This window comes from Chromobacterium sp. ATCC 53434 (assembly GCF_002848345.1).
GTDB lineage: Bacteria > Pseudomonadota > Gammaproteobacteria > Burkholderiales > Chromobacteriaceae > Chromobacterium.
Map to the genome: position 1 here is coordinate 3,094,641 of NZ_CP025429.1, position 230,686 is coordinate 3,325,326.

The 230,686-nt window shown below is 68.4% G+C and carries 172 protein-coding genes, 2 tRNA genes, 1 pseudogene and 2 riboswitches (2 of these 177 only partly in view); of the genes and pseudogenes, 92 read left to right on the plus strand and 83 right to left on the minus strand.

The annotated features are described in order from the left end of the window. The 8 genes from CXB49_RS13895 to CXB49_RS13930 all read right to left on the minus strand — a co-directional run. Window positions 1-997 carry the 5' portion of a tryptophan--tRNA ligase gene (locus CXB49_RS13895; RefSeq protein ID WP_101708959.1) on the minus strand. Its footprint begins 200 nt before the window's first position, so the window shows 997 of its 1,197 coding nt (coding positions 1-997); the start codon lies at window positions 995-997; its stop codon lies off the left edge, out of view. A gap of 77 nt (window positions 998-1,074) precedes the next feature. Then, entirely contained in the window at window positions 1,075-1,713 is a 639-nt protein-coding gene (locus CXB49_RS13900) for a site-2 protease family protein (protein ID WP_101710716.1), read from the minus strand. Between the two features lie 38 nt (window positions 1,714-1,751). Next, window positions 1,752-2,396 carry a site-2 protease family protein gene (locus CXB49_RS13905; protein WP_101708960.1) on the minus strand — a complete coding sequence of 215 codons (645 nt, stop codon included), beginning with the start codon at window positions 2,394-2,396 and terminating at the stop codon, window positions 1,752-1,754. A gap of 28 nt (window positions 2,397-2,424) precedes the next feature. Further along, entirely contained in the window at window positions 2,425-3,048 is a 624-nt protein-coding gene (locus CXB49_RS13910; RefSeq protein ID WP_101708961.1) for an L-threonylcarbamoyladenylate synthase, read from the minus strand. A gap of 18 nt (window positions 3,049-3,066) precedes the next feature. Beyond that, window positions 3,067-3,915, minus strand: coding sequence for a 3',5'-nucleoside bisphosphate phosphatase (locus CXB49_RS13915; RefSeq protein ID WP_101708962.1), 849 nt, complete (start codon window positions 3,913-3,915; stop codon window positions 3,067-3,069). Further along, complete coding sequence (locus CXB49_RS13920) at window positions 3,902-4,096, minus strand: oxidoreductase-like domain-containing protein (protein ID WP_101708963.1); 195 nt, start codon at window positions 4,094-4,096, stop codon at window positions 3,902-3,904. Before CXB49_RS13920 ends, CXB49_RS13915 begins: the two co-directional genes overlap by 14 nt. 1 nt (window position 4,097) lies before the next feature. Continuing rightward, the gene (locus CXB49_RS13925) at window positions 4,098-4,313 is read right to left on the minus strand and encodes an RNA-binding S4 domain-containing protein (protein ID WP_101708964.1); all 216 of its coding nucleotides are present in this window, start codon (window positions 4,311-4,313) and stop codon (window positions 4,098-4,100) included. A gap of 207 nt (window positions 4,314-4,520) precedes the next feature. Next, window positions 4,521-5,072, minus strand: a complete 552-nt coding sequence (locus tag CXB49_RS13930; RefSeq protein WP_101708965.1) for an AAA family ATPase — start codon at window positions 5,070-5,072, stop codon at window positions 4,521-4,523. A 235-nt stretch (window positions 5,073-5,307) separates the two neighbouring features. Between CXB49_RS13930 and CXB49_RS13935 the strand changes: the two genes are divergently transcribed. From CXB49_RS13935 to CXB49_RS13945, 3 genes are read left to right on the plus strand one after another with little or no spacing between them, the layout of a single operon-like run. Then, the gene (locus tag CXB49_RS13935; RefSeq protein WP_101708966.1) at window positions 5,308-5,820 is read left to right on the plus strand and encodes a DUF3302 domain-containing protein; all 513 of its coding nucleotides are present in this window, start codon (window positions 5,308-5,310) and stop codon (window positions 5,818-5,820) included. Next, a complete protein-coding gene (locus CXB49_RS13940; RefSeq protein WP_101708967.1) occupies window positions 5,813-6,964 on the plus strand; it encodes an HlyD family secretion protein in 1,152 nt (383 codons plus the stop codon). The genes CXB49_RS13935 and CXB49_RS13940 overlap by 8 nt, the downstream gene beginning before the upstream one ends. A 10-nt stretch (window positions 6,965-6,974) precedes the next feature. Beyond that, a complete protein-coding gene (locus CXB49_RS13945) occupies window positions 6,975-8,345 on the plus strand; it encodes an efflux transporter outer membrane subunit (RefSeq protein ID WP_101708968.1) in 1,371 nt (456 codons plus the stop codon). Between the two features lie 562 nt (window positions 8,346-8,907). On the opposite strand, the gene CXB49_RS13950 is transcribed toward CXB49_RS13945, so the two are convergent. The 3 genes from CXB49_RS13950 to CXB49_RS13960 form a co-directional block, all read right to left on the minus strand. Next, window positions 8,908-9,906 (minus strand): asparaginase, encoded by a 999-nt coding sequence (locus CXB49_RS13950; RefSeq protein WP_101708969.1) that lies wholly within the window; start codon window positions 9,904-9,906, stop codon window positions 8,908-8,910. A gap of 80 nt (window positions 9,907-9,986) precedes the next feature. Further along, the gene (locus tag CXB49_RS13955; protein ID WP_101708970.1) at window positions 9,987-10,490 is read right to left on the minus strand and encodes a hypothetical protein; all 504 of its coding nucleotides are present in this window, start codon (window positions 10,488-10,490) and stop codon (window positions 9,987-9,989) included. 40 nt (window positions 10,491-10,530) lie between these two features. Continuing rightward, complete coding sequence (locus CXB49_RS13960; RefSeq protein ID WP_158300862.1) at window positions 10,531-11,049, minus strand: hypothetical protein; 519 nt, start codon at window positions 11,047-11,049, stop codon at window positions 10,531-10,533. A 563-nt stretch (window positions 11,050-11,612) separates the two neighbouring features. On the opposite strand from CXB49_RS13960, the gene CXB49_RS13965 reads away from it, so the two are divergent. From CXB49_RS13965 to CXB49_RS13995, 7 genes are all read left to right on the plus strand, one after another. Beyond that, window positions 11,613-11,876, plus strand: coding sequence for a 2Fe-2S iron-sulfur cluster-binding protein (locus tag CXB49_RS13965; RefSeq protein WP_304441826.1), 264 nt, complete (start codon window positions 11,613-11,615; stop codon window positions 11,874-11,876). Next, complete coding sequence (locus CXB49_RS13970) at window positions 11,873-13,273, plus strand: NAD(P)/FAD-dependent oxidoreductase (protein ID WP_101708973.1); 1,401 nt, start codon at window positions 11,873-11,875, stop codon at window positions 13,271-13,273. Before CXB49_RS13965 ends, CXB49_RS13970 begins: the two co-directional genes overlap by 4 nt. A 1-nt stretch (window position 13,274) precedes the next feature. Beyond that, a complete protein-coding gene (gene hcnC, locus CXB49_RS13975; protein WP_101708974.1) occupies window positions 13,275-14,534 on the plus strand; it encodes a cyanide-forming glycine dehydrogenase subunit HcnC in 1,260 nt (419 codons plus the stop codon). 178 nt (window positions 14,535-14,712) lie between these two features. Further along, window positions 14,713-15,813, plus strand: coding sequence for an ABC transporter substrate-binding protein (locus tag CXB49_RS13980; protein ID WP_101708975.1), 1,101 nt, complete (start codon window positions 14,713-14,715; stop codon window positions 15,811-15,813). Window positions 15,814-15,876: 63 nt separating this feature from the next. Continuing rightward, a complete protein-coding gene (locus CXB49_RS13985; protein WP_101708976.1) occupies window positions 15,877-16,788 on the plus strand; it encodes an ABC transporter permease subunit in 912 nt (303 codons plus the stop codon). After that, the gene (locus CXB49_RS13990) at window positions 16,785-17,585 is read left to right on the plus strand and encodes an ABC transporter permease (RefSeq protein ID WP_101708977.1); all 801 of its coding nucleotides are present in this window, start codon (window positions 16,785-16,787) and stop codon (window positions 17,583-17,585) included. The genes CXB49_RS13985 and CXB49_RS13990 overlap by 4 nt, the downstream gene beginning before the upstream one ends. Before the next feature lie 13 nt (window positions 17,586-17,598). Continuing rightward, window positions 17,599-18,603 carry an ABC transporter ATP-binding protein gene (locus CXB49_RS13995; protein ID WP_101708978.1) on the plus strand — a complete coding sequence of 335 codons (1,005 nt, stop codon included), beginning with the start codon at window positions 17,599-17,601 and terminating at the stop codon, window positions 18,601-18,603. 1 nt (window position 18,604) lies between these two features. On the opposite strand, the gene CXB49_RS14000 is transcribed toward CXB49_RS13995, so the two are convergent. From CXB49_RS14000 to CXB49_RS14040, 9 genes are all read right to left on the minus strand, one after another. Next, a complete protein-coding gene (locus tag CXB49_RS14000) occupies window positions 18,605-20,458 on the minus strand; it encodes a methyl-accepting chemotaxis protein (protein ID WP_158300863.1) in 1,854 nt (617 codons plus the stop codon). Between the two features lie 64 nt (window positions 20,459-20,522). Beyond that, a complete protein-coding gene (locus CXB49_RS14005; protein ID WP_101708980.1) occupies window positions 20,523-21,092 on the minus strand; it encodes an NTP transferase domain-containing protein in 570 nt (189 codons plus the stop codon). After that, window positions 21,089-22,075, minus strand: coding sequence for an XdhC family protein (locus CXB49_RS14010; protein WP_158300864.1), 987 nt, complete (start codon window positions 22,073-22,075; stop codon window positions 21,089-21,091). Before CXB49_RS14010 ends, CXB49_RS14005 begins: the two co-directional genes overlap by 4 nt. 8 nt (window positions 22,076-22,083) lie before the next feature. Beyond that, window positions 22,084-22,629, minus strand: a complete 546-nt coding sequence (locus CXB49_RS14015; protein WP_158300865.1) for a hypothetical protein — start codon at window positions 22,627-22,629, stop codon at window positions 22,084-22,086. Window positions 22,630-22,639: 10 nt separating this feature from the next. Next, window positions 22,640-24,814: a xanthine dehydrogenase family protein molybdopterin-binding subunit gene (locus CXB49_RS14020; RefSeq protein WP_101708983.1), complete on the minus strand. Its 2,175-nt coding sequence runs from the start codon at window positions 24,812-24,814 to the stop codon at window positions 22,640-22,642. Between the two features lie 9 nt (window positions 24,815-24,823). Continuing rightward, on the minus strand, window positions 24,824-25,276 hold the full coding sequence (locus CXB49_RS14025; protein WP_101708984.1) for a (2Fe-2S)-binding protein: 453 nt from the start codon (window positions 25,274-25,276) through the stop codon (window positions 24,824-24,826). A 195-nt stretch (window positions 25,277-25,471) separates the two neighbouring features. After that, the gene (locus tag CXB49_RS14030) at window positions 25,472-26,704 is read right to left on the minus strand and encodes a DUF1615 domain-containing protein (RefSeq protein WP_233492807.1); all 1,233 of its coding nucleotides are present in this window, start codon (window positions 26,702-26,704) and stop codon (window positions 25,472-25,474) included. A gap of 65 nt (window positions 26,705-26,769) precedes the next feature. Then, window positions 26,770-27,480: an ABC transporter substrate-binding protein gene (locus tag CXB49_RS14035; RefSeq protein WP_101708986.1), complete on the minus strand. Its 711-nt coding sequence runs from the start codon at window positions 27,478-27,480 to the stop codon at window positions 26,770-26,772. 74 nt (window positions 27,481-27,554) lie between these two features. Further along, window positions 27,555-28,880, minus strand: coding sequence for a sodium-dependent transporter (locus tag CXB49_RS14040; RefSeq protein ID WP_101708987.1), 1,326 nt, complete (start codon window positions 28,878-28,880; stop codon window positions 27,555-27,557). 449 nt (window positions 28,881-29,329) lie between these two features. Between CXB49_RS14040 and CXB49_RS14045 the strand changes: the two genes are divergently transcribed. Next, entirely contained in the window at window positions 29,330-30,265 is a 936-nt protein-coding gene (locus CXB49_RS14045) for a GGDEF domain-containing protein (RefSeq protein WP_101708988.1), read from the plus strand. Window positions 30,266-30,548: 283 nt separating this feature from the next. Here the strand turns inward: CXB49_RS14045 and mpl are convergent, their stop codons facing one another. Next, a complete protein-coding gene (gene mpl / locus CXB49_RS14050; RefSeq protein WP_101708989.1) occupies window positions 30,549-31,919 on the minus strand; it encodes a UDP-N-acetylmuramate:L-alanyl-gamma-D-glutamyl-meso-diaminopimelate ligase in 1,371 nt (456 codons plus the stop codon). 854 nt (window positions 31,920-32,773) lie between these two features. Between mpl and CXB49_RS14070 the strand changes: the two genes are divergently transcribed. From CXB49_RS14070 to CXB49_RS14115, 10 genes are all read left to right on the plus strand, one after another. After that, window positions 32,774-41,155, plus strand: a complete 8,382-nt coding sequence (locus CXB49_RS14070; RefSeq protein WP_158300866.1) for a non-ribosomal peptide synthetase/type I polyketide synthase — start codon at window positions 32,774-32,776, stop codon at window positions 41,153-41,155. A 50-nt stretch (window positions 41,156-41,205) separates the two neighbouring features. Next, a complete protein-coding gene (locus CXB49_RS14075; protein ID WP_158300867.1) occupies window positions 41,206-51,756 on the plus strand; it encodes a non-ribosomal peptide synthetase/type I polyketide synthase in 10,551 nt (3,516 codons plus the stop codon). After that, window positions 51,753-58,823 (plus strand): non-ribosomal peptide synthetase, encoded by a 7,071-nt coding sequence (locus tag CXB49_RS14080; protein ID WP_101708992.1) that lies wholly within the window; start codon window positions 51,753-51,755, stop codon window positions 58,821-58,823. The genes CXB49_RS14075 and CXB49_RS14080 overlap by 4 nt, the downstream gene beginning before the upstream one ends. 63 nt (window positions 58,824-58,886) lie before the next feature. After that, a complete protein-coding gene (locus CXB49_RS14085; RefSeq protein ID WP_158300868.1) occupies window positions 58,887-65,279 on the plus strand; it encodes a type I polyketide synthase in 6,393 nt (2,130 codons plus the stop codon). Between the two features lie 25 nt (window positions 65,280-65,304). Further along, the gene (locus tag CXB49_RS14090) at window positions 65,305-70,794 is read left to right on the plus strand and encodes a beta-ketoacyl synthase N-terminal-like domain-containing protein (RefSeq protein WP_158300869.1); all 5,490 of its coding nucleotides are present in this window, start codon (window positions 65,305-65,307) and stop codon (window positions 70,792-70,794) included. Continuing rightward, on the plus strand, window positions 70,791-72,506 hold the full coding sequence (locus CXB49_RS14095) for a PfaD family polyunsaturated fatty acid/polyketide biosynthesis protein (protein WP_101708995.1): 1,716 nt from the start codon (window positions 70,791-70,793) through the stop codon (window positions 72,504-72,506). Before CXB49_RS14090 ends, CXB49_RS14095 begins: the two co-directional genes overlap by 4 nt. A 78-nt stretch (window positions 72,507-72,584) precedes the next feature. After that, complete coding sequence (locus tag CXB49_RS14100) at window positions 72,585-73,379, plus strand: thioesterase II family protein (RefSeq protein WP_101708996.1); 795 nt, start codon at window positions 72,585-72,587, stop codon at window positions 73,377-73,379. Further along, window positions 73,376-74,083 (plus strand): 4'-phosphopantetheinyl transferase superfamily protein, encoded by a 708-nt coding sequence (locus tag CXB49_RS14105; RefSeq protein WP_101708997.1) that lies wholly within the window; start codon window positions 73,376-73,378, stop codon window positions 74,081-74,083. Before CXB49_RS14100 ends, CXB49_RS14105 begins: the two co-directional genes overlap by 4 nt. Window positions 74,084-74,096: 13 nt before the next feature. Then, window positions 74,097-75,530, plus strand: a complete 1,434-nt coding sequence (locus tag CXB49_RS14110) for a polysaccharide pyruvyl transferase family protein (RefSeq protein ID WP_101708998.1) — start codon at window positions 74,097-74,099, stop codon at window positions 75,528-75,530. Window positions 75,531-75,689: 159 nt separating this feature from the next. Continuing rightward, a complete protein-coding gene (locus CXB49_RS14115; RefSeq protein ID WP_101708999.1) occupies window positions 75,690-76,307 on the plus strand; it encodes a hypothetical protein in 618 nt (205 codons plus the stop codon). A 175-nt stretch (window positions 76,308-76,482) separates the two neighbouring features. Here CXB49_RS14115 and CXB49_RS14120 read toward each other — a convergent pair whose 3' ends face one another. The 8 genes from CXB49_RS14120 to glyQ all read right to left on the minus strand — a co-directional run bounded on the left by CXB49_RS14120 (window position 76,483) and on the right by glyQ (window position 84,037). Beyond that, on the minus strand, window positions 76,483-77,892 hold the full coding sequence (locus tag CXB49_RS14120) for a sodium:proton antiporter (protein ID WP_101709000.1): 1,410 nt from the start codon (window positions 77,890-77,892) through the stop codon (window positions 76,483-76,485). 165 nt (window positions 77,893-78,057) lie between these two features. Continuing rightward, complete coding sequence (gene gloA / locus CXB49_RS14125) at window positions 78,058-78,447, minus strand: lactoylglutathione lyase (RefSeq protein ID WP_101709001.1); 390 nt, start codon at window positions 78,445-78,447, stop codon at window positions 78,058-78,060. Window positions 78,448-78,466: 19 nt separating this feature from the next. Beyond that, on the minus strand, window positions 78,467-79,177 hold the full coding sequence (locus tag CXB49_RS14130; RefSeq protein ID WP_101709002.1) for a M48 family metallopeptidase: 711 nt from the start codon (window positions 79,175-79,177) through the stop codon (window positions 78,467-78,469). Beyond that, the gene (locus CXB49_RS14135) at window positions 79,137-79,913 is read right to left on the minus strand and encodes a 1-acyl-sn-glycerol-3-phosphate acyltransferase (protein WP_101709003.1); all 777 of its coding nucleotides are present in this window, start codon (window positions 79,911-79,913) and stop codon (window positions 79,137-79,139) included. The genes CXB49_RS14130 and CXB49_RS14135 overlap by 41 nt, the downstream gene beginning before the upstream one ends. Before the next feature lie 16 nt (window positions 79,914-79,929). Further along, window positions 79,930-80,469 (minus strand): D-glycero-beta-D-manno-heptose 1,7-bisphosphate 7-phosphatase, encoded by a 540-nt coding sequence (gene gmhB / locus CXB49_RS14140; RefSeq protein WP_101709004.1) that lies wholly within the window; start codon window positions 80,467-80,469, stop codon window positions 79,930-79,932. Between the two features lie 119 nt (window positions 80,470-80,588). Continuing rightward, a complete protein-coding gene (glyS, locus tag CXB49_RS14145; RefSeq protein WP_101709005.1) occupies window positions 80,589-82,649 on the minus strand; it encodes a glycine--tRNA ligase subunit beta in 2,061 nt (686 codons plus the stop codon). Window positions 82,650-82,665: 16 nt separating this feature from the next. Next, complete coding sequence (locus CXB49_RS14150) at window positions 82,666-83,088, minus strand: surface-adhesin E family protein (RefSeq protein WP_199406692.1); 423 nt, start codon at window positions 83,086-83,088, stop codon at window positions 82,666-82,668. 58 nt (window positions 83,089-83,146) lie between these two features. Next, a complete protein-coding gene (gene glyQ / locus CXB49_RS14155) occupies window positions 83,147-84,037 on the minus strand; it encodes a glycine--tRNA ligase subunit alpha (RefSeq protein WP_101709007.1) in 891 nt (296 codons plus the stop codon). 143 nt (window positions 84,038-84,180) lie between these two features. Here glyQ and CXB49_RS14160 point away from each other — a divergent pair, with 143 nt between their 5' ends. After that, on the plus strand, window positions 84,181-85,713 hold the full coding sequence (locus tag CXB49_RS14160) for a methyl-accepting chemotaxis protein (RefSeq protein WP_233492808.1): 1,533 nt from the start codon (window positions 84,181-84,183) through the stop codon (window positions 85,711-85,713). Window positions 85,714-85,759: 46 nt separating this feature from the next. On the opposite strand, the gene tdh is transcribed toward CXB49_RS14160, so the two are convergent. The 5 genes from tdh to CXB49_RS23600 all read right to left on the minus strand — a co-directional run bounded on the left by tdh (window position 85,760) and on the right by CXB49_RS23600 (window position 89,772). Then, window positions 85,760-86,785, minus strand: coding sequence for an L-threonine 3-dehydrogenase (tdh, locus tag CXB49_RS14165; RefSeq protein ID WP_101709008.1), 1,026 nt, complete (start codon window positions 86,783-86,785; stop codon window positions 85,760-85,762). A 153-nt stretch (window positions 86,786-86,938) separates the two neighbouring features. After that, window positions 86,939-88,138, minus strand: a complete 1,200-nt coding sequence (locus CXB49_RS14170) for a glycine C-acetyltransferase (protein ID WP_101709009.1) — start codon at window positions 88,136-88,138, stop codon at window positions 86,939-86,941. 126 nt (window positions 88,139-88,264) lie between these two features. After that, a complete protein-coding gene (locus tag CXB49_RS14175) occupies window positions 88,265-88,468 on the minus strand; it encodes a hypothetical protein (protein WP_101709010.1) in 204 nt (67 codons plus the stop codon). Between the two features lie 75 nt (window positions 88,469-88,543). Further along, window positions 88,544-89,548 carry a porphobilinogen synthase gene (hemB, locus tag CXB49_RS14180; RefSeq protein WP_101709011.1) on the minus strand — a complete coding sequence of 335 codons (1,005 nt, stop codon included), beginning with the start codon at window positions 89,546-89,548 and terminating at the stop codon, window positions 88,544-88,546. Next, the gene (locus CXB49_RS23600) at window positions 89,545-89,772 is read right to left on the minus strand and encodes a hypothetical protein (RefSeq protein ID WP_158300870.1); all 228 of its coding nucleotides are present in this window, start codon (window positions 89,770-89,772) and stop codon (window positions 89,545-89,547) included. The genes hemB and CXB49_RS23600 overlap by 4 nt, the downstream gene beginning before the upstream one ends. A gap of 254 nt (window positions 89,773-90,026) precedes the next feature. Here CXB49_RS23600 and CXB49_RS14185 point away from each other — a divergent pair, with 254 nt between their 5' ends. Next, window positions 90,027-91,115, plus strand: coding sequence for a porin (locus CXB49_RS14185; RefSeq protein WP_101709012.1), 1,089 nt, complete (start codon window positions 90,027-90,029; stop codon window positions 91,113-91,115). A gap of 121 nt (window positions 91,116-91,236) precedes the next feature. Here the strand turns inward: CXB49_RS14185 and dnaJ are convergent, their stop codons facing one another. The 3 genes from dnaJ to grpE all read right to left on the minus strand — a co-directional run bounded on the left by dnaJ (window position 91,237) and on the right by grpE (window position 95,084). Further along, complete coding sequence (gene dnaJ, locus CXB49_RS14190) at window positions 91,237-92,367, minus strand: molecular chaperone DnaJ (RefSeq protein ID WP_101709013.1); 1,131 nt, start codon at window positions 92,365-92,367, stop codon at window positions 91,237-91,239. A 126-nt stretch (window positions 92,368-92,493) separates the two neighbouring features. Further along, window positions 92,494-94,416 (minus strand): molecular chaperone DnaK, encoded by a 1,923-nt coding sequence (dnaK, locus tag CXB49_RS14195; protein ID WP_101709014.1) that lies wholly within the window; start codon window positions 94,414-94,416, stop codon window positions 92,494-92,496. 122 nt (window positions 94,417-94,538) lie between these two features. Next, on the minus strand, window positions 94,539-95,084 hold the full coding sequence (gene grpE, locus CXB49_RS14200; RefSeq protein WP_101709015.1) for a nucleotide exchange factor GrpE: 546 nt from the start codon (window positions 95,082-95,084) through the stop codon (window positions 94,539-94,541). A 443-nt stretch (window positions 95,085-95,527) separates the two neighbouring features. On the opposite strand from grpE, the gene aceA reads away from it, so the two are divergent. Further along, window positions 95,528-96,826, plus strand: a complete 1,299-nt coding sequence (aceA, locus tag CXB49_RS14205; protein WP_101709016.1) for an isocitrate lyase — start codon at window positions 95,528-95,530, stop codon at window positions 96,824-96,826. Window positions 96,827-96,924: 98 nt separating this feature from the next. Beyond that, window positions 96,925-97,404 carry a ribonuclease E activity regulator RraA gene (rraA, locus tag CXB49_RS14210; RefSeq protein ID WP_101709017.1) on the plus strand — a complete coding sequence of 160 codons (480 nt, stop codon included), beginning with the start codon at window positions 96,925-96,927 and terminating at the stop codon, window positions 97,402-97,404. Between the two features lie 17 nt (window positions 97,405-97,421). Here rraA and CXB49_RS14215 read toward each other — a convergent pair whose 3' ends face one another. Then, on the minus strand, window positions 97,422-97,832 hold the full coding sequence (locus tag CXB49_RS14215) for a GFA family protein (RefSeq protein ID WP_233492809.1): 411 nt from the start codon (window positions 97,830-97,832) through the stop codon (window positions 97,422-97,424). 182 nt (window positions 97,833-98,014) lie between these two features. On the opposite strand from CXB49_RS14215, the gene CXB49_RS14220 reads away from it, so the two are divergent. Further along, on the plus strand, window positions 98,015-98,812 hold the full coding sequence (locus tag CXB49_RS14220; RefSeq protein ID WP_101709018.1) for an ABC transporter substrate-binding protein: 798 nt from the start codon (window positions 98,015-98,017) through the stop codon (window positions 98,810-98,812). Between the two features lie 71 nt (window positions 98,813-98,883). Here CXB49_RS14220 and panD read toward each other — a convergent pair whose 3' ends face one another. The 7 genes from panD to CXB49_RS14255 all read right to left on the minus strand — a co-directional run bounded on the left by panD (window position 98,884) and on the right by CXB49_RS14255 (window position 104,639). After that, a complete protein-coding gene (panD, locus tag CXB49_RS14225) occupies window positions 98,884-99,264 on the minus strand; it encodes an aspartate 1-decarboxylase (protein ID WP_011135189.1) in 381 nt (126 codons plus the stop codon). A 24-nt stretch (window positions 99,265-99,288) separates the two neighbouring features. After that, entirely contained in the window at window positions 99,289-100,122 is an 834-nt protein-coding gene (gene panC, locus CXB49_RS14230; protein ID WP_101709019.1) for a pantoate--beta-alanine ligase, read from the minus strand. Window positions 100,123-100,141: 19 nt separating this feature from the next. Then, window positions 100,142-100,930, minus strand: coding sequence for a 3-methyl-2-oxobutanoate hydroxymethyltransferase (gene panB / locus CXB49_RS14235; protein ID WP_101709020.1), 789 nt, complete (start codon window positions 100,928-100,930; stop codon window positions 100,142-100,144). Window positions 100,931-100,979: 49 nt separating this feature from the next. After that, window positions 100,980-101,615, minus strand: coding sequence for a deoxynucleoside kinase (locus CXB49_RS14240; RefSeq protein ID WP_101709021.1), 636 nt, complete (start codon window positions 101,613-101,615; stop codon window positions 100,980-100,982). A gap of 166 nt (window positions 101,616-101,781) precedes the next feature. After that, window positions 101,782-102,270, minus strand: coding sequence for a 2-amino-4-hydroxy-6-hydroxymethyldihydropteridine diphosphokinase (gene folK, locus CXB49_RS14245; RefSeq protein ID WP_101709022.1), 489 nt, complete (start codon window positions 102,268-102,270; stop codon window positions 101,782-101,784). Then, window positions 102,267-103,625: a polynucleotide adenylyltransferase PcnB gene (gene pcnB / locus CXB49_RS14250; RefSeq protein ID WP_101709023.1), complete on the minus strand. Its 1,359-nt coding sequence runs from the start codon at window positions 103,623-103,625 to the stop codon at window positions 102,267-102,269. The genes folK and pcnB overlap by 4 nt, the downstream gene beginning before the upstream one ends. Before the next feature lie 126 nt (window positions 103,626-103,751). Continuing rightward, the gene (locus CXB49_RS14255; RefSeq protein WP_233492810.1) at window positions 103,752-104,639 is read right to left on the minus strand and encodes a LysR family transcriptional regulator; all 888 of its coding nucleotides are present in this window, start codon (window positions 104,637-104,639) and stop codon (window positions 103,752-103,754) included. Between the two features lie 137 nt (window positions 104,640-104,776). Between CXB49_RS14255 and CXB49_RS14260 the strand changes: the two genes are divergently transcribed. The 6 genes from CXB49_RS14260 (at window position 104,777) to mobA (ending at window position 113,263) form a co-directional block, all read left to right on the plus strand. After that, window positions 104,777-105,790 (plus strand): zinc-binding alcohol dehydrogenase family protein, encoded by a 1,014-nt coding sequence (locus CXB49_RS14260; protein ID WP_101709025.1) that lies wholly within the window; start codon window positions 104,777-104,779, stop codon window positions 105,788-105,790. A gap of 52 nt (window positions 105,791-105,842) precedes the next feature. Beyond that, on the plus strand, window positions 105,843-106,610 hold the full coding sequence (locus CXB49_RS14265) for a glycine betaine ABC transporter substrate-binding protein (protein ID WP_101709026.1): 768 nt from the start codon (window positions 105,843-105,845) through the stop codon (window positions 106,608-106,610). 198 nt (window positions 106,611-106,808) lie between these two features. Further along, window positions 106,809-108,317, plus strand: a complete 1,509-nt coding sequence (locus tag CXB49_RS14270) for an efflux transporter outer membrane subunit (protein WP_233492811.1) — start codon at window positions 106,809-106,811, stop codon at window positions 108,315-108,317. A gap of 76 nt (window positions 108,318-108,393) precedes the next feature. Continuing rightward, complete coding sequence (locus tag CXB49_RS14275; protein ID WP_101709028.1) at window positions 108,394-109,500, plus strand: efflux RND transporter periplasmic adaptor subunit; 1,107 nt, start codon at window positions 108,394-108,396, stop codon at window positions 109,498-109,500. Between the two features lie 9 nt (window positions 109,501-109,509). Beyond that, on the plus strand, window positions 109,510-112,569 hold the full coding sequence (locus CXB49_RS14280) for an efflux RND transporter permease subunit (protein ID WP_101709029.1): 3,060 nt from the start codon (window positions 109,510-109,512) through the stop codon (window positions 112,567-112,569). Window positions 112,570-112,645: 76 nt separating this feature from the next. Next, window positions 112,646-113,263: a molybdenum cofactor guanylyltransferase MobA gene (mobA, locus tag CXB49_RS14285; protein WP_101709030.1), complete on the plus strand. Its 618-nt coding sequence runs from the start codon at window positions 112,646-112,648 to the stop codon at window positions 113,261-113,263. Here the strand turns inward: mobA and glp are convergent. Next, the gene (gene glp / locus CXB49_RS14290) at window positions 113,236-114,441 is read right to left on the minus strand and encodes a gephyrin-like molybdotransferase Glp (protein ID WP_101709031.1); all 1,206 of its coding nucleotides are present in this window, start codon (window positions 114,439-114,441) and stop codon (window positions 113,236-113,238) included. The two genes, mobA and glp, sit on opposite strands and share 28 nt — an antisense overlap. Window positions 114,442-114,455: 14 nt before the next feature. Continuing rightward, window positions 114,456-115,265 carry a formate dehydrogenase accessory sulfurtransferase FdhD gene (gene fdhD, locus CXB49_RS14295; protein ID WP_101709032.1) on the minus strand — a complete coding sequence of 270 codons (810 nt, stop codon included), beginning with the start codon at window positions 115,263-115,265 and terminating at the stop codon, window positions 114,456-114,458. A 99-nt stretch (window positions 115,266-115,364) separates the two neighbouring features. On the opposite strand from fdhD, the gene CXB49_RS14300 reads away from it, so the two are divergent. Next, window positions 115,365-115,643, plus strand: coding sequence for a transcriptional regulator (locus tag CXB49_RS14300; protein ID WP_101709033.1), 279 nt, complete (start codon window positions 115,365-115,367; stop codon window positions 115,641-115,643). 173 nt (window positions 115,644-115,816) lie between these two features. Next, entirely contained in the window at window positions 115,817-118,114 is a 2,298-nt protein-coding gene (locus CXB49_RS14305; protein ID WP_101709034.1) for an FdhF/YdeP family oxidoreductase, read from the plus strand. A 60-nt stretch (window positions 118,115-118,174) separates the two neighbouring features. Here CXB49_RS14305 and CXB49_RS14310 read toward each other — a convergent pair whose 3' ends face one another. The 5 genes from CXB49_RS14310 to CXB49_RS14330 all read right to left on the minus strand — a co-directional run bounded on the left by CXB49_RS14310 (window position 118,175) and on the right by CXB49_RS14330 (window position 123,948). Beyond that, window positions 118,175-120,652 (minus strand): EAL domain-containing protein, encoded by a 2,478-nt coding sequence (locus CXB49_RS14310; protein WP_101709035.1) that lies wholly within the window; start codon window positions 120,650-120,652, stop codon window positions 118,175-118,177. A 204-nt stretch (window positions 120,653-120,856) separates the two neighbouring features. Next, entirely contained in the window at window positions 120,857-122,389 is a 1,533-nt protein-coding gene (locus tag CXB49_RS14315; RefSeq protein WP_101709036.1) for a DHA2 family efflux MFS transporter permease subunit, read from the minus strand. Then, window positions 122,386-122,838 (minus strand): MarR family winged helix-turn-helix transcriptional regulator, encoded by a 453-nt coding sequence (locus tag CXB49_RS14320; RefSeq protein ID WP_101709037.1) that lies wholly within the window; start codon window positions 122,836-122,838, stop codon window positions 122,386-122,388. The genes CXB49_RS14315 and CXB49_RS14320 overlap by 4 nt, the downstream gene beginning before the upstream one ends. A 149-nt stretch (window positions 122,839-122,987) precedes the next feature. Continuing rightward, a complete protein-coding gene (locus CXB49_RS14325; protein ID WP_101710719.1) occupies window positions 122,988-123,722 on the minus strand; it encodes a CbtA family protein in 735 nt (244 codons plus the stop codon). Between the two features lie 13 nt (window positions 123,723-123,735). Further along, window positions 123,736-123,948 (minus strand): CbtB-domain containing protein, encoded by a 213-nt coding sequence (locus CXB49_RS14330; protein ID WP_101709038.1) that lies wholly within the window; start codon window positions 123,946-123,948, stop codon window positions 123,736-123,738. 108 nt (window positions 123,949-124,056) lie between these two features. After that, window positions 124,057-124,132: riboswitch (cobalamin riboswitch) on the minus strand. An 83-nt stretch (window positions 124,133-124,215) separates the two neighbouring features. Here CXB49_RS14330 and CXB49_RS14335 point away from each other — a divergent pair. The 7 genes from CXB49_RS14335 (at window position 124,216) to CXB49_RS14365 (ending at window position 130,647) form a co-directional block, all read left to right on the plus strand. After that, window positions 124,216-124,803, plus strand: a complete 588-nt coding sequence (locus tag CXB49_RS14335; protein WP_101709039.1) for a histidine phosphatase family protein — start codon at window positions 124,216-124,218, stop codon at window positions 124,801-124,803. 204 nt (window positions 124,804-125,007) lie between these two features. Beyond that, window positions 125,008-125,211 carry a cold-shock protein gene (locus CXB49_RS14340; protein ID WP_101709040.1) on the plus strand — a complete coding sequence of 68 codons (204 nt, stop codon included), beginning with the start codon at window positions 125,008-125,010 and terminating at the stop codon, window positions 125,209-125,211. Between the two features lie 453 nt (window positions 125,212-125,664). After that, the gene (locus CXB49_RS14345; RefSeq protein ID WP_101709041.1) at window positions 125,665-126,123 is read left to right on the plus strand and encodes a MarR family winged helix-turn-helix transcriptional regulator; all 459 of its coding nucleotides are present in this window, start codon (window positions 125,665-125,667) and stop codon (window positions 126,121-126,123) included. 4 nt (window positions 126,124-126,127) lie between these two features. After that, a complete protein-coding gene (locus CXB49_RS14350) occupies window positions 126,128-128,158 on the plus strand; it encodes an FUSC family protein (protein ID WP_199406695.1) in 2,031 nt (676 codons plus the stop codon). Then, window positions 128,155-128,355 (plus strand): DUF1656 domain-containing protein, encoded by a 201-nt coding sequence (locus CXB49_RS14355; protein WP_101709042.1) that lies wholly within the window; start codon window positions 128,155-128,157, stop codon window positions 128,353-128,355. The genes CXB49_RS14350 and CXB49_RS14355 overlap by 4 nt, the downstream gene beginning before the upstream one ends. Window positions 128,356-128,359: 4 nt before the next feature. Beyond that, entirely contained in the window at window positions 128,360-129,235 is an 876-nt protein-coding gene (locus CXB49_RS14360; protein WP_101709043.1) for an efflux RND transporter periplasmic adaptor subunit, read from the plus strand. Continuing rightward, window positions 129,232-130,647, plus strand: a complete 1,416-nt coding sequence (locus CXB49_RS14365) for an efflux transporter outer membrane subunit (protein WP_101709044.1) — start codon at window positions 129,232-129,234, stop codon at window positions 130,645-130,647. Before CXB49_RS14360 ends, CXB49_RS14365 begins: the two co-directional genes overlap by 4 nt. 163 nt (window positions 130,648-130,810) lie before the next feature. On the opposite strand, the gene CXB49_RS14370 is transcribed toward CXB49_RS14365, so the two are convergent. The 4 genes from CXB49_RS14370 to CXB49_RS14385 form a co-directional block, all read right to left on the minus strand. Then, a complete protein-coding gene (locus CXB49_RS14370) occupies window positions 130,811-131,689 on the minus strand; it encodes a hypothetical protein (protein WP_158300871.1) in 879 nt (292 codons plus the stop codon). 132 nt (window positions 131,690-131,821) lie between these two features. Then, window positions 131,822-131,912, minus strand: a tRNA-Ser gene (locus tag CXB49_RS14375). 52 nt (window positions 131,913-131,964) lie between these two features. Further along, window positions 131,965-132,055 (minus strand) — tRNA-Ser (locus CXB49_RS14380). Between the two features lie 48 nt (window positions 132,056-132,103). After that, window positions 132,104-133,228, minus strand: a complete 1,125-nt coding sequence (locus CXB49_RS14385; RefSeq protein WP_101709046.1) for a GNAT family N-acetyltransferase — start codon at window positions 133,226-133,228, stop codon at window positions 132,104-132,106. Between the two features lie 73 nt (window positions 133,229-133,301). Between CXB49_RS14385 and CXB49_RS14390 the strand changes: the two genes are divergently transcribed. The 3 genes from CXB49_RS14390 to lolA all read left to right on the plus strand — a co-directional run bounded on the left by CXB49_RS14390 (window position 133,302) and on the right by lolA (window position 136,846). Next, entirely contained in the window at window positions 133,302-134,894 is a 1,593-nt protein-coding gene (locus tag CXB49_RS14390) for an NAD+ synthase (RefSeq protein WP_101709047.1), read from the plus strand. A 114-nt stretch (window positions 134,895-135,008) separates the two neighbouring features. Further along, the gene (locus CXB49_RS14395; RefSeq protein WP_158300872.1) at window positions 135,009-136,142 is read left to right on the plus strand and encodes a hypothetical protein; all 1,134 of its coding nucleotides are present in this window, start codon (window positions 135,009-135,011) and stop codon (window positions 136,140-136,142) included. 83 nt (window positions 136,143-136,225) lie between these two features. Then, a complete protein-coding gene (gene lolA / locus CXB49_RS14400; protein ID WP_101709049.1) occupies window positions 136,226-136,846 on the plus strand; it encodes an outer membrane lipoprotein chaperone LolA in 621 nt (206 codons plus the stop codon). 54 nt (window positions 136,847-136,900) lie between these two features. Here lolA and CXB49_RS14405 read toward each other — a convergent pair whose 3' ends face one another. The 7 genes from CXB49_RS14405 to hrcA all read right to left on the minus strand — a co-directional run bounded on the left by CXB49_RS14405 (window position 136,901) and on the right by hrcA (window position 143,530). After that, window positions 136,901-137,698, minus strand: a complete 798-nt coding sequence (locus CXB49_RS14405) for a class I SAM-dependent methyltransferase (protein ID WP_101709050.1) — start codon at window positions 137,696-137,698, stop codon at window positions 136,901-136,903. 255 nt (window positions 137,699-137,953) lie between these two features. Continuing rightward, the gene (gene recR / locus CXB49_RS14410) at window positions 137,954-138,550 is read right to left on the minus strand and encodes a recombination mediator RecR (RefSeq protein ID WP_101709051.1); all 597 of its coding nucleotides are present in this window, start codon (window positions 138,548-138,550) and stop codon (window positions 137,954-137,956) included. A 32-nt stretch (window positions 138,551-138,582) separates the two neighbouring features. Further along, window positions 138,583-139,026, minus strand: a complete 444-nt coding sequence (locus CXB49_RS14415) for a hypothetical protein (RefSeq protein ID WP_101709052.1) — start codon at window positions 139,024-139,026, stop codon at window positions 138,583-138,585. 39 nt (window positions 139,027-139,065) lie between these two features. Then, window positions 139,066-139,392, minus strand: a complete 327-nt coding sequence (locus tag CXB49_RS14420) for a YbaB/EbfC family nucleoid-associated protein (protein WP_101709053.1) — start codon at window positions 139,390-139,392, stop codon at window positions 139,066-139,068. 5 nt (window positions 139,393-139,397) lie between these two features. Further along, window positions 139,398-141,326 (minus strand): DNA polymerase III subunit gamma/tau, encoded by a 1,929-nt coding sequence (dnaX, locus tag CXB49_RS14425; RefSeq protein ID WP_101709054.1) that lies wholly within the window; start codon window positions 141,324-141,326, stop codon window positions 139,398-139,400. A gap of 94 nt (window positions 141,327-141,420) precedes the next feature. Beyond that, complete coding sequence (gene mltB, locus CXB49_RS14430; RefSeq protein ID WP_233492813.1) at window positions 141,421-142,464, minus strand: lytic murein transglycosylase B; 1,044 nt, start codon at window positions 142,462-142,464, stop codon at window positions 141,421-141,423. A 46-nt stretch (window positions 142,465-142,510) separates the two neighbouring features. Further along, window positions 142,511-143,530 (minus strand): heat-inducible transcriptional repressor HrcA, encoded by a 1,020-nt coding sequence (gene hrcA, locus CXB49_RS14435; protein ID WP_369826495.1) that lies wholly within the window; start codon window positions 143,528-143,530, stop codon window positions 142,511-142,513. Window positions 143,531-143,688: 158 nt separating this feature from the next. On the opposite strand from hrcA, the gene recA reads away from it, so the two are divergent. The 5 genes from recA to CXB49_RS14460 all read left to right on the plus strand — a co-directional run bounded on the left by recA (window position 143,689) and on the right by CXB49_RS14460 (window position 148,964). Then, window positions 143,689-144,741, plus strand: a complete 1,053-nt coding sequence (gene recA, locus CXB49_RS14440; RefSeq protein ID WP_101709056.1) for a recombinase RecA — start codon at window positions 143,689-143,691, stop codon at window positions 144,739-144,741. Continuing rightward, a complete protein-coding gene (gene recX, locus CXB49_RS14445; protein WP_101709057.1) occupies window positions 144,741-145,199 on the plus strand; it encodes a recombination regulator RecX in 459 nt (152 codons plus the stop codon). Before recA ends, recX begins: the two co-directional genes overlap by 1 nt. A gap of 3 nt (window positions 145,200-145,202) precedes the next feature. Then, complete coding sequence (locus CXB49_RS14450) at window positions 145,203-145,661, plus strand: SRPBCC domain-containing protein (RefSeq protein ID WP_101709058.1); 459 nt, start codon at window positions 145,203-145,205, stop codon at window positions 145,659-145,661. A gap of 63 nt (window positions 145,662-145,724) precedes the next feature. Then, window positions 145,725-148,358 (plus strand): alanine--tRNA ligase, encoded by a 2,634-nt coding sequence (gene alaS, locus CXB49_RS14455; protein ID WP_101709059.1) that lies wholly within the window; start codon window positions 145,725-145,727, stop codon window positions 148,356-148,358. A 120-nt stretch (window positions 148,359-148,478) separates the two neighbouring features. After that, window positions 148,479-148,964, plus strand: coding sequence for a GNAT family N-acetyltransferase (locus CXB49_RS14460; RefSeq protein WP_101709060.1), 486 nt, complete (start codon window positions 148,479-148,481; stop codon window positions 148,962-148,964). Window positions 148,965-149,121: 157 nt separating this feature from the next. Here CXB49_RS14460 and CXB49_RS14465 read toward each other — a convergent pair whose 3' ends face one another. The 6 genes from CXB49_RS14465 to CXB49_RS14490 all read right to left on the minus strand — a co-directional run bounded on the left by CXB49_RS14465 (window position 149,122) and on the right by CXB49_RS14490 (window position 155,450). After that, window positions 149,122-149,832: a response regulator transcription factor gene (locus CXB49_RS14465; RefSeq protein WP_101709061.1), complete on the minus strand. Its 711-nt coding sequence runs from the start codon at window positions 149,830-149,832 to the stop codon at window positions 149,122-149,124. An 82-nt stretch (window positions 149,833-149,914) separates the two neighbouring features. Next, window positions 149,915-150,418 carry a CS1 type fimbrial major subunit gene (locus CXB49_RS14470; RefSeq protein ID WP_158300874.1) on the minus strand — a complete coding sequence of 168 codons (504 nt, stop codon included), beginning with the start codon at window positions 150,416-150,418 and terminating at the stop codon, window positions 149,915-149,917. A gap of 10 nt (window positions 150,419-150,428) precedes the next feature. Continuing rightward, window positions 150,429-151,565 carry a hypothetical protein gene (locus CXB49_RS14475; RefSeq protein ID WP_101709063.1) on the minus strand — a complete coding sequence of 379 codons (1,137 nt, stop codon included), beginning with the start codon at window positions 151,563-151,565 and terminating at the stop codon, window positions 150,429-150,431. A 116-nt stretch (window positions 151,566-151,681) separates the two neighbouring features. Then, window positions 151,682-154,099 (minus strand): CS1-pili formation C-terminal domain-containing protein, encoded by a 2,418-nt coding sequence (locus CXB49_RS14480; RefSeq protein ID WP_101709064.1) that lies wholly within the window; start codon window positions 154,097-154,099, stop codon window positions 151,682-151,684. 63 nt (window positions 154,100-154,162) lie between these two features. Then, the gene (locus CXB49_RS14485; protein WP_101709065.1) at window positions 154,163-154,666 is read right to left on the minus strand and encodes a CS1 type fimbrial major subunit; all 504 of its coding nucleotides are present in this window, start codon (window positions 154,664-154,666) and stop codon (window positions 154,163-154,165) included. 43 nt (window positions 154,667-154,709) lie between these two features. Next, a complete protein-coding gene (locus tag CXB49_RS14490; protein WP_101710722.1) occupies window positions 154,710-155,450 on the minus strand; it encodes a pilus assembly protein in 741 nt (246 codons plus the stop codon). Window positions 155,451-155,688: 238 nt separating this feature from the next. Between CXB49_RS14490 and CXB49_RS14495 the strand changes: the two genes are divergently transcribed. Further along, window positions 155,689-158,070, plus strand: coding sequence for an ATP-binding protein (locus tag CXB49_RS14495; RefSeq protein ID WP_158300875.1), 2,382 nt, complete (start codon window positions 155,689-155,691; stop codon window positions 158,068-158,070). Between the two features lie 104 nt (window positions 158,071-158,174). Next, window positions 158,175-158,927 (plus strand): ABC transporter substrate-binding protein, encoded by a 753-nt coding sequence (locus tag CXB49_RS14500; protein WP_101709067.1) that lies wholly within the window; start codon window positions 158,175-158,177, stop codon window positions 158,925-158,927. Window positions 158,928-159,198: 271 nt separating this feature from the next. Here the strand turns inward: CXB49_RS14500 and CXB49_RS14505 are convergent, their stop codons facing one another. Then, window positions 159,199-159,966, minus strand: coding sequence for a sulfite exporter TauE/SafE family protein (locus CXB49_RS14505; RefSeq protein WP_101709068.1), 768 nt, complete (start codon window positions 159,964-159,966; stop codon window positions 159,199-159,201). A gap of 348 nt (window positions 159,967-160,314) precedes the next feature. Here CXB49_RS14505 and CXB49_RS23605 point away from each other — a divergent pair, with 348 nt between their 5' ends. The 12 genes from CXB49_RS23605 to CXB49_RS14565 all read left to right on the plus strand — a co-directional run bounded on the left by CXB49_RS23605 (window position 160,315) and on the right by CXB49_RS14565 (window position 174,366). After that, window positions 160,315-160,503, plus strand: coding sequence for a hypothetical protein (locus tag CXB49_RS23605; RefSeq protein ID WP_158300876.1), 189 nt, complete (start codon window positions 160,315-160,317; stop codon window positions 160,501-160,503). A gap of 411 nt (window positions 160,504-160,914) precedes the next feature. Further along, window positions 160,915-161,004: a K(+)-transporting ATPase subunit F gene (kdpF, locus tag CXB49_RS14515; protein ID WP_021476355.1), complete on the plus strand. Its 90-nt coding sequence runs from the start codon at window positions 160,915-160,917 to the stop codon at window positions 161,002-161,004. Window positions 161,005-161,006: 2 nt separating this feature from the next. Continuing rightward, window positions 161,007-162,815: a potassium-transporting ATPase subunit KdpA gene (gene kdpA, locus CXB49_RS14520; RefSeq protein ID WP_101709070.1), complete on the plus strand. Its 1,809-nt coding sequence runs from the start codon at window positions 161,007-161,009 to the stop codon at window positions 162,813-162,815. Between the two features lie 102 nt (window positions 162,816-162,917). Next, window positions 162,918-164,963, plus strand: coding sequence for a potassium-transporting ATPase subunit KdpB (kdpB, locus tag CXB49_RS14525; RefSeq protein ID WP_101710723.1), 2,046 nt, complete (start codon window positions 162,918-162,920; stop codon window positions 164,961-164,963). Window positions 164,964-164,992: 29 nt separating this feature from the next. Next, the gene (gene kdpC / locus CXB49_RS14530) at window positions 164,993-165,571 is read left to right on the plus strand and encodes a potassium-transporting ATPase subunit KdpC (protein WP_101709071.1); all 579 of its coding nucleotides are present in this window, start codon (window positions 164,993-164,995) and stop codon (window positions 165,569-165,571) included. Between the two features lie 6 nt (window positions 165,572-165,577). Next, complete coding sequence (locus CXB49_RS14535; protein WP_101709072.1) at window positions 165,578-168,268, plus strand: DUF4118 domain-containing protein; 2,691 nt, start codon at window positions 165,578-165,580, stop codon at window positions 168,266-168,268. Window positions 168,269-168,288: 20 nt separating this feature from the next. Continuing rightward, window positions 168,289-169,023, plus strand: a complete 735-nt coding sequence (gene kdpE / locus CXB49_RS14540) for a two-component system response regulator KdpE (RefSeq protein WP_101709073.1) — start codon at window positions 168,289-168,291, stop codon at window positions 169,021-169,023. 369 nt (window positions 169,024-169,392) lie between these two features. Further along, on the plus strand, window positions 169,393-169,605 hold the full coding sequence (locus CXB49_RS14545; protein WP_101709074.1) for a hypothetical protein: 213 nt from the start codon (window positions 169,393-169,395) through the stop codon (window positions 169,603-169,605). 572 nt (window positions 169,606-170,177) lie between these two features. Further along, window positions 170,178-171,230 (plus strand): hypothetical protein, encoded by a 1,053-nt coding sequence (locus CXB49_RS14550; RefSeq protein WP_101709075.1) that lies wholly within the window; start codon window positions 170,178-170,180, stop codon window positions 171,228-171,230. 52 nt (window positions 171,231-171,282) lie between these two features. Next, on the plus strand, window positions 171,283-172,680 hold the full coding sequence (locus tag CXB49_RS14555) for an MATE family efflux transporter (RefSeq protein WP_101709076.1): 1,398 nt from the start codon (window positions 171,283-171,285) through the stop codon (window positions 172,678-172,680). Further along, window positions 172,677-173,702 carry a UDP-N-acetylmuramate dehydrogenase gene (murB, locus tag CXB49_RS14560; protein WP_101709077.1) on the plus strand — a complete coding sequence of 342 codons (1,026 nt, stop codon included), beginning with the start codon at window positions 172,677-172,679 and terminating at the stop codon, window positions 173,700-173,702. Before CXB49_RS14555 ends, murB begins: the two co-directional genes overlap by 4 nt. 55 nt (window positions 173,703-173,757) lie before the next feature. Further along, window positions 173,758-174,366 carry an HAD family phosphatase gene (locus tag CXB49_RS14565; protein WP_101709078.1) on the plus strand — a complete coding sequence of 203 codons (609 nt, stop codon included), beginning with the start codon at window positions 173,758-173,760 and terminating at the stop codon, window positions 174,364-174,366. Here the strand turns inward: CXB49_RS14565 and CXB49_RS14570 are convergent. Together CXB49_RS14570 and CXB49_RS14575 are read right to left on the minus strand one after the other, a co-directional pair. Further along, on the minus strand, window positions 174,361-174,747 hold the full coding sequence (locus CXB49_RS14570) for an MAPEG family protein (protein ID WP_101709079.1): 387 nt from the start codon (window positions 174,745-174,747) through the stop codon (window positions 174,361-174,363). The two genes, CXB49_RS14565 and CXB49_RS14570, sit on opposite strands and share 6 nt — an antisense overlap. Window positions 174,748-174,757: 10 nt before the next feature. Next, a complete protein-coding gene (locus CXB49_RS14575) occupies window positions 174,758-175,414 on the minus strand; it encodes an energy-coupling factor ABC transporter permease (RefSeq protein WP_233492814.1) in 657 nt (218 codons plus the stop codon). 125 nt (window positions 175,415-175,539) lie between these two features. Here CXB49_RS14575 and nadC point away from each other — a divergent pair, with 125 nt between their 5' ends. Continuing rightward, window positions 175,540-176,382 (plus strand): carboxylating nicotinate-nucleotide diphosphorylase, encoded by an 843-nt coding sequence (gene nadC / locus CXB49_RS14580; RefSeq protein WP_101709081.1) that lies wholly within the window; start codon window positions 175,540-175,542, stop codon window positions 176,380-176,382. Between the two features lie 103 nt (window positions 176,383-176,485). Then, complete coding sequence (locus tag CXB49_RS14585) at window positions 176,486-178,357, plus strand: diguanylate cyclase (protein WP_158300877.1); 1,872 nt, start codon at window positions 176,486-176,488, stop codon at window positions 178,355-178,357. 155 nt (window positions 178,358-178,512) lie between these two features. Here CXB49_RS14585 and CXB49_RS14590 read toward each other — a convergent pair whose 3' ends face one another. The 3 genes from CXB49_RS14590 to trxA all read right to left on the minus strand — a co-directional run bounded on the left by CXB49_RS14590 (window position 178,513) and on the right by trxA (window position 180,943). Continuing rightward, the gene (locus tag CXB49_RS14590) at window positions 178,513-179,112 is read right to left on the minus strand and encodes a CoA pyrophosphatase (RefSeq protein ID WP_101709083.1); all 600 of its coding nucleotides are present in this window, start codon (window positions 179,110-179,112) and stop codon (window positions 178,513-178,515) included. A gap of 122 nt (window positions 179,113-179,234) precedes the next feature. Then, window positions 179,235-180,491, minus strand: a complete 1,257-nt coding sequence (gene rho, locus CXB49_RS14595) for a transcription termination factor Rho (RefSeq protein WP_101709084.1) — start codon at window positions 180,489-180,491, stop codon at window positions 179,235-179,237. Between the two features lie 125 nt (window positions 180,492-180,616). Continuing rightward, on the minus strand, window positions 180,617-180,943 hold the full coding sequence (gene trxA, locus CXB49_RS14600; RefSeq protein ID WP_101709085.1) for a thioredoxin TrxA: 327 nt from the start codon (window positions 180,941-180,943) through the stop codon (window positions 180,617-180,619). Between the two features lie 162 nt (window positions 180,944-181,105). On the opposite strand from trxA, the gene fabI reads away from it, so the two are divergent. The 5 genes from fabI to CXB49_RS14625 all read left to right on the plus strand — a co-directional run bounded on the left by fabI (window position 181,106) and on the right by CXB49_RS14625 (window position 188,118). Next, window positions 181,106-181,891, plus strand: coding sequence for an enoyl-ACP reductase FabI (fabI, locus tag CXB49_RS14605; protein ID WP_101709086.1), 786 nt, complete (start codon window positions 181,106-181,108; stop codon window positions 181,889-181,891). A gap of 239 nt (window positions 181,892-182,130) precedes the next feature. After that, window positions 182,131-183,798, plus strand: coding sequence for an ABC-F family ATP-binding cassette domain-containing protein (locus CXB49_RS14610; RefSeq protein ID WP_101709087.1), 1,668 nt, complete (start codon window positions 182,131-182,133; stop codon window positions 183,796-183,798). A gap of 222 nt (window positions 183,799-184,020) precedes the next feature. After that, window positions 184,021-184,818: an SDR family oxidoreductase gene (locus CXB49_RS14615; RefSeq protein WP_101709088.1), complete on the plus strand. Its 798-nt coding sequence runs from the start codon at window positions 184,021-184,023 to the stop codon at window positions 184,816-184,818. Window positions 184,819-185,126: 308 nt separating this feature from the next. Then, window positions 185,127-187,271, plus strand: a complete 2,145-nt coding sequence (locus CXB49_RS14620) for a bifunctional diguanylate cyclase/phosphodiesterase (RefSeq protein ID WP_158300878.1) — start codon at window positions 185,127-185,129, stop codon at window positions 187,269-187,271. 103 nt (window positions 187,272-187,374) lie between these two features. Next, the gene (locus CXB49_RS14625) at window positions 187,375-188,118 is read left to right on the plus strand and encodes a 3'(2'),5'-bisphosphate nucleotidase CysQ (RefSeq protein ID WP_101709090.1); all 744 of its coding nucleotides are present in this window, start codon (window positions 187,375-187,377) and stop codon (window positions 188,116-188,118) included. A gap of 35 nt (window positions 188,119-188,153) precedes the next feature. Here the strand turns inward: CXB49_RS14625 and CXB49_RS14630 are convergent, their stop codons facing one another. After that, window positions 188,154-189,617, minus strand: coding sequence for a cobyric acid synthase (locus CXB49_RS14630; protein WP_101710724.1), 1,464 nt, complete (start codon window positions 189,615-189,617; stop codon window positions 188,154-188,156). A gap of 133 nt (window positions 189,618-189,750) precedes the next feature. Here CXB49_RS14630 and cbiB point away from each other — a divergent pair, with 133 nt between their 5' ends. After that, window positions 189,751-190,689 carry an adenosylcobinamide-phosphate synthase CbiB gene (cbiB, locus tag CXB49_RS14635; RefSeq protein WP_101709091.1) on the plus strand — a complete coding sequence of 313 codons (939 nt, stop codon included), beginning with the start codon at window positions 189,751-189,753 and terminating at the stop codon, window positions 190,687-190,689. Further along, window positions 190,682-191,677, plus strand: a complete 996-nt coding sequence (gene cobD, locus CXB49_RS14640; protein WP_101709092.1) for a threonine-phosphate decarboxylase CobD — start codon at window positions 190,682-190,684, stop codon at window positions 191,675-191,677. Before cbiB ends, cobD begins: the two co-directional genes overlap by 8 nt. Window positions 191,678-191,696: 19 nt before the next feature. On the opposite strand, the gene CXB49_RS14645 is transcribed toward cobD, so the two are convergent. After that, window positions 191,697-193,073 (minus strand): glutamate--cysteine ligase, encoded by a 1,377-nt coding sequence (locus tag CXB49_RS14645; protein ID WP_101709093.1) that lies wholly within the window; start codon window positions 193,071-193,073, stop codon window positions 191,697-191,699. Between the two features lie 381 nt (window positions 193,074-193,454). Then, a riboswitch (cobalamin riboswitch) is annotated at window positions 193,455-193,639 on the plus strand. Between the two features lie 107 nt (window positions 193,640-193,746). Between CXB49_RS14645 and CXB49_RS14650 the strand changes: the two genes are divergently transcribed. The 19 genes from CXB49_RS14650 to bluB all read left to right on the plus strand — a co-directional run bounded on the left by CXB49_RS14650 (window position 193,747) and on the right by bluB (window position 216,137). Beyond that, window positions 193,747-194,793, plus strand: coding sequence for a HoxN/HupN/NixA family nickel/cobalt transporter (locus CXB49_RS14650; RefSeq protein WP_101709094.1), 1,047 nt, complete (start codon window positions 193,747-193,749; stop codon window positions 194,791-194,793). Further along, window positions 194,790-195,119: a ferredoxin gene (locus tag CXB49_RS14655; protein ID WP_101709095.1), complete on the plus strand. Its 330-nt coding sequence runs from the start codon at window positions 194,790-194,792 to the stop codon at window positions 195,117-195,119. The genes CXB49_RS14650 and CXB49_RS14655 overlap by 4 nt, the downstream gene beginning before the upstream one ends. After that, a complete protein-coding gene (locus tag CXB49_RS14660; RefSeq protein WP_101709096.1) occupies window positions 195,116-199,258 on the plus strand; it encodes a cobaltochelatase subunit CobN in 4,143 nt (1,380 codons plus the stop codon). The genes CXB49_RS14655 and CXB49_RS14660 overlap by 4 nt, the downstream gene beginning before the upstream one ends. Then, complete coding sequence (locus CXB49_RS14665; RefSeq protein ID WP_101709097.1) at window positions 199,255-201,165, plus strand: putative cobaltochelatase; 1,911 nt, start codon at window positions 199,255-199,257, stop codon at window positions 201,163-201,165. The genes CXB49_RS14660 and CXB49_RS14665 overlap by 4 nt, the downstream gene beginning before the upstream one ends. Before the next feature lies 1 nt (window position 201,166). Further along, on the plus strand, window positions 201,167-201,928 hold the full coding sequence (gene cobA, locus CXB49_RS14670; RefSeq protein WP_101709098.1) for a uroporphyrinogen-III C-methyltransferase: 762 nt from the start codon (window positions 201,167-201,169) through the stop codon (window positions 201,926-201,928). Next, entirely contained in the window at window positions 201,925-202,626 is a 702-nt protein-coding gene (locus CXB49_RS14675) for a cobalt-precorrin-7 (C(5))-methyltransferase (protein ID WP_101709099.1), read from the plus strand. The genes cobA and CXB49_RS14675 overlap by 4 nt, the downstream gene beginning before the upstream one ends. After that, on the plus strand, window positions 202,623-204,203 hold the full coding sequence (locus CXB49_RS14680; RefSeq protein WP_101709100.1) for a precorrin-8X methylmutase: 1,581 nt from the start codon (window positions 202,623-202,625) through the stop codon (window positions 204,201-204,203). Before CXB49_RS14675 ends, CXB49_RS14680 begins: the two co-directional genes overlap by 4 nt. After that, window positions 204,200-205,333: a cobalt-precorrin-5B (C(1))-methyltransferase CbiD gene (gene cbiD, locus CXB49_RS14685; RefSeq protein ID WP_101709101.1), complete on the plus strand. Its 1,134-nt coding sequence runs from the start codon at window positions 204,200-204,202 to the stop codon at window positions 205,331-205,333. The genes CXB49_RS14680 and cbiD overlap by 4 nt, the downstream gene beginning before the upstream one ends. Then, complete coding sequence (gene cobI, locus CXB49_RS14690; protein WP_101709102.1) at window positions 205,330-206,058, plus strand: precorrin-2 C(20)-methyltransferase; 729 nt, start codon at window positions 205,330-205,332, stop codon at window positions 206,056-206,058. The genes cbiD and cobI overlap by 4 nt, the downstream gene beginning before the upstream one ends. A gap of 190 nt (window positions 206,059-206,248) precedes the next feature. Then, complete coding sequence (gene cobM, locus CXB49_RS14695; protein WP_101709103.1) at window positions 206,249-207,052, plus strand: precorrin-4 C(11)-methyltransferase; 804 nt, start codon at window positions 206,249-206,251, stop codon at window positions 207,050-207,052. Further along, complete coding sequence (locus CXB49_RS14700) at window positions 207,049-207,801, plus strand: cobalamin biosynthesis protein (RefSeq protein ID WP_101709104.1); 753 nt, start codon at window positions 207,049-207,051, stop codon at window positions 207,799-207,801. The genes cobM and CXB49_RS14700 overlap by 4 nt, the downstream gene beginning before the upstream one ends. Before the next feature lie 328 nt (window positions 207,802-208,129). Then, on the plus strand, window positions 208,130-209,674 hold the full coding sequence (gene cobJ, locus CXB49_RS14705; RefSeq protein ID WP_101709105.1) for a precorrin-3B C(17)-methyltransferase: 1,545 nt from the start codon (window positions 208,130-208,132) through the stop codon (window positions 209,672-209,674). After that, entirely contained in the window at window positions 209,671-210,777 is a 1,107-nt protein-coding gene (locus CXB49_RS14710; RefSeq protein WP_101709106.1) for a GTP-binding protein, read from the plus strand. Before cobJ ends, CXB49_RS14710 begins: the two co-directional genes overlap by 4 nt. A 3-nt stretch (window positions 210,778-210,780) precedes the next feature. Further along, the gene (locus CXB49_RS14715) at window positions 210,781-211,581 is read left to right on the plus strand and encodes an ABC transporter ATP-binding protein (RefSeq protein WP_101709107.1); all 801 of its coding nucleotides are present in this window, start codon (window positions 210,781-210,783) and stop codon (window positions 211,579-211,581) included. Further along, window positions 211,571-212,539, plus strand: a complete 969-nt coding sequence (locus CXB49_RS14720; protein WP_101709108.1) for an ABC transporter substrate-binding protein — start codon at window positions 211,571-211,573, stop codon at window positions 212,537-212,539. Before CXB49_RS14715 ends, CXB49_RS14720 begins: the two co-directional genes overlap by 11 nt. Continuing rightward, window positions 212,536-213,552: an iron ABC transporter permease gene (locus CXB49_RS14725; RefSeq protein ID WP_233492815.1), complete on the plus strand. Its 1,017-nt coding sequence runs from the start codon at window positions 212,536-212,538 to the stop codon at window positions 213,550-213,552. Before CXB49_RS14720 ends, CXB49_RS14725 begins: the two co-directional genes overlap by 4 nt. Window positions 213,553-213,583: 31 nt before the next feature. After that, window positions 213,584-214,186, plus strand: a complete 603-nt coding sequence (gene cobO / locus CXB49_RS14730; protein WP_101709109.1) for a cob(I)yrinic acid a,c-diamide adenosyltransferase — start codon at window positions 213,584-213,586, stop codon at window positions 214,184-214,186. Next, window positions 214,186-215,478, plus strand: coding sequence for a cobyrinate a,c-diamide synthase (locus CXB49_RS14735; RefSeq protein ID WP_101709110.1), 1,293 nt, complete (start codon window positions 214,186-214,188; stop codon window positions 215,476-215,478). Before cobO ends, CXB49_RS14735 begins: the two co-directional genes overlap by 1 nt. Beyond that, complete coding sequence (bluB, locus tag CXB49_RS14740) at window positions 215,475-216,137, plus strand: 5,6-dimethylbenzimidazole synthase (RefSeq protein WP_101709111.1); 663 nt, start codon at window positions 215,475-215,477, stop codon at window positions 216,135-216,137. Before CXB49_RS14735 ends, bluB begins: the two co-directional genes overlap by 4 nt. A 48-nt stretch (window positions 216,138-216,185) precedes the next feature. On the opposite strand, the pseudogene metE reads toward bluB, so the two are convergent. Further along, window positions 216,186-218,479: pseudogene (gene metE, locus CXB49_RS14745) on the minus strand (5-methyltetrahydropteroyltriglutamate--homocysteine S-methyltransferase). A gap of 111 nt (window positions 218,480-218,590) precedes the next feature. Here metE and CXB49_RS14750 point away from each other — a divergent pair. Next, entirely contained in the window at window positions 218,591-219,484 is an 894-nt protein-coding gene (locus CXB49_RS14750; protein ID WP_101709112.1) for a LysR family transcriptional regulator, read from the plus strand. 18 nt (window positions 219,485-219,502) lie between these two features. Here CXB49_RS14750 and CXB49_RS14755 read toward each other — a convergent pair whose 3' ends face one another. The 5 genes from CXB49_RS14755 to CXB49_RS14775 all read right to left on the minus strand — a co-directional run. Further along, on the minus strand, window positions 219,503-221,179 hold the full coding sequence (locus tag CXB49_RS14755) for a beta-ketoacyl synthase (protein WP_101709113.1): 1,677 nt from the start codon (window positions 221,177-221,179) through the stop codon (window positions 219,503-219,505). Window positions 221,180-221,181: 2 nt separating this feature from the next. Beyond that, on the minus strand, window positions 221,182-222,054 hold the full coding sequence (locus CXB49_RS14760; RefSeq protein ID WP_101709114.1) for an alpha/beta fold hydrolase: 873 nt from the start codon (window positions 222,052-222,054) through the stop codon (window positions 221,182-221,184). 114 nt (window positions 222,055-222,168) lie between these two features. Further along, window positions 222,169-223,353 carry a cupin-like domain-containing protein gene (locus tag CXB49_RS14765; protein WP_101709115.1) on the minus strand — a complete coding sequence of 395 codons (1,185 nt, stop codon included), beginning with the start codon at window positions 223,351-223,353 and terminating at the stop codon, window positions 222,169-222,171. Between the two features lie 37 nt (window positions 223,354-223,390). Beyond that, entirely contained in the window at window positions 223,391-224,980 is a 1,590-nt protein-coding gene (locus CXB49_RS14770) for a long-chain-fatty-acid--CoA ligase (protein WP_101709116.1), read from the minus strand. Continuing rightward, window positions 224,977-230,686, minus strand: the 3' portion of a protein-coding gene (locus CXB49_RS14775; RefSeq protein ID WP_101709117.1) for a type I polyketide synthase. 647 nt of this gene lie beyond the right edge of the window; only the last 5,710 of its 6,357 coding nucleotides appear in the window; its start codon lies beyond the right edge, outside the window — the gene reads right to left on this strand; the stop codon is at window positions 224,977-224,979. Before CXB49_RS14775 ends, CXB49_RS14770 begins: the two co-directional genes overlap by 4 nt.

The following is a 230,686-nucleotide window of genomic DNA, read 5'->3' on the forward strand; positions in this document are numbered from 1 at the left end:
CGGCGGTAGTACAGCCGGCCTTGACCCATTCCTTGGTCTCGCCGTCGCTGTAGACCTCGTGCAGCTGCCACACCGGGCAAAGGCTCGGCGTGCCCGGATCGGTGCGGCGCACGCGGGCCGGATCGGTCGGCATGCCGCGGATCTTCTTGCTGACCGTCTCCGGCGCCTCGCGCATCGTGATGGTGTTGCCATAGGACTTGGACATCTTCTGGCCGTCCAGGCCCGGCATCTTCGACGCCGCGGTCAGCTTGGCCTCGCACTCCGGCAGGATGATCTTGCCCTTGTTCTCCAGCCAGCCGTACAGCCGCTCGCGATCGGCCGCGCCCAGGTTCTGGCTGGCGGCCAGGATTTCACGCGCCTTCAGCAGCGACTCGGCGTCGCCGTCCTGCAGATAGGCGGTGCGCAGCCGGTCGAAATCCTTGCCGGCCTTGCCTATCTTCTTCACCGCCGCCTTCGCCAGCTCCTCGAAGTTCGGCTCGCGGCCGAACATGTGGTTGAAGCGGCGCGCCACTTCGCGGGTCAGCTCGATGTGCGGCACCTGGTCCTCGCCGACCGGCACCAGTCCGGCTTTGTACACCAGGATGTCGGCCGCCTGCAGCAAGGGGTAGCCGAGGAAGCCGTAGGTGGTCAAATCCTTGTGGCTGAGCTTCTCCATCTGGTCCTTGTAGGTCGGCACCCGCTCCAGCCAACCCAAGGGCGTCACCATCGACAGCGCCAGATGCAGCTCGGCGTGCTGCGGCACCTTGGACTGCACGAAGACGGTGGATTTTTCCGGATCGACGCCGGAAGCCAGCCAGTCGATCACCATCTCGTTGATCGACTTGCCGATGATGGACACGTCGTCGAAGTTGGTGGTCAGCGCATGCCAGTCGGCCACCATGAAGAAGCATTCGTGGCTGTGCTGCAGCTCCACCCAGTTCTTGATCACACCGTGGTAGTGGCCCAGGTGCAGGCTGCCGGTGGGGCGCATGCCGGAAAGGATGCGGTTGGCGGACATATTGTTGTGCTCTCGATAGGGACGCGGGAAAGGAAAAGCCGCCGGCAGCAATCCGGCGGCCACGCCCGCTCAGGTTTCTAGAAAAACAGTCGCAGCAGATGATACATCAATACATAAAACGGCTGCAGGATCTTGCCCAGCAGCCCGGTGGCGATCAACAGCAGCAGAATCCACATGCCGTAGCGCTCGGTCTGGCCATAGCGCCAGGCCAGGTTCGACGGCAGCAGGCTATGCACGATGCGGCCGCCGTCCAACGGCAGTATCGGCAGCAGGTTCAACAGCATCAGCGACAAATTGATGGCGATGCCGGCCTGGCTCATCAGCCGCAGCGGCTCGCCATAGCCGCCGACGCCGGACAGCGCCAGCTTCAACAGCAGGGTCCAGCCCAGCAGCATCGCGAAATTGGCGGCCGGCCCGGCCGCCGCCACCCAGCGACCGTGCTCGCGCGGCTTGCGCAGCGCGCCAAAGTCGACCGGCACCGGCTTGGCCCAGCCGAAGATGAAACCGCCGGCCCACAAGGTCATCAGCGGCAGCAGCACGGTGCCGACAGGATCGATATGCTTCAGCGGATTCAGCGTCATCCGCCCCAGCAGATAAGCGGTGTCGTCGCCGAAGCGGCGCGCGGCGTAGGCGTGGGCCGCCTCGTGCAGCGTGATCGCCAACAGCACCGGCACGGCGTAGATGGTGACTTGTCGCACCAGAGCATCGAAATCCACCGCCATCTCCTTTTTGCGCTGCCCTTCGGGGCCGGCCGCTAGGCCAGCACCGCGCCGACGATCAACACCACGATGGCCTGCACCAGCGGCAGCAACAGCTTGCCGAGTACGCCGCTGAACATCAGCAGCAGCAGAATCCAGAAACTGTAGCGCTCCACCTTGGAAAACTGCCAGGCGGCCCGCGCCGGCAGCAAGGCCTGCACGATGACGCCGCCCGGCAGCGGCGGCAGCGGGATCAGCGTGAAGATCATCAGCGCGACGTTGACCTTGATGCCGATCAGCGCCATCAGTTGCAGCGGCTCGCCGAAGTAGTCCGACAGATGGCCGGACGCCGCCACCACGCCGGCCCACAGCAGGGCCATCGCCAGATTGGCCAGCGGCGTCACCACCGCCACCTTGGCCAGCGCGGTGCGCGGATTGCGCATCGCGCCGGGATTCAGCTGCAGCGACTTCGGCCAGCCTATGATGAAGCCGCCCATCGCCACGCCTATCAACGGCAGCACGATGGAGCCTATCGGATCGATGTGGGCCAGCGGGCTGAAAGTGCGGCGGCCGGTCATGTAGGCGGTGCGGTCGCCGAGCCGGTCGGCCATGAAGGCCTGCGCCCCGGCGGGAATGGTGATGGCGAACAGTATCGGCAGTATCGATACCGCCAACTGCTGGATCAGGGAGAGTTGCTGCATGATTTCCTAGATAAGATGTCGAATTGAATCACAGGCCGAACGGCGCCAGCGGGCCCTTGCCCGCCCGCACCAGCTCGACGCCGTCGGTCATGTCTATGACGGTGGTCGGCTCGACGCCGCACCAGCCGCCGTCCAGCACCGCCTCCACCGCGTGCTCCAGCCGTTCGCGGATCTCCTGCGGGTCCGACAGCGGCTCGGCGTCGCCCGGCAGCATCAGCGTACAGGACAATATGGGTTCGCCCAGCTCTTCCAGCAAGGCCTGCGCCACCTTGTGCTCCGGCACGCGCAGGCCGATGGTGGCGCGCTTCGGGTGCAAGGTGCGGCGCGGCACCTCGCGGCTGGCCTGCAGGATGAAGGTGTAGCTGCCCGGCGTCGCGCTCTTCAGCAGCCGGAACTGGCGGTTGTCGACGCGGGCGTAGTTGGCCAGCTCGGACAGATCGTGGCAGACCAGCGTCATCATCCGCTGCTTCAGGCCCAGCCCGCGGATGGCCAGCAGGCGTTCCAGCGCGTCCTTGTCGCCGAGCATGCAGCCCAGCGCGTAACAGGAGTCGGTCGGATAGGCGATCACCCCGCCTTCGCGCAATATCCTCACCGCCTCGCGTATCAGGCGGATCTGCGGATTGTCGGGGTGGATCATGAAATATTGCGCCATATTCTTGTCCTTGTGCGCTCAGCGCAGGATGCGCGCGTCCAGCTCGCGCCAGATCGGCCGGCAGATAGGCGGCAGATCCTCGGTATGGCCGACGTCGCGGCCGCCCTCGCCCGGCGCGTGAAAATCGCTGCCGCAGCTGGCGAACAGCTGGTGGCGCTCGGCGTGCAGCGCGAACTTGTGCATGTCGTCGAGGCTGTGGCTGCCGCAGGCCACTTCTATGCCCTGGCCGCCGGCCGCCTTGAAGTCCAGGATCAGCCGCTCGATCAGCGTCTTGCCCATGTCGTAGCGCCCCGGATGGGCGATCGCCGCCATGCCGCCGGCGCCGACTATCCAGCCCACCGCCTCCTCCAGGCCGGCCCAGTCGTGCTCGACATAGCCCGGCTTGCCCGGCGTCAGGTATTTGCGGAACACCGTGCGCAAGTCCTTGACCGCGCCGCTGGCCACCAGATGGCGGGCGAAATGGGTGCGGCCCACCATCTCGGGGTTGTCGCACCGGGCCATCGCCCCTTCGAAGACGCCCGGTATGCCGGCATTGGCCAGCGCCGCCCCCATCCGTCGCGCGCGCTCGACGCGGCCGTCGCGTATGCCCTTCAGGCCGGCGGCCAACCGCGGTTCGTCCGGGTCTACGCCGAGACCGACGATGTGCACCGTGTGCCGCCCCCAGCTGACCGACACCTCGACGCCGTTGAGAAAGCCGATGCCATGGCGCGCGGCGGCGGCCGCCGCCTCGGCCAGGCCGCCGGTGCAGTCGTGGTCGGTCAGCGCCAGCAGCGTCGGCGAGCGCGCCGCGGCGCGGTCGATGACTTCGGTCGGCGTCAGCGCGCCGTCCGAAGTGCGGGAATGGAAATGCAGATCAATGCCGGCCATCGTCGCCTCCCGCGGCCGGCCGTGCGACCCGGCGCCGCTCCCAGGCGGCCAGCCGCTCGCGATAGGCGCGCAGCTCCTGCTGGTAGAGGTCCAGTATGCACGGTTCGCAGCCGCTGCCGCAGCACATGTCGTCGCTCACCTCGAACGGCGGCTCGGGCATGATGTCGGCGGAATCATCCATCTCACTCGGCCTCTACCGCGATCAGGAAACCGTCCCCGCTGACCTGCTGGCCGGCGCGGATCTTGCAGGTCTTGCGCAATTCCTGCTGGCCGTCCACCGCCACATTGCCTTCGGCGATGAAATACTTGGCGCCGCCGCCGGACTGGCAGACGTTGCAGGCCTTGAGCAGATCGCACAAGGCGATGTATTCGCCGGACAGGCGGAAAGTCTGTTTCATGTTTTGCACACTCGTTCTGGACAGGCTTGTGAGCGGTCTGTGGACAAAGCCGCCAAGCCCTTAATCTGTCTGATGTTTTTGCCGCCGCCCATTTTTTAGGCAGCTTCGCCCGGCTATCCACGCCGGCAGCGAACAATATTGTGGAGCCACTGTGGACAAGCGCGGCAAGGCCATGTTTTCGCTGGCCATTTTCGGTCTGATTATTTTTTAGTCAGCCAATAGCGGCAAAAGTGCCTGCTGGGCGCGCGCCAACCGCGCCTCGCGCGCTCCGGCCACCTCCACCGCGTCGATTCCGCTGCGCGCCAACTCCCGCCGGTACAATTCCAGCAGCCAGTCGCGCTGTTCGGGATGGCTGCGCAGCGGGTCCGGCTCCCACGGGATGTCCGGACGGGCCAGCACCGTCAACGCGTAGTCGCCCGGCCGGTACAGCGCCAGCAACGCGTCCGACGCCCGCTGGTGCGCCACCTCGGCCCAGATCTTGCAGGTCAGCACCGTGGTGTCGCACAGCAGGATGTCGGCAGCCTCTTCCGCCCGCCGCTCGGCGGCCAGCTGGCCGGCGGCGATCGCCTCGATGTCGGCCATGGTGGAAATATAAGGCCGGTCGGCGTAATAGGCGCGCGCATACTCGGGCACCCACGCCGCTCGGCGGCCGCCGGCGCGAAGCCGCCGCGCCCATTGTTCGGCCAGCGTGCTCTTGCCGCTGGACTCCGGGCCGACTATCGCCACCCGGATCGGCCTGCCGGCCTGCTGCTGCACCATTGTTCAGTCTTCCACGCTATCGGCCGTCATTTCGGGCCGAGCGGATTATTATACCGCGACAAGCCGCGCCTTCCCCGCTTTTCCATGATTTCGCCGACAAAATCGGCGAGCCGGGCGCGAAAGTTGCCGGCACATCGAAACCGACTATGCTTTGACCATAACGCGCCATCAATATCGCCGCACGCCGCATCGATCGGATTTTTCCGCCTCGAGATGTCTTGACCCTGGAGATTTCATGCGAGTAACTGGCCGCACTTCCGCCCTGTTTGTCATCGGCTCCGCCGCGCTATTGTCGCAGCCGGCCTGGGCCATGCCCCCGGGCATGGAAGAGAAAGTCGCCGACGTGATGGTGTGGGTCGTCGTCGTGCTGGTGCCGGTGGCCGCCATCTATCTGTTCTGGAAAGTGCATGTGCTGCCGGAAGTCTTCGCCGAGAAGCACCAGCATCCGCAAAAGCACGCCATCCAGGTGCTGTGCCTGCTGTCGCTGGCCTTCGGCGGCCTGCTGTGGCCGATCGCCTGGTTGTGGGCCTTCACCAAACCCACGTCCTACAAGGCCGCCTACGGCACCGACAAGCACGACGACTTCTTCCTGAAACCCGATGGCGCCCACGCCGACAAGCCGCTGGATCTGGCCATCGTCGACGATGAGATCATGCTGCTGAAAGAGAGGCTGGCGGGCCTGTCGCAGAAACGCGCGCTGATCGTCGGCAAGCAGGCCGGCGGCGACAAGGAGGCTGGCGATGCTTGAAATCATCCTCGGCGGCTACGCCTTCCTGATCTGGCTGATCTTCATCAAGTTCAAATGGCTGCCCTGGAACATCCAGACCCAGGTCGGCTCGGCGACCGGCGCGCTGGCGCTGCTCGCCACCATCATCTTCACCATCAATGTTGTCACCCCGTCCTCCGGCGACGTCCGCGTCATCAACTACGTGTCGGAAATCGTGCCGCGCGTGGCGGGCACCGTTACCCGGGTGGCGGTCGACGGCAATACCCTGGTCAAAAAGGGCGACGTGCTGCTGGAAATCGACAACACGCCGTACCGGCTGCGCGTCAAGGAGCTGAAGGCCAAGCTGGCCGACACCACCGCCTCGTCGAAGACGCTGCGGCAGGACCTGGACAGCGCCGACAGCGACGCCGCCGCCGCGCGGGCGCAGCTGGAGTTGATGCGGCAGCGGCTGAACGAAGCCAGGACACTGGCCAGGACCGGGGCCGGCAACCAGTACGATGTGGAGAGCTTCCGCGCCGAGGTGAAGAAGGCCGAGTCGGCGCTGGCGTCGGCGCAGAGCGGCCAGGCCAAGGCGCGGACCAGACTGGACGGCAAGGTCGGTCCGGACCTGGCCAGCGTGGCCCAGATCAAGGCGCAGCTGGAGGCCGCGCAATACGATCTGGACTCCACCGTCATCCGCGCTCCCGCCGACGGCTACGCCATCAACGTCGCCGTGCGCCCGGGCAATTACCTGGTGCCGATGCCGTTCCGGCCGGCGCTGAGCTTCGTCGAACAGGAGCAACGCATCCTGGCCTTCTTCGACCAGAACGAGCTGCGCTACGTCCAGCCCGGCGACAAGGCCGAGGTCGCGTTCAAGACGCTGCCCGGCCGGCTGGTTCGCGCCCGGGTCGATTCCATCGTCTGGGCCAATGGCCAGGGCCAGCTGGCCCAGTCCGGCCAGGTGCCGAACACGCCGGTGGAGCTGGCCCCGCCGCCGCTGGCGCAGAAATACGCGGTCAAGCTGCTGCCGGTGCGCGACGACGGCGACGCGGCGCTCTTCATCCCGATGGGGGCGCGCGGCGACGGCGCCATCTACACCGAGAAGCTGGCGCCGCTGCACCTGCTGCGCATGGTGATGATCCGCGCCCAGTCGCTGCTCAACTACCTTGTGCTGAAACTGCACTGAGGGGGCCGCGATGATCAAAGCGCAGATGCTGCTGCCGCTGGCCGCCAGTCTATGGCTGGCCGGCTGCGCCGTTCCCTCGCCGGACAGCCGGGCCCTGGCGCTGGAACACGCCTCGCTGCCGGACGGCTGGCGCGCCGCCGCGGCCGCCGGCCGCTTCGACGCCGACATGCTCGGCTTTCCGATAGACGCCCGGCTGCGGGGCCTGATCGCCGAAGCGGTGCGCCACAACGCCGATCTGCGGATGGCCGCGGCCAGGATGGAACAGGCGCAGGCCGCGCTGAAGGCGGCCGGCGGTGCCATGCTGCCGTCGGTCGCCATCGGCGGCCAGGCCGGCAACTCCAGCCTGCCCACCTCCAGCATGAGCACCTCCGGCACGGCGCTGATCGCGGCCTGGGAGGTCGATCTGTGGGGCCGCCTGGCCGCCGAGAAGGACGCCGCCCACGCCCGCCTGCAAGCGTCGGAACTCGATCTGGCCTATGCCCGGCAGTCCATCGCCGCCGGCGTCGTCCGCGGCTGGATCGCCGTGGCCGAAAGCACGCAGCAGCTGGCGATCGCGCAACGGATGCTGAGCCTGTCGCAGCGGCAGCTGGCGCTGATCGAACAGGCCCGCAAAGTGGGGCGCGACACCGAGCTCGACGTCGATCTGCATCGCGCCAACGCGGAGGCGCAACGCCAGCAGCTGTTGGCCAGCCAGCAGGCGCAGGAACAGGCGCGGCGCGCGCTGGAACTGCTGCTGGGCCGCTATCCGGCGGCCGAACTGTCGGCGGCCGGCGCGCTGCCGGCGGTGTCCGACACGCTGCCGGCCGGCATTCCATCGGAACTGCTGAGCCGCCGCCCCGACCTGCTGGCGTCGCGGCAGCGCTTCGAGGCGGCGTTCTACGGCGTCGAAGCCGCCAAGCGCGCCCGCCTGCCCTCGCTGAAACTCAGCGGCGGCGTCGCGTATATCGCCGACTCCGCCGTCCTGCTCAAGTCCGGGATAGACAACCCGGTCTGGGCGGCGACCGGCCAGATGCTGGCGCCGATCTTCACCGGCGGACAGTTGCAGGCGCAGGTCGAGGCGCAGAACGCCAGGCAGCGCGAAGCGGTGGCCGGCTACAACCGCGCCGCGCTGAACGCGCTGGCGGAGGTGGAGAACGGCCTGGCCGGCGAGCGCCTGCTCGGCCAGCGCGAACGCGCGCTGCAAGCGCAGACCTCGGCGCTGGCGAAGGCCGTCGCCCATGCCGGCCAGCAAAGGCGGGTCGGCAAGATCAGCCAGTACCAGCTGCTGCAACAAGAACTCAGCCTCGATGCCGCCGAAGCCGGCCGGCTGCGCCTGCAAAGCCAGCGGCTGGACAATCGCATCGCCCTGCATCTGGCACTGGGCGGCCGCTTCCCGATCTGAATCTTTTGCGGCCATGGCGGAAACCGGCGAACGGCTCCCCGCTTCGGCGCCGCTTCCGGATTACCCAACACAAGTCGGGGACAGGCCTGTGAGCTGGCTGTGGAAAAACCGGGCAAGTCCTTGATGGCGTTTCCATTTCCGCCTGGCGATTATTTTTTAGGCAGGCAGGAACTTTTTCCCCACCGCCGGTGCAGAGCCATGTGGGCGCATTGTGGATAAGCCACGCAAAGCCATGATAAGGAAGAAGAAAACCGCATTGCTCATTTTTTAGGCAAAAACGGCGGCGGCGCGATGGCAATTCTCCCCGGCGCCGGTACACAATCCTGTGCGTTGCATGTGGACAAGCGGCGCAAGTGGCTGATTTTCCAAACCGCCGCCTCGTCTGCCTATTTTTTAGGCAAAAAGCGGCGCCGCCGACAAACCGGCACCGGCCGCGCTTGCCCACATCCGCGGTGCAAAGCCATGTGGAAGCGTTGTGGACAAGCGAGGCAAGTGCTTGAATGCGCGGCATGAAAAAGGGCTGCCCAAAAAATGGGCAGCCCCGGTACCCGACAGCGGCCGGCTATGCCGTCATCTCGCCGCGCAACGGGCGGGTCAGCTGTTCGCGCAACGCCTCGCCGCCGACGCCGGCCGACAGCAGCACCTGCATTTTGGCCAGCGCCGCCTCCGGCGTCAGATCGGCGCCCGGCAACGCCCCCGCCTTGGCCAGCGGCTGGCTGGCGGCATAAGCGCCGACCTCAACCGCGCCCTTCACCGCCTGGGTCAGCGTCAGCACCGGGCCGCCGCGCGCCGTCATCGCCGCGATGCCGCCCAGCAGCGCCGGATCGGCCGGCGCATTGCCGCTGCCGTAGGCAAGCAGCACCGCGCCGTCCAGGCCGCCGTCGCGCAATATCTGTCCGGCCAGCGCGCTGCCGTGGCCCGGCGTCAGCATCAGGACGGCGAACTTTAGGTCCTCGTTTATGCGCTGCGGCCGCCACGGCTGGCCATCGGCCGGCAGCCAGCCCGCGCGCCGCCAGTCGGCGTGGATGGCGAATTCGGCCAGCGGCTCGGCGTTCGGACTGCCGAAACCGGCGAAGCGTTCGACATCCAGCTTGCGGACGCGGCTGCCCCGCAGCAACAGACGGTCGAAGGCGACGACGACCTCGTTCAAGTCAGGCTGGCAGGCCGCCTCGAAAGCGTCGGCCAGATTGCTCCAGCCGTCCGAGCGCGGATGCACCAGCGGCAGCTGGGCGCCGGTCAGCACCACCGGCTTGGCCAGGCCGCGCAAGGCGAAGGCCAGCACGCCGGCGCTATAGGCCATGGTATCGGTGCCGTGGATGACGACGAAGCCGTCGTAGTCGTGATAGCGGGAATCCAGCGCGTCTATGATCTGGTTCCACTGCCGGGGCGTGATCGCCGAGGAGTCGATCAGCTGTTCGAACTCGACGACGTCGAATTCCAGGCCCGGACGGGCGAGACGCTGCAGCAGCCGCGGCAGCAGGCCCGGCACCGGCGCCAGGCCTTCGGGGGTGTGGTCCATGCCTATGGTACCACCGGTGTAGAGCACCAGGATTCGGCTCATTGCATACTCCATCGCACTTGATCTGCGACGATGGTAGCGCAAGCCTCATCCGGCGTCACACGCCGGCGGTACAGGCGGGATCAGCGCAGCGCGTCGGACATCGCCACATCGATGGCGCGGCGCGCATCGTCGATGTGATGGACGATGTCGCGCTGCAGCGAACGCAGATAGGGATCATCCTCGCGGTGGGTCGCGTCGCGGCGGGCCTTGTCCAGCAGCTCCCGCGCCTGGTGGAAGCGGTCTTCCGGGCGCCAGCGCGCATCGGGCCGCGTCCGCTCGTAGATGTCCTTGCCGTCGTCGATGGCGGCGTCTCTCATCTTGCGCAGCGCCTTGTTGATTTCGTCGACCGCGTGGCGCTCGTCGTCCATCACCTGCGGATAGTCCGGCCGGGCCAGCAGATCGCGCGCGGCGCGCAGATCGGTCATCGCGTGCAGATAGTACGGATGCGCCTCCGGATGCCACTGGTGCTGCTGCCAGGTCCAGGGCTGGCCGTCGCGCCAGTCGTCGGCCAAGGCCTGGCTGCTCAGTGCCGCGTTGCCGGCGGCGGCTATCGTCAACATCATCAGAATGCCGGTCAGTTTCATGTCTGTCTCCTCGACGGTATCGATTCGGAACGGCCCGCGCTCAGCGCAGGGCGTCGTTGATTGCCTGTTGCACCGCGCGGTGCGCGGCGTCGACGTGATGCAGGATGCGGTGCTGCAGATCGCGCACCCACGGATCGTCTTCCTGATGGCTGGCGTCGCGGCGGGCGGCGTCGAGCAGATCCAGCGCGCGGTGGAAGCGGTCGCTCGGACTCAGCCGCGCGTCGGGCTGCTCGTAGCGCCACGGCTGCTTGCCGTCCTCGATCGCGGCCCGCTGCATCTCGCCCAGCGCGGCGTCGATCTCGGCCACCGCGCGGCGCTCGTCGTCGGCGATCTGCGGATAGTCGGGCCGCGCCAGATAGGCGCGCGCCTGGCGCAGATCGCTCATCGCGTGCAGATAGTAGGGATGCTCCGCGGGACGCCACTCGCGCGGCATCTCCAGCCGCACCGTCGTCGCGTAGACCGGCTGGGCGCGCGGCGGCGCCACCACGCAGCCGCTTAGCCCGGCCGCAGCGGCCAGCGGCAGCAGCCACAGAACGGCCTGCTTCTTCATCATTTCCACATTGCTCTCCTCGGCGATCGGTCCGGCCCGCTCCGCATCTGGGCGCCGGACACATGCCAACAGTCTGTTATTTGCGCCGAACCGCATGTCCGGCCTGCTTCGAATAATCGCACCCCGCTACCGGATGTTCAGCAGCGATTAGGTTTCCGCGTGTAAGCGTTTGTAGCGGCCGCGGCATCAGGCCATATTCGTTTTAATTAAGATTTTCTTAATAAGGTGTTTTTGTGAATTTCTATTAAGCAAGGCCGCCAATGAAACATGTACACAGTCGGCAAAAAAGTGACAGACAGTTTGACTGGCTGTTCTCTTTTTCCACTCCAACATTCTGAAATTGACTTTTGTTAAGCAGACGAGCGCCAGGAAATGATAAAAATTGGTCAAACACGAACAAAAAAGTACTTTGTCATCATTGTGCCGCCCTGCCGAGCCGAGACTTGCGGGGCGGAAACGGCGACGCTCCGCCCCCGATGGGGCGCGGTCGTCAGCCACTTCATCAACAAACAAAAAGGTGCGTTATGTCTTTACACCGCAACCATGATATTCAGGCCCTGCAAGGCCAGACGATGACCATCCACATCAATGACCAGCCGGTCGTCGCCGCCAGCGGCGAAACCGTGCTCAGCGTGCTCAGCGCCGTCGGCCTGCGCCAGCTCAGCCGCAACGACAACCAGCAGATCGCCGGTTCCTATTGCGGCATGGGCGTATGCCACTGCTGCCTGGTCAAGATAGACGGCCGGCACAAGCGCCGCGCCTGCCAGACCGTGGTCAGCCCCGACATGCGGGTGGAAACCGCCGGCAACCGCCTGAACACGGAGGGCCTGAGATGAGCGCGAAACCGGTGATCGTCGGCGGCGGCCCGGCCGGCATGTCGGCCGCCATGGAACTGGCCCGCCACGGCGTCGCTTGCACGCTGCTGGACGAGGCCTCCCGCGTCGGCGGCGTGGTCTACCGCGGCCCGCTGCGCGAAGGCGTGGTGCTGGACTATCTCGGCGAGCGCTATCGCGAAAGCATGCAGGCGCTGCACCGCGAATTCGAACAATATCGCGAGCGCATAGCCATCCGGCTGAACACCCGCGTCGTCGGCGGCAGCGACAGCGAGCTGTTCGCGCTGACCGCGGACGAGCAGGTCGAGGCCGTGCCCTATTCCCATCTGCTGCTGGCGGCCGGCTGCCACGAGCGCAGCGTGCCCTTCCCCGGCTGGACGCTGCCCGGCGTGATCATGCTGGGCGGCCTGCAATTGCAGATCAAGAGCGGCGTGGTCAAGCCGCTGGGCCGCACCGTGCTGGTGGGCACCGGCCCGCTGCTGCCGCTGGTGGCCTGCCAATTGCACCGCGCCGGCGTCGAGGTGGCCGGCGTCTACGAGGCCTGCGCCTTCGGCAGGCTGGCCAAGGAGGCGATCGCGCTGCTCAATCAGCCGCAGTTGTTCCTGGACGGCCTGAGCATGGTCGCCTACCTGAAGCGTCACGGCGTCCCGCTGCACTACGGCTGGGGCGTGGTCCAGGCCCACGGCGACGCCGAGCTCGGCGAAGTGACCGTCGCGCCGTACGACGCCGAATGGCGCGCCGACCTGACGCGCAGCCGCCGCCTGCCGGCCCAGACGCTGGCCGTCGGCTACGGCTTCATTCCGCGCACCCAGCTGACCCAGCAGATGGGCCTGGAGCACCGCTACGCCGACGACGGCTATCTGAAGCCGGTCAACGACGACTGGCAACGCAGCAGCCGCGACAACGTCCACCTGGCCGGCGACGTCGGCGGCCTGCGCGGCGGCGACGCCGCGATGATCACCGGCCGCATCGCCGCGCTGTCCATGCTGCGGCAACTGGGCAAGCTGGACGAGACCCAGGCGCTGCGCCTGCGCCAGGCCAGCCTGGACGAGCTGGCCTCCGTCCTGCGCTTCCGCAAGGGCATAGACAGCTTCACCCGCCGCGGCCATGGCCAGCTGGCGCTGCCGGACAGCGACACCGTGATCTGCCGCTGCGAGCACGCGACCCGCCGCGATATCGACACCGCGCTGGAACAGGGCGTCAACGACCTGATCAGCCTGAAGATGCGCACCCGCGTCAGCATGGGCGACTGCCAGGGCAAGATGTGCGTCGGCTATTGCAGCGACCGGCTGCGCGAACACACCGGCAAGCGCGACGTCGGCTGGATACGCCCGCGCTTCCCGCTCGACCCGCTGCCGTTCTCGGCTTTCGCCAGCACCCAACAGACTGAAGAGATTTGACATGAGCAAGCAATACGACATCGTGATCGCCGGCGGCGGCGTGATCGGCGCCTCCTGCGCCTACCAGCTGTCCAAGCGCCGCGACCTGAAAATCGCGCTGATAGACAGCAAGCGCCCCGGCAACGCGTCGCGCGCGTCGGCCGGCGGCCTGTGGGCGATAGGCGAGTCGGTGGGCCTGGGCTGCGGCGTGATCTTCTTCCGCATGACCTCGGCCAAACGCAAGCGCGAGGCCGCCGGCGCCGCGGTGGCGGTCGACGCCAGCACGCCGCACATCCTGCCGCAGAGCTTCTTCGACTTCGCGCTGGCGTCCAACGCGCTGTACCCGACCCTGCACCAGGAGTTGATGGAAAACCACGGCATGGACTTCAAGTTCGAGCGCACCGGGCTCAAATACATCATTTACGATGAGGAAGACCAGCTGTACGCCGAGCACATCGCCGCGCAAATTCCGCACCTGGCCAGTGAAGTGCACTGGTTGGACCGCGCCCAGCTGCGCGAGAACGAGCCCTTTGTCAGCGACAAGGCCCAGGGCGCGCTGGAGTTCCTCTGCGACCACCAGGTCAGCCCCTTCCGCCTGACCGACGCCTACACCGAGGCGGCGCGGCAAAACGGCGTCGACGTGTTCTTCAACGTCAACGTCACCGGCGTCACCCGCGAAGGCAGCCGCGTCACCGGCGTGCGCACCGCCGAGGCCGGCGACTTCAGCTGCCACACGCTGATCAACGCCGGCGGCTCCTGGGCCGCCGAGCTGTCGCGCTGGGCCACCGACCGCACCATTCCGGTCAAGCCGGTCAAGGGCCAGATCGTGTTGTCGGAGAAGATGCCCAAGCTCTTGCGCGGCTGCATCACCACCAGCGACTGCTATATCGCGCAGAAGGACAACGGCGAGATCCTGATCGGCAGCACCACCGAGGACAAGGGCTACGACACCACCATCACCTATCCGGAAATCAACGGCCTGGTGCAGGGCGCGATACGCTGCGTGCCGGAGCTCGCCAACGTCAACATCAAGCGCTGCTGGGCCGGCCTGCGTCCCGGCACGCCGGACGAACTGCCCATCCTGGGGCCGGAAGACGGCGTCGACGGCTATCTGAACGCCTGCGGCCACTTCCGCACCGGCATCCTGACCTCGGCCATCACCGGCGTGCTGCTGAACGGATTGGTGCGCGGCGAGCCGCTGCCGCTGGACATCGCGCCGTTCCTGGCCGGCCGCTTCCCCAACCGCACCGCGGAGCAGATGGATTTCGCGCTGCACGCCTGAGACCGCTTCCTCTCATAGCCGCCACGACCTGATGGTCTGGCGGTTTTTTTTCGTCCCCCGGCCTATGGTCCAGGCTTGCAACCTTTTTGTCATATTACTGACGTCGTTTTGTCATCAATCCCTCATACCATCGCATCAGTTTTTCGATAGATAAGGCCACAGGCCAGGAAGGGGAGCAATGATGAAGCACAAACTGGGTTACATCGCCGTCGCCGGCGCCCTGGGGATGATCGCCAACGCCGCGCTGGCCGACAATCTGGCCGCGCTGGTCCAGGCCGCCAAGAAGGAAGGCGAGCTGACCGTGATCGCGCTGCCGCACGACTGGTGCGGCTACGGCAATGTGATCGCCGGCTTCAAGGCCAAGTACGGCCTCAAGGTCAATGAACTGAATCCGGACGCCGGCTCCGCCGACGAGCTGGAGGCCATCAAGGCCAACAAGAACAACAAGGGTCCGCAGGCGCCGGACGTCATCGACGTCGGTCTGTCCTTCGGTCCGCAAGCCAAGGCCCAGGGCCTGCTGCAGCCGTACAAGGTGTCCACCTGGAAGACCATTCCCGACAACGCCAAGGACAAGGACGGCTACTGGTACGGCGACTACTACGGCGTGCTGACCTTCCAGGTCAACCGCGATCTGGTCGGCAAGGCCCCGACCGACTGGTCCGACCTGTTGAAGCCGGAATACAAGAACGCCGTGGCGCTGGCCGGCGACCCGCGCGCCGCCAACCAGGCCATCCAGGGCGTGTTCGCCGCCGGCCTGTCGCAGGCCAAGGGCGACGTGGGCAAGGCCGCCGACGCCGGTCTGAAATTCTTCTCGCAGCTGAACAAGAACGGCAACTTCGTGCCGGTGATCGGCAAGGCCGCCTCGCTGGCCCAGGGCACCACCCCCATCATCGTCCGCTGGGACTACAACGCGCTGGCCGACCGCGACACGCTGAAGGGCAACCCGAAAGTGGATGTGATCGTGCCGAAGAGCGGCGTGGTCGCCGGCGTCTACGCCCAGGGCATCAGCGCCTACGCGCCGCACCCGAACGCCGCCAAGCTGTGGATGGAATACCTGTTCTCCGACGAGGGCCAGGTGGCCTGGCTGAAGGGCTATTGCCACCCGATCCGCTTCAACGACCTGACCGCCAAGAAGAAGATTCCGTCCGAGCTGATCAGCAAGCTGCCGGACGCCGCCGCCTACAAGAAAGCGGTGTTCCCGACCATAGAGCAGCAGGAAGCCTACAAGGCCGGCATCACCAAGCAGTGGGACAGCGTGGTCGGCAGCAACGTGAAGTAACACGCCGCGCCTAGCCTTCCCTTCGGGCCGCCTCTGGCGGCCCGTTCACCTAGAGAAACATCGATGTCCGCATCCTCAGAATCTATGCCGACGCCCACCTCCCGCACAGCCAGTCCCCCAAGCGCCGCCCGCGCCTCGCTGCTGTCGTGGCTGGGCGTCGCGCCCTTTCTCGCCTTCGCGCTGCTGTTCCTGATCCTGCCGACCGTGCTGTTGATGGCCGGCGCCTTCCAGGACGCCCAGGGCCACTTCACGCTGAACAACATCGTCCGCCTGTTCGACGACAATATCGTCAGCGCCTACAAGATCAGCCTCGAGATCAGCGCCGCCTCGGCCATTCTCGGCACCCTGCTCGGCCTGTTGCTGGCGCTGGCGGCGATACGCGGCGGCCTGCCCGCCTGGATACGTCCGACGCTGACCACCTTTTCCGGCGTCGCCTCGAACTTCGCCGGCATCCCGCTGGCCTTCGCCTTCCTGTCCACGCTGGGACGGATGGGCCTGGTGACGATGCTGCTGCGCAAGTATCTGGATGTCGACCTGTACGCCAGCGGCTTCTCCATCCTCAGCTTCGCCGGCCTGACGCTGACCTATCTGTACTTCCAGATTCCGCTGATGGTGCTGATCATCGCGCCGGCGGTCGAAGGGCTGAAGGACGAATGGCGCGAGGCCTGCGAGAGCCTGGGCGGCTCCGCCCTCGCCTACTGGCGCCACATCGCGCTGCCGGTGCTGTGGCCCAGCATGGTCGGCGCCGCGCTCTTGCTGTTCGCCAACGCCTTCGGCGCGGTGGCCACCGCCTACGCGCTGACCGGCAGCTCGCTGAACATCGTCACCATCCTGTTGTACGCGCAGATCCACGGCGACGTGCTCCACGACCAGAACCTGGGCTACGCGCTGGCGCTGGGCATGGTTCTGATCACCGGCAGCGCCAACGCCGGCTATATCTGGCTGCGCAAGCGCAGCCAAAGGGAGGCCGCATGAAACCCACCGCCACCTCGCGCCTGGGCGCCTGGATCGCCATCGTGCTCGGCAGCGGCTATTTCCTGCTGCCCCTGATCGCCACCTTCGAATTCAGCCTGAAGATGAAACGCGACGGCTACAGCTTCGAAGCCTACAAGACGGTGTTGACCGACCCCGGCTTCCAGGCGAGCTTCGCCTACTCGGCGCTGCTGGCCTTGCTGACCATCCTGGTCGGCATCGTGCTGGTGGTGCCCACCGCATTCTGGGTGCAGCTGAAACTGCCCAGGCTACGGCCGCTGATCGAGTTCATCACGCTGCTGCCGCTGGTGATTCCGGCCATCGTGCTGGTGTTCGGCTACCTGCGGCTGTACGGCAGCGGCGGCTGGCTGCCGTTGACCGGCAACGAGCGCGGCACCGACCTCTTGCTGGTGTTCGGCTATGTGACGCTGGCCCTGCCCTATCTGTACCGCGCGGTCGACACCGGCCTGTCGGCGATAGACGTGCGCTCGCTGACCGAGGCGGCGCAGAGCCTGGGCAGCGGCTGGTTCGACATCCTCAGGCTGGTGATCTTCCCCAATCTGAAAACCGCCATCCTGTCCGGCGCCTTCCTGACCTTCGCCATCGTCATCGGCGAGTTCACGCTGGCCAGCCTGTTGGCCCGCCCGGCCTTCGGCCCTTATCTGCAGCTGATAGGCGCCAACCGCGCCTACGAACCGGCCGCGCTCGCCATCATCGCCTTCCTGGTCACCTGGGCGGCGATGGGGCTGATGCAGGTGGTCAGCCGCAACCGCGCCGCGCTCGGCGCCGACGAACACTGAAACGGAAGCAATCATGGCATTTCTGCAAATCGACCATCTGAACAAGCGCTTCGGCCAACAGGCGGTGGTGCACGACTTCAACATGAAGGTGGAGGCCGGCGAGTTCGTCACCTTCCTCGGCCCGTCCGGCTGCGGCAAGACCACGGTGCTCAGGATGATCGCCGGTTTCGAGACGCCCAGCGGCGGCAGCATCCGCCTGTCCGGCGACGACATCACCCACCAGTCGCCGCAGAAGCGCGGCATCGGCATGGTGTTCCAGAGCTACGCGCTGTTCCCCAATATGAACGTGGCCGACAACATCGCCTTCGGCCTGAAGATGCAGAAGCGCTCCGCCGACGAAATCCGCCGCAAGGTCGGCGAGGTGATCGCGCTGGTGGAGCTGAACGGCCGCGAGCGCCACTTCCCTCACCAGCTGTCGGGAGGCCAGCGCCAGCGCGTGGCGCTGGCGCGCGCGCTGGTGGTGGAGCCGCGCATGCTGCTTTTGGACGAGCCGCTGTCGGCGCTGGACGCCCGCATCCGCAAGAATCTGCGCGAGCAGATCCGCGACATCCAGCGCCGGCTGGGACTGACCACCATCTTCGTCACCCACGACCAGGAGGAGGCGCTGACGATGTCGGACCGCATCTTCGTGATGAACCAGGGCAAGGTGGAACAGGAAGGCGCGGCCGAAACCATCTACACCCAGCCGGCCACCGAGTTCGTCGCCCGCTTCATGGGCAATTACAATCTGCTGACCGCCGAACAGAGCCAGACGCTGCTGGGGCTGGAAATCAGCGGACACCTGGCGATACGCCCGGAGTCCATCCAGCTGCTGGAGCAGGGCGAGGCCGGCGACGGCGCGCTGCCGGCGGTGGTGCGCCAGCACCAACTCTTGGGCAACATCATTCGCTACCAGGTGGAGGCGAACGGCGCCACGCTGCAGGTGGACCGGCTGAACCGCAGCGCCGCCGACCTGCTGCCGGGCGGCACGCCGGTGCGGCTGCGCGTGGACCGCGCCGATCTGCGCGAGGTGCGCTGAGTCAGGCCAGCGGCGGCAGCCGCTGGCTCCCCTGCTGGAAGTAATGCATCTGCCGGCGCAGGCTGTCGGCGCGCATCGCCACCTCCTGCGCCGCCGCGGACAGCTCTTCGCTGGCGGCGGCGTTGTCCTGCGACAGCTGATTGACGCGCCGCATCGCCTGATTGATGTCTCCCACCCGCTGCGCCTGGGTCGTCGCCGCGCTGGAGATGCCCATGACCAATTCCAGCGTCTGGCGGCTGGAATCGACGATGTCGCTCAGCTGCTGGCCGGCGCTCTCGGCCAGCTCCACGCTACCTATCGCCACCTGGCCGATCTCCTTGGCCGCCGACTGGCTGCGCATCGCCAGCTTGCGCACCTCGTCCGCCACCACCGCGAAGCCGCGGCCGTGCTCGCCGGCGCGCGCCGCCTCTATCGCCGCGTTCAAGGCCAATAGATTGGTCTGGTAGGCGATGTCGTCGATGATGTCGGTGCGGCGGGCGATCTCGTGCATCGCCGCTATCGTCCGCTGCACCACCTGCTTGCCGTCGGCCGCCTGGCCGCTGGCGGTGTCGGCCATTTCGCCGGCATGATTGGCGTCGCCGGCCATCTCGAACATGCAGCGCGCGATGTCGTCGATGGCGCTGCTGCTCTCCTCGACATCGACCGAAGTGCGGGCCGCGCCCTGCGACAGCCCCTGCGACGCCGAATTCAGCTGGGTGGACGCGTTGGCCACCGCGTCGGCGTCCTCCTTGACCTGCAGGATCACGCCGGACAGCCGCTCGCCCATCTGGCGGATGTGGGCGGCCAGGCTGTGGCTGTCGCCGCTTCTGAGCGGCAGGAAGAAGTCCAGCCGGCCGGCCGACAACTCGCGCATGCCCTGCGCCACCTCGTCCGGCTCGGCGCCCAGCGTGTGGACGATATTGCGCCCGACCAGCACCGCGAAGACGATGGGCAGCAGCAGCAACAGCAGGCCGGCCAGCACCAGATAACCGTATAGTCTGGCCCCGGCGGCCTGGCCGTCCACCTGTTGCCGTATCTGCGCCAACAGCGCCTGCTGCACCTGGTACAAGGCCTCGATGCGGCCGCTGCTCACCTGGAACCAGGTCTCCGGCCGCTCGCTCTGCAGCGCGCCGGCGCCGCGCGCCAGCACCGCGTCGCGCATGCGCTCGAACTGGCTGGTCCGGTCCATCGCCGCCTGCAGCGCGGCCTCGTCGCCGCCGTACTGGCGGTACTGGGCGCGGCACAGCTCCTCCTGCGACACCACGCCGCTGACCTGGCGGAAATTGGTGATGGTGAAGCTGCCCTCGGTCAGCACGCCGGTGATCAGGCCGCGGGTGCGGCCGGTGTATTCCTTCTGGCAATTGACCGCCGACCACTGCAGCACCAGCTCCTGCACCGGCTGGCTATGCGCGTGGAACAGCGCGACGATGCGCGACAGACGCTCGATCTGATCGGAATAGCGCCGAAACGCCGGATCGGGGGAGATGTGGCGGGCGTCGACCTCGCGCCGGAGCTGGTCTAACGCCTCCCGGCGCGGCACGCTGTCGTCGAGATAGCCCTGCAGGCCGGCCGCCATGCCGCTGTGGGACTGGCCGCGCAGCCGGGCCAGCACCTCGTCGACGGCGGAGCGGACCTGCGCCAGCTCCGGCGGCCGCGAACGGTGCATCGCCAGATAGCCGTAGCTGCGGCCGCGCTCGGCCTGCAGTTGCTGGATCAGCTCGCCGACCAGGCCGATATTCTCGGTCAGCACTTGATCGCGGTTCAATTCCTGCAGCAGCTGCCGCTGGTTCCAGGCGTAGCCGATGGCGACGAAAAACAACGCCAGCACCAACGGAGCGATCAACAACACCAGCTTGTGAGCGACCGTGAGGCGCATTCGCATCGCCTTCCCCTCTTGCCAGAGAACAATTCACTATAGTTCAAAGTCTTTTTGCGCCGACTCAGCCCAGCCGCAGCAGGTCCTCCGGCGTGTCGACGTCGAGCAGCACGCCGGGATCGTCCAGCTCCAGCCTCAGCGCCTGGTCCCAGTCGACGACGTCGCGCGCGCCGACGTCGCCGTCGAGATCGAGCAGGCTGGACAGGCAGGACGCCGGCAGGCCGCGCGGATGGCCGGGGCGGCCCTGATGGCACGGCAGCACCGGCCGGCCGTGCCGCAGCGCCGACGCCAGCTGGCTGACGGTGTGCGGCCGCACCAGCGGCATGTCGGCCAGACCCAGCACCAGCCCCTCGCAGTCCGGCAGCGCCAGCGCCCAGGCCGCGCCGCAGGCCAGCGAATGGCCGATGCCGGCGCGGTTGAGCCGGCAGGACAGCGGCCGCACGCCCAGCCGGGCGCACACCGCCAGGCCGAAATCATCGCCGTCGCCGAGCACCGCCGCCAGTTCCGGAAACCGGCCGGCAAAGACCGCCAGACTGGCTTCCAGCAGGCTGCGGCCATCGGCCAGCCGCGCCTGGCGCTTGTCGGCGCCGAAACGCCGGCCCTGGCCCGCCGCCAACACCACGCCGGCTATCATGCGCAGGCCTGGCGCATCGCTTCGGCGCCGGCCAGGCCGGCGCGGCGGCTGGCGATCAGGTCGGCGGCGATCGACACCGCGATCTCGGCCGGCGTGCGCGAGCCTATCGCCAGTCCCACCGGTCCGTGCAGCCTGTCCAGCTCCGCCGGCGTCAGGCCGAAGTGCTCGGCCAACCGCGCCTTGCGCTTCAGCGTCGTCGTCGCCGAACCGAGCGCGCCGACGTAATGGCAGGGCAGCTTGAGCGCCTCCATCAGCGCCAGGTCGTCCAGCTTGGGATCGTGCGTCACCGCCACCACCGCGGTGCGCTCGTCGCAGCCGAAGGCCAGCACCAGATCGTCCGGCATCTCGGCCGACAGCGGCGCGCCGGCCAGGCTCCAGTCCAGCCGGTACTCCTCGCGCGGATCGCACACCGTCACCGCATAGTCCAGCGTCAGCGCGATCTGCGCCAGATAACGCCCCAGCTCCGCCGCGCCTATGATCAGCAGTCGCCAGTGCGGGCCGTGCAGCACGCTGAAACCGCCGGCGTCCTCGGCGAAGACCCCGGGCGGACCGTCGGCCGTCAGCCGCGCCGCGCCGTCCGGGAAGGCGACGCGGCGCCACAGGCAGCGCTGCGAGCGCACCGCCTCCAGCAATTGCGCCAGCTGCGCCGGATCCGGCGCGGTCTCCACCGCCACCCTGAGACTGTTGCCGCACGGCAGCCGGTAACGCTGCCTCTCCTCGACGCTGACGCCGAAGCTGCGCACCCAGGCCGCCGGGCCGGCGCCGAACACGCCGCCGCCGGCGATCTCCCGCCGCAGATCGTCCTCGACGCAGCCGCCGGACACCGAGCCGCAGATCATGCCGTCGTCGCGTATCGCCGCCAGCGCGCCGGGCGGCCTCGGACTGGCGCCGTAGGTGCCCAGCACCGTCAGCAGCGCGACGCGCCGGCCCTGCCGCAGCCAGTCCAGCGTCTGCGCCAGCACGGTTTCGTCGTTGCCGCGCATCGCCGCGCTCATTTCGGGCAATAGGCGCCGGTATCGGCCCAGCGCCGTACCGAGACGAGGAAATCCGGCTGCGACAGCGGCGGCGGCGTCCGGCCGCCGCCCGGATGCCAGGCCCACTGCACCAACGGCTCATTGGCCATGTGCGCGACCAGCGCCGCGACGTCGCGATTGCCGTTGCGCTGCTTGTCCAGCAAGCGGCGGCACATCTGGCCGGCGCTCAGCCCCTCCCAGGCCATGCTCAGCGGCGCCAGCCGCCAGCCGGGCCCGCCCGGCACCAGGCCGTCGGCCGAATTGGCCGTCTGGTGGCAGGCGAAGCACATCAGCGACGGGCTGCCCATATCGGCCGGGCCGCGCTTGATCAATTGCAGGTGCCGGTGGCGATCGTCGCCCTGGCGCGGGAAGTCGGTGGCGGTATGGCAGTTCAGACAGCGCGGCGATTGCATCACCCGCGCCACGTCGCCGAAAGCCTGCCGCGACGCGGCCGGGTCGTCCGCCGCCCGCGCGGCCGGCAGCCAGGCGGCCAGCGCCCAGCACAAGACTGTCAGGATTTTCATCTCGCCTCCGTCACACCATCTGGTAGCCGTGCCGGCTCAGCGGCAACTCGCGCAGCCGCTGGCCGGAAGCCGAGCGGATGGCGTTGGCCAGCGCCGGCGCGACCGGCGGCACGGCCGGCTCGCCGGTGCCGCCCGGCGCCTCCTCGCTGGCGACGATGGAGACATCGACCTTCGGCGCCTGGAACATCCTGACGATCTGGTAACGGTCGAAGTTCTTCTGCTCGACCTCGCCGTCCTTGAAGGTGATCTCGCCGAACATCGCCGCCGACAGGCCGAACATCACGGCGCCCTCCATCTGGGCCGCCACCTGGTCCGGATTGACGACGACGCCGCAATCGACCGCGCACCACACATGCTCGACCTTCAACTCCTGGTCCTTGACCGACACCTCGACCACCTGGGCGACATGGGAGCCGAAAGAGGTGTGCACGGCGACGCCCAGGCCGTGTCCCTTCGGCAGCTTGCGGCCCCAGCCGGCCATCCGCGCCGCCTCGCGCAGCACGCCCTGCTGGCGCGGCGCCTTGTCCAGCAGCGCCAGCCGGTAGGCCACCGGGTCCTGCCGCGCCAACTCCGCCAGCTCGTCGACAAAGCATTCCTTGGAGAAGGCGCTGTGCGAGTGGCCGACCGAACGCCACCACAGCACCGGCAGCGGCGTCGGCACGGTATGCAGGTCCAGGGAAACCGCCGGCAACGCATACGGCATGTCCTCGGTCCCCTCGACCGACACCTCGTCTATGCCGTTCTTGACCATCATCGGCGCGAACGGCGTGCCGGCGAGGATGGACTGGCCGACGCCGGTCTGCAGCCAGGCCACCGGCTTGCCATCGGCGCCGATGCCGCCGCGCAGGCGGTCGGTCCACATCGGCCGGTAGTAGGCGCCGGCCAGATCGTCGTCGCGCGTCCACATCAGCCGGACAGGCGCGCCCTGGCCGTGATGCTTGGCCACCTCCAGCGCCTCCTTCAGCCAGTCGGAGCCGACCGGCACCGCGCGCCGGCCGAAGCCGCCGCCGAGGAAGGTGGTGTGCAACGTGACCTGCTCCGGCTTCAGCCCGGTCATCTTCGCGGCCATGCCGGCGTCTATCGTCTGCGACTGGGTGCCGCTCCAGATCTCGCAACTGCCCGGTTTCAGCCAGACCACGCAGTTCAACGGCTCCATCGGCGAGTGCGACAGATACGGCAGCTCGTAGCGGGCCTCCAGCCGCTTCGCCGCGCCGGCCAGCGCCGCCTCGGCGTCGCCGACGCCGTGGTAATGCTGGCCGGGCCTGGCCGCCAGCGCCCGGTAATGCTCGCCCAGCCGGGTCGAATCCAGCGCGGCGTTGGCGCCGCGCTCCCACTCCACTTCCAGCAAGTCCCGCGCCTTCTTCGCCGGCCAGAAGCCGTCGGCCAGCACGGCGACGCCGTTGCTGATCGCGAACACGTCCCTGACGCCGGGCACCGCCAGCGCCGCGTCCGCCTTGAAGCTGCCGGGCTTGCCGCCGTAGCTGGGACAGCGCTTGACCAGCGCGGTCAGCATGCCGGGCAGGCGGACGTCCATCGCGAACTGCGCGCGGCCGTCCAGCTTCTCGTCGCCGTCCAGCCGGTGCACGCGGGTGCCCAACAGCTTCCAGCGGTGGCGCGGCTTCAATTCCACCGTGTCCGGCACCGGCAGCTTGCCGGCGGCCTCGGTCAGCTCGCCGTAGCCCAGGCTGGCGCCGTTGGCGTTGTTGAACACCCGGCTGTTTTCGGCGCGGCATTGCGTGGCCGGCACGCCCCAGCGCTGCGCGGCGGCGGCGATCAGCATGTCGCGCGCGGCGGCGCCTATCTTGCGGTACTGGTCATAGCTGGACAGCGTGCTGGTGCTGCCGCCGGTGATCTGGATATGGAAGGCGGTATGGACGTAGACCGGGGCCGCCGGCGCCGACACCACCTGGATCCGGTTCCAGTCGCACTCCAATTCCTCGGCGATCAGCATCGCCAGCGAGGTGTAGATGCCCTGCCCCATCTCGGATTTGTTGCTGACGATGGTGACGCCGCCGTCCTTCTCGATTCGGACGAAGGCGTTCGGGGAGGAAATGGCGCTCTTGGCTTCCGCCGCCTCGGCCCTGCGTCCGCCCTCGCCGAGGACGAAGCCCAGGCACAGCGCGCCGCCTAGCGCGCCGCTCATTTTCAGGAAACCGCGGCGGGAAACGCTGCTGGTGGTCGTCATCGCGGCCTCCTACAACAGCTTGGCGGCGGCGTGGACGGCCGCGCGTATGCGGATATAGGTCCCGCAGCGGCACAGATTGCCGCTCATCGCCTCGTCGATATCGCTGTCTGACGGGTGCGGGTTGGCGCTGAGCAAGGCGGTCGCGGCCAGCACCTGACCGCTCTGGCAAAAGCCGCACTGCACGACGTCCAGCTGGCGCCAGGCCTGCTTGACCGCCTGGCCGACCTTGTCGGCGTTGCCTTCCACCGTGGTGATGCTGTCGTCCGCCGCCAGCGCCGAGATCGGCGTCACACAGGAGCGGATGGGCAGACCGTTCTTCAGCACCGTACAGGCGCCGCACAAGGCCGCGCCGCAACCGAACTTGGTGCCGGTCAGGCCCAGCTCGTCCCGCAGCGCCCACAGCAAAGGGGTGTCAGGGGTGGACGAAAGCTCCACCTCCTTGCCGTTGATGGAAACCTTCATGCCTTGCCTCCCGTTCCGAAAAACGCAAGGCGACGGACCAGGACTGGCCGCCGCCCGGATGCGAACCGGCGCCGCGCGCGGCTGCCCGCGGCGTCACGATGACAGTGACAACAATTTCAACAAATAGTATAAGAAAAAGCCGCCGGCGCGACAAGGCGGAAGCCGGTCGCCTACGCGCTTTCGCGGCGACCGTCGCTAGTTGGCGCCGCCGCGCGCCAGGCAGCGCTGGTAGCGGCCGTCGACGCGGCGCGCGAACCACTCGGTGGTCAGTTTGTGGGTGAACTTGGGACTGACCAACACGATCTGCGGAATGATCTCGCGCGGCGCCTTCGGCCCGGCCAGCGCGAATACCTTTTGATATAGCAGACTCTGGCCGAAGCCGGACAGCTTCTCCAGCCGCAGGTCGCGCATCATGTCGGCGTCGCTGATGCCCAGGCGGCCGGCGATGGCTTGCAGCGCGCGCTGGGTGTCGCTGGTCTGGCCGGACAGCACGCGGTTCATCTTGTCGCTGTACAGCATGATGTCGCCGTCCAGCGCCAGCTTGCGGCCGGACAGGCGGGACACCGCCTGCTGGAAGGCGGCGTTGCGGCTGGCGTAACGGCCGGCGTTGTAGTCGGCGAAGCGGTAGACCATCTCGTGGTACGGCGCCGGGTACTGCAGCAGGATGGCGGTGCCGAAGTAGACGCTGCCGCGGCGGGTGAAGACTTCGTCGCGCAGGCTGGAATAGTTGTACGGATACGGCCAGGCGCGGACATGGGTCTCGGCGAAGGCCACGCTGACCTGCATCGGCCCGCCGTCGCGTATCGGGTTCTTGTGCTCGAAGATGGTCTGGCCGAACGGCAGCTCGCGCACCATGTCCTCGTACAGCGCGTTCATCTCCCGCTTGGTGCGCAAGGCGTCCACCCGCTGCTTGAAGCTGCGGCCGTCCGGCGACGCCTTGCTCATCGCCGCGTCGACGACGAATTGCGGAATCAGATATTTCTGCCGGCGCTGCTCGATCTCGCCCCAGACAATTTTAGACAGACCGGGCACCACCGGGTCCGGGCTGAAGCCGGACTCCTGCTCCGCCACCGCCAGCGCCGCGCAGAAGAACTGCGGCGTGTACGGAATCTTCAGATGGCTGAAGGCGCCCATCACGTCGTTGCTCCAGCCCCTGCGGTCCGGGATGCCCGGCGGCAGCAGGCGGTCCAGCAAGGCGCGCCCCTGGCTTTCCGAGATCGCCGCGGGCGGCTGAACCGGCCGCGTCACCGGGCGCGGCGGCGCGACCGGCGCGGTCACCGGCGCCGAGGCAGGCTGCTCCGGCGGCGGCACGTCGACGGCGGGAGCGGAGGCCGGCGCCTCGGGCGCGACGATGGGGGCGGGGTTCGGCGGCGTGGCGCAGGCAGCGACGAGCAGGCTGGCTGCCAGCAGGGTCAGACGGACTTTCACGATGTCTCGCAAACGGGCAAAGACCAGAGTGTAGCCCAGAGCGGCGGCGCTTGGCATGCGCCGCTTCAACGCAGGTCGAAACGGGCCATGCTGCCGTCGGCGCGCATCGCGGCGATGGCGCGGTCCAGGCGCGCGATCAGCGCGTCGTCCGCCTGCCGGTTACAGGCGAAGGACACGTCCAGCGTGTCCACCACCCAGGCCACCCGGGGCGGCGGCATGCCCAGGCGCTTCGCCAGCGAGGCGACGCCGACGTCCAGCATTCCCCACAGATCCAGCCTGCCCAGCTTCAATTTCTCCAGCCCGCTCAGGTAGTCGGCGCTCTCCTCCACCGCCACGCCCCGCTCCTTCAGCCGCGCCGCCACCATGGTGCCGCGCATCGCGCCCACCCGCAGCGACTGCGCCCGCTCCAGGCCATGCAGCTGTCGGCCATCGTCGCCCCTGGCCAGCAAGACCAGGCGCATCTGCAGCAGCGGCGCGCTCCACTTGTACTTCGCCTGCAGCTCGGGCAGACGGCCCGCCGGAAAGCAGGCGTCGGGCTGCTGCTCCACCATCAGGCGGGCGCGCGCCTGCGGATAGACCTCGAAATGCAGCTCCACGCCGGCCCGTCGTCCGACCTCCTTCATCAGATCGATGCCGGTGCCCCGCATGCTCGCGCCATCGGGCGCCAATTCGATGACGCCGGGAATCTGCGTCAACAGCATGCGCAGGGTCTCGGCCCGCGCATCCGCCGCCAGCAAGGCGCCCGACAGGACCGCCGCCATTCGCCACCCAGCCATCGCCACTCCAGACCATTCGCACTGTCTGAACCATAGCAAAACGGGGAGCCATCGCTCCCCGTCTCCTCATGCCGTCATCCGCCGATGCCGGCCACCATGATCCAGCCTATCAGCAACGGCGCCAGCGCCATGCAGAAGCCGCGCATGCACCGCATGGTCCGCGGCGAGCGGCCCGACGACAGCTCGTTCCTGACCACCGGCCAGGCCTTCCAGCCGACGAACAACGCCAGCAGCAGCTCGCCGGCCGGCATCAGCAGCTTGGAGGTGACGAAGTCCAGCAAGTCGAAGAAATTCATCCCGAACAGCTGATAATCGCTCCAGACGCCCAGCGACAGCGAGGCCGGCACGCCCAGCAGGAAGGTGCCGGCGGCCATCAGGACGGCGGCGGCGCGGCGCGACAGACGCAACTCGTCGATGGCGAAGCTGGTCACCACCTCCAGCAGCGACACCGAAGACGTCAGCGCCGCCAGCAGCAGCAGGCAGAAGAACATCACCGCGAACAGCTGGCCCAGCGGCAGGTGGGCGAACACCGCCGGCATCGTGATGAAGGTCAGGCCGGGGCCGGCCGACGGGTCGAAGCCGAAGGCGAACACCGCCGGCAGCACCATCAGGCCGGCCAGGAAGCAGGTGGCCACCGTCAGCGCGATCACCCACAGCGCCGAGCTCACCAGCTTGGATTCGCGACCGACGTAGGAGCCATAGGTGATCATGATGCCCAGGCCCAGCGACAGGGAGAAGAAGGCCAGGCCCAGCGCGTCGACCAGCATGGCCGCGCTGACCTTGGAGAAGTCCGGCGCGACGAAGTAGCCTACCCCCTCGATCGCGCCCGGCAGCGTCAGGCCGCGCGCGATCAGCACCAGCATCAGCGCGAACAGCGCCGGCATCAGGAACTTGGACAGCGTCTCTATGCCCTTCTGCACGCCGCCGACCACCACGGCCAGCGTCAGCAGCGCGAAGCCGCCGTGATACAGCACCGGCTGCACCGGATCGCTGATGAAGCCGCTGAAGATGGCGCCCAGCGCCTTCGGATCGGACGTCATGATGCTGCCCTGCAGCGACTTGACGATATAGGCGACGGTCCAGCCGCCGACCACGCTGTAGAACGACAGGATCAGGAAACACACCAGCACGCCCATATAGCCGATCACCGGCCAGAAACCGCCGGCAAGCCGGCGGAAGGCGCCGACGGCGCCGGCATTGGCGGCGCGTCCCAGCGCCATCTCCGACACCATCAGCACCAGGCCCAGCGTCAGGCAGATGCCGAGGTAAACAAACAGGAACGCTCCGCCGCCATTGGTGGCGGCGACGTAGGGAAACTTCCAGATGGCGCCCAGCCCGATGGCCGAGCCGGCTGCCGCGAGAATGAAACCGAGGCGCGAGCCCCATTGAGATCTAGCCATGTTCTATCGTCTTTGTCGTATTTTTGGATGTCGTGAAACGCGGCGCGCGCCGATAGGCGGCGCGGACGTCGGCGGGCCGCATTGGTGGCGCCGGCGTTGGCAGCCCCGCCCAGAATCCTAAACAGGCTCTGATCGGCGGAGGCATCGGGACAGGCGTCCGTCCGGTGGGACGGCGGCTACCGGGGCGTCGGGGATGGGGACGCCGGCCGGTCCTGATCGGATATTGCTGCTGCGCTTTCCAATTTAACATGATTGCGGGCGCTAGCTAACTAAAAATGCCGCGCCGCCATTCATCGGCCGAAAACCACCGCACAGCCGTCCCGAGCGATTGCACCGTGAAATTTGCCAAACTTAGGAATAAACTAAGTAAAACAACGTAGTGCGCGCGTCGTCCATCCCAGGAGCAGCCGGCAGCGACATGTTGTATTGCTTGTCTCGGGAGGACAGCCATGGCCACAATGCAAACGCTTCAACCGTTGATCGACACCGTGCAGGGCTGCCTGATCCTGTCCGATCCCGTCGACGGCCGCATCCGCGGCGCCAATCAGCTGGCCAGCATCCTGCTGGTCTGCCCGCACGACGAACTGCTGGGCCGCTCGATCTACGATTTCGTGCCGGATCGGGCCCAGGCCGTCGACATCGACGAGCAGCTGACGCGCGGCAATATGATCTACAACCGCGGCATGCAGCTGTCCACCGCCGACGCCCGCAGCTTCGATGTCCAGCTGTCGGCGCGCCATGTCGACATCGGCGCCGGCCCGATGCTGGCGTTCAGCTTCGCCGACCGCACCGAAGCCAAGGTGATGGGCCAGCTGCTGGATTTCGAGCGCCAGTTGGTCGAGCGCTCGCTGAACATCGTCAAGACGCTGAAAGAGGAAGGCTGCCAGGGCGAGGACGAGGACAAGCTGACCGGCGTCGCCGGCATGCACCGGCTGATGGCGGCGGCCCATGCCGAGACCAATCGCTCGCGCCGCTACGGCGGACCGTTGTCGGTGCTGGCGCTGGAATTGGTCAATCTGCCCGAGATGGTGCCCAAGGGCGACGACGGCTCGGCCAGCGGCCAGCTGATCCGGCTGGCCAGCAGCCTGTGCCTGCAAAGCACCCGCGACAGCGATCTGGTGGCGCGCCGCGGCGACAACATCTTCATCATTCTGCTGCCGAGCACGCAATTGCCCGGCGCCAGCGAGACCGGCCGCCGGCTGATCAAGGCGCTGCGCCAGCTGACCTTCCTGCATCGCGGCGAGGAGCATCAGGCGCTGGCCTGCGTCGGCGCCAGCTCGCTGCGCAGCGACGAGACCAGTCCGACCCCGATGCTGGAACGACTGGACATCGCGCTGCGCAAGGCGCGCGAAGGCGGCGCCAACTACATCATCAAACTGCCCTGAGCGGGGCCGGCGCTCAGAGCCTGTTTACGATCTTTTTGCGGCATCGACGGTATTCTGCCGGATGCAGGGCACGAAAAACGGCCCGCGGCAGTGTCGTTCACTGCAAGGGACGTTTGACAAAGCCATGCGCCGGCAGAAAACCGTCCCGAAGGGCAGGCCAGCCAGCAGGCCATCTGCGGCGTTGTCGGGCTAGGCCTTGGAATCACCAAGGCCTACGCCCCCCGCCTTGCATCTGACCTGCTGGCTGGGCTGCGATGCTCGTCAAAAGATCGTAAACAGGCTCTCAGGCCAGCTTGTCCAACAGCTTCTGGTGGATGCCGCCGAAGCCGCCGTTGCTCATCACCAGCACGTGGTCGCCGGGCCTGGCCTCGGCGGCGACGGCGCTCACCAGCGCGTCGAAATCGGAGAAGGTCCGCGCCTTGTCGCCGATAGGCTCCAGCGCCTCGGCCGGATTCCAGCCCAGGCCGGCCGCCGAGCAGAACACCTTGTCGGCCAGGGCCAGCGAAGTCGGCAGCGCCGCCTTCATCGTGCCCAGCTTCATCGTGTTGGAGCGCGGCTCCAGCACCGCCAGGATGCGCTGCGCCCCGACCTTGCGGCGCAAGCCTTCCAGCGTGGTGGCGATCGCCGTCGGATGATGGGCGAAATCGTCGTAGACGGTCACGCCGTTCGCCACGCCCTTCAGCTCCATCCGCCGCTTGACGTTGGCGAAACGGGACAAGGCGGCTATCGCGTCCCCGACCGCCACGCCGGCGTGGCGGGCGGCGGCTATCGCGGCCAGCGCGTTCAGCCGGTTGTGCTCGCCCAGCAGCGTCCAGCGCACCGTGCCCTGCATGGCGCCGTCCAGCAGCACGTCGAAGCCGCCGTCGTCGTGCAGCGCGCCCAGCTGCCAGCCGGCGTCGGCGCCGAAGCGCTCCACCGGCGTCCAGCAGCCGCGCTCCAGCACGCGATCCAGATTGGACTCCCGGCCATTGCTGACGATGCGGCCATGGCCGGGAATGGTGCGCACCAGATGGTGGAACTGGGTCTCGATCGCCGCCAGGTCGGCGAAGATGTCGGCGTGGTCGAATTCCAGATTGTTCAGCACCGCGGTGCGCGGGCGGTAATGGACGAATTTGGAGCGCTTGTCGAAGAAGGCGGTGTCGTACTCGTCGGCCTCGATCACGAAGAAGGGACTCTCGCTCGCCGGGTCCAGCGCCGGCCGGCCCGGCAGACGCGCCGACACCCCGAAGTTTTCCGGAATGCCGCCGATCAGGAAGCCCGGCGCCAGACCGGCGTCCTCCAGTATCCAGGCCAGCATCGAGCTGGTGGTGGTCTTGCCGTGCGTGCCGGCCACCGCCAGCACCCATTTGTCCCGCAGCACGTTCTCCGCCAGCCATTGCGGACCGGAGATATAGGGCAGGCCGCGGTTGAGGATTTCCTCCATCAGCGGCTTGCCGCGCGTCACGACATTGCCGATCACGTACACGTCCGGATTCAGCTCCACCTGTTCCGCGCCGAAGCCCTGCGTCAGCGCGATGCCCATCGCCTCCAGCTGGGTGCTCATCGGCGGATAGACGTTGGCGTCGCAGCCGGTCACCTGGTGGCCGGCCTGTTTGGCGATGGCGGCGATGCCGCCCATGAAGGTACCGCAGATACCCAGGATGTGGATGTGCATAGGTCAGTTCAGCATCGAGAAAACGGCAAACCACAAGGATACCTGAAACCGATCCGTCTCACGAAACCCGGCGGCCAATGTCCGACGCGGCCAACCGGAAGTCATAAAGGCAAAAACAAGCCTGGACATGACAATGTCAATAAGTTTACATTTATCATAAATTAAATCCACTGCCCGGCATTATCCGGCCAGGCCAAAAGTTAAAACCGCCGGGAACTGATTCCGTCGTGGCACTGCCATGTTGAATTCACATACCGCCTGTTTATTTTGTTCGTTGTAAAAATATACTAATCAGAAAAATCCACCTTTGCCCGCAGTCCATCGGCGAAACATCGAATTAGCCAATAACGGCGGCCTCCCGCCCCCTCTCCGCCCGTCCCCGTTTAGAGCATTTCTACCACACACACACTGTCCAAAAGCATGGTCAATTCGACTTGAAAATTTTGTTTTTCAGTCATCCACCCCCCATTTTCATTCAATAAACGCCGATTGCAAGACGCCAGGAAAATCTGCATATCTCCTTTTTTATCAATGATATGTATGTCCACTTCAGGACATTCACGCCTCGCCTTGCAACGCAAACATCATAAAAATACCAAAACATAGATGTCATACAAGCTTGTTTTAGCATGCTGTATTGTTTCTACGTTATCGCTGAGACATTCATGCCAAAACAAGAGAATAGAACAAAGACATTTTTATTACGGGCTGTATTAGCGATAACTGAAATAATAAAAACCAGCAATAAAGTTCACCTTCAAACTATTTGAATGAAAAAAATATTACAAAAAACAAACAAACCATACCTCTGACTATGCCGCTAGAAATTCGGCCCAAATAATGGCGCAACTCCTATGAATCATCCGCAACCGTCTCAATCGACCAACGCTTCTGAAAATTGTTCCGCCCCGTCGCGCCAACCAGAACGCGTCGCCATCATCGGTGCCGCCTGCCGCTTTCCCGGCGCCAACAATCTCCAGTCGCTCAAAGCCCTGCTGCTGGAAGAACGCGAAGCCGTGGACCAGATCGCCATAGACCGCGGCGCCATCGCTGCGGACGGCGTGAGCCGGGCCGGTCTGATCGACCCGCCGGATGGTTTCGACCCGCCATTCTTCGGCATCGCCCAGCGCGAGGCCAACCAGATGGACCCGCAGCAGCGCCTGGTGATGGAGCTGGCGGTGGAGGCGCTGGAATCCGCCGGCATTCCGCGCGCCAGCCTCGCCGGGAGCCGCACCGGCGTCTACATCGGCATTTCCACCTTCGACTACAGCCGGCTGCAGATGAACGAGGGCCAGGATCTCGACCTGTACGCCGGAACCGGCAACGCTTTCAGCATCGTCGCCAACCGGCTGTCCTACTTCCTCAACCTGTCCGGCCCGAGTCTGGCGGTCGATACCGCCTGCTCCTCGTCGCTGACCGCCACCCACCTCGCCATTCGCGCGCTGCGCGCCGGCGAGATCGACCTCGCCATCGCCGGCGGGGTCAACCTGCTGCTGGCCCCCGACCTGATGAAGGTTTTCGCCGGCGCCAAGATGCTGTCCCCCGATGGCCGCTGCAAGACCTTCGACGCCGCCGCCGACGGCTATGTGCGCGGCGAAGGCGCCGGCATCGTCGTCCTCAAGCGCGCCAGCCAGCTGCAACCGGAGCGGGAACGCGCGCTTGCGCTGATCGCCGGCAGCGCGGTCAACCAGGATGGCCGCACCAACGGCCTGACCGCGCCCAGCGGCCCGGCCCAGGTAGGCGTGATCCGCGACGCCCTGGCCGACGCCGGCCTGCGCCCCGCCGATATCGACGCGGTGGAACTGCACGGCACCGGCACCCCGCTGGGCGACCCGATCGAAGCCCAGGCGCTGGGCGAGGTCTTCGCCGCCGACCGCGAGCAGGCGCTGGCGGTCGGCTCGATCAAGACCAATATCGGCCATCTGGAAGCCGCCGCCGGCATCGCCGGCCTGCTCAAAGGCGTGATCGCGCTGCGCGAGGAAACGCTGCCCAGATCGCTGAACTTCCACCAGGCGAATCCGGACATCGATCTGGACCGGCTGAAACTGGCCGTCGCCGGCGCGCCGGTGCCCCTGCCGTCGGCGCGCCGCCCCGCCCGCATCGGCGTCAGCAGCTTCGGCTTCGGCGGCACCAACGCCCACCTGATACTGGAAGCCGCGCCGGCGCAAGCGCCGCGCGCCGCCGAGGCCGAACACGGCGCCGGCTGGCTGCTCCCGCTCAGCGCCGCCTCCGCCGAAGCGCTGCGCGCGCAAGCCGCCCAATACGCCGCCCTGCTGGAGCGGGACGACGGCGCGTCGCTGGCCGACATCGTCCACACCGCCTCGCTCCGTCGCGATCACATGGACCACCGGCTGGCGGCCTGCGGCGACCGCGCCGCCATGGCCGCCGCCCTGCGCGCCGCGGCCACCGGCCGAACGCATCCCGGACTGTCTCTCGGCCGCCGGCCCGCCGCCGGCGCCCGCAAGCTGGCCCTCCATGGCGGCTCGCCGGCGCTGCGCGCCGCGCTCGCCGACGCCGGCGTCGCGGCCGACACCGAACTGGACGGCCCGTCCGACGCATGGCAGCAGCAGCTGCAGGGCCGCTGGGACATCCTGACCACCGGTCTCGACGACGCGGCCGCGCTGCCCGAAAGGCTGCGTCTGCTGGCCGCTCCCGCCGAGGCCGTCGCCGCGCTCGGCCTGCTCTACACCTACGGCCACGAGTTGGACTGGCAGCGCATCCAGCCGACCGGCGCCCTGACCGAGCTGCCCGCCTATCCGTGGCAGCGTCGCCGGTGCTGGTATGGCGACCAAGGCCTGGCCGCGCGGATCACCGACCGGCCGCGCCATCTGCTCGCGCTGGCCGCCGCCAGCGCCGAAACGCTGACAGCCCAAGCCGAACAGGCGCTGCGCGACGGCGCCCAACTGCCGCCCGACGCGCTGGCCGACTTCTGTCACGCCGCCAACGCCAAACTGGCCGGGCAGCCCTGGCGCGCCAGCGTCGGCGCCGCCGATCCGGACGAGTTGCGCCGCGGCCTGCAACAACTGGCCGCCAAACCCCAAGCGGCCCCCGCCCCGGCCGCCGCGCCCGGCGTGGTGTTCCTGCTGACCGGCCAGGGCAGCGCGCTGGCCGGCGCCGGCGCCGAACTCTACGCCAGCCAGCCCACGTTCCGCGACGCCATCGAGCACTGCTCCGCGCTGCTCAGGCCGGTGCTGGACGTTTCCCTGTCGCGGCTGCTGTTCGACCGCTCCCGCGGCGACGCGCTGCTGCAGAACACCCGCTACGCCCAACCGGCCTGGGTGGCGCTGAGCTGGTCGCTGGCCCAGCTGTGGGCCGACTGGGGCGTGCGCCCGGCGGCGCTGTTGGGACACAGCCTCGGCGAATACACCGCCGCCGCGCTGTCCGGCATGGCGACCATCGAGCAGATCCTGCCGCTGGTGGCGGCGCGCGGCGCGCTGATGCAGGTGACCGCCGGCGCGGCCGGCATGATGGCGGTGAAGGCCTCGGCGGAACAGCTGCGCGAACTGGTCGCCACCCACGCCGGCAGCCTGGCGCTGGCGGCCGACAACGGCCCCGCCAGCTGCGTGCTGTCGGGCGCGTCCGACGCGCTGGCCCAGGCGAAGCAGACGCTGGACGCCCAGGGCATGCGCTGGCGGATGCTGGACGTCTCCACCGCCTTCCACTCGCCGCTGCTGGACCCGGTGCTCGCGCGCATGGCCGCGCTGGCCGCCCCGATAGACTGGCAGACCGGATCGGTGCCGGTGATTTCCAACCTCAGCGGACTGCCGCACATCGCGGCGCCCGAGGGCGCCTACTGGGCGGCCCACGCCCGCGGCACCGTCCAGTTCCGCCAGGGGGTGCAAACCCTGCTGGCGCAAGGCCACAAGCTGTTCCTAGAGCTGGGCCCGCGGCCGACGCTGAGCGCGCTCGGACGCGGCGCCGGCGGCGAGCTGGACGTCAGCTGGCTCAGCTCGCTCGACGGCGCCGGCAACGACTGGCAGGCCATGCTCGACAGCGCGGGCGCCCTGCACAACGCCGGCGTCGATCTCGATTGGACCCGCTTCGACCAGCCTTACCGCCGACGCGCCCTGTCCGCGTCCGCCACCTCATTCCCCATTCCATCTTCGCTGGAGCCAGCCATGCCACACGTCAACAGCCCCCTGGACCTCCCCTCCACCGCTCAGGCAGCCTCGGACGAACGCGTGCGGCAAGTCCGAGCCGACCTGGTGCGGCAAATCGCCAAGGCGCTGGGGGAATCGGAAGCCGACCTGCAAACCGACCGCCTGTTCATCGAGATGGGCGCCGACTCGGTGATGCTGGCCGAGGCGATGCGCGGCATCCAGGCCAGCTACGGCGTCAAGATCAGCGCGCGCCAACTGCTGAACGAACTGAACACCATCGACCGCCTCAGCGTGCACCTGGCGGAACAGACCGCGCCGCAGCCGGCGCAGGCTCCGCTCGCCGCCGCGCCGGCGCCGGCCATCGTCCCGACCGCCCACGCGATGAGCGGCGACGTCAACGCGCTGTTCCAGCAGCAGCTGAATCTGGTGCAACAAGTGATCAGCGGCCAGCTCGCCGCGCTCGGCGGCGTACCCCAGGCCGTCCCGGCGCCGGTCCGGCCGGTGGCCGCGGCCATCGCCGCCCTGCCCGCCGCCGCCGGCCATGCGCCGTCCGCCAAGGCCGCGCCGGCCCGCGCCGCCGGCTCCTCTCAGCAGCAAGCCGCGCATTTCGCCGCCTTCTCCCAGGCCTATATCGCCCGCACCGCCACCTCCAAGCGGCTGGCCGACGAGCGCCGCGAAAGACTGGCCGACGTGCGCGCCTCCGCCGGCTTCCGTCCGACGCTGAAGGAAATCGTCTACCCGCTGACCGGCAACCGCGCCGACGGCGCCCGGGTATGGGACGTGGACGGCAACGAATACATCGACATCTCGATGGATTTCGGCGTCAACATCTTCGGCCACGGCGCGCCGTTCCTGAAGGCGGCCTTGCACGAGCAGGCCGACAACAGCCTGGCGCTCGGCACCCGCTCCACGCTGGCCGGCGAAGTGTCGACGATGCTGTGCGAGATGACCGGCATGGACCGCGTGCTGTTCTGCCAGTCGGGCAGCGAATCGCTGATGACCGCGCTGCGCCTGGCGCGCCTGCTGCGCGACCGTTCGCGCGTGGCGGTGTTCCGCAAGTCCTACCACGGCCACTTCGACGGCCTGTTGGGCGACCGCTCAGCCGTCGGCGACGCCACCGAGCCGGTGGCGCCGGGCATCCTGCCGAACTTCGTCTCCGACCTGCTGATGCTGGACTATTGCGACGACTCCGCGCTGCAGGCGATAGAGGCCAACGCCGACCAGCTGGCCGCCGTGCTGGTGGAGCCGATGCAAAGCCGCGTGCTGGACGCCCAGCCGCGCGAATTCCTGCACAAGCTGCGCGAAGTGACCCGCCGCCACGGCATCCTGCTGATTTTCGACGAAATGATCACCGGCTTCCGCTGCGCCCCCGGCGGCGCGCAGGAAGTGTTCGGCGTGGAAGCCGACCTGGTCACCTATGGCAAGACCATAGGCGGCGGCGTGCCGATGGCGGCGCTGGCCGCGCGCGGCTCGCTGCTGGACGGCATAGACGGCGGCATCTGGCGCTTCGGCGACGATTCCGCCCCCGACGCGACCACCACCTTTTTCGCCGGCACCTTCAACAACCACCCGCTGGGCCTGGCGATGGCGCACGCGGTGCTGAAGGAACTGAAGCAGCGCGGCCCGGCCTTCCAGCAATCGCTGACCGATCGCACCCGCCAGCTGACCGAGCGCCTGAACCAGTACTTCCAGGACGAGAAGCTGCCGCTGTCGATGATCCACTTCGGCTCGGTGTTCCGCTTCAAGCACGCCGGCAACCTGGACCTGTTCTACTACCATCTGCTGCACCGTGGCCTCTTCGTCTGGGAGGGCCGCAACTGCTTCCTGTGCGACGCCCACGGCCAGCAGGAGATCGATTTCATCGTCGACAAGGTGATCGACTCCATCGAAGCGCTGCGCGCCGGCGGCTACCTGCCGGCGCGTCCGGCCGGCGCCGGCCTCGCCGCCGGCGAAGCGCCGCTGTCCGACACCCAGCGCCAGATCTGGCTGGCCTCACAGCTGGACGACTCCGGCGCCGCCGCCTACTGCGAAACCGTCGCGCTGGAATTGGGCGGCGCCATCGCGCCGGCCCAGCTCGAACGCGCGCTGGCCGAGCTGTCCGCCCGGCACGAGGCGCTGCGCACCACCGTGCATGGCGACAAGGGCATCCAACGCGTCCATGCCGAGCTGGCCATCCCGCTGACGCTGGACCAGGGCGACGACGGCGACGGCTGGCTGCGCGCCTTCGCCGCCGCGCCGTTCCCGCTGGAAAGCGGCGGCCCGCTGCAGGCCGGCCTGTTCCAGCAAGCCGACGGCAAGCCGGTGCTGGCGCTGCGCGCCCACCACATCCTGATCGACGGCTGGTCGCTGGCCTTGGTGCTGGAAGAGCTGGGCGCGTTGCTGGATCCGGCGGGCCGCTCGGCGCTGGAGGCGGCGCAACCGTTCCGCCGCCAGCTGGAGTGGCTGCTGTCGGCGCGCGACGATCAGGCCGAGGCCTTCTGGGGCCAAAGACTGGCCGACGCGCCCGAAGCGCTGCCGCTGCCGCGCGCGTCCGCCGCCGACGACGGCCAGCAAGCCCGCTGGCAGGGCGAGCGGCTGCGGCTGCCGGTGCCGGACGACATCGCCAATGCGCTGACCCAGCTGGCGGTGCGGCAGAAGGCCACGCTGTTCACCACCACGCTCAGCCTGACGCTGGCGCTGTTCCACGCGCTGTTCGACCGCGACGACATCCTGCTGGGCGTGCCGACACACGGCCGCCTGGACGGACTGGAGCGCATGGTGGGCCAGGCGGCCCAGATCATGCCGCTGCGTTCGCGCCTCGCGCCCGGCGCGCGCTTCGAGCAATTGCTGGAAGCGGTGGACACCGAGCTGGAAGCGATGTCCGAGCACCAGGCCTACCCGCTGGCGCGCCTGCTTGAGCCGGTACTGGCCGGCGGCGAGCGTCCCGGCGCGTTGACCGTCACCTTCAACCTGGACCGCGTGCGCCAGAGCGAATTCGCCGGCCTGCCGGTGACCCTGCTCGACGCGCCGGTGTCCGGCGTCAAGTTCGACCTGGCGATCAATCTGATGCAGACGCCGAAGGGCTGGCTGCTGGACATGGACTACCAGAGCCGCCGCTACCGCCGCGAGGATATCGAGCGGCTGGCCGGGCGCTGGCTGGACTGGGCCGCGCGCGTCGCCGCCGATCCGGCCGTCGAACTGGAACGCGCCAACCCGCTGCCGGCCGCCGAGCTGCGGCAGGTGCTGCACGGCTTCAACGCCACCGCCAACGACAAGGCCGCGCTGCCGGTGCCGCAGCGGATCGCCCGCCAGGCCGCGCTGACCCCCGACGCCATCGCCGTCACCGCCGACGGCCGCCACATCGACTACCGCACGCTGGACCTGGCGGCGCGCACCATCGCCAGCGAGCTGGTCAACCACGGCGCCGGTCCGGAGAAAATCGTCGCGGTGATGCTGCCGCGCTCGGCCGAACTGGTGGCCACGCTGCTGGGCATCTTCTACACCGGCGCCGCCTACATGCCGATCGATCCGGACGAGCCGACGCTGCGCCGCGAGGAAATCTTCGCCGAGACCCAGCCGATCGCGCTGGTGACCGACGCCGCCATCGCCTCGCGCCTGGCGGTGGGCTGCCCCGCCATCATCGTCGAATCGCCGGAAGAGCTGGCCGCCGGCTGGCCCAGCACCGCCGACGCCTGGGTCAATCCGGCGCCGGTCGAAGCCGGCGACCTGGCCTACGTGATCTACACCTCGGGCTCGACCAACAAGCCCAAGGGCGTGCTGTGCACCCATGGCGGCCTGGCCAACCTGATGCAGTGGACCACCGAGCGCTTCCCGCTGGACGCCTCGGACGCGGTGCTGCAAAAAGCGCCGTACACCTTCGACATCTCGCTGTGGGAGCTGTGCTGGCCGCTGCTGGCCGGCGCCCGCCTGGTGGTGGCGCCGCCGGAAACCCACCGCGATCCGGACTACCTGGCCCGGCTGATCGCCGCCGAACAGGTGACCGCCGCGCAATTCGTGCCGGCGATGCTGGAAGCCTTCGCCGCCACGCCGGCGGCCCGCGAATGCCGTTCGCTGCGGCATCTGTTCGCCGGCGGCGAGGCGCTGCTGCCGTCGCAATGCGCCGCGGTGCGCGAACTGGGCCTGCCGGCGCTGGAACTGCACAACCTGTACGGCCCCACTGAAACCACCATTCTGGTCACCCATTGCCAGCTGCGCGCCGACGAGCTCGGCCCGGTGCCCATCGGCTATCCGGTGGCCAACACCGCCATCCGCATCGTCGACAGCCGCGGCCGCCCGGTCGGCGTCGGCGTCGAGGGCGATTTGCTGATCGGCGGCGCCCAGCTGGCGCGCGGCTATCTGAACCGTCCGGAGCAGAACGCCGCCGCCTTCATCGAAACCGTCGCCGGCGACGGCGCGCCGCAGCGGCTGTACCGCTCCGGCGACCGCGCCCGCTGGCTGGACGACGGCGCCGTCGAATACCTGGGCCGCGTCGACAACCAGATCAAGCTGCGCGGCCTGCGCATCGAGATCGGCGAAATCGAGCACGCGCTGCGCGCCCATCCGGCGATCCAGGAAGCGGTGGTGGACCTGCGCGGCGACAGCGCGGCCACGCAGCGGCTGCTGGCCTGGATCGTGCCGCGCCAGCAGGCGGAAGTGCTGCAGGCCGGCGACTGGCAACAGGCGCTGCGCGAATACCTGGCGCAAAGGCTGCCGATCTACATGATCCCGGCGCAGTTCGCCGCGCTGGCCGCGCTGCCGCTGAGCCGCCACGGCAAGATCGACCGCGGCGCGCTGATCGAGCCGCGCCCCGACGCCGGCGCCGTCCAGGCGCCGCGCACGCCGGTGGAAGCCGAGCTGCTCGACTACGCGCGGCAGACCCTCGCGCTCGAGATGGCCGGCGTGGAAGACAACTTCTTCGTCGCCGGCGGACAGTCGCTGGCGGCCGCGCAACTGGTCACCTGGGCGCAGCAGCGCTTCTCGGCGCGCCTGGCGCTGAAGGACTTCCTGCTGAAGCCGACGCTGGCGCAGCTGGCGCTGCTGATCGGCCAGGCCGAGCCGGCCGCGGCTGACGACGAGGGCGGCCTGCGCAGCCGCGAGCGCCGCCGCGTGCGACGCGATCAGATCGAAAACGAAACCCTGGGCGGCGCCGACAAATGAGCGCTCATCAAGACACGACAGGCAAGGCAACGGATATGCAAGACAACAGCATGGAAAACGAAGTTTTCCTGTGCGACGCATCGGCGGCACAACAACGCTTGTGGCTGGTTTGCGGCCTGGAAGGCGAACGCAGCAACTACACCATCGCCGGCGCGCTGCGCCTGTCCGGCCCGATGCGGCCCGAGGCGCTGCAGCAGGCTCTGGACGACTGTCTGGCGCGGCACGAGACCCTGCGCACCGGTTTCGTCGACGTCGACGGCGTGCCGATGCAGGCGATAGAGCCGGCCGCCGCCCTGCCGCTGGCGCGCGTCGACCTGGGCGCGCTGCCGGCAGGCGAGGCCCTGAGCCAGGCGCTGGACGGCGCGGCCGAGCTGGCGCGCCAGCCGTTCGCGCTGGATCGCCCGCCGCTGCTGCGCGCCGCGCTGTTCCGCCTGGCCGACGACGACTGGCTGCTGGCGCTGGCCATCCATCACATCGTCTGCGACGGCCCGTCGCTGGGCCTGTTGATGCAGGACCTGGCCCGCGCCTACGCCCACCGCCTGGACCCGGCCCAAGCGGCGCTGGCCGAGCTGCCGCTGCAATTCGCCGACTTCGCCGAATGGCAGCAGGAGCAGCTGAGCAGCCCGAAAAGCGAGGCGCTGCTGGCGGCCTGGGAGGCGCGGCTGGCCGGGGTGCCCGACCTGCAGCCGCCGACCGACTTCCCCCGCCCCGCGCTGCGCGAGGCCAAGGGCGCGCGCCACGAGCTAGACCTGCCCGCCGATGTCCGCGCCGCGTCCGCCGCGCTGGCCCGCGAACTGGGCACCACGCCGTTCGCCGTGCTGCTCGCCGCCTGGGGCATGACGCTGGCCGGCTGGACCGGCCAGGACGACTTCGCCATCGGCAGCCCGGTCAGCGCGCGCAATGATCCGGCGCTGGCCGAGGTGGTGGGCATGTTCGCCGAAACCTCGGCGCTGCGCTTCAAGCTGGACGGCGATCCCAGCGTCGAGCAGGCGCTGCTCGCGATGCGCGACGTCTGGCGCGATTCGCTGGCCTTCGCCGGCGCGCCGTTCGACCGCCTGGTGCAGCGTCTGCGCCGGCCGCAGGACCGCAGCCGCACACCGCTGATCCAGACCATGTTCTCGCTGAACCCGCCGGCGCTGCCGCTAGACATGGCCGGCCTGCGAACCGAGACGCTGTCGCTGCCCGATGGCGACGCCAAGGCCGACCTGTCGCTGGAAGTGGACGAGACCGGCGACGGCTACGCGCTGACGCTGGACTACGACAGCGCGCTGTTCCGCGCCGAAACCATCGCCTGGCTGGCCGAGCGCTACGCCGCGTTGCTGGCCCAGCTGCCGACCGCCCGCGCCCAGCCGCTGCGCGCCCTGCTCGCCGCCGCGCCGGCCCAGCGCCTGGCCAACGCCGCCGAGCGCGAACAGCTGGACCGCTTCAACGACACCGCGCTCGTCCTGCCCGACACCCCGCTGATCCATCGCCAACTGGCGCGCCAGGCGGCGCTCACGCCCGATGCGCCGGCGCTGTGGCATGACGGCCGGCAGATGAGCTTCGCCGAACTCAACCGCCAGGCCAATCGGCTGGCGCACCATCTGCGCGCGCTGGGCGTGGCGCCCGACAGCCGCGTGGCCCTGCATTTCGAGCGCGGCTTCGACCAGCTGATCGCGCTGTGGGCGGTGCTGAAGGCCGGCGGCGCCTACGTGCCGCTCGACCCGCTCTACCCGCAGGAACGACTGGAATTCATGCTCGCCGACTGCGGCGCGCAGATCCTGCTGACCGACAGCGAACTGGCGCCGCGCCTGGCCGGCGCCGCCGCGCGCATTCTGGCGCTGGATTCGGCGGAACTCGCCAACGCGCTGGCCAGCCTGCCGGACAGCGATCCGGACGACGCCGACGTCGGTCTCGGCGCCGACCACCTCGCCTACGTGCTTTACACCTCGGGTTCCACCGGCCAGCCTAAGGGCGTGATGGTGGAACACCGCTCGCTGCTCAATCTGCAGGCCGCGCTGCAGCCGCTGCTGGCCGCGCTGCAGCCGGGCAGCCGCCACAGCCTCAACGCCCCGATATCGTTCGACGCCTCGCTGGAACCGCTGCTGCAACTGCTGGGCGGCCATTGCCTGTACATCATCCCCAACGAGCTGCGCGCCGACGCGCCGGCCCTGCTGGCCTTCCTCAACGAACACAAGCTGGACGCGCTGGACTGCACGCCGGCGATCATGGAGCCGCTGCTGGCCGCCGGCTTCGGCGACGGCGGCCATGTGCCGCGCTGCGTGCTGATAGGCGGCGAAGCCATTTCCGAACATACCTGGAAGCGGCTGCGCGCCATCGACGACTGTCTGGTCTACAACACCTACGGCCCGACCGAGTGCACGGTGGACTCCACCTACTGCGAATTGCACGAAGCCGGCGAGATGCCGCACATCGGCCGCCCGATGGCCAACACCCGGGTCTACCTGCTGGACGAGGCCGGCCGCCTGCTGGCCCCGGGCGAGGTCGGCGAGCTCTACATCGCCGGCGATTGCGTGACACGCGGCTATCTGAACCGGCCCGAATTGAACGCCGAGCGCTTCCTGGCCGACCCGTTCCGCCCCGGCGAGCGCATGTACCGCAGCGGCGACCTGGGCCGCTGGCTACCGGACGGCTCGCTGCAATACCTGGGCCGCAACGACCTGCAGGTGAAGATCCGCGGCCAGCGGCTGGAGCTCGGCGAGATCGAGGCCCAGCTGTGCCGCTGCGACGGCGTGCGCGACGCGGTGGTGATCGTCCTCGAGGACGCACCGGGCGACAAGCGGCTGGTGGCCTACCTGGTGCCCACCGCCGGCGCCGCCCCCAGCGCCGCGCAGCTGCGGGAAGAGCTGGCGCGCACCTTGGCCGAAGTGATGCTGCCCAGCGCCTTCGTGACGCTGGACGCGCTGCCGATGACGCCCAACGGCAAGGTCGACCGCCGCGCGCTGCCGGCCGTCGGCCAGCAGGATCTGGCGCTGCAGGCCTACGAGGCGCCGCAGGGCGAGATCGAGACCGCCATCGCCGAGCTGTGGCAGGAGCTGTTCGACATCGACCAGGTCGGCCGCCACGACGACTTCTTCGCGCTGGGCGGCCACTCGCTGCTGGCCACCCGCGTCGCCTCTCGGCTGGGCAAGCGCTTCGGCATCCGCCTGCCGATGACCACGCTGTTCGACTCGCCGGCGCTGCGCGCGCTGGCCGCCCGCATCGCCGCGGCGCTGGCGCTGACGCGCGGCCTGGCCGCAACGCCGGCCGCCGCCGCGCCGCTCGACTCCGCCGACGGCGCGCCGCTGTCCGCCTCGCAGACCGGCATGTGGTTCATCCATCAACTGGCGCCCGCCAGCACCGCCTACGTGCTGTCCGGCGCGATCCGGATCGACGGCCCGCTGCGGCCCGAGCTGTTGCAACAGACGCTGGACCTGCTGCTGCAGCGCCATGAGATCCTGCGCAGCCGCTTCGACCAGATCGACGGCGAGCCCCGCCAGTTCGCCGAGGCCGCCGCGCCGCTGGCGCTGCCGGTCGAAGACCTGGGCCAGCTGGACGAAGCCGCCCGGCAGCGGACGCTGCGCGACCGGCTGGAGACCGAGGCCCGCACGCCGTTCGACCTGACCCGCGCGCCGCTGCTGCGCGCCCGCTTGTTCGCGCTGGCGCCGCAAAGCCACGCGCTCAGCCTGTCGCTGCACCACATCGTCGCCGACGGCTGGTCCATCGGCATCCTGTGGCGCGAACTGGCGCAGATCTACGCCGCGCTGGCCGCCGGCCGGGAAGCCGATCTGCCCGCCGCCCCGCGCTACGCCGACTACGCCCGCGCCGAGGCCGCCCGCCTGCACGACGAGCAAAACCAGGCCGACCTGGCCTACTGGCGCCAGGCGCTGGCCGACGTGCCGGCGCTGGAGTTGCCGCTGGACCACGCCCGTCCGCCGCAAACCGACAACGCCGCCGCCGAACACCGCTTCATCTTGCCGGCGGCGCTGTGCGCCCAAATGGACAAGCTGGCGCAGCAGGCCGGCGTCAGCCGCTTCATGGTGATGCTGGCGGCGTTCCAGATGCTGCTGGCGCGCTGGAGCGGCCAGCGCGACTTCGCCGTCGGCGTGCCGGTGTCCGGCCGCGACGGCCTGGACGTGCACGACACGGTGGGCTGCTTCGTCAACACGCTGGCGCTGCGCGCCGACCTGTCCGGCGACTGCGACTTCCTGTCGCTGCTGGCGCGCACCAAGGCCAGCAGCCTGCAAGCGTTCTCCCACCAGGGCCTGTCGTTCAAGCGCCTGGTCGACGAATTGCGCCCGGCGCACGACGTCGACCGCACGCCGCTGTTCCAGGTGCTGTTCAACTACCAGCACACCGACCATCACCGCCACGCCGTCGACGGCCTGCAAATGGAAGCGCTGGCGGTGGACGCCGGCGCCGCCCAGTTCGAGCTGGGCCTGTACGTGGAGGACGACGGCGCCGAAATCGCCGCCAGCCTGGTCTACCGCACCGACCTGTTCGCGCCGCGGCACATCGCCCGCATGGGCGCCGCGCTGCAGATGCTGCTGGAAGCCGGCGCAGAGCCGGCCCGCTCGCTGTGGCTGGCGCCCATCGTCAGCGACAGCGACCGCGAACTGGTGGCGGCCTGGAACCACACCGACGTCGACTTCGGCCCGGCCGTCCACATCGACACCCTGGTCGCCGAGCAGGCGCGGCGCACGCCGCTCGCCTGCGCGGTCGAAGCCGAAGACGGCTCGCTCGACTACGCCTCGCTGATGGCCCGCGCCGACGCGCTGGCCGTCCGCCTGCGCCGGCTGGGCGCCGGCCCCGGCAAGCTGGTGGCGGTGCACCTGCCGCGCGGCCGCGATCTGCCGATGGCGCTGGTCGCCATCCTGCGCAGCGGCGCCGGCTATCTGCCGCTGGATCCCGACCTGCCGCACGAGCGCCTCTCCTACATCGTCGAGGACGCCGCGCCGGTCGCCATCGTCGCCTATCCGGGCAGCACCGGCTGGCTGAGCGCCCCGCTGCCGGAAGTCGCGCCGGTCGACGACGGCGAAGCCGAGCCGCTGCCTCAAATCGCGCGCGGCGTCGACGATCTCGCCTACGTGATCTACACCTCCGGCTCCACCGGCAAGCCCAAGGGCGTGCTGGTGCCGCATGTCGGCGTGGTCAACCGCCTGCTCTGGGGCCAGTCGGCCTTCGGCCTGGCGACCGGCGACAAGGTGCTGCAGAAGACCAGCGCCAGCTTCGACGTGTCGGTATGGGAATTCTTCTGGCCGCTGGCCAACGGCGCCACGCTGGTGATGGCCCGTCCGGGCGGCCAGCGCGACCACGAATACCTGAGCGATCTGATCGAGGCCAGCGGCATCACCCACATGCACTTCGTGCCGTCGATGCTGGCCGTCTTCCTGGCCGAGGTCGACGCCGCGCGCTGCGCCTCGCTGCGCCAGGTGTTCACCAGCGGCGAAGCGCTGCCGCCGCAGCTGCGCGACCGCTTCCACGACTGGATAGACCACGCCCGGCTATTCAATCTGTACGGCCCGACCGAAACCAGCATCGAGGTGACGATGTGGCCGTGCGCGCCGAGCGAGCGCGGCCAGCCGCAGCCGATCGGCCGCCCGATCGCCAACACCCGCATCCACATCCTCGACGAAAGCGGCATGGAGATGCCGGTGGGCGTGCCCGGCGAGATCTGCATCGCCGGCGTCCAGGTGGCGCACGGCTACCTGAACCGGCCGGAGTTGAGCGCCGAGCGCTTCCTGCCCGACACGCTGGACCACCGTCCGGGCGGCCTGCTCTACCGCAGCGGCGACATCGGCCGCTGGCGCGACGACGGCTCGGTCGAATACGTCGGCCGCCGCGACAACCAGATCAAGCTGCGCGGTTTCCGCATCGAGCTCGGCGAAATCGAATCGGTGCTGCGCCAGTATCCTGGCGTCGGCGACGCCATCGTGCAGGTGGCAGGCCATGACGCCGAGTCGCAGCGCCTGGTCGCCTTCCTGCTGGCGCCGAACGGCGGCATCGAGGTGGCAGCGCTGCGCCGCGACATCTCCGCCCGCCTGCCGGAAATCATGATTCCGGCTGTCATCATGCCGCTGCCGGCCTTCCCGCTGACCAGCAGCGGCAAGACCGACCGCCGCGCGCTGCTGGCCCTGCTGGCGCGGCCGACCGCCGCCGCCGGCCGCCGCCACGGCCCCGCCGGCGAGGTGGAGCGCCAGCTGTCGGCGATCTGGTGCGAAGTGCTGGGCCTCGCGTCCATCGACACCCGCGCCAACTTCTTCGAAGCCGGCGGCAACTCGCTGCTGATGATCAAGGTGCACTCGCGGCTGAAGGCGCTGTTCGACCCGGCGCCGACGCTGGTGGACCTGCTGCGCCACCCGACCATCGCCGCGCTCGCCGCCCATCTGACGCCCGACGGCCAGCAGCGGTCCGCGCCCCAGGCCGCCGCGGCAAGCCGCGCCGACGGCGACGACGCCATCGCCATCATCGGCATGGCCGGCCGCTTCCCCGGCGCCGACAGCGTCGAAGCCTTGTGGGACAACCTGTTGGCCGGACGCAGCGGCGTGCGCGAAATCAGCCGCGAAGAGGCGCTGGCCGACGGCGCCGACCCGGCGCTGCTCGACCACCCCGACTACGTGCCGTTCGCCGGCGTGCTGGAAGACATAGACCAGTTCGACGAAAAGCTGTTCGGCTACAGCCCGGCCGACGCCGCGCTGATCGACCCGCAAGGCCGGCTGCTGCTGGAAACCGCCTGGGAGGCGCTGGAAAGCGCCGGCCTCGATCCGGCGCGCGCCGGCGGCCGCATCGGCATGTTCGCCGGCGGCTCGGTCAGCACCTACGCGCTGGGCGTGCTGAAAAACTACGCGCTGGCCGACAGCGAGCTCTTGCGCGCGCTGTTCTCCAACGACAAGGACTACCTGGCCAGCCGCACCGCCTACAAGCTGGGCCTGACCGGTCCGGCCATCGGCGTGCAGACCGCCTGCTCCACCTCGCTGGTGGCGGTGTCGCTGGCGATCCGCTCGGTGCTGTCCGGCGAGTGCGACGCCGCGCTGGCCGGCGGCATCTCGGTGGCCGTGCCGCAACGTGTCGGCTATCTGTACGAGGAAGGCTCCATCCTGTCGCCTGACGGCCGCTGCCGCGCCTTCGACAACGCCGCCGCCGGCACCGTGCCCGGCAACGGCGCCGGCCTGGTGGTGCTGAAGCGCCTGTCGCGCGCGCTGGCCGACGGCGACCCGATCCGCGCGGTGATCCGCGGCGTCGCCATCAACAACGACGGCGACGACAAGGTGGGCTTCTCCGCGCCGTCGGTCGCCGGCCAGGAAGACGTGCTGCGCGCCGCGCTGCGGAACGCGGGCCTGCGCGGCGAAGACATCGGCTACGTCGAGACCCACGGCACCGGCACCCGCCTGGGCGACCAGGTGGAGCTAAGCGCGCTCGGCGCCGCGCTGGGCAAGGACGGCGGCGCCTGCCTGATAGGCTCGTTGAAGTCCGGCATCGGCCACCTCGACGCCGCCGCCGGCGTCGCCGGCCTGATCAAGGCCGCGCTGACGGTGGAACGCGGCGTCATCCCGGCCAGCCTGCACGTAGAAGAACCGAACGCGCTGCTGACCGAAACCGCCAGCCGCTTCCAAGTGGCCACCGCCGCCCAGGCCTGGGCCCCGGCCCAGCGCCCGCGCCGCGCCGGCGTCAGCTCCTTCGGCATCGGCGGCACCAACGCCCACTGCATCGTCGAACAGCCGCCGCGCCTCGAAACGGCGACCGGCCCGGCCGGCGCCCAGCTGATCGCGCTGTCCGCCAACGACGGCGACAGCCTGGCGCGGCTGAGCGAACGGCTGCAAGCCGCGCTGTCGGCGCCCGGCGCCGATCTGGCCGCCATCGCCTGGACGCTGCAGACCGGCCGCCGCGAACTGCCGTGGCGCCTGGCCGTGGCCGCCGACGACGCCGCCTCCGCCGCCGAGGCGCTGGCCGGCGCGACGCCGCCGCGCGACGCCGCGGCCGCGCCGGAACTGCTGTTCGCCTTCCCGGGCCAGGGCAGCCAGCGCGCCGCGATGGGCGCCGGCCTGTTCGCCGAGGAGCCGCTGTTCCGCCAGACGGTGGAAACCTGCCTCTCGCTGCTGGACAAGGAGCTGGCCGCCACGCTGCGCGCCGCGGTCTTCTCGCCGCAGCCGCCGGCCGACGCCGACGCGCTGCTGGCCCGCACCGACATCGCCCAGCCGGCGCTGTTCATCATGGAGTACGCGCTGGCGACGCTGCTGCAGGCCTGGGGCCTGCGCCCCAGCGCCCTGGTCGGCCACAGCCTCGGCGAAATCACCGCCGCCGCGCTGGCCGGCGCGCTGCAACTGGGCGACGCGCTGCGGCTGGTCGCGCTGCGCGGCCGGCTGATGCATGACAGCCCGGCCGGCGGCATGCTGCAGGCGGCGCTGTCGGCCGACGCGCTGCGGGCGATGCTGCCGGCCGAGCTGGCCATCGCCGCCTGCAACGCGCCGGAGTTGACCGTGGTCGCCGGCGCGGCGGAGGCGATCGACCGCTTCGCCGCCGTCTTGAGCGAGCAAGGCGTCGACCATCAACGGCTGGACACCGGCTACGCCTTCCACTCGCCGCTGATGGACGAGGCCGCGGCCGCGTTCGCCCGCCAGCTGGACGGCCTGCGGACCGCCGCCCCCAGCCTGCCCATCCTCACCAATCTGAGCGGCGACTGGCTGAGCGCGGAAGATGCGCTGGACGCCGGCCGCTGGGCGCGGCAAATCCGCCAGCCGGTGCTGTTCGCCCAGGCGCTGGAACAGGCGCGGCAGCGCGGCGCGCTGGTGCTGGAGGTCGGCCCCGGCCGCACGCTGGCCGCCTTCGCCCGCCAGGCCGGCGTCGCCGCCGTGGCCGCGCTGCCGCGCGCCGGCGCCGAAAACGGCCGCCGCGCGCTGTTGGCCGCCGTCGGCCAGCTGTGGCAGGCCGGCTGCGCGCCGGACTGGCGCGCGCTGCAACACGCCGAGCCGCCGCGCCGCGTGCCGCTGCCGAGCTATCCGTTCAACCGCAAGCGCCACTGGCTGGCGCAAAGCGCCGCCGCGCCGGTCCAGGACCGGTCCGGCGCCCATCTGGCGCTGCTGGACTGGCGCTATGCCGAGGCGCCGGAAATGCGGCCGCTGCAACGCGCCGCCATCGTCGGCGGCGACGCGGCGCTGGCCGAGGCGCTGGCCGGCAAGCTGCGCGCCCGCGGCGTGGAAACCCATTGCTGGCGCGAGCTGCCGCCGCAGCGCGACATCGAGCTCCTGGTGGCGCTGACGCCCGACTTCGACGCGCTGGCGCGGCTGGCCGGCCAACTGGCGAGCCAGCCGGCCCGGCTGCTGGTGGTCACCCGCAACGCGCAGCTGGACGACGAGAACGCCGACGCCGACGCCGCGATGACCGCCGCCGCCGCGCTGGCCATCGGCCAGGAGCTGCCGGAATTGGCGCTGCGCCAGGTCGACCTCGCCGGCGGCGATCCGGTCCGGCGGCCGCGCCAGCTGGCCGCGCTGGCCGACGAATGCATGGCGGCCGGACCGGCGGTGCTGGTGCTCAGCGACGGCCGCCGCCGCGCGCCCAGCCTCTGCCCGCTGGATGTCCCGGCCGCCCCGGCCGCGCAGGCGGGCGCCGTGACGCTGATCACCGGCGGCTTCGGCAATGTCGGCATGGCCTTCGCCCGCCGTCTGGCCGCCGCCGGCGCCGCCAAGCTGGCGCTGCTGGGACGCCGCGTCCCGGCCGACGACGATCCGCGCCTGCAGGCATTGCGCGCGCTCGGCGCCGAGGTGCTGCCGCTGGCCGGCGACATCGCCGAAGCCGGCGTCGCCGGCCAGGCGGTCGAGGCCGCGCTGGCGCGCTTCGGCAGGCTGGACGCGGTCATCCACGCCGCCGGCATCGCCGGCGACGCCGCCCACCGCCCGATCCTGGAGACCGAGGCCGCCGAAAGCGCCGCCATCTGGGCCGCCAAACGCGACGGCAGCCTCCATCTGGCCGCGGCGCTGCAAGGCCTGCCGCTGGACCATGTGCTGCTGTGCTCGTCGCTGTCCACCGTGCTGGGCGGCCTGGGCTTCGCCGCCTACGCCGCCGGCAACCGCTGGCTGGAAGTGTTCGCCGAACGGCAAAGCCGCGGCGGCGACACCCGCTGGCTGGCGCTGGCCTTCGACGGCTGGCGCTTCGACGAGCCGGCCGGCAACGATCCGGCGCTGAGCGAGGAACAGGGCGTGGCGCTGGCCGAACAGGCGATCGCCGCCGGCCTGAGCGGACGGGTGCTGGCCAGCGCCGGCCAGCTGCAGGACAGACTGGCGCGCTGGACCGCGCGCGACGGCGAAGCGGAAGCCGCGCCGACCGCGCCGGTCGACGTCGCCGGCTACGCCAACCCGACCGAAGCCATCGTCGCGCAGGCCCTGGCCGAAACCCTGGCCCTGCCCGGCATCGGTCCCGACGACAATTTCTTTGAACTGGGCGGCGACAGCCTGGTCGCCACACGCGTCATCGCCAAGCTGCGCGGCGCCACCGGACTGCCGCTATCGGTGGGCCTGGTGCTGCAGGCGCCGACCGTGCGGCTGCTGGCCGCCGCCATCGCCGCGCTGCAAGGCTCCGCCGCGGCCATCGCCGACGACGCGGAAGAATACGAGGAGGGAGCATTATGAGCGCCGAAGCCATACGCCTGCTGGCCGAACTGAACAGCCTGGGCATCAGCGTCTGGGCGGAACAAGGCCAATTGCGCTTTCGCGCCCCGAAGGGACGGCTGACCGAGCCGCTGAAGGCCGAACTGGCGGCGCGCCGCGAAACCTTGCTGGCGCTGCTGGACAAGGACGCGGCGGCGGAATCCGCCATCGTCCGGCGCGACATGCCCGCCGGCCAGCCGGTGCCGCTGTCGCCGCAACAGCACGCGATCTGGATGGCCGAGCAGAACGGCGGCGGACACGCCTTCCTGATCCCCGGCGCCCTCAGCCTGAACGGTCCGCTGGACGCCGGCGCGCTGCGCGCCGCGCTGCAGGCGCTGGTGAACCGCCACGAGGCGCTGCGTTGCGCCATCCGGCTGGTAAACGACGTCCCGATGCAGCTGGCGCTGCCGGCGGTGAGCTTCGAGCTGCCGCTGACCGATCTGTCGGCGCAGGACGAGGCCGAGCGCGAAGCCAGCGTCGCCGCGCAGCTGGCCGCCGAAGCCGAGCAGGCCTTCGATCTGTCCGCCCCGCCGCTGCTGCGCGCCAGGCTGCTGCGCCTGGCGCCCGAGCGCCATGTGCTGATCCTGACGCCGCACCACATCATGTCCGACGGCTGGAGCATAGACATCATGGTGCGCGAGTTGAGCCGGCTGTATCGTCCGGGCGCGGACGCCGCGCCCGAGGCGCTGGGCCCCGCCCCGCTCGGCTATCCCGACTTCGCTCTGTGGCAGGACACGCGCCGCAGCCAGGGCGGCGACCGCGCCGATCTGGACTACTGGCGCCGCGCGCTGGCTAATCTGCCGGCGCCGCTCGAGCTGCCCAGCGACCGCGCGCCGGCGCCGGACATCGATTTCGCCGGCGCCGAACTGCACGCCGAGCTGGACGCCGCCACCGCCGGCGGCCTGCGCCGGCTGGCCAGGCAGGCCGGCACCACGCTGTTCAGCGCGCTGACCGCCGCCTTCGCCGCGCTGCTGCACCGCTACACCGGCGAGACCGATCTGACGCTGGGCACCGCCATCGCCGGCCGCGGCCGCGCCGAGCTGCAGGACGTGATCGGCCTGTTCGCCGGCCGCCTGCCGCTGCGGCTGGACCTGGACGGCAATCCCTCGTTCGCGCAGCTGTTGCGCCGCGTGGCCGACACCGCGGCCGAGGCCTTCTCCCACGCCGAGGTGCCGGCCGAGCGCATCCTGGCCGAGGCCGTGGCGCCCGACGCCCGTCCGGCGCTGTTCCAGGTGATGATCGCGCTGCAGAACGCCGTGCAAAACCGGCTGGACTTCGCCGGCCTGGAAGTCCAGCCGCTGCCTATCGCCGGCCATACCGCCAAGTTCGAGCTGTTCCTGGCGGTGGACGAGGCGGACGACCGCCTGGCGCTGGCGCTGGAATACAGCACCGCCCGCTTCGACGAGCCGGCCATGCGGCGGCTGCTCGACCATCTGCTGCGCCTGACCGCCGCCGCGGTGGCGTCGCCTGAGCGGCCGCTGTCCGAACTGACGATGCTGGACGCCGACGAGCGCCGGGCGCTGCTGGCCCCCCGGCACAGTCCGAAAACCTGGGACGGCGCCGGCGATCTCTGGCGGCGCTTCCTGCAGGCGGCCGACGCCCATCCCGAGCGCCCCGCGCTGATCTTGCCCGCGCAATGGCAGCATGCCGGACCCGACGCCGAGCTGAGCTACGGCGAGCTGCGCGACCGGGCCCATGCGCTGGCCTGCCGCCTGCTCCGCTCCGGCCTCCGCTCCGGCGAGATCGTCGCGCTGGCCGGGGACCGTTCCGGCGGCTTCATCGTCGGCATGCTGGCCATCCTGGCCGCCGGCGGCGGCTATATGCCGCTGGCGCCCGACCTGCCGCCGTCCCGCGTGGCGGAAATGCTGGAAGACTCCGGCGCCGCCCGCCTGGTGTTCAGCGACGACGCCGGCGCGGCGCTGGCCGGCCATTTCGCCGAAGCCTTCGACGCCCGCGCCGCCGCGCCCGGCGACGACGCGGCCGAGCTGCCGGCTATCGACGCCGCCTCGCCCGCCTACGTGATGTTCACCTCCGGCTCCACCGGCCGGCCGAAGGGCGTGGTGGTCACCCACGGCAACGCGCTGCACTTCGTCGCCAATATGCCGACCTCCCCAGGCAGCGGCCGCGAGGTCTTCATGCAGTTCGCGCCGTCCGGTTTCGACGCCTCGGTGATCGAGATCTGGAGCGCGCTGCTGACCGGCGCCCGGCTGGTGATCGCCCCGCCCGGCCTGCCCAGCCTGGACGCGCTGGCCGATCTGATGGAAAGCCGGCGCGTCAACGTCGGCTGGCTGACCGCCGGCCTGTTCCACCAGATGTGCGAAGCGCACCCGGCGATGCTGTCGCGGCTGGACCATCTGCTCAGCGGCGGCGACCGGCTGTCGGTGTCCGCGGCGCGCGCGGTGCTGGCGCAAGGCGGCCCGGTGCGGGTGTACAACGCCTACGGCCCGACCGAAACCACGGTCTTCGCCACCCTGCACCGCATCCTGCCGGCCGATGTCGGTCCCGACGCCCGCTCAGTGCCGCTGGGCAGCGCCCACGGCGATGCCCGGCTCTACATCCTGGACAGCCGGGGCGAGCCGGTGCCGGCCGGCGCCGTCGGCGAGCTGTACATCGGCGGAGCCGGCGTCTCCGCCGGCTACATCAAGCGCCCGGACCTGAGCGCCGAGCGCTTCCTGCCCGATCCGTTCAACGACGCGCCCGACGCCCGCATGTACCGCAGCGGCGACCTGACCCGCCTGCGCGCCGACGGCCTGCTGGAATTCGTCGGCCGAGCCGACCGCCAGGTGAAGATCCGCGGCTTCCGCATCGAGCCGGCCGAAATCGAAACGCATCTGCAGGAGCATCCGGCCGTCTCGCAGGCCGCGGTGGAGCCGCAGAAACAAGGCGGCATCCAGCGCCTGGTGGCCTATGTGGTGGCGACCGCGCCGCTGAGCCTGGACGACGTCCGCGACTTCCTGGCCGCGCGCCTGCCGGAGCACATGATCCCCGGCGCGCTGGTGACGCTGGACGCGCTGCCGCTGACCCGCAACGGCAAGCTGGACCGCCGCGCGCTGCCCGCGCCCGCCGCCGAAAGCTCGGGCGGCCGGGACCAGCAGCCAGCCAGCGCCGAGGAGCGCCTGCTGGCCGCGATCTGGCGCGACGTGCTGCAAGCGGAACGGGTCGGCCTCGACGACAACTTCTACGAACTGGGCGGCGACTCCATCATGGCGATGCAGGTGGCGATGCGGCTGACCCGCCAGGACTGGGAGCTGCGGCCGCAGGACATGCTGCGCCACCCGACCTTGCGCGCGCAAAGCCGCCTGCTTCGCCGCAAGGCCAAGGCCCTGGCCCGGCGCGAATTCTCGCAGCCGCTGCCGCTGACGCCGATCCAGGACTGGTTCTTCCAACTGCCGCTGGCCAAGCGCGACCACTGGAACCAGGCGCTGCGGCTGGCGCTGGAGCCCGCCGCGGCCGAACGGCTGGAGGCGGCGCTGACCGCGCTGGAACAGACTCACGACGCGCTGCGCCTGCGCTTCAGCCAGGACGGCGGCGTCTGGCGCCAGTTGCCCGCCGCCGAGGCCGGCCCGCGGCTGCGCCGCGAGCGGGTGGCCGACGAGGAACAGGCCGGCCGGCTGATCGCCGACGCCCAGCGCAGCCTGGACATCGAGCACGGCCCGGTGTGGACCGCGCTGCTGCTGGAAGGGCTGGGCGACTGGCCGCAACTGGTGCTGATCGCCCATCACCTGGTGGTGGACGGCGTCTCCTGGCGCATTCTGCTGGAAGACCTGGCGCTGGCGCTGCAAGGCCGCGAGCTGACGCCGCCGGCGCTGGGCCTGTGCGACTGGGCCGCCCATCTGGCGGAACAGCCGGCGGCCGAGCCGGCCGCCGTCGAAGCCGCGCCGGCCCTGCCGCCGCTGGACCATCCGCAAGGCGGCAATCTGGAATCGCAAACCGCCGTTTCCAGCCTGCTGCTGCCGCCCGACGTCGCCGCCCTGCTGCTGGGACCGGCCAATACGCCGTACCGCACCGAGCCGACCGAGCTGCTGCTGGCCGCCATCATGCTGGGACTGCGCGACGCCTTCGGCCGCGAAGCGCTGACGGTGGCGCTGGAGCGGCACGGCCGCGAAGCGGACGGCATCGACCTGTCCGGCACCGTCGGCTGGTTCACCGCCATCGCCGCGGTGCGGCTGGACCTCTCGGCGGCGCAGACGCCGGGCCAGGCCCTGCTGGCGATCAAGCAGAGCGTGCGCACCGCGCCGCGCCGGATGCGCAACGGCGACGGCCGCTCGCCGGCGGTGGCGTTCAACTATCTGGGACGCTTCGACAACACCCTGCCGCCGGGCGGCCCGTTCCGCGCGCTGGACGCCGACAGCGGCGTCTGCACCGACCCCGCCGGCACGCGCCCCTACGCGGTGGAAATCGTCGCCAGCGTGGACGCCGACGGCCTGCGCGTGGACTTCCGCCACAGCGCGGAACAGCTTGAGTCCGCCACCGCCGCCGCCTGGATGGACGCCACCCGCGCCAATCTGCTGGCGATGGCCGCGCTGGCCGGCGCCGACGCCGCCGGCGGCCGCGCGCCCTGCGACTTCCCGCTGTCCGGCATAGACAGCCAGCGCGAGCTGGACGATTTGCTGGCGGAACACGCGCTGGCGGCGCAGGCGCTGGACGATCTGCTGCCGGTCAGCGCCCAGCAGCGCGGCATGCTGCTGGAAAGCCTGGCCCACCCGGGCCGCGGCATGCACGTGGAACAATTCGTCGCCACCTTCGCCGGTCCGCTGGAGCCGGCGGCGCTGGAGGCGGCCTGGAGCGGCCTGATCTCCCGCCACGAAACGCTGCGCAGCGGCTTCATCTGGCGCCACGACGGCGAGCCGCTGTGCGTGGTGCACCGCCAGGCCGCCGCCGACTGGCGGCATCTGGACTGGCGCGCCGACGACGACGCCGGCGATGAAGGCCGGATCGGCGACTGGCTGGCGGTCGACGCCGCCGCCGGTTTCGCCGGCAGCGCCGCGCCGCTGCGTTTCGCCACCATGCGTCTGGATGACGAACGCTGGCTGTTCGTCTGGACCTATCACCATGCGCTGCTGGACGGCTGGAGCGTGGCGCGCCTGCTGGCCGAGGTGCTGGAACCGGCGAGCGGCAAGGCCGCCCCAGCCAGCGCGCGCGACCACGCCCGCTGGCTGGCCGGCCGCGACCGCGAAGCCGCGGCGGCCTTCTGGCGCCGCTACCTGGCCGACGCCGCCACACCCAGCCTGCCGGGCCGCCGCGACCCGGAACTGACGCCCGGCCAAGGCTATGCCGACCTGCGCCAGACCCTGGACGCGGCCCGCGCCGAAAAGCTGGAAACCCTGGCGCGCCGCCATCGCATCACGCCGGCCATGCTGGCCCAGGGCGCCTGGGCGCTGACGCTGGCCTGGGCCTCCGGCCAGGACGATGTGGTGTTCGCCTCCACCGTGTCCGGCCGCCCCACCGAAATAGAGGGCAGCGAGGCCTGGGTGGGCCTGTTCATCAACAGCCTGCCGCTGCGGCTGGCGGTGCCGGCGGCCGGCGACGCCTGGCGCTGGCTGGAGCAACTGGGCGAAAACGGCGCCGAGCGCTCGCAATACGAATGGTGCGCCGGCGGCGACATCCACGCCTGGTCCGGCCTGCCGCTGGGCCGCAGCCTGAGCGACACCCTGATCATTTTCGAGAACTACCCCAACACCCCGCAGCAGCCGGTTTCCGGTGACGCCGCGCGCCTGGTGTCGGTGGCGGGCCGCGGCGCCCGCACCCACTTCCCGGTCACCCTGCTGATCATGCCGGGCGACGGCTGGCGCTGCGAATTCGTCTGCGACCAGCAATACATCCCGGCCGAGGAGGCGGCGCGCCTGCTGGACGCCTTCATCCGCCTGCTGGACGTCCTGGCCGACGAGGACGCCGCGCTGGACGGCGTCCGCGCCGCCCTGCCGCAGCAGCCGCCGCGGCTGTGCCGCCAGCCGGAACGCGTGGTCCAGCCGCCGCGCACCGCGCTGGAGCTGGAGATCGCCAGGCTGTGGGAAGACCTGTTCGCGCTCAGCCCGATAGGCGTGGACGACAACTTCTTCCTGCTGGGCGGCCACTCGCTGCTGGCGCTGGACCTGATGGCGCGGCTGCGCGCCCGCTTCGGCCGCCGCGTGCCGTTCACCGCCTTCCTGTCCGAGCCGACCGTGGCCGGCCTGGCCCGGCTGCTGGCCGGCGACGAGCTGCAGGGCGGCGTCAGCCTGCTGCCGCTGGCCGCCCAGGGCCGGCCGCTGTTCCTGATGCCGGGCGCCAGCGGCAATCCGCTGGCCTATCTGGAACTGGCGCAGGCGCTGGAGGGACGCTACGCGCTGGTGGGCGCCCAGCCGGACATGGCGGACCGCGGCGAGGAGCTGACGATAGAAGCCGTGGCCACCGACCTGGCGCAGGCGATCGCGCGCCACCAGCCGCAAGGCCCGGTGCTGCTGGCCGGCCACTCCTTCGGCTCCGCCGTCGCCTTCGAAACCGCGCGCCTGCTGGCCCGCCAGGGACGGACCGTCGGCGCGCTGGTGCTGATCGACACCCCGGTGCCGGACGGCGGCGCCGAGTTCGCCGGCTTCGACGAAATCGACTGGATCGTCTCCATCGCCGACGCCGCCGGCAGCTATTTCGGCCAGCCGATAGACCTGGCGCCGGAAGCGCTGTCGCCGCTGCCGTCCGATGCCCGCCGCGAGCTGATGCTGGAGCGTTTCAAGGCGGCCGGCGCCTTGCCGGCCGGCGCGTCGCGGCAGGTGATAGACGACTTGCTGGCGACTTACCAGAACAGCATCGCGGCGTTTTCCGCCTACCGTCCGACCTATTGGGACGGCGCGCTCAGCGTGATCCGCAGCGCGCAGGACCATGGCATCGACGACCCGACGCTGGGCTGGGGCGGGCTATGCCGCGAGATCGGGATGACGGCGGCGGCGCCGGGCGATCACATCTCGATGGTGGCCGCCGCCCATGCGGCGGAACTGGCCAAGCGGATCATCCTGTGTGTAGACAGCGCGCTGACGGCGGGACAGGCGCGAGACAAGGAGGCGGCGGCGACAGCGTGAGCGCCCGATCCAGGCAGCACCCAGACCAAAAACTAACTTCCCAATTGCACAAGAAAGATGGACATGTCAAGCAATCCTCCGCTCCGCAACCACGCCGCCGCCCCGATAGCGGTAATAGGCCTGGCCGCACTGATGCCCAAGTCCAACAGTCTGAGCGACTACTGGACCAACATCCTCAACGAAACCGACTGCCTGGAACGGGTTCCGTCGAGCCGCTGGCCGCTGGCTGAATACTTCGACGCCGACCCCGCCGCGCCGGACCGCACCTACTCGGACCGCGGCGGCTTCGTGCCCGATCTGGCGTTCGACCCGCTGCTGTTCGGTCTGCCGCCCAAGACCCTCAGCTCCACCGACGCCTCCCAACTGTACGCGCTGGCGGTGGGCCGGCAGGCCTTGCTTGACGCCGGTTACAATCCAGACCCGACCGGCCCCGGCCGCAAACTGCCCAACAGCCGCTCCGGCATCGTGCTCGGCGTGTCCGGCACCACGATGAAACTGACGCTGGAAATGGCCAAGCGCAGCGAAATCCCCAAATGGATAGACACGCTGCGCCAGGCCGGCGTCGACGACGGCCTGATAGACAGCGTGGCGCGCGCGATGCGCAGCCACTACCCCAGCTGGACCGAGGACACCTTCCCCGGCTTCCTCGCCAACGTCGTCGCCGGCCGCGTCGCCAACCGCTTCGGCCTGGGCGCCGCCAGCCACACCGTCGACGCCGCCTGCGCCAGCTCGCTGGCCGCGGTCAGGCTGGCCTGCCAGGAGCTGCGCAGCGGCGCCGCCGACATCATGGTCACCGGCGGGGTGGACACCGACAATTCCAACGTCGCCTTCCTCAGCTTCAGCAAGACCCCGGCCTTGTCCAAGACCGGCAAGGTGCGTTCCTTCGACGCCGGCGCCGACGGCACGATGATTTCCGAAGGCGTCGGCATGCTGGTGCTGAAGCGGCTGGAAGACGCCGAAGCGGACGGCGACCGCATCTACGGCGTGATCCGCGGCCTGGGCGCGTCCACCGACGCCGCCGGCGGCGCCATCTACGCGCCGCGCAGCGAAGGCCAGGTGCGCGCGCTGCACGCCGCCTACGCCGACGCCGGCTTCGACCCGCGCACGGTGGGCCTGATCGAAGCCCACGCCACCGGCACCGTGGTCGGCGACGCGGTCGAGATCGAATCGCTGGAAGCGGTGCTGGGCGAAGCCCCGGCGCCGATCGCGCTGGGCAGCGTCAAGGCCCAGATCGGCCATACCAAGGCGGCGGCCGGCGCGGCCAGCCTGATCAAGATCATGCTGGCGCTGTATCACAAGGTGATTCCGGCCACGCTGAACGTGCAGGCGCCCAACGCGCGCCTGAAACCGGATGGCGGCCCGTTCTACCTGCCGCGCCGCGCCAAGCCGTGGCTGGCGCCCGCCGACGGCCCGCGCCGCGCCGGCGTCAGCGTCTTCGGTTTCGGCGGCGCCAACCTGCACGTGGCGGTCGAGGAATACCAGGGCGGCCACCCCGCCCCCAGCCACCACGCGGCCGCGCCCATCCTGCTCCACGCCGACACGCCGGCCGAGCTGGCGCAACGCTGCCGCGAGCTGGCCGGCCGCCTGCGGGCCGGCGACCACAGCGCGACGCTGTGGCCGGACGCGCCGCCGCCGGCCGCCGCCGCCCGCGTCGGCCTGTTGGCCCGCTCGCTGGACGCCGCGCCCGAGCTGCTGGACAGCGCCGCCGACATGCTGGACAAGCGGCCCGAGCAGGACGCCTGGTCGCTGCCCGCCGGCGTCCACTACCGTCGCCAGGCGCTGGCCGGCGAGGTGGTCGCGGTGTTCAGCGGCCAGGGCTCGCAGACGGTGGGCATGGGCGCCCGCCTGCTGATAGACCAGCCGCAGGCCCGCCAGTATTTCGAAGCCTTCGACGACGCCGGCCGCGCGCGCGGTTTCACCCCGGTGTCGCGGCTGATCTTCGCGCCCGACACCTTCAGCGCCGAACGCGCCGGCGACCAGCGCACCGCGCTGACCCACACCCTGTACGCGCAAACCGCCATCGGCGCCTACAGCATGGCCGCCTACTCGGTGCTGCGCGACGCCGGCCTGCAGCCGCGGATGGCCCTGGGCCACAGCTTCGGCGAATTGAGCGCGCTGTGGGCGGCCGGCGTGTTCGACGACGCCGGCTACCGCGCCGCGGTGCTCTCGCGCGGCGACGCGCTGACCCCGCCGGCGGGCGCCGACGCCGGCGGCATGATCGCCATCCAGGCATCGGCCGAACAGCTGCAGGCGCTGGCCGCGCAGCTGCCCGGCCTCCACCTGGCCAACCACAACAGCCCGAAGCAAACCGTCGCCGGCGGCGACGCCGCCGCGCTGGAGCGCGCCATCGCCGAACTGGCCCGTCACGGCATCCAGGCCACCCGCATCGCGGTGGCCGCCGCCTTCCACACCGGCCACGTCGGCTATGCCGCCGCGCCGTGGCAGGCGGCGCTGCGCGACATTCCGCTGCGGGCGCCGGCGATGCCGGTGCTGGCCAACCTGAACGCCCAGCCCTACCCGGCGGACAGCGAAGGCATCCGCGCCCTGCTGGCGCAGCAGCCGTTCAACGCGGTGCGCTTCCAGCAGCAGATCGAAGCCGCCTACCAGGCCGGCGGACGGATCTTCGTCGAAATCGGCCCGCGCGCCATCCTCACCCGCATGGTCGACGACATCCTCGGCGACAGGGCTCACATCGCCCTGCCGGTGGCGCACGACCCGGCCGGCGACGACGGCCGGCAAATCCAGGAAGCGATCCTGCGGCTCGCCGTGCTGGGACAGGCGATGCGCCTGGCCTCGCCGGTCCCGCGCAAACCGGCGGCCAGCCCGCTGTCGATACAAGTAGGAGCCCATATCATCCGCACCGCCAATCAACCGGCCTGGCCGGTAGTCGACAAAACCGCCGCCCCGGCCGCCCCGCAGCCGGCCGCGGTTTCCGAACCCGCGTCCGACAGCGCCCAGTTGCTGGCCCAGGTGCACCAGAACTTCCTGGAACAGCAAGCCGAGCTGGCGCGCATCCTGGCCGAACGCCAGCCCGCGCCGGAGGTGCTGGCCGAAATCCGCCGCGCCCAGGACAAGGTGCACGCGCTGCACCAGGCCTTCCTCGACAGCCAGCGCCCGGCGGCCGCCGCGGCGACGCCCGTTGAGCAACAAGCCCTCGTCCAGCCGGCGCCCGCGCCTGCTCCGACGCCCGCCCCGGCGGCGGTCGGCGCGCCGTCGGCCGCGATCAGCCAGCTGCTGCTGGCCACCGTCGCCGACAAGACCGGCTATCCGGTCGACATGCTGTCGCTGGACATGAGGCTGGAAGCCGATCTCGGCGTCGACTCGATCAAGCGGGTGGAAATCCTGTCCAGCGTCCGCGACGCCCTGGGCGTGGCCTCGGCCTCGGCCAGCGACGAATTGCGCAGCGCCGCCACCCTGGCCGAAATCGCCGCGCTGCTCGGCGGCTACGCCGGCCAGGCCGCCGCGCCGGTTCCGGCGCCGGCCAGCGCCCCGGCTCAACCAGTCCAGGCTCAACCGGCTCAGACTCAACCGGCTCAGGTCCAGCCGGTCCAGGCGCCGGCCCCGACCGCCGCCGCCACGCCGTCCGCCGACATCAGCCAACTGCTGCTGGCCACCGTCGCCGACAAGACCGGCTACCCGGTCGACATGCTGTCGCTGGACATGAGATTGGAAGCCGACCTCGGCGTCGACTCGATCAAGCGCGTGGAAATCCTGTCCAGCGTCCGCGACGCGCTCGGCGTGGCCTCCGCCTCCGCCAGCGACGAATTGCGCAGCGCCGCCACCCTGGCGGAAATCGCCGCGCTCTTGGGCGGCTACGCCGGCCAGGCCGCCGCGCCGGCTCCGGTCATTGCCCCGGTTCAAACCCAAGCGGTTCAGGCCCAGCCTGCTCCGGCTCCGTCTGCCGCGCCGGCCGCCGACGTCAGCCAGCTGCTGCTGGCCACCGTCGCCGACAAGACCGGCTATCCGGTCGACATGCTGTCGCTGGACATGAGGCTGGAAGCCGACCTCGGCGTCGACTCGATCAAGCGCGTGGAAATCCTCTCCAGCGTCCGCGACGCCCTGGGCGTGGCCTCCGCCTCGGCCAGCGACGAGTTGCGCAGCGCCGCCACCCTGGCCGAAATCGCCGCGCTGCTCGGCGGCTACGCCGGCCAGGCCGCCGCGCCGGCTCCGGTCATTGTCCCGGCTCAGGCCCAGCCTGCTCCGTCTGCCGCGGCCACGCCGGCCGCCGACGTCAGCCAGCTGCTGCTGGCCACCGTCGCCGACAAGACCGGCTACCCGGTCGACATGCTGTCGCTGGACATGAGGCTGGAAGCCGACCTCGGCGTCGACTCGATCAAACGCGTCGAAATCCTGTCCAGCGTCCGCGACGCCCTGGGCGTGGCCTCCGCCTCCGCCAGCGACGAATTGCGCAGCGCCGCCACCCTGGCGGAAATCGCCGCGCTGCTGGGCGGCTACGCCGCGCCGGCTCAGGCGCCGGCCATCGCCCCGGCTCAAACGGTTCAGGCCCAGCCGGCCCAGTCGCCGGCCCCGGTAGCGACCCGCGCGCCGGCCATCGACATCAGCCAGTTGCTGCTGGCCACCGTCGCCGACAAGACCGGCTATCCGGTCGACATGCTGTCGCTGGACATGAGGCTGGAAGCCGACCTCGGCGTCGACTCGATCAAACGCGTCGAAATCCTGTCCAGCGTCCGCGACGCCCTGGGCGTGGCCTCCGCCTCCGCCAGCGACGAATTGCGCAGCGCCGCCACCCTGGCGGAAATCGCCGCGCTCTTGGGCAGCCACGCCAGCGACGCCGTCGCCGCGCCGGCGCCGGCTCCGGCCGCCGCGACGCAGGCTCAGGCCTCGCCATGGCAGGCGCTGCCGGTGGTCGCGGTGCCGCTGGCGCCGCCGCAGCCGCGCGGCGACAGCCATGCCGGCAAGGTCGTGCTGGTGATAGGCGACGGCGGCGAACTGGCTGCCGAGACGGTGGATCAGCTGGCGCGCGCCGGCTACCGCCCGGTCGCCCTGCACTGGAACGGCTGGATGCGCGCCGGCGCCCCGGTCCGCCCCGCCAGCCAGGCGCCGGTGGTGGAAGCCGGCCCGCAACAACTGGCCGACGCGCTCGAAGCGATCGAAACCGCCAACGGCGCGCCGGCCGCCATCGTGCTGCTGCAGCCGCAGGACCAGCGCCAGGCCAGCCGCCAGCGTCTGGGCCAGGCGCTGCTCGCCGCCCGCCAGCTGCTGCCCTGGCTGAACCGCCGCAGCGCGCTGCTGGCGGTGGCCCGCCTGGACGGCCGCCTGGGCACGGCGGGCGCCGCCGATGGCGATCCGGTGTCCGGCGGCCTCGCCGGCCTGATCAAGACGCTGCGCCATGAGGTGCCGGGCGTCGCCGCCCGCTTCGTCGACCTGGCGCCGCGGCTGCCGACGGCGCTGGCCGCAGAGCGCCTGCTGCAGGAACTGGCCGACGCCGCGCCGGAAACGGCGGAAACCGGCTGGGACGAACAAGGCCGCTGGACGCTGGACTGCGCGGCCCCCGGCGCCGAAGCCGCCTACGCCGGCGCCGAATTGCCGCCGCTGCGCGCCGGCGAGCTGGTGCTGGTCACCGGCGGCGCCCGCGGCGTCACCGCGCACTGCGTGCAGGCGCTGGCGCGCCAGGTGCCGGCCCATTTCGTGCTGATCGGCCGCAGCGCGCTGCTGGAAAGCGACCCGGCCTGGGCCGCGGGCGTCGATGACAACGCCGCGCTGAAGAGCCAGGCGCTGCAGCACCTGCGCGCCGCCGGGCAGAACCCGACGCCGCGCCAGCTGGAAGACAGCTGCCGCGCGGTGCTGGCCGCCCGCGAAGTCCGCGCCACGCTGCGCTCGCTGGCCGCCTCCGGCGCGCAAGCGACCTATCTGCCGCTGGACCTGGGCGACGTCGCAGCCACCCGCGCCGCCATCGGCGAGCTGACCGCCCGCCTGGGCCGCGTGGCCGCGCTGGTGCACGGCGCCGGTGCCCTGGCCGACCGCCGCATCGCCGACAAGACCGCCGCCGACATCGAGACCGTGTTCCGGCCGAAGCTGGACGGCTTCCTGACGCTGCTGGAGGCGCTGCGCGACGCGCCGCCGGCCCGCATCGCGCTGTTCTCGTCCACCGCCGGCTACTCCGGCAACTTCGGCCAGTCCGACTACGCGATGGCCAACGAGGCGCTCAGCAAGCTGGCCTTCCATCTGCCGCGCCAGACCGGCGGCCGCGTGGTGTCGCTGGCCTGGGGCCCGTGGGAAGGCGGCATGGTCACGCCGGCGCTACGCCAGATGTTCGCCGAACGCGGCGTCGGCCTGCTGCCCGTCGCCGACGGCGCCGCGGTGTTCAGCGCGGCGCTGACCGGCAAGCATGCCGGCGGTTTCCAATTCGTGGTGGGCGATGTGATGCCGGCCGACAGCTCGACGACAGACCAACAGGCCGACGACGGCCGCCGCGCCCCGGCCTACCCGGCTTGAGCGGACGCGAAAGGAGAATATGAACATGATGTTTCCACTGGATATCACGGGCATCGCCTGCCTGGTGCCGGACGCCGACACCGTTGACGGATTCTGGCAAAACCTGCTGGCCGGCAAACGTTCGATCCGCGACGCGGACGAAGAGGACTGGGGCGTCGACCCCACCCGCTTCCTGGGCCCGGGCCGCGGCGTCGCCGACCAGAGCTCCAGCATCGAACTGGCCAAGCCGCGCGGCTACGACTTCGACGCCACCGGCTTCCTGCTGCCGGCCGATCTGCTGGCGGCGCAGGACCGCTGCATCCAATGGCCGCTGCAGGTAGGCCGCAACGCGCTGCGCGACGCCGGCCTGTGGGGCACGGACCTGGGACGCGTCGGCATGGTGCTGGGCAGCTATGCCTGGGCCGCCAGCTCGGCCAGCGACGCCATCACCCGCCCGCTGTACGACGCGGCGCTGGCCGAGGCCTTCGCCGAGGCCGCGCCCGATCATCCGCTGCGCCTGACCGCCGGCCGCGTCTCCACCGGCACCCACCCGGAATCGGCGCGGGTGTCGGGCGGCATCACCACGCTGACCGCCCGCGGACTGGGCCTGGGCGGCCCGCGCTACGCGATTGACGCCGCCTGCGCCACCTCGCTGTACGCGATCCACCTGGCGGCGATGCACATCGCCTCCGGCGAGGCCGACGCGATGCTGGTGGTCGCCGCCAACGGCTTCGACACCCTGTTCGCCAACTTCGGCTTCGCCGCCACCCAGGCGCTGCCCGACGGCACCTCCAACCGCCCGTTCGACGCCGACTCCGACGGCGTGGCGCCGGCCGACGGCGCGATGGCGCTGGTGCTGCGCCGCCCGGACACCCACCGCTCGACGGTGTACGGCACGATACGCGGCATGGGCCTGTCCAGCGACGGCCGCGGCCAGACCCTGACCGCGCCCAACCCCAAAGGCCAGAAACTGGCCTGCGACCGCGCCTACCAACAGACCGGCATCTCGCCGGACACCATCGCCTACGTCGAATGCCATGCCACCGGCACCAAGCTGGGCGACCGGGTGGAGCTGGAAACCGTGTCCCGGGTGTTCGGCGACAATCAGCCGGTCGGTTCGGTCAAGTCCAACGTCGGCCACCTGCTGACCGCCGCCGGCATCGCCGGCCTGGTCAAGACGCTGCTGGCGATGCGCCACGGCGTGATCCCGGCCACCATCGGCATCGAGAAGCCGTTGTCGCGCGACATCGCCGGCACGCCGGACATCGTGACCCAGGCCACCCCGTGGCCGGGCGCCCACAAGCGCGCCGCGATCAACGCCTTCGGCTTCGGCGGCGTCAACGCCCACCTGATCGTCGACGGCCCCGGCCAGGCCGCGCCGGAAACCGCGCCGTCGCGCCGCCGCGACGACGCCGCGCTGCTGACCGGCCTGGGCGCGGCGATAGGCGACTGCCCCGACCTCAACGCGGTGGCGCGCGCGCTGGCCGCCGGCCAGCCGCGCCTGCGGCCGCTGCCGGAGGGCCGCCACGCCGGCATGCCGTTCCCGGCGCCGCAAGGCGCCTACCTCGACCGCGTCGCCATCGACGCGCTGAAACTGCGGGTGCCGCCGAACGACATCTCGCGCATGTACCCGCAGCAGTTGCTGATGCTGTCGGTGGGCGACGCCGCGCTGCGCGACGCCGGCATCGCGCCGGGCAGCCGCACCGCCGTCATCGTCGCCAGCGCGATGGACCACAGCGGCCACAGGCTGATGGCGCGCTGGGAATCCCGCTGGCGGCTGGAGGACAGCCTGGACGCCGCCGGCTTCCAGCTCAGCGACGAAGAACGCCTCGGCCTGACCCAGGCGGTGCGCGAATCGCTGCACAAGCCGGTCGACGCGGTGGTGATGCTCAGCTACGTCGGCAGCCTGCTGGCCAGCCGCATCGCCGCCACCTGGGACTTCTCCGGCCCGGCCTTCATGCTGACCGGCGACGAAACCGGCGCCTTGCGCGCGATGGAGCTGGGCCGGCGCCTGCTGGCCGAAGGCGAGGCCGACGCGGTGCTGATCGGCGCCATCGACCTGGCCGGCGCGATTGAAAACCTGATGGTGCGCCAGGCCTGCGGCGCCGACATCTCCGTCCCGGTCGGCGAGGGCGCGTGCGCGCTGGTGCTGGAGCCGGCCGACGTGGTGCGCGAGCAAGGCCGCGCCGCCTACGCCGAATGGCGCGGCGCCGGCTTCGGCGATTCGGCGCAGGCCGCCGCCGCGGCCATCCGCGCCGGCATCGGCCAGGACGCCGCCAGCGCCGGTCTGGTGGAAAGCGCCGGACAACTGCCGTCCGCCGACCTGCTCGGCGGCCGCCCGGCGCTGTCCAGCGCCGCCGCCGTGTTCGGCCACACCCGGATGACCGCCCCGCTGCTCGGCGTGCTGCATGCCGTTCTGAGCCTGAGCGGGCGCAACCTGCCGGCCTGGGCCGGCTGGAACGGCGCCCGGATCCCGGCCGGCCTGGAAGAGTCGCACGCCTATGTGCCGACCGACGCCCGCCCCTGGTTCCGCCCGGCCGACGGCCGCCGCCTCGCCGCCGTCCTGGCGCGCGACGACGACGGCCACTCGGCTCAGGCGCTGCTGGCGGAAACCCCGGCGGGCATCGCCAACAAGGCGGTGGAGCCGGCCCTGCCGCTGCTGCTGCCGCTGGCCGCCGCCGACCGCGACGCGCTGCTGGCGCAGCTGGCCGCCCGGGTCGCCGAACTGGAAAAACCGGACGCCGACGCCGCCGCGCTGTGCCGCGCCGCGGTGCTGGCCCACAATCCTCAGGCGCCGCTGGCGCTGGCGCTGGTGGCCGACAACGGCGCCGGCCTGCTGGAGGAGGCCCGCGCCGCGCTGGCGCAACTGCCGAAGGCGCAGGCCGACTGGCAATCGCCGCGCGGCAGCCGCTTCTGCCCCGCTCCGCTGGGCCGGGACGGCAAGGTGGCCTTCGTCTACTCGGCGCTGAACACCGCCTTCACCGGCCTCGCCGCCCGCGTCTGCCAACTGGAGCCGCAGGCGGGCGAGCGCCTGTCCGCCGCCCACCGCGACGCCGCCGCCACCATGCGCAGCGAACAGCTCTACCCGCGCCGGCTGGCGCCGCTGGACGCCGAGGGCCGCATGCTGGCCGAAGAGGCGCTGCTGCAGGACAACCCGGCGCTGATCAACGCCGGCATCCTGTCCGGCTGGCTGTACACCACCTTGCTGACCGAACGCGTCGGCCTGAAGCCGGCGCTGAGTTTCGGCCACAGCCTGGGGCAGGCCACGATGATGTTCGCCAGCGGCGCCTGGGCGCCGGGCGATGTCTGGCTGGAGCGGCTGCAGGAGCTGGACGGCTCGCTGACCCGCCTGTCCGGCGACAAGCAGGCGGTGCGCGAGGCCTGGCAGCTGCCCGATGGCCAGCCGGTGGACTGGGTCAACTACCTGGTGCTGGCGCCGGCGGTCAGCGTGGTGGAAGCCGCCCGGCAGGAAACCCGCGCCTATGTCAGCCTGATCAACTCGCCTGACGAAGTGACCCTGGTCGGCGAACGCGCCGCCTGCGACCGCATCCTGCAGCGCCTGGGCGCCGAAGCGGTGCCGGCGCCGGACAGCCTGGCCATGCATTGCGCGCCCGCCGAGCGCGAGCGCGCCACGATCGCCGGGCGTTTCACCGCCCAGCTGGCCAAGCGGCCGGAAGGCCTGCTGTTCGCCGGCGGCGCGCCCGCCGCCTGGAGCCCGGAAGCGGTGGCCGAACGCGTCGCCGACGATCTGGTTTCGCCGCTGGACTTCCCGGCGCTGGTCGATCAGGCCTACGCGCAAGGCGTGCGGCTCTTCCTCGAGCTGGGCCCCGGCGGCAACTGCAGCCGCTGGATAGACAAGACGCTGCGCGACCGCCCGCACGCCGCCTTCGCGCTGGCCCGCCGCGACCAGGACGACGCCGTGATGCTGGCCAAGCTGCTGGCGCTGCTGGTGGCCCACCGCGTGCCGCTGGACCTGGCCGCCGCGCTGCGCGTCAAGCCCGAAGAGAAAAAGCCGGCCCTGCTCAAGGACCTGATGTTCTGCCGCCCGCCCATCGCCGCCACGCTGGCGGAAGCGCTGCGCAAGCAGGGCCTGGACCAGGCACTGGCCCGTCCGTCGAAAACACCGTCCCTCAAACCCGCAACGCAAGACGCCATGACCACCATCCCCACCCAGACCGTTCAGCCGGCCGACGCCGCGCCGCAGCAAGCGACCGAACCAGCCGAACGACACCGCGCCGAACTGGCCGCCAGCCACGCCTCGCTGGTCAGCCTGCTGGCCGGCAAGCCCGCCGCCGACCCGGCGGCCGCGCCGAAACACCCTCCGCTGTTCAACGAAGCCGACATCATGGAGTTCGCCGAAGGCCGCGTCGCCAACGTGCTGGGGCCGAAATTCGCCGAAATCGACCGACTGCCGCGCCGCGTGCGGGTGCCCGGCGCGCCGTTCATGGCCGTCAGCCGCGTCACCGCGCTGTCCGGCACCTACGGCAAGCTGGAAGACAGCCGCATCCGCACCGAGTTCGACATTCCCAAGCCGGCCTGGAACGCGGTGGACGGCCAGGTTTCCTACCTGTCGCTGGACGCCCAGGGCGTGCTGTTCCTGGTGGGTTGGCTGGGCATAGACTTTGAAAACCGCGGCAACCGCGCCTACCGCTGGCTGGACGCGCAGCTGACCTATCTGGACGTGATGCCGCAGGCCGGCCAGTGCGTGGAATACGACATCCACATCACCCAGTCCTTCCGCAACGGCGAGGCCACCCTGTTCAAAACCGACTTCCTCGCCAGCGTGGACGGCCACCCGGCGCTGAAGATCGACCATTGCACCGCCGGCTTCTTCACCTACGAGGAACTGAGCAAGGGCGCCGGCATCACCGACCAGCACCGCACCCCGCGCACCGTGACGCAAACCGCCTTCACGCCGCCGCTGACGCCGCCGCGCCGCTCGCTGGACGGCGCCGACCTGCTGGCCATCTCGCGCGGCGAGATCGCCCAGGTGCTGTCGCCGGCCCACGCCAGCGGCGGCCGCAACCCGTCGCTGCGCCTGCCGCCGGCCGCCATCCAGTTCATCGACCGCGTCACCAGCATCGAGCCGGCCGGCGGCGCCCACGGCCTGGGCGGCTGCGAGGCCGAATTCCAGGTGAACCCGCAACACTGGGCGATCCGCGCCCACTTCAAGGACGATCCGATCTTCCCCGGCCCGTGCATGATGGAAGGCGCCTTCCAGCTGCTGCAGACCTACGCGCTGTCGCTGGGCCTGCAGACCGCCGTCACCGGCGCGCGCTTCCAGCCGCTGCCGCACCGTCCGTCGCTGGTGCGCTTCCGCGCCCAGGTGCTGCCGCAGAACCAGACCTTCACCTACCGCGCCGACATCGTCGAAATCGGCCTGACGCCGGAGCCTTACCTGATCGCCGACATCGACCTGATAGACAACGGCCGCGTGATGGGCCGGGTCGAAGGCCTGGGCATCCGCCTGACCGGCCAGCCGGCGCTGCCGCAGGCCGCGGCCGCCGCGGCGCACATCCAGGGAGCGGCGCAATGAACCCCGCCTCCTCCTCCATGGCTCGCGGCGCCGAGCAACTGGGCAGCGCCGCCTTCCGCCAGCGCCATGGCTTGCGCCTGGCCTATATGGCCGGCGCCATGGCCAACGGCATCGCCGGCGAAGAACTGGTGATCGCGCTGAGCCGCGCCGGCTGCCTGGCCAGCTTCGGCGCCGCCGGCCTCAGCCTGGAACGGGTCGGCGAAGCCATCGTCCGGCTGCGCGCCGAGCTGCCCGGCAAGCCGCTGTGCTTCAACCTGATCCACACCCCGGACGATCCGGCGCTGGAGCGCGCGCTGGTCGACCTTTACCTGCGCCACGGCGTGGAAACCATCGAGGCCTCGGCCTTCATGGCGCTGAGCCCGGCCATCGTGCTGTACCGCGCCAAGGGCGCCCGCCTCGACGACGCAGGCAATGCGGTGGCGCGCCAGCGCGTGATCGCCAAGGTGTCGCGCCGCGAGGTGGCCGAGCCCTTCTTCCGCCCGGCGCCGGACGCCATCCTGGACGCGCTGCAGGCGGCCGGCGAGCTGACCGCGCAGGAAGCGGCGGCGGCCCGGCTGCTGCCGGTGGCCGACGACGTCACCGTCGAGGCCGACTCCGGCGGCCATACCGACCGCCAGTCGCTGGTCTGCGCGCTGCCGGCGCTGGCGCTGCTGCGCCGCCGCGTCGCCGAGGTGTTTCCCGCCGCGGCGCGGGTCGGCCTGGGCGCGGCCGGCGGCATCAGCACCCCGGCGGCCATCGCCGCCGCCTTCGCGATGGGCGCCGACTACGTCGTCACCGGCTCGGTCAACCAGGCTTGCGTCGAATCGGCCACCTCGCCGGCGGTGCGCAAGCTGCTGGCCGACGCCGACCTGGCCGACGTGACCATGGCGCCGGCCGCCGACATGTTCGAACTGGGCGTGCAGGTGCAGGTGCTGAAGCGCGGCACGCTGTTCGCCGTGCGAGGCGCGCAGCTGACCGAGCTGTACCGCGCCCACCCGTCCTTGCAGGCCATCCCGCCGGCCGAGCTGGCGCGGCTGGAACAGCAGCTGTTCCGCCAGCCGCTCTCCGCGGTGGAAGCCGAGACGCTGGCGTTCTGGCAGCAGCGCAATCCGGCGCTGGCCGATCAGGCCCGCCGCGAGCCCAAGGTGCTGATGGGCCTGGTGTTCCGCTGGTATTTAGGCCAGTCCTCGCGCTGGGCGATACAGGGCGCGCCGGAGCGGACGCTGGACTATCAGGTCTGGTGCGGGCCGGCGATGGGCGCCTTCAACGCCTGGGCGGCCGGCACGCCGTTCGCCGATCCGGCCGCGCGCCGGGCGGCCGCGGTGGCCGACGCGCTGATGCAGGCGGCGACGCAGCCGCTGTCCCAGCCGGCGCCCGTCGCGCCCGTCGCGCCAGCCGCGCAAACCGCGCCGCCGCAGGCTTTGCGGCCGGAACCGGCCCCGGCGGCCGCGCCGCCGGCCTCGTTCTCGGCCGAGGACATCCAGGAGTGGCTGATGGAACAGATCGCGTCCCAGCTGGATCTTTCGCCGGACGACATCGACCCGCGCCGCACCTTCGAAAGCTACACGCTGGACTCCACCCGCGCGCTGCTGATCCTCACCCGGCTGGAAAAGCGGCTGGCCCTGAAACTGTCGCCGACGCTGATCTGGAACTACCCGACCATAGAGACACTGGCGACCCAATTATGCAAAATGGCATTAGTAAAGAAAATTGACATGCAAGCAGCACAGTAAGGCGGCCGCCCCGGCCGGATTTCATGCCGTGCCGGGGCGGCTTGAACACAGATTCAGACCGAACCAGGAATCCGCATCATGATCTCGTCCCATCAAACCGCGTCATCGCTCGCGCCAGTCCCGCACGACACCGGCAACTGGCTGATCTTCCGCAAGCCGCGCCCCAAGGCCGAACTGCGGCTGCTCTGCTTCCACCACGCCGGCGGCGCGGCATTGGCCTATCGCAGCTGGACCGATCGCATGCCGGACTTCATCGACGTCTGCCCGGTGCAACTGCCGGGGCGCGGCACGCGCTACGGCGAGGACGCCCACACCCGCGTGGAGCGCCTGGTTCCGTCGCTGCTGCGGGCGATACGCCCGTTGCTGGACCGCCCGGTGGCGCTGTTCGGCCACAGCATGGGCGCCGCGCTGGCCTTCGCCACCGCCCAGGCGCTGGAGCGCAGCCAGACGCAGGTGCTGCACCTGTTCGCCTCCGGCCGCCGCCCGCCGCTGCCGGAATACCGCACCCAGCTGCACCGGATGGGCGACGCCGAGCTCACCGCCTACCTGCGCCAGTTGGGCGGCACGCCGGAAATCGTGTTCCAAGAGGAAGAACTGAAGCACGCGGTGTTCTCGCTGCTGCGCGCCGACCTGGAAATGAACGACCACTTCCAGGCCTCGTCGCCGCTGTTGAACGTGCCCATCACCGCCTTGGGCGGCGACAACGACGACCACGTGCCGGTAGCGGCGCTGGAAGACTGGCGGCGCCTCACCCACTCCAGCTTCAGCCGCCAGCTGTTCAGCGGCGGGCATTTCTTCGTCCGCGACATGGAGACCGCCGTGATCCAGCACGTGACTTCCACGCTGTCGGCCAGCGTGGCCTGCCCGTTGTGAGCGCCTTGCGGCAAGCGCTGGCCGCCTCCGGCCCGGCGATAGACGTGATCGCCGTCCCATTGGACGGACCGCGCTGCCCGGACGCGCTGTCGCCGGCGGAACGGCTGCATGCCGAGCGCTTCTTCCGCCCGCGCGACGGCGCCCGCTACGCCGCCGCCCGCAACGCGCTGCGCCACCTGCTGGCCGCCGCGCTGGACGCCGACCCGGCCAGGCTGGCGTTCGCCGCAGAAAGCGGCGGCAAGCCCTGGCTGCCGGCCCATCCGGAGTTGGGCTTCAATCTGAGCCATTCCGGCGACGCCGCCCTGGTGGCGCTGGCGCGCGGGCTGCGGCTCGGCGTGGACCTGGAACAGCGCCGGCGCGACGGCCGCGAGCTGGAGTGGCGAGGCATCGCCGAATCGTACTTCAGCGCGCGCGAGCGGCTGACGCTGGACGGCGGCGACGCCACGCGGCGCTTCCTGCGGATGTGGACCGCCAAGGAGGCCGTGCTCAAGGCGATGGGCAGCGGCCTGTCCGAACTGGCCGACGTGGAAATCGCGCTGGACCAGGCCGACCGGCCCCGGCTGCTGTCGGCCCACCGCGACCAATGGCGGCTGCAGGCGCTGGAAACGGAAGACGGCCACGCCGCCGCGCTGGCCCACGACGGCCCGCCACTGCCGCTGCGCCAATGGCGCACCCAAGAATTCACCCTATCCTTCCCCACCTGAGAGGACTCGACTCATGTCCAAGCTGCTTGAAGCGTTTCTGGCGTCCAACGCCTCCTATCCGGTCCTGTACAGCCAATTGACCGAACTGATCGGCGAAGCCGCCCACCTGCCGCCGCCGGCGCGCGAGCCCGGCAGCCCGCTGCGGCTGCTGTTCGCCGGCTATGCCGGCGGCGGCAACACCGGTTCCGATGTGCGGGTGGCCGAAATGATCCGCCAGGTGCGCGCCATCCTCGGCCGCGACCGGGTCGAGATCGGCCTGGTCGGCACCGGCGTGGAACTGCCGGAAGACCTGCAGGACGACGTCAAGCTGGAACTGGTGCAGGACTATTTCCCGGAATTCCTGATCCGCACCATCCGCGAGTACGACGGCGTGATCGCCTGCGACGGTTCCATGTTCAAATCCAATCTGTGCTGCATGCTGTCGGCGATGCTGGGCGGCGCGCTGGGCATGGCCGTCGCCAGCGGCCGGCTGGCGGTGGGCTACGGCGCCGAGGCCGGCAAGATGGAGCCGGAGCTGTCGGCCTTCATCTCCAGCCTGGGCAAGGGCCCGCTGATCCTGTGCCGCAACGAGGAGTCCAAGGCGGTGCTGCAGCCGCTGGGCCTGCGCGCCACCGGCGGCGCCGACACCGCCTGGACCTATCGGGCCGAGCCGGCCGACGCGATCCGCGAACGGCTGGTGCGGCTGGGCCTGGCCGACTTCCCGCTGCTGGCGGTATGTCCGATGAACCCGTTCTGGTGGCCGGTCAAGCCGGACCTGGTGAAGGCCCAGGAAATGGCCGAAACCGGCGCGCACAGCGAGCTGTTCTTCGGCAGCATCCTGTTCCACCCCGACAACGAATCGATCCGCAGCCGCTACAACGCCTACCTGGACGCGCTGGCCCACGCCGCGCGCCAATGGCAGCGCGACACCGGCGGCGGCGTGCTGATCATCGGCATGGACAAGGTGGACCGCGCCGCCTGCAACGACCTGGCCTCGCGCTTCGAACAGGCGCCGCCCATCGTCGCCAGCGGCGACATGCCGCCGCGCGCCATCGTCGGCCTGTTGCGCGCCGCCGACCTGCTGCTCAGCTCGCGTTTCCACGCCATCGTCACCAGCATGGAAGCCGGCGTGCCGGCGGTCGGCGTCAGCATGGACGAACGCATCGCCAATCTCTTGGGCAAGGACGAGATCGGCCGCCGCCTGCTGAAGGTGGACGCGCCGGACCTGGCGGACAAGCTGGTGGTCTCGCTGCGCCACGCCGAAGCCAACCGCCTGGACATCTCGCGCCAGACCCGCCAGTCGGTGGCCGGCCACCTGCGCGAGATGGCCGAGATGGGACGCCGTTTCGCCGAGGAAGTGCGCCGCTTCCACCCCGACATCGAGACCCCGGCCGACGACGCGCACTGGACCGCCTTCCTGCCGGAAATCAGCCCGGCGCTGCAGAGCCTGATCGCTCAGCACAACTAGCGCGGCAAAACGGCGGAACCTGTTCGAAATAACAGGGGGCGGCACCCTGGCGCGTTCGGACAATCAACATATTGCTACCGTGACGCGCAAGCGCCCCCCGTCAACCCCACCCCATCGCCTGCCCGCAGGCGATGGAGCCGTTTTCATCCGGAGATTTCCATGGCGAACCCCAGCCCCATCCCCGCCATTCGCGCGCCGCGCGGCAGTCGTCTTGCCCTGCCGGCGCTATTGATCATCGCCGGCCTGGCCGCCTGCTCCACCCCCAAGCCCAACGAAAGGGTGACCGGCGACGGCGGCAGCCGCCTGCTCAAGCTCAGCTCCAAACAAGTCACCGTCGACCTCACCCCCGCCGAGGAGCAGACGCTGTCCCAGATCCAGGACAAGACCTACTCGCGCGTGCGGGGTCCGTCCGCCGTCAACGCCAGCAGCAGCGCGCTGCAGGCGATGGGCTTCAAGCCGGTGACGGCCGACAAGGACACCATGCTGGTCGAAGGCGAGCTCAACCGCGTCGTCGGCGTGCGCTGGCGCGAAGCCATCCGCGCCATCTTCAAGGCCAAGGGCATCCCGCTGCAGGCCAAGCCCGATCACGAAAGCGTCAACGCGCTGGTGACGGTGCGCCCGGCCCAGAACGGCGAAACACTGGTGCGCGCCCGCTTCAGAGTCACCATCTGGGACACCAACGGCGACTCCAAGACCTCGACCGTGACCGACCCCAAGATGTACGACCGCTTCTTCTCGCTGCTGCAGGACTCCCTGTCCGGCAGAACGACCTCCTGATCCTGTCGCATCGCCGGCCCGCCCCCTCGTCATCGCGCCCCCGTTGCCCGAAAGCAGCACGCCCCGCGCCGGAACGGCGCGGGGCGTGCTTGACGGAACGACGCGGGAGACTGAGAGCCTCGCAGAAAGCCTGAGTCAAGACGCGACGCAGGATCAGGCTTTCTGTTAGCGGGTCTTAGAAGAACACCAGCGTCAGCAGCAGGAAACAAGGCAGCAGCACGGCGCCGGACCACAGCATATAGCCGAAGAAACCCGGCATCTTGACGTGGCGGTGCTCGGCGATGGCCTTGACCATGAAGTTGGGCGCATTGCCGATATAGGTCATCGCGCCCATGAAGACCGAGCCCATCGAAATCGCCAGCAGCGTGCCGGCCATCGGCCCCATCATCGTCGCCGCGTCGCCGGAGGCCAGGTTGAAGAACACCAGATAGGTCGGCGCATTGTCGAGGAAGCTGGACAGGATGCCGGTCATCCAGAAATACATGATGTCCAGCGGCTGGCCGTCCGGCCCCGCCACCGTCCGCACCAGGCCGGCCAGCGCGCCGTGATCGCCGGCGCGCAGGATGGCGATCACCGGCGCGATGGTGATGAAGATGCCGGCGAACAGCTTGCCCACCTCCAGTATCGGCAGCCAGTTGAACTCGTTGCCGGCCCGCACCTGCTTCGGCGTGATCCACAACGATACCAGCGCCAGCAGCAGCAGCACGGCGTCGCGCAGCAGGTTCTGCAGCTCCAGATGGACGCCGGGCAGCTCGATGGCGACGCCGGGCTTCCACAGCCCCGACATCAGCACCGCGGCCACCACGCCGGCCAGCAGCCAGAAATTGCGCTTGCCGTGCAGCTTCAGCGGCTTGTCGCGGCTGACGTCGACCGGCTTCAGCGTGCCCTCCGCCGCCTCTTTGGCGAATAGGTGGCGATCCAGGAAATAGAAGATCAGCAGCAGCAGCGCCGACAGCGTCAGCACCGGCGCCAGCATGTGCAGGAAGGTCCAGCCGAAGGTCACGCCCTTCAGGAAGCCGAGGAATAGCGGCGGATCGCCCAGCGGCGTCAGGCCGCCGCCGACATTGGCCACCAGGAAGATGAAGAACACCACCACGTGCACATTGCGCTTGCGGCCCTCGTTGGCGCGCAACAGCGGGCGGATCAGCAGCATCGCCGCGCCGGTGGTGCCCATCACCGAAGCCAGCGCGGTGCCTATCGCCAGCAGCGTGGTGTTCAGCCGCGGCGAGCCGTGCAGCGAACCCCACACCAGGATGCCGCCGGACACCGTGTACAGCGCGAACAGCAGGGCGATGAAGGGGATGTACTCGGTGAACAGCGCGTGCAGCAGCAGCGCGCCGGTCTGGCCCGGTCCGAAGGCGACGGCGAAAGGCAGCAGGAACAAGGCGGTCCACACCGCGGTGATCTTGCCGAAATGGTGGTGCCAGATGCCCGGCGCCAGCATCGGAAACAGCGCGATGGACAACAGGATGCCGGCGAACGGCGCGGCCCAGCCCAGGCTGAGCGTGGCGCCGTCCAGGTCGGCGGCGCGAGCGAGTGCGGGCAGCAGCAAGCCGCCCGCCAGTGCGATCAGTTTTTTATTCATCAGTCCTTCCCGAGCGGGCAGATGCCCATGAGACCCAAACGCAGCCGAGGCTGCCGGAACGTTCCCGGTTGTTGTTGTAGACGAACCGGCTTCCGGGTGCCGGTCCGTCCGGGCGGCCCCTCCCGCCCGAGACCGGCCGCGCGGGGCGGCCGGCGAATGCGGCGCTTAGCGGCTGCCCTTCTGGATGAACTCGATCTTGTAGCCGTCCGGGTCCTCGACAAAGGCGATCACCGTGGTGCCGTGCTTCATCGGACCGGCCTCGCGCGTCACCTTGCCGCCCTTGGCGCGCGCCATGTCACAGGCGGCGTAGGCATCGTCGACCTCGATGGCGATGTGGCCGTAGCCGCCGCCCAGATCGTAGGATTCGGTATCCCAGTTGTGGGTCAGCTCCAGCACGGTGTTCTCGGCCTCGTCGCCGTAGCCGACGAAGGCCAGCGTGAAGCGGCCCTCCGGAAAGTCGTTGCGGCGCAGCAGCTTCATGCCCAGCACGTCCTGGTAGAAGGCGATCGAGCGATCGAGCTGGCCGACGCGCAGCATCGTATGGAGCATTCTCATGGCGTTTTCCTTTTAAAGATCAGTCTAAGACAAACAGGCCGCCGCCGTGCTGGCGCAGCCAGCGGCGGGCATCCCGCCAGCCGGGACAGAGACGCTCGGTCTCGGCCCAGAACGCCGGCGAGTGGTTCATGTGTTCGAGGTGGGCCAGTTCGTGGGCGATGACGTAGTCGACCACCGCCAGCGGCGCCTGCATCAGCCGCCAGTTCAGCCGGATGCGGCCGTCGGCGCTGCAACTGCCCCAGCGCGTGCGCGCCGACGACAGCTGCAATGCGGCCGGCTTGCGGCGGCAATGGGCCGCCAGCAGCGCCAGGCGGCCGGGAAACAGCGTCTCCGCCTCGCGTTTCAGGAATTTGACCAGCACGGCCTTCAGCGCGTCGCGGTCGCCGTCGGCGACGCCGGACAACAGCAATTCGCCGCCTTCGCGCCGCGCCGTTTTGCGCGCGCCGCCGGTCAGCCGCAGCGCCATCGGCTCGCCCAGCAGCGTCAACCGGCTCAGATCCTCGCCGGCCTCCAGATGGCCGCGCTGGCGCAGCACATGGCCGACGATCCAGTCGTAGCGCTGCCTGAGCACTTGATGCAGCCGTTGTTGACTGACTCCGGGCGCGGCGATCAGTTCCACCACGCCCCCCTGCACCTTGATGCCTATGCTGCGACGCGCGCGGCGCGTCAGCAGCACGGGCACCTCGCCGTCAGGCAGAGGCAGGCGATGCCAGACGCTGGCGTTTTTCATCGGGATCGGCAAATGGACCGACGCCGCCGATCTCGCGCTGACGCGCCTCGATCCAGGCCTCGGCCTCGGCCATCATGGCCTCGGGACCGGCGTCTTCGCTCGGGTGGATGGCCGGACCGACCACGACGGTGATCTCGCCCGGATGCTTCAGAAAGGCGTTGCGCGGCCAGAACTCGCCGGCATTGTGCGCCACCGGCACCAGCGGCATGTCGAACTGCCTGGCCATGCGCGCGGCGCCCAGCTTGTATTTGCCGATCCGGCCCGGCCGGGTGCGGGTGCCTTCCGGAAACACCGTGATCCAGAAGCCGTGGCGCTTGCGCTCCAGGCCCTGCGCCAGCAGCCGCTGATTGGCGCCGGCGCGGTCCGAGCGGTTGATCATGATGGGATTCATCAGCACCAGGCCCCAGCCGAAGAACGGGATCCAGGCCAGCTCGCGCTTGGCGACATAGACCTGGAACGGGAAGATCTTCTGCAGCGCCAGCGTCTCCCAGCCCGACTGGTGCTTGGACGCGATCACCGACGGCACCGTCGGGATGTTCTCGCCGCCGATCACCCGGTATTTCAGGCCGATCACATGCTCAAGCATCCAGAACAGCGTCAGCGCCCAGCCGACGCCGAACACGTGGCGGTGGCGACGCGGCAGCGGTGCCGCCAGCAGCAACAGGGTGAAGAACAGCGGCGTGACGACGATCAGCGCCAGCCAGTACAAGAAATTGCGTATCCACAGACTGATCATGCTTGCAGCTTCTGCCTCAATGTTGGTTGATCAGATGCTCGGCGGCATCGTACAGGTCGTCGAACACCAGCGTGTTTTCCGGCAGGCCGCCCTTGGCCAGCGTCTTGCCGCCCTTGCCGGTCTTCACCAGCATCGGCTGGCCGCCGACGGCGGCGACGGCCTCCAGGTCGCGCAGGCTGTCGCCTATCAGCGGCAGGCCCTCCAGCTTGACATTGAAGCGCTCGGCGATCTCCAGCACCATGCCCGGCAACGGCTTGCGGCATTCGCAGCCGTGGTCCGGGCCGTGCGGACAGAACACCACCGCGTCGATGCGGCCGCCGGCCTGGCCGACCAGCCTGTGCATCTTCTCGTGCATCGCGTTCAGCGCGTGCACGTCGAACAGGCCGCGGGCGATGCCGGACTGGTTGGTGGCCACCACCACGCGCCAGCCGGACTGGGTCAGATTGGCGATCGCCTCCAGGCTGTGCTCGATCGGCACCCATTCGACGCTGTTCTTGACGAAGTCGTCGCGATCCTCGTTGATCACGCCGTCGCGATCCAGAATGACTAGTTTCAAGGCTTTCCCCATGGGGCGGAGGCCCGCGTCGCGGGCGTTCCGCCTTTCGTCTTGCCAAGCCGGACCCCAAGGTCCGGCGACTCCTGCGAACGCCCCGTCACCGGGGCGTCCGCGCGGCCTCAGTCGGCCAGCAGCGAGATGTCGGCGACGCGGTTGAACAGCGCGGCCAGGCCGGCCAGCAGCGCGATGCGGTTGGCGCGGATCCCGGCGTCGTCGGCCATCACCATCACGCCGTCGAAGAAGGCGTCCACCGGCGCCTTCAGGCTGGCCAGTTGCGCCAGCGCGCCGGCGAAGTCATGGGCGGCGAACTTGGCCTCGACGGCCGGCGCCAGCTCCCGCACCGCGGCGAACAGCGCCTGTTCGGCGGCCTCCTGCAACAGCGCGGCGTCGACGGCGCCGACTTCGCCTTCGGCCTTCTTCAGGATGTTGTTGACGCGCTTGTTGGCGGCGGCCAGCGCGGCGGCTTCCGGCAGCGACTTGAAGCCGGCCACGGCGGCCAGCACCGCGCGCACCTCGCTGATGCGGCTCGGCGCCAGCGCCAGCACCGCGTCGATCTCGTCGCCCTTGTAATCGGCGGCCAGGAAATTCTTCAGCCTGTCCATCATGAAGCCGAACACCTCGTCGACGACATTGGCCGACAGCTTGCCGGCCGGGAAGGCGGCGGCGACGATGGCCAACAGCTGCTTCAGGTCCAGATCGGCTTCCAGCGCCATCCGCACGACGCCGAGCGCGGCGCGGCGCAGCGCGAATGGATCCTTGTCTCCGGTCGGGATCAGGCCGATGCCCCAGATGCCGACGATGGTCTCCAGCTTGTCGGCCAGCGCCGCCGCGGTGGCGATCTTGCCTTCCGGCAAGGTGTCGCCGGCGAAGCGCGGGTGGTAATGGCCCTCGATGGCGGCGGCCACCTCGGCGTGCTCGCCGTCGTGCTGGGCGTAGTACATGCCCATGACGCCCTGCAGCTCCGGGAATTCGCCGACCATGTCGCTGACCAGGTCGGCCTTGGCCAGATAGGCGGCGCGGGCGGCCAGCGCCGCGTCGGCGCCGAGCTCGGCGCCGATGGCGCCGGCGATGCTCTGCAGCCGTTCCACGCGCTCCAGCTGCGAACCTATCTTGTTGTGGTAGACCACATTGGCCAGACGCGACAAGCGGCTGTCCAGCCGGTGCTTCTGGTCCTGCTCGAAGAAGAACTTGGCGTCGGACAGGCGGGCGCGCAGCACGCGCTCGTTGCCGCCGACGACGAAGGACGGGTCCTGCGGATCGATGTTGGACACCAGCAGGAAGCGGTTCATCAGCTTGCCGTTGCCGTCCAGCAGCGGGAAGTATTTCTGGTTCTGCTGCATCGTCAGGATCAGGCATTCCTGCGGCACTTGCAGGAATTCGGCCTCGAAGCCGGCCTCGAGCACCACCGGCCACTCGACCAGACCGGTCACCTCGTCGAACAGCGCGTCCGGCGCGGCGATGGTGGCGCCGAGCCGGGCGGCGACCTCGGCCAGCTTGTGGCGGATCAGCTCGCGGCGCGCGTCGAAGCTGGCGATCACCTTGCCCTCCTCGTGCATCGCGCGGGCGTAGCCGTCGGCGTCGGCGATGCCGACCTCGCCCTGCGACAGGAAGCGGTGGCCGCGGGTGACGTTGCCGCTAGACAGGCCCAGCACCTCGCCGGCGACGACCTGGTCGCCGTGCAGCATGATCAGGCCGTGCACCGGGCGGACGAACTGCATGTCGGAATCGCCCCAGCGCATCAGCTTCGGCGCCGGCAGCTTCTTCAGCGCCAGCGCCACCACCTCGGCCAGCACCGCGGACAGCGCCTCGCCGGCCTTGGTGCTGGAATAGGCGTAGACGTCCTGCTTGCCGTTGTTGACGATGGACAGCTCGGACACGTCGACGCCGCAGGAGCGGGCGAAGCCGGCCAGCGCCGGCGTCGGCTGGCCGTCCTTCAGGCCGGCGGCGGCCGCCGGGCCCTGACGGGTGACGCGCTGCTCCGGCTGCACGGCGAGCACGCCGGGCAGTTGCACCGCCAGGCGGCGCGGCGACGCGTACACCACGGCATCGGCGTCGGCGGCGGCAAACTGCATCCGCTTCAGTTCTTCGGTGATGGTCTGGGCGAAACTGGCGGCCAGACGCGGCAGCGCCTTAGGCGGCAGCTCCTCGGTCAGGAGTTCGATCAGCAGGGTTGCGTTCATTCTATTTCGGTTTCGATTATCGGGATGCGGCTCCGGCGGCCTCGCAAATCACCTTCATCATGGCGTGGGCGACCGAATCCTCGTTCACCGGCTGCCACTTCCAGGCGAAGCGCGGCACCGGAAACATGGTGGAAAACAGGTGTTTGTTGTTCTGGTCGAAATACTCGGACCCGACAAACACGTACTGGTACTGCTTGCAATCGGCGTAGCCGGTGGTGCGGCGAATGTAGAAATGCAGCTTGTAGGACTGCTCGTAACGCTGCTTGACGAAGCGTTCCTGATTGATGAAGTGGACCAGCCCGTCCTTGCCCAGCCAAAGCGAGTTGCCGTCTATCGCCAACTGCAGCTGACCGCCGTCCTGATACACCACCCAATCGGCCGCCGGCGCCGCCCAGGCCGGCAGTCCGGCCAGCAACAACATCGCCAAACAGACTCTCATCGTCGCTCCCATCGGTCGAGCCGGCACAGGCCGGCTCTAACAGCATAGGCAAACGCCATCAGCCCTTGCGGCACATCGGGAAGCCCAGGGCCTCCCGCGCGTCGTAATAGGCCTGCGCCACGCCGCGCGACAGATTGCGGATGCGGCCGATATAGGCGGCGCGCTCGGTCACCGAGATCGAGCCGCGCGCGTCCAGCAGGTTGAAGGTGTGGCCGGCCTTCAGAATCATCTCGTAGGCCGGCAGCGGCAGGCTGGCTTCCAGCAGCGTCTTGGCTTCGGCCTCGTAGTCGTTGAACTGGCGGAACAGCAGCTCGACATTGCTGTGCTCGAAGGCGTAGCGGGACTGCTCGACCTCGTTCTGATAGAACACATTGCCGTAAGTCACCGGCTGGCCGTCCGGCAGATGGGTCCAGATCAGGTCGTAGACGTTCTCCACGCCCTGCAGATACATCGCCAGCCGCTCCAGGCCGTAGGTGATCTCGCCCAGCACCGGCTTGCAGTCCAGGCCGCCCACTTGTTGGAAATAGGTGAACTGGGTCACTTCCATGCCGTTCAACCAGACTTCCCAACCGAGACCCCAGGCGCCCAGCGTCGGATTCTCCCAGTCGTCCTCGACGAAGCGGATGTCCTGCACCGTCGGATCGAGACCCAGTTCCTTCAAGGAACCCAGGTACAGTTCCTGGATATTGGACGGAGCCGGCTTCAGTACCACCTGGAACTGGTGGTGCTGGAACAGGCGGTTGGGGTTCTCGCCGTAGCGGCCGTCCTTCGGACGACGGCTGGGCTGCACATAGGCGGCGTTCCACGGTTCCGGCCCCAGGGCGCGCAGAAAAGTGGCGGTATGCGAGGTGCCGGCGCCCACTTCGGTGTCGTAAGGCTGCAAGAGCGCGCAGCCCTGGCGGTTCCAGTAGTGCTGCAGCGTGAGGATGATTTCCTGGAAGGTAAGCATAAACGAGGCGATAAGTGGACAAATAAACGTCGATTCTACCGCCTGACGCCCCCGACGCAAAGCCGGACCGGCCCGCGACGCCACCGACTATACCGAATAACACGATTGCCGGCGGGAAGCTCCCTATGCCTTCGACCATACGCATGAAGACCAGGCTCATTCTCCTGGCGCTGATCAATCTGGTGGCGCTCTTGGTGCTGACCGGCGCCGGCGCCGCGCAGCTGGCCGACATGGACCGCGACGTCGAGCGGCGGCTGGACGTCGCGCTGCGGCAAAGCCGGATCAACCGCGACCTGCAACTGGCCAATCTGCACTTCAAGATCCAGGTGCAGGACTGGAAAGACGTGCTGCTGCGCGGCAACGACGCCGCCGACTACGCCGCCTACCTCGCCGCCTTCGAACGCGAGAGCCGCGAGGTCGACCTGCGGCTGGACCAGACGGCGGCGGCGCTGCGCGACAGCGACCAGTCCAGCGTGGCCGTCGACGCCATCCGCGCCGAACACGGCCAGCTGAACGCCCGCTACCGCGCGGCGCTGGCCGACTTCCGCGGCGACGACAGGCTGTCCGGCCAGCGGCTGGACCGCCAGGTGCGCGGCATGGACCGCGGCATGACGACGCGGCTGTTGCGCGAGGCCGCGACGGTGCAGGACGGCTTCGAGCAGCTGATGCGGCAGCAAATCGTCGACACCGGCGCCAGCTACCGCCGGGCGCTGGCATGGTTCGGCGCCATCGCCGTCGTCAGCCTGCTGGCGCTGGCCGGCGCGATCGCCTACATCGGCGTCGGCCTGTTCCGCCAGGTCGGCGGCGAGCCGGCCATCGTCGCCGACATCGCCAAGCGGGTGGCCGATGGCGATCTGTCGCTGGACGTCAGGCTGCGCCCCGGCGACGACAGCAGCGTGCTGGCGGCGATGCGGCGCATGGTGGAGCAGCTGACCGGCGTGATGGAGGAATTGCGGCTGAACGCCGAACAGCTGGGCGTCAGCTCCGACCAGGTGTCGGCGACGGCCCAGGCGCTGAGCCAGAGCGCCTCGCAGCAGGCGGCCAGCCTGGAGGAGACCAGCGCCTCGGTCGAGCAGATTTCCGCCACCGTCGCCCAGAATTCGGAAAACGCCCACGTCACCGACGACATGGCCGGCCACGCCGCGGCCAGCGCCGGCGACGGCAGCCAGGCGGTGGGGCGCGCGGTGCGGGCGATACGCGACATCGCCGGCCGCATAGACGCGATAGACGACATCGCCTACCAGACCAATCTACTGGCGCTGAACGCCGCCATCGAGGCCGCCCACGCCGGCAGCCACGGCAAGGGCTTCACCGTGGTGGCGGCCCAGGTGCGCAAGCTGGCCGAACACAGCCAGACCGCGGCGCGCGAGATCGGCCAGCTGGCCGGCGACGGCGTGGCGATGGCCGAGCAGGCCGGCGCCGCGCTGTCGCAGCTGTTGCCGTCCATCCGCAAGACCGCCGGGCTGGTGCAGGAAATCGCCCATGCCTCGCGAGAGCAGAGCGAAGGCCTGCAACAGATCAATATCGCCGTCAGCCAGCTGTCGCACGCGACCCAGCTGGATGCGTCCACGTCGGAACAGCTGTCGGCCACCGCCGAGCAGCTGAACGCGCAGGCGCTGCGGCTGCGACGGATGCTCGCCTACTTCCGCACCGCGCCCGAGCGGCTGCCGGCATGAAAAAAGCGGCCCCGTGGGGCCGCTTCTGATGCGCGGAACGTCCGGCTCAGCGCCAGTCCAGGATCACCTTGCCGCTCTGGCCGGACAGCATGGCGGCGAAGCCCTGCTCGAACTCGTCGACCTTGAAGTGGTGGGTGATGATGGGGCTGATATCGAGGCCGGACTGGATCAGCGCGACCATCTTGTACCAGGTCTCGAACATCTCGCGGCCGTAGATGCCCTTGATCTCCAGACCCTTGAAGATCACCTGGTTCCAGTCGATCGCGGTGTTCGACGGCGGGATGCCGAGCAAGGCCACCTTGCCGCCGTGGTTCATCGTCTCCAGCATCTGGCGGAAAGCCTGCGGATTGCCGGACATCTCCAGGCCGACATCGAATCCCTCGGTCATCTGCAGTTCCTGCATCACCGTCTTCAGGTCCTCGCGGGCGACGTTGACGGCGCGGGTGGCGCCCATCTTCCTCGCCAGCTCCAGCCGGTAGTCGTTGACGTCGGTGATCACCACGTGGCGCGCGCCGACATGCCGGGCGATCGCCACCGCCATGATGCCTATCGGACCGGCGCCGGTGATCAGCACGTCCTCGCCGACCAGGTTGAACGACAGCGCGGTGTGCACGGCGTTACCGAACGGGTCGAAGATGGACGCCAGATCATCGGAGATGTCGTCCGGAATCGGGAAGGCGTTGAAGGCCGGGATCACCAGATACTCGGCGAACGCGCCCTCGCGGTTGACGCCGACGCCGGTGGTGTTGCGGCACAGGTGGCGGCGGCCGGCGCGACAGTTGCGGCAGTAGCCGCAAGTGATGTGGCCCTCGCCGGACACGCGCTGGCCGATATGGAAGCCCTGCACTTCCGAACCGATGCCGGCGACGACGCCGACGTACTCGTGACCGACATGCATCGGCACCGGAATGGTCTTCTGCGACCACTCGTCCCAGTTCCAGATATGGATGTCGGTGCCGCAGATCGCGGTTTTGACGATCTTGATCAACAGATCGTTGTGGCCGACTTCCGGCAGCGGAACGTCGGTCATTTCCAGGCCGGGAGCGGCCTTCAGCTTGGCTAGCGCCTTCATTTTCCAATCCAATCTATCGCCATGCGAGGTGACTCGGCCGCGTAGCGACGCAAGCCGCCGTACGACTTCGGCGACTTACGGGCCACGCCCCAATCCACTTTACATGGTTAGCTTGGTGGGTTACGGGCTGCGCCCCAACCCACCCTACATGATTCAAATCACGCCCAGCTCGCGACCGACCTTGATGAAGGCGGCCACCGTCTTCCTCACCTGCTCCTCGCTGTGCGCGGCGGACATCTGCGTGCGGATGCGCGCCTTGCCCTTCGGCACCACCGGGTAGGAGAAGCCGATCACATAGACGCCCTCGGCCAGCAGCCTGGCGGCCATCTCGCCGGCCAGACGGGCGTCGCCCAGCATCACCGGCACGATCGGATGTTCGCCCGGCACCAGCGTGAAGCCGGCTGCGCTCATTTCCTCGCGGAACAAGTCGGCGTTGCGGCGCACCTTGGCGCGCCGCTCGGCGCCTTCGCCACTCTTCAGGATGTTCAACACCTCGATGCTGGCGGCGGCGATGGCCGGGGCCAGCGTGTTGGAGAACAGATACGGGCGCGAACGCTGGCGCAGCAGGTCGACAATGGGCTGGCGCGCGGCGACGTAGCCGCCGGAAGCGCCGCCCAGGGCCTTGCCCAGCGTGCCGGTATAGATGTCGACGCGGTCGGCGACGCCGCACAGCTCAGGCGTGCCGGCGCCGGTTTCGCCGATAAAGCCCACCGCGTGCGAATCGTCGACCATGACGATGGCGCCGTGACGGTCGGCCACTTCGCACAGACCCTTCAGGTTGGCGATGATGCCGTCCATCGAGAACACGCCGTCGGTGACGATCAGCTTGAAGCGCGCGCCGGCCTGCTCGGCCGCCTGCAGCTGCGCCTCCAGATCGGCCATGTCGTTGTTCTTGTAGCGGAAGCGCTTGGCCTTGGACAGGCGCACGCCGTCGATGATGGACGCGTGGTTCAACTCGTCCGAGATCACCGCGTCCTCTTCGCCCAGCAGCGTTTCGAACACGCCGCCGTTGGCGTCGAAGCAGCTGGAATACAGGATGGTGTCGTCGGTGCCGAGGAAATCGGAAACGGCTTTTTCCAATTGCTTGTGGACCGACTGGGTGCCGCAGATGAAGCGCACCGACGCGCAACCGTAGCCGTATTCGTCCATGCCGGCCTTGGCCGCCAGCACCAGCCGCTTGTCGTCGGCCAGGCCCAGATAGTTGTTGGCGCAGAAGTTCAGCACCTGCTCGCCGCCGGCCAGCGCGATGCCGGCACTCTGCGGCGTGGCGATCACGCGTTCCGGCTTCTCGAAGCCGTCGGCCCGGATCTGCGCCAGCGTGGCCTGCAGATGGGCAAGATAAGTGTGGTTCATGACCATTCCTTGGATTGGCCGGACGCGTCGCGCGTCCGGACTGCGTCGCGCCCCGCCCCAGGCGGCGCGCACCGGAAAACTGTAGCCATTCTAGCCCAGCCGCCCCCCGACCAGCAGTGACAGTTGTCAGCGTTTTGGCGGCGCTTTGTCACCGTCATGCAATGTTGCGGCAACGTCCTCGTCCGCGTCGTCCCAGGCCAGCGGCTTCACGCCGGGCGGCAAGTCGGGCGGCGGCTCGCGCTTGGCCAGCCTGGCCAGGATGCCGGCCACGGTGGCGATCGGCGCGACGATCACCGCCACCCAGAACCAGGTGGAATGCAATACATCCATGGCATCGCTCCCAAAAAGACAAAGCCCCCTGCCGCATGCGGGCAGAGGGCGCGGCTCATCGATTCCTATTATCGGTCAACGGCGGCGCAGCAGGCGTGCGGCGTCCATCGCGAAATAGGTCAGGATGCCGTCGGCGCCGGCGCGCTTGAACGCCAGCAGGCTTTCCATCATGCACTTCTCCTCGTTCAGCCAGCCGTTCTGGAAGGCCGCCTTCAGCATCGCGTATTCGCCGGACACCTGATAGGCGAAGGTCGGCACGTGGAAGGTGTCCTTGACGCGGCGGATCACGTCCAGATAAGGCATGCCCGGCTTGATCATCACCATGTCGGCGCCCTCCTCCAGGTCCTGCGCCACTTCCTGGATCGCCTCGTCGATATTGGCCGGGTCCATCTGATAGTTGTTCTTGTCGGCCTTGCCCAGATTGGCCGACGAGCCCAGCGCGTCGCGGAACGGGCCGTAGAAGCCGGACGAATACTTGGCGGAGTAGGCCAGGATCTTGGTATGGATGAAGCCTTCTTCCTCGAAAGCCTCTCGGATCGCGCCGATGCGGCCGTCCATCATGTCGGACGGGCCGAACACGTCGACGCCGGCCTCGGCGTGGCACAGGCCCTGCTTGATCAGGATCTCGGTGGTCTCGTCGTTCAGCACATAGCCGTTGGCGTCCACCACGCCGTCCTGGCCATGTATGGTGTACGGGTCTAGCGCGCCGTCGGTCATCACGCCCAGTTCCGGGAAGCGCTTCTTCAGTTCGCGCACCACGCGCGGCACCAGGCCGTCCGGGTTATAGGCCTCGCGCGCCTCGTTGTCCTTGCCCTCGGTGATCACCGGGAACAACGACAACATCGGAATGCCCAGCTCCAACGCCTCCTCGGCCACCGGCAGCAGCTTGTCCAGCGTCAGCCTCGGCGCCCCCGGCATCGACGGCACGTCCACCACCTGGCCGCTGCCTTCCATGACGAAGACCGGATAGATCAGGTCGTTGGCGGTGACGACGTTTTCGCGCATCAGCCGGCGGCTGAACTCGTCTCTGCGCATCCGGCGCATGCGGGTGACCGGGAAATAGCGATTGGCAAAAATCATGACGGCTGGCCTCTGAATAAAGACAAGGTCAATTGTACGCCCATTATCGGCACCATGGCAGCCGCGCCGGGCCGGCTCGCCTGAGGTTTACTCATGGCTGCCATGCCGGGGCGGCAGCCGAGATTGCGCTTTTCGCAGACTGTTCCGTCATTGACATTTGCAAAAACACAACACCCCATCGTCATTAAATCGTTGTTTACAACTTGCTCAATACGCAAATCCATCCAGGCTTGTCGGACCCCTCTGAAAAAGGCCTATCAAGTCATTGATTTGAAAAATTTTGCTTTAAAAATATAGTTTTCATAGAAAAAATACTAACGTCATTAATATGCTGCTTTTCAAACTGTTAAGAAATGTTTCTTGACTACAAACTTACCGCCAAGACACACTGCCGGACCTGGTGACAAGGACGCAAAACCGCTTGCGCCAGATGCCCTAGAGGCAGATTCAAAAAACAAAGGATAGAGGAGAGATAGAGATGAAAAAGATCATCATCGCCGCCGCCGTCGCGGCAGCCGTGCCCGCGCTTGCCCACGCCGACGTGACCCTTTACGGCTCGCTGCGCGCCGGTATTTCCAGCACCAAGAACAGCACCAACAACTACACCTCGACCTTCGGCGTCGACGACTTCGGCAGCCGCATCGGCTTCAAGGGCAACGAAGACCTGGGCAACGGCCTGAAAACCATCTGGCAGGTGGAAACCGGCCTGTCGATGGACGGCACCTCCGGCTTCGCCAGCACCGACTCCGGCAAGCTGGCCAGCCGCGAGAGCTTTGTCGGCGTAGAAGGCGGCTTCGGCAAGCTGCGCGTCGGCTACCTGACCGACGTGCTCGGCGACAGCGAATCCACCGACAACCTGTACGGCCCGTTCCGCGACAATATGGGCACCGGCTTCCCGCTGTACGAAGCCACCGACGTGTTCGGCGCCTACGGCGACTCCCGCTTCAAGAACGGCATCCGCTACGACAGCCCGGACCTGTACGGCTTCAACCTCACCGCCCACTACGGCGCCGGCGAAAGCCAGACCGCCGGCCAGATGAAACAGGGCGACAAGGTCGGCCTGCGCCTCGCCTACCAGAACAGCGGCTTCTTCGGTTCCTGGGCCTACGCCGGCGCGATGAACACCAAGGGCGGCAGCAACAGCTCGACCAACCGTATCGAAGGCGGCTACAACGCCAACAACCTGTACCTGGCCGCCACCTATCAATGGGTGACGCTGTACGGCAACGCCCAGGCGCTGCCGGGCATCGCCAGCCTGACTCCGACCATCGCCACCGGCGGCAACAAGCTGGAAAACCAGACCTGGGCGGTCAACCTGGCCTATGCCTTCGGCAACTTCAAGCCGTCCATCGTCTACTCCAAGCGCGGCGACGCCAAGGTGGACGGCGTGCGCTACAGCCTGGGCGCCACCCAGTGGGCCGCCGCGCTCGACTACACGGTCAGCAAGCGCACGCTGCTGCAGGCCGGCTACGGCCAGGTGAAGGAAAACCGCGACGCGCAGTTCGCCAACGGCCACGCCAAGGACACCTCGTCCACCATCTGGGCGATGATGAAGCACAACTTCTAAGCGCCCCCGGCAAGTCATGGAATGTGCGGACAGCCGCCCCTCGGGGCGGCTGTCTCGCTTTCGGCGCCGATAAAAAAAGCCGGCCCGTTCGGGCCGGCTCTCGCCGCGGCATCGACGCCGCTTATTCGAAGAAGTCGCGCAGCTTGTCCATGAACGACTTCGAGCGCGGATTGTGGGTGGCCACGTCGCCCTGGCTGATCGCCTCGAACTCGCGCAGCAGCTCCTTCTGGCGTTCGGTCAGCTTGACCGGGGTCTCGACGATCACATGGCAGTGCAGATCGCCGAACTCGCTGCCGCGCACCGCCTTGACGCCCTTGCCGCGCAGACGATAGACGCGGCCGCTCTGGGTTTCCCCGGCGATCTTGACCTTGGCCATGCCGTCCAGCGTCGGAATCTCCACCTCGCCGCCCAGCGCCGCCGTCGAAAACGAGATCGGCATCTCGCAATGCAGGTCCATGCCGTCGCGCTGGAACACCGCATGCGCCTTGATATGGGTGACCACGTACAGATCGCCGGCCGGACCGCCGTTCTGACCCGGCTCGCCCTCGCCGCCGAGACGGATGCGGTCGCCCTCGTCGACGCCGGCCGGAATCTTCACGTTCAGCGTCTTGGTGGTCTTCTTCTGGCCGGCGCCGTGGCAGCTGGTGCACGGATCGGAGATCTGCTTGCCGCTGCCGTGGCAGGTCGGGCAGGTCTGCTGGATCGAGAAGAAGCCCTGGCTCATCCGCACCTGGCCGTGGCCGCCGCAGGTCGAGCAGGTCTTGGGCTGGGTGCCCGGCTTGGCGCCGCTGCCGTTGCAGGTGGAGCACGCCTCGTGCGACGGAATGCGGATCTGCTTCTCGCAGCCGCGCGCCGCCTCTTCCAGCGAGATTTCCATGTTGTAGCGCAGATCGGCGCCGCGGTAGACGTTGGAACGTCCGCCGCCCGCGCCCGCGCCGGCCCCGCGGCCTCCGCCGAAGATGTCGCTGAAGATGTCGGCGAAATCGCCGAAGCCGCCGAAGCCCTGTCCGCCGCCGCCGGCCTGCGGATCGACGCCGGCATGGCCGAACTGGTCATAGGCGCCGCGCTTCTGGCCGTCGGACAGGATCTCGTAGGCTTCCTTCACCTCCTTGAACTTGTCTTCGGCTTCCTTGCTGTCCGGATTGCGGTCCGGATGGTATTTCATCGCCAGCTTGCGATAGGCCTTCTTGATGTCGTCTTCCGACGCATCGCGATTGACGCCCAGCACATCGTAATAATCTTTTTTCGACATTGTCTTTCACTCTCTGGTCGGCCCGGTCCTGCCCGGCGCAACCGTGTCGCTCGATACGGCAAAGGCACAGAGGCCGGTGGAGACGCCTCCCCCATTCCCTGTGCCTCGATCAGTGAGACCAGACGCTTACTTCTTGTCTTTCACTTCTTCGAACTCGGCGTCCACCACGTTGCCGTCGTCCTTCTTGTCGGCTTCCGGCTGCGCGCCGCCCTCGGCGCCCGCTTCGGTCTGCGCCTGGGCGTACATGATCTCGCCCAGCTTCTGGCTAGCCTTGGCCAGTTCCTCGGCCTTGGCTTCGATCGCTTCCTTGTCGTCGCCCTTCACCACGTCCTCGGCTTCCTTCAGCGCCGATTCGATCTTGGCCTTCTCGTCGGCGCCGATCTTGTCGCCGTGCTCGGACAGCGATTTCTTGATGCTGTGGATCAGACCTTCGGCGTGGTTGCGCGCGGTCACCAGCTCATGCAGCTTCTTGTCTTCCTCGGCATTGGCCTCGGCGTCCTTCACCATGCGCTCGATCTCGGCCTCGGACAGACCGGACGATGCCTGGATGGTGATGTTGGCCTGCTTGCCGGAAGCCTTGTCCTTGGCCGACACGTGCAGGATGCCGTTGGCGTCGATGTTGAACTCGACCTCGATCTGCGGGATGCCGCGCGGCGCCGGCGGGATGTCGCCCAGATTGAACTGGCCCAGCGACTTGTTGGCCGCGGCCTTCTCGCGCTCGCCCTGCAGCACGTGGATGGTCACCGCGGTCTGGTTGTCGTCGGCGGTGGAGAAGGTTTGCGACGCCTTGGTCGGGATCGTCGTGTTCTTCTGGATCAGCTTGGTCATCACGCCGCCCAGCGTTTCAATGCCCAGCGACAGCGGGGTCACGTCCAAGAGCAGCACGTCCTTGCGGTCGCCGGACAGCACCGAGCCCTGGATCGCGGCGCCGACGGCCACCGCTTCGTCCGGGTTCACGTCCTTGCGCGGCTCCTTGCCGAAGAACTCCTTGACCGCGTCCTGCACCTTCGGCATGCGGGTCTGGCCGCCGACCAGGATCACGTCGGTGATGTCGGACAGCGACACGCCGGCGTCCTTCAAGGCCACGCGGCACGGCTCGATCGAGCGGACGATCAGGTCGTCGACCAGGCTTTCGAACTTGGCGCGGGTGATCTTCATCGCCAGGTGCTTGGGACCGGTGGCGTCCATCGTGATGTACGGCAGGTTCACTTCGGTCTGGGTCGCGCTGGACAGCTCGATCTTGGCTTTCTCGGCGGCTTCCTTCAGACGTTGCAGCGCCATCACGTCCTGCTTCAGATCGACGCCCTGCTCCTTCTTGAATTCGGTGACGATGTAGTCGATCACGCGCTGGTCGAAGTCTTCGCCGCCCAGGAAGGTGTCGCCGTTGGTCGACAGCACTTCGAACTGGTGCTCGCCGTCCACATCGGCGATTTCGATGATGGACACGTCGAAGGTGCCGCCGCCCAGGTCGTACACCGCGATCTTGCGGTCGCCTTCCTGCTTGGCCAGGCCGAAGGCCAGCGCGGCCGCGGTCGGCTCGTTGATGATGCGCTTCACTTCCAGACCCGCGATGCGGCCGGCGTCCTTGGTGGCCTGGCGCTGGCTGTCGTTGAAGTAGGCCGGCACGGTGATCACCGCCTCGGTCACTTCCTCGCCCAGGTAGTCCTCGGCGGCCTTCTTCATCTTGCGCAGCACTTCAGCGGAGATCTGCGGCGGAGCCAGTTCCTGGTCGCGCGCCTTGACCCAGGCGTCGCCGTTCTTGGCCTTCAGGATTTCGAAGGGCATCAGGTCGATGTCCTTCTGCACTTCCTTGTCCTCGAAGCGGCGGCCGATCAGGCGCTTCGCGGCGTAGATGGTGTTTCGCGGATTGGTCACCGCCTGGCGCTTGGCCGGCGCGCCGACCAGGATCTCGCCGTCTTCGACGTAGGCGATGATGGACGGCGTGGTGCGGTTGCCCTCGGCGTTCTCGATTACTTTCGGATTGCCGCCTTCGATGACCGCCACGCAGGAGTTGGTGGTGCCCAGATCGATACCGATGATTTTACCCATGATTCAATTCCTTTCTTCCGATTCGTTTCCGTCCGGCGCTGTTCTTGTCGATAGCCGGAACCTGTTGTCTCAATAAATATTGGCTATGCCCGTCTTTTCAAGAGGCGGGCATGCGCCTTTTTTCATTCCTTGGCCTTGGCCACCACCACCATCGCCGGACGCAGCACGCGGTCGGCCAGCAGATAGCCCTTCTGCATCACGCGCACCACGGTGTTCGGCTCGGCGTCGGACGCCTCGGCGCTCATCGCCTGGTGCTGGTGCGGGTCCAGCTTGTCGCCGGCCTTCGGCGCGATATCCTTGATCTGGGCCTTCTCGAAGGCGGAGACCAGTTGCTTCAGCGTCATGTCCACGCCCATCTTCAGCGTGTCGATCTGGCCGCTCTGGTCCAGCAGCGCCATTTCCAGATAGTCCTTGACCGTCACCAGCTCGGCGGCGAACTTGCCGATCGCGTATTTGTGCGCGGCGGCCACTTCGTCCTGGGCGCGGCGGCGCTGGTTTTCCATCTCGGCGCGGGCCCGCAGCAGCGTGTCGTTCAGTTCGGCGATTTCGGCTTCCAGCCCGGCAATATGCTGCTCGGGGGTCTGCTCCAGCTCGGTATGCGCCGCGCTGGCGGCATCGGTCGCTTCATCGGCTACGGCTTCGGCCGCCGGATTCAGATTTTCTTGCATGACGTTTCCTTGGAATTGCACCGGCTAAATTTGATGTCCAGACCCAAGGTAGGGACTCTTGCGGCGATTTCAAGCCCTGCGCGCTTATCTCCGGCGAAAGATGACGCCGCGCGATGCGCGTATTTCAACTGTCATTTTTTCGCATTGAAAACATTTCCGCGCGCCCGTCGATTCGTTTAAAACCGTGTTTTGTTAGCTTATGAAAACACAGTGTTTTTTCTGTGCTGCACTGCACACAACGCGTTTTTTTTGTGCTTATAATGGGCCCACGCCACGCAGCAAACCGCCGCGGCGCCGCAACGGCGCGCTGCCGGCGGCCGAGAAAAATCGGGCCGATCAAGCCCGGTTTCGACAAAAATCCGGAACACCGGATGCGCTTTACCGCTATGAGGACGCCGGCCCCGGCCGGCGAGCACAGAAACGTTTCGAGAAGGGTTCCAAACATGACGACTCGCGAACAACGCATTGCAGCCATTCAGAAGGACTGGGACGAGAATCCGCGCTGGAAAGGCATCAAGCGCGGCTACAGCGCCGCCGACGTCGAGCGCCTGCGCGGCTCGCTGCAGATCGAACACACGCTGGCCCGCCGCGGCGCCGAAAAACTGTGGCAGCTGGTCAACCACGAGCCGTACATCAACTGTCTGGGCGCGCTGACCGGCGGCCAGGCGATGCAACAGGTGAAAGCCGGCGTCAAGGCGATCTATCTGTCCGGCTGGCAGGTCGCCGCCGACAACAACGAATACTCGGCGATGTATCCGGACCAGTCGCTGTACCCGGTGGACTCGGTGCCCAAGGTGGTGGAGCGCATCAACAACACCTTCACCCGCGCCGACGAAATCCAGCATGCCAAGGGCCTCGAACCGGGCGATAGCGCCTACGTCGACTACTTCGCCCCCATCGTCGCCGACGCCGAAGCCGGCTTCGGCGGCGTCTTGAACGCCTACGAGCTGATGAAGTCGATGATACGCGCCGGCGCCGCCGGCGTGCACTTCGAGGACCAGCTGGCCTCGGTGAAGAAATGCGGCCACATGGGCGGCAAAGTGCTGGTGCCGACGCAGGAGGCGATCCAGAAGCTGATCGCCGCGCGTCTGGCGGCCGACGTCTACGGCGTGCCGACGCTGGTGATCGCCCGCACCGACGCCGAGGCGGCCGACCTCTTGACCGGCGACGTCGACCCGAACGACGAGCCGTTCCTGACCGGCGAGCGCACCGCCGAAGGCTTCTACAAGACCAAGAAGGGCCTGGAGCAGGCGATCAGCCGCGCCGTGGCCTACGCCGACTACGCCGACCTGGTGTGGTGCGAGACCGGCACGCCGGACCTGGAGTTCGCCCGCAAGTTCGCCGAAGCCGTCCACGCCAAGCATCCGGGCAAGCTCTTGGCCTACAACTGCTCGCCGTCGTTCAACTGGAGAAAGAATCTGGACGACGCCACCATCGCTCGCTTCCAGCGCGAGCTGGGCGCGATGGGCTACAAGTACCAGTTCATCACGCTGGCCGGCATCCACAGCATGTGGTTCAACATGTACGACCTGGCGCAGGACTACGTGGCGCGCGGCATGTCCGCCTATGTCGAAAAAGTGCAGGAGCCGGAGTTCGCCGCCCGCGACCGCGGCTACAGCTTCGTGTCGCACCAGCAGGAAGTCGGCACCGGCTACTTCGACGACGTCACCACCGTGATCCAGGGCGGCGCCTCCAGCGTCACCGCGCTGACCGGCTCCACCGAGGAAGAGCAGTTCCATTAAGCCGCCATAAGCGGCGAACCGAAGGCCCGCGTACCCCGCGGGCGGTGCCGCCCCGCCTCACGGCCGGGCGGCATTTTCACATTTGAACGGAGAACGACATGAGCCTGGCCACCACCGATCTGTGCGACGCCTTCGACGCCGAAATCCAGGTGCTGGAGCCGATCTTTCTATCGTTCGGCGGCAACATCCGCTTTCACGGCCCCATCGCCACGCTGAAGCTGTTCGAGGACAACAGCCTGGTGCGCGCGATGCTGGGCGAGGCCGGACGCGGCCGGGTGCTGGTGGTAGACGGCGGCGGCTCGCGCCGCTGCGCGCTGCTGGGCGATCAACTGGGCGAGCTGGCGGTGAAGAACGGCTGGGCCGGGCTGGTGCTGGACGGCTGCGTGCGCGACAGCGCGGCGCTGGGCAAGCTGCCGCTGGGCGTCAAGGCGCTGGCGACGCACCCGCGCAAGTCGGTGAAGCTGGACGCCGGCCAGCGGGAGCTGCCGCTGCGCGTCGCCGGCTGCGACATCCTGCCGGGCCACTGGCTGTACGCCGACGAGGACGGCGTCATCGTCAGCGCCCGCGAGCTGATCTGATAAGCCTGCCGAGACGATCAGTAGCCGCCGCTGCGAGGATGCACCGGCAGCACGCCCTGGGCGTTGGCGGTGCCCCACTCCAGCCGCTGCTCCCACCAGGTGTGATGCTCCGGCACCAGAATCTCCGGCGTGTCCAGCGAGGCGGCGGTGATGTCGATCTCTTCCGGATCGGATTCGTGGAAATAGGTCAGCGTGGAGCCGCAGTGCGGACAGAAGCCGCGCGACACCGCGGCAGAGGAATGGTATTGCGTCGGCTTCTCGCCGCGCCACTCCAGTTCGTGCACCCGCATCGTGAACCAGGTGACGAAGGCCGCGCCGCTGGCGCGCCGGCAGCTGCGGCAATGGCAGTGGGTGATATGAAACGGCGTGCCGCGCAAACGGTAGCGCACCGCACCGCACAAGCAACCGCCAGTCAGCCCCATCAGCATGCCCGCCTCCGTTGCAACGATGCGCCACCGTCGGGCCGCCGTCGGCGCCCGACCCCGTTTCTTTCACTATGCCTCAGCCATGCTGCAAGTGCAAAAAAACCATCGCGGCCGACCTTGTCCGCCGCCGGGACATGTGGCCGACATCACATACAATGAAATAGGCCCGCCACCGGAAAACCATCATGCGCCCAACTCTCGCCTCCCTGCTGCTCTGTCTGGCGCTGCCGCACGCGACCGCCCGGGCCGCAGAAGCGGACCGCTCCCCGGTAGCGATCTGCGACGACGGCGAGGAGTGGCCGCCGTTCACCTACTACCGCCGCGTCGACGGCAAGCCGACAACGGAGATCACCGGTTTCTCCGTCGAGGTGATAGGCGCCATCCTGGCCAAGCACGGCATTCCGTTCACCATCACGCTGCCGCCGTGGAAACGCTGCCTGGCCTCGATAGAGGCCGGAGAGAACTACGTGATGGCGCTCAGCGCCAGCAAAAGCCCGGAACGGGAGAAGCGGTTCCTGTTTTCCGCGCCCTACTATCAGACCCACTATTACGCGTTCTACGCGAAAAACCGCTTCCCCCGGGGACTGAAGCTGGATGCCCAGTCCGATCTCAACCGCTATCGGCTCGGCGGCGTCAAAGGCTACGCCTACGCCAAGCTGGAGGCGGTGGACAAGGGCAGGATGATACTGGCCGCCAGCTACCCCGAACTGATCAAGATGATGAAGGCCGGCCGGCTGGACGTGTTCGCCGAGGATTACGAAGTCATCATCGGCCTGGCCAGCATAGGCGTGCTGGACGCCGCCTGGGACGCGGACATCGGCCATCTGCCGCTGCCCGGCGCCAACGCCAATCCCTTCCACATGATATTCAGCCGCAGCAATCCTCGCGGCGAGCAGCTGAGGCGGCTGGTGGACGAGGAGCTGGACGCGATGCGCCGCTCAGGGCAGCTGGCCCGGCTGCTGGCCAAATACGTGAAGCGCTAGGCCGCGTCCAAAAGCAAATCGCCGCGGACAGCCTCCAGGCTGCCTCGCGGCGATGGCGAAAACGCGGACGATCAGGCCGGCTGGGTCGGCGTCGCGCCCTTCACCTCGGTCAGGCGGTTGTCGCCGTCGACGAAGACCAGCTTCGGCGAATGGCCCTTCAGCTCGGCGTCCTCGTACTGCGCGAACGAGGCAATGATCAACAGATCGCCCGGCGCGGCGCGGCGCGCGGCCGAACCGTTGACCGAGATCACGCCGGAACCGCGCTCGGCCTTGATCGCGTAGGTGGCGAAGCGCTCGCCGTTGGTGACGTTCCAGATCTGCACTTCCTCGTATTCGAGAATGTCCGCCGCTTCCAGCAGGTTCTCGTCTATCGCGCAGGATCCGATGTAATGCAGCTCGGCATGCGTGGTGGTCACGCGGTGGAGCTTGGATTTCAGCATATTGCGTTGCATGATGGCCTTCCTTGTCGCTCCGCCTCAGCGGAACACTTCGATATTGTCGATCAGACGGGTCTTGCCCAGCCGCGCGGCGGCCAGCACCACCAGCCGCTTCTCGCCGGCGTGGGCGATTTCCAGCGTGTCGGCCTGGCGCACCTCGACGTAGTCGACGGTCCAGCCGGCGGCCGCCAGGTCGTCGCGCGCGGCGGCCTCCAGCGCGGCGTAGTCCTGGCTGCCGGCCAGCAGGCCGTCGCGCATCGCCGCAAGATTGCGGTACAGCCGCGGCGCCTCGGCCCGCTCGGCGGCCGACAGATAGCCGTTGCGCGACGACAGCGCCAGGCCGTCGTCGGCGCGGCCGGTGTCGACCGGCACGATGACGATGGGCGAGTTCAGATCGTCTATCATCGCCTGAATCACATGCAGCTGCTGGTAATCCTTCTTGCCGAAGCAGGCCAGGTCCGGCTGCACGATGTTGAACAGCTTGGTCACCACGGTGGCGACGCCGCGGAAGTGGCCGGGCCGGAAGGCGCCGCACAGCTCGTTCTGGATGTGCGGCGGCTCGATATTGAAGTCCTGCCTGACCCGCGGATACAGCTCGCGCTCGGTCGGGAAGAACAGCGCGTCGACGCCGGCGGCGCGAAGCTTGTCGCAATCGGCCTCGAAGGTGCGCGGATAGGCGTCGAAGTCCTCGCCCTGGCCGAACTGCAGCCGGTTGACGAAGATGCTGACGACGACCTTGTCCGCCTGCTCGCGCGCGGCGGCCACCAGCTTCAGATGCCCCTCGTGCAGATTGCCCATCGTCGGCACGAAGGCGACCTTGCCGGCCGCCTTCCGCCAGGCGCGGATCTCGGCCACGCTACGGATGATTTCCATCTCTCGTTCTCTTCCGGGCTTAGTAAGTGTGTTCTGCGGACGGGAAGGTCTGGTCCTTCACCGCCTTGATATAGGCTTCGACCGCGCCCTGGATGCTGCCGGCCTCGTCCATGAAGTTCTTGACGAACTTGGCCTTCTTGCCCGGATACACGCCCAGCATGTCGTGCAGCACCAGCACCTGGCCGGACACGTCGACGCCGGCGCCTATGCCTATCGTCGGCACCTTGACGGTTTCTGTGATCTCCCTGGCCAGCGCCGCCGGCACGCACTCCATCAACACCAGGCTGGCGCCGGCCTCGGCCAGCGCCTTGGCGTCGGCGACGATGCGCTGCGCGTCGTCGCCGCGGCCCTGCACGCGGTAGCCGCCGAAGGCGTTGACGAACTGCGGGGTCAGGCCGATGTGCGAGCACACCGGGATGCCGCGCTCGACCAGGAAGCGGGTGGTCTCGGCCATATAGGCGCCGCCCTCCAGCTTGACCATGTGGGCGCCGGCCTGCAGCAGGCGCGCGGCGTGGGCGAAGGCCTGCTGCGGACTTTGCTGATAGGCGCCGAACGTCATGTCGCCGAGGATCAGCGCGTTCTTCGCGCCGCGGGCCACGCAGCGGACGTGGTAGAGCATGTCCTCCTCGCTGACCGGCAGCGTGGAGTCCACGCCCTGCATCACCGGCCCCAGCGAATCGCCGACCAGCAGGATTTCGACGCCTGCCTCGTCCAGCAGGCTGGCGAAACTGGCGTCGTAGCAGGTCAGCATCGTGATCTTCCGGCCTTCCTCGGCCAGCTTGTGCAAGGTGTTGACGGTTATTTTCATTTCTCGACTTCCTCGTGTTCCATCTGCGGCGCCGCGCGGGATGCCCCGGTCAGACGCTCTTGTTGAAATAGCTGCGCTGGCCGCGCATTTCGGCGATGCAGCGGATCAATAACTCGAAGTCCTCGTCGCCGTCCACCAGATTCAGGTGGTCGGTGTTGACGATCAGCAACGGCGCCGACTCGTACTGATGGAAGAATTCGCTGTAGCCGGCATGCACGCGCTTCAGATAGCCCTCGGGGAAGTTCACCTCGTAGTCGATCGCGCGCGCGGCCACCCGCTGCAGCAGGATGTCCTCCGACGCCTGCAGATAGATCACCAGATCCGGCACCGGGTATTCCGGCAGCGCCTGCGGCGCCAGCCGCTGGTACAGCGCCAGCTCATGCTCGTCCAGATTGAGCCGGGCGAACAGCTGGTCCTTGTCGAACAGGAAGTCCGACACCAGCGGCGCCGCCTGCAAATCTCCCGCCAGCATCTCGCGCGCGATGTCGGCGCGCTGCAGCAGGAAGCTCAGCTGGGTGGACAGCGCGTGCGCCGGCATATTGCGGTAGAAGCGCGGCAGGAACGGATTGGCGGCCGGGTCCTCGACCTTCAGCTGCACGCCCCAGTACTCGGACAAGCGGCGGGCCAGCGACGACTTGCCGGCGCCTATCGGCCCCTCGACCACCACGTAACGCAATTGACTCATACGATTCCTGTTCTTAGCGCCTGTTCAAAGTCTTTTTTCCAGCAGCGCGGCCCGGCCGTCGGCCCGGATGCCAAGCGGAGGGACGAAGCCCGACAAGCCGCGAGAGCCTGCGGCTTCAGCCGTCCCGTCGGGCCGCGACAAGACCTTGAACCGGCTCATGTCGATTTCAGTCGGCCACGTCCAGCCGCTCTATGCCGTCGGCGCCGAGCGCGGCGGCCAGCGCCGACACGTCGCCGACGCCGGGCAGCACCGTCCCGGCGGCAATCTCGGCCAGCGGCGCCATCACGAAGGCGCGCTGATGCATGCGCGGATGAGGCAGGGTCAGCCGAGCATCTTCCAGAAAGATGCCGTCGTAATACAATAAATCAAGGTCCAGCACCCTGGGCGCGTTGCGGAAGCTGCGCTCGCGGCCGAAACGCTGCTCCAGCGCCAGCAACTCGTCCAGCAATCCATCGGGCGGGAGCGCGGTGTCGAGCAGCGCCACCGCGTTGATGAAATCGGGCTGGTCGGCATAGCCGACCGGCGTGGTGCGATACAGCGAGGAATGGCGCAGCAGCGTGGTGCCGGCCAAATGGCCAAGGGCCGCGAGCGCGGCCCTCACCTGCCGGTCCGGCTGCTCCAGGTTGCTACCCAGAGCGACATAGGCCAGCGTCACTCGACGCTCTCCTCTGCGCCCCCGTCCTTGCGGCGGCCGCCGCTGCGCCGACGGCGGCGCTTCTTCGCCGGTTCGTCGCCGCCGCCCGCGTCCTTGGCCTCGGCGATCAGTCGCTCGCACTCGTCGGCGTCGGCGCGCTGGAAGCGCTCCCACCACTCGACCAGCGCGCCCGGCACTTCGCCGGCCTCGCTGCGCAATGCCAGGAAATCGTAGGCGGCGCGGAAGCGCGGCTGTTCCAGGAAACGGTAGGGACGGGCGCCGCTGCGGCTGTCGAAACGGGCCTGCAAGGTCCAGATTTCGCGCATGGTCACGCTGAAGCGGCGCGGAATGGCGAAATCGTTGTCCTGCTCGGACTCGACGTCGGAAATGGCCGCCAGCAACGCCGGCAAGCTCTTCTCGCCATCGGCGAGCCGGCGCTGCCAGCCCTGGTTGACCTGGCGCCACAGCAGCGTGGCCAGCAGGAAGCCGACCGAAATCGGCTTGTCGGCGCGCAGACGGGCGTCGGTGCTGTCCAGGCCCAGCCGCAGGAAGGCGTCGTCGCCGCCCTTGTCGTCCATCACCGCGTCCAGCAGCGGGAACACGCCGCGGGCCAGCCCCTCCTCCCGCAGCTTCTTCAGGCAGGCGTAGGCGTGGCCGGACAGCAGCAGTTTCAGCAGCTCGTCGAACAGCCGGGCCGGCGGCTCCTTCTTCAGCAGGTGGGCGTGGGCGCGGATCGGCTTCTTGGTGTCGGCGTCGATCTCGAAGCCGAGCTTGGCCGCCAGCCGCACCGCGCGCAGCATGCGCACCGGGTCTTCCTGATAACGGCGCGCCGGCTGGCCTATCATCACCAGCTTCTTCGCGTGCAGGTCCTTGACACCGTTGTGGTAGTCGATGACGGTCTCGTCGGACGCATCGTAGAACAGCGCGTTGACGGTGAAGTCGCGGCGGTGCGCGTCCTCCTCCTGGCTGCCGAAGCTGTTGTCGGCCATGATGCGGCCGGTTTCATTGGTGTCGTCGACGCTGCCGCCGCGGAAGGTGGTCACCTCTATCGTTTCCGGGCCCATCATCACGTGGACGATGCGGAAGCGGCGGCCGATGATGCGGGAGCGGCGGAACAGGTGGTGGACCTGCTCCGGCGTGGCGTTGGTGGCCACGTCGAAATCCTTGGGCGACACGCCCAGCATCAGGTCGCGCACCGCGCCGCCGACCACGTAGGCGGCGTAGCCCGCTTCCTGCAGGCGGGAGGTGACGCGCAATGCGGCCTGGCTCAGTTGGTCGCGGCGTATGCCGTGTTGCGGCAGCGGATAGACGCGCGGTTTGCCACGGCGCTTGCCCATCGGCAGTTCCAGGACTTTACGGATTAGCTTGCGGATCATGTGGAAGATTGTGACTTGGAATGCTGGATTCGCAAGATTAGGGATTCGAGGCCGCGATTATAGCCCGAATCTTTGCGGAAAATACACATCGCTTCCCTCCTCTGTCGGCAAGGCGCCGCTATCGATTTACGCTTCGGCCAGGTAGCCGTCCAGCTTGTCCAGCAGATGCTGGCGCAGCGCCGTCACCGCCGGCGACAGCATCAGCCGGTGCGGCGTCACCAGACACAGCGGCGTCGCCTCGGTGCGGTAGTCCGGCAGCAATTCGAGCAGCCGGCCGGCGCGCAGGTCGGCCAGCACGTCCAGCCTGGACTTGTAGGCGATGCCCATTCCGTCCAGCGCCCAGCGCCGCACGATCTCGCCGTCGTCGCCCTGCCAGCGCCCGCCGACCGCCACCGTCTGGCGTTCGCCGCCGCGCTCGAAACTCCAGCGCTCGTGCAGCGCCGTTCCCAGCACCAGCCGCAGACATTGGTGGCCGCGCAGGGCCTGCGGCGACGCCGGCGCGCCGTGGCGGGCCAGATAGTCCGGCGACGCGCACAGCACGCGGCGGTTGTCCGGCGCCAGCGGCAGCGCCACCAGGCTGGAATCCTCCGGCACGCCGTAGCGCAAGGCCACGTCTACCGGCTGACGGTAGAGGTCGGCGACCCTGTCGCTGATCCGCAACTGCAGATTGAGCCTGGAATGCTCTTCCATGAACGCGTCCAGCCAGGGTCGCAGCAGATTGCGCCCCAGATCTGACGGCATCGACAGCGACAGGCCGCCCAGCAAGGCCAGCCTCTCCGCCTCCAGCGCCAGGCTGCCGGCCCGCACCGCGTCCAGCGCCGCGCGCGCATGGTCCAGATAGCGTTCGCCGGCCAGCGTCAGCCTCAGGCTGCGGGTCGAGCGGGCCAGCAATTGCGTGCCCAGCGCCTGCTCCAGCCGCTTCAGCGACGCGCTGGCCACCGCCGGACTCAGATCCAGCTGCCGCGCCGCCGCCGACAGGCCGCCCAGTTCGGCCGCGCCGATGAAAACCTGCAAATCGTCCAGCCTGACCATTTTTATCAAAGGAATATTGAAACTGATTCCAATTCTAGCCGGATTTCAACAGAAAGAAATAGCAATACGATACAGCCATCGACAACCGCGCCTCGCCGCGACACCTGAAAGGAAAACCGATGAAAGCCGTCGCCTACTACCAGAACCTGCCGATAGACCACCCGGAAGCGCTGCGGGACGTCACGCTGCCGGAACCCGAGCTCGGCCCGCGCGACCTGCTGGTCGAGGTGAAAGCCGTCTCCGTCAACCCGGTCGACGTCAAAGTGCGCGCCAATATGGCGCCGGAAGCCGGCCAGGCCCGCGTGCTGGGCTGGGACGCCGCCGGCGTCGTGCGCGCCGTCGGCGGCCAGGCCGGCCTGTTCCGGCCCGGCGACCGCGTCTGGTACGCCGGCGCGCTGCAACGGCCCGGCGCCAACAGCGAATTGCACGCCGTCGACGAGCGCCTGGTCGGCAAGATGCCGGACAGCCTGGACTTCGAGGCCGCCGCCGCGCTGCCCTTGACCGCGATCACCGCCTGGGAGCTGTTGTTCGACCGGCTGCAGGTGCTCGCCAACGGCCGGCCGGCCGGCAAGAAGCTGCTGATCGTCGGCGCCGCCGGCGGCGTCGGCTCCATCATGATCCAGCTGGCCCGCCGACTGACCGGCCTGACGGTGATCGCCACCGCCTCGCGGCCGGAGACCCGGGCCTGGGTGACCGAGCTGGGCGCCCACCACGTGGTGGATCACAGCCGGCCGCTGAGCCGCGAGCTCGAGCGCATCGGCCTGGGACAGGTCGATTATGTCGCCAGCCTGAACCAGACCGACGCCCATTTCGCCGAGATCGTCGCGGCGCTGGCGCCGCAGGGCAAGCTGGCGCTGATCGACGACCCGGCGGCGCTGGACGTTTCCCTGCTGAAGCGCAAGAGCCTGTCGCTGCATTGGGAATTCATGTACACCCGCTCGATGTTCGACACCGACGACCAGATCGAGCAGCACAAGCTGCTGAGCGAGCTGGCCCGGCTGGTCGACGCCGGCATCGTCAGAAGCACCGTCGCCGAACGCTTCGGCGCGATCAACGCCGCCAATCTGAAACGCGCCCACGCGCTGCTGGAAAGCAATACCGCGCGCGGCAAGATCGTGCTGTCCGGTTTCTGATCCGCAGCAAAGCGGCCGCCTCCGGGCGGCCGCTCCACCAGCAGGAGACGCCATGGCCCCGCCCCGCCTGACGCTGATCACGATAGACCTGTCCTTTCACGCCGCCAGCGCCGCCGTCGTGGCCGCCGCGCTGGAGAAGCACGGCGTCGTCGTCGACGAATGGCGCGCGCCGCACGAGCGCGCCTTCGAACTGCTGGCCGCCGGCGATGGCGACCTGCTGTGCAGCGCCTGGCTGCCCGGCAGCCACGGCGGCTATCTCGCGCCTATCGCCGACCAAGTCGAAAAGCTGGCCGTGCTGTACACGCCGTACGCGCTGTGGGGCGTGCCCGACTACGTGCCCGAGTCGGCAGTCGCCTCGCTGGCCGATCTCGCCAGGCCGGAAATCGCGGCGCGGATGGTCAAGACCATACAGGGCATCAATCCGGGCGCCGGCATCAGCCGCTTCTCGCGCGAGATCGTCGAACGCTACCGGCTGGACCAAGCAGGCTACCGTTTCGCGAATGGCGGCCTGGAAGACTGCGTCGCCGCCTTCGAGCAGGCCGTCGCGCGCCGCGACTGGGCGGTGGTGCCGCTGTGGCAGCCGCAGTATCTGCACTGGCGCCACCGCATCCGCGAGCTGGCCGACCCCGACGGCCTGCTGCGCGGCCGCGACGAGGCGACGCTGCTTATCCGCAGGGACGCGCTGGCCAGGCTGCCGGCGGCCGCCGAGGCCGAGTTGCGCGCCTTGCGCCTGGGCAATCGCGCGCTGACCTTCCTCGACCATCTGATCGCGCGCCAGGGCCTGGACCCGCGCGAGGCCGCCGGCAAACTGCCGGTTTGAAGCCGCGACCGCAATATTCAACAAAACGACATTTCCATGACCGTAACATCAACCCAGTAGACATACGGCAAAAATCCATAGAGCATAGCGACTTCATCCCCTGGCCCGCCCCGCGCCCCGTCCAGGAGAAGATATTCAGAAAAGCCGACGCCGGACCCACCCGGGCCTGTTGGCTTTTCCCACATCCAGGAGCATGCCGTGCATTCCAAACCGCATCCACGCCGCATCCGTCCGCCGTTGCGACAGGCCGCCGCCGGGCTGGCCGTCGCGCTGGCCTTGGCCGGCTGCGCAGTCGGACCCGATTTCAAGACCCCGGCGCTGCCCAAGGCGGCCGACGGTCCCTATACCGAAACGCCGGTGCCCGGCCGGACCGCCTCGGCGCAAGGCGAGCATGTCGGCGCCGCCGGCGTCGGCCAGACGCTGGAAGACGGCCGCGACCTGCCCGCCGAATGGTGGAAGCTGTTCCATTCCGAACCGCTGGATCAGCTGATCCGGGCCTCGCTCGATCACAATCCGTCGCTGGACGCCGCCCAGGCGGCGCTGCGCCAGGCGCGGGAAAACTACAACGCCGCCGCCGGCACCACCTATTTCCCCAGCGTCAATCTCCAGCTGGGCGGCGGTCGACAGCGCGCCATCCTCACCGGCGAAACCCCCAACGAATTCAACGTCTACAGCGCCACCGTCGGCGTCTCGTACACGCTGGACCTGTTCGGCGGCGAGCGCCGCCAGCTGGAAGGCCTGATGGCGGCGGCGGACTATCAGCGCTTCCAGACCGAGGCGGCCTATCAGACGCTGGTCGGCAACGTCGTCACCACCGCGGTGCAGGAGGCCTCGCTGCGCGGCCAATTGCAGGCGACGCGCGAGCTGCTGACCGCGCAGGAGGCCCAGCTGGCCATCGTCGACAAGCAGGTCGCGCTCGGCGCGCTGCCGCGCTCGGCCGCGCTGAGCCAGGGCACGCTGCTGGCGCAGACGCGCGCCCAGCTGCCGCCGCTGGAAAAGGCGCTGGCCCAGACCCGCCACCAGTTGGCGGCGCTGGCCGGCCGTTTCCCCGGCGAAGGCGGCCTGCCGGAATTCCATCTCGACTCCTTGCAACTGCCGGCCGAGCTGCCGGTATCGCTGCCGTCGGCGCTGGCGCGCCAGCGTCCCGACATCCGCGCCAGCGAGGCGCTGCTGCACCAGGCCAGCGCCAATGTCGGCGTCGCCACCGCCAACCAGTACCCGCAGATCACCATCAGCGGCAACTACGGCACCCAGCACACGGTGCTGCCGGGCATGGACGTCGGCAACACGCTGTGGGGCATCACCGCCGGGCTGACCCAGCCGCTGTTCAATGGCGGCGCCCTCAGCGCCAAGCGCCGGGGCGCGGAAGCCGCCTATCAGCAGGCCGAGGCGCAATACCGCGCCACCGTGCTGAAGGCCTTCCAGAACGTCGCCGACAGCCTGCGCGCGATCGACGCCGACGCGCTGGCGCTGAAGGCGCAGGCGGACGCGGAACGCCAGGCGCGCGAGTCGCTGGACGTCAACACCCGGCAATACAAGCTGGGCGGCATCAGCTATCTGGCGCTGCTGGACGCGCAGCGCAGCTACCAGCAGGCGCGCATCGGCCTGATCCAGGCGCAGGCGACGCGCTACAGCGACACCGCCGCGCTGTTCGTGGCGCTGGGCGGAGGCTGGTGGAACCACCCCGCGGCCGCGGCCGACAACTGACAGCAGTACTTAGGCCCGCGCCGCCGCGGCGCGGGAATACGGAATCCGAATCGCCATTGAAAGAAGAAAACAAATCATGACCAAGCGAATGTTGATCATGCTGGGCGGCGTGCTGGCGCTGATTTTGGTGCTGGGCGTGGGCTTTTTCCTGCACATACAGAAACTGATCGCCAGCGCGCCGAAGCCGGGGCCGCAGACGGTGTCCACCGCCGTCGCCAAGCAACAGGAATGGCAGCCGCAGCTGAACTCGGTGGGCACGCTCAGCGCGGTGCACGGCGTCGACATCAGCAGCGAGGTGGCCGGTCAGGTGCGCAACGTCGCCTTCAAGTCCGGCCAGGACGTCAAGGCCGGCGAGGTGCTGGTGCAGCTGAACGCCGATTCCGACCTCGCCCAGTTGCGCGCGCTGCAGGCCGCCGCCGAGCTGGCCGCCACCACGCTGAAGCGCGACCGCGCCCAGCTGGCGGCGCAAGGCGTCAGCCAGGCCCAGGTGGACGCCGACGCCGCCGACCTGAAGAGCAAGACCGCCCAAGTGGCGCAGCAGGCGGCGCTGGTGGCGAAGAAAACCATACGCGCGCCGTTCTCCGGCCGGCTAGGCATCACCACCGTCAATCCGGGCCAGTATCTGAATCCCGGCGACAAGATCGTCACGCTGCAGACCATAGACCCGATCTATGTCGACTTCACGCTGCCGCAGCGCCAGATCGGCCAGGTGCGGGCCGGCCAGACGGTGTCGCTGAAGAGCGACGCCTTCGGCGCCGAGGTGTTCCGCGGCCGCATCAACGCGATCAGCCCGAAGATAGACCCGGCCACCCGCAATGTGCAGGTCGAGGCCACTGTCGCCAATCCGAAGCGCAAGCTGCTGCCCGGCATGTTCGCCAACACCACCATCGACGTCGGCAGCAAGCAGCGCCACCTGACGCTGCCGCAGACTTCCATCACCTACAATCCGTACGGTTCGACGGTGTTCATCGTCGCCAAGGGCAAGAACGGCCCCGAGGCGCAGCAGGCCTTCGTCACCACCGGCGAAACCCGCGGCGACCAGGTGGCCATACTCAGCGGCATCAAGGAAGGCCAGGAAGTGGTGACCAGCGGCCAGCTGAAGCTGAAGACCGGCACCCCGGTGACCGTCAACAATTCGGTGCAGCCGGCCAACAGCCCGAACCCGACGCCGCAAGAACACTGAGGCAGCGCCATGAACTTTACCGACATCTTCATCAAGCGGCCGGTGCTGGCCACCACGGTCAGCCTGCTGATCGTGGTGCTAGGCCTGCGCTCGCTGTTCGGCTTGCCGATCAACCAGTACCCGCGCACGCAGAACGCGGTGGTGACCATCTCCACCTCCTACTACGGCGCCGACGCCAAGACCGTGGCCGGCTTCATCACCCAGCCGCTGGAATCGGCGATCGCGCAGGCGCAGGGCATCGATTATCTGTCGTCCAACAGCTCCAGCGGCGTGTCCACCATCACCGCCACGCTGCGCTTGAACTACGACGCCAACCGCGCGCTGACCGAGATCAACACCCAGGTCAACTCGGTGAAGAACCAGCTGCCGGCGCAGGCGCAGCAGCCGGTGCTGACGGTGCAGACCGGCCAGACCACCGACGCGATGTACATGGGCTTCTACAGCAACACGCTGCCGACCAACAACGTCACCGACTACCTGGTGCGCGTGGTCAAGCCCAAGCTGGACTCGGTGCCCGGCGTGCAGACCGCCGAAATCCTGGGCGCGCGCCAGTTCGCGCTGCGCGCCTGGCTGGACTCGGCCAAGATGGCGGCGCACGGCGTCACCGCCGCCGACGTCAGCTCCGCGCTGGCCAGCAACAACACGCTGGCCGCGCTGGGCGCGAGCAAGGGGCAGATGGTGACGATACCGCTGACCGCCGCCACCGACCTGCACTCGGTCGACGAGTTCAAGCAGCTGGCGGTCAAGCGCAACGGCGACGCCATCGTTCGGCTGGAGGACGTGGCGACAGTGACGCTGGGTTCGGAGAACTACGACTTCAACGTGGCCTTCAGCGGCGTGCGCTCGGTGTTCATCGGCATCAAGGTGGCGCCGGAGGCCAATATCCTCGACGTGGCCGACCGCGTGCGCACGGTGTTCCCGTCGATACGGCAGCAATTGCCGACCGGCCTGACCGGGCAGATCGTCTATGACTCCACCGACTTCATCAACACCTCGATTCACGAGGTGGTGAAGACGCTGGTGGAGGCGCTGCTGATCGTGACGGTGGTGATCTTCCTCTTCCTCGGCAGCTTCCGCGCGGTGCTGGTGCCGGTGATCGCGATGCCGCTGTCGCTGATCGGCACCTTCTTCATCATGCTGATGCTGGGCTACTCGATCAATCTGCTGACGCTGCTGGCGCTGGTGCTGGCGATAGGCCTGGTGGTCGACGACGCCATCATCGTGGTGGAGAACGTGGACCGCCACATGCGCGACGGCATGTCGCCGTTCGAGGCCTCCATCGTCGCCGCGCGCGAGCTCGGCGGCCCCATCCTGGCGATGACGGTGGTGCTGGTGGCGGTTTACGTGCCTATCGGCTTCCAGGGCGGCCTGACCGGCGCGCTGTTCACCGAGTTCGCCTTCACGCTGGCGGCCGCGGTGACGGTGTCCGGCGTCGTCGCGCTGACGCTGTCGCCGATGATGTGTTCGCGCTTCTTCCGTCCGGACCAGGACAGCGGCCGCTTCGTGCAGGCCATCGACGAGACCTTCGAACGGGTGCGCCACCGCTACCTGCGCATCCTGCACAGCCTGCTGGAAACCTGGCCGGTGCTGATCGTGATGGGCGTGATCCTGATCGTGCTCTTGGGCCTGATGTTCAAGATGTCCAAGTCCGAGCTGGCGCCGGAAGAGGACCAGGGCATCGTGCTGTCGCAGGTGGTCGGCCCGCCGACCGCCACCTCCGACCAGATGCAGACCTACGCCGACCAGGCGTTCAAGGTCGGCAAGAGCATGCCCGAGTACCAGCAGATGTTCCAGATCACCGGCGTGCCGACGATCAACGCCGGCATAGGCGGCGTGCTGTTCAAGCCCTGGGACCAGCGCACCCGCAGCGCCCACGAGATCCAGATGGACCTGCAGGCGCGCTGGAACAAGATCGCCGGCGCCCGCGTCGCGGCCTTCCAGTTCCCGCCGCTGCCCGGCGCGTCCGGCCTGCCGGTGCAGTTCGTCATCAACACCACCGAGCCGTTCGAGAACCTGAACCAGGTCACGCAGCAGGTGATGGACAAGGCGCGCACCTCCGGCAAGTTCTACTTCGTCGACGCCGACCTGAAGATAGACAAGCCGCAGGCGACCTTGAAGGTGGACCGCGACAAGATCACCGCGCTGGGCCTGACCCAGCAGGACGTCAGCAATGCGCTGACGGCGGCGCTGGGCGGCGGCTACGTCAACTACTTCTCGATCGACGGCCGCTCGTACAAGGTGATCCCGCAGGTGCTGCAGACCGACCGGCTGAACCCGTCGCAGCTGCTGGACTACTACATCAAGACGCCGAAGGACGGCGTGATCCCGGTCGGGACCGTGGCCAAGCTGAGCTATGACGTGCAGCCGGAATCGATCAACCGCTTCCAGCAGTTGAATTCGGCGACGATCTCCGGCGTCGCCGGGGTGTCGCAGGGCGAAGTGCTGCAGTTCCTGCGCGACACCGTGCAGCAGGTGGCGCCGACCGGTTATTCGGTCGACTACTCCGGCCAGTCCCGCCAGTTCATGCAGGAGTCCGGCGGCTTCCTGGTGACGATGCTGTTCGCGGTGATCATCGTGTTCCTGGCGCTGTCGGCGCTGTTCGAGAGCTTCCGCGACCCGGTGGTGATCCTGGTGTCGGTGCCGCTGGCGCTGTTCGGCGCGATGATCTTCATCTTCCTCGGCTTCTCCTCGCTGAACATCTACACCGAGGTGGGGCTGGTGACGCTGATGGGTCTGATCAGCAAGCACGGCATCCTGATCGTCGAAGTCGCCAACGAGCTGCGCAAGACCGGCCTGTCCAAGCGCGAGGCGATCGAGCAGGCCGCGTCCATCCGCTTGCGCCCCATCCTGATGACGACGGCGGCGATGGTGTTCGGCGTGATCCCGCTGGTGATCGCCACCGGCGCCGGCGCCGGCGGCCGCTACGCGATGGGCCTGGTGATCTTCACCGGCCTGTCGATCGGCACGCTGTTCACGCTGTTCGTGGTGCCGGCGATGTATATGTTCATCGCCTCGCGCCGCGAGGCGAAGGAAGCCGGAGCGACCGAGCAGGCGCCGCAGCTGCACTGAGGCGGCGCGCTGCGCTATCATCGGAACAGGCGGCCCCGGCCGCCTGTTTTCATTTACCGCCCGCAAGGAAAGCGCCATGTCCCCATCTCCCCTCCCCGACGCCGTCACCGCCCTGCTGCTGGCCGGCGGCCAGGGCGCGCGCATGGGCGGCGTCGACAAGGGCTGGGTCGCGCTGGCCGGCGCGCCGCTGGCCGAGCGGGTGGCGGCGCGGCTGCGGCCGCAAGCCGACGCGCTGCTGATCAGCGCCAACCGCAACCGGGAACGCTACGCGGCGCTGGGACAGGTGGTGGAAGACGCGGCGGAATTCGCCGGCTGCGGACCGCTGGCCGGGCTGGAAGCCGGCCTGGCCGCCTGCCGGACGCGGTGGCTGCTGAGCGTGCCCTGCGACCTGCCCTTCCTGCCGACGGACCTGGCCGAGCGCCTGCTGCGGCCGCTGCGGGCCGGCGACGCCGCGCTGGCGGTGGCCTGCTGCGCCGGACAGACGCAGCCGGTGTGCATGGCGCTGTCGGTCGCGCTATTGCCGTCGCTGCGCGACTATCTGCGCGCCGGCGGCCGCCGCGTGCGCGAATGGCAGCGGGCCGGCGGCGCGCTGCAAGTGGCGTTCGACGATGTCCCCGACGCCTTCCGCAACATCAACGGACCGGAGGAGCTGGCGGCGGCGGAACGCTACGCCAGCCAGCGGGCGAAGTCGTAATAGTCGACGGCGTCGCCGTCGCAGACCTCGCTGCCGGCCGGCAGGCGGGCCAGGCCGGAGGCCCAGGGCAGCGAGGAGATCATCGCCGCGCCCTGGCTGGCGAACGGAACCAGCGCGGCGCCGGCGCCGTCCCGCTCCAGCCGCACGCGCAGAAAGTCCTCGCGGCCGATGTCGCGCCGCGCCGCGCCCGATTGCAGCGCCACCCGCGCCACCGGCGGCATCGTCTCCGCCCGGCCCTGCATCCGGCGGATCAGCGGCGTCGCCAGCAAGGCGAACACCACGAAGGCCGACACCGGGTTGCCGGGCAGGCACAGCACCGGCGTCCGGGCCAGCCTGGCCAGCGCCACCGGCTTGCCCGGCTTCATCCTGACCCGCCACATGTCCAGCTCGGCGCCCAGCGCCGCCAGCGCCGGCTTGACCAGGTCGCGCTCGCCGACCGAGGCGCCGCCGACGCTGAACACCAGGTCGCAGCCCGCGCCCAGTTCGGCGAAATCGCGCCGCAGCGCCGCCTCGTCGTCCGGCGCGTGGCGGCAATCGGCCACCTCGACGCCGATGCCGGCCAATAAGGCCGCCAGCATCGCCGCATTGCTGTTGTAGATCTGCCTGGGCCCCAGCGGCGCGCCGACCGGCGCCAGCTCATCGCCGTTGGTCAGGATGCCGGCGCGCAACCGGCGCGACACCGGCACGCCGGCCATGCCCTGGGCGGCCAGCATCGCGATGTGCGCCGGCCCCAGCAAGGCACCGGCCGACAGCAGCGGCCGCCCGGCGGCGACATCCTCGCCGCGGCGGCGGACATGCTGGCCCGGCCGAGGCTCGCGGCCGATATGGACCCGCCCGTCGCGCTCTTCGGCATCCTCCTGCATCGCCACCGCGTCGGCGCCGTCCGGCAGCTGGCTGCCGGTGAACAGCCGGATCGCCGCGCCCGGCGGCAGCGGCGGCGGCGCCTCGCCGGCGAAACAGCGGCCGGCCAGGACCAGGCCTGCGCCGGCGCGCCAGTCGGCCTGCCGCAAGGCGTAGCCGTCCATCGCGCTATTGTCGGACGGCGGCAGGTCCAGCGCCGCCGTCACGTCCTCGGCCAATACCCGGCCCAGCGCGGCGGCCAACGACACCGTCTCCCGCTCCGCCACCGGCTCGGCATAGGCGGCCAGCAGCCGCTGCGCATCGTCGAAACTCAACATATCCCCTCCAATCTCTATCTATCCGCCGTGTACTCGACGAAGCCGTCCTGGCGGCAGAAGCTGGCCAGCGTCAGGCCGGCCTGCCGCGCGATGTCCACCGCCAGCGCCGTCGGCGCCGAAATGGTGGCCAGCAGCGGAATGCCCATCCGAGCCGCCTTGCGCGCCAGCTCGTAGCTGGCGCGGCTGGACAGGAAGACGAAGCCGCCGGCGAAATCGGCGCCGTCCAGCGCCAGCCGGCCTATCAGCTTGTCCAGCGCGTTATGGCGGCCGACATCCTCGAACACCGCCAGCACCGCGCCGTCCGGCGCGCACCAGGCCGCCGCGTGCGCGCCGCCGGTGGCCTGCGTCAGCGCCTGATGCCGCGGCAGCTCGCCGGCCGCGCGCGCGATCGCCGCCGCGTCGACGGGCCGGGCCGGCGACGCCATCCGCTCCGGCCGCAAATCGAGCAAGTCCAGGCTTTCCAGGCCGCAGACGCCGCAGCCGCTGCGTCCGGCCAGGCTGCGCCGGCGGTCCTTCAGCGCCAGAAAGGCCGGCTCGGCGATCCGCAGCCTGACCTCGGCGCCGCCGCAGACGAACTCGGCCTCGACGTCGAAAATCTCGGCGCGCCGCGCGACGATGCCCTCGGTCAGAGCAAAGCCGACCGCCAACGGCTCCAGATCGCGCGGCGTCGCCATCATCACCGCATGCGAAATGCCGTTGAACACCAGCGCCACCGGCGTCTCCTCGGCCACCCGGTCACGGCCGGCGCCGCTCGCGCCGGCGCGATGGCGCACCACATCCAGTTCGACAAAGCCCGGGCGTTCGCCGCCGTCGCCGTCCCGCATCATTTCTCTCCGCAAAAAAACGGCCCCGCGAAACCGCGACGTTCCCGCCGCGACGCAATCCGCTTAAACTGGCGCACCGACGCCGCCCCTGAATCGACGATGCCAGAATCCTCCGCTCCCGAAGCCGACCAGCTCGACCCCGCCATCGCCGCGCTGCTCGCGCAATTGTGGCGCGCGGCCCAGGACGGCCGGCCGTGGTCGCTGCCCCGGCTGTGCAAGCAGTCCGGCCTGCGGATGAGCACGCTGCGGCGCTGCCTGACGCTGCTGGCCGAGCTGGAGCTGGCCGATATGGAATTGGACGAGAGCGGCCGCGGCCGCGCCTGGCTCAGCGCCGAAGGCCTGGCCTTGTGCCGCGGCCTGTTCGCGCCCGAAAGCTGACATTATCGCCCCCGGCCCGGCCGCCGCGCCAGCCGGCGCGATAAACTTGCCACGAAAACGGCGGCTTGATTTACCATTTCAGGTTCGGCGCCGTGAGCCGCCGGCCTCCACCGGCCCCGGCCTTCCCCCACGCCGCCGCGACCTCCCCAACCCGCCGCCCGGAGCCGCTCCCCATGGACCACTCAAAGACCAAGCCTCGCATCGAACCCTATACGCCGCCCGCCGGCGGCCTGGGATCGCTGAAAAGCACCACGCTGACGCTGGTCCGGGAAAAAGTGCCGGGCAGCCGCTACAAGACGCTGTTCCACCAGAACCAGCCAGACGGCTTCGACTGCCCCGGCTGCGCCTGGCCCGACCGCGAGCACACGTCCACCTTCGAATTCTGCGAGAACGGCGTCAAGGCCGTCGCCGCCGAGGCCACCGCCAAGCGCGTCGGCGCCGACTTCTTCGCCCGCCATACCGTGACCGAGCTGATGGCGCAGTCGGACCACGAGCTGGAGCAGCACGGCCGGCTGACCGAGCCTATGGCCTACGACGCCGCCAGCGACCACTATCTGCCGATAGGCTGGGACCAGGCCTTCGCGCGGATCGCCGAACATCTGCGGGCGCTGTCCGACCCGGACCGGGCCGCCTTCTACGTTTCCGGCCGCACCAGCAACGAAACCGCCTTCCTGTTCCAGCTGTTCGTCCGCATGTACGGCACCAACAACTTCCCGGACTGTTCGAATCTGTGCCACGAATCGTCCAGCCGCGCGCTGCCGCAGACGGTGGGCGTCGGCAAGGCCACCGTCATCCTCGACGATTTCGAACACGCCGACACCATCATGGTCTTCGGCCAGAATCCGGCCACCAACCATCCGCGGATGCTGAACGAGCTGCGCGAGTGCGCCAGGCGCGGCGCCGCCATCGTCTCGATCAACCCGCTGAAGGAGCGCGGGCTGGAACGCTTTTCCAGCCCGCAGCACCCGATGGACCTGGTCGGCGGCGGCGTCGCCATCAGCTCCTTGTTCATCCGGCCGACGCTGGGCGGCGACTTCGCGCTGATCAAGGGCGTGGCCAAGCGGGTGCTGGAGCTGGACGACGCGGCCGTCGCCGCCGGCGGCGAGCGGGTGCTGGACGCGGCCTTCCTGGCCGAGCACTGCAGCGGCTTCGACGCCTTCGCCGCCGATCTCAGGGCCGAGAGCTGGCCGGATCTGGTCGCCGCCTCCGGCGTGCCGTTCGAGGACATCGAGGCGCTGAGCCGGGTCTATGTGAACGGCAAGGCTGTGATCGCCACCTGGGGCATGGGCCTGACCCAGCACCGCGATTCGGTGGCGGCGATACAGATGCTGTCCAATCTGATGATGATGCGCGGCAATATCGGCCGTCGCGGCGCCGGTCTGTGTCCGGTGCGCGGCCACTCCAATGTGCAGGGCGACCGCACGATGGGCATAGAAGACAAGCCGGCCCAGGCCTTCCTGGACCGGCTGCGCGACGTCTACGGCTTCGAGCCGCCGCGCGAGCACGGCCTGGACGCGGTGGACACCATCAAGGCGATGCGGGACGGCCGGGTCCAGGTCTTCGTCGGCCTGGGCGGCAACTTCGCGATGGCGACGCCGGACACGCCGCACACCTTCGAGGCGCTGCGAAACTGCGCGCTGACGGTGCAGATATCGACCAAGCTGAACCGCAGCCACCTGGTACACGGCCGCGACGCGCTGATCCTGCCGACGCTGGGCCGCACCGAGATCGACCTGCAGAAGACCGGCCCGCAAGGCGTGACGGTCGAGGACTCGATGTGCATGGTGCACCTGTCCTACGGCATCAATCCGCCGGCGGCCGGCCAATTGCGCGCCGAAACCGACATCGTCGCGCGGATGGCGCACGCCGCGCTCGGCAGCGACAAGGTCGACTGGCTGTCCTATGTCGACGACTATTCGAGGATACGCGACGACATCGCCAAGGTGCTGGACGCCTTCCACGACTTCAACGCCCGCGTCGCCAAACCCGGCGGCTTCCACCTGACCCCGGCCTCGCGCGAGCGGCGCTGGCTGACCGCCAGCGGCAAGGCGCAGTTCGTCGTCAACGCGCTGGAGAAGGACACGCCGATCGCCCGCGCCCGCGCGCTGCACGGCGACAGGCTGATGGTGTTGATGACGGCGCGCTCGCACGATCAGTACAACACCACGATCTACGCGCTGGACGACCGCTACCGCGGCGTCTACGGCCAGCGCCGGGTGCTGTTCATCCATCGCGACGACCTGGCGCTGCTGGGCTTCGCCGCCGGCGAGCGGGTAGACATCTTCACCGTCTGGCACGACGGCGTCGAGCGCCGCGCCGACGGCTTCCTGCTGGTGGAATACGACATCCCGCGCGGCTGCCTGGGCGCCTATTTCCCGGAAACCAATCCGCTGATCCCGCTGGACAGCGTCGCCGACGTCTCCAACACGCCGACCTTCAAATCGGTGCCGGTGCTGCTCAAAAGATCGTGAGCCCCGGAGCCCGGCGCCCTCGGGATGCCTGGCCCCGTCGCACAGGTCTTGAACAGGCGGTCAGCCCCAGGGACGGTCTATCCGCCGCTCGCGCAGCACAGGTTCTATCTGCGCCAGCGGCAGGGGCCGGCTGTACAGATAGCCCTGCATGATGCTGCACCCCATGTTCACCAGCGCCGCCTCCTGCTCCGGCGTTTCCACGCCTTCGGCCACCAGCCGCAGCCCCAGCCCCTCGGCCATATTGATGATGGCGGCGACGATGGCGAAATTGCTGCGGTTGTCCAGCATGTCGTGGACGAAGCTCTGGTCTATCTTCAACACGTCGATCGGAAACTGCTTCAGATAGGCCAGGCTGGAATAGCCGGTGCCGAAATCGTCTATCGAGATCAGCACGCCCAGGGCTTTCAGCTCGGACAGCACCCGCATCGTCTGCTCGATGTTCTGCGCCAGCACGCCCTCGGTGATCTCCAGTTCCAGCCATTGCGGGTCCAGCCCGGTTTCGGCGAGGATGCTCCGAACGGCGTCGCTGAAGTCGTCTTCGGTGATCTGCACCGCCGACACATTGACGGCGATGCGCAGCGGCCGGCCGGCGTCGTGCCAGGACTTGGCGTCGAGGCAGGCCTGGCGCAGGACGAAGCGTCCCAGCGGCAGGATCAGCCCGGTCTCCTCCGCCAGCGGGATGAAATCGACCGGCGACACGATCTGCTCGCCCTCGTTGCGCCAGCGCATAAGCGCCTCCACGCCGACGACGGTGCCGTCCAGCGCGTCCACCTTGGGCTGGTAGTAGACCAGAAAGCCCCCCTGCTCGGCGCCCATGCGGATGTGGCGCTCCAGCGCCTGCCGCGTCAACAGCGCCTCCTCGATCTCGGCCGAGAAGAAACGGTAGCGGTTGCGCCCCTCGGCCTTCGCGCGGTACATCGCCGCGTCGGCGTGGCGGTACAACTCCTCTTGATCGGCGCTGTCGTCCGGGTACAGGCTGACGCCTATGCTGACCGACAGATCGAAGCGCTGCTCGCCGATCCGGTACGGCTCCGACACCGCCTTCAGCATCCGGCTGGCGAAGGAGCCCAGCTGCTCGATGCTGACCGGGTCCGGCACCAGGATGATGAATTCGTCGCCGCCCTGGCGGCTGATGGTGTCGCCGCGACGCGCCATGCCCTGCAGGCGGCGGGCCACCTGCTGCAACAGCTGGTCGCCGACGGAATGGCCCAAGGAGTCGTTGATCACCTTGAAATGATCGATGTCGAGAATGAACAGGCCCAGCCGCTCGCCGTTCTCTTCGGCCTGCTGCAAGGCCTGCCCGCTGCGGTCCTGCAGCAGCATGCGGTTGGGCAGATTGGTCAGCGCGTCGTGCTGGGCCAGATGCATCATCTTCAGCGCCAGCGCGCGGGCCTCGCTGACGTCGTGGAACACGATGATGGCGCCGGTCAGCCTGCCGGCGTGGTCGACGATGGGCGCCGCCGAATCCTCGATCTCCACCAGGCCGCCGTCGCGCCGCTGCAGCGCGCAGTCCAGCGACATGCCCACCGTGCGCTGCTCGCTCAAGACCAGACGCACCGGATTGCCGACAGGCTGGCCGGACTCGCTCGCCCTCAGCGGCATCACATGTTCGATGGGCTGGCCCAACGCCTCTTCGGCCAGCCAGCCGGTCATCTGCTCGGCGATGGGATTGACGAAGGTCACGCGGCCGTGCGCATTGGTGGCGATCACCGCGTCGCCTATCGAGTTGAGCGTGATCCGTATGCGCTCCTTCTCGTCGTACAGCGCCATCTCGGCGCGCTTGCGATCGGTGACGTCGGTGATCAGCATCAGGCAGCCGGGCCGGCCGTCGTCCTGCGCCCGATGCACCAATTCCACCTGGCCGTGCAGCAAGGGGCCGCCGCGCCGCTGCAGCTGCAAGTCGAACGACGGATGCTCGCCATCCAGCGCGCGCTGCAGATGGGCCGCCATCGCCTGGAAATTGGCCTCGCCCAGCGCCTTGTGCAGCGGCATGCCGCGCATGGCGGCCGCGTCCACGCCGAACCAGTCGCCGGCGTCGTCGTTGCAGAATTCGTTGCACAGCTCGGCGTCCCAGCAGGCGACGAAGGCCGGCAGATGCCGCAGCACCTCGGCCAGATCCCGCTGCGCGCGCGCCAGCTGCCGGGTCTTGCGCTGCAACGCCAGATGGGTTTGGATGCGCACGCGCGCCACCGGCACGTTCAGCGGCTTGTGCAGGAAGTCGACGCCGCCCATGCTCAGCGCCTGCAGCTCGTGCACCTCCTGATCGTGCGAGGTGACGAAGATCACCGGAATGTCCTGGAGCTGCGGCGTGGTCTTGATCGCCCGGCACACTTCATAGCCGTTCATGCCCGGCATTTCGATATCGAGCAGAATCACGTCCGGCACGGCGCGCAGCGCCATCTCCAGCGCCGCCTGGCCGCTGGTGGCGAAGCGCACCTCTCCCAGATCCTGCACCGCCTCGCGTATCACATGGATATTGCTGGCCATGTCGTCGACGATGAGGATGCGAGCCTGCTCCTGTGGCGAATCATTCAACATCAGGCTTCCTTGGCCGTGACCGGACCCCCGCGCGTTCGCGCCGGCGGTCTGGTGTTTACCGATGGCTATTGTTTAAGGGATAGCCCTCCGCCGGGACGGCGACAAGGAAGCATGATTCGAAACGGGTAAAGAGATCAACGGACTAATGGTAATTACTTAGAGCCTGTCCACGGTCTTTTTCCGAGCAGCGCAGCCCAGCCAGGCTCAGTGGGCGCTGTCGGCCGCCGCGGTCACGGGGGCGCCGGTGGCCGGCCGCCGGATCAATAGCAGCAAGGGCAGCACCGCCAGCGACAGCCACATCATGATCTTGAAATCGTCGATATAGGCCAGCAGCGCCGCCTGCCGCGTCAGCTCCAGATTCAGCAGCGCCCTGCCCTGGTCGCTGAACGGGTTCATCGCCGCCGGCAGGCTCTGCAACAGCGGGTTGCCCAGCGCCACGTGCTCGCCCAGCGCCGCGTGCGCGCGTATCGTGCCCTCGGTCAGCATCATCTGCACCAGCGAGATGCCGACGCTGCTGCCGATATTGCGCATCAGGCTGTAGATAGGCGTGCCCTCGTTGCGCAGCCCCGGCGCCAGCGTGGCGAAGGTCACCATGCTCAGCGGCACGAAGGTGAAGCCGAGGCCGGCGCCCTGGATGAAGCCGGACACCACGATGGTGGAACTGTCCATGTCCGGCATGATGCCGGCCATCTGGTACAAGGACAGCGCCGTCAGCAGGAAGCCGCCGGCCATGATCAGCCGCGGATCGATCTTGTGCACCAGCCGGCCCACCAGCATCATCGCCAGCATGGTGCCGACGCCGCGCGGCGCCATCACCGCGCCGGTGTACACCACCGGATAGCCCAGCAGGCTTTGCAGCAGCGTCGGCAGCAAGGCCATCGTCGCGTACAGAATCATCCCGACCACGAAGATGAACAAGGTGCCGGTGACGAAATTCCGGTCCGTCAGCAGGCCGCGCTTCAGAAAGGAGCGTCCTTCCGGCGCCGACCAGGTGTGGATGACGAAATAGACGAAGGCCATCACGCAGACCACCGCCTCGGCGCAGATCTCGGCCGAGCTGAACCAGTCAAGCTGCTCGCCGCGGTCCAGAAACAGCTGCAGGGCGCCGATCGCCACGCACAGCGTGCCCAGGCCGAACAGGTCCAGCCGGCCGTTGTCGGCCTTGCTCTCCGGCAGGTAGCGGGCGATGCCGTAGAAAGCCAATACGCCGACCGGCAGATTGATGTAGAACACCCAGCGCCAGCTGGCGTTGTCGGTCAGCCAGCCGCCCAACAGCGGCCCCAGTATCGGCCCGACCATGATGCCGGCGCCCCAGATCGCCATCGCCTGGCCGACTTTTTCCTTGGTGTTGATGTCCAGCAGCACCGCCTGCGACAGCGGCACCAGCGCGGCGCCGAACACCCCCTGCAACAGCCGGGCCGCGACAATCTGCCACAGCGAGTCCGCCAGGCCGCACAGCGCCGAGGCCACGGTGAAACCGACCACCGACACCAGGAAGACCTTGCGCCGCCCCCACTGCCCGCACAGCCAGCCGGTCAGCAGCGTGGCGATGGCGGCGGCGACGATGTAGGAGGTCAGCACCCAGCTGATCTGATCCTGCGAACTTTGCAGGCTGCCCTGCATATGCGGCAGGGCCACATTGGCGATGGTGGTGTCCAAGGCCTGCATGATGGTTGCCAACATGATGGAAACGGTTATCATGCCGCGATGTGGCTGCTCGGCGACGACGGCGTTCATTTCGACAGCAGGCCGCCCAGATTCGCGTGCACCTTGCGCAGCAGGACCTGCAACTGCTCGGCTTCGGCGTCGTCCAGGCCTTGCTGCGCCTGGCGCTGCAATTCGTCGCCCAGCGCCATCGCCGACTTCAGCGCGTCGTAGGCCGGCGGCAGCAGCTCTATCTTGTTGACGCGGCGGTCGTTGGGACAAGCCACCCGCCGCAGCCAGCCGGCGGCCTGCATCCGGTCGCATAGGGTGGCCACGCCCATCGGCGTCAGATCCAGCCGATCGGCCAGTTCGACCTGCGACAGGCTGCTGTCGCCGTCATGCGCCGCCAGCGCGCCCAGCAGCCGGCATTGCGCCAGCGACAGGCCCAGCTGTTGCCTTGCGCGTTGATCGAAAACGCGGCCGTACAGGCGGCCGGCGTCGCTGACCAGGAAGCCGAAGCGTTCGGTGAGTTTCAGTTTCATGATGTCCGAAATAGTAAACTGATTTACTATTTATACCGCAAGCGTCCGCGGCGCGCCAGTCCGGCGCAGTAACATCACAGCCGCCGCGCGGCCGGCCGGAAAAAAACAACCCCGCCGCGGCGGGGTCGTCTATCAGCGAGGCGCTCGCCTCAAGCGACGCGGAACGCGCCGCGGCCATCCTCCAGCAGGCGCTCCACCAAGCCGCCGAACAGCACGCCCAGCCCGGTCCACAGCACCGCCTGAATGCCGAACGAAGCCACGCGGAAACGCCACAGCAGCACCGCCGGCAGCCGTTCCGGCACCTCGTTGATTTCCGGCAGCAGCCATTGCGCCAGCAACACCAGAATCAGAAACGCCACGCCGGCGGCGAGGGCGGCGTTCCAGGCGCCCAGCCGCGCGGCCAGCTTGCGGGCCAGCAGCAGCGCCAGCACCAGGGCGGCCAGCGACAGCCCCAGCATCGCGAAGAACATCGCGGTGCGCCAGCCTATGGTGCCCGGATCGCCGACCGACGGCGGATTGGGCGGATATTTCAGGAAGGGCACCAGGGCGAAGGCGACGAAGCCGAACAAGGCCATCAACGCCGAGACCGCGCGGGCGCGCAGCGCGCCGACGCGGCCGTAGGCGAAGGCGAACACCAGCGCGAACAAGCCGCCGACCGCCGTGCCGAAGGCGCCGACGCCGACGAACAGCCCGATGCCGGACTGCACCTCGCGGCTGACCAGCTCCGGCGTCTCGTCGTGATGTCCGCTGGCCTTCTCCATCTGCTCCTCGAAGGCGATCGCGCGGTCGACCTGGGGCTCGCCGACCACCTTGGCGAAACCGAATGCCAGCAGGCTGGCCAGAAAACCCGCGATCATGCCGCGGATCAGCAAACTTCTCACCATGACCATCCCCCCGTCAGTGGCAGGGGAAGCCGAGCAGATGCCGGCCGTCGTGGACGAATTCGTGCACATACATGCTGTTGAAGACGGCCATGGCCCCCTCCTCTACGCCGACGAAATAAATCGCCAGCAGCATCAGCAGGCTGCCGAAAACCGCCCACGGCAGCAGTTCGCGGATGGGAATGGATGCCGGCTCCAGCGCCGGCGCGATGGTGGGGCTTGCGTGCATGATCGATCTCCTTGAGGATGACGCGTCCGAATAGGAATAACGGCCCGCGCGCGATCTTTCAGGTGGAGTTGAGGATCGCGGGCGGCCGCCAAGGACTTTCGCTGCGAAGGTCTGACTCGTCGCCCGCATCATCATCGGGCGGACACACAGTGGCGCGACCGCGCTGGATTCCCACCAGCTTCCCCGCATCGAGGTTCTGTGCATTCTAGAGCGGCGCGCGGCCATGTCAAACAAATCGACGAAACGATCGCAAACCAAGGTACCGACATGAGTACACGCCTGATTCTGCTGTGCCAGCCCGCCACCGCCGCGCTGCGCGCCGGCCGCTTTCCGGCCGACGAAGCGCCGGACCCGGAACAGCAGCCCGTCATCGCCGAACTGGCCGCCGTCCTGGAACAGCCCGAGCGGGTGTTGTGCGGCCCGGCGCGCTGTGCCCGGCGCACCGCCGAGTGGCTGCGATGGCCGGCCGACGACGACGCCGCGCTGCGGGAAGTCGACTACGGCCGCTGGAGCGGACAGGCGCTGAAACGGATCGCCGACGACGAGCCGTCCGCGCTCGCCGCGTGGCTGTCCGATCCGGAATGGAACGGCCACGGCGGCGAATCGCTGAGCGCGGCGGCGGGGCGCGTCGGCGACTGGCTGGAACAGTATCGCTCCGATGCCCGGCTGACGCTGGCCATCGCGCCGCCCAGCGCGATCAAGGCGGCGATCCTGCACGTGCTGCGGGCGCCGGTCGCCGCCTGCTGGCAGCTCGACATCGCGCAGCTGACGCTGACGACGCTGTCGCGCCACCAGGGCAAGTGGCGGCTGCAGGCCAGCGGCGCGCCGGCGCATGCCGCCGGCCGGGCCGGCTGAGCAAAAACGCAACGGCGGCCCGTTTGCAGCAAAATGCCGAAAAAACATGCCAATGGCACTCCGGCTGCTAATATCGCCCTGCTAAACCGTAATCACTGTCCTATCGGTCAGCCAATATCGACCCGGTAAGGTTTGTGCTCCGCGTCAACACTGAATATTATTCAGCCAGGGCACCCGCCCGCAACTAGATAGGATAGAAACGCAATGGCAACCGGTACCGTGAAGTGGTTCAACGATGCAAAAGGTTTTGGCTTTATCACTCCGGATGAAGGCGGTGAGGATTTGTTCGCGCACTTCTCCGCAATCAACTCCAGCGGTTTCAAATCGCTGAAGGACGGCCAGCGGGTAAGCTTTGACGTGGTCACTGGCCCCAAGGGCAAACAGGCCTCCAATATTTTGCCCCAGTAACACCCAAAGGCAGTGAAAAAACCGGCACTTGCCGGTTTTTTGTTTTTCGGCCCGGGCCTCAGATAATAACGGCGCCGAAATGACCATCCCTCGCTCGATTCAAGTCATCGCCGCGCCGGGCATAAGCGCCTGTTCCAAGTCTTTTTGCGGCAGCGGCCGTTTTCTGCCGAATGCCGGGCGGCCAAAACGACCCGCCGCCATGTCGTTCGCGCTCAGGGACGTTTGACAAAGCCACCCGCCGGCAGAAGGCCGCCCATCCGCAGGCTCAAAACCCGGAAAAACAGCGCCGCCGCCCGATCCCGCCGGCGGCCAGCTCCCTCCCGCCATCGCGCCCTCCGCCATTCGGAGCGGCCGCGGCGCTTGCCATTAAATTAGTTAGTTTGCTAAGCAATTAAATCAGGTCTACAATCCGTCCATTCCCACTCTCCAGCCGGCGTCGCCGGCCAAGCAAGCATGGAAGACATCGATCAATTGCGCCTGAGGCTGACCAGCAGCCTGCGCCCGCTGGGCGTGCTGTGGCGGCATATCGCGCAGGAAGTATTGCAGCAACACGGCGTCTCGGTATCCGGCGGCGCGGCCCTGCTGTTCATCCACCGCCTCGGCGAAGGCGCCAGCCACCGCCGGCTGGCCGAGGAGCTCGGCATGGAAGCGGCCTCGCTGGTGCGCATCGTCGACAAGCTGAGCCAGGACGGGCTGGTACGGCGCGAACAGAGCGAGCAGGACCGCCGCGTCAAGACCTTGTGGCTCACCGACGCCGGCCGGACGCAGACCGCCCTGCTGGAAACCGAGTTGGTGACGCTGCGCGCGCGGGTGCTGGCGCCGCTGAGCCGCTCGGACCTGGAAGCCGCGCTGCGGGTGTTCCAGACGCTGGAAGCCGCGGCGCAGGCCCAGCCGGCCCCGCTGCAGGACTGACGCCATGTTGTCGACACCCACCCGACAAGACTGGCTGTTCTCCATCCGCACCTTCGCCGCCGCGATGCTGGCGCTGTACATCGCGCTGGCGCTGGATCTGCCCCGCCCCAGCTGGGCGATGGGCACGGTCTACATCGTCTCCCACCCGTTGATAGGCGCCACCCGCTCCAAGGCCGTCTACCGCGTGTTCGGCACCCTGCTCGGCGCCGCGGCCGCGGTCGCCGCCGTGCCGCCGCTGGCGCACGCGCCGGCGCTGCTGAGCCTGGCGGTGGCGCTGTGGACCGGCGCGCTGCTGTATTTATCGATGCTGGACCCGACGCCGCGCCACTATCTGTTCCTGTTGCCGGCCTACACGATGCCGCTGATCGCGCTGCCGGCGGTGTTCGCGCCGCAGGGCGTGTTCGACATCGCGCTGGCGCGCAGCGAGGAGATCATTCTCGGCATCGTCTGCGCCAGCCTGGTCGCCGCGCTGGCCTGGCCGACGCGGGTGGCCGCGGCGCTGGGACCCCGGATGGACGACTGGCTGCGCGACGCCGCCGCCTGGGCCGCCGAATCGCTGGCGCCCGCAGCCGCCGCCCAGACCGCGTCCAACCGTCACAAGCTGGCCTCCGACCTGCGCGCCTTCGACCAGCTGATCACCCACCTGTCCTACGACGCCGCCCGCCACGACGCCGACGCCGCGGCGCGCGAGTTGCGGGCGCGGATGAGCATGCTGCCGCCGTTGCTGTCGTCGCTGGCCGACCTGAGGGCCGCGCTGCGCCGCCAGCCGGCCGGCCTGCCGCCGGGACTGGAAGTGCTGATGGCCGACATCGCCGAATGGCAGGCGACGCCGCTGGACGCCCCCTGGTTCCCCGAACGCGGCCGTCAGCTGCTGCTGCGGCTGGAGCAGGCCCAGCCGGCCGGCGACTGGGCCAGCCTGCTGGAAGGCACGCTGCGGGCCCGGCTGCGCTCGCTGGTCAGGCTGTGGCAGGACTGCCTGTCGCTACGCCAGCTGGTGATGCGCAAGCAGCCGCTGCGCGGCTGGAAGCCGGCCTACACCCGCTGGGAGGTCGCCGGCCGCTCCCGCCACCACGACTTCGGCCTGACGCTGTTCACCGCCGGCAGCGTCGCGCTAGGCGTGTTTCTCGGCTGCCTGGGCTGGATAGGCTCCGGCTGGACCGATGGCGGCAACGCTGTGATCCTGGGCACCATCGCCTGCTGCCTGTTCGCCTCGCTGGACGAGCCGGCGCCGCAGATGCGCACGCTGTTCGTCGTCAACCTGGTCTGCACGCTGCTGGCCGGCGTCCTGCTGTTCGCGGTGCTGCCGGCGGTGCACGAGTTCGAGATGCTGGCGCTGTGCCTGGCCGCGCCCTTCCTGCTCGGCGGCCTGCTGTTCGGCCAGTCGCGCTTCGGCATGGCCGCCATGCTGCTGGTGGTGTTCACGTCCAATCTGATCGGCCTGCAGCAAACCTATAGCGCCGACTTCGAATCCTTCCTGAACAGCAATCTGGCCGGCGCCGCCGGCATCCTGCTGGCGCTGCTGTGGACGCTGACCACCCGGCCGTTCGGCAAGGAGCTGGCGCTGCGCCGGCTGACGCGCGCCAACTGGAACGATCTGGCGCGCAACGCCGCCGGCCGCCAGCTCGGCGACTACGCGCGGCTGACCGCGCGGATGCTGGATCGGCTGGCGCTGCTGGCGCCGCGGCTGGCCGCCGCCGGACAACCCGGCGACCCGTTCCGCGAATTACGGGTCGGTTTCAGCGCGCTCGATCTGCAGCGCGACGAACACCGCCTGCAGGGCGAGGCTCGGCAGACGGTCGACGCGGCGCTGCAGGCGGTCAGCGGCCACTACCGGGCCTGCGCCGCCGCCGGCGCCAGCCAGGCCGCCTCCGCCCCGTTGCTGGACGCGCTGGACGCCGCCATAGCCGGCACCGCCCGCGCCGCCGGCCAGGCGGCGCAGGAGGCCCGCCACGCGCTGGTCGAGTTGCGGGTGGCCTTGTTTCCCGACGCCGACGGCCGCGCGCCGGCGGCGACAAACGAAGGAGCGCAATCATGATAGGCGAGATCGATTTCTACGGCGTCTACATCCCCAGCCTGCTGCTGCTGATGCTGATCGCCTTCGCCGTCTTCGGCGCATTGCGCCACGCGCTGGCCCGGCTGGGCCTTTATCGGGTGGTCTGGCACCGCTCGCTGTTCAATTTCGCGCTTTACGTGATCGTGCTCGGATGCACGATCGCGCTGACTCACAGGTAAGACCATGAACACGCTTATTCGCAAAGCCGGGCCGGTCGCGCTGACCCTGACCCTGGTAGTCGTCGCCGCGCTGGTGGCGCGCCACATCTGGGACTATTACACCAACGCGCCGTGGACCCGCGACGGCCATATCGGCGCCGACGTCGTCCAGGTGGCGCCGGACGTGTCCGGCCTGATCACCGAGGTCAAGGTCGGCGACAACCAGCTGGTGAAGAAGGGCCAGCTGCTGTTCGTCGTCGACCGCGCCCATTTCACGCTGGCCCTGCGCCAGGCCGAAGCCGCCGCCGCCGCGCAGCGCGCCACGCTGGAACAGGCCCGGCGCGAGGCCGCCCGCAACCACGCGCTGACCGACCTGGTGGCACGCGAGGCGCAGGAGGAAGGCGACGCCAAGGTCAGGCTGGCCGAGGCCTCGCTGGCCGCGGCCGAGGCCGCCGTCGGCATCGCCCGGCTCAATCTGGAGCGCACCGCGGTCACCAGCCCGGTGGACGGCTATCTGAACGACCGCACACCGCGCGCCGGCGACTATGCCGCCGCCGGGCGGCCGGTGCTGTCGGTGGTGGACGCGCGCTCCTTCCATGTCGACGGCTATTTCGAGGAAACCAAGCTCGGCAGCCTGGCGCCGAACGAGCCGGTGGACATCCAGATCATGGGCGATTCGCGCACGCTGCGCGGCCACGTGCAGAGCATCGCCGCCGGCATCGAGAACCGCGACCGCAGCAACGGCGCCTCGCTGCTGCCCAACGTCAATCCCACTTTCAACTGGGTGCGGCTGGCGCAGCGCATCCCGGTGCGCATCTCGCTGGACGAGGTCCCGGCCGATTTCCGGCTGATCGCCGGCCGCACCGCGACGGTGTCGGTACGGCCGGGGAAGCACTCGTGAGCCGCCTCCCGCTGACGGCGCTGGCGCTGGCCGGCGCGCTGGCCGGCTGCGCGGCGGTCGGACCGGACTACAACCTGCCCGGACAATCGGCGCTGAACCGTCCCGCCGCCGCCGCGCCGTTCCAGTCCGCCGCCGGCGCCGCGGTATCGGCCGAAGCGCTGCCGGCCGGCTGGTGGCGGCTGTACCGCGACGACAGGCTGAACGGCCTGGTCGAGCAGGCGCTGGCCGCCAATGCCGGCATACGCGTCGCCGCCGCCAATCTGCGCAAGGCGCTGGCCGTCGAAACCGGCGTCGACGCCGAGCGCGGCCCGCACGCGGCGGTGTCCGCCGCCGCGCAGCGCTCGCAGGAGTCGGGCGAGGCCTTCCTGCTGGAACAGAAGCTGCCGGTGGTCAATGCCGGCGACGTCGGCCTCCGCATCGGCTATCAGATCGACCTGTTCGGCAAATTGCAGCGCGCCGAGGAGGCGGCGCGCGCCGGCGCCGAAGCCAGCGCGGCGGCGGCCGACCTGGCGCGGGTGACGGTGGCGGCCGAAACGGTGCGCGCCTATGTGCAGGGCTGCTCCGCCGGCCATCAGCTGGCGGTGGCGCGGCACGAACTGGAATTGCAGAACCGCGGCGTCGACGTCGCGCGCCGGCTGCTGGCCGCCGGACGCGGCCGTTCCACCGACCTGACGCGCGCCCAGGCCCAGGCCGACGCGCTGCGCGCCAATCTGCCGCGCTTCCTGGCCGAGCAGGACGCCGCCCGCTTCCGGCTGGCGGCGCTGCTGGGCAAGGCGCCGGCGGAACTGCCGGCGACCGCGGTCGCCTGCGCGACCGAGCCGACGCTGGCGCAGCCGCTGCCGGTCGGCGACGGCGCGGCGCTGCTGAAGCGGCGCCCCGACGTGCGCGAGGCCGAGCGCCGGCTGGCCGCCGCCACCGCGCGCATCGGCGTCGCCACCGCCGAGCTCTACCCCAGCGTCACGCTGGGCGCGTCGGCCGGCTACACCGGCCTGCTGGAGCACGTAGGCGAAGCCCGCGCCGAGCACTGGGGCCTGGGACCGCTGATCAGCTGGAGCATACCGGACAGCGGCGCTCGCGCCCGGGTCAAGGCCACGCGCGCCGACGCCGACGCCGAGCTGGCGCGTTTCGACGGCGTGGTGTTGAACGCGCTGCGCGAGACCGAGACCGCGCTGAGCCTCTACGCCAACGATCTGCAACGCAACGCCGACCTGCGCGCGGCGCGCGACAAGGCCCGCTCGGCCGCCGGCGACAACCGCCGGCTGTACGCGGCCGGCCGCGCGCCGTATCTGTCCAGCCTGGACGCCGACCGGGTCCAGGCCGGCAGCGAGGCGGCGCTGGCGGCGTCGGACGCCCAGCTGGCGCAGGACAGGGTCAATCTGTTCCTGGCGCTCGGAGGCGGCTGGGAACGCTGAGGGCTACGCACGAACTACGCGCAAAGTAGCCTCCCGCCTAGGGACAGCATGCCGCTATGGCGGCAAGTCAGGCGCTACCAACCATCCAATAAAACAGCCCCGCGAGTTTAAGCTCACGGGGCTGCTGAACCAATTAAGATGGAACTTGCCTGCCTATCCGATCTTAGTTTTGCAGTCGAGGCTCCGGCCCATTCCCGAAGGCATAGCTGTCCTTTTGCTGGAAAACCACCAGATTGTAGATACCACCCCATAGCGATCTCAGCACCATATGGCCTTGCGCATTGCTTTCCACATCACCTGCCATACCGATACCGAGGATGGGCGACTGCACCCATGCAACATCCCGCTTGGCCTGCGGACCAGAGCTGAAATCCCTCCCCAGCTCGACAAACAACTCACGATAGCCTTCCCGCACATTGTCGCGCAGAGTCTGCATCAAGACCGCATCGTCGCGATGCAAGACATCCATCGGCAATGCATCCTTCAATGCAAGTACATACTCCCCAGTCCAGGGCTTGGACTGCCCCTCGGAAACAAAGCTGGACTGGGCTCTCAGATGCAGCAACACCCGGATACCAGCCTTCTCGTCGCCAATCCAGTACACCATGTACGGCTTCAGCGCAACCTGGTGCGAACCCGCTCCAACATTCAGCTGCTTCACCTGAGGCCCGATGGCTTCGATCGCCTCCTGCCGCGCATCCAATTGATACAAGGATGACATTTTTCCGGACTCACCCATTTCTCGAGTCAGGCGATCAATATTCATCGAATTGGCCAAAACACCCAGTGGCCCCAGCAACAATCCTACAGCCAGACTGCCACCGGACGTTTGTTGCAGGAAAATGGAATGACCGGGCACCTCATACAAACGAGGATTCACGTCCTGCTTCTGCGGCCGCTCGACGCTGAATGCCACCTCCTGCGAAGCGATTGGAGCCGGCAAACGGGCAACTGGAATGCCTTGGAGGCTACCACAACCGGTCAAACTGGCCATGGCTGCAATACATAGAATTAAATACAACCGTATCAAATCGGTCTCCATTCATCATCGGAATTTGAACAACAACCCAGCAGGCATCTTGTTGTAGATACTGGGCCTGTGCCATAAACGACTCGCCAGGTTAGCCTTATCAAAAACAAAAGCCCCCTGAATAATCAGGGGGCTTTTGCGATTTGGCGGAGAGGGGGGGATTCGAACCCCCGTTAGGCTATTAACCTAAACACGCTTTCCAGGCGTGCGACTTAAACCACTCATCCACCTCTCCGGAGGTGTCTTGCTAAATTGTCGGAACCGCCAGGCGATTCCGTAATAAATTCTGGCGGAGAGGGGGGGATTCGAACCCCCGTTAGGCTATTAACCTAAACACGCTTTCCAGGCGTGCGACTTAAACCACTCATCCACCTCTCCAGACTCCGCGACTGGTTTCAGCCACAGAGGCTGCGCAGTATATAAGTCCTACTCATCCTGCGCAAGTGTTTTGTAAGCGGAATGCGAAAACAGCTGATCCACATAATCGCTGACGCCGGCCCTCTCCCGCTGAAGCCAGCCGGCGATGGCGTCGCGGAAGCGGGCGTCGGCGATATAGTGGGCGGAAACCGTGCGCTCCGGCTCGAAACCGCGCGCCAGCTTGTGCTCGCCCTGGGCCCCGCCCTCGAAGCTGCGCAGGCGATGCGCGATCGCGTATTCCAGCCCCTGGTAGTAGCACAGCTCGAAATGCAGGCAGGACACCTCTTCCAGCGCGCCCCAGTAGCGGCCGTACAGCGTGTCGCCGTCCGTCACGCACAGGCTGGCGGCGATGTCGCGCCCGCCCGCGCTGGCGACGAACATCACGCAATGCCCGGCCAGCCTGTCGCCGATCAGCCGGAAGAAATCCAGATTCAGATACGGCGCGGAACGGTGTTCCAGATAGGTCTGCCGATAGCAGCGGTCGAACAGCCGCCAATCGTCGTCGCCGATTTCGGCGCCGGCCAGCGTCCGCACCGTCACGCCGGCCTCCGCCACCCGGCGGCGCTCCTGCCGTATCTTCTTGCGCTTGTCGCGGCTCAACGTGGCCAGGAAATCGTCGAAACCGGCATAAGCCCGGTTGCGCCAATGAAACTGCGTCCCGTCGCGCAGCAGCCAGCCGGCGTCGGCCAGGCGACGCGCCTCGTCCGCGGTCGGAAACAGCACATGGGCCGACGACAGGCCGTTGTCGTCCACCAGCTGCCTCAGGCCGGCGATCAGCGGCGTCTGGCCGTCCGCCGCGCCCAGCAGCCGGTGGCCGGTCACCGGCGTGAACGGCGAGGCCACCACTAGCTTGGGGTAATACTGCAGCCCGGCGCGGGCATAGGCCTCGGACCAGGCCCAGTCGAACACATACTCGCCGCGGTTGTGCTGTTTCAAATAGGCCGGCGCCAGCGCCTCGACCCGGCCGTCGCGTTCCAGCGCCAGCGGCAGCGGCTGCCAGCCGGTGGCGCCGCCGACGCAGCCGGCCTCCTCCAGCGCCGCCAGCCACTCGCGGCCGACGAACACGCCGCCGTCGCCGGCCGGCCAGGCCGACGGCGGCACGGCGGCCACCCCGTCATACAGTTGCAGACGCAATGCTTTTCCTTTCTGACTCGCCACGATCTTCAGGTAAAATCGGACGATCAAGAATCATCGGTGTCTCCTCAAGATGCGTATCGCTCTCGCGCAGTTCAACCCCGTCGTCGGCGATATCGCCGGCAATGCCCAGAAAATCGTCGCGCTCGCCAACGAGGCCATGGCCCTGGGCGCCGACATCCTGCTGACGCCGGAACTGGCGCTGACCGGCTACAGCCCGGAAGACCTGCTGCTGCGCGAAAGCTTCTACCGCGAAGTGGCGCGCGGCCTGGACCTGATCGAGCAACTGGACGGCATCACCGTCATCGTCGGCCACCCGGCCAGGATAGGCAACGAGCGCTTCAACGCCGCCACCGTGCTGCGCGACGGCAACCGGCTGGGCCAGTATCACAAGATGCTGCTGCCCAATTATGAAGTGTTCGACGAGTGCCGCTACTTCACGCCGGGCGCCGCGCCGCTGGTGTTCGAACAGAACGGCGTCAAGGTCGGCGTGCTGATCTGCGAGGATGCCTGGCAGCTGGAGCCGGCGGCCGAGGCCGCCGACGCCGGCGCCGAGCTGCTGCTGAGCCTGAACGCCTCGCCGTTCCACCGCGACAAGATCGAGACCCGCCACCAGACGATGCGCTACCGCGTCGAGGAGACCGGCCTGCCGCTGGCCTACGCCAACCTCACCGGCGGCCAGGACGAGCTGGTCTTCGACGGCGGCTCCTTCGCGCTGGACAGGAACGGCGCCGTGGCGGCCCAGGCCGCCGCCTACGACGACGAGCTGCTGCTGGTCGATTTCGCCGACGGCGACTTCCGGCCCGGCAGCCGGGCCACGCTGCCCGGCGCGCTGGAAAGCGTCTACCGCACGCTGGTCGTCGGCGTCCGCGACTACATCGGCAAGAACGGTTTCCCCGGCGCGCTGCTGGGCCTGTCCGGCGGCATAGACTCGGCGCTGACGCTGGCGGTGGCGGTGGACGCGCTGGGCGCCGACAAGGTGCACGCGGTGATGATGCCGTCGCGCTACACCGCCGACATCTCGGTGACCGACAGCCGCGACATGATAGACCGCCTCGGCGTCCAGTACGACGAGATCGAGATCTGGAGCATGTACGAGAGCTTCATGGCCGCGCTAGCGCCGTCGTTCCAGGGCCTGGAAGCGGACACCACCGAGGAGAACCTGCAGGCCCGCATCCGCGGCACGCTGTTGATGGCGCTGTCGAACAAGGGCGGCAAGCTGGTGCTGACCACCGGCAACAAGTCCGAGATGACCACCGGCTACTGCACGCTGTACGGCGACATGGCCGGCGGCTTCGCCGTGCTGAAGGACGTGGCCAAGACGCTGGTGTTCGAACTGTGCCGCTGGCGCAACACCGTGTCCGACGTGATCCCGGAGCGCATCATCACCCGCCCGCCGTCGGCCGAGCTGCGGCCGGATCAGCAGGATCAGGACAGCCTGCCGCCGTACGAGGTGCTGGACGCCATCATGACGCGCTATGTCGAGGACAATCAATCGGCCGCCGACATCGTCGCCGCCGGCTACGCCGAGGCCGACGTCAATCGGGTGGTGCGGCTGTTGAAGATCAACGAATACAAGCGCCGCCAGGCGCCGGTCGGCCCGCGCGTCACCCAGCGCGGCTTCGGCAAGGACTGGCGCTACCCGATCACCAATCGCTTCAGCTGAGCCCGGCGCCCAGCCGGAAAGTCAATGGAATGACCATTCCGGCTGAGATAAAATAATGGGATAACAAGACCGGCCTCGCCGCCGGTCCGCCATCAGACCCACACAGGAAAAACAATGACTCGCTTGAAACTGACGGCCGCCGCCGCGCTCTGCTCCGCCGCCCTGCTGTCCGGCTGTGCCACGCCGCTGGCTGGCAAACCGGCCGACGAAGCCACCCGCAAGGTGATGATCCAGAACTGGCAGAACGCCAGCTACAATATCGACGGCCAGTTCGGCTTCAACCAGCTCAGCTTCAACGACAGCGCCTCCGGGCTGAAGCTGGGCCAGACCGCCGACACCATCGACCAGGTCGCCCGCTCGATACACCTGAATCTCAGCGGCGCCGTCGACGCCCCGAGCGGCAAGGTCGAGCTGATCCCGGAACTGCGCTTCGAGCGCCGCAACCTGCTGGCCAGCATCAAGGTGCCGCTGCAATTCCGCGCCCAGGACATGTCGCTGCTGGTGGATCCGTCCGCCGTCGACCTGGCCCTGCCGTCGCTGCGCAAGCACCCGGGCCTGTTCGTCCGCGCCAAGCTGCCGGCCGACATCGCCGACAAGATTCCGCTGAAGGAAATGTACCAGGCGATGCCGCAGATCATCGACCAGGCCTACGCCCAGCTGGACAAGAAAGCCTTCAGCTTCGAACCGCTGGACGCCTACGCCGATGAAGTCGGCGCCCGCTACAAGCTGCGCATGACGCTGGACAAGCCGCAGGAGCAGAAGCTGACGGTGCAGATTCTGGAAGGCCTGGCCAAGGTCGCCCACGAGCAGCTGAAATCGCCCGACGAGAAATCCGGCACCGAGTCGATGATCCGCCTGGTTCAGGAACTGATGAAGCTGTCCCCGGCCGCCTCCGCCGCCAACCAGACCGTCAGCGACCTCTACGTCAGCCGCGGCGGCGATCTGCTGGCCGTCCGCCAGAACATCCGGATGAACACCAAGGAGTTCAGCGCCGACGCCTATCTGAACCTGCGCTACAGCCATCTGGGCAAGCCGCAATTCGTCTATAACCCGGCCGAAAGCGACATCGTCGACTACGATAAGGTCGAACTGCCCGACTGGCTGAGTGGCGGCGACAAGGCGCCTGCCGCCGTCGCCGACGACGCCGCCGCCGCCGCCGAACCGGCCCCGGCCGCGCAGGCGGCCCCGCAACCGGCCCAGAAGCCGGCGGCCAAGAAGAAAAAGCGCAAGGCGCGCGCGCAGCAATGATGGCGTCCGGCCTGAACCGGCCGGACCGATGCGCTGTCATACCGTTTTCGACTGCGGGCCGCGCGCCCGCAAGGACACCCCGCATGAAACCGATTCACCTGGCGCTCTGCGCCGCCGCCCTCGCCTGCGGCCTGGCCGCGCCGGCCCAGGCCTCCGCCATCGCCCAGCTGAAAGCCTTCGTCGCCGGCAGCAAGACGCTGAGCGCCGACTTCAGCCAGACCGTCTCCAGCAAGAACAAGCGCGAGGAGGCCAGCGGCCGCCTGGAAATCTCCCGTCCGGGCAAGTTCCGCTGGGAATACACCAAGCCGTACGCGCAGCTGATCGTCGGCGACGGCAAGACGCTGTGGATCTATGACCAGGATCTGGCCCAGGCGACGCGCAAGGCGCAGGGCGCGGCGCTGGGCTCCAGCCCGGCGGCGCTGTTGGCCGGCAGCAACGAGATCGAACGCAGCTACAAGCTGAACGAGGCCGGCAAGCAGGGCGACATCGAGTGGCTGGCCGCCAGCCCGAAGAAGCAGGACAACACCTTCAGCGCGATCCGCATGGGCTTCAAGGACAACGCGCTGGTCGAGATGGAGCTGACCGACAGCTTCGGCAACGACACCCGCATCCGCTTCGGCAAGCCGCAGCAGAATGTCAGCCTGCCGGCGTCGCGCTTCGCCTTCACGCCGCCGAAGGGCGTCGACATCGTCAGCGGCGACTGAGTCGGTCCGATGCGAGAAAAGCCCGCCGGTTTCCCGGCGGGCTTTTTTTACGGCTCACGCCGGCTTGACGGCCAGCGTCGCGATGAAGGCCGGCAGATGGCGTTCGATCAGGAAGCGCGGCCTGGGCTGCCAGTCCTCGTGGAAGCCGGCGATCAGCAAGCCGGCCGCAGCCTGCCCGCCGACCAGCGCGGCCAGGCTGTGGCCGAAGACCAGCGCCTCACCCCGCTCCCGCTTGGCCGCCAGGGCCTCCGCCGGCAGATGCTCGAGATCGGAATACGGAATCGGGAAGCGCGGCCGGATCAGCCCTTGCTCCAGCAGCGCCGGATCGCGATCGGCGACGAACAGCGCCGGATTGTAGAAACTGGCCAGCAGGCGGCCGCCCGGCCGCAGCGCGCGGCAGCACTCGCGCCACACCGGCGCGACGTCGGGCACGTACAGATTGGAGATCGGGTGAAACACGCAATCGAAGCTCGCGTCGGCGAAGCGCGACAGATCGCGCATATCGCCGCGCTCCAGCCGCAGCGTCAGGTTTTCGCGCTCGGCCACCTCGCGGTCGCGCGCCAGCTGTTCGCTTGACGCGTCCAGCACCGTCACCCGCGCGCCGGCGGCGGCGAGCAGCGGCGCCTGCTGGCCGCCGCCGCCGGCCAGGCACAGGATATCCAGGCCGCGCGCGTCGTCGAGCCAGCCGGCCGGCAGCGGGCCGGGCGTCAGCCTGGCCAGCACGCGGCCCAGCCGGGCCTCGGCGACGGCGTCGGCGTCGACCGGACGCGACCACTCGCAGTCGGCTGCGGCCTGGCGGTCCCAGGCGGCCTGGTTGTAATGGAAAATATCGTCTTGAACGGCATCGGGCATCTTGTCCTCCCGTCGAGGAATGGAAATCAATGCCGGCGCGCGCTGCGCGGAAGCCCCCGACGCCGGCTGAAAACGGCAGGCATCAGAACAAATTGTCGAAAACAGGCAATGCGCACGCTCGCACGCGCCGGACGGCGGAACGAATCGGGGATGCGAAGAGCATCCGGGCATCACTTGTTCATTTCGACAGGACTCCTGGGAATAAAACGGTATGGTGGCGCCGATTCTAGCGAAGCGGCGATGACGCGGCAATCCTCACACGCCGCGGCGCTCGTGCACCGCCTGCGCCAGCGTGCCCAGATCGACGTACTCCAGCTCGCCGCCGACCGGCATGCCGCGCGCGATGCGGGTCACCGCCAGGCCGCGGTCCTTGAACAGCTCGCCGAGCATGTGGGCGGTGACCTCGCCCTCGGCGGTGAAGTTGGTGGCGATCACCACTTCGCCCACCCGCCCGTCCAGCGCCCGCGTCAGCAGCTTGTCCAGATGCAGGTCCTTCGGGCCGATATTGTCCAGCGGCGAAATCCGCCCCATCAGCACGAAATACAGGCCGTCGAAACACTTGGCCTGCTCCAGCATCATCAAGTCGGCCGGCATCTCGACGATGCACAGCAGGTCCTGGCGACGCGCCTCGTCGGCGCAGATCGGACACAGCTCGGCCTCGCTGAAGGTGTTGCAGCGCTGGCAGTGGATCAGCTGGGTCAAGGCCTTGTCCAGCGCGCGCGCCAGCTTGTCCGCGCCCTTCTTGTCGCGTTGCAGCAGGTGGAAGGCCATGCGCTGGGCGGTTTTCGGCCCCACGCCGGGCAGCACCTTCAGCGAGGCGATCAATTGTTCAAGCGCGGGAGGGTTCTTCATCGACACGGGATCAACCTACACAGGACATCGTTTCAACGGTAGCGCCGGCGCAGCCGGCGATGGCGCCAGGCGAACACCAGCCGGAACAGCGGGCGGCACAAGGGCAGCATCGCCCGCCAACGCGGCAGGAAGGCCACCCGGTCCACCACTTCGCAGCCGCCGGCAACGGCCGTCACGCGGCGGCGGTGCCACCAGACGCGCTGCCCCAGCATGCGGGAGCGCTCGTCGAAGACGCCCGGCTCCAGACGCAGCAGCGTCAGGTCGTCGCACTCGACGGGCAGGCAGCCGAACAACAGCATCCAGCAGCGGCCCAGGCGCGTCGGTCCGTCCAGCCGCGCCGGCAGCTCGCCCGCCGGCAGCCGCATCCGCAGCCACGGGAAAAACTCGTCATTGATGCCGCGCCGGCTAAGCGCGTCGGCCCAGACCGTTTCCGGCGGGCACGGCAGACGGCTGCGAATGGTGAAGTGACCGAACACGGCGGTTCCGACAAAAAAGGCCCGTCGCCGGGCCTGGGATCAGAACGGGAGCTTCATCCCGGCCGGCAGATTCAGGCCGTTGGTGAAACCGGACATCCGCTCCTGGGTGGTGGCCTCGACCTTGCGCACCGCGTCGTTGAACGCGGCGGCGATCAGGTCTTCCAGCATTTCCTTGTCGTCCATCACGCTGTCGTCGATGGCGACGCGCTTGACGTCGTGCGAGCAGCTCATCGTGACCTTGACCATGCCGGCGCCGGACTGGCCCTCCACTTCCACCTGGGCCAGCTCGTCCTGGGCCTTCTTCATGTTTTCCTGCATTTGCTGGGCCTGCTTCATCAGGCCGGCGATTCCTGCTTTACCGAACATCGCGGTCACTCCTGTACGGGTTGAATGGTCTCGATGAGCAGCGTGGCGCCCAACTCGCGCACCATCTGCTGCACCACCGGATCGTTTTGCATGCATTCTCGGGCGACGGCCAGCTGCTCCTGACGCAGCCTGGCGTCGGTCATCGCCGGGGTTTCCATCCCCAGCTCCTCCACCGTCACCGTCAACTCCACCGGATGGCCGAAACGTTCGGCCAACGCGGCTTTCAATTTTTCCTGGTAATCGCGTCCGCTCATGTGGCGGAAGCTCTCCGGCACCGCCAACTCCAGCCGCTGCTGGCTCCAGCGCTTCAGCACCGCGTTGTGCGCCAGCATCCGCGCCGCGCCGAGCTTGACGCCCAGGTCGGCCACCAGCCGCTGCCAGTCGCCGTCGAAGTCGTAGGCGATAAGCGCGGACGGCTCGTCCTCCAGCGGCGGCGGCTGCATATAGGCCGGCATCGCGTCGTCGTCGGACCACGGCGCGTCGACAACCTCGTCGTCATCGTCGCGCTCGCTCTCCTCGTCCTGAGCCGCCGGCGCGGGCCGGACCTGGACCGGCGCCGGCTGCGGCTCGGACCGAATCTCGGGCTGCGCCGCCGGAGCCGGCTCGACGGCGGCCGGCTTCGGCCTGGGCGCGGGCTCGGGTTCCGGCTCGACGGCCGGGACAGGCTCGGCCGCCGCGCGCGGCTTGCCGTTCAGACCGGCGGCCTGCAACGCGCGCGCCGCCGGCGACATGCCGCGCTGCGCCGGCACCGAGGCGCTGGCGACCGACGCGGCGGATGCGGAAGCCGATGCCGGGCGCGACTGGGCCGGCGCGGCCGGACGCGTCGGCGCGGCGCTTTCCGCCGGCGCCCTGGCCGGATGGAAGGCCAGCATCCGCAACAGCGTCATATTGAAGCCGGCATGCTCGTCCGGCGCCAACGCCAGGTCCTTGCGGCCGTGGATGGCGATCTGGTAGTACAACTGCACATCTTGCGGCGCGATGGCGTCGGCCAGCGCGAAAATCGTCTCGCGCTCCGGCTCGTCGTCGGCCAGCGCCGTCGGCACCGTCTGCGCCAGCGCCAGTTGCTGCAGCAGCACCGCCAGCTCGGACAGCGCGGAATCGAAGCTGACGCCGCGCTCGGCCAGGCTGTCGGCCTCGGCCATCAGCGCCGCGCCGTCGGCGGCGGACAGCGCCTGCAGCAGCGTGAACAGATAGCGGCGGTCCACCGCGCCCAGCATCGCGCGCACGCCGTCTTCCCTGACCTCGCCGAGACCGTAGGCGATGGCCTGGTCCAGCAGCGACTGCGCGTCGCGCATCGAGCCGGACGCGGCGCGGCCCAGCAGCGCCAGCGCCGGGGCCTCGTACTGTATGCCCTCGACGTCCAGCATGTGGGCCAGATGGGTCGACACCTGCTGCGGCGTCATATTGCGCAAGGAGAACTGCAGGCAACGCGACAGCACCGTCACCGGCACCTTCTGCGGGTCGGTGGTGGCCAGAATGAATTTGACGTGGGCCGGCGGCTCCTCCAGCGTCTTCAACATCGCGTTGAACGCGCTTTTCGACAGCATGTGCACTTCGTCGATGATGTAGACCTTGAAGCGGCCCATCGTCGGCGCGTACTGGGCGTTCTCCAGCACCTCGCGGATATTGTCGATGCCGGTGTTGGACGCGGCGTCGATCTCCAGCAGGTCGACGAAGCGGCCGGTATCGATCTGGCGGCAGGCCTGGCATTCGCCGCAGGGCTCGGCCGTGGTGCCGGTCTCGCAGTTCAGGCTCTTGGCCAGGATGCGGGCAATGGTGGTCTTGCCGACGCCCCGGGTGCCGGTCAGCAGATAGGCGTGATGCAGCCGCGCCTCCTTGAGGGCGTTGCTGAGGGCGCGGACCACGTGCTCCTGGCCGACCAGGTCGGCGAAACGCTTGGGGCGCCACTTGCGGGCAAGGACTTGATAGCTCATGGGGGCGGATTTTAATGGCAATTGCCGCGCAAGGCGACAGGTTTCACCGGCGCGGCCGCGGGGCGGCGCCGGTGTCGGGGACGGCCGCTGCCGCCTACAGCCCGGCCGAGGCCGGCTCCGGCCGCTGCGCCAGCGCCGCGTAGTAGCGCTGGCGCACCTGGCCGGCGATCTCCTGCACCGCCTTGGCGTACAGCGTGCTGCGGTTGTAGCGGGTGATCGCGTAGAAGTTGTTCAGGCCCAGCCAGTACTCGGTGACGCCGGGCGAGGTTTCCAGCGAAAACAGCACCGCCGGCACGTCGTCGGCCAGCGGCGCCTGCGGCGCCACGCCCATCTTGCGCAACTCGCCCACCGTGTAGTGCAGCTTGAATTTGTCGGCCAGCAGCTTGTCCACCTGGGCGCCCGGCGCCACGCTGGCCGGCGCGACGATGTCGTCGCCGTGCCGCCAGCCGTGCAGCTGGAAGTAGTTGGCGACGCTGCCTATCGCGTCGTGCGGATTGTTCCAGATGTCGCGGTGGCCGCTGCCGTCGAAGTCCACCGCCCACTTGCGGTAGCTGGACGGCATGAACTGCGGCAGGCCCATCGCGCCGGCGTACGAGCCTCTCAGCGTCAACGGGTCCTTGCCCTCCTCCTTGGCCAGCAGCAGGAACTGGGTCAGCTCGCCGCGGAAGTAGTCGGCGCGGCGCGGGTAGTCGAAGCCTATCGTCGACAGCGAATCCACCAGCCGGAAGCTGCCGGTGTTGCGGCCGTAATGGGTCTCGACGCCGAGGATGGCGACGATCACCTCCGGCGCCACGCCGTATTGACGCTCGGCGCGGGCGAGCGCGTCGGCGTTGGTTTGCCAGAAGGCCGCGCCGTCGGCGATCAGCTTGTCGTTGACTGTGGACGCGCGGAACTGGTACCACGGCCGCGAGGTCGACGGCTTGTCCAGTATCCGGATGATGTTGGGCTTCAGTTCGACATTGGCGAACACCGCCTCCAGCTCGGGGCGGCTGAACTGGCCGCCGGCCACTTGCTCATCGATATAGCGCTGCACGTCGGGGCGGCCGAGAAAGGCCGCGTCGGCCAGCGCCGGCTGGGCGGCGAACGCCAGGGCCGCCAGGATGGCCGCGCCGGCCAGTTTCGGAATAGGGTTCATCATTTTGCTCGTTCTCTTGTCGGAATGTCGGGATGGCGCGGGCGCGGACTCAGTCGCGGAAGGACAGCGCGTTGCCGACCAGCCTCGCGGTGATGTCGACGATGGGAATCACCCGCTCGTAGGCCATGCGGGTCGGGCCGACCACGCCCAGCGTGCCGACCACCTGGCCGTTGATGCAATAAGGGGCGGTCACCACCGAGCATTCGTCCAGCGTCACTACTCCAGACTCCTCGCCGATGAAAATGTTCACCCCCTGCGCCCCGCGCCCCTGCGCCAACAGCTTCAACAGCTCGGTCTTGCGCTCGAACACGCCGAACAGCTCCCTGAGCCGGGACAGGTCGTCGGACAGGTCGTGCACCTGGAACAGGCGCGAGCCGCCGCTGACCACCACGTCCTCGCTGCCCTGCTCCAGCGTCTGCTGGCCCAGTTTCACCGCCGCCGCCATCAGCTCGGCGATGTCGCCCTGCAACTGCCTCAGCTCGCTCTCCACCCGCAGCGCGACGGCGCTCAGCCCTTGCCCGGCGTAGTGCTGGTTGATGAAGTTGCCGGCCTCGACCAGCTCGGACGGCGTGTAATCGCGCTCGGTCAGCAGCAGGTGGTTCTGCACGTCGCCGTCCAAGGTCACCAAGATCATCAACACCCGCCGTTCGGACAGGCGCAGGAATTCGATCTGGCGGAAGGCGACGTCGCTGCGCTGCGGCGTCAGCACCACGCCGGCGAAACTGGTCAGTTCGGACAGCAGCGACGACGCCGCCTGCGCGATGCGCTGCGGGCTGCCCGGTTGCAGATTGGCCTCCAGCTCGTGGCGCGACAGCTCGTCCAGCGGCCGTATCGTCAGCAGCCTGTCGACGAACAGCCGATAGCCGCGCGCGGTCGGCACCCGGCCGGCCGAGGTGTGCGGCGAGGCGATCAGGCCCATGCCCTCCAGATCGGCCAGCACATTGCGGACCGATGCCGGCGACAGCTCGATGCCGGGCAGCAGCGACAGGGTCTTGGAAGCGACCGGCTGACCGTCGGCGATGTAGCGTTCGATCAGCGTCTTCAGCAGATGTTGGGCGCGTTCGTTCATCATGACCCCATTGTACACATCCTTCACCGCTCCAAAAGGGGACGTGGCGGGGCTTTAGGACCATGGCACGAAAACCGCGGCCGCAAGCTGCTGTTCGCTCTCTGGTTTTCTGCGATAATCGCCCCCATCATTGGTCCGAACACCCCATTGGAGACAGCATGGCTTCCGAAGACAAGAGCAAGGCGCTGGCCGCCGCCCTCTCCCAGATTGAAAAGCAATTTGGCAAGGGCTCCATCATGCGCATGAGCGACAACCAGATCAACGAAAACCTGCAGGTGGTCTCCACCGGCTCGCTGAGCCTGGACCTGGCGCTGGGCGTCGGCGGCCTGCCGCGCGGCCGCGTGGTCGAAATCTACGGCCCGGAGTCGTCCGGCAAGACCACCCTGTGTCTGCAAGCAGTGGCCGAGATGCAAAAATTGGGCGGCACCTGCGCCTACATCGACGCCGAAAACGCGCTGGACCCGCAATATGCGCAAAAGCTGGGCGTCAAAGTCGACGACCTGCTGATCTCCCAGCCGGACACCGGCGAGCAGGCGCTGGAAATCTGCGACATGCTGGTGCGCTCCAGCGGCGTCGATCTGATCGTGATCGACTCGGTCGCCGCGCTGGTGCCGAAGGCTGAAATCGAAGGCGAGATGGGCGACAGCCACGTCGGCCTGCAAGCCCGCCTGATGAGCCAGGCGCTGCGCAAGCTGACCGGCAACATCAAGCGCACCAACACCCTGGTGATCTTCATCAACCAGATCCGCATGAAGATCGGCGTGATGTTCGGCAACCCGGAAACCACCACCGGCGGCAACGCGCTGAAGTTCTACGCCTCGGTGCGCCTGGACATCCGCCGCACCGGCGGCATCAAGAAGGGCGAGGAAGTGATCGGCAACGACACCCGCGTCAAAGTGGTGAAGAACAAGGTTTCCCCGCCGTTCCGCCAGGCCGATTTCGAAATCCTGTACGGCGAGGGCATCTCCCGCCAGGGCGAAATCATCGAGCTGGGCGTCAAGCACGGCTTCATCGACAAGTCCGGCGCCTGGTACGCGTACAACGGCCAGAAGATCGGCCAGGGCAAGGACAACACCCGCGAGTGGCTGAAGGCCAATCCGGCGATCGCCGCCGAGATCGAGCGCAAGATCCGCGAAGCGGTCGGCGTCAAGATCGAGATCAACGAAAGCCAGGGCGACGAAGAGTTCGCCGACGACGCCCTCGACGCCTGATGGCGGCGACAGGCAAAAGCCTGAAGGCGCGGGCCGCCGAACTGTTGTCCCGCCGGGAATACACCCGGCGGGAACTGGTTCGGCGGCTCGCGCCTTTTGCCGACAGCGAGGACGAGCTGAACGCGGCGCTGGACGAGCTGGCCGCCGCCGACTGGCAGTCCGACGAACGCTTCGCCCACCAGTTCGCGGCCAGCAAGGGCGCCAAGTTCGGCAGCCGGCGCCTGGCGCAGGAAATGCGCCAGCGCGGCGTCGCCGACGACTCGATACGCGAGGCGCTGTCCGGCCAGGACGACCTGGCCAGCGCGAGAGAGCAATGGCGCAAGAAGTTCGGCCGCCTGCCGGCAGACGCGGCGGAGAAGGCCAAGCAATACCGTTTCCTGGCGCAGCGCGGCTTTCCGGCCGACGTGATCCGCCGGGTGCTCGCCGGCGGCGCGGACGACGACTTCTACGAGGACTGAGCCATGGCAACGCGCAGCATCGCCACCGAGATCGACATCGCCGTCAGCCCGGAGCGGGTGTGGCAGGTGCTGATCGACTGGCGGCGCTACCCGGAGTGGAATCCGTTCATCGTCGGCCTGCACGGCCGTCACGAGACCGGCGCCAGCCTGGTGGCCACCGTCCATCCGCCGGGCGGCCGCCACCAGACCTTCCGGCCGCGGCTGATCGAGTTCGCCGCCGGCAGCCTGCTGGCCTGGCGCCGAAAATGGCTGGTGCCCGGCCTGCTCGACGGCGAGCGCCGCTTCCGGCTGGAAGCGCTGGACGACGGCGGCACCCGGCTGCATCACCGCGAGGATTTCTCCGGCCTCCTGCTGCCGCTGATAGGCGACGGGCCGCTGGAACGCGCTCGCCTAGGCTTGCTGCAAATGAACCAGGCGCTGAAGCGGCGCTGCGAAGCGCTTGCCAGCCAGGCCCCGGCTTGACACAATCAATGGATTCGTCCCGGCACGGCGCCCGGACCAGATTTTGAAAATTGACCGAAAATCATGAAAACCTCTGAAATTCGCAAGAAATTCCTGGATTTCTTCGCCTCCAAAGGCCACCAGGTAGTTCCCTCCAGCAGCCTGATCCCCGGCAACGACCCGACGCTGATGTTCACCGTCGCCGGCATGGTGCAGTTCAAGGATGTATTCCTCGGCTTCGAGAAACGCGACTACAGCCGCGCCACCACCAGCCAGAAATGCCTGCGCGCCGGCGGCAAGCACAACGACCTGGAAAACGTCGGCTACACCGCGCGCCACCACACCTTCTTCGAAATGCTGGGCAACTTCAGCTTCGGCGACTACTTCAAGCGCGACGCCATCACCTTCGCCTGGGAATTCCTGACCGGCGAGCAATGGCTGGCGCTGCCGAAGGACAAGCTGATGGTGACGGTGTACGCCACCGACGACGAAGCCTACGACATCTGGCACAAGACCGTCGGCGTGCCGGCAGACAAGATCGTCCGCATCGGCGACAACAAGGGCGCGCCGTACGCGTCCGACAACTTCTGGACCATGGGCGACACCGGCCCCTGCGGCCCGTGCACCGAGATCTTCTTCGACCACGGTCCATCGGTCGCCGGCGGCCCTCCGGGCAGCCCGGACGAGGACGGCGACCGCTTCATGGAGATCTGGAACAACGTCTTCATGCAGTTCAACCGCGACGACGCCGGCACGCTGCATCCGCTGCCGAAGCCGTCGGTCGACACCGGCATGGGCCTGGAGCGCCTGTCCACCGTGCTGCAGCACGTCAAGTCCAACTACGAGACCGACGCGCTGGCCTGTCTGGTGCGCGCAGCCGCCCGCGAAACCGGCGTCGAATACAGCCAGGACGTGCCGTCGCTGAAAGTGATCGCCGACCACATCCGCGCCTGCTCCTTCATGGTCGCCGACGGCATCCTGCCGTCCAACGAGGGCCGCGGCTACGTGCTGCGCCGCATCGCCCGCCGCGCGATCCGCCACGGCTACAAGCTGGGCCAGAAGGGCCTGTTCTTCCACAAGATCGTCGCCGACCTGGTCGCCGAGATGGGCGAAGCCTATCCGGACTTGCGCGACAAGCAGGCGCATATCGAAGACGCGCTGCGCGCCGAGGAGATCAAGTTCGCCGAGACGCTGGAAATCGGCATGGGCCTGGTGGACTCCGCGCTGGACGGAGGCAAGACTGAGCTTGACGGCGACACCATCTTCAAGCTGTACGACACCTTCGGCTTCCCGGTGGACCTGACCGCCGACATCTGCCGCGAACGCGGCATCCACGCCGATCTGGAAGGCTTCGAGCGCGCGATGGAGGCCCAGCGCGAGCGCGGCCGCGCCGGCTCCAACTTCAAGATGAGCGGCAAGATCGCCTACGACGGCGACGACACCCGCTTCCACGGCTACGACAACAGCAGCGTCGACGCCAAGGTCCTGGCGCTGTACAAGGGCACCGAGCCGGTCGACAGCCTGTCCGCCGGCGACGAAGGCATCGTGGTGCTCGACCACACCGCCTTCTACGCCGAAGGCGGCGGCCAGGTCGGCGACGTAGGCGAAATCTCGGCCGCCGGCGGCATCGCCGCGCTGTTCGACGTCGCCGACACCCAGAAAATCCAGGGCGCGGCCTTCGGCCACAAGGGCCGGCTCGCCCGCGGCGCGCTGAAGGTCGGCGACGCCGTCACCGCCACCATCGACCTGCACCAGCGGCTGGCCAGCGCCCGCAACCACTCGGCCACCCACTTGCTGCACGCGGCGCTGCGCCATGTGCTGGGCGGCCACGTGGTGCAGAAGGGCTCGCTGGTCAACCCCGAGCGCACCCGCTTCGACTTCGCCCACGGCGAGGCCGTCAGCGCCGCGCAGATCGCCGAGCTGGAACGCGTGGTCAACCACGTGATCGCCGCCAACTACGAGGTCAAGGCCGAGTTGATGGGCATGGAGGCCGCGCAGAAGTCCGGCGCGATGATGCTGTTCGGCGAGAAGTACGGCGACGAGGTCCGCGTGCTGACCATGGGCGATTTCTCCGCCGAGCTGTGCGGCGGCACCCACGTCAAGCGCACCGGCGACATCGGCCTGTTCAAGATCGTCGCCGAGAGCGGCGTCGCCGCCGGCGTGCGCCGGATCGAAGCGGTGACCGGCCAGGGCGCGCTGGCCCACATCCAGGCCCAGGACGCGCTGATCAAGGAAGCCGCCGCCGCGCTGAAGGCGCAGAGCAGCGACGAGGTGATCGCCAAGATCGCCGCGCTGCAGGACGGCGCCAAGGCGCTGGAGAAGGAACTGGCCAAGCTGAAGGGCCAGCTGGCCGCCTCCGCCGGCGACAGCCTGGCCGACGCCGCCACCGTGGTCAATGGCGTCAAGGTGCTGGCGGCCGAGCTGCCGGGCGCCGACAACACCGCGCTGCGCGAAACGCTGGACAAGCTGAAGGACAAGCTGGGCTCCGCCGCCATCGTGCTGGCCGCCAGCGGCGACGGCAAGGTGGCGCTGGTCGCCGGCGTCACCGCCGACCTGACCGGCAAGATCAAGGCCGGCGAACTGGTCAACTTCGTCGCCCAGCAGGTGGGCGGCAAGGGCGGCGGCCGTCCGGACATGGCCCAGGCCGGCGGCACCCAGCCGGAAAACCTGGACGCCGCGCTGAAAGGCGTCCAAGCCTGGGTGGCGGCCAAGCTGTAAACCTCGTCCGCTGACGCAAAACGGCCACATGATTGTCATGTGGCCGTTTTTATTCTAAGTTATTATTGTGAGTATGGTTCTTATTTGTAATGTTCTCTATCAAGTATTTCGGAGGATGTCATGAGCGAGACCGAATTCCGCCTGGCCCGCAACGATGATCTGCCCGCCGTCTACCTGCTGATCCAGCAAGCGTTCGGCCCGCTGCAACAACGGCTGCCCACCCGCCCAACCGCCCTCGACGAAACCGTCGCCAGCCTCAACGGCCACCTTTCCAACGGCTGCCAGATCTTCCTCATCGCCCAGGGACCCCGCCTGCTGGCCTGCCTGCTGGTGCAACCGGCGACCGTGGGCTGCGTCGAGGTCAAGCGCCTCTGCACCCACCCGACCTGGCAAGGCCGCGGCCTGGGCTCGGCCCTGCTCACCCACGTCGAGGGCCAGTTGCGCCGCCAGGGCGTGCGGGCGATCAGGCTGGCCACCCGGCGGCGCCTGCCGGACAATCTGCGCTTCTACCAGCATCGCGGCTATCTCGAGCACGAACGCAGACCATATCCCGTAGGCATAGACGATGAGCTGGTCACGCTGGGCAAAACGCTGAGCGGACGGTGAGCGCCCGTTCAACGGCAAACTTGTTCCACATCAAGTCGTCAGAAATCATAAATCGCTAATATACAGATGCTTCTTATGGCTTCTCCTTTGTTGTTTGCTTTGACGCCCCGGTCCGCCGGGGCATTTTTTTTGTCCCGCCGCGGGCCGGCGCATCCGCTCAGCCTTTCGACGGCGGATCAAGCTTCAACTCGTCGCGAAGGATGTAAAGCTCGTGATCGGCCTTCAGCCCCAGTTTTCGCATCGCCGCCTGCTTTTGCCCGCTGATGGTCTTGATGCTGCGCGCGAACTTCTCCGCGATCTGGCTGACGGTCATGCCGTCCATGAAACACCGTATCACCTCCTGCTCCCTGGGCGACAGCTCGGCGAGGCGCACCAGGCTCCCCACCGCGGCCGGCGCATGCCGGCTGCCGGATGGCGGCACGCCGTCGACCGGCATCACGCTGGCCAGCTCCTCCGCCATCGCCGGACTCAGATAGACCTGGCCCTGGGCCAGCGTCCGGATCGCCGTCACCAGCTCGTCGAGATCCTGCTGCTTGCCGACAAAGCCGCGCGCGCCGCCGCGCAAGGCCAGCGCCACGGTGGCGGTATTGTAGTGCGCCGACATGATCAGCACGGCGGTTTGGGGAAAACGCCTGGCCAGCACGCGGATCAGATTCAGCCCGTCCGTGTCTTCCGGCTGCAAGGCATAGTCCAGCACCGCCACATCGACCGGCTGCTTGTGCAGCGCTGCCAACAGCGATTTGCTGCCGGTATGGGTGCCTACGATGGAAAAATCCGGCTCTTGCGACAGTCTGTAACTCAGGCCTTGCAATACGACTGCGTGATCGTCCAACAACATCAGGCGCAGCGGGGGTTTCGAAAGGGTCATCGGGTATCACGACACAGCATGGAAGAACTGCTTATTTATATGTCTGTCGCCGAGCCGCGGCAATACGGTTCCCGCTGCCGGCCTACAGCGCGCTTTCAAACAGCAGATTGACCACCCCGTGATAGACGCCGGGCTGGTAGCCGCCGACCGGCACGCCGGGCACGATGTCCAGGCTGACCCGCCGGTCCTCGGCCGCCTCGGCGGCGCTCAACACCAGACAGTCCGCCGAGGCGCCACCGTCGCGGAACACCTCGCAGCGCCGCTGGCCGCTATCCAGCCGGATGCGCAGCGGGATCTTCCGCCCGTCGCCGGCCAGGACCGTGTCGCCGTCGGCCCTGACGGTGATCGGCCCCATCGTGCTTCTCATTTCCAGCCATTGCCGCAATGGCCGCAGGCGCTGACCGGCCATGTCCCACTGCAACAGCTGGGTCGCGCCCGCCCAGCCGCCGACGGCGCTAACGTAGAACACATCGTTTGGCACTTGCACTTCGACACTGACCCTGTGCTCGACCGGCTCGGCCCGGGCGCCGGCCGCCAGCGCGATCCATAGCGCGCAGACAGCCAGCATCGTTCGCGTCATCGTCATCCCGCCCCTCCTACAGATTGGCGTCGAAGACGACGGTGACGTCGCCGCGATAGCGCGCGCCCGGCTGCCGGATAATGGCGGCCATGTCCTCGCGCTGCATTTCGAAATGCAGCTGCGCCGCGCTGTTCGAGACCTGGCCCGAAGGCTGGAATCCCTTGCGCGCGATGCCAAGCGGATACCGGCTTGCCGGCGCGCCGCCCTGGCTCGAGTACACGCCGGGCATGCTGACCGCCACCTGTATCGGCACCTCGCCGCCGCCATTGTCCCGGCGCAAGGCGCAGGCGCCGCCGCTGGAATACTGGCAGCGCAGAGACAGGCTGAAGCCGGCCGCGCTGGACAGGCTGAATCCCAGATCCCGACGCAGCGCGACCGGCGCCCTGCCCTGCTGCGACCAGGCCTGCCAGCCGCCGGCGGGCTCCAGCACGGCGCGGTCGGTCCCCGCCGGAAAACTGACCAGAAACTCGTTCTTGACCGTCGCCTCTATCCTGATGGTCAGCCGGTTGTCGCTGTAGGCGGCGCGTCCAAAATCCAGTTGCTGGCCCTCGCCGAGCGTGTAGGACAGCGTGCCGGTGTAGGTCCCGTTGCGCATCGACGTCGGATTCACGGCCAGCAACTCGTATTTGAAGCCCAGCAGGCTGACATCCAGGCCGGTGGCCGTGGTCCTGAGCTTTCTATAACAAACGCTGTTCCTTTTCGCCGCGTGGCTCCATTCGAAAATGTACATATGCACATCGCCTTCGTCGACCTTGTCCTGGCAGCCGCCTTCCAGTCTTTCGACATTGAAATCGCTTATGTATTTCGGCTTGTAGTATCGCTGGGCGAACGAGGCGATCCTGAATTTCACCGTGATGGCGTCCCCGCCGGAGTAAAGCGTCAGCTGCTTGTATTCGGCATCGATGGCCTGGTAGATATGATCTTTCGGATCGGAGGAGTTCTGCGACGCGCGCTTGCTGATCTTGCCCAGCCCTCCTATCAGATAATCGGCCGGGCCCTGGTTGACGAATTGATTCTGGCCGGGTCGGAACGAGGACGGTTTCAGTTCGGCGCGTACCGTCGCCTCGGCCGCGGCCGCCGGCGGGCTGGGCAGCAGACAGAGCAACAGCCAATATGCCGCGGCGCGGCCCAAGCCGGGTTTCAGCTTCATCATCTCGGTTCATCCTTTCCAAGCGCCGTCCGGCCGCGTCGGCCAAAAGGCGTATTGTGGCGGCGCCCATTGCCCGCCCTCCATCAGACCAGTCTCAAACTGGCCGGCCTGCGCCAACGCTAGCCGGGGCAGCGCAGATCGCCGGCCAGCAAGACATCGCCGGCGCGCTGCCGCCGCGCCGGGTCCAGCCGGAAGCGGCAATCGGCTGTCGTCTGGTGGCGGACCTCCAGCGTCGGCGCGCTTTCGCTCATTTCCAGGCTGAAGAAGCCGTCGGCCTCGCTGACCGCCCGGCCGGCGTGATTGATCAGCCGGGCGCCGCGCAGCGGCCGGCCCGACGCATCCAGCAGGCGGCCCAGCACGGTGACCGTCTTCAACACCCTGACCTGCCGGTAGGCCACGCCGCCCTTGTTCAGGTGGTAGCTGTGGCTGGCCGGCTGTATCGCCACCGCCGGCGCGCCGGCTCCGGCGAAGTCGAACTGCACGCTGCCGGCTTGGTAGGCGGTCACCGGGATGAAGTTGCGTCCCGCATGCAGCCACGCGCTGCCGCCCTGGCTGTCATCGGCCCGCAGCGCCACCGCGGGCAGGTCGGACTCCACATCGACGATCAGTCCGGTATTGGCGCCGAAGGCCGCGGCGTCGCCGCTGGCCGCGATGCCGCCGCCGCCGATGGCCATGGTGTTTTCCAGATTGAGGCCGCCGCTGAGCCGCCCGTTCAGCGACGAGCGCTGCAGATAGGCGTCGCCGCGCAGCAAGGCGTGCTGGAACTGGGCGCTGCCGCTGAGGCCCAGGCCATGGCTATCGGCGCTGCCCGTGGCGCCGACGGCGCTCAGCCAGCCGTTGTCCAGGTTTTGTTGCACCGACACGCTGGCATAGTGGTCGCGGCTGCCCAGGCTGCCGCTGCGGCTGCCGATGCTGGCGTTGTAGCTGCGGCCTTCCCCGCCCAGGCTCAGGTTCAAGGACAGCTCCACGCCGCGGTTGCGCGGACCGGAGCCAGGGCCGGCGGCGCGGTCGAAGGCCGCCAGCCGCCAGGTGGCGTCGTTGCCCAAGAGCTTGTGCCTGTGGTCCAGGCCCAGATCCACGCTGAGCCCGCCGCCGTGCGTTAGCCGGGCATTCAGATTGCTGCGGTCGCTCAAGCGGTGGCTGAGCGACAGCGCGCTGCGGCGGGCCTGCCGCCATTCGGGATCGCCATCGCCGTCCAGGCTGCTGCGGCTGTGGCTGAGCACCACATTGCCCCGGCTGTAGCTCCAGACCGCCTGGACATCGAAACCGCTGCCATAGCCGGCCGTGTGGAACAGATTGGCGTACAGCCTGGCGCTGTCGGCCAGATCCCAGTCCACCGAGGCGCCGAACTGGCGCTGCGCGCCGAACTGTTGCGAGGCCAGGCCCAACACCACGCGCGGGTGCAGCAGATAATTGATGCCGCCGCCCAGCGCCAGGCCGCCCGACTGCGCGCCGACGCCGAACGGCTTGCGCTGCCGGCCGGCAAACACGCTGTAGCGCCAGCGCTGTTCCGGATTGCGCCACATGCTGGGCTTGTAGATCAGCTCCTCGCTGCGCGACACCTGCACGCCGTCTTCCAGCAAGCGCACTTCCACCGGATAAATGCCGCCGGGCAGGCTCAGCGTGTCGACCAGTTGCAGACCCGGCTGCACCAGCTGGCTATGGATCAACACGCCGTTGCGGTAGATTTCCACCGTCGCCTCGCGATTGGCGGTGACGTAGACCGGATACAGGCTGGCTTGGCCGCTGTCGGCCAGCAGCGCGTCGGAGCTGCCCGCCATCAGGCCGAGCACCGCATCCGCGCGCTGGCCCTGGGTCCGCGGCTGCCGCAGCAGGCTTTGCTCGTCGGGACTGAACAGGCCGGCGCGGACGAAATGGCCGTCCAGTTCGCGCTGCGCGTACAGCTGCGACAGATTCTGGCGCAAGCGGCCGTCGGCGCTGCGCTCCAGCTGCAGGCCCCCCAGAGCGCTCCAGTCGGCCAGGCTGCCTTGCAGATCCATCGCGTAGCGGCCGGACAGGCTCTGCCCGCCGCCGCCGGAGAGATTCAGACGGTTGCCGAGAATCAGGCCCCGGCTGCCGCCCGAAGGCTGGGCGTGATAATGCGCGCCGGCCTGCCGCCGGCCGGCGGCATCGGTCAGCAGCGACAGCTGGGAGTTTTCCAGGCTGTAATGAATGGCCAGCAGTCCGGACGGACAACGCTCCTTGCAATCGCCCAGCCCGATCGGACGGCCAAGCGCCTCCGCCCACTTTTGCCTCTCCGCGTCAGGCTGCCGGCTGTCGCCGGCGTCGGTGAAGCCCAGCAGCTGCACGGTGCCGTCCCGGGTCAGCAGCACCATCGCGTCGCCCAGGACCTGCCCGTCCTTTTCGACCCGGGCGGCCAGCGGCACCTCGAAGAAATGGTCGCGGAACTCGGCCGGCAAGCCGGACGCCTGCGCCAGCAACGGCAACCGGGCGCTGATGGCCGGCGCGCCGGCCAGGCAATAGGCGCAGAAAAATGAGGCGGCCAGGGCCGCGATAAGGCGGGCGACAGTAGACATGGGAGCAAACGGAAAGAAAGAAGGGGCGCATCGACGCCCCTGTCTGTGGTGGAACGGACGCTATCAATTGCCGGCGGGCGCGACGCTTTCGAACATCAGATTGACGCTGCCGGAATAGCGACCTGGCTTGAAGCCGCTGGCCGGCGTCGGCGCGGCGATGCTCAGATTGACGCGGCTGATGTCCCGGGCCTGGGTGGCCGTCAGTATCTGCGCCTTCTTGCCTGCGCCGACCTCCATGGCCTGCTCGTTGATTTTGACGACCATGGGAATCTTCTCGCCGTTGCCGTTGCCATACAGTTCGGCCGGCGCTTCCAGATAGCCCTGGATCGCGCCTATCGTGCTTTTCATGTCCAGCATATTGCTGACCGGCTGCAGGATTTCGCGGCGGGCGTCCCAGGACAGCGCCTGGTCCCTCAGATGCCAGTCGGCCAGCGGTTGCACGTAAAAGCTGTCGGTCGGGATATTGGCCGTGACATTGATCTGCAGCGGCTGTTGCTCGGCCATCGCGGCGCCGGACAGCATGGCGGCCGACACGGCCGCGCCCAGCAGAAATTTTCGGGTGAACATCGTGGGTTTCCTTTTTGGGAAGCGTGAAAAAAATCGGGCCGGCTCATCGGCCGAAGGCGACGGTCCGGCGGCGGCGGCCCTCGATCAGCTCGAACGTGTAACGATGGCCGTCGGCCTTGACGAAGCGCTTGCTGCCGCCAGGCAGCACATGGTGCTTGGTCGGGGTCTCGCAATGCCGGCCATCGGCGTCGCACTGAAGGAAGGCGTCGACGATGACGGTGCTGTTGCCGTCGTTGCGCACGGTGTAGCTGTCGCCACCGTCCTGCAGCCGGGTGTCGTAATGCGGCTGCCCGGGCCTGACGATGACGATGGCCCCATAGCCGGTCAGCACGTTGACGCCGGCGCTGAGCGAGTCCTGATAGCGCCGGGCCTCGTCGTCGCCGATATCGAACGCGTCCTGTTTTTCCGGCAGCACCGGAGAGAAGCGCACCCGGAAATAGCGCTCCCGGTCGCGCGGCCCCAGGTACAGCAAGCGACTGGCCTGCATGCCTCCCGCCGGCACCATCAGCCGCGACGGACTCGCGACCAAGCCCTTGAGCTGGCCAAGCGCCAATTGCCCGGTATCCACCGGCAACTCATTGGCCTGGCCATCCTGGCCGTAGACGATCTCCGCCACCGCCACCTTGACGAAGGCGGTGCTGTCGCCGCTATTGCGCACCCGCTTCAGCAGGGTGCCGGCATCCGCGTCCAGGTACTCATACATGGCGCCGATATTGATGGCCGGCGCCGCCGGGGCCTGTGCGGCCAGGCCCAGCAGCAGACAGGCCGACAAGATGGGTTTCATCGCAACTCTCCATGCGGGTGAGCGCTTCCGCGGCAAAGCCGCCCGGACAAGGCTCATTGCAAAGATTGGCATTATTGGAGATGGCGTCGTCGGCCTCCATGAGACCATTCTCAAAAGAAACAGCGCGTTAGCGACGGTGAGCCGTTTCTGGCATGCTCGGAATTCGCCGCGCTCGGGCACTGTCTTTTCCGGCGGCGATGGCATAAAACAGTGGAGACTGGCACGGTGGGCAATTGAGATGTGGCGAACAGTATTGATGGTGCTGGCGATGTCGGCGGCGCCGGCATCGGCCGCGCCAAACGGAGTCATCTTCAGCCCGGCAGAGCAGCGATGGATACGCGAGCACCCGATGGTGCCCTATACCGTCGATCCCTACTGGCCGCTGGAGTACGTGGAGAACGGACAGCACAAGGGGCTGACGCGCGATTATCTGGAGGCCATCGCGCGGATCAGCGGCCTGCGATTCAAGATGGTGGACGCCCGCAACTGGCGCGACGCGCTGCAAGACATGCGGGACGACAAGATTTTCCTGGCCACCATGGTGTCCGCGCAGCTGATAGGCGACGACAGCCAGCAATCGATGCTGCTGACCGTGCCTTATCTGGCCAGCACCACGATCATGGTCACCACCTCGGACAAACCCATGCTGTTCAATCCCAAGCAGCTGAACGGCAAAACCGTCACCGTCAAGGGCGGCGGCAGCTATGAACGGTATTTGCGCCGCCACTTCCCCGGCATCCGCCTGATGCTGATAGCCGATCCGGAAATGGCGCTGGACGCGGTGGCCAGCGGCAAGGCCTATGCGGCGGTGGGCAGCGATGTGGTGCTGGAACCCATCATCCAGCGCAAATACATGGGAACCTTGAACCTGGCCGGCGCCATTCCCGACATGTATGCCGTGGTCAGCATGGGCGTGTCCAAACGCCATCCGGAACTGTGCTCCATCATCAACAAGTCCCTGGCCCAGCTGACCGCCGACGACGCCAGCCGCATGTACGACTACTGGGTCGAAGGCCTGCGGCTGGGCGCGCCATCCTGGCAGGCGATTGTCCGTTATTACTCGAAGGCGCTGGTCGGGCTGGTCACGCTGCTGCTATTGCTGGGCTATTGGGTGCTCAGGGCGCAGCGCTCGCAGCGGGCGGCCGAAGCCAGCGAGGCCGGCAAATCGATGTTTCTGGCCGTGATGAGCCATGAGATCCGCACGCCGATGAACGCCGTGCTGGCCGCGATAGAACTGCTGCAGCGCACGCCGCAAACCCCGCGCCAGCAGGAGCTGGCCAGTCTGGCCAATTCGGCGGCCACCAATCTGCTGGAACTGCTCGACGACGTGCTGGATGTCTCCAAGATGGACGCGCGCGGCCTGCAGCTCGAACTGGTGCCGGTGGACCTGGCCCTGCTGGCGCAAGGCGTGGCCGACAGCAACCGTCCGCGGGCCCAAAGCAAGGGCCTGGGCTGGTCGCTGACCCTGCTCGGGCTGGACGATGCGGCGCTGATGCTGGACCCGCTGCGGATGCGGCAGATTCTATCCAATCTGCTGTCGAACGCCGTCAAGTTCACCGAACAGGGCGAAGTGGCCCTGCTGCTGCACCTGGACCAGATCGAAGGCGACCGCGGCAAGCTGCTGATCACGGTCAGGGATACCGGCATAGGCATAGACAAGCAGCAGCAGTCCCGCTTGTTCACCGCCTTTACCCAGGTGGACAGTTCCACCACCCGCCGTTACGGCGGCAGCGGACTGGGCCTGAGCATCTGCCGGCAGTTGGTCGAGCTGATGGGCGGCAGCATCCTGCTGGACAGCGAACTGGGCGCCGGCACCACCATCAGCGTCACGCTGCCGGTGCAACTGGCCGGGACGGCGGCGCCGCTCGCCAAGTCTGAGCCATCGACGGATCCCGCCCTGCCCGGCGGCAAGGGGCGGGTGCTACTGGTCGAAGACCAGCCGATGAACCAGGCAGTGATAGGCCAGCAGCTGCGCGAGCTGGGCTACCAGGCGACCGTCACCGACAGCGGCCGGGACGCCCTGACGCTGCTCGAGCAAGGGGAACGCTTCGACATGATATTGCTGGACTGCTACATGCCGGGCATGGACGGCTACGAAACCGCGCGACGGATACGAGAATGCGAGACCGGCGCGACATCCGGCCATACCCCCATCATCGCCATCTCCGCCGCCACCGATCCAGCCCATCAGAACCTGTGCCTGGAGAGCGGCATGGACGGCATGCTGAGCAAGCCATTGCGCATACACGAGCTGGCCGACGTGCTGGAAATGTGGGTAGGCGGAGACGACGGACAGGCCGCCCCGGAGCCGGCCCCGGCGCCGTTGTCCGTCCGACAATGGCGACAGCTGTTCCATCAGTCCAGCCACGACGATCTGGCCAGCCTGCGGCAAGCCCTGCTGCAATCGGACCCGATCCGGGCGCGGCATCACCTGCACCGTTTGAAGGGGGCCGCCCTGACCATAGGCGCCGACGAATTGGCGCGGCGGACCGAGTGGCTGGAGCAGCTGCTGCGGCAAGACTGCCTGCCCTCGCCCGGCGATGGCGAGAGCTGGCTGCTCGACTACGCCCGGGCTCTCGATGACTGGCTGGCCGGACAGACGCCGTCCGAGGACGCCTGACTCGAGGCATGCGCTTGCAAGCAGCCGTTGCCGCAAAAAGATCGTAAGCAGGCTCTAATGCCCAATGCGTATAGTGAAAGCAGCACCCATCGCCGGAGAATGCCATGCGTCCGCGTCTGATGATCGTCCTGCTAGGCTGCTGTCTTCGCGCTCTGCCCGCCATCGCCCAGACGGAACCGGAAATCCACGCGCTGACCGAAGCGCTGCCGCCGCTCAGCTACGACGAGAACGGCGCGCACAAAGGCTTTTCCAACGAATTGCTGCAAATGATGCTGCACGACAGCGGCCTGCGCGCCGCGATACAGGTCAAACCGTGGAGCCGGGCGCTGCGCGAGGCGCAGCAGGTGCCCAACACCATGCTCTACCTGGCGGTGCGCACGCCGGAGCGGGAGGAGATGTTCAAATGGGTGGGCCCGGCGCTGCCGCTGGCTATCGAGCTGTTCCGCCTGGGCGGCCCGCGCGCCCTGCCCTACACCTCGCTGGACGATGCCCGCCGCGCGGTGGTGGCGGTGGCCCGCGACACGCCGGGACAGAAGATGATGGAACGCCAGGGCTTCGTCGACAACCAGAACCTGATGCTGACCAATGACGAGGCGCAATCGGCCAGGCTGCTGTACGCGCATCGGGTGCAGTTCAGCGTCGGCGTCGGCCTGTTCCAGCGCTACGCCGCGCGCCAGCAAGGCCAGAACCCGGAACGGCTGGACTCGGTGCAGGTGCTGGACGACAGCACCCGCTTCTACTTCGCGATGCAGAAGGACAGCAATCCGGACTACGTCGCCCGCCTGCAGGCGGCGCTGGACAAGATCAAGCAGGACGGCCGCTACGCCGCGCTGTTGAAGCGCTACAACCATCCGTGACGGGAAGGGCCTATCGGAGGCGGTGGGATAAGGGAGAAGCCCGACTCAAACACCAAGCCGCTGACAAAAGCCCCGAGCCAAGGCGCGCCGACGCAGACAGTACACACCGTACGGCAAGGAGGCGCAACGCAGGTTGATGGCCCGACTCAAACATCAAGCCGCTGACAAAAGCCCCGAGCCAAGGCGCGCCGACGCAGACAGTACACATCGTACGGCAAGGAGGCGCAACGCGGGATCGGGGCTTTTGTCAGCGGCGCCAAAAACCGAAAACTTAAAGCACCAGCTTGCCGCCGGCCAGCGCCAACATCACCGCCAGCGCCGGACGCAGCCAATGGTCGGCCAGCCGGCCGGACAGGCGGCTGCCCAGCCAGATGCCCGGCAAGGAGCCGCTGAGCAGCTTCAGCAACAGCAACCAGTCCAGATGGCCCATGCTGGCGTGGCCCAGGCCCGCGACCAGCGTCAGCGGCACCGCGTGCGCGATCTCGGTGCCGACCAGCCTAGACGTCGGCAGCGCCGGATACAGCAGGAACAGCGCCAGCGTGCCCAGCGCGCCGGCGCCGATCGAGCTCAGCGTCACCAGCACGCCCAGCATCACGCCGACCAGCGCGGTCGGCCACCAGCGGCCGTCTGCGGCCAGGCTGGAAAAATGGAGGCCGCCCATTTTGAGCAGCCACGGTTTGAACAGGATGGCCGCCGCGGTCAACAGCAGCGCCAGACCCAGCACGAAACGGAACAAGGCGTCCATCACCTGCCCCGGCACATGCAGCCAGGACAGCAGGCCCAGCGTCAGCAGCGCGGCCGGCACGCTGCCCAGCGACAGCTGCCAGGTGATGCGCCAGTCTATGTGGCGCTGGCGGTGGTGCACCGCGACGCCGCCGGCCTTGGTCAGCGCGGCGTACAGCAGATCGGTGCCGACGGCGGTCGATGGCGAAACGCCGAACCACAGCAGGATGGGCGTCATCAGCGAACCGCCACCCACGCCGGTCAGGCCGACGATGAAGCCCACCGCCAAACCCGCTGCCGTATATCCCCAGTCCATCGGAACCCCCAGTCATCCTGCATGATGCGTCCGATGCTACGCGCTTTGCTTATAACAATTTAGACCATTTCGCTACAACATTATGCCCACAAACCATATGTCGAATCGGCTGCGCAAGATTCATCGCGCCATCACGCCGTCGTAACACGCGGCGACTATGTTTCAGTTGAAACAAAGCGACAAGGAACGCCACACCCTTCCCCGATTTACACCCAAGTGCTTTACAAACCTGACAAACCGCGTCAACTTGATACCGTCAGGGCGCAGCCTGACCGCTTGCGACACCAAACAGCACGCCAGCCGCCAGGTCCCCTGAGAAGCCCACGTTTCGAGATCGAAAGGTGCAGGATGATTTCTCGTATCCCCCTGAGCGTTCGCAGAAAACAAGCTCGTGACCAACATGAAAGCTTTCTCTACGCAGTAGCCAAGCCGCAGCTGAGCGACGAAGAGCGATCGCGCCAGCAGAAAGTGCGACAGCGCGCGCACGACCGCGACGACGCCCGTTTCCTGGCTGATCGTTGCGACGACGTGTTCTGACATCCTGACGCCGGGGGCGCCCCGCCCCCCGCATCCGCCTTCCGCCATCCTCAAGGCCGGGCTTCCTTTTTTTCTTTACATCCCCCTTCCCGCCCGAACGGCCCGTTGCCGGCCATGCCGCGTCGCGCTGACACTGGCATCGATATCGCGCCCCGCCTAAAGAAAACGGCACATTCCGTCTTGATTGGAAATATTTAGCCAAAAAACTGCCATGGGAAATAATTTTTATATTTTCTTTATGCGGGACCACGCGCTTTTATCAGGTTTTTGACGCCGGTTTGCGTACCTTCCAGATCGCACATTACGCATGGAGATTTTCACTATGGACTGGCTTTATCTGAGCCTCACCGCGCTGTTCGGCGCGCTGACCTGCTTGTTGATCGCGGCCTGCGACCAACTGGGAGACAAGCAATGACGGCCTGGTATCTGATCAGCGCCCTGTTGGCGCTCGGACTGTTTGTCTATCTGATCTACGCATTGGTCAAACCGGAGAATTTCTAATCATGACAACACCCGCCATGCTCCAACTGGGGCTGTTCCTGCTCGTGCTGCTCGCGCTGGCCTGGCCGCTGGGCGCGTACATGACGCGCGTCGTCCAGGGGGAAAACGTCGGGCCGGTACGCTTTTTCGCGCCGCTGGAGCGCGCCTTCTACCGTCTGGCCGGCATCCGGCAGGATGAGGAAATGGGCTGGCGCGGCTACGCGGCGGCGCTGATCCTGTTCAATCTGCTGGGCATCGTCGCCGTCTACGCGCTGCAGCGGTTGCAGGGCATGCTGCCCTTCAATCCGCAGGCGATGGGCGCGGTCTCGCCGGATTCTTCGTTCAACACCGCCATCTCCTTCGTCACCAACACCAATTGGCAGGGCTACGGCGGCGAGACCACGATGAGCTATCTGACCCAGATGCTGGGCCTGACCGTGCAGAACTTCGTGTCCGCCGCCACCGGCGCCGCCGTGGTGATCGCGCTGATCCGCGGCTTCGCCCGCCACAGCAGCGCCAGGATAGGCAATTTCTGGGTCGACGTGACCCGGCTGACGCTGTACGTGCTGCTGCCGCTGGCGCTGGTCTTCGCGCTGGTCTTCACCCAGCAGGGCGTGATCCAGAACCTGTCCGGCTACCAGGACGCGCACACGCTGGAAATCACCAAATACCAGCAGCCGAAGCAGGACGCCCACGGCAATCCGGTGCTGGGCAAGGACGGCAAGCCCGCGATGGAGGACAAGGTCTCCGGCACGCAGACGCTGCCGATGGGCCCGGTGGCCTCGCAGGAAGCGATCAAGATGCTGGGCACCAACGGCGGCGGCTTCTTCAACGCCAACTCCGCCCACCCGTACGAGAACCCGACGCCGCTGGCCAACTTCCTGCAAGACATCGCGATCTTCCTGATCCCGGCCGCGCTGTGCTTCCTGTTCGGCCGCATGGTCGGCGACCGCCGCCAGGGCTGGGCCATACTCGCCGCGATGACCATCATGTTCGCCACCGCCGTCGTCGTCGAAACCGGCGCCGAGCAGGCCGGCACGCCGCAGTACCGGGCGCTGAACATAGACCAGCGCGCCAGCCCCCTGCAGTCCGGCGGCAATATGGAAGGCAAGGAGGCGCGCTTCGGCATCATCGACACCTCGCTGTTCGTCGCCGTGACCACCTCGGCCTCCTGCGGCGCCGTCAACGCGATGCACGATTCGCTGACCCCGGTCGGCGGCCTGGTGCCGATGTTCCTGATGCAGCTGGGCGAGGTGGTGTTCGGCGGCGTCGGCTCCGGCCTGTACGGCATGCTGATCTTCGCGATCCTGGCGGTGTTCATCGCCGGCCTGATGGTCGGCCGCACGCCGGAATACCTGGGCAAGAAGATAGAAACTTACGAGATGAAGATGACGGCGATCACCATTCTGGTGACGCCGACGCTGGTGCTGGCGCTGACCGCCATCGCCGTCAGCGTGGCGGCCGGCAAGGCCGGCATCGCCAATCCGGGCGCGCACGGTTTCAGCGAGATCCTGTACGCCTTCACCTCGGCCGCCAACAACAACGGCAGCGCCTTCGCCGGCCTGTCCGCCAATACGCCGTTCTACAACATCATGACCGGCGTCGCGATGTTCTTCGGCCGCTTCTTCATGATCGTGCCGATTCTGGCCATCGCCGGTTCGCTGGCGGCGAAGAAGCGCCTGGCCGTCACCGGCGGCACGCTGCCCACCCACGGCCCGCTGTTCGTCGCGCTGTTGATCGGCACCGTGCTGCTGGTAGGCGCCCTCAATTATGTTCCAGCCCTGGCGCTGGGCCCGGTGGTCGAGCACCTGCAGATGCTGGCCGCCCGCTAAGCCCGTCAGTCAAGGAAACGTGAAATGAACGACAAAAACCATTCGAAACTGCTGGCCGCCGACGAAGTCGCCGCGTCCGGCCACAAGAACGCGAATACATCGATGTTCGACCCGGCGCTGGTGAAACCGGCCATCGTCGACTCCTTCAAGAAGCTGTCGCCGCGCACCCAGTGGCACAATCCGGTGATGTTCGTCGTCTACATCGGCAGCATCCTGACCACCGCGCTGTGGGTCCAGTCGCTGCTGGGCCGCGGCGAGGCGGCGTCCGGCTTCATTCTGGGCGTGGCGCTGTGGCTGTGGTTCACCGTGCTGTTCGCCAATTTCGCCGAGGCGCTGGCCGAGGGCCGCAGCAAGGCCCAGGCGGCCAGCCTCCGCTCGGCGAAGAAGAATGTGGTGGCCAAGAAGCTGGCCGGCCCGAGCGTCGGCGCGGCCAAGAGCATCGTCGACGGCAGCAGCCTGAAGAAGGGCGATTACGCGCTGGTGGAAGCCGGCGACGTGATCCCGGTGGACGGCGAGGTGGTCGAAGGCGTCGCCTCGGTCGACGAATCGGCGATCACCGGCGAATCGGCGCCGGTGATACGCGAATCGGGCGGCGACTTTTCCTCGGTCACCGGCGGCACCCGCGTGCTGTCCGACTGGATCGTCGTCAAGATCACCGCCAATCCGGGCGAGACCTTCCTCGACCGCATGATCGCGATGGTGGAGGGCGCCAAGCGCCAGAAGACGCCGAACGAGATCGCGCTGACGATACTGCTGGTGGCTCTGACCATTGTCTTCCTGATCGTCACCGTGACGCTGCTGCCGTTTTCGCTGTTCAGCGTCGACGCGGCCAAGTCCGGCTCGCCGATCAGCATCACCACGCTGGTCGCGCTGCTGGTCTGCCTGATCCCGACCACCATAGGCGGCCTCTTGTCCGCCATCGGCGTGGCCGGCATGAGCCGGATGATGGGCGCCAATGTGATCGCCACCTCCGGCCGCGCCGTCGAGGCCGCCGGCGACGTCGACGTGCTGCTGTTGGACAAGACCGGCACCATCACGCTGGGCAATCGCCAGGCGTCCGCCTTCATCCCGGCGCCGGGCGTGTCCGAGAAGGACCTGGCCGACGCCGCCCAACTGGCGTCGCTGGCCGACGAGACGCCGGAAGGCCGCTCCATCGTCGTGCTGGCCAAGCAGAAATTCAATCTGCGCGAGCGCCAGCTGGCCAGCCATGAGGCCTCCTTCATCCCGTTCACCGCGCAGACCCGGATGAGCGGCATAGACTACGACGGCCGCCGCATCCGCAAGGGCGCGATAGACGCGATCCGCCGCCACATCGCCGAGCAGGGCGGCCAGTTCCCCGACTCGCTGGCGAAGAGCGCTGACGAGGTGGCGCGCCGCGGCTCGACGCCGCTCGTGGTAGCCGAGGGCAGCCGCGCGCTGGGCGTGATCGAGCTGAAGGACATCGTCAAGGGCGGCATCAAGGAGCGCTTCGCCGAGCTGCGCCAGATGGGCATCAAAACGGTGATGATCACCGGCGACAACCCGCTGACCGCGGCCGCGATCGCCGCCGAGGCCGGCGTCGACGACTTCCTGGCCGAGGCGACGCCGGAGGCCAAGCTGAAGCTGATCCGCAGCCACCAGGCCGAGGGCAAGCTGGTGGCGATGACCGGCGACGGCACCAACGACGCGCCGGCGCTGGCCCAGGCCGACGTGGCGGTGGCGATGAACACCGGCACGCAGGCGGCGAAGGAAGCCGGCAATATGGTCGATCTGGACTCCAATCCGACCAAGCTGATCGAGATCGTCGAGATCGGCAAGCAGATGCTGATGACGCGCGGCTCGCTGACCACCTTCTCGATCGCCAACGACGTGGCCAAGTACTTCGCCATCATCCCGGCGGCCTTCGCCAGCACCTATCCGCAGCTGAACGCGCTGAACGTGATGGGCCTGAACAGCCCGGCCTCGGCCATCATGTCGGCGGTGATCTTCAACGCCGTCATCATCGTGTTCCTGATTCCGCTGGCGCTCAGGGGCGTCAAGTACCACGCCAGGAGCGCGGCCGAGCTGCTGCGCGGCAACCTGCTGGTCTACGGCCTCGGCGGCCTCTTGGTGCCGTTCGCCGGCATCAAGCTGATAGACATCGCATTGGGCGCGCTGGGCCTGGTGTGAACCGGCCCGCATAGACAAGGAAAATCATCATGAAAGTCATTCGTCCCCTGCTGGTGGTCTTCGGCGGCCTGTCGCTGATCACCGGCCTCGCCTATCCGCTGGCCACCACCGGCATCGCCCAGGCGGTGTTCCCGGCCCAGGCCAACGGCAGCCTGATCAAGAAGGACGGCAAGATCGTCGGCTCCCGGCTGATAGGCCAGAATTTCACCGGCGAGCAATACTTCTGGGGCCGCCCGTCGGCCACCAGTCCGATGCCTTACAATGCCGGCAATTCCGGCGGCTCCAATCTGGGACCGACCAACCCGGCCCAGCTGACCGCGGTCAAGGGCAATGTCGAGGCGATGCGCAAGGCGCACCCGAGCCAGACCGGCCCCGTGCCGGTGGACCTGGTGACGGCGTCGGCCAGCGGCCTGGACCCGGAGATCTCGGTGGCCTCGGCCTATTACCAGCTTGACCGCGTAGCCGCCGCGCGTAAACTGCCGGCAGACGCGGTGCGCAGGCTGGTCGATTCGCATATCGTCGGAGAGACCTTCGGCCTCCTCGGCGAGCCGCGCGTCAATGTGCTGGAGCTGAATCTGGCGCTGGACCAACTTGCCAAGAAAGCCTAAAACCGCATGAGCGATCAGCGCCCCGACCCGGATGCCCTGCTGGACGAACTGAAACGCGAAGAACTGGAGGCGCAGCGCGGACGGCTGAAGATTTTCTTCGGCGCCTGCGCCGGCGTCGGCAAGACCTTCGCGATGCTGGCCGCCGCGCGCGCCAGGCAGCAGGAAGGGATCAGGGTGCTGGTCGGCGTCGTGGAAACCCACGGCCGCAAGGAAACCGCGGCCCAGCTGACGGGGCTGGACGTCCTCTCCCCCAGCCGGATCGAGTACAAGGGCCGCGCGCTGTCGGAATTCGACATCGACGCGGCGCTCGAACTCAGGCCGCAGTTGATCCTGATCGACGAGTTCGCCCACTCCAACGCCCCCGGCTCGCGCCACCCGAAGCGCTGGCAGGACGTGGAGGAGCTGCTCGCCGCCGGCATCGACGTATATACGACGCTCAATGTGCAGCATTTGGAGAGCCTCAACGATGTCGTCGGCCAGATCACCGGCATCATCGTCAGGGAAACGCTGCCGGACCATGTGTTCGACATGGCCGACGAAGTCTCGCTGGTGGACCTGCCGCCGGACGAGCTGCTGTCCCGCCTCGCCGCCGGCAAGGTCTATCTGCCGCAGCAGGCCGAGCGCGCGGTCAAAAACTTCTTCCGCAAGGGCAATCTGCTGGCGCTGCGCGAACTGGCGCTCAGACGCACCGCCGACCGCGTCGACGCGCAGATGCGCGCCTACCGCGCCGACCAGTCGATCAAGCCGGTCTGGCACGCGCGCGAACGGCTGTTGGTTTGCGTCGGCCCGGGACCGGGCACCGAGAAGCTGATCCGCAGCGCCAAGCGGCTGGCCGCCAGCCTGGACGCCGACTGGATAGCCGTCTACGTCGAGACGCCGAGGCTGCAACGGCTGCCCGAGGAGCAGCGCGCGCGGATATTGAAGGGCCTGAAGCTGGCGCAGGAGCTCGGCGCCGAGACCACGGTGCTCGGCGGCAGCGCGCTGCCCGCCACGCTGCTGGCCTACGCCCGCACCCGCAACGTGTCCAAGCTGGTGGTCGGCAAATCGGCGCGCAGCGCGCTGGCGCGGCTGTGGCAGGGCTCGCTGGTCAACGAGCTGACCCGGCTGTCCGGCGACGTCGACATCTTCGTCGTCGCCCACGAGCTGGAGGAAGAGGCCGAGACGCGGCGCGGCAAGCGGGTCAGCAGCCTCTTGTTCGGCGACAACGAATCCAGCCACACCCGCCGCGGCTATGTCGCCGCCGCGGCCGCCTGCTTCGCCACCACCGCGCTGAACCACCTCTTGGTGCCCTACTTCGCGCTGTCCAACGTCATCATGGTCCACCTGCTGGCCGTGGTGCTGATCGCCACCCGCTACGGCCGCGGCCCCGGCGTGCTGGCGTCCTTCCTGTCGGTGGCGGCCTTCGACTTCTTCTTCGTGCCGCCGCAGCTGTCGTTCGCGGTGTCCGATACCCAGTATCTGCTGACCTTCATCGTGATGCTGTCGGTGGCGTTGATCATCAGCCAGCTGACCGCCCGCTTCCGCTTCGAGGCCACCATCGCCACCTACCGCGAACGCCGCACCCGCGCGCTGTACGATCTGGGACGCGAGCTGGCCGGCGCGCTGACGGCGTCGCAAATCATAGAAACCGCCGTCGGCCGGCTGGAGCCGCTGTTCCGCGCCCGGGTGATGCTGTTCATCCCCAATAGCGAGGACCAGCTGCGCGCCGCCACCGAGGCCGGCAGCGACGCCGACACCGGCGTCGCGCAATGGGTGTTCGACAATCTGCAGCCGGCCGGCCTCGGCACCAACACGCTGCCGTCCAACGCCGCGCTCTACGTGCCGCTGCGGGCGCCGATGCGCACCCGCGGCGTGATCGCGCTGCTGCCGGAAGAAACGATACAGGCCTTCCTGCCGGAGCAGCAGCGGCTGCTGGAAACCTGCGCCGCGCAGATCGCGCTGGCGCTGGAGCGGGTGCACTACGTCGAGGTGGCGCAGGACGCCATCGTCGCGATGGAGTCCGAGCGGCTGCGCAACAGCGTGCTGTCGGTGGTTTCCCACGATCTGCGCACGCCGCTGACGACGATGCTGGGCCTGGCCAATCTGCTGAATTCGCCCAGCCTGCCGCAGGAGCAGCAGGCCGAGGTGGCGCAGTCGATACAGGACGAGGCGCTGCGGATGAACAAGCTGGTGACCAATCTCTTGGACATGGCCAGGCTGCAATCCGGCGTCAAGCTGAACAAGGAATGGCAGTTGTTGGACGAGGTGGTCGGCAGCGCGGTGCGCGCCTGCGAGCGCAGCCTGTCCCGGCACCGGCTGGCGTTGAAGCTGGAGCGCGACCTGCCGGTGCTGGAATACGACGCGGTGCTGATAGAGCGGGTGCTGGTCAATCTGCTGGAGAACGCCGGCAAGTACACGCCGGCGGGCTCGGTGATCGAGCTGGCCGCCCGCCACGACGGCGACAAGGTCCGCATCGCCGTCAGCGACGACGGCCCCGGCCTGCCGGCCAATATGGAACACAAGGCCTTCGACAAGTTCTCGCGCGGCGCGCCGGAATCGACGACGCCGGGCGTGGGCCTGGGGCTGGCGATCTGCCGCGCCATCATAGAAAACCACGGCGGAACGATAGAAGCCGGCAACGTCCATCCGCACGGCGCCCGCTTCTCCTTCACCCTGCCGGCCGGCGCGCCGCCCGCGCTGCCGCCGGACGACGCCTGAAACCACAAGAGCGACAAGACATGAACGACGCCCCCATTTCCGTAGTGATCATCGAGGACGAAAAGCCGATACGCCGCTTCCTGTCGGCGGCGCTGGAGGAGGAGAGGCTGACCGTCTACGAGGCCGAGACCGGCAAGCAGGGCCAGATCGAGACGGCCACCCGCAAACCGGATCTGGTGATACTGGACCTCGGCCTGCCCGACATGAACGGCATAGACGTGATCAAGAGCCTGCGCGAGTGGAGCGACATCCCGATACTGGTGCTGTCGGCCCGCACGCAGGAGACCGAGAAGGTGGCGGCGCTGGACGCCGGCGCCGACGACTATCTGACCAAGCCCTTCGGCGTCGCCGAATGCCTGGCGCGCATCCGCGTGCTGCTGCGCCGCCGCATCCACGGCAGCGCCGCGGCCCAGCAGAACTTCCAGTTCGGCGACATCCGCATCGACCTGGTGAACCGGCTGGTGCGCAAGGGCGAAACGCCGGTGCATCTGACGCCGATCGAATACCGGCTGCTGGCCACGCTGATCCGCAACGCCGGCAAGGTGATCACCCACCGCGAGCTGTTGCTGGCGGTGTGGGGGCCGTCGTTCTCCGAGCACAACCAGTACCTGCGGGTCTATATGGGCCATCTGCGGCAGAAGCTGGAAGACAATCCGGCGATGCCGCGCCACATCGTCACCGAGACCGGCGTCGGCTACCGGCTGATAGAAAACGCGCCGGAACAGCCGGCCCGCGACGCCGAGGCCCAGGGTTGACAGCCCGCTGCCAGCGGCATAATCTAACACCCATGCGCCGATTTGACACAGCTTGCGGGCGCTTGATAAATGCCAGCTAAAGCGTATACGGACAAACCCGCTTGCGCTTGATGGCCAGCGGGTTTTTTCATCGCTGGCCGGCATCGTCTCCCGCAGGCCAGGGTCCAGTCGTCGCAGGCGCCGAGTTAATGACAACTTGCAGGGCGCCGAAAAATCCTGCTAAAGCGTCGCCGGCGTTCCCCGCTCGGCACGCACAGCGCGACCGAACCCGGGAGAACGACAATGTACGACTGCCTGCAAGACAGCTATACCGACTTTTCTTTTGCGATTTTTGACGCCGTGGGAAGACCTCGCCCCCTCTGTGGCAGCTTGAGCGCCACCCCCCTGTCCAGCAGCGACGACAACTCGCTGCGCGACCTCGCCGCCTTCGCCCGCGACCAGGGCTATGACATCGACCATCATCCGCAGCAGCTGACCGTGCGCGACATCAGCCTCGCCGACGCGCTGGCGATCAACACCCGCTTCGGCGACGTCCTGATCATCAGCTGCGATCTGCGCCGCGATCCGCCGGTGCGCTTCTGAGAGCCTGTTTACGATCTTTTTGCGGCATCGACAGTATTCTGCCGGATGCAGGGCACGAAAAACGGCCCGCGGCAGTGTCGTTCACTGCAAGGGACGTTTGACAAAGCCATGCGCCGGCAGAAAACCGTCCCGAAGGGCAGGCCAGCCAGCAGGCCATCTGCCGCGTTGTCAGGCTAGGCCTTGGAATCACCAAGGCCTACGCCCTCCGCCTTGCATCTGGCCTGCTGGCTGGCCTGCGCTGCTCGGAAAAAGATCGTAAACAGGCTCTGAGAGCCTATTCACGATATCGGCTAGCCGCCGGACAATAGCGGCACAAGCGAAACCCGCCGCCTAGACCCGATGCGAGGCGGCGGGAGCAGGCCTTGGCGATGCCGAGGCCCGGTCCGACCAGGCGGCCGCGAAAACCTCGCCGGTTGAATTCTGCAAGCCGCCTCCCCGACGGCTGGACGAGAATCGCAGCAATCAAGCTACCCGAGTCCTCGTCCATGCCCATCGCCGCCAAAGCCTCGTTTTCCACCCCCGCGCCCGCCGCCTCTCCCGCCTCGTCCCCCCGGACTCCGCCGCAAATAGGCTTGGGCCAGCATCTCGTCCGCGCCTCCAATCGCTGCGTGGCCATGCCGGACCACCCGCAAGCCGTCCTGCGGCCGGTCCCACCGCAGGCTCGCTTTCAATCGCTGCTGTTCCAGGTCGGCGACGGCGCGGTCAACGCTTCGCCGACGCGACGGAACCAAGCGGTGGCCCTGTATGGCCTGAGCGACGCCCAGATGCAACTGTCCCGTTTCGTCCGCGGCGAGCTGGACATGCAGAACGTCGCCACCATCGCCAACTACAACCGGCAACTGGGCATCGTCCATTACAGCCGTAGCGACGCCACGCACAGCATCGCGCCCCACAAACTGATCCAGGAGTTCAGCCGCCACATCAGCGCCGCCGCCGCCGGGAAACTGGCAAAACGCGCGCCGAAACCGACTCCGCCCATCATCCAGGCCTGGGCGGACTATCTGGGCGCGCACCACCAGCGGCTGGACCCGTTCGTCCGCCTCGGCAAACTCTTGGCCGACGTGCCGCGAGAAGAGCGCGCCGCCGTCGCCACCCGCTTCGTGCTGAAAAACACCAGCGGCGGCTGCCGCACCGAAACCACGGTCAATACCTTGCTGTACCTGATCCATAGCTGCGGCTGCAAGGACGCCGAGAGCGTCGTCGCCGCGTTGGGCAAGCACACGCTGGGCTTTCAGGACCTGCTGGATTTGTCGGAACTGTTCATCAAGCACTTCTTCCGCAACACCAGCAAACTGGGCCTGGCATTCTTCGCCGCTCAAGGCGCGGAAATCGCCATTGCCTGGAACGCCCCCGGCGCGGGGAAAATGGATATCGAATCGATACGGCAGAAACCCTGGCAGGCGCAGCAACGCCGTTTCCAGAACAGCTACGAGCCGATCACCTACTCCGAAGTCCGCTCGGTGCTCCGACAGCCGGCGTTGTTCGACGGCAAAGTCTCCAAAGTGTATATCGCCGGCGATAGCGTGGAACTGGCGGACTCGCCCGCCTCCGAAGAGTGGGTGGCGCTGCCCCGTCCCATCGCCGCCCCCGCCCGGCCATCCAAGCAGTCGGCACGCAGACAATAGGCGCCCGGGGCGGCTATAATCAGCACTTTCCGCCCCGAATCCGCACCGCCGCATGCTGTTTGAACTCAATCGCGCCTCGCGCGCCGACATCCTGGCCGAAACGCGCCAGATCGCCCGTCTGGCGCTGCCGATGATGGTGGCCCAGATCGCCCAGGTCGCCACCGGCTTCGTCGACACCGTCATGGCCGGCCGCGTCGGCACCGATGACTTGGCCGCGGTCTCGCTCGGCGCCAGCGTGTTCATCACCGTCTATGTGACGCTGATGGGCGTCGTCGCCGCGCTCAATCCGATACTGTCCCACCACCTGGGCTCCGGCGATCGGCGCGCCTTCGGCCGCGACGCCGCCCAGGGCCTGTGGTTCGGCCTGCTGCTGGGCTCGCTGGGCGCCGCCGCGATGCTGGCGCTGGAGCCGGCGCTGCGCCACTGGCTGCAACTGCCGCCGGCCGTCGTCGACAAGACCATGCTGTTCATCACCGGCGCGGCGGTCGGCATGCCGGCGGCGATGGCGCACCGGGCGCTGCACGCCTACGCGTCCAGCCTCGGCCATCCGAAGGCCATCATGGTGGTCAGCCTGCTCGCGCTGGCGCTGAACATTCCGCTGAACTACATGCTGATCCACGGCCTGTTCGGCCTGCCGAAAATGGGCGGGGCCGGTTGCGGCTGGGCCACCGGCATCGTGTTCTGGTTCAACTGCCTGGCGCTGCTGGCCTATGTCAGCTGGCAGAAGAAGTTCGCCGACACGCGCATCCTGTCCGGCCTCGCCCGCCCCGACTGGCGCCGCTTCGCCGCCTTCCTGCGGCTGGGCGCGCCGATCGGCCTGTCCTTCTTCGTCGAAGTCAGCCTGTTTTCCTTCATCGCGCTGTTGATCGCCGAGCTGGGCACTGTCGTCGTCGCCACCCACCAGTCGGTGCTGAACTTCTCCAGCATCATCTATATGCTGCCGCAGAGCGTCGCCACCGCGCTGTCGGTGCGGGTCGGCCACCACGCCGGCGCCGGTGACTACCGCGCCGCGCGCTTCATCTCCGGCGTCGGCCTGCTGATGGGCCTGGCGATGGCCGGCGCCGCGATGCTGCTGGTGCTGCTGCTGCGCGGGCCCATCATGCAGATGTACAGCGCCGATCCGCGCGTGATCGCCACCGGCACCACGCTATTGCTGTTCGCCGCCGTCTACCAGCTGACCGACGCCGCCCAGACCATCGCCTCCGGCGCGCTGCGCGGCTACAAGCTGACCGCCGTGCCGATGCTGATCCACATCACCTCGTTCTGGGTCGTCGGCCTGGGCCTGGGCATACTGCTGGGCCTGACCGACCACATCGTACCGCGGATGGGCGTATACGGCTTCTGGACCGCGCTGGTGATCAGCCTGACGGTGGCCGCCCTGCTTCTGACCCATTATCTGGCCCGCGCCAGCCACAAGCGGCTGAGCCGGTGCCAAGGAATCCAGCCATGAGCCTGCCGCTGCGCGCCGACGTCGATCTGCGCCCCCACAACACTTTCGGCATGGCCGTGCGCGCCGCCCATTTCTGCGAGCTCTCCAGCCTGGACCAGCTCCCGGCGCTGCTCGCGCACCCGCTGTACCGCCAGGGCCCGGTACTGTGGCTGGGCGGCGGCAGCAATCTGCTGCTGACCCGCGACTATCCCGGCCTGGTGATCAAGGTGGCGCTGTCCGGCATCCGCCTGTTGAGCGAGGACGACGACGGTGTCGTCGTCGAGGCGGCCGCCGGCGAGAACTGGCACGATTTCGTGCAGTACGCCCTACTGCAGGGCTGGTTCGGCCTGGAAAACCTCAGCCTGATCCCCGGCACCGTCGGCGCCGGCCCGGTGCAGAACATCGGCGCCTACGGCGTCGAGATCAAGGACCACCTGCTGGAGGTCGTCTGCGCGCGACTGGACCGGGACGGCGAAGCGCTGACGCTGTCGAACGCCGACTGCCGCTTCGCTTACCGCGACAGCGTGTTCAAGCGCGAGGCGGCCGGACGGCTGCTGGTCACCGCCGTCCGCTTCCGCTTGTCGCGCCGCGCCGAGCTGCGCACCGGCTACGGCGATATCGCCGGCCAGTTGCAGGCCTTCGGCATCGCCGAACCGACGCCGCTCGACGTCGCCCGCGCGGTGATCGCCATCCGCCAGAGCAAGCTGCCGGACCCGGCCCGGCTGGGCAATGCCGGCAGTTTCTTCAAGAATCCCGTCGTCGACGCGTCCCAGGCCGCCTCGCTGCTGGAACGCCACCCGGCGCTGCCGCACTATCCGGCCGCCGATGGCCGGGTCAAGCTGGCCGCCGGCTGGCTGATAGACCAGTGCGGGCTGAAGGGTTACCGCGACGGCGACGCCGGCGTGCACGACAGGCAGGCGCTGGTGCTGGTCAACCACGGCCAGGCCAGCGGCGCCCAGATGCGCGCGCTGGCGCAGAAGGTCCAGCGGACGGTGCGGGAACGCTTCGGCGTCGAGCTGGAGCCGGAACCGCTGGTGCTGTAGCAGTTGTCATCATCGTCGGCGACACTGCCGCCGACTCTCGCGACAAGGGGAAGCAATGAGCGGCAAACCAAGCGTTTTGGTATTCGATCTGGGCGGCGTGCTGGTTGACTGGAACGGCATAGACCCGCTGATCCGGCTGTCCGGCGGCGCGCTGCAGCGGGAAGCCGCGCGGCGGTTCTGGATGGAGAATCCGGCGGTGGAGCGGCTGGACCTGGGCCAATGCACGCCGCTGGAATTCTCGGCGACGATGGTCGACGCGCTGCAACTGGACATCACGCCGCAGCAGATGCGGCAGCAGCTGTCCGACTGGCTGGCCGGCGCCTACCCCGGCGCCGCCGAACTGCTGGAGAGCCTGTCCCGCCATTTCCCGCTGGCCGCGCTCAGCAACAACAACGCGCTGCACTGGGACAAGATAGAACGGGAGTTCGGCCTGCTGCGGCATTTCGGTGACGCCTTCGCCTCCCACCTGCTGCACCTGCGCAAGCCGGACGCCGCCATCTACGCCCACGTCGAGCGAACGCTGGGCCTGGCCGGCGAACAAATCGCCTTCTTCGACGACAATATCGAGTGCGTGAGCGCCGCGCGCGAGCGCGGCTGGCAGGCCTTCCACACCGTCGGTCTGGCCCAGGTCCGCGCCGCGCTCGACGCCCAGGGCTGGCTATAGGCCGATGACGCCGCCGGCGCGCAGGAACAGATAGAGCCCCGCCAGCATGCCGACCAGCCAGGCCAGCGAGCGCAGCGAGGCCTTGTCCGCCACATACAGCAGGCCGTGCGCGACGCGGGCTAGCACGAAGACCGCGGCGGCGGCGTTCATCGCCGCCTCCGGCACCTTCATCAGCCAGGCCGCGACCACGACCGCTGTCCACGCGGGCAGCGCCTCCCAGGCGTTCTGCTGCGCCCAGTTGGCGCGCTGGCGGTAGCCGGCCAGCCGGCCGGCCCACTCCCGCGGCCGGCCGTTGTCGTAACGCGTCCCGGCCTTGGATACGCCGGCCCAGATCAGCGGCAGCACCGCCGCCAGCAACAGACTCCACAATACGAACGGCATCGTTTCCTCCCTACCCCTTGCCCGGCCTGTCGCCGAGATAACGGCCATCGTCGAACGTGGCCACCCAATGCGGCCGGTAGACCACCAGCACCGCCAGCAACAGACCGGTGGTGAAGGCCTCCGACCACGACAGCAGAAAATAATACGGCAGCGCCTCGTCCAGCAGCGCGTCCCACGGATAGGCGCCGGCCAGGCCCAGCGCCAGCAGGCCGCACAGCGCGGCGGCGAACAGGCTGGCGCCGCCGGCCAGGAAGCCGTTGACGAAGATGTAGACGAAGAAATGCGGCGGCAGCCAGCGACGCGCCAGAGCCAGGGCGCCTCCGGTCAACGCCACCGCCGGCAGCACCGTCAGCAGCCAGTTCAGCCCCAGGCCCGTCCAGTCGGCGTGGCCGCCGGCGGCCAGCGCCACTTGCACCGCGGCCAGCGCCAGCAGCGCCAGCCACGGCCCCATCAGCAAGGTGAACAGCGCCGCGCCCAGCAAATGAAACGACAGACCGGGCTGCAGGCCGCCGCGCAGTAGCCACATCGCCGCGTCCAGCACGCAGGCGCCCATCCAGGCGTTCAGCGCCGAAGCGTCCAGTCCGCGCCAGGCCACCTTGCGGGCGGCGAAGAGCAGCATGGCCAGCATCGCGCCGTCGGCGAGCCAGGGCAGGCTGGCGCCGAACATAGAAGCCGACAAATCCATGACATTGAGATTGCTATCGAACGGCCTCCAGCATACCAGAGCCGCGCGTCGAAACGCGCCATTTTGGCCGCGCCCCGTTTACAATACGCTTTTGGATGGAGACCGATATGCCCGCCCTGCCCCCGTTTCACCTGATCGCCCAGCAAGTCGGCCAGGCCCTGGCCGAAGACATAGGCCAATGCGACTGGACCGCGCGGCTGATTCCCGCCGACAAGCCGGGCGCCGCCCGCGTGATCACGCGCGAGGACGGCGTGATCTGCGGCCAGGCCTGGTTCGACGAATGCTTCCGCCAGGTGGACGCCCGCTGCCGGGTCGAATGGCAGGTCGCAGAAGGCGAGCGGGCGACCGCCGGCAGCGAGCTGTGCCGGATAAGCGGCCCGGCCCGCGCGCTGCTGACCACCGAGCGCAGCGCGCTGAACTTCCTGCAACTGTTGTCCGGCGCCGCCAGCGAGACCCGCCGCTACGTCGACGCCGTCGCCGGCCACCGCGCCCGCATTCTGGACACCCGCAAGACCATTCCCGGCCTCAGGCTGGCGCAGAAGTACGCCGTCACCGTCGGCGGCGGCGACAACCAGCGCATCGGCCTGTTCGACGGCGTGCTGATCAAGGAAAACCACATCATGGCCGCCGGCGGCATCGCCGCCGCGCTGGCCGAAGCCCGCCGCGACCTGCCGCCCGGCGTCACGCTGCAGGTCGAGGTGGAAACGCTGTCCCAGCTGGACGAGGCGCTGAGCCACGGCGTCGCGCTGATTCTGCTGGACAATATGACGACCGAGCAGATGCGCGCCGCCGTGCAGCTGAACGCCGGCCGCGCCCAACTGGAGGCGTCCGGCGGCATCGATCTGGACGGCGTGCGCGCGATCGCCGCCACCGGCGTCGACCGCATCTCGGTCGGCAAGCTGACCAAGGACGTGCGCGCGCTGGATCTGTCGATGCGCTTCGCGCTGTAAGCGCCTGGCCGGACATTGAAAAAAGACTTGAAACGGGCTTTAAGCTGTCATACTGGAGTGATGCCTTTCATCAGCCAAGCATAGCCTTTTGCACGATATGGAAATGACGCACCGCAGACTCGGCACACGCTCGGCCCGCCATGCCAAATGGGGGGCCGCGCTGTTCCTGCTCGTCACCATCGCGCTGGTGCTGCTGGATCTGGCGGTCAGCTACCGCCAGGTGGAGAACGAGGCCGGCCACCAGGCCAGCGGCCTGAGCCAGCTGCTGGCCGAACGCCTCAGCGCCGGCATACACGAGGCCGGCCTGATCCTGCAAAGCAGCAATCAGATACCCGAGGTGCAAAAGCTGCTGCGCAGCGGCGGGCTGGCGCCGGAGGCGCAGCAGAGCCTGGAGCAGAAGCTGCAGCAGCAGTTGCAGCTGGCGCCGTACCTGAGCCAGATCGAAATCGTCGACACCGCCTGCCAGACCATTTTCAGCAGCGACCACAAGAGCGCGCCTCGCGCGCGCCACAACGAGTTCTGTCGCTGGCTGCACCGGGTGGAGCCGCAGGAAGGCAGTTACACCACCGTCACCCACAGCCCGACCGAGGGCGGCATCGTGCTGGCCAACAAGCTGTACGACCACGATGGCAGCCTGATCGGCATGGCGACCGGCCTGATCAATCACAATTTCTTCCAGGACGAGGTCAGCCGGCTGACCGTCGGCGAGCACGGCGAAATCCTGGTGCTGGACCAGCGTCAGCTGACTGTGGCCCGCTGGCCGCAGGTGGCCGGGCGCGATCCGCAAAGCTACCGCCCGCTGCAGCCGCACGTGATGCTGTCGCGCGATGCCAGCCAGATGCTGTTCAGCGCCGCCTCCAGTTTCGACGGCACGATACGGCTGTACAGCGTGCGCCAGACCGGCAATTATCCGTTCCAGGTGGCGGTCGGCATTTCACGCCAGGACTTCACCCGCTACGTCTGGGACAAGGCCTGGCTGGCGCTACCCGGCTGGCTCTTCGTCGCCGCGCTGACCTTGCTGGCGCTGCGCAAGCACCTGTCCAATCTGAACCAGCACCAGTTGCTGCTGCGCGGCAGCGAACGGATACGCCAGAGCGAGGAGCAGGCGCGGCTGATCCTGGACATCGCGCCGCTGGCGCTGCTGTTGGTCAATCCGCAGACCCGCCGCATCCGCCACGCCAACACGCCGGCGCGCGAGCTGCTGCGGCTGCCGCCGAGAACGTCCGGCGAAAACGCCAGCCACGAATTGAACCTGCCGCTGAAACTGCAGCCGGTCGAGCAATGGCTGCTGGAGGACGAGGACGTGCTGCAGCGCGAGGTGGAGCTGGAGCTGGAAGACCGCAGCCGGCTGTGGGCCATCGTGTCGGTGCAGCGGCTGAGCAGCGACAGCCACCCGTCGTCGCTGATCGCGCTGTACGACATCTCCGGCCGCAAGCTGCTGGAGCAGCAGCTGCACCAGAGCAATCTGCAATTGGCCGAGATGGCGGTGACCGACCCGCTGACCCGGCTGTACAACCGCCGCCACGCCGACATGGCGCTGAAGGACGAGATCAGCCGCTGCGAGCGCTACGGCCAGACGATGGCGATCGCCGTCTTCGATATCGACCACTTCAAGAAATTCAACGACCAGCACGGCCACCAGGCCGGCGACGACGTGCTGGTGGCGGTGGCCAACGCGCTGCGCGACACCACCCGCAACACCGACATCAACGCCCGCATCGGCGGCGAGGAGTTCATGGTGATCTTCCCGTACACCCGGCTGCGCGACGCGCACAAGGTGATGCTGCGGATGCAGATGGCGCTGACCCACACCACCTTCCCCTTCGTCGAGCAGCGCATCACCTTCAGCGGCGGCGTCACCGACTGGCGGCCCAACGACACGCCGACGCTGATGGTGTCGCGCGCCGACCGCCTGCTGTACGAGGCCAAGCTGGCCGGCCGCAACATCATACTGTGCGACCAGGACACGCCCTGAGCTGAGCCCGGCGGACGGCAGCGGACAGCCATCGACGGAATCTCATCCCGGATCGACAGCCGCCGACAAAACCGCTGAGCCAAGGCGCGCCGACGCAGACAGTACGCATAGTACGGCCAGGAGGCGCAACGCGGGATCAGCGGTTTTGTCGACGGCTAGGCCAGCGCGTCGGCCAGCATCCACAGCATCGCCGCGGTCGCGCCCCATATCGTGTGCCGGCGCCATTCCAGCGCCAGATACTGGCCGGCCGCGCCATCGCGCACATAATCGTGGCGGCTGTAGGCGGCCTGATCCAGCAGCAGCGGCAGCGGCACCTCGAACACCTCGGCCACCTCGCCCGGCTCCGGCGCCAGCGCCAGCGGCGGCCGCAACATCCCGACCACCGGCGCCACCACGTAGCCGGTCACCGTCACGTAATCGGGCAAGCGGCCCAGCACCCGCACCGAGGATTCGGCCAGGCCGGTCTCCTCGCGCGCCTCGCGCAGCGCCGCCGCCTCGGCCGAACCGTCGCCGGCCTCCATCTTGCCGCCGGGAAAGCTCACCTGCCCCGGATGGCTGGACAGGTGGTCGGTGCGGCGGGTGAACAGCACGGTGGCGCCGTCCGGGTGCCATACCAGCGGCACCAGCACCGCGGCCGATTTCAGGCCGGGCGCCACCGGCCGGTACGGCAGATCGGCGATCCTGCCGGTGAAATCATAGTCCTCCAGCCGCCGGGCGATCCGCTCGGCAGCCTCGTCAGCCTCCATAGCCCACATATCGTTATCCTTGATTTTGTCCCGCCGCCCGGCCGGAGCGGATGCGCGCGCAAGCCATGTATCAATGTACCAAAAAAAATGCCAGACCGGCATGGTCTGGCATCGTTTGGCGCGGCGCGAACTCAGCGGCGCATCGAATCGAAGAAGGCCTGATTCGACTTGGTGGCCTTGATCTTGTCCTGCAGGAATTCCATCGCCTCCAGGTCGTCCATCGGGTACAGCAGCTTGCGCAGCACCCAGATGCGCTGCAGCTGGTCCTGCGGCACCAGCAGCTCCTCGCGACGGGTGCCGGAGCGGTTGATGTTCAACGCCGGGAAGATGCGCTTCTCGGCCATGCGGCGATCCAGGTGGATTTCGCAGTTGCCGGTGCCCTTGAATTCTTCGTAGATCACGTCGTCCATGCGGCTGCCGGTATCGATCAGCGCGGTGGCGACAATGGTCAGGCTGCCGCCCTCTTCCACATTGCGCGCGGCGCCGAAGAAACGCTTCGGGCGTTGCAGCGCGTTGGCGTCGACGCCGCCGGTCAGCACCTTGCCGGAAGCCGGCACCACGGTGTTGTAGGCGCGCGCCAGACGGGTGATCGAGTCCAGCAGGATCACGACGTCCTTCTTGTGCTCGACCAGGCGCTTGGCCTTCTCGATCACCATTTCGGCGACCTGCACGTGGCGGGTGGCCGGTTCGTCGAAGGTCGACGACACCACTTCGCCGCGCACCGAGCGTTGCATTTCCGTCACTTCTTCCGGACGCTCGTCGATCAGCAGCACGATCAGCACCGCTTCCGGGTGGTTGGCGGTGATCGCGTGCGCGATATGCTGCAGCATCACCGTCTTGCCGGACTTCGGCGGCGCCACCAACAAGGCGCGCTGGCCCTTGCCGATCGGCGCGACCATGTCGATGATGCGGCCGGTGATGTTTTCCTCGGCGCGGATTTCGCGCTCCAGCTTGAACTGCTCGGTCGGGAACAGCGGCGTCAGATTCTCGAACAGAATTTTGTTCTTGGAATTCTCCGGCGCCTCGCCGTTGACCTTGTCCACCTTCACCAGCGCGAAGTAGCGCTCGCCGTCCTTAGGCGTGCGGATCTCGCCCTCGATCGAATCGCCGGTGTGCAGATTGAAGCGGCGAATCTGGGACGGGCTGACGTAGATGTCGTCCGGGCCGGCCAGATACGAGGTGTCCGGGCTGCGCAGAAAGCCGAAGCCGTCCGGCAATACTTCCAGCGTGCCCTCGCCGAAGATGCTCTCGCCCTTCTTGGCCTGGTTTTTCAGAAGCGCGAAGATCAGATCCTGTTTGCGCAGCCGGCTGGCGCCTTCGATCTCGTTGGAAATCGCCATTTCCACGAGTTCGGAAACATGAAGATGTTTGAGGTCAGATAAGTGCATAGCGGTCGTGAGGTCGACTCGGTAGTATTCGGGCGGAACGCCGTCGGGGGTGTGGAAGCGTAAATGAAGCGGGCGGCTATTTTATGCCACCCGCCTTGGAAGATTGTGCGTGGAGAATAGACGCTTTACAGTTGGCTGTCAATGAAGGCCGTCAGCTGGCTCTTCGACAGCGCGCCGACCTTGGTGGCGGCGACTTGGCCGTCCTTGAACAGCATCAGCGTCGGGATGCCGCGGATGCCGAATTTCGGCGGAGTCTGCTCGTTTTGGTCGATGTTCAGCTTGGCCACTTGCAGACGGCCCTGGTATTCCTTGGCCACTTCGTCCAGGATCGGGGCGATCATCTTGCACGGGCCGCACCATTCGGCCCAGTAGTCGACCAGCACCGGCACATCGGCCTGCAGGACGTCGTTTTCGAAAGAATCGTCGGTTACGTGGCGGATCAGATCGCTCATGGCTTCCTCGTCAAATAATATGGATGCTTGCCTAATTCCCGATGGTAGCAAGCGACAGCCGCAGCGGCAACCGGCGCGACGCAGCGGTCCCGTCCAGCGACGACTGCTGAAAATCGCGGCATTCGGTATAATGAGCGGCTGTTTACATGAGAAGGACACCACATGGGCTTTCTGCAAGGCAAGAAAATCCTGATCACCGGCATGATCTCCAACCGCTCCATCGCCTATGGCATCGCTCAGGCCTGCCACCGCGAAGGCGCCGAGCTGGCCTTCACCTACGTGGTGGACAAGCTGGAGGACCGCGTCCGCGAGATGGCGGCCGACTTCGGCTCCAAACTGGTATTCCGCTGCGACGTGCAGAGCGACGCCGAGATCGACCAGCTGTTCGTGGACCTCGCCAAGGAATGGGACGGCCTGGACGGCCTGGTGCACTCGATCGGCTTCGCGCCGCGCGAGGCGCTGGAAGGCGATTTCCTCGACGCGCTGAGCCGCGAGGCGTTCCAGATCGCCCACGACGTGTCGTCCTACAGCTTCCCGGCGCTGGCCAAGGCCGCGCGCCCGATGATGCAGGGCCGCAAGGCCGCGCTGCTGACCCTGTCCTACCTGGGTGCGGTGCGCGCGATCCCGAACTACAACGTGATGGGTCTGGCCAAGGCCAGCCTGGAAGCCTCGGTGCGCTTCATGGCCGCCAGCCTGGGCAAGGAAGGCGTGCGCGTCAACGGCATTTCCGCCGGCCCGATCAAGACGCTGGCCGCCTCCGGCATCTCCGGCTTCTCCAAACTGTTGAACATGGCGTCGAGCCAGGCCTGTCTGCGCCGCAACGTGACCACCGAGGAAGTCGGCAACGCCGCCGCCTTCCTGCTGTCCGACCTGTCGTCCGGCATCACCGGCGAGATCACCTACGTCGACGCCGGTTACAGCGTCAACGCGTTGAACGTGCCGGAATAAGCGCCGGACGGCATTGCCGCGGCCCCTGCCCGGCAAGGACCAGCGCTCGGCCGAGCGGGGCCATCGTAAAACGATGGCCCCGTTTTCATGCGACGGGCGCAGGCCGCATCCGCGTATAATCCCCCGCGCGCCCCGGCCATGTCCGAAAGCGCGGCTCATTCATCGCATTCGGTCGGGACGCGGGCGGTCGACGAGCCCCGACTCCCGCTCCCTATCATTTTGCAGCACGGCTATACCTCATGATCATTCTGAAAAACGTGTCCTTGCGCCGCGGCACCAAAGTCTTGCTGGACGGCGCGACGGTCAGCATCAATCCCGGCGAGAAGGTCGGCCTGGTAGGACGCAACGGCGCGGGCAAATCCTCGCTGTTCGCCGTGCTGAACGGCAGCCTGCACGAAGACGGCGGCGACTTCTCCATTCCGGCGCAATGGCGCATGGCGCAGGTGGCGCAGGACATGCCGGAAACCTCGCAGACCGCCACCGACTTCGTGGTGGAGGGCGACACCGCCTTGCTGGCGGCGCGGCGCGAAGTGGCCGAAGCCGAGGCGGGCGAAGACTATATGCGGATGGCGCACGCCTATACCGCGCTGAACGACGCCGGCGAACACGACGCGCCGGCGCGGGCGCAGGCGCTGATTCTGGGCCTGGGCTTCAGCGTGGCCGAGCTGCAGAAGCCGGTGAACAGCTTCTCCGGCGGCTGGCGCATGCGCCTGCAACTGGCGCGCGCGCTGATGTGCCCGTCCGACCTCTTGCTGCTGGACGAGCCGACCAACCACTTGGACCTGGACGCGCTGGTCTGGCTGGAAGCCTGGCTCAAGCAGTACCCCGGCACCATGGTGGTGATCAGCCACGACCGCGAATTCCTCGACGCGGTGACCAATGTCACCCTGCACATCGACCACGGCAAGCTGGTGCGCTACGGCGGCAACTACAGCAAGTTCGAGGACATGCGCGCCGAACAGATGATTCTGCAGCAGGCCATCCAGGCCAAGCAGCAGGAAAAGATGGCCCACCTGCAAAAGTTCATCGACCGCTTCAAGGCCAAGGCCAGCAAGGCCAAGCAGGCGCAAAGCCGCGTCAAGGCGCTGGAACGGATGGAGAAGATCGCGCCGGTGCTGGCCGACGCCGACTTCCAGTTCGCGTTCAAGGAGCCGGGCAGCCTGCCCAACCCGATGCTGACGATGTCGCAGGCCGCCTTCGGCTACCCGGCGCCGGAAGGCTCTCCGGCGGACACGCCGCCGACCGTGATCGTCAAGGGGGTGAATCGTTCGGTGCTGGCCGGCCAGCGCATCGGCATCCTCGGCGCCAACGGCCAGGGCAAGTCCACGCTGGTGAAGACGGTGGCCGAGGCGCTGACGGCCGCCGGCGGCGAGATCATCCGCGGCAAGGGATTGAATATCGGCTACTTCTCGCAGCAAGAGCTGGACGTGCTGCGGCCAGAAGACGATCCGCTGCAGCACATGCTCAGACTGGTGCGCGAAACCCCGGCGCAGCTGCGTCCGCCGGCCAACGACTGCCGCGAACAGGGCCTGCGCAACTTCCTCGGCACCTTCAATTTCAGCGGGGACATGGTCAAGCAGGCGGTCGGCAGCATGAGCGGCGGCGAGAAGGCCCGGCTGGTGCTGTGCATGATCGTCTGGCTGCGGCCCAATCTGCTGCTGCTGGACGAACCGACCAACCACCTGGACCTGGCCACCCGCGAGGCGCTGAGCGTGGCGCTGAACGAGTTCGAGGGCTCGGTGATGCTGGTCAGCCACGACCGGGCCCTGCTGCGCGCGGTGTGCGACGAGTTCTGGGTGGTGTCGCGCGGCGGCGTCAGCGACTTCGACGGCGATCTGGACGACTACCAGGTCTATCTGCTGGAAGAGGCCAAGCGCCGGCGCGAAGAAGCGGCCGGCAAGCGCTAGGAACGACCCGCGCCCAAAACGGGGAACGGCGCTTGCTCTCGGCGGTCGGCAACAGCCATGCCGGCCGGGTCGCGGCTGCCCCACCCTTAGGCCAGCCGCGCCCGGCCAGCCGTTCCCCCCGCTCCCCGGCGGTGCTATAAAGTCTGACATGCATTTAGGATAAACCGGACCGCGCCGGCATACGCCCGGCCGGCTCCGGACCATCACCGGGGAGTCAGAGCAATGAGCTTTCAAGGCAAGAGAGTCTGGATCACCGGCGCCTCGTCCGGCATAGGCGCCGGCCTGGCCCGCGAACTGGCGTCGCAGGGCGCCCACCTGTTGCTCAGCGCGCGCCGCGAGGACGAGTTGCGCAAGGTGCAGGGCGAATGCCTGGCCGACGCCGCCAGCGCGGAAGTGCTGCCGCTGGACCTGACCGATTCGGAACAGGTGCGCCACGCCGCCCAGTCCGCGCTGCAGAACTACGGCCCGATCGACATCCTGGTCCACTGCGCCGGCGTCAGCCAGCGGTCCTTGGCGCGCGACACCAGCGACGCGGTGGACCGCGCGCTGATGGAGATCAACTACTTCGGCGCGGTGGAGCTGACCCGGGCGGTGCTGCCGGCGATGCTGGCGCGCAAACAGGGCCATCTGGTGGTGGTCAGCAGCGTGGCCGGCAAGATAGGCACGCCGCTGCGCTCCAGCTATTGCGCCGCCAAACACGCGCTGATCGGCTATTTCGACAGCCTGCGCGCCGAGGTCTTCGGCGACGGCATCTTCGTCACCACCATCTGTCCCGGCTATATCGCCACCGAAATCTCCAGCAAGGCCTATACCGGCAACGGCGGGCGTTACGGCAAGGTCGACGCCGAGCTGCAGCACGCGATGTCGGCGACGGAGTGCGCGCGCCAGATTCTGCGCGCCGTCGCCGCGCGCAAGCCGGAAGCGGTGGTCAGCGGCCCGAAGGAAAGGGTGGCCGTCTATCTGCGGCGCTTCTGCCCGCAACTGCTGTTCCGGCTGATACGCTCGCACGCGCCGTCCTGAACAGGCAGCGCTCCGAACGCCGGCAGACCGCATGCGATAGACATGGGCAAGCGAAACCGCTTGCCCGCCTCGTCCAGATGCACTCGCGGGCTGCCTCCCGGACAAGCTCCGCGCGACGGTCGGCGGCATGGCGCCCAAGCCCGGATGCCGCCCACCCCATTCGCTCCCGACCAGCGATTCCACGCCAGGCCCCAGGCGGGGTCCCGCTCGCACCAATGTCCGCCATAAGACAATCAGCAATACTACTAAGAGAATTAAAAAAGACTAAACTGGAGGCTACGGGAATGCCCCGGGCAAGGAGGAGCCGAATGCCGGTACATAGCGACATTCTGGTGGTCGACGACACCATGACCACGATGATGATGCTGCTGGCTCTGCTATCCACCCAGGGTTACCAAGTCAGTTCCGCCCAGAGCGGCTCCGAAACCCTGGAGAGGGCGGCCAAGCATCCGCCGGATCTGATCCTGCTGGATTTCAGCCTGCCGGACATGGACGGCATCGCCGTCTGCCGCGAACTGAAGCTGAACCCGCGCACCCGCGACATCCCGGTGCTCTTCCTCAGTGTGATCGCCGATACCGAGACCAAGGTCCAGGGCTTCGCCGCCGGCGCGGTGGACTTCATCGCCAAACCGTTCGAGCGCAGCGAGCTGTTGGCGCGCGTCAATACCCATCTGGACCTGGCCCGGCTGAAAAAGCGGCTGAGCAAGCTGGTCGAGGAAAAGACCGAATCGCTGCGGTTCAGCGAGCAGCGCTTCCGCGCGCTGATGGAGCAGGCGCCGGAAGCCATCATGGTGTATGACCTGGACAGCGGCCGCTTCGTCGACGCCAATCGCCAGGCCGAGCAGCTGACCGGCCGGCCGCTGTCGGCGCTGACGGGCATGACGCCGATAGAGCTGTACGACAAGGAGCAGCCGGACGGCCTGCCCACCGCGGAAAGCGTGCGCATGCACGTCTCACGCGCGATGAAGGGCGAGATCCAGCTGTTCGAGCGCATCATACTGCGCCCCGACGGCGGCACCGTGCCGTGCGAGGTCCGGCTGGCCATGCTGCCGAGCGAGGCCGGACACCTGCTGCGCGTCAGCTATATCGACATTTCCTCGCGCATCGCCGCGCAGGAGAAGATCAACCGCCTGGCCTATTTCGACACGCTGACCGGCCTCTACAACCAAAGCGGCCTGCTGGAGCAGCTGGATTCGCTGTACGGCATCAACCGCGAGGTGGAGCAACCGGCCTTCGCGCTGCTGTTGATCGACCTCGGCGATTTCAAATTCATCAACGACGTCTACGGCAACCGCATCGGCGACCTGCTGCTGTGCAGCGTGGCCGAGCGGCTGCAGCGGCTGGCCGGCCCGCGCGGCCATGTGGCGCGGCTAGGCATAGAGTTCGCGCTGCTGCTCAGCGCCGTCGGCGGCCGCGACGAGGCCGATGAAGTGGCCGGCAAGGTGCTGGACGCCGTCGCCGAGCCGTTCGCCGTCGACGAAATGATGCTGAACATCGCCGCCAGCATAGGCGTCAGCCTGGGTCCGGAACACGGCGAAAACGGCCAGGAGCTGCTACGCAACGCCGACATGGCGGTCTATCAGGCCAAGCAGCGCGGCGCGCGCCGCATCCAGGTATACGAGGCGGCGCTGGGCCAGCAGATGCGCGAGCGCATCGAACTGGAAAAGGAGCTGCGCCAGGCGATAGACGGCGGCCAGCTGGTGCTGCACTACCAGCCGCAGATCGAGCTGGCCAGCGGACGGGCGGTCGGCGTCGAGGCGCTGGTGCGCTGGCGGCATCCGGACAAGGGCATGATTTCGCCTATGCAGTTCATTCCGCTGGCCGAGCAGTCCGGCCTGATCCTGCCGCTGGGCCGCTGGGTGCTGCGCGAGGCCTGCGCCCAGCTGCGCCGCTGGCGGGACAAGGGCTGCGGCGGCGAGCTTAGGATGGCGGTCAATCTGAGCGTCGCGCAGTTCACCGACCACGAGCTGCCGGACTTCGTCGCCGGCGTGCTGAAGGACGCCGGCGTGCCGCCGCACTGCCTGGAGCTGGAAATCACCGAATCGTTCACGATGCTGTCGCCGCAGCAATCGATACGGATGATGGAGCAGTTCCGCGCGATGGGCATACACAGCTCGATAGACGACTTCGGCACCGGCCATTCCTCGCTGGCCTATCTGACCCGTTTCCCGGTAGACACGCTGAAGATAGATCAATCGTTCATACGCAATATCAGCAGCGACGAGAAAGACACGGCGCTGTGCGACACCATCGCCTACCTGGCCCACCGCATGGGCCTGCAAGTGGTGGCCGAGGGCGTGGAAACCGCCGAGCAGCTAACCTTCCTGACCAGCATCCATGTCGACGTGGTGCAAGGCTATCTGCTGTGCAAGCCGTTGCCGGCGGCCGAGGTGGAAGCCTTCCTGCTTCATCGCCCGGACACGCTGCCGCAAGCCGGCGTCGAGTATTTCTAGGCCGCGCCCGCCTTGCCGACCGTCAAACCCGGCCCGGCCCGCCATTGCCGCGCGCGCCGATCCGGTGTATCACTGCATCATGTCCATTGCGCCGGATTCAACCATGCCAGATGACCACCAGCTTGCCGCCGATCTCGCCGCCGCCGCCGGCGAGCTGCTGAACGGCCTGCGCCTCGGCCAGGCCGCCGGCGACAAGGCGCTGGGCGCGCTGGCCGACGCCCGCTCCGACGCGCTGATCGCCGACCTGCTGCGCGCGGCGCGGCCGGACGACGGCGTGCTGTCGGAGGAGTCTGCGCCCGACCCGGCCCGGCTGGACAAGCGCCGGGTCTGGATCATCGACCCGCTGGACGGCACACGCGAATACAGCGAGCGCGACCGCGACCGCAGCGACTGGGCCGTGCACGTGGCGCTGGCGGTGGACGGCCTGCCGGCCGCCTGCGCCGTCGCGCTGCCGGCGCGCGGCGAGCTGTTCTGCACCCCGTCCGCCACGCTGGCGCCGCCCCCGCCGGGCCCGCTGAAGATTCTGGTCAGCCGCAGCCGGCCGCCGGCGCTGGCCGAACGCGTCGCCGCGCGGCTGGGCGCGGAACTGATAGGCATGGGATCGGCCGGTGCCAAGGCGATGGCGGTGCTGCGCGGCGAGGCCCACGCCTATCTGCACGCCGGCGGCATGAACGAGTGGGACATCTGCGCGCCGGCCGGCGTCGCGCTGGCGGCCGGCCTCTACGCGTCGCGGATAGATGGCTCGCCCTGCGTGTTCAACCAGGCGGATGTGAAGATGCCGGACCTGCTGATCTGCCGACCGGAGCTGGCCGAGACGCTACTGGCGGCGATCGCGGCGGAGGCCTGAGGCGCCGCCCTGACTCGCAATATCGTGGACAGACGCTAAGGCAGCCAGCGCCGGATCGGCTCCAGATCCAGATGCTTCTCCAGCATGTCGGCCAGCTTGTCGATATTGGCCTCGCGCAGCGCCGGGTAGTCCAGCGCCTCCGGCGCCGCCAGCCCCGCCCAGCGCAGGATGGCCTGGCAGGCGGCCGGCTCGTCGAACACGCCGTGCAGATAGGTGGCGAATATCTGGTCGTCGTCCGAACGCGCGCCGTCGACGGCGCCATCGTCGAAGCGCACCGCGGGCCTGGCCAAGGCGGGCCCGGCGCTGACGCCCATGTGGATTTCGTAGCCGGCGGCCTCGGCGTCGTCAAGCGTCAGCCGGCCGCGCATCCGCGTCAGCCGCTTTTCCGACTCCAGCGTGGTTTCCATGTCCAGCCATGAGAGACCGTCGCCGCTGCCCGGCTCGCCTTCCAGTCCGTCCGGATCGTGCAGCCTGCGCCCCAGCATCTGCAGGCCGCCGCAGATGCCCAGCACCTTGCCGCCGTAGCGCAGATGGCGGCGTATCGCCTCTTCCCATCCCTGGGCGCGCAGCCAGGCCAGATCGGCCAACACGCTCTTGCTGCCGGGCAGCACGATCAGGTCGGCCGGCGGAATGGCCTGGCCGGCTCGCACCAGCGTGAAGTCCACCTGCGGATGCAGGCGCAGCGGGTCGAAGTCGGTGTGGTTGCTGACGCGCGGCGCGGCCGGCGCGACCACCCGCAGCTTGTCGCCGCCGCCCTCAGCGCCGCCCGGCTTGTCCAGGCCCATGCTGTCCTCGGCCTCCAGGTGCAGGTCGTACAGATAGGGCAGCACGCCGAGCACCGGCTTGCTGGTGTGTTGCTCCAGCCAGTCGACGCCGGCCTTCAGCAGGGACGGATCGCCGCGGAAGCGGTTGATCACCAGACCCACCACCCGGGCGCGCTCCGATTCGGACAACAGCGCCAGCGTGCCGGCCAGATGGGCGAACACGCCGCCGCGCTCGATGTCGGCCACCAGGATCACCGGGCAGTCCACCGCCTCGGCGAAACCCATATTGGCGATATCGCCGTCGCGCAGATTGATCTCGGCCGGACTGCCGGCGCCCTCGGCGACGATGCACTGGTACTGTTCGGCCAGCCTGGCGTGCGACGCCAGCACCGCCTGCATCGCGATGGGCTTGTAGCCGTGGTAGCCGCGCGCCTCCATGTTTCCGATCGCGCGGCCCTGGATGATGACCTGCGAGCCGGTATGGCTGTTGGGCTTCAGCAGCACCGGGTTCATGTCGGTGTGCGGCTCCACGCCGCAGGCCTGCGCCTGCACCGCCTGCGAGCGGCCGATCTCGCCGCCGTCGGCGGTCACCGCGCTGTTCAGCGCCATGTTCTGCGGCTTGAACGGCGCCACGCGAATGCCGCGCCGGGCCAAAAGCCGGCACAGGCCGGTGGCCAGCGCGCTCTTGCCGGCGTCGGACGTGGCGCCCTGGATCATGATGGTCTTGGCGGTCATGGCGATCTCCCTGCGCATAGCTGGCTGACAACGCTTAGAATGGCGGCTTGATTCATTCCGGCCGTCCGGCGCGCAATCGGCTTGCGCATTGGATATTCACCAGCGGCGGCCGGCCATTATATAGGGCTGTCCGTTGAATTCCGCACTGTTTCTGCCGCTGGCGCTGCTGATGGACCGCCTGCTGGGCGAACCCCCGCGCTGGCACCCCTTGGTCGGCTTCGGCCGGCTGGTCAAGGCCGTGGAGCGGCTGGCCTACCCGTCAGCGCCGGAAGCTGAGCCGGTCTGGCGGATTCGGCTGCGCGGCGCGGCCGCCATCTCGCTGCTGATCCTGCCTTTCGCCCTGCTGGCCTGGGCACTGGCGAAACCGCCGTGGCTGGGCGCCATCGTTCCCATCGTCCTGCTGTACCTGGCCGTCGGCGCGCAGAGCCTGGCCCAGCACGCCGAGGTGGTGCGAAAAGCGCTGGCCGACGGCGATCTGGCCCTGGCCCGCGAACGCGTCGGCTGGATCGTCAGCCGCGACACCAGCGAGCTCGACGAGGCCGGCGTCGCCCGCGCGGCCATCGAGTCGGTGCTGGAGAACGGCAGCGACGCCGTCTTCGCCGCGCTGTTCTGGTTCCTGGTCCTTGGCGCGCCCGGCGCGGTGCTGTACCGGCTGGCCAACACGCTGGACGCGATGTGGGGCTACAAGAACGATCGCTATCTGCACTTCGGCTGGGCCGCCGCGCGTTTCGACGACGTTTTGAACTACCTCCCGGCGCGCTTGACCGCCTTCACCTATCTGCTGCTGGGCCATGCCGCCGACGGCTGGCGCTGCTGGCGGACTCAGGCGCCAACCTGGTACAGCCCCAACGCCGGTCCGGTGATGGCGGCCGGCGCCGGCGCGCTGGGCGTCAGCCTGGGCGGCGGCGCGCGCTATCACGGCCAGTGGAAGGAACGTCCGCCGCTCGGTTGCGGTCCCACCCCCACGCACGAGGACATCGGCCGCGCGGTGCGGCTGGTCAAGCGCGGCATGTGGCTGTGGGCCGGCCTGTCGCTGACGTCGGCCATCTTGATCGGAGCGATTCATGCTTGAACACGGAGGCAGCCTGCTGCGGGCCGCGGCGGAATACGGCATCCCGGCCGGCGACTGGCTAGACCTGTCCACCGGCGTCAATCCCAACGGCTGGCCGGTGCCGCCGCTGTCGGCCGACAGCTGGCTGCGGCTGCCGCAGAACGACGACGGGCTGGAGGCGGCGGCGGCGGAATATTACGGCAGCGGCAAGCTGCTGGCCGTGGCCGGTTCTCAGCCGGCCATACAGCTGCTGCCGCGGCTGCGCGCGCCGTGCCGCGTCGGCATGCTGACCCTGTGCTACGCCGAACATCCGTACCACTGGCAACAACGCGGCCACCAGCTGTTCCGCCTGTCGCCGGATCAGCTGGCGGCCGGCATCGACCAGCTGGACGTGGTGCTGCTGTGCAATCCCAACAACCCGACCGGCGACCGCTTCGACCCGGCGCTGCTGGAGGGCTGGCGGCAACGGCTGGCCGCGCGCGGCGGCTGGCTGGTGGTGGACGAGGCTTTTCTGGACGCGTCGCCGCAGAACAGCATGCTGCCGCACGCCGGCAAGCCGGGCCTGATCGTGCTGCGCTCGGTCGGCAAGTTCTTCGGCCTGGCCGGCGCGCGCGCCGGCTTCGTGTTCGGCTGGCCGGCGCTGCTGCGGGCGCTGGCCGAGGAGTTGGGGCCATGGACCGTGGCCGGCCCGGCGCGCGAGGCGGTGAAGCTGGCGCTGCGCGACACCGTCTGGCAGCAGGCGATGAAAACCAAGCTGCAACGCGACAGCGCGCGACTGCAACGCTGCCTGGAGCGGCACGAACTGGCCCCGGCCGGCGGCTGCGAGCTGTTTCAGTGGACCCCCGGCGACGCCAGTCTGCCGCTGCACCGCTACCTGGCCGGCCGCGGCATCCTGACCCGCTACTTCGAGGCCATACCCAGCCTGCGCTTCGGCCTGCCCAGGGCCGACGCCGACTGGGTGCGGCTGGAGCAGGCGCTGACGGACTGGCGGCGGCACGCCGCCGGCTGAGCGGGCCCGGAAAGACCCGTCACAGCGCGGTGTCTTGCAGCGCTCGCCCGGCGTCGCCGTTCCATTCCTTCTGACAACGGCGCAGCAATACCTCGGCCGGGGTCAGGCCAGTGGTCGCCGCCTGCTCAGCGCTGCGCAGGTACATCGTCTCGTCCCGCCCATGCTCGTCAAGCAACTTGCGGCGACGCAAGGCTCCGTGCGCCAGCTCAAGTATCTCGCGCGCGACGTCGAGCACCATGCGCTTGCCGAACGGCGCGCGCAGGCCCTCGGCGGGAACGCACCGACGCGCCTCCTCTATCTCTTCGTGCGGCACCGCCTTGACCAGATCCCAGCAGGCGTCGAGGGCCGCGGTGTCGTACAGCAGGCCGACCCACAACGCCGGCAAGGCGCACAGATGATCCGGACCGCCGGCATCGGCGCCCCGCATCTCGAGATAGCGCTTCAGGCGCACTTCGGGAAACAGCGTGCTGAGGTGATCGGCCCAATCGGAAAGCCGCGGCAACTCCCCCGGCAACTGGGGCAGGCGCCCCTGCAGGAAGTCGCGGAACGACTCGCCGGCGACATCGATATACTTGCCGTCCCGATAGACAAAGTACATCGGCACGTCGAGCGCATAGTCGGCGTAGCGTTCGTAGCCCATGCCGGACTCAAACACGAACGCGGGCACGCCGCAACGGGCCGAATCGGTGTCCAGCCAGGTATGGCAGCGGTTGGACAGCATCCCGGTCGGCGCCTTCTCCCGGAACGGCGAGTTGACGAAGAGCGCGGAGACCACCGGCTGCAGAGCCATGGCCACGCGCATCTTCTTCACCATGTCGGCCTCGGTGGCGAAGTCCAGGTTGACCTGGACGGTGGCGGTGCGATACATCATGTCCAGCCCGCGCGTGCCGACCTGCTGCATATACCTGCGCATGATGGCGTAACGCTGCTTGGGCATAGAGGCGACCTCGTCCAGCCGCCAGCTTGGCGCAAAGCCCAGGCCGGAGAACCGCATGCCCAGGCCCTCAGCCACGGTCCGCACCTCATCCAGGTGCGCCGTCAGCTCGGTCCGGGTCTCGTGCAGGGTCCGCATCGGCGCGCCCGACAGCTCGAACTGCCCGCCAGGCTCCAGCGACACCATCGCGAGAGAGCCGGGCCTGCTCAGCGCGATGACCTTGCCGTTCTCGTTTATCGGCGTCCAGTCAAATCGCTGGGCCAGCAGCTCCATCAGGCGGCCAATGCCCGCCGGGCCCTCATAGGGCACGCTGCTCAGATCATCGCAGCGAAACGGAAACTTCTCGTGCTCGGTGCCGATGAGCCAGCGCTCGCGGGGCTTTTCGCCAGCGGCGAACCACTCGACCAGCTCGTGTTTGCTGGCAATCGGCGGGCCCAAGGGCTCGTTTGTTTTTGTCGACATGTACAGCCCCTTATCCGAGAACGGTGGGAAAAAATCCGGCGGTGATCGCCAAGCATGCAACTCAATTGAACGAATAATTCCACATTAGTATGATAAAATAATTACATATGCTATTGTAATATTAGTGGAATGTAAAGTCCGTAAAAAGATTCTCCGCTTGCCTGATTCGAAGGCCCGCGCCGCCGCGGGCACTCCCTGCCAAAAATCGTCATTCGACGGCAGGCAGAGACCCCCGACTCCGATACGCGCCTCGTTTCCGACGACCGGCGCCATACCGCCCTCCTCGCGCGAAACGGCGCGCCGGCCCATGCCCCCGCCGGCCCCCGATCCGCGCCCTGCAACTGTGGCGCGCGGTTCACAGCATCGGCGTTGTCACGTATCATCGGTCCCGATCATGACGGTGCCCGCAAGCGGGTGAAACGGGAACGCGGTGCAAGACCGCGGCTGCCCCCGCAACTGTAAGCGCAGAGTCCGCGCCCGACGCCACTGGTTTCAACATAACCGGGAAGGCGGCGCCGGACGACGACGCGCGAGCCAGGAGACCGGCCGTCATACGTGTCGACGCAAGCAGAAGCCGGGCGGGGTGTACCGGGGGATACGCACATGCGCCGTCCATGGAAGACCGGCTGACTGTGCCCTCGCTTGCGCGACGAGTATCGTCTCCGAGGGCACCATGCATCCATCCACCGCGCCGAGCGCCGGCCGCCGTCTGGCGCGCCACGCGCCCATCCTGTCAGGCTTGATCCTGGCCAATCTCTTGGCCTGGGCCTGGGCGTTCGCCGCCTTCGCCGATCATCCGGCCCAGCTCGCCACCGCGCTGCTCGCCTATCTGTTCGGCCTGCGCCACGCGGTGGACGCCGACCACATCGCCGCCATCGACAACACCGTGCGCAAACTGATGCAGGAAGGCCGCCGGCCGTCCGCGGTGGGCCTGTTCTTTTCGCTGGGCCACTCGGCGGTGGTCGTCATCGCTGTCGCCGTCATCGTGTTCGCCGCCAGCGCGCTGCAAAGCCGCGTCACCGGTTTCAAAGAGACAGGCAGCGTCATCGGCACCAGCGTGTCGGCCTTCTTCCTGCTGACGCTGGCGCTGATCAATCTGTCGTCCTTGCGCGCGGTGTGGGGCGCTTTCCGCCGCGCCCGCGCCGGCGAAGCCATCTGCGACGAGCAGCTGGACCTGCTGTTGAACAAGCGCGGCCTGATCGCCCGCCTGCTGAAGCCCTTGTTCAAGATCGTGGGCAAGAGCTGGCATATGCTGCCCATCGGTTTCCTGTTCGGCCTGGGCTTCGACACCGCCACCGAAATCGGCCTGTTCGCCATCGCCACCTCGCAAAGCGCCCACGGCGTGGCGCTGTGGCACATCATGGTGTTCCCGGTGCTGTTCGCCGCCGGCATGGCGCTGGTGGACACGCTGGACAGCATGATGATGGTGGAAGTCTATGGCTGGGCCTTCGTCAATCCGGTGCGCAAGCTCTGGTACAACCTGACCATCACCTTCGTCTCCGTCGTCGTCGCCGTCGGCATCGGCGGGCTGGAAGGCCTGGGCCTGCTGGCCGACAAGCTGCAGCTGACCGGCGCTTTCTGGGACTGGATCGCCGCGCTGAACGACGACCTGGCCCACTTCGGCTACTTCGTCGTCGCCGTCTTCCTGTTCACCTGGCTCGCCTCCGCCGGCATCTACAAATGGAAGCGTTTCGACCAACTGACGCCGGAGGCGCGATGAGAACCCACGACAAACACGTGCTGATGTGCACCGGTCCGCGCTGCACGCCGGACGGCCAGGGCTCGGAGGCGATGTTCCTGCACCTGGGCCGCACCATAGACGCCTGCGAAGGCCTGCGCGCCAAGCGCACCCGCAGCCACTGCTTCGCCGTGTGCAAGGAAGGCCCGGTGATGGTGGTCTACCCGGACGGCGTCTGGTACCGCAAGGTCAGCGAGGCCGACATCGAGCGCATCGTCTGCCAGCACTTGCGGGACGGCGTTCCGGTCGAGGAACTGGTATTCCACAAGACCGGCATCGGCGACATCTCACCGGAGACCCAGGCATGAGCGCCGAAATCGCACTATTGAGCCACGCCGGCACCGACCTCGCCGCGTTGTCGCGCGCGCGCTGGCCCGAAGATTTCCCCGTTGTCGCCGGCATTTCGCTGCAAGGCATCGCCGACGAGACCGCGATGCGGGCGCTGCTGGACGGCCAGTTGGCCGATGTCCGCGCCATCGTGCTGCGCGTGCTGGGCCGCGCCGACGCGATACCAGGACTGGAGCGGCTGCTGGCCCACGCCCGCCGCTTGCAGGCCGCCGTCATCGTCGTCAGCGGCACCGGCGAGCCGGACCCGGAACTGCAGGCGCTGTGCAGCGCGCCGGTGTCGCTGCAGCAGGATGTCCATGCTTACCTTCAGGCCGGCGGCAGCGCCAACCTGGGCGAGATGATGCGCTGCCTGGCCGATAGACTGCTGCTGACCGGCTTCGGCTACCAAAGCCCGCTGCCGCTGCCGGAGCACGGCGTCTACCACCCGGAGCTGGCCGCGCCGTGCTCGCTGGAAGATTGGCTTGAAATCCGCGATCCGGACTGGCCCACCGTCGGCCTGTGCTTCTACCGCGCCCACTGGCTGTCCGGCAACACCCGCTTCATCGACCTGCTGGTGGATTGCCTGGCCGAGCGCGGCGTCAACGCGCTGCCGGTGTTCACCTCGTCCTTGCGGACCATAGACCAGGGCGGCCTGCCGGCGGCATTGGCGCTGCTGGCCGACCCGCGCGCCCAGGTGTCCCTGCTGATCAACACCACCTCGTTCGCGATGGGCGACATCAACAACGACGGCCCCACCCAGCCCGGCTGGGCGGTGGAGGCGTCGGACCGGCTGGACCTGCCGGTGCTGCAGGCCATCACCAGCAGCATGACCCGCGAGCAGTGGGAAGCCTCCGACCGCGGCTTCAACCCGCTGGACACCGCGATGAACGTGGCGCTGCCGGAGTTCGACGGCCGCATCATCGGCGTGCCGCTAAGCTTCAAGCAGCCGGCCATGATCGACCAGCCTGGCCAGGCCGAGCAATACGCGCCGCTGCCGGACCGCGCCCGCCGGCTGGCCGGCATCGCCGCGCGGCTGGCGCGGCTGCGCCATGTGCCCAATACCGACAAGCGCATCGCCTTCATCTTCACCAACTCCAACAGCAAGGCCTCGCAGATAGGCAATGCGGTGGGCCTGGATTCCCCCGCGTCTCTATACTCGATGCTGCGCGGCATGCAAGGCCGCGGCTACCGGATGGACACGCTGCCGCCTGACAGCGACGCGCTGATGCACGAGCTGATAGACCGCGGCGCCTACGATCAGGACTACCTGAGCGCCGAGCAGATGAGAAACGCCGCCGCCCGCGTGCCGGCCAAGCGTTATCAAGCCTGGTTCAACGAGCTGCCTGACGCTCTGCGCGACAAGATGCTGCAACGCTGGGGCCAGCCGCCGGGCGGCGCCTACGTCGACGGCGACGAGCTGGTGTTTTCCGGCCTCGATTACGGCAATGTCTTCGTCGCGCTGCAGCCGCCACGCGGCTACGGCATGGACCCGGACGCCATCTACCACACGCCGGACCTGCCGCCCACCCACCACTACTACGCGCTGTACCGCTGGCTGCGCGACGACTGGCGGGCCGACGCCATCGTCCACGTCGGCAAGCACGGCACGCTGGAATGGCTGCCGGGCAAGGGCGTGGGCCTGTCGCAGAACTGCTTCCCGGACGCGCTCTTGGGCGACATGCCGCTGTTCTACCCCTTCATCGTCAACGATCCGGGCGAAGGCTCGCAGGCCAAACGCCGCGGCCACGCGGTCATCATCGACCACCTGACGCCGACGATGACCACCGCCGACAGCTACGGCCCGCTGGCGCAGCTGACCCAGTTGGTGGACGAGTACTACCAGGTGGAGCTGTTGGACCCGAACAAGCTGCCGCTGCTGCAGCAGCAGATCTGGGACCTGATCAAGGAGGCCAAGCTCGACACCGACTTGGCGGCGATGCTGAAGCACGACCATGACCATGACCATGATCATGACCACGATCACGGGCATGAGCACGAGCATCACCACGATCATGATCATGGCCATCAGCACCCGCCCGCCGCCGTCCACGGCAAGTACCGGCCGCAGGCGGCCAAACCGGCAATGGTTGCCAAACCAGCCGCCGCGGCGGCGAAATACCGCCCGGCCAAGGCCGCGCACGGCCACGACCATGGGCATCATCATCACGACCATGGACACCACCACCATGGCGATCACGACCATCACCATGATCACCATCACGACCATCACGGCCACAGCCACGACCACCACGATCATGACCACGACTGGGACGACACGCTGAACGAAGACGGCGTGCCCTTGAGCCTGGCCAAGATGGACGGCGTCGACGTCGCCCACCTGATCGAGGACATAGACGGCTATCTGTGCGAGCTGGGCGCGGCGCAAATCCGCGACGGCCTGCACGTGCTCGGCAACGCGCCGCAGGGCGAGGCGCTGATCGACATGCTGCTGGCGCTGACCCGCTTGCCCAATCTGGGCATCCCCGGCCTGTCCGCCAGCGTGGCGTCGGCATGCGGCGGCGACTGGCCGCTGTGGCAGCAGGATCAGGGCAAGCGGCTGAGCGACGCGCCGATTGAATTGGCCCGTCTGACCGGCCAGGCGCTGGTCACCCGCGCCGACGCGCACGACGCGGTGCTGAAGCTGTCGCGCTCGCTGATCGCCGATCTGGCCGCGCGCGGCTACAACGCCGCCGCCATCCCGGCCGCGACGGCTGCCATCCTGCCCGGCATCGAACCGAACGCCGATCTGGAGCGGGTGCTGCACTTCGTCTGCGTCGAGCTTTGCTCCAAGCTCGCCCGCACCGCCGAGGAGATAGACAATCTGCTGCGCGGCCTGGAAGGCGGCTACGTGCCGGCAGGCCCCAGCGGCGCGCCGACGCGCGGCATGGCCCACATCCTGCCCACCGGCCGCAATTTCTACTCGGTGGACCCGCGCAGCCTGCCGTCCAACGCCGCCTGGCGCATAGGCGACGGCCTGGCGCGCGAGATGCTGGCGCGCCACCTGAAGGAAACCGGCCAGTATCCGGAATCGGTCGCCATCAGCGTGTGGGGCACCAGCGCGATGCGCACCCACGGCGACGACATCGCCGAAATCCTGTCGCTGCTGGGCGTCAAGCCGCGCTGGCAGCAGGAAAGCCGCCGGGTGCAGGGCCTGGAAATCATTCCCCTGGCCGAACTGGGCCGGCCGCGCATCGACGTCACCGTGCGCATCAGCGGCTTCTTCCGCGATGCCTTCCCCCACCTGATTTCACTGGTGGACGAGGCGGTGCACACGGTGGCGCGGCTGGACGAGCCGGTGGAGCAAAACTTCCTGCGCAAGCACTACCTGGCCGACCTGAAGAACGAGTTGCTGGGCGCGCTGCCCGACGCCGACGCGCAGTCGCTGTACCGCGTGTTCGGCGCCAAACCGGGCAGCTACGGCGCCGGCATCCTGCCGCTGATCAACGAGCAGAACTGGCAGAACGACGCCGACTTCGCCACCGCCTACGTCAACTGGGGCGGCTACGCCTACGGCCGCGAGGCCAACGGCGCCGACGCCCGCGACGCGCTGCGCCACCGGCTGGCTGACGTGGAAGTGGCGTTGCACAACCAGGACAACCGCGAGCACGACATCTTCGACAGCGACGACTACCTGCAATACCACGGCGGGATGATCGCGACGATACGCAGCCTCAGCGGCCGCCAGCCGCGCGCCTTCTTCGGCGACAGCCACAATCCGGAGCTGCCGGCGGTACGCGGCCTGAAGGAGGAAGTGCTGCGCGTGTTCCGCTCGCGGGTGGCCAACCCGAAGTGGATAGCCGGCATCCAGAAGCACGGCTACAAGGGCGCGCTGGAGCTGACTGCCACCGTCGATTACCTGTTCGGCTACGACGCCACCGCCCAGGTGGTGGACGACTGGGTCTATGAACAACTGGCGCAAAGCTACGCGCTGGACCCAGCGATGCAGCAGTTCTTCGCCGACAGCAACCCGTGGGCGCTGAACGCCATCACCGACCGCCTGCTGGAAGCCGCGCAGCGCCAGCTGTGGGCGGAGCCGGACCCGGACACGCTGGCCGCCTTGCGCCAGCTGCACCTGGATAGCGAAGCGCTGCTGGAAGCGCGCGGAGAAAACAAAGCATGAGCCCGATTTACCCGTTCGCCGCCATCGTCGGCCAGGAACAACTGAAGCAGGCGCTGCTGATCTGCGCCGTCGACCCGACGGTCGGCGGCGTGCTGGTGCGCGGCGACAAGGGCAGCGCCAAGAGCACCGCCGCCCGCGGCCTGGCCGCTGTGCTGCCGGCCATACGCCGGGCGACCGGCTGCGGCTACAACTGCGAGCCCGACCATCCGCTGCCGCTGTGCCCGGTGTGCTCCGGCGACGCGCGCGCGCTGCATGACGGCCCGGTGCCCTTCATCAATCTGCCGCTGGGCGCCACCGAGGACCGCGTGCTGGGCAGCCTGGACTTCGAAAAAGCGCTGCAGGGCGGCAAGCAGGCATTCAAGCCCGGCCTGTTGGCCGCCGCCCACCGCGGCATGCTCTACATCGACGAAGTGAATCTGCTGGCCGACCATCTGGTGGACGTGCTGCTGGACGCCGCCGCGATGGGCGTCAACACCGTCGAGCGCGAGGGCCTGGCGGTCAGCCACCCGGCGCGGGTGACGCTGCTCGGCACCATGAACCAGGAGGAAGGCGATCTGCGGCCGCAATTGCTGGACCGCTTCGGCCTGATGGTGGACGTGGTCGCGCCGCGCGAACCCGCCCTGCGCGCCGAGGTGGTGCGCCGCCGCCTGGCCTTCGAGGCCGATCCGGCCGGCTTCGCCGCCCAATGGCAGACCGACAGCGAGGCGCTGCGCGAAAACATCGCCGCCGCCCGCGCGCTGCTGCCGCAAACCCGGCTCAGCGATAGCCTGTTCCACTTCGTCAGCGAGCTGTGCTGCGAATTCGACGTCAGCAGCCTGCGCGCCGACATCGTGCTGAACAAGGCCGCGCGCGCGCTGGCCGCGCTGGACGGCCGCGCCGACGCCAGCGCCGAAGACATCCGCGACGCCGCCCGGCTGGTGCTGCCGCACCGCCGCCGCCGCAAGCCGTTCGAACAAAGCGGGCTGGACCAGGACAAGCTGGAGCAGATGACGCGGCAGGCGTCCAATCCGCCCCCGCCTCCTTCTCCGCAGGAACAGGATCACACCCAGCCGCCGCCGGACGCCAACGGCGAGCAGGAGCCGAATCCTGCCGGTCATGGTTCGGAACAAATCTTCGCCGCCGCGCCTGCCGGCGACATCGCCCGCATCCGCGTCCAGGCGCCGTCGTCCGGCGACGCGGCCGGCCGCCGCAGCGACGGCGCCAGCCGCCAGCGCGGCCATTACGTGCGCGCCGAGGCCAATCCGCAGCCGGCCCAGCTGGCGGTGGACGCCACGCTGCGCCACGCGATCTTGCGCGATCCGGACCACTTCGCCGTCACCCGCGCCGACCTGCACGACAAGGTGCGCGTCGCCAAGCAGGGCAACCTGATCCTGCTGGTCGTCGACGCCTCGGGATCGATGGCCGCCCGCCAGCGGATGGAGCAGGTCAAGGGCACGGTGCTGAGCCTGCTGGAAGACGCCTACCGCCGCCGCGACCAGGTGGCGCTGATCGCCTTCCGCGGCCAGCAGGCAGAACTGCTGCTGCCGCCGTGCAACCGCGTCGAGCAGGCCGAAGCCGCGCTGCGCGAACTGCCCACCGGCGGCCGCACGCCGCTAGCCCACGCGCTGGCGCTGGCCGCCGACACGCTGTCCCGCCAGCTCGGCGGCCCGGCGCCGCTGCTGGTCATCCTCAGCGACGGCCGCGCCAATGTGGCGCTGGACGGCGACGGCGACCCGTGGCGGCAGGCGCTGGACCTGGCAGGCCAGCTGGCCGGCGCGCCGGCCCTGGTGCTGGACACCGAGCAGGACTTCGTCCGCCTGGGCCGCGCCCGCGAGCTGGCCGAGGCGCTGGGCGCGGAATACCTGGCTTGCGACGCCCTGACCGGCGAGCAGCTGACATTGACGATTCAACAAAGACTGGGCCGCTGAGATGACGGGCAAGGTTTACCTGATAGGCGCCGGCCCCGGCGACCTGGACATGCTGACGCTGAAGGCCGCGCGCTGCCTGCGGCTGGCCGATGTGGCGCTGGTCGACGATCTGGTGCATCCGGACATCCGAACGATGTTGCGGCCGGACGCCGAAATCGTGCCGGTCGGCAAGCGCGGCGGCTGCCCGTCTACGCCGCAGGCCGCCATCGAGCAGCGGATGATAGACGAAGCGCGGGCCGGCAGGACCGTGGCGCGCCTCAAGGGCGGCGACCCCTTCGTCTTCGGCCGCGGCGGCGAGGAAATGCTGACGCTGCAAACGGCCGGCATCGAGGTGGAGATCGTCAACGGCCTCAGCGCCGGTCTGGCGGTGCCGGCCACGCTGGGCATCCCGCTGACCCACCGCCATTTCGTCCACGGCGTGACCTTCGTCTCCGGCCACCCGCACCAGGACGGCGACGAGCCCAACTGGCAGGCGCTGGCGCAAAGCGGCATGACGCTGGTGATCTATATGGGCGTCAAGCGGCTGCCCTTGATCCGCGCCGAGCTGCTGCGCCACGGCCTGAAACCCGACACCCCGGCGGCGGCGATAGAAAACGGCACGCTGCCGCAGCAGCGCCAGGTGCTGAGCACGCTGGGCGCGCTGGAACAAGACATGCGCGCGGCCGGGATACATAGCCCGGCGCTGATCGTCATCGGCGCCACGGTGGCGCTGGCGTCCTGTAGCCCGTCCGCCGCCAACGAAACAAGGAAAGAACTCGCATGATCATCTGCATAGGCGCCGGCCCCGGCGACATCGGCTACCTGCCTCAGCGCTCGGCCCAACTGATACGCGAGGCCGACGTGGTGGCCGGCTTCAACGCAGTGGTGGACGTGGTCCGCCCGCTGATCCCCGACAGCGCCGAAGTGATCCAGATGGGCTACCGCGACCAGGTGGCCCAGCTGGACATCGTCGCCGAGCGCCACCGCGCCGGCAAAAAGTGCGTGGTGGTGTTCATGGGCGACATCCACTTCAGCGGCTTCCAGTACCTGGAGCGGGTGGAGCGCGCCTGCGGCCACGCTGTGGAAACGATACCCGGCATCTCGTCGGCGCAGATCCTGGCTTCGCGCGGCAAGGTGTGCTTCGACGAGACCAGCTTCATCACCTTCCACCGCCGCGGCGACCTGACCCCGTTCAAGCGCCACCTGGTTCACGTGCTGCAAGACGGCCGCAACGCCATCGTGATCCCCTGCCCGTGGGACGAGGCGCGCTCCTTCATGCCCTGGCACATCGCCGCCTATCTGCTGGAAAACGGCATCCCGGCCGGCCAGCCGGTGGAGGTATGGGAAAACCTGACCCGCAACGAGGCGGAATGGCGCGGCACGCTGGCCGAGTGCGCAGAGCAGCGCTTCTCCGACATGAGCATCATGCTGATCCGCACGCTCGCGCCGATGAACAGCCAGATCGAGCCGACCCACAAATGAGCCAGCAAGACTACGCCATCGTGCTCGCCGGACACGGCAGCCGGGACCCGGACGGGGTGAACGAGTTCATGCAGCTGGTGGACGCGCTGAAGGCGCGCGCCGGCGAGCGCCGCATCGCCCACGGCTTTCTGGAGTTCGCCCGCCCGACCATAGACGAGGCGGTGGACCAGGTGCTGGCCGCTGGCGCCCGCTCCGTGGTGATGGTGCCCGGCGTGCTCTTGGCCGCTACCCACGCCAAGAACGACATGCCCAGCGAGCTGTTGGCGCTGCAGCAGGCGCATCCGGGCGTAGCCTTTCACTTCGGCGCGGCGCTGGACCTTCATCCGCGGCTGCTGGCGCTGTGCCGCCAGCGCATCGTCGAGGCCGAGGCCGCGTCGCCGCACACCATCTCGCGCAACGACGCCTGTCTGGTCGTCGTCGGCCGCGGCACCTCGGACCCGGACGCCAATTCCGAAATCTCCAAGCTCGCGCGCATGCTGGAGGAAGGCCTGGGCTTCGCCGCGTCCTTCGTCTGCTATTCCGGCACCGCCAAGCCGCTGGTGGCCGACGGCCTGCGCGCCGCCGCCATGCTCGGCTACCGCCGCATCGTGGTGCTGCCCTACTTCCTGTTCGACGGCGTGCTGGTCAAGCGCATTTACGGCGCGGCGGCGGACCTGGCGGCGCGCCATCCGGAAATCGAGGTGCTGAGCGCCGGCTACCTGGGCCCGGACCCGCAAGTGGCCGAGGTGTTCCTGGAACGGGCGCAGGAAGGCGTGGAAGGCCGCGCGGCGATGAACTGTGCGCTGTGCAAGTACCGGGTGCAGATCGTCGGCTTCGAGCAGCAGGTGGGCGAGCCGCAGCGCGGCCACCACGGCAAGGTGCGCGGCCTGCTGGAACGCGAGCCTGCCGCCAATCAGCCGCCGGCCTGGAAACGCTACACCCCGCATCCGATAGAAGCGGAAAGCATGCGCATCATAGCCGAAGGCCGAGACTGGTCGGCCTTCCCGGCCGAGCAGCGCACCGCGCTGATGCGGCTGGTGCACACCACCGGCGACTTCGCGAGCGTCGACGATCTGTTCTTCTCGGCCGGCGCCTGCGAAACCGGCATGCGCGCGCTGCTGCGCTGCCGCCGCGTGGTCACTGACGTCACCATGGTGGAAACCGGCCTCAAACGCGAGGTGCTACGCCAGCTGGAAGTGGAAACCTGGTGCGGCGTGCACGACGAGGAAACCCGGCTCTTGGCCGAGGCCAGCGGCATCACCCGCTCCGCCGCCGGCATCCGCCGGGCGTGGCAGAAGTTCGGCAACGACTGCGTGGTGGCGATAGGCGACGCGCCGACCGCCATCCGCGAAGTGGTGCGGCTGGTGCGCGATCACGGCTGGCGGCCGCAGCTGGTCGTCGGCCTGCCGGTGGGCTTCGTCGGCACCCGCGAATGCAAGGAGGAACTGCGCGCGCTGCTGCAAGTGCCGCGCATCACCAACCGCGGCACCCGCGGCGGCTCGCCGTGGGCGGCCACCGTGGTCAACGCGCTGATGATAGACGCGATCGAACACGTTCATCATCAGCAGCAGCAACAGCAACAGCAACGGGAAGAATGAGCCCGGTGCGCCAGCCCTACGACCTCGCCGCCCCGGCCCCCAACGGCATGCGCCGCGGCCGCACCACCGGCAGCTGCGCCACCGCCGCCGTCAAGGCGGCGCTGATGCTGCTGCTGGACGGCGTGGACGCCGACGAGGTCTTCATCAGCCTGCCGGACCCGGATTTCTACCTGGCGGTGCCGGTAGAGAGCGTGGCCTGGCTGGACCAAGACACCGTGCGCGCCGAAGTGCTGAAGTACGCCGGCGACGACCCCGACAACACCGACGGCGCGACGATCTTCGCCGAGGTGAAGCTAAACCACACCGGCGCGCTGCGCTTCCTGGCCGCAGCCGGCGTCGGCATGGTCACCCAGCCCGGCCTGCGCATCCCGCCCGGCGAGCCGGCGATCAACCCGGTGCCGCGGCAGATGATGCGGATGGCCGTCGATGAGGTGCTGGCCGGCCGGCCCGACCCCGGCGTCGACCTGGCGATAGGCTGCGTCGACGGCGACAAGATCGCCAAGCGCACCTTCAACCCTATGCTGGGCATCGTCGGCGGCATCTCGATACTGGGCACCAGCGGCATCGTCGAGCCGATGTCGCAGGCGGCGTGGATCGCGTCGATCGAAGTCTATGTGCGGGTGGCGCTGGGCGAGTTGCCGACTGCCATCGCCTTCACCCCCGGCAAGATAGGCCGCGGCTACGCCGCCGACACGCTGGGGCTGGAAAAAAAGCAGGTGGTGCAGATCGCCAACTTCGTCGGCGACTCGCTGGACTTCGCCGAATCGGTGCTGATCGAACAGGGCCGCATCCTCGACACGCTGTGGGTGCTGGGCCACCCCGGCAAGATCGCCAAGCTGCTGGACGGCGTGTGGGACACCCACTCCGGCAAGAGCGGCATGGCGATGGACGCCGTCGCCGGCGTCGCCGCCGACCTGGGCCATGCGCCCGAGCTGGTGGAAACAATCAAGCAAGCGAATACCGTGGAGAACGTAGTGCAGATCATGAGCAGCCAGCCGGACGCGCGCGGCTACTGGATGGAAATAGAACGCCGCACCGCGGCGCTGATGGCCACCAAGGTGCCCAGCGTGCGGCAGGTAGCGGTGCGGCTGTTCAGCATGGACGGCACCCCGCTGGGAGAGGCCGCATGAAGCCGGGTAAATTCATAGGCATAGGCGTAGGGCCGGGGCCGGCCGGCTTGATGCCGGTGGCGGCGCTGGCCGCGCTGCGCGAGGCCGACATCGTCTACCTGCCGCGCGCGACGTCCAGCGAAGTATCCGTCGCCCGCCAATGCCTGGCCGGACTGGAACTGGACGAAAGCCGCTTCCGCGAGATCGAATTCGAGATGAATCCGGACCGCGGCGCGCTGTCGCGCCATTACGGCGCGCTGGCCGAGCGACTGGCCACCGAATTGAAAACCGGCCGAAACGTCGCCTACCTGACCATAGGCGATTCGATGACCTACTCCACCTACGGCTATCTGCTGGCGGCGCTGCGCGAAATGCTGCCGGCGCTGGAGACGCAGACCTTCCCCGGCGTCACCAGCTTCGCCGCCACCGCGTCGGCGCTGTCCTGGCCGCTGGGAGAAGGCAAGGAACGCATCCTGATCCTGCCCTGCCCCGACGACATGGCCGAGCTGCAAGCCGATATCGACAGCCACGACATCGTGGTGCTGATGAAGATAGGCAAGCGGCTGCCCGACGTACTGGCGCTGCTGAATGAGATGGGCATCGCCCAGCTGTGCGCCTTCGCCCGCCGCATCGGCCTGCCCGGCGAAGTGCTGTGCGCCGACGCCTCGCAATTGACGGCCGAGGCCAGCGGCTACCTCGCCACCATGCTGATCCGCAAGACAGCCAGAGAAAGACGCCATTCATGAGCGCCACGCCGTCCACCACCAGCCCCCTAGCAGATAACAGGCCGCGCCGCGCCCTCCCTCTCCCCTCATGGAACTTAAACGCATCGGCAGCCCCTCTCCCCTCGCGGGAGAGGGGTTGGGGAGAGGGGGCGCATAAGCCAGCCTGCAACAAACGAAACAGGCAACGCAGCATCTCCATCGAGGTTTCGAAATGAAAGTGTATTTCATCGGCGCCGGCCCCGGCGCCGCCGACCTGATCACGCTGCGCGGCAGCCGCCTGCTTGGCACGGCGCCCATGGTGCTGTACGCCGGCTCGCTGGTGCCGGCCGAGATGCTGAGCCACTGCCGTCCGGACGCGGAGATCCACGACACCGCCGAGCTGAACCTGGACCAGCAGGAAGCGCTGTACCGCCGCGCCCAGGCCGAGGACAAGGACGTCGCCCGGCTGCACTCCGGCGACCCGGCGATCTACGGCGCCACCAATGAGCAGATGCGCCGGCTGGAAGCGCTGGGCATCGCCTATGAAGTCGTTCCCGGCGTGTCATCCTTCACCGCCGCCGCCGCCGCATTGGGCAGCGAGCTGACGCGGCCCGAGGTGTCGCAATCCATCATCCTGACCCGCACTAGCGGCCGCGCCAGCGCGGTGCCGGAGACCGAGTCCATCGCCAGCTTCGCCGCCCACCGCGCGACGATGTGCATCTTCCTGTCCGGCCAGCGGCTGAAGCAGACCGTCTCCGACCTGTCGCTGCACTACCCGCCCGATACGCCGGTGGCGCTGGTGCGCCGCGCCAGCTGGCCGGACCAGTCCGTCCACCGCTCCACGCTGGGCCAGATGCTGTCCGAGGTGAAACAGAAGGACTGGCTGCTGACCACGCTGCTCTTGGTCGGCGAAGCGCTGTCGCGCGAAGGCGGCGTCGAATCCAGCCTGTACGCGGCCGGCTTCACCCACATCTTCCGCGATGGCGACGAACGCAAGACCAAGCGGGCCAGCCTGCAGAAAGAAAACCAGGCATGAGCCGCGCCGTGTGGCTGGTGCGCGCCGAGGCGCTGCCCTTGGGACAAAAGCTGGCATCGGCGCTGGACGCCCGGCTGTACCAGCCGTGGCTGGCGCCCGGCGCCAGCGGCCGCGAGCAATTCCGCGCCGCCTTCCACGCGCACAGCCACTGGGTGCTGGTGATGGCCAGCGGCATCGCCGTCCGCTATCTGGACGGCCTGCCGCAAAGCAAATACAGCGATCCGGCGGTGGTGGTGATGGACGAAGCCGCCCGCTTCGCCATCCCGCTGTTGTCCGGCCACGAAGGCGGAGCGAATGACCTTGCCTACGAAGCGGCGCGGCTGACCGGCGCCATCCCGGCCGTCACCACCGCGACAGAAGCGATCAAGCCGCTGACGCTGGGAATCGGCTGCCGCCGCGGCAAAAGCATGGAAGCCATCGAGCAAGCCGTGCGGCAAGCCTTGGCCGGCCGGCCACTGTCCGACGTGCGCGAAGCGGCGACGATAGACCTGAAGGCCGACGAAGCCGGCCTGTTGGCATTCTGCGCCCGCCACGCGCTCCCGCTGCGCGTCATCGCCCGCGAAGACGTCGCCGCCCGCGGCTGGACCGGCGCGCCGTCGGACTGGGTGCGGCAGAACGTCGGCGTCGACGGCGTGTGCGAGCCGTGCGCGCTGATCGCCAGCCCGCGGGGGAGCTTGATCGTGCCCAAGATGGCATTGGATGGGGTGACGGTGGCGGTGGTGGAGGACAAGGTGGCATGGCTCGCATGAACATGACGATAGCCACCGACGCCACGATGGAGCCCATACAAAAAGGTAAAACATCGACGACGCGCCCCCACTCCCCTTTGTCGCGCGCCGGTAAAAATCAGGCTGGCAAGGTTTTAAGCCGTCGCCTGTTTGAGTCCCGCGACGCTAGCGCGGGACGAGTTCGACGGCGCCTTGCCAGCCTGATTTTTACCGGGAATTCGCGCGGCGTAGGGGCGGCCTGGGGTTGTAAGGGGGCTGGCCGCGCAGCCCCCTTACCCGCCCGCCAGGCGGAACCCCACATCAACAGCGCCAAAACAATTACAGAATGCAAAATTAAGAGAACACATCCATGACCGGCAAACTCTACCTCGTCTCGGTCGGCCCCGGCCGCGCCGAGCTGATCCCCGACCTCGCCCGCCAGGCGCTGGCCGCGAGCGACGTGATCGTCTCCTACGATCTCTACCTGACCTGGGTGCAACCGTGGATAGCCGGCAAGGACATCCGCACGCTGCCGCTGACCCAGGAGCGCGAGCGCGCCCAGCTGGCGCTGGAGGAAGCCCGCGCCGGCAAGACCGTGGCCCTGCTGTCCAGCGGTGACATCGGCGTCTACGCGATGGCCACGCTGGCTTACGAGGACATGCGCGAGGACGATGGCTTCGACGTGCAGCTGATCCCCGGCATCACTTCGGCCAACTCCTGCGCGTCGCTGCTCGGCGCGCCGCTGTCGCACGATTTCGCCACGCTGAGCCTGTCGGACCTGTTGTGCCCGTGGGAATGGATCGAAACCCGCGCCCGCCACATCGCCCAGGCCGATCTGGCGGTGGTGTTCTACAACGTGCAAAGCCGCCAGCGCCAGGAAGGCGTCTACCGCGTCCTGGACATCATGCTGGAGCACAAGAAGCCGGAAACGCTGTGCGGCATCGTCCGCAACGCCTACCGCGAGGACCAGGCGGTGGAGATCGTCACGCTGGCCGAGCTGCGGACCCGCCGCTTCGACATGCTGACCAGCATCGTCATCGGCAACCGCTTCACCCGCCGCAAGCGCGACTGGATGTTCACCCCGCGCGGCTACTTCAACTGGGACAACACCAGCGACACGGTGAAGGCCGACGCGCTGCCCGCCGGCGCCGCCTGGGTATTCTCCGGCACCAGCGACGGCAACGCGCTGTCGCGCGCCATCGCCGACGCCGGCCGCCCGGTGGTGATCAGCAGCGCCAGCGACTACGGCGACGAGCAGGCCCAGAAGGCCGTGCCCGGCGTCGCCACCGTCAGCGGCCGTCTCGGCGTCGAGCGCCGCCGCGAGCTGCTGTCCGGCAGCCGGGCTTCGGCCATCGTCGACGCCACCCACCCCTACGCCAGCGAGATGTCGCAGCAGCTGATGGCGCTGGCCGACGAGCTGGCCCTGCCCTATCTGCGCTATGAGCGCCCAGCCAGCGGCAGCGAACACCCTGTCATCCATTGCGCCGACAGCGACGCGGCCGCCAGGTTGGCGATGGCGCGCGGCCAGCGCGTCTTCCTCGCCACCGGCAGCAAGGAGCTGCACCGCTTCGTCGCCGCCGACGCCGAGCAACGACATCAATGGTTCGTCCGTCTGGCGCCGGACCCGCAGCATCTGCAACGGGCGCTGGACTTAGGTCTCCCCCGCTCGCGCATCTGCATGATGCAGGGCCCGTTCTCGCAGGCCTTCAACGAGGCGCTGTGGCGCGACTGGGGCATAGACTGCGTGATCAGCAAGGACGGCGGCGAGGCCGGCGGCTTCGACGCCAAGGCGGCGGCCGCCGCCGCGCTGGGCATCCCGTTCATCGTCATCGACCGCCCGCGACTGGACTACCCGCAAACATTCAGCGACTTTGACGCCGTGCTGGCGGCGCTGCCGCAGGGAGGCCAGCCATGAGCGCGCCGCGCCTTCCCGTCACCGTGTTGACCGGCTTCCTCGGCGCCGGCAAGACCACGCTGCTGTCCAAGCTGCTCGCGAACAACAAGCAACGCCGGCTGGCCATCCTGGTCAACGAGTTCGGCGAGGTGTCGATAGACGGCGGACTGCTGCGCGACGCCGACGCCGGCGGCGTGGAAATCCACGACCTCGCCAACGGCCTGGTCGCCTATGACGACGACGCCGACTTCCTGCCCACCATGCTGGCGCTGTGGCAACGCCGCCAGCAGATAGACCACGTGCTGATCGAAACCTCCGGCCTGGCGTTGCCCAGCGCGGTGATGGCGCAGCTGCAGAGCGAGGCGCTGGCGCCCTATTTCGTGCTGGACGCCACGCTGGCCGTCGTCGACACCCCGCTGCTGCTGGCCGGCCGTTTCGCGCCGGCCGGAGACGGCGGCGAGGCAGACGCGGTGGCGGAGCTGTTCGACCAGCAGCTGGGCCACGCCGACATCGTCGTGCTGAACAAGATAGACGCGCTGTCCGCCGACGATCTGCTGGCGGCGGAGGAAGCTGTGCGCCGGCAGGCGCCGTCGATACGCTTCATCGAACTGGCCTATGAAGCCAAGCTGGACACCCGGCTGACGCTGGGCCTGCATCTGCACGAGGCCTCGCCGGCCGCGCACCGCCATTACGGCCCGGTGGCCAGCATGCCGGGGCTGGCGATGCGGCCGCTGGCCAACCAGGCCTTGCTGGACGGCCACAGCCACGGCGGCCAGGCCGCGCACAGCCACGGCCTGTCCACCCACAAGCATTTCCACGATCAGGACCCGGGCTGGCAATCGTTCATGATCCGCAGCAAGGAAGCCCAGCATGCCGACAAGCTGGCCGTGGCGCTGGAGGCCATCGCCCGCGAGGAGCCGCTGCTGCGCATCAAGGGCTTCGCCGCCTGCGCCGACGGCCCCGGCCGGCTGCTGGCCCAGGGCGTGCGCAATCGCATCGAACTGAGCCGAGACGAGACGCTGGCCGCGCCGCGTCAGGCGCAGCTGGTCTTCATCGGCTACCACCCCAGCCGCCCGCGCGTGGTGGCCTTGCTGCGCGACATCACCGGCGCGTACTGGAGCTAGGCGATGAGCGCCCTGGAACTGCATGGCCTCGACTGGTCGCCCGACGCAGCGACGGCGCCCGAGGAAAGGCTGCTGCGCGACATCGCGCTGACCGTCCGGCCCGGCGAGTTCGTCGGCGTCATCGGCCCCAACGGCAGCGGCAAGACCAGCACGCTGCGCTGCGCCTTCCGCTTCAACAAGCCGCTGGCCGGCGAAGCCAAACTCGACGGCGCCGACATCTGGTCCCAGCCCGCCGCCGCCTTCGCCCGCCGCGTGGCCGTCGTGCTGCAGGAATTTCCGGAGGACTTCGGCCTGACCGTGCGCGAAGTGGCCGATATGGGCCGCATTCCGCACCAGTCGCTGCTGCGTGGCGGCAGCGCCTCCGACCACGCCATCGTCGACGAGGCGCTGGCCCAGGTGGGCCTGACGTCGCAGCAAGACCAGCCTTTCGCCACGCTGTCCGGCGGCGAGAAGCAGCGCGCGCTGCTGGCGCGGGCGCTGGCGCAGAAGCCGGAGCTGCTGATCCTGGACGAGCCGACCAACCACCTGGACCTGCACCACCAATTGTCGCTGCTGCGCCTGGTGCGCCGGCTGGGCATCGCCGCCGTCGCCACGCTGCACGATCTGAACCTGGCCGCCGCCTTCTGCCACCGGCTGTACGCGCTGAAGGCCGGCCGCGTCGTCGCCAGCGGCGCGCCGGCGGACGTGCTGACGCCAGAGCTCCTGGCCGAAGTCTTCGGCGTGCGCGCGCTGGTGGACCGCCACCCGCATGCCGGCCATCCCCGCATCACCCTGATTACCGAAGAGCCTTGCCATGAGATTTGACTTCCCCCTGCTGCTGGCCGCCGGCCTCGCCGCCATCGCCGTCTCCCAGGCGCACGCCGCCGGCTATCCGCTGACCGTAGAGAGCTGCAACCGCCAAGTGACCTTCCAGCGCGCGCCGCAGCGTGCCGTCAGCCACGACATCAATATGACCGAGATGATGGTGGCGCTGGGCCTGCAGAAGCGCATGGCCGGCTACACCGGCATCAGCGCCTGGAACAAGCTGAACGCGCCGCTGAAGCAGGCGCTGGGCAAGCTGCCGGAATTGGCCGGCGATTACCCGTCGTCGGAAGCGCTGCTGGCCCGCAACGCCGACTTCTTCTTCGCCGGCTGGGATTACGGCATGCGCGTCGGCGGCCCGGTGACGCCGGCCTCGCTGGCGCCATTGGGCATCCAGGTCTACGAGCTCAGCGAATCCTGCGCCCACGTGATGAAGCGCCCGGCGGCCAGCCTGGCCGACGTCTACCGCGACATCGGCAATCTGGGCCGCATCTTCGACGTGGAGCCGCGCGCGCAGAAAGTGATCGCCGACATGCGCGCCAAGGTGGACGGCGTCGCCGCCCGCGTCGCCAAACGCAAGGCCACGCCATCGGTCTTCGTCTACGACAGCGGCGAGGACCGGCCCTTCAGCGCCGGCCGGCTGGCGATGCCGGACGCGCTGATCCAGGCCGCCGGCGGCCGCAACATCCTGGCCGACGTGAACGCCAGTTGGACCCGCGTCGATTGGGAAACGGTGGTGGCGCGCAATCCGCAGGCCATCGTCATCGTCGACTACGGCAAGGTCACCGCCCAGCAGAAGATAGCCTTCCTGAAGAAGCATCCGGCGCTGAACAAGATGGCGGCGGTGCGCGACAATCGCTTCATCGTGCTGCCCTACGACAGCGCGACGCCCGGCATCGCCAACGCCGACGCGATAACGACGCTGGCGCGCGGCCTGCATCCGGAGGCCTTCGCCAAGTGAGCGCCTTCAAGCGTCTGTCGGCCTGGCCGCTGCTGGCCGGCTTGCTGATTCTGCTCGCGCTGTCGCTGCCGCTGGCGTCCGGCCTGGGCGCCGCGCCGGTAGAATTCGCCGTCAGTTCCAATGTGCTGCTGCACCAGCTGGGCCTGCCGGTGGCGCCGGCCTGGCAGCCGGGCCAGGACCTGATCATCTGGCAGCTGCGGTTGCCGCGGGTGCTGCTGGGCGGCATGGTCGGCGCCGGGCTGGCGCTGGTCGGCGCGGCCTTGCAGGCCACCACCCGCAATCAGCTGGCCGATCCGCACCTGCTGGGCGTCAGCTCCGGCGCCACGCTGGGCGCGGTGACGGTGCTGCTGTTCAGCGGCAACGCGCTGGGCGGCGCCACGCTGCCGCTGGCCGCCTTCGCCGGCGCCTTGCTGGCGACCTTGCTGGTCACCGGCATCGCCGTCCATCAACGCCGGCTGCAGGCGGAACGGCTGTTGCTGGCCGGCGTCGCCGTGTCCTTCCTGTTGATGGCGCTGGCCAATCTGATGCTGTATCTGGGCGACCACCGCTCGGCCCCGGCGGTGCTGTTCTGGATGCTGGGCGGCCTGGGCCAGGCGCGCTGGGAGCTGCTGCCGGCGCCGCTGGCGGCGCTGTGCCTGGGCCTGGTCGCGCTGCTGGCGGTGGCGCGGCCGCTGAACGCGCTGATGGCCGGCGAGCAGACCGCGGTCACGCTGGGCATACGCGTGACCCGGCTGCGGCTGACGGTGTTCGCCGTGTCGTCCTTGCTGACTGGCACCATGGTCGCGGTCAGCGGCGCGATAGGCTTCGTCGGCCTGATGATTCCGCACATCGCCCGCCGCTGCGTCGGCGCCGACCACCGCCGGCTGCTGCCGGCCTGCGCGCTGTTGGGCGCGCTGTTCCTGATCTGGGTGGACGCCGGCGCGCGCACGCTGATCGCGCCGGAAGACATCCCGGTCGGCGTCGGCACCGCCGCCGTCGGCGGCGCCTTCTTCATCTGGCTGCTGCGCCGCTGACGGCGCGCGCCCCATACACAAGGACGACACCATGAAAACCGATCCGGCCTCCCACCAGCGCATGACCGAGAAACGCAAGGCGGGCTTCGAGAAGAAAAAGGCCGCCGCCACCGGCGAGAAGGGCCTGCTGATCGTCAATACCGGCACCGGCAAGGGCAAGAGCAGCGCCGCCTTCGGCATGGGCCTGCGCACCGTCGGCCACGGCATGCGCCTGGGCGTGGTGCAATTCATCAAGGGCGCGCTGCACACCGCCGAGCGCGATCTGTTGGGCGGCTTCGACAACTGCGACTTCTACACCATGGGCGAAGGCTATACCTGGAACACCCAGGACCGCGAGGCCGACATCGCCACCGCGCGCAAGGGCTGGGAGCAGGCGCTGGCGATGCTGGAGAGCGACGATTACGACATGGTGATCCTGGACGAATTGAACGTGGTGCTGAAGTACGAATACCTGCCGCTGGCCGAAGTGCTGGCCGCCTTCGCCGCCCGACCGGCAATGCAGCACGTCGTCGTCACCGGCCGCCACGCGCCGGAAGCCTTGCTGGAGGCCGCCGACCTGGTCACCGAAATGCGGCTGGTCAAACACCCGTACCGCGAACAGGGCATCAAGGCCCAGCGCGGGGTGGAGTTCTGATGACGGTCCGACGCTGTCCGGCGCTGTTCCTGACCGCCCCTGCGTCTCACCAGGGCAAGACCACGGTGACGGCGGCGCTGGCCCGCCATCACCGCAGCCAGGGACGCCGGGTGCGGGTGTTCAAGACCGGACCGGACTTCCTCGATCCCTATATTCTCGAGCGGGCCAGCGGCAATGAAGTCTACGGCCTGGATCTGTGGATGAACGGCGAGGACGACTGCCGCGCGCGGCTCTATCAGGCCGCCGCCGACGCCGATCTGATCCTGATCGAGGGCAGCATGGGCCTGTTCGACGGCACGCCCAGCAGCGCCGACCTGGCCGGGCTGCTGGGCGTGCCGCTGGCGGCGGTGATAGACGCCGCCGGCATGGCGCAGACCTTCGCCGCCGTCGCCCACGGCCTGGCCAGCTTCCGCCCCGGCCTGGCCTTTCACGGCTTCGTCGCCAACCACGTCGCCAGCGAGCGCCACGCCGAGATGCTGGCCCAGCAACTGCCGGCCCATCTGCCGCTGCTGGCCGCGCTCAGCCGCGACGAGGCGGCGCGGTTGCCGGAACGCCACCTGGGCCTGGTGCAGGCACGGGAGATCGCCGATCTGGACGAACGCCTCGACCGCGCGGCGGCACAGATAGCCGCCACCAAGCTGGCCGCGCCGCCGCCGCCGGTGGCCTTCCCCGCCGTCGAGCAGCCCGTCGTCCCACCGCTGCTGGCCGGCCAGCGCATCGCCATCGCCCGCGACGCCGCCTTCGCCTTCGTCTACCCGGCCAATCTGGAGACACTGGTCCAACTGGGCGCGGAGCTGGCCTTCTTCTCGCCGCTGGCCGACGCGGCCCTGCCCGACTGCGACGCCATCTACCTGCCCGGTGGCTACCCTGAGCTGCACCTTGAGACACTGTCCGCCAACACGGCGCTGAAGGCTGATCTGCATGGGCACGTCGAAGCCGGCAAGCCGTTGTACGCCGAATGCGGCGGCATGCTCTACCTGCTGGACAGGCTGAGCACGCGCGACGGCGACAGCGCGTCTATGCTGGGCCTGCTGCCCGGCCACGCGGTATTGCAACAGCGGCTGTGCGGGCTGGGCCTGCAGCAGATGGCCTTCCCGGGTGGCGCACTGCGCGGCCACACCTTCCACTACACCCGGCTGGAAACGTCCATGGAGCCGATCGCCCGCGCGACGCGCGCCAGCGGCGCCGGCCAGGGCGAGGCGCTGTACCGCCGCGGCGGGCTGCTGGCCAGCTATTTCCACGCCTATTTCCCGTCCAACCCCGTCGTCGCCGCAAGCTTGTTCCTGTCATGAACCGTTATCCGCAGTCCGACATCGACGCCGTCTACCGCGCGATACGCGAACGACGCGACATGCGCCACTTCAAGCCCGATCCGGTCGATCCCGAAATCATGCAGCGGCTGCTGGCCGCCGCCCACTGCGCGCCCAGCGTCGGCTTCATGCAGCCGTGGCGCTTCGTCCGCATCCGCAGCGCTCCACTGCGCGGCCAGCTGCACGCGCTGGTGGAGGAAGAGCGGATCGCGACCGCCCGCGCGCTCGGCGAGCGCGAGGACGAATTCATGAAGCTGAAGGTGGAAGGCCTGCTCGAGTGCGGCGAGGTGCTGGTGGCGGCGCTGATGGACGGCCGCGAGCGCCACGTGTTCGGCCGCCGCACGCTGCCGGAGATGGACCTGGCCTCGGTGGCCTGCGCGATCCAGAACATGTGGCTGGCCGCGCGCGCCGAGGGCCTGGGCCTGGGCTGGGTATCGATATTCGATCCGGACAAGCTCGCCGCGCTGCTGGCGATGCCGGCCGGCGCGCGTCCGGTGGCGATACTGTGCATAGGCCACGTCGAGGCCTTCTACGCGCGGCCAATGCTGGAGGAGCAGAACTGGGCGCGGCGGCAGGATCTGGCCGAGCTAGTCTGCGACGACCGCTGGCCCGCCGCGGCGGATCCGGCGGCGGACGGTTAGGCAAAACCGCCCCGCGGCTTGCGCCGGCGGGACGGTCGGCGCCCGTCGCTACGCCAGCGTGGCGCGCAAGGCCCGCGCTGCCGCGACCATATGCGTCAGCGCCGGGATCACCTCGTTCCACTGCCGGGTCTTCAAGCCGCAGTCGGGGTTGACCCACAGCCGCTCGGCCGGAATGCGCTCGGCGGCCTTCTTCATCAACTGGACGATGTGCTCCTCGCTCGGGATGTTCGGCGAGTGGATGTCGTAGACGCCGGGGCCGATCTCGTTCGGGTAGTTGAAATCGTCGAAGGCGTCGAGCAACTCCATGTCCGAGCGCGAGGTCTCGATGGTGATCACGTCGGCGTCCATGTCGGCGATGGACTGGATGATGTCGTTGAACTCCGAGTAGCACATATGGGTGTGGATCTGCGTCTCGTCGCCGACGCCGTTGGCCGTGATGCGGAACGACTCGACCGCCCATTGCAGGTACTCGTCCCATTGCGCGCGACGCAGCGGCAGGCCTTCGCGCAGCGCGGCCTCATCGATCTGGATGACCTTGACGCCGGCCTTCTCCAGATCCAGCACTTCGGCGCGGATGGCCAACGCCAGTTGCTGGCACGACACCGAGCGCGGCTGGTCGTCGCGGACGAAGGACCAGTTCAGTATCGTCACCGGGCCGGTCAGCATGCCCTTCATCGGCTTGGCGGTCAGCGACTGCGCGTAGGTGATCCATTCCACCGTCATCGCCTTCGGACGGCTGATGTCGCCGAACAAAATCGGCGGCTTCACGCAGCGCGAGCCGTAGGACTGCACCCAGCCGAACTGGCTGAAGGCGTAGCCGTCCAGCTGTTCGCCGAAGTATTCCACCATGTCGTTGCGCTCGGCTTCGCCGTGCACCAGCACATCCAGGCCCAGCGCTTCCTGTTCGCGCACGCTGTGCTCGATCGCGGCGCGCATCGCCGCGACGTAGGCCGCCTGGTCGATCTCGCCGGCCTTGAAATGGCTGCGGGCCTGGCGGATGGCCGCCGTTTGCGGGAAAGAGCCGATGGTGGTGGTCGGGAATTTCGGCAATTGGAGCCGCGCGGCCTGCTTGACGGCGCGTTGGACGTAGCCGCTTTGGCGGCGGCCCAGGTGTGCCTCAATATTGGCGACGGCGGCCTTCACCGCTGGATTGTGGACACGCGGCGACAGGCGGCGGGCGTCGATGGCCGCGCGGTTGGCGGCCAGCTCCGCGGCGACGGCGGCGCGGCCCTGGTTCAGCGCGGCGGCCAGCACGCGCAACTCTTCCAGCTTCTGCCTGGCGAAGGCCAGCCACGACCGGATCTCGCCGTCGAGCTTCTGCTCGCTGTCCAGGTCCACCGGCACGTGCAGCAGCGAGCACGACGGCGCCAGCCACAGCCTGTCGCCCAGCGTTTGCGCCAGCGGCTCCAGCCAGTCCAGCGCGGCGTTCAGATCGGTCTTCCAGATATTGCGGCCTTGATCGCGCCGATGGACAGCACGCGGTCGGCCGGCAACTGGGCGGCCAGCGCCTCGGCCTCGTGGCGGGCGTTGACGGCGTCGACGTGCACGCCGGCTACCGGCAGCGAAGCCAACAGCGGCAGATTGTCACGCAGCTGGCCGAAATAGCTGGCCAGCAACAGCTTGGCCTGGCCGCCGGCCAGCACCTGGTAGGCGGTGGCGAAGGCCTGGCGCCAGGCGGCGTCCAGCTCGGTCACCAGGATGGGCTCGTCCACCTGCACCCATTCGACGCCCTGGGCCGCCAACGTGGCCAGCAGCTCGGCATAGACCGGCAGCAGCCGCGGCAGCAGCGCCAACTTGTCGGAGCCGTCCTTGGCCTTGCCCAGCGCCAGATAGCTGACCGGGCCGACGATCACCGGCTTGGCCTTGACGCCCTGCGCCCGGGCCTCGGCCAGCTGTTCCAGCAAACGCGAGGCGTCCAGCTGGAACGCGGTGGCCGCGCTGAATTCGGGGACGATGTAGTGATAGTTGGTGTCGAACCACTTGGTCATCTCGCCGGCCGCCACGCCGCCGCAGCAATCGGCGTGTTCGTCGGCCGATTGCGCCGAGCGGCCGCGGGCCACGCGGAAGTAATTGTCCAGCGCGTCGCCGTGGAAACCCCTGACCCGCTCCGGCAGATTGCCCAGCGTGAAGCTGATGTCCAGCACCTGGTCGTAGAAGGAGAAATCGCCGACCGGCGCCAGATCCAGCGCGGCCTGGTCCCGCCAGTGGAGGCGGCGCAGCTCGGCGCCGACGGACTGCAGCGCCTCGCGCGACGACAGGCCTTTCCAGTAGGACTCTAGGGCGAACTTCAGCTCGCGCTTGGCGCCGATGCGGGGGAAGCCCAGGTTATGCGTAAATGCCATGATTTCTCCTTTGTTTAATAACCAGAACAACACCATCGTAGAGCGGCTTATCCATGAAGGAAAATGGTATTGTTTCATTAATTGATGAATGAAATTCATGGAAAATACGGCATGGCCATTATTGAACGCATACACTTGGCGATCGTCCGCTCCGTCGACCAGCACGGCTCGCTGACCGCCGCCGCCGCGCAGCTGCACCTGACCCAGTCGGCGCTGAGCCATACGGTGCGCAAGCTGGAGGACCAGCTGGGCGTGGCGATCTGGCGCCGCGAAGGCCGCAGCCTGCAGCCGACCCAGGCGGGCGAATACCTGCTGGCCGCCGCCAACCGGCTGCTGCCGCAATTGACGCATGTCGAGGAGCGCCTGAAGCAGTTCGCGCTGGGCGAGAGCGGCGCGCTGCGCATAGGCATGGAGTGCCACCCCTGCTACCAGTGGCTGCTGAAAATCGTCTCGCCCTACCTGGCCGCATGGCCGGCGGTGGACGTCGACGTGAAGCAGAAATTCCAGTTCGGCGGCATCGGCGCGCTGTTCGGCTACGAGATAGACATGCTGGTCACGCCGGACCCGCTGTACAAGCCGGGGCTGCACTTCGAGCCGGTATTCGATTACGAGCAGGTGCTGGTGGTCGGCCCCGGGCATCCGCTGCGCGGCGCCGCCTACGCCAGGCCGGAGCAGCTGGCCGACGAAACGCTGATCACCTACCCGGTCCCGGTCGACAGGCTCGATGTCTATACTCAGTTCCTGATTCCGGCCGGCATCCGCCCGAAGCGGCACAAGCCGATAGAAACCACCGACATCATGCTGCAGATGGTGGCCAGCGGCCGCGGCGTCGCCGCGCTGCCGCGCTGGCTGGTGGAGGAATACGCCGCCAAGCTCGACGTCGCCGCCGTCCGGCTGGGACGGCAGGGCATAGACAAGCAGATCTTCCTCGGCATCCGCGAGACGGATGCCGATATCGACTACATCGGCGCCTTCGTCCAACTGGCCCGCGGACGCCGGGACTGAGCGGCGCCCCCGGCCGCGCTAGCGCCGCCCGCCGAAATAGGCGCGCAGCGCCTCGCCGTCCGGCAGCGCGATGGGATGAAGATAACCGTCGACATGCAGGCCGTCGGCCTCGACGCGAACCCGGCCGCCGTCGTGATCGACGCCGCCGCCCGGCTGGTAGCGCACGATCTCCTTGCCCTGGCAGGCGTTGTCGTCGGCGTCGGCGATCCGGTGCAGCGTCCCTTCCAGCCGGCGCCGGTAGGCGGCCAGCGCCGCCTCGCCGTAACGCGCGGCCAGCCGCGCCAGCGTCGGCTCCGGCCCCAGCAGCACGGCGGAGGCGTTGTTGCCGCCGAAACCCTTGGCGTTGACGATGACCGCCTCGGCCGCGCCGATCTCGCGCGCCTCGGTCAGCACGTCCAGCGACGTGCCGGCGGCGCTTTCCGCCACCTGGTCTATCGTCGTGATGCCCGGCACCCAGCCGTGGCGCCAGGCGCCCAGCGCGGCGGCGATCTGATCGCCGGCGGCGGTGCCCAGCGAATGGCCGACGAAGGGCTTGATCGACGTGACCGCCAGCCGCGCCGTGCCCAGCATCTCGGCCACCGACTTCAGTATCGCCGCCTCGGTGGCGCAGTTCAGCGGCGTGCCGGTGCCGTGCGCGTGCACGTACAGGCTGCCCCGCCCGTCCAGCAGCAAGCGCGCCAGCGCCGCGGCCTTCAGCATGCTGATGTGGTTGCCTATGCCGGGCTCGGTGATCGATTTCTTCGCGCCGTCGGCCTGGACGAAGACGTCGGCCACCATGCCCATCACATTGGCGCCCAGCGCCAGCGCCAGCTCGTCGGCCATCAGGATCAGCACCTGGGCCGACTCGCCGAGCACGAAACCGGCGCTGCGGCCGAACGGCTGACAGGCGCGGCGGTAGTCCGGCTGGCCGTCGTCGCCCAGCGGCAGCTTGTCCGTCGTGGCCAACGCCCCCATCGCGGCGAAACCGTCCAGCACCGGCGGCTCGATCGGCGCCTCGGCCCCGCCGATGATGGCCACCTGGGCCCGGCCCGACTGGATGTCCTCTACGCCCTGCCGCAGATTGTAAAGAAAGCTGGCGCAGGCCCCCAGGCTGGCGCCGGTCCGGCCTATGCTGTGCAGGATGTAGCCGTTGATGAAGTCGGCCGGCATTTCCGGAAAGGACAGCGGCAGCAGCTTGGTGCTGACCCGCTTGCCGGCCATCGCCTGCTGCACCAGCGACGTCATCGAGAACGCGTCGATCTGGCCTATCGAGCTGCCGGCGTAGACCGCGACCCGGTCCGGGCCGACCAACCGGCAAACGCTGTCCCACGACAGGCCCAGCGACGCCAGCGCGTCCGCCATCGCGTAGACCGTCATCCGGATGCCGGCCGGGTGGTTGCGCGACGGGTACAGCGCGCCGGGATCGAAGCCGCGCGGCAGCAGCGCGGCGCTGCGCACCGGACGCCCCGCCAGCCAGGGCCGCTCGCCGCTGGCGTCGCGCACCAGCGTGCCGTCGAGCACCTGACGCCGCGCCGCGGCCGCGTCGCTGCGCCACAGCGCCCCCAATCCCATTCTGACGGCCAGATCCTGCATGGTCGCGTCGACGTCGCCGGCCGACAGATGGGGGAAAACCAGCCGTTGATAGCCGCGGTGGCCGGAGGTGCGGCCGGCCGCGTTGATGCCGCCGGCGGCAACGATAAGCGGTGCCTGCTTCAAGTTTACCGCCCCTTTTCGACAATGCCGGCCCGCGCCGGCGACGCCGGCGGCCGCTGGCCGCCGATTTCATTCAAGACATGCGAGATGACCGCCGCCTCCGCCAGAATGCGCCTGTGCCCCAGACCGCGGGTCACATGCAGCCCGGCCCGCTCGCCGAGCGCCGCCGCCAGTTTTTCCGATTGCGACAATTCGACGAAATCGTCGTCGGCGTCGTGTATCAGGCTGACGCCGGCGCTGAGCCCGGACAGATTGTTGTGCGAGGAAAACTCCTCCCAGATCGTCGGCCGGCCGAACATCTCTTCCAGATGGCGCCGCAACAGCTCCACAATGTCGTCGTTCAGCTGCATCGCCGCGGTATAGCGGGTGATCAAATAGGAAAAGTCGCAGACGCCGGACAAGGTGACCAGACGCGAGGCGGCGACGCCGTGATTGAGCGCGTAGAACGCGTACAGCGCGCCCAGCGAATGGCCTATCACCGTGTCGGCCGGACCGACGCGCTCCTGCAGCGCCAGCAGGATGGCCCGGATGTCCAGCAGCGTGGCGGTGTCGCCGCCGGAATCGCCATGCCCCGGATTGTCGAAGGCCAGCACCCGGAATCCGGCGTCGACCAGCGGCTCGACGAAGGCGGTGAAATCGGTGGCGCGCGCGCTCCAGCCGTGGACGCAGACCGCGGTGCGCTCGCCGTCGCCCCACTGGTAAACCGCCACCGGCTTGCCGTCCACCTCCAGCGGCAGGCGCCGCGCGCGCGCCAGCACCGGCATGTCCGCCGGGCGGACCGCGACGCGGGCGGGCTTTTTGAACGACTCGAATATCAATTTGGCCGCGACTTCCGGCCGCATCGCATTCAACTGCGGGGCCGCGCTGTCATTGGCCATTCAAGCCTCCCTGACATTGGCTGCGGTCTGTACGCATCTATCCCCCCTGCCGGCGCGCCGGCGACGAATCTGAAAAGCGGCTGGCGGCTATGCCTGCCAGCCGGGCCTGCTGCCTCAATCGGCCGCCTGCCGCGAACGCAGATCATTGCGCGGATCGGCGAAGGCGTACAAGGAGGACGCGATGTCCTCGTCGAACAGCCGGCCATGCTGCAGCACCTTGCGGCGGATCTCCTTCGCATGCGGGTCCCGCCACTTCAGATAGTTGAGCATGGGCGCGTACAGATTGGGCTCGGCTATCGTACGGAAGGTCAGCGAAATCGAGTGCGAGCCGGGCGCGTTGGACACGGTATGCCACCACCACGGCGGCAACACCAGAATATCGCCGGCCGAAACCCTGACCTTGTACTTGGGCATGTACTGGTACAGCGGGAAGCCGCGCCGGGCGATCACCGCGTTGGGCTCGCGGCCGTCCACGCGGGACACGTGGTAGGTCGCGTTGTCCTTGATGACGGAATACAGGCCGGACGAGTAATACGGCGAGGTGACGCGCCAGTCCTTTTCGCCGGCGATCGCGACGAAGTAGTTGTAGCCCGGCTCGGTATGCCACAAGGTGTGCGAGCGCTGCGACTGGATGAACAGCTGCTTCGAGATCACATAGCCGACCGGCACCGTCTTGAAATACCATTTCTTGCGGTATTCCATCAGCCCCGACAGATGGTGGATGTGGTTCAGATCGCAATAATCCTTGATCAGCGAACCGCCGTTCTCGTGCATCACATCCTCGATCGCCTTGGCGCTGTAGCGCTCGTCCGTCACCACCGACTCCACCAGATCGCGCATCTTCACATAGCTCATCTGGTAGAAATTCTTCAACGGCACCGGCTTGCCGTCGTCGGGGAAGGTCTGGTTCGGCTCGGAGTGGACCGGCACGTCGATGTCGCCGTAGTGCTGGGCGAAAAAGTCCAGGTCGAACTCCTGGAAGGCCTTCCAGTGGCGCGCGCCGCCCTTGATCACCACCGGCAGCTGCCAGCGGCGGAATTTCTCCATCATGGCCGGCGTCGCGTCCTTGGCGTCCACCTCGTGGATCGGGATATCGTCGACATGCTCGGGAACATGTTTCTGGCAGTACTCGAGCAGCTGTTCCTCGCCGCGGCGGAACAAGTCCAGGCCGAAACAGGGCTGGAAATTGTGCTCCTCCTGCATGCCGCTGGCGATCTTGCCGTGCCGGCTCAGATGGCCGAAGCCCAGCCAGTACGACAGATGCGGCAGCCAGGGCAAGGTGAATGGCGGATGGTACATGGTATCAACCTCTCGCAGTGGGGGGCGGTCCGGCCGGTCAGACCCGACGCGCCCTGTCGGTCCAGAAAGCGTCGCGCAGCGCGCGGCGCAGCAGCTTGCCGCTGGGATTGCGCGGCAGGCTGTCGACGCGATGAATCTGCGTCGGCCGCTTGTACGCCGCCAGCCGGCCGTCGAGATAACGGTAGAGCTCGTCGACGTCGACGTCGGCCCCCTGCCTGGCCACCAGCAGGCAGATCGCCCGCTCGCCCCAGGCCTCGTCGGGAATGCCTATCACCGCGCACTCGTGCACCGGCGGAAAGGCCGAGATGACGTTCTCCACCTCGGCCGGGAAGATCTTCTCCCCGCCGGTGATGATCACGTCCTTGATCCGGTCGAAGATGAACAGATAGCCGGCCGGGTCCAGATAACCGGCGTCGCCGGTGTGCAGCCAGCCGTCGCGCAGCGTCGAGGCCGTCGCCTCCGGCAGGCCCCAGTAGCCGCTCATCCGCGCCGGCGTCCGGATGCAGACCTCGCCGACCTCGCCCTGGGCCAGCGCCCTGCCGTCGGCGTCTATCACCTTCAGCTCCACGCCGGGATAAGGCCGGCCGGCCGCCTGCAGCAGGCCGGGATCGGCCCGGTGGCTGCCCGGATCAAGGCAGACCGCGGTATTGCCGGTTTCGCTGAGGCCGTAGATCTGGGCGAAATCGCAACCCAGCACCTCCAGCCCGCGCTGCAGCAGCGCGGCGGAAATCGGCGCGCCGCCGTAAACCACCTTGCGCAGCCGCGGCAACGCGGCGCCGTCCTCCACCACCGCGTCCAGCAGCAGATTGATCATCGCCGGCACCATGCAGGCGATGGACACGCCGTGCCGCGACATCGCCTGCAGGCACAGCCGCGGCTCGAACTGCGGCAGCACGACGATGGCGGCGCCGGCGCTGAAGCTTTGCAGCGCCCACCACAGCCCGCCGATGTGAAAGCCCGGAATCCCCACCAGGCTGCGGTCCTCCGGATGCCAGTCCAGCCAGTCGAGGCCGTTGGACAACAGCACCTCGCGAATCTGGAAGAAGGACAGATGCGGCAGGCAGACGCCCTTGGGCAGGCCGGTGGTGCCGCTGGTATAGATCAGGCAGAAGGTCCGCTGCGGGTCCGGCGGCGGCAGCGCCGACTCGTCGGCCTCTGCGCGCTGCACGGCGTCGTAGTCGGTCGGCGTCAGTCCGGCCGCCAGGCACACCACCTCGGCGCGGTGGCCGCTGGCGCGCAGGCTTTCGCCGACGATGTCCAGCGTCTCGGCGTCGCAGAACAACAGGTCTATGCCGGCGTCGGTCAGGATGTGGGCCACCTCGCGCGGCGTCAGCCGCCAGTTGATCGGCACGAAGACCGCGCCGGCCAGCGCGCAGCCGAACAGCACCTCGTAATAGGCGGCGCACTCGCGGCCGATGAAGCCGACCCGCCCGGCCTCGCCGTCCAGCCGCGAAACCAGGTGGCCGGCCACGTTCAGGCTGCGCCGCCACAATTCGCCGTAGCCGAGGGCCTCGCCGTCGCTGAAGATCGCCGGCTCCTCCCCGCGCTGCCGCGCCTGCCGGCGCAGTATCTCGCCGACGTCCTTCACCGCATACAAGCCGGGTACGACCGTCTCGGCCACGCTCATGCCAACTCCTCCACATTGGGGTCCGCCACGCTGCGGCCGCCGTCCTGCGGCTGCGCGCCGGCGCGTGCCCGGTTCAGCTGATCCAGCAGATGCGCGCCCAGCACCGGCGCCGACGGATAGTCGAACACCAGCGACGACGGCAAGGCCACGCCGAAAGTCTTTTCCAGCGAATTGCGCAGTTCGACCGCCACCAGCGAATCGACGCCGAGATCGGCGAAGGTGGCGCGCCGCGAGATGCGGTCGCCGTCGCCGTACTGCAACACCAGCCTGAGCAGCCGGAGCACCTCGTCCAGCACCGCCTCCTTGCGCTGCTCGACGGGCAGGCCGAACAGCCTTTCCAGGTCGAAGGCTTCGGCCTGCTGGCCGGCCCCGGCCTCCTCGACCTCGTCGTACAAGGCGTCGTCGGCCGGCAGGCTGGCCTTGTACGCGCTCCAGTCGACCTCGCCGACCACCACCTGCCCCTGCGCCAGCCTGGCGAGCCGGCCGAAGGCCTCGACGCCGCCGGCCAGCGGGATGGGCAGGATGCCCTTGCGCGCGATCGCCTTCTTCTGCTGCTCGCTCAGGTCCGCCGCCATGCCGGCGCCGGCCCACGGCCCCCAGTTCAGCGCCAGGCCGATCCGCTGTCCGTCCAGCCTGCGGTTCATCAACCCGTCGATGAAGGCGTTGGCCGCCGCGTAATTGGCCTGGCTGACCGAACCGATCACCGAGGCGATGGACGAATAGCCGACGAAGAGCCCGACGCCGCCGTGCGCCTCGGCCGCCCGCCACAGATTCCAGGTGCCGGCCACCTTGGGCAAGAAGACGGTGCGGAACGCGTCCCAGCTCTGCTCGACGATAGGCGCGTCGGCGATGACGCCGGCCAGGTGCACGATGCCGCGCACCGGCCTGCCCCGCCGCTCGGCCTCGGCGAAGACGCGTTCCACCTCCGCCGCATCGGCGACGTCGCCGCAGAGCAGCTCGACGCTTTCCGCGCCGGCCAGCCGCTCCCGCAGTCGCGCCTGCTCGTCCGGCGGCGGCAAGCGGCGCCCCAGCAGCGCCACATGCCGCGCGCCGGCCCTGACCAGCCACTGCGCCGCGCGCTGGCCGAGCGCGCCGTAGCCGCCGGTGACCAGATAACTGCCGTCGGCGACGATCTCGCGCGACAGCGACAGGTCCTCGTCCTCGGCGTCGCCGAAGCTGAGCACGATCTTGCCGACGTTCTCGCCGCGCGCCAGGATGCCGAAGGCTTCGGCCGCCTCCGCCACCGAATAGCAGCTGACCGGCGGTGGCGCGATCTCGCCGGCGGCCAGCAGGCCGGCGATGTCGTCGAGGATGGCCTTGTTCAGGTCCAGCAGCTCCGATTCCGGCAGCTCGCTGAGGTCGAACTGCGAATACGCGATATCGGGCCGGACCTCGGCCACCTGCTGCGGACTCCAGACGCCCAGCTTGCCGATCTCGACGAAGCGCCCGTCCCGCGCCGTCGCGCGCAGGCCGGCCGGGATGAAGTCCTTGTTCAGGCTGTTCAGCACCACGGTGACGCCCCGGCCGCCGGTCAGGCGGTCGATCTCGTCGGCGAAATCGGTGCTGCGCGAATCCATCACATGCTCGACGCCCTGCTGCCGCAGCCGCTCCCACTTGCGCCGGCTGGCGGTGGCGTAGACCTCGGCGCCGACCCGGCGGCACAGCTGCAACGCCGCCTGTCCGACGCCGCCGGCGGCGGCGTGTATCAGCACGCGGTCGCCGGCGCCTATCCTCGCCAGCTGGTACAGCGCGTAGTAGCTGGTGATGAAGGCGGTCGGGATCGCCGCGGCCTGCTGCATGCCGATGCCGGGCGGAATGCGCACCGCGGCGCGGCCGCTGACCGTCAGATAGCGCTGCATGCACCCCAACTGGCTGACCATCACCCGGTCGCCGACGGCGAAGCCGGACGCCGCGCCGGCGGCGGTGACGACGCCGGCGCACTCGAAGCCCAGCGGCAGCGGCCGCTCCGGCAGGCCCAGGCTGCGCGCCTGCTCCTTCAGCAGGCCCAGCGCGTTGATCACATCCTTGAAATTCAGGCCGGCCGCCTCGACGCGCACCTCGATCTCGCCGTCGCCGGGCGTGGTCCGTTCCGCCGGCGCCAGGCCCAGGCCCGACAGCAGGCCGTCGTCGGAAGCGCTCAGGCGGAAATTGGAATCGGCCTCGACCACCGGCGCCACCGCCAGGCGCCGCGCCAGCCGCGTCTGGCCGCGATAGGCCACCTGGCCGTCGGCGCGGCCGTCGCCCAGATACAGCTCGTTCAGCAGCGCGTGCGCCAGTTCCGGCGCCTCGCCGGCCGCGGGCAGATCGACCACCTTGGCGCGGATGCGCGAGAACTCGGCGTTCAAGACCGCGCCGAAGCCCGACAGCGTCGCCTGTAACTGGACGTCCAGCGCCGGCGGACCGGCCCGCTCGCCGTCGTCGCCGTAAAGGCCGGTGGTCTGCGCGCCGCGCGTCACCAGGCACAGCAGCACCTCTCGGCCGGCCGCCCGCTGCTCCAGCGCCTTGACGAAGGCCAGCAGCGGCTCGTACACCGCCTGGCAGGCGGCCATCATCTGGTCGGCGCCGGCGTCGGACGGCAGCGCCGGCGCGCGCCAGAACCACGCGATCCGGGTCCGTTGTCCGGCGGCGGCCTCGTCGCCGTCCAGCGCGGCCAGCGCCTGCTCCGGCCCGTCCATCAGCGCCAGCTGCGGCGCCAGATCGCCGCGCAAGTCGTCAGGGCAGCCGACGGCCAGCGCCGGCCCCGGGCGGAATTCGCGCGTATCCAGCGCCGCCTCCCGCCACAGCAGCCGGTGGAACAAGGCGGAGGCAGGCCGCTCGCGCGACTTCACCTCTCGCAGGCGCAGGCCCTCGGCCCGCAAGGCCAGCCTGCCGTCGGCGTAGACGACCAGATCGGCGACGATCTCGTCGCCGTCGCGATCGCTGCCGGCGCAGAGTTCGGCGACGCAGCGGACGACGCCGCGCGGCTTGCGCCACAAGCGGACCCGCGACCAGCCGACCGGCACCAGCGTTCTATCCTCGTCCAGCACCGGCGCCAGCGTGTGCAGCACGCCGTCCAGCAGGCCGGGATTCAGAATTTCCCACGACGCCACGTCGTCGGCGGAGAGCACGCCCTCCACCCGCCGCTCGCCGTCGCGGCGCAGCGCGCGCACCCGGCGGAACTGCGGCCCGTATTGCAGGCCCCTTTCGGCCAGCCGGCCGTAGAAACCGCCGCCGTCGAACGGTTCGGCGTCCGCGTCGGCCGGCGCCGCGGCTGCCGGCGCCGCCGCCTCGTCCTCGCTCAGCCGGCAGCTGAAATGCAGCCGCGGCTGGCCCTGCGAATGCGAGCGTATCTCCACCCGGTAAGCGCCGTCCGGCAGCGGCGACAAGACGGTGGACAGCTCGGTCGCGCCGTCGTCGGCCAATAGCAGCGGCTCGTGGATTTCCAGCGCGTCCATCGCCATGCCGGTATGGCCGAACACCGCGTCCTGCAGCGCCAGCGCCGTCTCGATATAGCCGGTGCCCGGGAAGATGGTCCGCCCCATCACCACATGGTCGCCCAGATAAGCGGGCGCGCCCGGCGCGATCCGGCTGCGGAAGGTCCATGTCCCGCCGCCCCCGCCCTCCGGCTGCCCCAGCAGCGGATGGAAGCCGGCGCCGGCCTGCGCGCCGCCGGCCGCCTGCGGCAGCCAGTACGACTCGCGATCGAAGACATAGGCCGGCAGCTCGACCGGCTCGCCGGCCACCTCGGCGTGCAGCGCGCGCCAATCCAGTTCCTGGCCGGCGGCGTAGAGGCCGATGACGGCCCGCTCCAGGCTGTCGGTCTCGGACAGCGTTTTGTCCATCGTGGCCAGCCAGCAATGCTCGGCCGCCGTCACGCAGCCGCGGCCCATCGCCGTCAGATGCGGGCTGGGGCCGGTCTCCAGGAAGACGCGGGCGCCGCGCGCCGCTATCGTCGCCATGCCGGCGGCGAAGTTAACCGGCTCGCAGATGTGCCTGGCCCAGTAATCCGGCGTGGCCACCATCTGCTGGACGGCGATCTCGCCGGTCACATTGGAAACGAACTCGCGCTGCAGCGGCTGGAACGCGACCGAGGTCATGAACTGGCGGAAGGACTCGGCCGCGTCGGCCATATGCGCGGAGTGGAAGGCGTGCGAGACGTCCAACCGGCGATGCGCGACGCCGTCCGCCTCCAGCCGCCGCGCGATCGCCTCCAGCGACGCGCGGCCGCCGGACAGCACCGTCTGCGCCGGGCCGTTGAAACCGCCGAAGCCGACGTCGTCCGCATCGGCGAGATAAGGCGCCAGCGCCTCGGACGAGGCCTTGACCGCCAGCATCGCTCCGTCGGCGCCGACCGCCTGCATCAGTTCGGCGCGGCGCACCGTCATCCTCGCCGCGTCCTCCAGCGAGAACAGGCCGGCCAGGCAGGCGGCGGCGATCTCGCCGACGCTGTGCCCCAGCAGCACCGACGGCTCGACGCCGTAGGCCATCCACATCCGGGCCGCCGCGTAGTTGAAGGCGAACAGCGCCGGCTGCGTGTAGCGGGTCTGGCCCAGCCGGGCGCCGGCGGCGTCCGAACGATCGAACATCAGATCCAGCAGCTTGACGTCCATCAGCGGGTCGAAGTGCCGCGCCGCCTCGTCCAGCGCCTGGCGGAAGGCCGGGTTGCCGCGATACAGCGCCGCGCCCATGCCGGCGAACTGCGCGCCCTGGCCGGTCAGCAACAGGGCCACGCGGGCGTCGGCGAAGGCCTGCTTCTTCTCGGCCTCGGCCAACAACGATTCCGGATCGGCCAGCGCGTCGCGCAGCGCCTGCATCAGGCCGACGCGGTCGCGAACCGGCACCGCCCAGCGATAACCGTGATGTTGCCGGCCGGCGCCGGCGGTCCAGGCGTAGCGGCCGATATCGACGTCCTCGGCCGCCTGCAGATGCGCCAGGTGGGCCTGCAGATTGCCGAGCAGCGCCGACGGCGACTTGGCCGACACCGTGGCGATCAGCGGCCCCTGCCCGACCGGCGGCGTCCAGCCGCGGCCCGTTGCCGGCGCCTGCTCCAACACCAGGCTGGCTATCGTTCCGGCGAAACCGAAGGAGTTCACCAGCGCCCGGCGCACCGGCGCGTCCCAGCCCAGCGGCGCCGTCGGCACCGTCACCTTCAATTCGTGCCAGTCTATCTTGGACGACGGCGCGTCGAACTGGATATGCCGATAGATCAGCCCGTGCCGCAGCTGCGCCAGGCACTTGAGCACGCCGCCTATGCCGGCGGCGGCCTCCATATGGCCTAGATTGGTCTTGGACGACGCGACATGGACCGGCGCATCGCCGTCTTCGCGGTCGGCGAACAGCGATCCTATCGAGTGGATCTCGATAGGATCGCCCAGCGGCGTGCCGGTGCCGTGGGCCTCGACATAGCTGATGTCGGCCGGCGTCAGCGGCGAGCGGGCCAGCGCCTCGCGCATCACGGCTTCCTGCGCCCGTCCGTTGGGCACCGTCAGGCCGCCGCTTTCGCCGTCCTGGCGCACCGCGGAGCCGCGCACCACGCCGAGAATGCGATTGCCGTCGGCCAGCGCGTCCGACAGCCGGCGCAACACCACCACGCCGGCGCCCTCGCTGCGGCCGTAGCCGTCGGCGCTTTCGTCGAAGGTCTTGCAGCGGCCGTCCGGCGCCAGCATGTTGGCGCGGGTGAAGATGATGTGGCTGATAGGATTGTGGGCGATGCTGATGCCGCCGGCC

Excerpts from the sequence above, each read along its gene's own strand:
- CXB49_RS14500 (WP_101709067.1), top strand. The coding sequence starts at position 158,175 with ATGCGTCCGCGTCTGATGATCGTCCTGCTAGGCTGCTGTCTTCGCGCT.
- CXB49_RS14370 (WP_158300871.1), bottom strand. The coding sequence starts at position 131,689 with ATGGAGACCGATTTGATACGGTTGTATTTAATTCTATGTATTGCAGCC.
- CXB49_RS14700 (WP_101709104.1), top strand. The coding sequence starts at position 207,049 with ATGAGCCGCGCCGTGTGGCTGGTGCGCGCCGAGGCGCTGCCCTTGGGA.
- alaS (WP_101709059.1), top strand. The coding sequence starts at position 145,725 with ATGAAAACCTCTGAAATTCGCAAGAAATTCCTGGATTTCTTCGCCTCC.
- nadC (WP_101709081.1), top strand. The coding sequence starts at position 175,540 with ATGCCCGCCCTGCCCCCGTTTCACCTGATCGCCCAGCAAGTCGGCCAG.
- fdhD (WP_101709032.1), bottom strand. The coding sequence starts at position 115,265 with ATGCGGGACGGCGACGGCGGCGAACGCCCGGGCTTTGTCGAACTGGAT.
- CXB49_RS13965 (WP_304441826.1), top strand. The coding sequence starts at position 11,613 with ATGACCATCCACATCAATGACCAGCCGGTCGTCGCCGCCAGCGGCGAA.
- CXB49_RS13950 (WP_101708969.1), bottom strand. The coding sequence starts at position 9,906 with ATGAGCCGAATCCTGGTGCTCTACACCGGTGGTACCATAGGCATGGAC.
- CXB49_RS13995 (WP_101708978.1), top strand. The coding sequence starts at position 17,599 with ATGGCATTTCTGCAAATCGACCATCTGAACAAGCGCTTCGGCCAACAG.
- rho (WP_101709084.1), bottom strand. The coding sequence starts at position 180,491 with ATGCACTTATCTGACCTCAAACATCTTCATGTTTCCGAACTCGTGGAA.
- cbiD (WP_101709101.1), top strand. The coding sequence starts at position 204,200 with ATGAGCCCGGTGCGCCAGCCCTACGACCTCGCCGCCCCGGCCCCCAAC.
- CXB49_RS14045 (WP_101708988.1), top strand. The coding sequence starts at position 29,330 with ATGGCCACAATGCAAACGCTTCAACCGTTGATCGACACCGTGCAGGGC.
- murB (WP_101709077.1), top strand. The coding sequence starts at position 172,677 with ATGAGCCTGCCGCTGCGCGCCGACGTCGATCTGCGCCCCCACAACACT.
- CXB49_RS13945 (WP_101708968.1), top strand. The coding sequence starts at position 6,975 with ATGATCAAAGCGCAGATGCTGCTGCCGCTGGCCGCCAGTCTATGGCTG.
- CXB49_RS14330 (WP_101709038.1), bottom strand. The coding sequence starts at position 123,948 with ATGCACGCAAGCCCCACCATCGCGCCGGCGCTGGAGCCGGCATCCATT.
- CXB49_RS14120 (WP_101709000.1), bottom strand. The coding sequence starts at position 77,892 with ATGAATAAAAAACTGATCGCACTGGCGGGCGGCTTGCTGCTGCCCGCA.
- CXB49_RS14110 (WP_101708998.1), top strand. The coding sequence starts at position 74,097 with ATGTCCAAGCTGCTTGAAGCGTTTCTGGCGTCCAACGCCTCCTATCCG.
- glyS (WP_101709005.1), bottom strand. The coding sequence starts at position 82,649 with ATGAACGCAACCCTGCTGATCGAACTCCTGACCGAGGAGCTGCCGCCT.
- CXB49_RS13930 (WP_101708965.1), bottom strand. The coding sequence starts at position 5,072 with ATGGTGCAGCAGCAGGCCGGCAGGCCGATCCGGGTGGCGATAGTCGGC.
- CXB49_RS14275 (WP_101709028.1), top strand. The coding sequence starts at position 108,394 with ATGACCAAGCGAATGTTGATCATGCTGGGCGGCGTGCTGGCGCTGATT.
- mpl (WP_101708989.1), bottom strand. The coding sequence starts at position 31,919 with ATGCACATCCACATCCTGGGTATCTGCGGTACCTTCATGGGCGGCATC.
- CXB49_RS14405 (WP_101709050.1), bottom strand. The coding sequence starts at position 137,698 with ATGCCCGATGCCGTTCAAGACGATATTTTCCATTACAACCAGGCCGCC.
- CXB49_RS14185 (WP_101709012.1), top strand. The coding sequence starts at position 90,027 with ATGAAAAAGATCATCATCGCCGCCGCCGTCGCGGCAGCCGTGCCCGCG.
- CXB49_RS14220 (WP_101709018.1), top strand. The coding sequence starts at position 98,015 with ATGCGCCCAACTCTCGCCTCCCTGCTGCTCTGTCTGGCGCTGCCGCAC.
- CXB49_RS14625 (WP_101709090.1), top strand. The coding sequence starts at position 187,375 with ATGCCAGATGACCACCAGCTTGCCGCCGATCTCGCCGCCGCCGCCGGC.
- hcnC (WP_101708974.1), top strand. The coding sequence starts at position 13,275 with ATGAGCAAGCAATACGACATCGTGATCGCCGGCGGCGGCGTGATCGGC.
- CXB49_RS14710 (WP_101709106.1), top strand. The coding sequence starts at position 209,671 with ATGAGCGCGCCGCGCCTTCCCGTCACCGTGTTGACCGGCTTCCTCGGC.
- recX (WP_101709057.1), top strand. The coding sequence starts at position 144,741 with ATGGCGGCGACAGGCAAAAGCCTGAAGGCGCGGGCCGCCGAACTGTTG.
- hrcA (WP_369826495.1), bottom strand. The coding sequence starts at position 143,530 with ATGAACGAACGCGCCCAACATCTGCTGAAGACGCTGATCGAACGCTAC.
- CXB49_RS14325 (WP_101710719.1), bottom strand. The coding sequence starts at position 123,722 with ATGGTGAGAAGTTTGCTGATCCGCGGCATGATCGCGGGTTTTCTGGCC.
- CXB49_RS14395 (WP_158300872.1), top strand. The coding sequence starts at position 135,009 with ATGACTCGCTTGAAACTGACGGCCGCCGCCGCGCTCTGCTCCGCCGCC.
- glyQ (WP_101709007.1), bottom strand. The coding sequence starts at position 84,037 with ATGCTTACCTTCCAGGAAATCATCCTCACGCTGCAGCACTACTGGAAC.
- recA (WP_101709056.1), top strand. The coding sequence starts at position 143,689 with ATGGCTTCCGAAGACAAGAGCAAGGCGCTGGCCGCCGCCCTCTCCCAG.
- CXB49_RS14345 (WP_101709041.1), top strand. The coding sequence starts at position 125,665 with ATGGAAGACATCGATCAATTGCGCCTGAGGCTGACCAGCAGCCTGCGC.
- dnaK (WP_101709014.1), bottom strand. The coding sequence starts at position 94,416 with ATGGGTAAAATCATCGGTATCGATCTGGGCACCACCAACTCCTGCGTG.
- CXB49_RS14020 (WP_101708983.1), bottom strand. The coding sequence starts at position 24,814 with ATGACGACCACCAGCAGCGTTTCCCGCCGCGGTTTCCTGAAAATGAGC.
- CXB49_RS14320 (WP_101709037.1), bottom strand. The coding sequence starts at position 122,838 with ATGAAACTGAAACTCACCGAACGCTTCGGCTTCCTGGTCAGCGACGCC.
- cobM (WP_101709103.1), top strand. The coding sequence starts at position 206,249 with ATGAAAGTGTATTTCATCGGCGCCGGCCCCGGCGCCGCCGACCTGATC.
- grpE (WP_101709015.1), bottom strand. The coding sequence starts at position 95,084 with ATGCAAGAAAATCTGAATCCGGCGGCCGAAGCCGTAGCCGATGAAGCG.
- CXB49_RS14470 (WP_158300874.1), bottom strand. The coding sequence starts at position 150,418 with ATGACGATGACGCGAACGATGCTGGCTGTCTGCGCGCTATGGATCGCG.
- tdh (WP_101709008.1), bottom strand. The coding sequence starts at position 86,785 with ATGAAGGCGCTAGCCAAGCTGAAGGCCGCTCCCGGCCTGGAAATGACC.
- CXB49_RS14005 (WP_101708980.1), bottom strand. The coding sequence starts at position 21,092 with ATGATAGCCGGCGTGGTGTTGGCGGCGGGCCAGGGCCGGCGTTTCGGC.
- aceA (WP_101709016.1), top strand. The coding sequence starts at position 95,528 with ATGACGACTCGCGAACAACGCATTGCAGCCATTCAGAAGGACTGGGAC.
- dnaJ (WP_101709013.1), bottom strand. The coding sequence starts at position 92,367 with ATGTCGAAAAAAGATTATTACGATGTGCTGGGCGTCAATCGCGATGCG.
- CXB49_RS14265 (WP_101709026.1), top strand. The coding sequence starts at position 105,843 with ATGGCCCCGCCCCGCCTGACGCTGATCACGATAGACCTGTCCTTTCAC.
- CXB49_RS14305 (WP_101709034.1), top strand. The coding sequence starts at position 115,817 with ATGGACCACTCAAAGACCAAGCCTCGCATCGAACCCTATACGCCGCCC.
- CXB49_RS13905 (WP_101708960.1), bottom strand. The coding sequence starts at position 2,396 with ATGCAGCAACTCTCCCTGATCCAGCAGTTGGCGGTATCGATACTGCCG.
- CXB49_RS14565 (WP_101709078.1), top strand. The coding sequence starts at position 173,758 with ATGAGCGGCAAACCAAGCGTTTTGGTATTCGATCTGGGCGGCGTGCTG.
- fabI (WP_101709086.1), top strand. The coding sequence starts at position 181,106 with ATGGGCTTTCTGCAAGGCAAGAAAATCCTGATCACCGGCATGATCTCC.
- pcnB (WP_101709023.1), bottom strand. The coding sequence starts at position 103,625 with ATGATCCGCAAGCTAATCCGTAAAGTCCTGGAACTGCCGATGGGCAAG.
- CXB49_RS14170 (WP_101709009.1), bottom strand. The coding sequence starts at position 88,138 with ATGAACCACACTTATCTTGCCCATCTGCAGGCCACGCTGGCGCAGATC.
- CXB49_RS14300 (WP_101709033.1), top strand. The coding sequence starts at position 115,365 with ATGCCAGAATCCTCCGCTCCCGAAGCCGACCAGCTCGACCCCGCCATC.
- CXB49_RS23605 (WP_158300876.1), top strand. The coding sequence starts at position 160,315 with ATGATTTCTCGTATCCCCCTGAGCGTTCGCAGAAAACAAGCTCGTGAC.
- CXB49_RS14390 (WP_101709047.1), top strand. The coding sequence starts at position 133,302 with ATGCGTATCGCTCTCGCGCAGTTCAACCCCGTCGTCGGCGATATCGCC.
- CXB49_RS13990 (WP_101708977.1), top strand. The coding sequence starts at position 16,785 with ATGAAACCCACCGCCACCTCGCGCCTGGGCGCCTGGATCGCCATCGTG.
- CXB49_RS13940 (WP_101708967.1), top strand. The coding sequence starts at position 5,813 with ATGCTTGAAATCATCCTCGGCGGCTACGCCTTCCTGATCTGGCTGATC.
- CXB49_RS14035 (WP_101708986.1), bottom strand. The coding sequence starts at position 27,480 with ATGGCTGGGTGGCGAATGGCGGCGGTCCTGTCGGGCGCCTTGCTGGCG.
- kdpF (WP_021476355.1), top strand. The coding sequence starts at position 160,915 with ATGACGGCCTGGTATCTGATCAGCGCCCTGTTGGCGCTCGGACTGTTT.
- cobA (WP_101709098.1), top strand. The coding sequence starts at position 201,167 with ATGACGGGCAAGGTTTACCTGATAGGCGCCGGCCCCGGCGACCTGGAC.
- mobA (WP_101709030.1), top strand. The coding sequence starts at position 112,646 with ATGTCCCCATCTCCCCTCCCCGACGCCGTCACCGCCCTGCTGCTGGCC.
- CXB49_RS14175 (WP_101709010.1), bottom strand. The coding sequence starts at position 88,468 with ATGGATGTATTGCATTCCACCTGGTTCTGGGTGGCGGTGATCGTCGCG.
- CXB49_RS14675 (WP_101709099.1), top strand. The coding sequence starts at position 201,925 with ATGATCATCTGCATAGGCGCCGGCCCCGGCGACATCGGCTACCTGCCT.
- CXB49_RS14080 (WP_101708992.1), top strand. The coding sequence starts at position 51,753 with ATGAGCGCCGAAGCCATACGCCTGCTGGCCGAACTGAACAGCCTGGGC.
- CXB49_RS14650 (WP_101709094.1), top strand. The coding sequence starts at position 193,747 with ATGCATCCATCCACCGCGCCGAGCGCCGGCCGCCGTCTGGCGCGCCAC.
- CXB49_RS14735 (WP_101709110.1), top strand. The coding sequence starts at position 214,186 with ATGACGGTCCGACGCTGTCCGGCGCTGTTCCTGACCGCCCCTGCGTCT.
- CXB49_RS14355 (WP_101709042.1), top strand. The coding sequence starts at position 128,155 with ATGATAGGCGAGATCGATTTCTACGGCGTCTACATCCCCAGCCTGCTG.
- CXB49_RS23600 (WP_158300870.1), bottom strand. The coding sequence starts at position 89,772 with ATGGATTTGCGTATTGAGCAAGTTGTAAACAACGATTTAATGACGATG.
- bluB (WP_101709111.1), top strand. The coding sequence starts at position 215,475 with ATGAACCGTTATCCGCAGTCCGACATCGACGCCGTCTACCGCGCGATA.
- glp (WP_101709031.1), bottom strand. The coding sequence starts at position 114,441 with ATGTTGAGTTTCGACGATGCGCAGCGGCTGCTGGCCGCCTATGCCGAG.
- CXB49_RS13955 (WP_101708970.1), bottom strand. The coding sequence starts at position 10,490 with ATGAAACTGACCGGCATTCTGATGATGTTGACGATAGCCGCCGCCGGC.
- CXB49_RS14610 (WP_101709087.1), top strand. The coding sequence starts at position 182,131 with ATGATCATTCTGAAAAACGTGTCCTTGCGCCGCGGCACCAAAGTCTTG.
- CXB49_RS14340 (WP_101709040.1), top strand. The coding sequence starts at position 125,008 with ATGGCAACCGGTACCGTGAAGTGGTTCAACGATGCAAAAGGTTTTGGC.
- CXB49_RS14630 (WP_101710724.1), bottom strand. The coding sequence starts at position 189,617 with ATGACCGCCAAGACCATCATGATCCAGGGCGCCACGTCCGACGCCGGC.
- CXB49_RS14765 (WP_101709115.1), bottom strand. The coding sequence starts at position 223,353 with ATGTACCATCCGCCATTCACCTTGCCCTGGCTGCCGCATCTGTCGTAC.
- CXB49_RS14260 (WP_101709025.1), top strand. The coding sequence starts at position 104,777 with ATGAAAGCCGTCGCCTACTACCAGAACCTGCCGATAGACCACCCGGAA.
- CXB49_RS14475 (WP_101709063.1), bottom strand. The coding sequence starts at position 151,565 with ATGATGAAGCTGAAACCCGGCTTGGGCCGCGCCGCGGCATATTGGCTG.
- CXB49_RS14570 (WP_101709079.1), bottom strand. The coding sequence starts at position 174,747 with ATGCCGTTCGTATTGTGGAGTCTGTTGCTGGCGGCGGTGCTGCCGCTG.
- CXB49_RS14015 (WP_158300865.1), bottom strand. The coding sequence starts at position 22,629 with ATGAAAATCCTGACAGTCTTGTGCTGGGCGCTGGCCGCCTGGCTGCCG.
- CXB49_RS14000 (WP_158300863.1), bottom strand. The coding sequence starts at position 20,458 with ATGCGCCTCACGGTCGCTCACAAGCTGGTGTTGTTGATCGCTCCGTTG.
- hemB (WP_101709011.1), bottom strand. The coding sequence starts at position 89,548 with ATGATTTTTGCCAATCGCTATTTCCCGGTCACCCGCATGCGCCGGATG.
- kdpC (WP_101709071.1), top strand. The coding sequence starts at position 164,993 with ATGAAAGTCATTCGTCCCCTGCTGGTGGTCTTCGGCGGCCTGTCGCTG.
- CXB49_RS13980 (WP_101708975.1), top strand. The coding sequence starts at position 14,713 with ATGATGAAGCACAAACTGGGTTACATCGCCGTCGCCGGCGCCCTGGGG.
- CXB49_RS14645 (WP_101709093.1), bottom strand. The coding sequence starts at position 193,073 with ATGTCGACAAAAACAAACGAGCCCTTGGGCCCGCCGATTGCCAGCAAA.
- CXB49_RS14665 (WP_101709097.1), top strand. The coding sequence starts at position 199,255 with ATGAGCCCGATTTACCCGTTCGCCGCCATCGTCGGCCAGGAACAACTG.
- CXB49_RS14480 (WP_101709064.1), bottom strand. The coding sequence starts at position 154,099 with ATGTCTACTGTCGCCCGCCTTATCGCGGCCCTGGCCGCCTCATTTTTC.
- CXB49_RS14040 (WP_101708987.1), bottom strand. The coding sequence starts at position 28,880 with ATGGCTAGATCTCAATGGGGCTCGCGCCTCGGTTTCATTCTCGCGGCA.
- CXB49_RS14010 (WP_158300864.1), bottom strand. The coding sequence starts at position 22,075 with ATGCGCGGCAACGACGAAACCGTGCTGGCGCAGACGCTGGACTGGCTG.
- CXB49_RS13915 (WP_101708962.1), bottom strand. The coding sequence starts at position 3,915 with ATGGCCGGCATTGATCTGCATTTCCATTCCCGCACTTCGGACGGCGCG.
- CXB49_RS14070 (WP_158300866.1), top strand. The coding sequence starts at position 32,774 with ATGAATCATCCGCAACCGTCTCAATCGACCAACGCTTCTGAAAATTGT.
- dnaX (WP_101709054.1), bottom strand. The coding sequence starts at position 141,326 with ATGAGCTATCAAGTCCTTGCCCGCAAGTGGCGCCCCAAGCGTTTCGCC.
- CXB49_RS14025 (WP_101708984.1), bottom strand. The coding sequence starts at position 25,276 with ATGAAGGTTTCCATCAACGGCAAGGAGGTGGAGCTTTCGTCCACCCCT.
- CXB49_RS14660 (WP_101709096.1), top strand. The coding sequence starts at position 195,116 with ATGAGCGCCGAAATCGCACTATTGAGCCACGCCGGCACCGACCTCGCC.
- CXB49_RS14655 (WP_101709095.1), top strand. The coding sequence starts at position 194,790 with ATGAGAACCCACGACAAACACGTGCTGATGTGCACCGGTCCGCGCTGC.
- CXB49_RS14075 (WP_158300867.1), top strand. The coding sequence starts at position 41,206 with ATGGAAAACGAAGTTTTCCTGTGCGACGCATCGGCGGCACAACAACGC.
- cobO (WP_101709109.1), top strand. The coding sequence starts at position 213,584 with ATGAAAACCGATCCGGCCTCCCACCAGCGCATGACCGAGAAACGCAAG.
- CXB49_RS14495 (WP_158300875.1), top strand. The coding sequence starts at position 155,689 with ATGTGGCGAACAGTATTGATGGTGCTGGCGATGTCGGCGGCGCCGGCA.
- CXB49_RS14215 (WP_233492809.1), bottom strand. The coding sequence starts at position 97,832 with ATGCTGATGGGGCTGACTGGCGGTTGCTTGTGCGGTGCGGTGCGCTAC.
- CXB49_RS14490 (WP_101710722.1), bottom strand. The coding sequence starts at position 155,450 with ATGAAACCCATCTTGTCGGCCTGTCTGCTGCTGGGCCTGGCCGCACAG.
- CXB49_RS14620 (WP_158300878.1), top strand. The coding sequence starts at position 185,127 with ATGCCGGTACATAGCGACATTCTGGTGGTCGACGACACCATGACCACG.
- CXB49_RS14115 (WP_101708999.1), top strand. The coding sequence starts at position 75,690 with ATGGCGAACCCCAGCCCCATCCCCGCCATTCGCGCGCCGCGCGGCAGT.
- CXB49_RS14150 (WP_199406692.1), bottom strand. The coding sequence starts at position 83,088 with ATGAGAGTCTGTTTGGCGATGTTGTTGCTGGCCGGACTGCCGGCCTGG.
- CXB49_RS13985 (WP_101708976.1), top strand. The coding sequence starts at position 15,877 with ATGTCCGCATCCTCAGAATCTATGCCGACGCCCACCTCCCGCACAGCC.
- CXB49_RS13935 (WP_101708966.1), top strand. The coding sequence starts at position 5,308 with ATGCGAGTAACTGGCCGCACTTCCGCCCTGTTTGTCATCGGCTCCGCC.
- cobI (WP_101709102.1), top strand. The coding sequence starts at position 205,330 with ATGAAGCCGGGTAAATTCATAGGCATAGGCGTAGGGCCGGGGCCGGCC.
- rraA (WP_101709017.1), top strand. The coding sequence starts at position 96,925 with ATGAGCCTGGCCACCACCGATCTGTGCGACGCCTTCGACGCCGAAATC.
- CXB49_RS14280 (WP_101709029.1), top strand. The coding sequence starts at position 109,510 with ATGAACTTTACCGACATCTTCATCAAGCGGCCGGTGCTGGCCACCACG.
- CXB49_RS14085 (WP_158300868.1), top strand. The coding sequence starts at position 58,887 with ATGTCAAGCAATCCTCCGCTCCGCAACCACGCCGCCGCCCCGATAGCG.
- CXB49_RS14095 (WP_101708995.1), top strand. The coding sequence starts at position 70,791 with ATGAACCCCGCCTCCTCCTCCATGGCTCGCGGCGCCGAGCAACTGGGC.
- CXB49_RS14585 (WP_158300877.1), top strand. The coding sequence starts at position 176,486 with ATGACGCACCGCAGACTCGGCACACGCTCGGCCCGCCATGCCAAATGG.
- CXB49_RS13925 (WP_101708964.1), bottom strand. The coding sequence starts at position 4,313 with ATGAAACAGACTTTCCGCCTGTCCGGCGAATACATCGCCTTGTGCGAT.
- panB (WP_101709020.1), bottom strand. The coding sequence starts at position 100,930 with ATGAAAATAACCGTCAACACCTTGCACAAGCTGGCCGAGGAAGGCCGG.
- CXB49_RS14315 (WP_101709036.1), bottom strand. The coding sequence starts at position 122,389 with ATGAACGCCGTCGTCGCCGAGCAGCCACATCGCGGCATGATAACCGTT.
- recR (WP_101709051.1), bottom strand. The coding sequence starts at position 138,550 with ATGAAGAACCCTCCCGCGCTTGAACAATTGATCGCCTCGCTGAAGGTG.
- CXB49_RS14750 (WP_101709112.1), top strand. The coding sequence starts at position 218,591 with ATGGCCATTATTGAACGCATACACTTGGCGATCGTCCGCTCCGTCGAC.
- CXB49_RS14360 (WP_101709043.1), top strand. The coding sequence starts at position 128,360 with ATGAACACGCTTATTCGCAAAGCCGGGCCGGTCGCGCTGACCCTGACC.
- cobD (WP_101709092.1), top strand. The coding sequence starts at position 190,682 with ATGCTTGAACACGGAGGCAGCCTGCTGCGGGCCGCGGCGGAATACGGC.
- CXB49_RS14335 (WP_101709039.1), top strand. The coding sequence starts at position 124,216 with ATGAGTACACGCCTGATTCTGCTGTGCCAGCCCGCCACCGCCGCGCTG.
- CXB49_RS14100 (WP_101708996.1), top strand. The coding sequence starts at position 72,585 with ATGATCTCGTCCCATCAAACCGCGTCATCGCTCGCGCCAGTCCCGCAC.
- panC (WP_101709019.1), bottom strand. The coding sequence starts at position 100,122 with ATGGAAATCATCCGTAGCGTGGCCGAGATCCGCGCCTGGCGGAAGGCG.
- panD (WP_011135189.1), bottom strand. The coding sequence starts at position 99,264 with ATGCAACGCAATATGCTGAAATCCAAGCTCCACCGCGTGACCACCACG.
- kdpE (WP_101709073.1), top strand. The coding sequence starts at position 168,289 with ATGAACGACGCCCCCATTTCCGTAGTGATCATCGAGGACGAAAAGCCG.
- CXB49_RS14465 (WP_101709061.1), bottom strand. The coding sequence starts at position 149,832 with ATGACCCTTTCGAAACCCCCGCTGCGCCTGATGTTGTTGGACGATCAC.
- CXB49_RS14420 (WP_101709053.1), bottom strand. The coding sequence starts at position 139,392 with ATGTTCGGTAAAGCAGGAATCGCCGGCCTGATGAAGCAGGCCCAGCAA.
- CXB49_RS13970 (WP_101708973.1), top strand. The coding sequence starts at position 11,873 with ATGAGCGCGAAACCGGTGATCGTCGGCGGCGGCCCGGCCGGCATGTCG.
- CXB49_RS14720 (WP_101709108.1), top strand. The coding sequence starts at position 211,571 with ATGAGATTTGACTTCCCCCTGCTGCTGGCCGCCGGCCTCGCCGCCATC.
- CXB49_RS14135 (WP_101709003.1), bottom strand. The coding sequence starts at position 79,913 with ATGATCAGTCTGTGGATACGCAATTTCTTGTACTGGCTGGCGCTGATC.
- CXB49_RS14450 (WP_101709058.1), top strand. The coding sequence starts at position 145,203 with ATGGCAACGCGCAGCATCGCCACCGAGATCGACATCGCCGTCAGCCCG.
- CXB49_RS14505 (WP_101709068.1), bottom strand. The coding sequence starts at position 159,966 with ATGGACTGGGGATATACGGCAGCGGGTTTGGCGGTGGGCTTCATCGTC.
- CXB49_RS14615 (WP_101709088.1), top strand. The coding sequence starts at position 184,021 with ATGAGCTTTCAAGGCAAGAGAGTCTGGATCACCGGCGCCTCGTCCGGC.
- mltB (WP_233492813.1), bottom strand. The coding sequence starts at position 142,464 with ATGATGAACCCTATTCCGAAACTGGCCGGCGCGGCCATCCTGGCGGCC.
- CXB49_RS14310 (WP_101709035.1), bottom strand. The coding sequence starts at position 120,652 with ATGTTGAATGATTCGCCACAGGAGCAGGCTCGCATCCTCATCGTCGAC.
- gloA (WP_101709001.1), bottom strand. The coding sequence starts at position 78,447 with ATGAGAATGCTCCATACGATGCTGCGCGTCGGCCAGCTCGATCGCTCG.
- CXB49_RS14715 (WP_101709107.1), top strand. The coding sequence starts at position 210,781 with ATGAGCGCCCTGGAACTGCATGGCCTCGACTGGTCGCCCGACGCAGCG.
- CXB49_RS13920 (WP_101708963.1), bottom strand. The coding sequence starts at position 4,096 with ATGGATGATTCCGCCGACATCATGCCCGAGCCGCCGTTCGAGGTGAGC.
- CXB49_RS14130 (WP_101709002.1), bottom strand. The coding sequence starts at position 79,177 with ATGAAAAACGCCAGCGTCTGGCATCGCCTGCCTCTGCCTGACGGCGAG.
- CXB49_RS14770 (WP_101709116.1), bottom strand. The coding sequence starts at position 224,980 with ATGAGCGTGGCCGAGACGGTCGTACCCGGCTTGTATGCGGTGAAGGAC.
- CXB49_RS14090 (WP_158300869.1), top strand. The coding sequence starts at position 65,305 with ATGATGTTTCCACTGGATATCACGGGCATCGCCTGCCTGGTGCCGGAC.
- CXB49_RS14590 (WP_101709083.1), bottom strand. The coding sequence starts at position 179,112 with ATGTGGGCTATGGAGGCTGACGAGGCTGCCGAGCGGATCGCCCGGCGG.
- CXB49_RS13910 (WP_101708961.1), bottom strand. The coding sequence starts at position 3,048 with ATGGCGCAATATTTCATGATCCACCCCGACAATCCGCAGATCCGCCTG.
- CXB49_RS14485 (WP_101709065.1), bottom strand. The coding sequence starts at position 154,666 with ATGTTCACCCGAAAATTTCTGCTGGGCGCGGCCGTGTCGGCCGCCATG.
- cobJ (WP_101709105.1), top strand. The coding sequence starts at position 208,130 with ATGACCGGCAAACTCTACCTCGTCTCGGTCGGCCCCGGCCGCGCCGAG.
- trxA (WP_101709085.1), bottom strand. The coding sequence starts at position 180,943 with ATGAGCGATCTGATCCGCCACGTAACCGACGATTCTTTCGAAAACGAC.
- CXB49_RS14350 (WP_199406695.1), top strand. The coding sequence starts at position 126,128 with ATGTTGTCGACACCCACCCGACAAGACTGGCTGTTCTCCATCCGCACC.
- CXB49_RS14760 (WP_101709114.1), bottom strand. The coding sequence starts at position 222,054 with ATGGCCAATGACAGCGCGGCCCCGCAGTTGAATGCGATGCGGCCGGAA.
- CXB49_RS14240 (WP_101709021.1), bottom strand. The coding sequence starts at position 101,615 with ATGAGTCAATTGCGTTACGTGGTGGTCGAGGGGCCGATAGGCGCCGGC.
- CXB49_RS14160 (WP_233492808.1), top strand. The coding sequence starts at position 84,181 with ATGAAGACCAGGCTCATTCTCCTGGCGCTGATCAATCTGGTGGCGCTC.
- CXB49_RS14535 (WP_101709072.1), top strand. The coding sequence starts at position 165,578 with ATGAGCGATCAGCGCCCCGACCCGGATGCCCTGCTGGACGAACTGAAA.
- kdpA (WP_101709070.1), top strand. The coding sequence starts at position 161,007 with ATGACAACACCCGCCATGCTCCAACTGGGGCTGTTCCTGCTCGTGCTG.
- CXB49_RS14460 (WP_101709060.1), top strand. The coding sequence starts at position 148,479 with ATGAGCGAGACCGAATTCCGCCTGGCCCGCAACGATGATCTGCCCGCC.
- CXB49_RS14575 (WP_233492814.1), bottom strand. The coding sequence starts at position 175,414 with ATGTTCGGCGCCAGCCTGCCCTGGCTCGCCGACGGCGCGATGCTGGCC.
- CXB49_RS14680 (WP_101709100.1), top strand. The coding sequence starts at position 202,623 with ATGAGCCAGCAAGACTACGCCATCGTGCTCGCCGGACACGGCAGCCGG.
- CXB49_RS14555 (WP_101709076.1), top strand. The coding sequence starts at position 171,283 with ATGCTGTTTGAACTCAATCGCGCCTCGCGCGCCGACATCCTGGCCGAA.
- lolA (WP_101709049.1), top strand. The coding sequence starts at position 136,226 with ATGAAACCGATTCACCTGGCGCTCTGCGCCGCCGCCCTCGCCTGCGGC.
- kdpB (WP_101710723.1), top strand. The coding sequence starts at position 162,918 with ATGTTCGACCCGGCGCTGGTGAAACCGGCCATCGTCGACTCCTTCAAG.